This window comes from Flavobacterium segetis (assembly GCF_900129575.1).
Classification (GTDB): domain Bacteria; phylum Bacteroidota; class Bacteroidia; order Flavobacteriales; family Flavobacteriaceae; genus Flavobacterium; species Flavobacterium segetis.
Genome location: NZ_FQWE01000001.1, coordinates 173,014 through 403,699, shown reverse-complemented (window position 1 = coordinate 403,699; position 230,686 = coordinate 173,014). Strand labels below are relative to the sequence as shown.

209 protein-coding genes, 6 tRNA genes, 3 pseudogenes and 1 riboswitch (2 of these 219 running past the window's edge) are annotated in these 230,686 nt (G+C 32.5%); of the genes and pseudogenes, 105 read left to right on the top strand and 113 right to left on the bottom strand.

Annotated elements, in window-relative coordinates:
* A protein-coding gene (locus BUA99_RS01885; RefSeq protein WP_072987461.1) for a sensor histidine kinase crosses the window boundary here: on the top strand, positions 1–138 show its end. 1,389 nt of this gene lie to the left of the window's left edge; only the last 138 of its 1,527 coding nucleotides appear in the window; the start codon falls outside the window, past its left edge; its stop codon occupies positions 136–138.
* A gap of 78 nt (positions 139–216) precedes the next feature.
* On the opposite strand, the gene rny is transcribed toward BUA99_RS01885, so the two are convergent.
* From rny to BUA99_RS01870, 3 genes are all read right to left on the bottom strand, one after another.
* Positions 217–1,782 (bottom strand): ribonuclease Y, encoded by a 1,566-nt coding sequence (gene rny / locus BUA99_RS01880; RefSeq protein ID WP_072987459.1) that lies wholly within the window; start codon positions 1,780–1,782, stop codon positions 217–219.
* A 210-nt stretch (positions 1,783–1,992) separates the two neighbouring features.
* Entirely contained in the window at positions 1,993–2,286 is a 294-nt protein-coding gene (locus BUA99_RS01875; RefSeq protein WP_072987457.1) for a cell division protein ZapA, read from the bottom strand.
* Between the two features lie 8 nt (positions 2,287–2,294).
* Entirely contained in the window at positions 2,295–2,585 is a 291-nt protein-coding gene (locus BUA99_RS01870) for a hypothetical protein (protein ID WP_072987456.1), read from the bottom strand.
* A gap of 175 nt (positions 2,586–2,760) precedes the next feature.
* Here BUA99_RS01870 and BUA99_RS01865 point away from each other — a divergent pair, with 175 nt between their 5' ends.
* The 3 genes from BUA99_RS01865 to BUA99_RS01855 all read left to right on the top strand — a co-directional run bounded on the left by BUA99_RS01865 (position 2,761) and on the right by BUA99_RS01855 (position 7,781).
* Positions 2,761–4,458, top strand: a complete 1,698-nt coding sequence (locus BUA99_RS01865) for a M23 family metallopeptidase (protein WP_072987454.1) — start codon at positions 2,761–2,763, stop codon at positions 4,456–4,458.
* A 12-nt stretch (positions 4,459–4,470) separates the two neighbouring features.
* Positions 4,471–6,939, top strand: coding sequence for a TonB-dependent receptor (locus BUA99_RS01860; protein ID WP_072987452.1), 2,469 nt, complete (start codon positions 4,471–4,473; stop codon positions 6,937–6,939).
* Positions 6,940–7,058: 119 nt separating this feature from the next.
* Complete coding sequence (locus BUA99_RS01855; RefSeq protein WP_072987450.1) at positions 7,059–7,781, top strand: hypothetical protein; 723 nt, start codon at positions 7,059–7,061, stop codon at positions 7,779–7,781.
* Positions 7,782–7,786: 5 nt separating this feature from the next.
* Here the strand turns inward: BUA99_RS01855 and BUA99_RS01850 are convergent, their stop codons facing one another.
* The 5 genes from BUA99_RS01850 to BUA99_RS01830 form a co-directional block, all read right to left on the bottom strand.
* Positions 7,787–8,488 carry a hypothetical protein gene (locus BUA99_RS01850; RefSeq protein ID WP_072987448.1) on the bottom strand — a complete coding sequence of 234 codons (702 nt, stop codon included), beginning with the start codon at positions 8,486–8,488 and terminating at the stop codon, positions 7,787–7,789.
* A 40-nt stretch (positions 8,489–8,528) separates the two neighbouring features.
* Positions 8,529–10,355 carry an ABC transporter ATP-binding protein gene (locus BUA99_RS01845; RefSeq protein WP_072987445.1) on the bottom strand — a complete coding sequence of 609 codons (1,827 nt, stop codon included), beginning with the start codon at positions 10,353–10,355 and terminating at the stop codon, positions 8,529–8,531.
* 516 nt (positions 10,356–10,871) lie between these two features.
* Positions 10,872–12,599 (bottom strand): phospho-sugar mutase, encoded by a 1,728-nt coding sequence (locus tag BUA99_RS01840; protein ID WP_072987442.1) that lies wholly within the window; start codon positions 12,597–12,599, stop codon positions 10,872–10,874.
* Positions 12,600–13,023: 424 nt separating this feature from the next.
* Positions 13,024–13,983: a glycosyltransferase family 2 protein gene (locus BUA99_RS01835; protein WP_072987439.1), complete on the bottom strand. Its 960-nt coding sequence runs from the start codon at positions 13,981–13,983 to the stop codon at positions 13,024–13,026.
* A 4-nt stretch (positions 13,984–13,987) separates the two neighbouring features.
* Positions 13,988–14,530, bottom strand: a complete 543-nt coding sequence (locus BUA99_RS01830; RefSeq protein WP_072987437.1) for a DUF4199 domain-containing protein — start codon at positions 14,528–14,530, stop codon at positions 13,988–13,990.
* 238 nt (positions 14,531–14,768) lie between these two features.
* Here BUA99_RS01830 and BUA99_RS01825 point away from each other — a divergent pair, with 238 nt between their 5' ends.
* The 5 genes from BUA99_RS01825 (at position 14,769) to BUA99_RS01805 (ending at position 22,060) form a co-directional block, all read left to right on the top strand.
* Positions 14,769–15,020 (top strand): type B 50S ribosomal protein L31, encoded by a 252-nt coding sequence (locus BUA99_RS01825; protein WP_072987434.1) that lies wholly within the window; start codon positions 14,769–14,771, stop codon positions 15,018–15,020.
* A gap of 166 nt (positions 15,021–15,186) precedes the next feature.
* Positions 15,187–16,362, top strand: coding sequence for a GlmU family protein (locus tag BUA99_RS01820; protein ID WP_072987431.1), 1,176 nt, complete (start codon positions 15,187–15,189; stop codon positions 16,360–16,362).
* A 484-nt stretch (positions 16,363–16,846) separates the two neighbouring features.
* Entirely contained in the window at positions 16,847–18,310 is a 1,464-nt protein-coding gene (locus BUA99_RS01815) for an alanine/glycine:cation symporter family protein (protein WP_072987428.1), read from the top strand.
* A 483-nt stretch (positions 18,311–18,793) separates the two neighbouring features.
* Positions 18,794–20,260 (top strand): alanine/glycine:cation symporter family protein, encoded by a 1,467-nt coding sequence (locus BUA99_RS01810; protein WP_072987426.1) that lies wholly within the window; start codon positions 18,794–18,796, stop codon positions 20,258–20,260.
* Between the two features lie 165 nt (positions 20,261–20,425).
* Positions 20,426–22,060, top strand: coding sequence for an ABC-F family ATP-binding cassette domain-containing protein (locus tag BUA99_RS01805; protein ID WP_072987424.1), 1,635 nt, complete (start codon positions 20,426–20,428; stop codon positions 22,058–22,060).
* A gap of 61 nt (positions 22,061–22,121) precedes the next feature.
* On the opposite strand, the gene BUA99_RS01800 is transcribed toward BUA99_RS01805, so the two are convergent.
* Entirely contained in the window at positions 22,122–22,406 is a 285-nt protein-coding gene (locus BUA99_RS01800; RefSeq protein ID WP_072987746.1) for a GNAT family N-acetyltransferase, read from the bottom strand.
* 29 nt (positions 22,407–22,435) lie between these two features.
* Positions 22,436–23,152 carry a pirin family protein gene (locus BUA99_RS01795; RefSeq protein WP_072987422.1) on the bottom strand — a complete coding sequence of 239 codons (717 nt, stop codon included), beginning with the start codon at positions 23,150–23,152 and terminating at the stop codon, positions 22,436–22,438.
* 114 nt (positions 23,153–23,266) lie between these two features.
* Between BUA99_RS01795 and BUA99_RS01790 the strand changes: the two genes are divergently transcribed.
* A complete protein-coding gene (locus BUA99_RS01790) occupies positions 23,267–23,923 on the top strand; it encodes an alpha/beta hydrolase family protein (RefSeq protein WP_072987420.1) in 657 nt (218 codons plus the stop codon).
* Positions 23,924–23,976: 53 nt separating this feature from the next.
* Complete coding sequence (locus tag BUA99_RS01785; protein WP_072987743.1) at positions 23,977–24,345, top strand: sulfite exporter TauE/SafE family protein; 369 nt, start codon at positions 23,977–23,979, stop codon at positions 24,343–24,345.
* Between the two features lie 211 nt (positions 24,346–24,556).
* Here BUA99_RS01785 and BUA99_RS01780 read toward each other — a convergent pair whose 3' ends face one another.
* Positions 24,557–25,072, bottom strand: a complete 516-nt coding sequence (locus tag BUA99_RS01780) for a hypothetical protein (RefSeq protein WP_072987418.1) — start codon at positions 25,070–25,072, stop codon at positions 24,557–24,559.
* A 163-nt stretch (positions 25,073–25,235) separates the two neighbouring features.
* Between BUA99_RS01780 and rpmH the strand changes: the two genes are divergently transcribed.
* Positions 25,236–25,397, top strand: coding sequence for a 50S ribosomal protein L34 (rpmH, locus tag BUA99_RS01775; protein WP_022828464.1), 162 nt, complete (start codon positions 25,236–25,238; stop codon positions 25,395–25,397).
* A 154-nt stretch (positions 25,398–25,551) separates the two neighbouring features.
* Entirely contained in the window at positions 25,552–28,404 is a 2,853-nt protein-coding gene (carB, locus tag BUA99_RS01770) for a carbamoyl-phosphate synthase large subunit (RefSeq protein ID WP_072987416.1), read from the top strand.
* Between the two features lie 130 nt (positions 28,405–28,534).
* Here the strand turns inward: carB and BUA99_RS15520 are convergent, their stop codons facing one another.
* The 7 genes from BUA99_RS15520 to BUA99_RS01740 form a co-directional block, all read right to left on the bottom strand.
* Entirely contained in the window at positions 28,535–28,867 is a 333-nt protein-coding gene (locus BUA99_RS15520) for a hypothetical protein (protein WP_317045026.1), read from the bottom strand.
* Positions 28,868–28,924: 57 nt separating this feature from the next.
* Positions 28,925–29,143 carry a hypothetical protein gene (locus BUA99_RS15515; RefSeq protein ID WP_317045025.1) on the bottom strand — a complete coding sequence of 73 codons (219 nt, stop codon included), beginning with the start codon at positions 29,141–29,143 and terminating at the stop codon, positions 28,925–28,927.
* Positions 29,144–29,240: 97 nt separating this feature from the next.
* The gene (locus BUA99_RS01760) at positions 29,241–32,381 is read right to left on the bottom strand and encodes a DUF3427 domain-containing protein (RefSeq protein ID WP_072987415.1); all 3,141 of its coding nucleotides are present in this window, start codon (positions 32,379–32,381) and stop codon (positions 29,241–29,243) included.
* Complete coding sequence (locus BUA99_RS01755) at positions 32,378–32,779, bottom strand: (deoxy)nucleoside triphosphate pyrophosphohydrolase (RefSeq protein ID WP_072987413.1); 402 nt, start codon at positions 32,777–32,779, stop codon at positions 32,378–32,380. The genes BUA99_RS01760 and BUA99_RS01755 overlap by 4 nt, the downstream gene beginning before the upstream one ends.
* Before the next feature lie 376 nt (positions 32,780–33,155).
* Positions 33,156–34,025 carry a DUF808 domain-containing protein gene (locus BUA99_RS01750; protein WP_072987411.1) on the bottom strand — a complete coding sequence of 290 codons (870 nt, stop codon included), beginning with the start codon at positions 34,023–34,025 and terminating at the stop codon, positions 33,156–33,158.
* A 607-nt stretch (positions 34,026–34,632) separates the two neighbouring features.
* Positions 34,633–35,502 (bottom strand): DUF808 domain-containing protein, encoded by an 870-nt coding sequence (locus BUA99_RS01745; RefSeq protein ID WP_072987409.1) that lies wholly within the window; start codon positions 35,500–35,502, stop codon positions 34,633–34,635.
* A 6-nt stretch (positions 35,503–35,508) separates the two neighbouring features.
* Positions 35,509–36,399, bottom strand: a complete 891-nt coding sequence (locus BUA99_RS01740) for a dienelactone hydrolase family protein (protein WP_072987406.1) — start codon at positions 36,397–36,399, stop codon at positions 35,509–35,511.
* Positions 36,400–36,740: 341 nt separating this feature from the next.
* On the opposite strand from BUA99_RS01740, the gene BUA99_RS01735 reads away from it, so the two are divergent.
* The 6 genes from BUA99_RS01735 (at position 36,741) to BUA99_RS01710 (ending at position 42,519) form a co-directional block, all read left to right on the top strand.
* Positions 36,741–37,640 (top strand): MerR family transcriptional regulator, encoded by a 900-nt coding sequence (locus BUA99_RS01735; RefSeq protein WP_072987740.1) that lies wholly within the window; start codon positions 36,741–36,743, stop codon positions 37,638–37,640.
* 36 nt (positions 37,641–37,676) lie between these two features.
* A complete protein-coding gene (locus BUA99_RS01730) occupies positions 37,677–39,146 on the top strand; it encodes a phytoene desaturase family protein (protein ID WP_072987403.1) in 1,470 nt (489 codons plus the stop codon).
* Position 39,147: 1 nt separating this feature from the next.
* Positions 39,148–39,987: a phytoene/squalene synthase family protein gene (locus tag BUA99_RS01725; protein ID WP_072987400.1), complete on the top strand. Its 840-nt coding sequence runs from the start codon at positions 39,148–39,150 to the stop codon at positions 39,985–39,987.
* A 46-nt stretch (positions 39,988–40,033) separates the two neighbouring features.
* On the top strand, positions 40,034–40,474 hold the full coding sequence (locus BUA99_RS01720) for a sterol desaturase family protein (protein ID WP_072987397.1): 441 nt from the start codon (positions 40,034–40,036) through the stop codon (positions 40,472–40,474).
* A gap of 288 nt (positions 40,475–40,762) precedes the next feature.
* Entirely contained in the window at positions 40,763–41,224 is a 462-nt protein-coding gene (locus tag BUA99_RS01715; RefSeq protein ID WP_072987394.1) for an SRPBCC family protein, read from the top strand.
* Positions 41,224–42,519 carry a cryptochrome/photolyase family protein gene (locus BUA99_RS01710; protein ID WP_072987392.1) on the top strand — a complete coding sequence of 432 codons (1,296 nt, stop codon included), beginning with the start codon at positions 41,224–41,226 and terminating at the stop codon, positions 42,517–42,519. Before BUA99_RS01715 ends, BUA99_RS01710 begins: the two co-directional genes overlap by 1 nt.
* 368 nt (positions 42,520–42,887) lie before the next feature.
* Here BUA99_RS01710 and BUA99_RS01705 read toward each other — a convergent pair whose 3' ends face one another.
* From BUA99_RS01705 to BUA99_RS01665, 9 genes are all read right to left on the bottom strand, one after another.
* A complete protein-coding gene (locus BUA99_RS01705; RefSeq protein WP_072987389.1) occupies positions 42,888–44,306 on the bottom strand; it encodes an SDR family oxidoreductase in 1,419 nt (472 codons plus the stop codon).
* Positions 44,307–44,434: 128 nt separating this feature from the next.
* Positions 44,435–45,046, bottom strand: coding sequence for a GTP cyclohydrolase I FolE (gene folE, locus BUA99_RS01700; protein WP_072987386.1), 612 nt, complete (start codon positions 45,044–45,046; stop codon positions 44,435–44,437).
* Positions 45,047–45,082: 36 nt separating this feature from the next.
* Positions 45,083–45,766: an SDR family NAD(P)-dependent oxidoreductase gene (locus BUA99_RS01695; RefSeq protein ID WP_072987383.1), complete on the bottom strand. Its 684-nt coding sequence runs from the start codon at positions 45,764–45,766 to the stop codon at positions 45,083–45,085.
* 54 nt (positions 45,767–45,820) lie between these two features.
* Positions 45,821–46,114 carry a TIGR03643 family protein gene (locus BUA99_RS01690; RefSeq protein WP_072987380.1) on the bottom strand — a complete coding sequence of 98 codons (294 nt, stop codon included), beginning with the start codon at positions 46,112–46,114 and terminating at the stop codon, positions 45,821–45,823.
* Positions 46,115–46,144: 30 nt separating this feature from the next.
* Complete coding sequence (locus BUA99_RS01685) at positions 46,145–47,629, bottom strand: cryptochrome/deoxyribodipyrimidine photo-lyase family protein (RefSeq protein ID WP_072987377.1); 1,485 nt, start codon at positions 47,627–47,629, stop codon at positions 46,145–46,147.
* A gap of 6 nt (positions 47,630–47,635) precedes the next feature.
* Positions 47,636–48,940, bottom strand: coding sequence for a DASH family cryptochrome (locus BUA99_RS01680; RefSeq protein WP_072987375.1), 1,305 nt, complete (start codon positions 48,938–48,940; stop codon positions 47,636–47,638).
* Positions 48,916–49,050 carry a DUF2256 domain-containing protein gene (locus BUA99_RS01675; protein ID WP_072987373.1) on the bottom strand — a complete coding sequence of 45 codons (135 nt, stop codon included), beginning with the start codon at positions 49,048–49,050 and terminating at the stop codon, positions 48,916–48,918. Before BUA99_RS01675 ends, BUA99_RS01680 begins: the two co-directional genes overlap by 25 nt.
* Positions 49,050–50,357: an ABC1 kinase family protein gene (locus BUA99_RS01670; RefSeq protein ID WP_072987371.1), complete on the bottom strand. Its 1,308-nt coding sequence runs from the start codon at positions 50,355–50,357 to the stop codon at positions 49,050–49,052. Before BUA99_RS01670 ends, BUA99_RS01675 begins: the two co-directional genes overlap by 1 nt.
* Positions 50,357–51,016 carry a TetR family transcriptional regulator C-terminal domain-containing protein gene (locus BUA99_RS01665; RefSeq protein ID WP_072987369.1) on the bottom strand — a complete coding sequence of 220 codons (660 nt, stop codon included), beginning with the start codon at positions 51,014–51,016 and terminating at the stop codon, positions 50,357–50,359. The genes BUA99_RS01670 and BUA99_RS01665 overlap by 1 nt, the downstream gene beginning before the upstream one ends.
* 114 nt (positions 51,017–51,130) lie before the next feature.
* Between BUA99_RS01665 and BUA99_RS01660 the strand changes: the two genes are divergently transcribed.
* On the top strand, positions 51,131–52,042 hold the full coding sequence (locus tag BUA99_RS01660) for a TIGR01777 family oxidoreductase (RefSeq protein WP_234972874.1): 912 nt from the start codon (positions 51,131–51,133) through the stop codon (positions 52,040–52,042).
* 9 nt (positions 52,043–52,051) lie between these two features.
* Here the strand turns inward: BUA99_RS01660 and BUA99_RS01655 are convergent, their stop codons facing one another.
* The 6 genes from BUA99_RS01655 to BUA99_RS01630 form a co-directional block, all read right to left on the bottom strand.
* Positions 52,052–52,591: a YceI family protein gene (locus BUA99_RS01655; protein ID WP_072987367.1), complete on the bottom strand. Its 540-nt coding sequence runs from the start codon at positions 52,589–52,591 to the stop codon at positions 52,052–52,054.
* Positions 52,592–52,723: 132 nt separating this feature from the next.
* Positions 52,724–53,269, bottom strand: coding sequence for an acyl-CoA thioesterase (locus BUA99_RS01650; protein ID WP_072987365.1), 546 nt, complete (start codon positions 53,267–53,269; stop codon positions 52,724–52,726).
* Positions 53,269–53,634 carry a 6-phosphogluconate dehydrogenase gene (locus BUA99_RS01645; protein ID WP_072987363.1) on the bottom strand — a complete coding sequence of 122 codons (366 nt, stop codon included), beginning with the start codon at positions 53,632–53,634 and terminating at the stop codon, positions 53,269–53,271. Before BUA99_RS01645 ends, BUA99_RS01650 begins: the two co-directional genes overlap by 1 nt.
* Positions 53,635–53,641: 7 nt before the next feature.
* Positions 53,642–54,979, bottom strand: a complete 1,338-nt coding sequence (locus BUA99_RS01640) for a DNA recombination protein RmuC (protein WP_072987361.1) — start codon at positions 54,977–54,979, stop codon at positions 53,642–53,644.
* Between the two features lie 249 nt (positions 54,980–55,228).
* Positions 55,229–58,639 (bottom strand): T9SS-dependent choice-of-anchor J family protein, encoded by a 3,411-nt coding sequence (locus BUA99_RS01635; RefSeq protein WP_072987358.1) that lies wholly within the window; start codon positions 58,637–58,639, stop codon positions 55,229–55,231.
* Between the two features lie 157 nt (positions 58,640–58,796).
* Complete coding sequence (locus BUA99_RS01630; protein ID WP_234972871.1) at positions 58,797–59,144, bottom strand: hypothetical protein; 348 nt, start codon at positions 59,142–59,144, stop codon at positions 58,797–58,799.
* A 203-nt stretch (positions 59,145–59,347) separates the two neighbouring features.
* Between BUA99_RS01630 and BUA99_RS01625 the strand changes: the two genes are divergently transcribed.
* Complete coding sequence (locus BUA99_RS01625) at positions 59,348–59,914, top strand: pseudouridine synthase (protein WP_072987352.1); 567 nt, start codon at positions 59,348–59,350, stop codon at positions 59,912–59,914.
* Between the two features lie 62 nt (positions 59,915–59,976).
* On the top strand, positions 59,977–60,432 hold the full coding sequence (locus BUA99_RS01620; RefSeq protein ID WP_072987349.1) for a tRNA (cytidine(34)-2'-O)-methyltransferase: 456 nt from the start codon (positions 59,977–59,979) through the stop codon (positions 60,430–60,432).
* A gap of 3 nt (positions 60,433–60,435) precedes the next feature.
* Here BUA99_RS01620 and BUA99_RS01615 read toward each other — a convergent pair whose 3' ends face one another.
* The 3 genes from BUA99_RS01615 to BUA99_RS01605 form a co-directional block, all read right to left on the bottom strand.
* Entirely contained in the window at positions 60,436–61,218 is a 783-nt protein-coding gene (locus tag BUA99_RS01615) for an ABC transporter ATP-binding protein (protein WP_072987344.1), read from the bottom strand.
* Positions 61,218–62,249: an iron ABC transporter permease gene (locus BUA99_RS01610; RefSeq protein WP_072987341.1), complete on the bottom strand. Its 1,032-nt coding sequence runs from the start codon at positions 62,247–62,249 to the stop codon at positions 61,218–61,220. Before BUA99_RS01610 ends, BUA99_RS01615 begins: the two co-directional genes overlap by 1 nt.
* Before the next feature lie 106 nt (positions 62,250–62,355).
* On the bottom strand, positions 62,356–63,498 hold the full coding sequence (locus BUA99_RS01605; RefSeq protein ID WP_072987339.1) for an ABC transporter substrate-binding protein: 1,143 nt from the start codon (positions 63,496–63,498) through the stop codon (positions 62,356–62,358).
* A gap of 308 nt (positions 63,499–63,806) precedes the next feature.
* On the opposite strand from BUA99_RS01605, the gene BUA99_RS01600 reads away from it, so the two are divergent.
* From BUA99_RS01600 to BUA99_RS01565, 8 genes are all read left to right on the top strand, one after another.
* On the top strand, positions 63,807–64,730 hold the full coding sequence (locus BUA99_RS01600) for an ABC transporter substrate-binding protein (protein WP_072987336.1): 924 nt from the start codon (positions 63,807–63,809) through the stop codon (positions 64,728–64,730).
* 132 nt (positions 64,731–64,862) lie between these two features.
* Positions 64,863–65,123 (top strand): C1orf53 family protein, encoded by a 261-nt coding sequence (locus tag BUA99_RS15195; protein ID WP_234972869.1) that lies wholly within the window; start codon positions 64,863–64,865, stop codon positions 65,121–65,123.
* Positions 65,120–65,629 carry a bifunctional adenosylcobinamide kinase/adenosylcobinamide-phosphate guanylyltransferase gene (locus BUA99_RS01590; protein WP_072987333.1) on the top strand — a complete coding sequence of 170 codons (510 nt, stop codon included), beginning with the start codon at positions 65,120–65,122 and terminating at the stop codon, positions 65,627–65,629. The genes BUA99_RS15195 and BUA99_RS01590 overlap by 4 nt, the downstream gene beginning before the upstream one ends.
* A 3-nt stretch (positions 65,630–65,632) precedes the next feature.
* Positions 65,633–67,315: a nicotinate-nucleotide--dimethylbenzimidazole phosphoribosyltransferase gene (gene cobT, locus BUA99_RS01585; protein WP_072987330.1), complete on the top strand. Its 1,683-nt coding sequence runs from the start codon at positions 65,633–65,635 to the stop codon at positions 67,313–67,315.
* A 51-nt stretch (positions 67,316–67,366) separates the two neighbouring features.
* Entirely contained in the window at positions 67,367–68,152 is a 786-nt protein-coding gene (locus tag BUA99_RS01580) for an adenosylcobinamide-GDP ribazoletransferase (RefSeq protein ID WP_072987328.1), read from the top strand.
* On the top strand, positions 68,137–68,673 hold the full coding sequence (cobC, locus tag BUA99_RS01575; protein WP_072987325.1) for an alpha-ribazole phosphatase: 537 nt from the start codon (positions 68,137–68,139) through the stop codon (positions 68,671–68,673). Before BUA99_RS01580 ends, cobC begins: the two co-directional genes overlap by 16 nt.
* A 40-nt stretch (positions 68,674–68,713) precedes the next feature.
* Positions 68,714–68,983, top strand: a riboswitch (cobalamin riboswitch).
* A gap of 87 nt (positions 68,984–69,070) precedes the next feature.
* Positions 69,071–70,873 carry a TonB-dependent receptor plug domain-containing protein gene (locus BUA99_RS01570; RefSeq protein ID WP_234972868.1) on the top strand — a complete coding sequence of 601 codons (1,803 nt, stop codon included), beginning with the start codon at positions 69,071–69,073 and terminating at the stop codon, positions 70,871–70,873.
* Positions 70,874–70,877: 4 nt separating this feature from the next.
* On the top strand, positions 70,878–71,933 hold the full coding sequence (locus tag BUA99_RS01565) for a YncE family protein (RefSeq protein WP_072987322.1): 1,056 nt from the start codon (positions 70,878–70,880) through the stop codon (positions 71,931–71,933).
* Positions 71,934–72,143: 210 nt separating this feature from the next.
* Here the strand turns inward: BUA99_RS01565 and BUA99_RS01560 are convergent, their stop codons facing one another.
* Entirely contained in the window at positions 72,144–73,595 is a 1,452-nt protein-coding gene (locus tag BUA99_RS01560) for a S41 family peptidase (RefSeq protein ID WP_072987319.1), read from the bottom strand.
* 125 nt (positions 73,596–73,720) lie between these two features.
* On the opposite strand from BUA99_RS01560, the gene BUA99_RS01555 reads away from it, so the two are divergent.
* From BUA99_RS01555 to BUA99_RS01535, 5 genes are all read left to right on the top strand, one after another.
* Entirely contained in the window at positions 73,721–74,230 is a 510-nt protein-coding gene (locus BUA99_RS01555; protein ID WP_072987316.1) for an RNA polymerase sigma factor, read from the top strand.
* Positions 74,217–74,714: a hypothetical protein gene (locus tag BUA99_RS01550; RefSeq protein WP_072987728.1), complete on the top strand. Its 498-nt coding sequence runs from the start codon at positions 74,217–74,219 to the stop codon at positions 74,712–74,714. Before BUA99_RS01555 ends, BUA99_RS01550 begins: the two co-directional genes overlap by 14 nt.
* Positions 74,715–74,864: 150 nt before the next feature.
* Complete coding sequence (locus BUA99_RS01545) at positions 74,865–75,371, top strand: DUF4252 domain-containing protein (protein ID WP_072987725.1); 507 nt, start codon at positions 74,865–74,867, stop codon at positions 75,369–75,371.
* Between the two features lies 1 nt (position 75,372).
* Positions 75,373–75,906: a DUF4252 domain-containing protein gene (locus BUA99_RS01540; protein ID WP_072987314.1), complete on the top strand. Its 534-nt coding sequence runs from the start codon at positions 75,373–75,375 to the stop codon at positions 75,904–75,906.
* Positions 75,907–76,035: 129 nt separating this feature from the next.
* A complete protein-coding gene (locus tag BUA99_RS01535; protein ID WP_072987311.1) occupies positions 76,036–76,995 on the top strand; it encodes an MBL fold metallo-hydrolase in 960 nt (319 codons plus the stop codon).
* A 157-nt stretch (positions 76,996–77,152) separates the two neighbouring features.
* Here BUA99_RS01535 and BUA99_RS01530 read toward each other — a convergent pair.
* The 3 genes from BUA99_RS01530 to BUA99_RS01520 all read right to left on the bottom strand — a co-directional run bounded on the left by BUA99_RS01530 (position 77,153) and on the right by BUA99_RS01520 (position 77,462).
* Positions 77,153–77,235, bottom strand: a tRNA-Leu gene (locus BUA99_RS01530).
* 42 nt (positions 77,236–77,277) lie between these two features.
* Positions 77,278–77,350: transfer RNA gene (locus BUA99_RS01525), tRNA-Lys, on the bottom strand.
* A gap of 39 nt (positions 77,351–77,389) precedes the next feature.
* Positions 77,390–77,462, bottom strand: a tRNA-Lys gene (locus BUA99_RS01520).
* 127 nt (positions 77,463–77,589) lie between these two features.
* Here BUA99_RS01520 and BUA99_RS01515 point away from each other — a divergent pair.
* On the top strand, positions 77,590–78,108 hold the full coding sequence (locus BUA99_RS01515; RefSeq protein WP_072987306.1) for a shikimate kinase: 519 nt from the start codon (positions 77,590–77,592) through the stop codon (positions 78,106–78,108).
* Here the strand turns inward: BUA99_RS01515 and BUA99_RS01510 are convergent.
* Together BUA99_RS01510 and BUA99_RS01505 are read right to left on the bottom strand one after the other, a co-directional pair.
* Positions 78,100–78,600 carry a phosphoribosyltransferase family protein gene (locus tag BUA99_RS01510; RefSeq protein ID WP_072987303.1) on the bottom strand — a complete coding sequence of 167 codons (501 nt, stop codon included), beginning with the start codon at positions 78,598–78,600 and terminating at the stop codon, positions 78,100–78,102. The two genes, BUA99_RS01515 and BUA99_RS01510, sit on opposite strands and share 9 nt — an antisense overlap.
* 78 nt (positions 78,601–78,678) lie before the next feature.
* Entirely contained in the window at positions 78,679–79,062 is a 384-nt protein-coding gene (locus tag BUA99_RS01505; RefSeq protein ID WP_072987300.1) for an RNA-binding S4 domain-containing protein, read from the bottom strand.
* An 81-nt stretch (positions 79,063–79,143) separates the two neighbouring features.
* On the opposite strand from BUA99_RS01505, the gene BUA99_RS01500 reads away from it, so the two are divergent.
* The gene (locus tag BUA99_RS01500; protein WP_072987297.1) at positions 79,144–80,124 is read left to right on the top strand and encodes a BamM family beta-barrel-assembly machinery protein; all 981 of its coding nucleotides are present in this window, start codon (positions 79,144–79,146) and stop codon (positions 80,122–80,124) included.
* A 74-nt stretch (positions 80,125–80,198) separates the two neighbouring features.
* Here BUA99_RS01500 and BUA99_RS01495 read toward each other — a convergent pair whose 3' ends face one another.
* On the bottom strand, positions 80,199–81,152 hold the full coding sequence (locus tag BUA99_RS01495) for a transketolase family protein (protein ID WP_072987294.1): 954 nt from the start codon (positions 81,150–81,152) through the stop codon (positions 80,199–80,201).
* An 84-nt stretch (positions 81,153–81,236) separates the two neighbouring features.
* The gene (locus BUA99_RS01490; RefSeq protein ID WP_072987291.1) at positions 81,237–82,091 is read right to left on the bottom strand and encodes a transketolase; all 855 of its coding nucleotides are present in this window, start codon (positions 82,089–82,091) and stop codon (positions 81,237–81,239) included.
* Positions 82,092–82,243: 152 nt separating this feature from the next.
* Here BUA99_RS01490 and BUA99_RS01485 point away from each other — a divergent pair, with 152 nt between their 5' ends.
* The 3 genes from BUA99_RS01485 to BUA99_RS01475 all read left to right on the top strand — a co-directional run bounded on the left by BUA99_RS01485 (position 82,244) and on the right by BUA99_RS01475 (position 84,535).
* On the top strand, positions 82,244–82,825 hold the full coding sequence (locus tag BUA99_RS01485) for a Crp/Fnr family transcriptional regulator (protein ID WP_072987288.1): 582 nt from the start codon (positions 82,244–82,246) through the stop codon (positions 82,823–82,825).
* A 93-nt stretch (positions 82,826–82,918) separates the two neighbouring features.
* Positions 82,919–83,386, top strand: a complete 468-nt coding sequence (locus BUA99_RS01480) for a hypothetical protein (RefSeq protein ID WP_072987286.1) — start codon at positions 82,919–82,921, stop codon at positions 83,384–83,386.
* 54 nt (positions 83,387–83,440) lie between these two features.
* Positions 83,441–84,535, top strand: coding sequence for an alkene reductase (locus BUA99_RS01475; RefSeq protein WP_072987283.1), 1,095 nt, complete (start codon positions 83,441–83,443; stop codon positions 84,533–84,535).
* Between the two features lie 118 nt (positions 84,536–84,653).
* Here the strand turns inward: BUA99_RS01475 and BUA99_RS01470 are convergent, their stop codons facing one another.
* Together BUA99_RS01470 and BUA99_RS01465 are read right to left on the bottom strand one after the other, a co-directional pair.
* Positions 84,654–84,971 (bottom strand): rhodanese-like domain-containing protein, encoded by a 318-nt coding sequence (locus BUA99_RS01470; protein ID WP_072987280.1) that lies wholly within the window; start codon positions 84,969–84,971, stop codon positions 84,654–84,656.
* A gap of 5 nt (positions 84,972–84,976) precedes the next feature.
* Positions 84,977–85,261: a rhodanese-like domain-containing protein gene (locus BUA99_RS01465; RefSeq protein WP_072987277.1), complete on the bottom strand. Its 285-nt coding sequence runs from the start codon at positions 85,259–85,261 to the stop codon at positions 84,977–84,979.
* Between the two features lie 584 nt (positions 85,262–85,845).
* Between BUA99_RS01465 and BUA99_RS01460 the strand changes: the two genes are divergently transcribed.
* Both BUA99_RS01460 and BUA99_RS01455 read left to right on the top strand, forming a co-directional pair.
* On the top strand, positions 85,846–86,226 hold the full coding sequence (locus tag BUA99_RS01460) for a hypothetical protein (protein ID WP_072987274.1): 381 nt from the start codon (positions 85,846–85,848) through the stop codon (positions 86,224–86,226).
* A 165-nt stretch (positions 86,227–86,391) separates the two neighbouring features.
* Positions 86,392–87,237, top strand: coding sequence for an alpha/beta hydrolase (locus BUA99_RS01455; RefSeq protein WP_072987271.1), 846 nt, complete (start codon positions 86,392–86,394; stop codon positions 87,235–87,237).
* A 17-nt stretch (positions 87,238–87,254) separates the two neighbouring features.
* Here the strand turns inward: BUA99_RS01455 and BUA99_RS01450 are convergent, their stop codons facing one another.
* A complete protein-coding gene (locus BUA99_RS01450; RefSeq protein WP_072987268.1) occupies positions 87,255–87,674 on the bottom strand; it encodes a DoxX family protein in 420 nt (139 codons plus the stop codon).
* 352 nt (positions 87,675–88,026) lie between these two features.
* Here BUA99_RS01450 and tgt point away from each other — a divergent pair, with 352 nt between their 5' ends.
* The 6 genes from tgt (at position 88,027) to BUA99_RS01420 (ending at position 95,286) form a co-directional block, all read left to right on the top strand.
* On the top strand, positions 88,027–89,157 hold the full coding sequence (gene tgt, locus BUA99_RS01445) for a tRNA guanosine(34) transglycosylase Tgt (RefSeq protein WP_072987265.1): 1,131 nt from the start codon (positions 88,027–88,029) through the stop codon (positions 89,155–89,157).
* 60 nt (positions 89,158–89,217) lie between these two features.
* Complete coding sequence (locus BUA99_RS01440) at positions 89,218–90,306, top strand: LptF/LptG family permease (RefSeq protein WP_072987262.1); 1,089 nt, start codon at positions 89,218–89,220, stop codon at positions 90,304–90,306.
* Positions 90,293–91,204, top strand: coding sequence for a DMT family transporter (locus BUA99_RS01435; protein WP_072987259.1), 912 nt, complete (start codon positions 90,293–90,295; stop codon positions 91,202–91,204). The genes BUA99_RS01440 and BUA99_RS01435 overlap by 14 nt, the downstream gene beginning before the upstream one ends.
* Positions 91,205–91,294: 90 nt before the next feature.
* Positions 91,295–92,248 (top strand): acetyl-CoA carboxylase carboxyltransferase subunit alpha, encoded by a 954-nt coding sequence (locus BUA99_RS01430; protein ID WP_072987256.1) that lies wholly within the window; start codon positions 91,295–91,297, stop codon positions 92,246–92,248.
* A gap of 140 nt (positions 92,249–92,388) precedes the next feature.
* The gene (dnaB, locus tag BUA99_RS01425) at positions 92,389–93,933 is read left to right on the top strand and encodes a replicative DNA helicase (protein ID WP_072987253.1); all 1,545 of its coding nucleotides are present in this window, start codon (positions 92,389–92,391) and stop codon (positions 93,931–93,933) included.
* Positions 93,934–94,047: 114 nt separating this feature from the next.
* Positions 94,048–95,286 (top strand): asparagine synthetase B, encoded by a 1,239-nt coding sequence (locus tag BUA99_RS01420; RefSeq protein ID WP_394333235.1) that lies wholly within the window; start codon positions 94,048–94,050, stop codon positions 95,284–95,286.
* A 280-nt stretch (positions 95,287–95,566) separates the two neighbouring features.
* On the opposite strand, the gene BUA99_RS01415 is transcribed toward BUA99_RS01420, so the two are convergent.
* The 14 genes and pseudogenes from BUA99_RS01415 to BUA99_RS15060 all read right to left on the bottom strand — a co-directional run bounded on the left by BUA99_RS01415 (position 95,567) and on the right by BUA99_RS15060 (position 109,133).
* The gene (locus BUA99_RS01415) at positions 95,567–96,388 is read right to left on the bottom strand and encodes an endonuclease/exonuclease/phosphatase family protein (protein ID WP_072987246.1); all 822 of its coding nucleotides are present in this window, start codon (positions 96,386–96,388) and stop codon (positions 95,567–95,569) included.
* 79 nt (positions 96,389–96,467) lie between these two features.
* Positions 96,468–96,632 (bottom strand): annotated as a pseudogene (locus BUA99_RS15510) (DUF6804 family protein); the annotation flags it as partial.
* A gap of 511 nt (positions 96,633–97,143) precedes the next feature.
* The gene (locus BUA99_RS01405) at positions 97,144–98,520 is read right to left on the bottom strand and encodes a DUF4407 domain-containing protein (RefSeq protein WP_072987243.1); all 1,377 of its coding nucleotides are present in this window, start codon (positions 98,518–98,520) and stop codon (positions 97,144–97,146) included.
* The gene (locus BUA99_RS01400) at positions 98,513–99,907 is read right to left on the bottom strand and encodes a protein kinase domain-containing protein (protein ID WP_072987240.1); all 1,395 of its coding nucleotides are present in this window, start codon (positions 99,905–99,907) and stop codon (positions 98,513–98,515) included. Before BUA99_RS01400 ends, BUA99_RS01405 begins: the two co-directional genes overlap by 8 nt.
* Positions 99,908–99,921: 14 nt before the next feature.
* Positions 99,922–100,473, bottom strand: a complete 552-nt coding sequence (locus BUA99_RS01395) for a phospholipase D-like domain-containing protein (RefSeq protein ID WP_072987237.1) — start codon at positions 100,471–100,473, stop codon at positions 99,922–99,924.
* Positions 100,473–101,480: a protein kinase domain-containing protein gene (locus tag BUA99_RS01390; RefSeq protein WP_072987234.1), complete on the bottom strand. Its 1,008-nt coding sequence runs from the start codon at positions 101,478–101,480 to the stop codon at positions 100,473–100,475. Before BUA99_RS01390 ends, BUA99_RS01395 begins: the two co-directional genes overlap by 1 nt.
* A gap of 2 nt (positions 101,481–101,482) precedes the next feature.
* The gene (locus BUA99_RS01385) at positions 101,483–102,730 is read right to left on the bottom strand and encodes a hypothetical protein (protein ID WP_072987231.1); all 1,248 of its coding nucleotides are present in this window, start codon (positions 102,728–102,730) and stop codon (positions 101,483–101,485) included.
* Positions 102,731–102,747: 17 nt separating this feature from the next.
* A complete protein-coding gene (locus tag BUA99_RS01380) occupies positions 102,748–103,596 on the bottom strand; it encodes a vWA domain-containing protein (RefSeq protein WP_072987228.1) in 849 nt (282 codons plus the stop codon).
* Positions 103,597–104,121: 525 nt separating this feature from the next.
* Positions 104,122–104,487 carry a DUF6567 family protein gene (locus BUA99_RS01370; protein ID WP_072987222.1) on the bottom strand — a complete coding sequence of 122 codons (366 nt, stop codon included), beginning with the start codon at positions 104,485–104,487 and terminating at the stop codon, positions 104,122–104,124.
* A gap of 207 nt (positions 104,488–104,694) precedes the next feature.
* Positions 104,695–105,090, bottom strand: a complete 396-nt coding sequence (locus BUA99_RS01365) for a hypothetical protein (RefSeq protein WP_072987220.1) — start codon at positions 105,088–105,090, stop codon at positions 104,695–104,697.
* Between the two features lie 264 nt (positions 105,091–105,354).
* On the bottom strand, positions 105,355–105,657 hold the full coding sequence (locus tag BUA99_RS01360; RefSeq protein WP_143151701.1) for a hypothetical protein: 303 nt from the start codon (positions 105,655–105,657) through the stop codon (positions 105,355–105,357).
* An 839-nt stretch (positions 105,658–106,496) separates the two neighbouring features.
* Positions 106,497–107,165: a DNA-binding transcriptional response regulator gene (locus tag BUA99_RS01355; protein WP_072987215.1), complete on the bottom strand. Its 669-nt coding sequence runs from the start codon at positions 107,163–107,165 to the stop codon at positions 106,497–106,499.
* A gap of 11 nt (positions 107,166–107,176) precedes the next feature.
* Positions 107,177–108,838 (bottom strand): tetratricopeptide repeat-containing sensor histidine kinase, encoded by a 1,662-nt coding sequence (locus BUA99_RS01350; RefSeq protein ID WP_159430922.1) that lies wholly within the window; start codon positions 108,836–108,838, stop codon positions 107,177–107,179.
* 124 nt (positions 108,839–108,962) lie between these two features.
* A complete protein-coding gene (locus BUA99_RS15060) occupies positions 108,963–109,133 on the bottom strand; it encodes a hypothetical protein (protein ID WP_159430921.1) in 171 nt (56 codons plus the stop codon).
* 335 nt (positions 109,134–109,468) lie between these two features.
* On the opposite strand from BUA99_RS15060, the gene BUA99_RS01345 reads away from it, so the two are divergent.
* Positions 109,469–110,326 (top strand): hypothetical protein, encoded by an 858-nt coding sequence (locus BUA99_RS01345; RefSeq protein WP_143151700.1) that lies wholly within the window; start codon positions 109,469–109,471, stop codon positions 110,324–110,326.
* Between the two features lie 96 nt (positions 110,327–110,422).
* Here the strand turns inward: BUA99_RS01345 and rplT are convergent, their stop codons facing one another.
* The 6 genes from rplT to BUA99_RS01315 all read right to left on the bottom strand — a co-directional run bounded on the left by rplT (position 110,423) and on the right by BUA99_RS01315 (position 115,059).
* Positions 110,423–110,767 carry a 50S ribosomal protein L20 gene (rplT, locus tag BUA99_RS01340; protein WP_072987204.1) on the bottom strand — a complete coding sequence of 115 codons (345 nt, stop codon included), beginning with the start codon at positions 110,765–110,767 and terminating at the stop codon, positions 110,423–110,425.
* A 175-nt stretch (positions 110,768–110,942) separates the two neighbouring features.
* Positions 110,943–111,140, bottom strand: a complete 198-nt coding sequence (rpmI, locus tag BUA99_RS01335) for a 50S ribosomal protein L35 (protein ID WP_022827375.1) — start codon at positions 111,138–111,140, stop codon at positions 110,943–110,945.
* A 95-nt stretch (positions 111,141–111,235) separates the two neighbouring features.
* Positions 111,236–111,793, bottom strand: coding sequence for a translation initiation factor IF-3 (gene infC / locus BUA99_RS01330; protein WP_370566874.1), 558 nt, complete (start codon positions 111,791–111,793; stop codon positions 111,236–111,238).
* Between the two features lie 16 nt (positions 111,794–111,809).
* Positions 111,810–113,756, bottom strand: a complete 1,947-nt coding sequence (gene thrS, locus BUA99_RS01325; RefSeq protein ID WP_072987198.1) for a threonine--tRNA ligase — start codon at positions 113,754–113,756, stop codon at positions 111,810–111,812.
* A gap of 170 nt (positions 113,757–113,926) precedes the next feature.
* On the bottom strand, positions 113,927–114,559 hold the full coding sequence (locus BUA99_RS01320) for a hypothetical protein (RefSeq protein WP_072987195.1): 633 nt from the start codon (positions 114,557–114,559) through the stop codon (positions 113,927–113,929).
* Positions 114,556–115,059 carry an RNA polymerase sigma factor gene (locus BUA99_RS01315; protein WP_072987192.1) on the bottom strand — a complete coding sequence of 168 codons (504 nt, stop codon included), beginning with the start codon at positions 115,057–115,059 and terminating at the stop codon, positions 114,556–114,558. Before BUA99_RS01315 ends, BUA99_RS01320 begins: the two co-directional genes overlap by 4 nt.
* Positions 115,060–115,349: 290 nt before the next feature.
* Between BUA99_RS01315 and BUA99_RS01310 the strand changes: the two genes are divergently transcribed.
* Positions 115,350–116,654 carry an NAD(P)/FAD-dependent oxidoreductase gene (locus BUA99_RS01310; protein WP_072987189.1) on the top strand — a complete coding sequence of 435 codons (1,305 nt, stop codon included), beginning with the start codon at positions 115,350–115,352 and terminating at the stop codon, positions 116,652–116,654.
* Between the two features lie 620 nt (positions 116,655–117,274).
* Here BUA99_RS01310 and BUA99_RS01305 read toward each other — a convergent pair.
* Positions 117,275–118,336 carry a DUF3810 domain-containing protein gene (locus BUA99_RS01305; protein ID WP_072987186.1) on the bottom strand — a complete coding sequence of 354 codons (1,062 nt, stop codon included), beginning with the start codon at positions 118,334–118,336 and terminating at the stop codon, positions 117,275–117,277.
* Positions 118,337–119,015: 679 nt separating this feature from the next.
* On the opposite strand from BUA99_RS01305, the gene BUA99_RS01295 reads away from it, so the two are divergent.
* Positions 119,016–120,494: an aminoacyl-histidine dipeptidase gene (locus BUA99_RS01295; RefSeq protein WP_072987183.1), complete on the top strand. Its 1,479-nt coding sequence runs from the start codon at positions 119,016–119,018 to the stop codon at positions 120,492–120,494.
* A gap of 53 nt (positions 120,495–120,547) precedes the next feature.
* Here the strand turns inward: BUA99_RS01295 and BUA99_RS01290 are convergent, their stop codons facing one another.
* From BUA99_RS01290 to BUA99_RS01280, 3 genes are all read right to left on the bottom strand, one after another.
* On the bottom strand, positions 120,548–122,785 hold the full coding sequence (locus BUA99_RS01290; protein WP_072987180.1) for a cation:proton antiporter: 2,238 nt from the start codon (positions 122,783–122,785) through the stop codon (positions 120,548–120,550).
* Between the two features lie 168 nt (positions 122,786–122,953).
* Positions 122,954–124,300, bottom strand: a complete 1,347-nt coding sequence (gene purB / locus BUA99_RS01285) for an adenylosuccinate lyase (RefSeq protein ID WP_072987177.1) — start codon at positions 124,298–124,300, stop codon at positions 122,954–122,956.
* A gap of 110 nt (positions 124,301–124,410) precedes the next feature.
* Positions 124,411–125,103, bottom strand: a complete 693-nt coding sequence (locus BUA99_RS01280) for an SIR2 family NAD-dependent protein deacylase (RefSeq protein ID WP_072987175.1) — start codon at positions 125,101–125,103, stop codon at positions 124,411–124,413.
* Positions 125,104–125,890: 787 nt separating this feature from the next.
* On the opposite strand from BUA99_RS01280, the gene BUA99_RS15595 reads away from it, so the two are divergent.
* Positions 125,891–126,259: a hypothetical protein gene (locus BUA99_RS15595; RefSeq protein WP_072987172.1), complete on the top strand. Its 369-nt coding sequence runs from the start codon at positions 125,891–125,893 to the stop codon at positions 126,257–126,259.
* Between the two features lie 42 nt (positions 126,260–126,301).
* Positions 126,302–126,958, top strand: coding sequence for a TrmH family RNA methyltransferase (locus tag BUA99_RS01270; protein ID WP_072987169.1), 657 nt, complete (start codon positions 126,302–126,304; stop codon positions 126,956–126,958).
* 224 nt (positions 126,959–127,182) lie between these two features.
* Here the strand turns inward: BUA99_RS01270 and BUA99_RS15055 are convergent, their stop codons facing one another.
* Positions 127,183–127,359: a hypothetical protein gene (locus BUA99_RS15055; protein WP_159430920.1), complete on the bottom strand. Its 177-nt coding sequence runs from the start codon at positions 127,357–127,359 to the stop codon at positions 127,183–127,185.
* An 808-nt stretch (positions 127,360–128,167) separates the two neighbouring features.
* Here BUA99_RS15055 and BUA99_RS01260 point away from each other — a divergent pair.
* The 4 genes from BUA99_RS01260 (at position 128,168) to yidC (ending at position 133,079) form a co-directional block, all read left to right on the top strand.
* The gene (locus tag BUA99_RS01260; protein ID WP_159430919.1) at positions 128,168–128,611 is read left to right on the top strand and encodes a hypothetical protein; all 444 of its coding nucleotides are present in this window, start codon (positions 128,168–128,170) and stop codon (positions 128,609–128,611) included.
* A 483-nt stretch (positions 128,612–129,094) separates the two neighbouring features.
* Complete coding sequence (locus BUA99_RS01255; protein WP_072987160.1) at positions 129,095–129,328, top strand: DUF3820 family protein; 234 nt, start codon at positions 129,095–129,097, stop codon at positions 129,326–129,328.
* A gap of 175 nt (positions 129,329–129,503) precedes the next feature.
* On the top strand, positions 129,504–131,117 hold the full coding sequence (locus BUA99_RS01250; RefSeq protein ID WP_072987157.1) for a CTP synthase: 1,614 nt from the start codon (positions 129,504–129,506) through the stop codon (positions 131,115–131,117).
* A 54-nt stretch (positions 131,118–131,171) separates the two neighbouring features.
* Positions 131,172–133,079 carry a membrane protein insertase YidC gene (gene yidC / locus BUA99_RS01245; RefSeq protein WP_072987154.1) on the top strand — a complete coding sequence of 636 codons (1,908 nt, stop codon included), beginning with the start codon at positions 131,172–131,174 and terminating at the stop codon, positions 133,077–133,079.
* A 934-nt stretch (positions 133,080–134,013) separates the two neighbouring features.
* Here the strand turns inward: yidC and BUA99_RS01240 are convergent.
* Complete coding sequence (locus BUA99_RS01240) at positions 134,014–134,973, bottom strand: fasciclin domain-containing protein (RefSeq protein ID WP_072987151.1); 960 nt, start codon at positions 134,971–134,973, stop codon at positions 134,014–134,016.
* A 341-nt stretch (positions 134,974–135,314) separates the two neighbouring features.
* Here BUA99_RS01240 and BUA99_RS01235 point away from each other — a divergent pair, with 341 nt between their 5' ends.
* A complete protein-coding gene (locus BUA99_RS01235) occupies positions 135,315–136,031 on the top strand; it encodes a toxin-antitoxin system YwqK family antitoxin (protein ID WP_072987148.1) in 717 nt (238 codons plus the stop codon).
* Between the two features lie 106 nt (positions 136,032–136,137).
* Here the strand turns inward: BUA99_RS01235 and BUA99_RS01230 are convergent, their stop codons facing one another.
* From BUA99_RS01230 to nirK, 5 genes and pseudogenes are all read right to left on the bottom strand, one after another.
* Positions 136,138–137,409 (bottom strand): alginate export family protein, encoded by a 1,272-nt coding sequence (locus tag BUA99_RS01230; RefSeq protein ID WP_072987145.1) that lies wholly within the window; start codon positions 137,407–137,409, stop codon positions 136,138–136,140.
* Positions 137,410–137,415: 6 nt separating this feature from the next.
* The gene (locus BUA99_RS01225; protein ID WP_084673446.1) at positions 137,416–138,084 is read right to left on the bottom strand and encodes an SCO family protein; all 669 of its coding nucleotides are present in this window, start codon (positions 138,082–138,084) and stop codon (positions 137,416–137,418) included.
* Between the two features lie 27 nt (positions 138,085–138,111).
* A complete protein-coding gene (locus BUA99_RS01220) occupies positions 138,112–138,885 on the bottom strand; it encodes a formylglycine-generating enzyme family protein (RefSeq protein WP_072987143.1) in 774 nt (257 codons plus the stop codon).
* A 21-nt stretch (positions 138,886–138,906) separates the two neighbouring features.
* Positions 138,907–139,230 (bottom strand): annotated as a pseudogene (locus BUA99_RS01215) (c-type cytochrome); the annotation flags it as partial.
* 90 nt (positions 139,231–139,320) lie between these two features.
* Positions 139,321–140,811: a copper-containing nitrite reductase gene (gene nirK, locus BUA99_RS01210; RefSeq protein WP_072987139.1), complete on the bottom strand. Its 1,491-nt coding sequence runs from the start codon at positions 140,809–140,811 to the stop codon at positions 139,321–139,323.
* A gap of 301 nt (positions 140,812–141,112) precedes the next feature.
* Here nirK and ric point away from each other — a divergent pair, with 301 nt between their 5' ends.
* The 7 genes from ric (at position 141,113) to BUA99_RS01175 (ending at position 147,426) form a co-directional block, all read left to right on the top strand.
* Positions 141,113–141,847 carry an iron-sulfur cluster repair di-iron protein gene (ric, locus tag BUA99_RS01205; RefSeq protein WP_072987137.1) on the top strand — a complete coding sequence of 245 codons (735 nt, stop codon included), beginning with the start codon at positions 141,113–141,115 and terminating at the stop codon, positions 141,845–141,847.
* Between the two features lie 35 nt (positions 141,848–141,882).
* The gene (locus tag BUA99_RS01200) at positions 141,883–142,347 is read left to right on the top strand and encodes a hemerythrin domain-containing protein (protein WP_072987719.1); all 465 of its coding nucleotides are present in this window, start codon (positions 141,883–141,885) and stop codon (positions 142,345–142,347) included.
* A 78-nt stretch (positions 142,348–142,425) separates the two neighbouring features.
* The gene (locus BUA99_RS01195; protein ID WP_072987135.1) at positions 142,426–142,860 is read left to right on the top strand and encodes an RrF2 family transcriptional regulator; all 435 of its coding nucleotides are present in this window, start codon (positions 142,426–142,428) and stop codon (positions 142,858–142,860) included.
* A 326-nt stretch (positions 142,861–143,186) separates the two neighbouring features.
* A complete protein-coding gene (gene mnmA / locus BUA99_RS01190; protein WP_072987133.1) occupies positions 143,187–144,377 on the top strand; it encodes a tRNA 2-thiouridine(34) synthase MnmA in 1,191 nt (396 codons plus the stop codon).
* A 61-nt stretch (positions 144,378–144,438) separates the two neighbouring features.
* Positions 144,439–146,052 (top strand): S8 family serine peptidase, encoded by a 1,614-nt coding sequence (locus BUA99_RS01185; protein WP_072987131.1) that lies wholly within the window; start codon positions 144,439–144,441, stop codon positions 146,050–146,052.
* Positions 146,053–146,064: 12 nt separating this feature from the next.
* Positions 146,065–147,009, top strand: coding sequence for an NAD(P)H-dependent flavin oxidoreductase (locus tag BUA99_RS01180; RefSeq protein WP_072987129.1), 945 nt, complete (start codon positions 146,065–146,067; stop codon positions 147,007–147,009).
* Entirely contained in the window at positions 147,010–147,426 is a 417-nt protein-coding gene (locus BUA99_RS01175; RefSeq protein ID WP_317045024.1) for a hypothetical protein, read from the top strand.
* A 355-nt stretch (positions 147,427–147,781) separates the two neighbouring features.
* Here the strand turns inward: BUA99_RS01175 and BUA99_RS01170 are convergent, their stop codons facing one another.
* Positions 147,782–148,222, bottom strand: coding sequence for a DUF4268 domain-containing protein (locus BUA99_RS01170; protein WP_072987127.1), 441 nt, complete (start codon positions 148,220–148,222; stop codon positions 147,782–147,784).
* 92 nt (positions 148,223–148,314) lie between these two features.
* On the opposite strand from BUA99_RS01170, the gene BUA99_RS01165 reads away from it, so the two are divergent.
* The 14 genes from BUA99_RS01165 (at position 148,315) to BUA99_RS01100 (ending at position 159,674) form a co-directional block, all read left to right on the top strand.
* Positions 148,315–148,965 carry an NUDIX hydrolase gene (locus tag BUA99_RS01165; protein ID WP_072987124.1) on the top strand — a complete coding sequence of 217 codons (651 nt, stop codon included), beginning with the start codon at positions 148,315–148,317 and terminating at the stop codon, positions 148,963–148,965.
* A gap of 85 nt (positions 148,966–149,050) precedes the next feature.
* Positions 149,051–149,860, top strand: coding sequence for a lysophospholipid acyltransferase family protein (locus BUA99_RS01160; protein WP_072987121.1), 810 nt, complete (start codon positions 149,051–149,053; stop codon positions 149,858–149,860).
* Positions 149,861–150,071: 211 nt separating this feature from the next.
* Positions 150,072–151,277, top strand: a complete 1,206-nt coding sequence (locus BUA99_RS01155) for a glycosyltransferase family 2 protein (RefSeq protein WP_072987118.1) — start codon at positions 150,072–150,074, stop codon at positions 151,275–151,277.
* 54 nt (positions 151,278–151,331) lie between these two features.
* The gene (locus tag BUA99_RS01150) at positions 151,332–152,639 is read left to right on the top strand and encodes a dihydrolipoamide acetyltransferase family protein (protein WP_072987115.1); all 1,308 of its coding nucleotides are present in this window, start codon (positions 151,332–151,334) and stop codon (positions 152,637–152,639) included.
* Between the two features lie 261 nt (positions 152,640–152,900).
* Entirely contained in the window at positions 152,901–153,671 is a 771-nt protein-coding gene (locus BUA99_RS01145) for a 3'-5' exonuclease (RefSeq protein WP_072987113.1), read from the top strand.
* A 53-nt stretch (positions 153,672–153,724) separates the two neighbouring features.
* The gene (locus tag BUA99_RS01140) at positions 153,725–154,336 is read left to right on the top strand and encodes a fumarylacetoacetate hydrolase family protein (RefSeq protein ID WP_072987111.1); all 612 of its coding nucleotides are present in this window, start codon (positions 153,725–153,727) and stop codon (positions 154,334–154,336) included.
* Positions 154,336–154,680, top strand: a complete 345-nt coding sequence (locus BUA99_RS01135; protein WP_072987109.1) for an Hpt domain-containing protein — start codon at positions 154,336–154,338, stop codon at positions 154,678–154,680. The genes BUA99_RS01140 and BUA99_RS01135 overlap by 1 nt, the downstream gene beginning before the upstream one ends.
* A 191-nt stretch (positions 154,681–154,871) precedes the next feature.
* Complete coding sequence (locus tag BUA99_RS01130) at positions 154,872–156,125, top strand: CinA family nicotinamide mononucleotide deamidase-related protein (RefSeq protein WP_072987713.1); 1,254 nt, start codon at positions 154,872–154,874, stop codon at positions 156,123–156,125.
* 72 nt (positions 156,126–156,197) lie between these two features.
* On the top strand, positions 156,198–156,434 hold the full coding sequence (gene rpmB / locus BUA99_RS01125) for a 50S ribosomal protein L28 (RefSeq protein WP_024980263.1): 237 nt from the start codon (positions 156,198–156,200) through the stop codon (positions 156,432–156,434).
* Positions 156,435–156,461: 27 nt separating this feature from the next.
* Positions 156,462–156,644 carry a 50S ribosomal protein L33 gene (gene rpmG / locus BUA99_RS01120; protein ID WP_016988713.1) on the top strand — a complete coding sequence of 61 codons (183 nt, stop codon included), beginning with the start codon at positions 156,462–156,464 and terminating at the stop codon, positions 156,642–156,644.
* A gap of 73 nt (positions 156,645–156,717) precedes the next feature.
* A complete protein-coding gene (locus tag BUA99_RS01115; protein ID WP_072987107.1) occupies positions 156,718–156,870 on the top strand; it encodes a DUF4295 domain-containing protein in 153 nt (50 codons plus the stop codon).
* A gap of 128 nt (positions 156,871–156,998) precedes the next feature.
* Complete coding sequence (gene ftsY, locus BUA99_RS01110; protein WP_072987105.1) at positions 156,999–157,979, top strand: signal recognition particle-docking protein FtsY; 981 nt, start codon at positions 156,999–157,001, stop codon at positions 157,977–157,979.
* 977 nt (positions 157,980–158,956) lie between these two features.
* The gene (locus BUA99_RS01105) at positions 158,957–159,397 is read left to right on the top strand and encodes a hypothetical protein (RefSeq protein WP_072987710.1); all 441 of its coding nucleotides are present in this window, start codon (positions 158,957–158,959) and stop codon (positions 159,395–159,397) included.
* Complete coding sequence (locus BUA99_RS01100; protein WP_072987101.1) at positions 159,378–159,674, top strand: DciA family protein; 297 nt, start codon at positions 159,378–159,380, stop codon at positions 159,672–159,674. Before BUA99_RS01105 ends, BUA99_RS01100 begins: the two co-directional genes overlap by 20 nt.
* An 82-nt stretch (positions 159,675–159,756) precedes the next feature.
* On the opposite strand, the gene BUA99_RS01095 is transcribed toward BUA99_RS01100, so the two are convergent.
* The 4 genes from BUA99_RS01095 to BUA99_RS01080 form a co-directional block, all read right to left on the bottom strand.
* The gene (locus tag BUA99_RS01095; RefSeq protein WP_072987098.1) at positions 159,757–161,298 is read right to left on the bottom strand and encodes an acyl-CoA carboxylase subunit beta; all 1,542 of its coding nucleotides are present in this window, start codon (positions 161,296–161,298) and stop codon (positions 159,757–159,759) included.
* 72 nt (positions 161,299–161,370) lie between these two features.
* Positions 161,371–162,810 (bottom strand): acetyl-CoA carboxylase biotin carboxylase subunit, encoded by a 1,440-nt coding sequence (gene accC, locus BUA99_RS01090; RefSeq protein WP_072987094.1) that lies wholly within the window; start codon positions 162,808–162,810, stop codon positions 161,371–161,373.
* A gap of 100 nt (positions 162,811–162,910) precedes the next feature.
* A complete protein-coding gene (locus BUA99_RS01085; protein ID WP_072987091.1) occupies positions 162,911–163,396 on the bottom strand; it encodes an acyl-CoA carboxylase biotin carboxyl carrier protein subunit in 486 nt (161 codons plus the stop codon).
* Positions 163,397–163,496: 100 nt separating this feature from the next.
* Positions 163,497–165,686: a B12-binding domain-containing radical SAM protein gene (locus BUA99_RS01080; protein ID WP_072987088.1), complete on the bottom strand. Its 2,190-nt coding sequence runs from the start codon at positions 165,684–165,686 to the stop codon at positions 163,497–163,499.
* A gap of 251 nt (positions 165,687–165,937) precedes the next feature.
* On the opposite strand from BUA99_RS01080, the gene BUA99_RS01075 reads away from it, so the two are divergent.
* The 10 genes from BUA99_RS01075 to BUA99_RS01030 all read left to right on the top strand — a co-directional run bounded on the left by BUA99_RS01075 (position 165,938) and on the right by BUA99_RS01030 (position 180,357).
* The gene (locus BUA99_RS01075; RefSeq protein ID WP_072987084.1) at positions 165,938–166,546 is read left to right on the top strand and encodes an RNA polymerase sigma factor; all 609 of its coding nucleotides are present in this window, start codon (positions 165,938–165,940) and stop codon (positions 166,544–166,546) included.
* Between the two features lie 92 nt (positions 166,547–166,638).
* Complete coding sequence (locus tag BUA99_RS01070; protein ID WP_072987080.1) at positions 166,639–167,754, top strand: FecR family protein; 1,116 nt, start codon at positions 166,639–166,641, stop codon at positions 167,752–167,754.
* 148 nt (positions 167,755–167,902) lie between these two features.
* Entirely contained in the window at positions 167,903–171,616 is a 3,714-nt protein-coding gene (locus BUA99_RS01065) for a SusC/RagA family TonB-linked outer membrane protein (RefSeq protein ID WP_084673456.1), read from the top strand.
* An 11-nt stretch (positions 171,617–171,627) separates the two neighbouring features.
* The gene (locus BUA99_RS01060; protein ID WP_072987078.1) at positions 171,628–173,109 is read left to right on the top strand and encodes a RagB/SusD family nutrient uptake outer membrane protein; all 1,482 of its coding nucleotides are present in this window, start codon (positions 171,628–171,630) and stop codon (positions 173,107–173,109) included.
* A 25-nt stretch (positions 173,110–173,134) separates the two neighbouring features.
* A complete protein-coding gene (locus BUA99_RS01055) occupies positions 173,135–173,989 on the top strand; it encodes a zinc-binding metallopeptidase (RefSeq protein ID WP_072987075.1) in 855 nt (284 codons plus the stop codon).
* Between the two features lie 73 nt (positions 173,990–174,062).
* On the top strand, positions 174,063–175,409 hold the full coding sequence (locus BUA99_RS01050; protein WP_072987073.1) for a DUF4302 domain-containing protein: 1,347 nt from the start codon (positions 174,063–174,065) through the stop codon (positions 175,407–175,409).
* 172 nt (positions 175,410–175,581) lie between these two features.
* A complete protein-coding gene (gene bshC, locus BUA99_RS01045; RefSeq protein WP_072987071.1) occupies positions 175,582–177,171 on the top strand; it encodes a bacillithiol biosynthesis cysteine-adding enzyme BshC in 1,590 nt (529 codons plus the stop codon).
* Positions 177,172–177,253: 82 nt separating this feature from the next.
* Positions 177,254–177,673: a nucleoside-diphosphate kinase gene (locus tag BUA99_RS01040; protein WP_072987704.1), complete on the top strand. Its 420-nt coding sequence runs from the start codon at positions 177,254–177,256 to the stop codon at positions 177,671–177,673.
* A gap of 256 nt (positions 177,674–177,929) precedes the next feature.
* Complete coding sequence (locus tag BUA99_RS01035; protein ID WP_072987068.1) at positions 177,930–178,889, top strand: aldo/keto reductase; 960 nt, start codon at positions 177,930–177,932, stop codon at positions 178,887–178,889.
* Between the two features lie 115 nt (positions 178,890–179,004).
* Positions 179,005–180,357 (top strand): NAD-dependent succinate-semialdehyde dehydrogenase, encoded by a 1,353-nt coding sequence (locus BUA99_RS01030; RefSeq protein WP_072987065.1) that lies wholly within the window; start codon positions 179,005–179,007, stop codon positions 180,355–180,357.
* Between the two features lie 387 nt (positions 180,358–180,744).
* On the opposite strand, the gene BUA99_RS01025 is transcribed toward BUA99_RS01030, so the two are convergent.
* From BUA99_RS01025 to BUA99_RS01005, 5 genes are all read right to left on the bottom strand, one after another.
* The gene (locus BUA99_RS01025) at positions 180,745–181,647 is read right to left on the bottom strand and encodes an N-acetylmuramoyl-L-alanine amidase (RefSeq protein ID WP_072987062.1); all 903 of its coding nucleotides are present in this window, start codon (positions 181,645–181,647) and stop codon (positions 180,745–180,747) included.
* Between the two features lie 27 nt (positions 181,648–181,674).
* A complete protein-coding gene (locus tag BUA99_RS01020) occupies positions 181,675–182,154 on the bottom strand; it encodes a hypothetical protein (protein ID WP_072987702.1) in 480 nt (159 codons plus the stop codon).
* Positions 182,155–182,185: 31 nt separating this feature from the next.
* Positions 182,186–183,499, bottom strand: a complete 1,314-nt coding sequence (gene rimO, locus BUA99_RS01015; protein ID WP_072987058.1) for a 30S ribosomal protein S12 methylthiotransferase RimO — start codon at positions 183,497–183,499, stop codon at positions 182,186–182,188.
* Between the two features lie 222 nt (positions 183,500–183,721).
* A complete protein-coding gene (locus tag BUA99_RS01010) occupies positions 183,722–185,293 on the bottom strand; it encodes an OmpP1/FadL family transporter (protein ID WP_072987055.1) in 1,572 nt (523 codons plus the stop codon).
* A gap of 49 nt (positions 185,294–185,342) precedes the next feature.
* Positions 185,343–186,383: a hypothetical protein gene (locus BUA99_RS01005; RefSeq protein ID WP_072987052.1), complete on the bottom strand. Its 1,041-nt coding sequence runs from the start codon at positions 186,381–186,383 to the stop codon at positions 185,343–185,345.
* 102 nt (positions 186,384–186,485) lie between these two features.
* Between BUA99_RS01005 and proS the strand changes: the two genes are divergently transcribed.
* The 5 genes from proS (at position 186,486) to rpsT (ending at position 188,626) form a co-directional block, all read left to right on the top strand.
* Positions 186,486–187,964: a proline--tRNA ligase gene (gene proS / locus BUA99_RS01000; protein WP_072987049.1), complete on the top strand. Its 1,479-nt coding sequence runs from the start codon at positions 186,486–186,488 to the stop codon at positions 187,962–187,964.
* A gap of 77 nt (positions 187,965–188,041) precedes the next feature.
* Positions 188,042–188,113 (top strand) — tRNA-Glu (locus tag BUA99_RS00995).
* A 46-nt stretch (positions 188,114–188,159) separates the two neighbouring features.
* A tRNA-Glu gene (locus tag BUA99_RS00990) sits at positions 188,160–188,231 on the top strand.
* Between the two features lie 38 nt (positions 188,232–188,269).
* Positions 188,270–188,341, top strand: a tRNA-Glu gene (locus BUA99_RS00985).
* A 33-nt stretch (positions 188,342–188,374) separates the two neighbouring features.
* On the top strand, positions 188,375–188,626 hold the full coding sequence (gene rpsT / locus BUA99_RS00980; protein WP_072987046.1) for a 30S ribosomal protein S20: 252 nt from the start codon (positions 188,375–188,377) through the stop codon (positions 188,624–188,626).
* Between the two features lie 64 nt (positions 188,627–188,690).
* Here rpsT and BUA99_RS00975 read toward each other — a convergent pair whose 3' ends face one another.
* Both BUA99_RS00975 and BUA99_RS00970 read right to left on the bottom strand, forming a co-directional pair.
* Complete coding sequence (locus BUA99_RS00975; protein WP_072987043.1) at positions 188,691–189,101, bottom strand: response regulator; 411 nt, start codon at positions 189,099–189,101, stop codon at positions 188,691–188,693.
* Positions 189,101–190,816: a PAS domain-containing sensor histidine kinase gene (locus BUA99_RS00970; protein ID WP_072987040.1), complete on the bottom strand. Its 1,716-nt coding sequence runs from the start codon at positions 190,814–190,816 to the stop codon at positions 189,101–189,103. The genes BUA99_RS00975 and BUA99_RS00970 overlap by 1 nt, the downstream gene beginning before the upstream one ends.
* Positions 190,817–190,987: 171 nt before the next feature.
* Between BUA99_RS00970 and typA the strand changes: the two genes are divergently transcribed.
* Positions 190,988–192,784 (top strand): translational GTPase TypA, encoded by a 1,797-nt coding sequence (gene typA, locus BUA99_RS00965; protein ID WP_072987037.1) that lies wholly within the window; start codon positions 190,988–190,990, stop codon positions 192,782–192,784.
* Between the two features lie 236 nt (positions 192,785–193,020).
* On the opposite strand, the gene BUA99_RS00960 is transcribed toward typA, so the two are convergent.
* From BUA99_RS00960 to BUA99_RS00935, 6 genes are all read right to left on the bottom strand, one after another.
* On the bottom strand, positions 193,021–198,024 hold the full coding sequence (locus tag BUA99_RS00960; RefSeq protein ID WP_072987035.1) for a T9SS type B sorting domain-containing protein: 5,004 nt from the start codon (positions 198,022–198,024) through the stop codon (positions 193,021–193,023).
* A 23-nt stretch (positions 198,025–198,047) separates the two neighbouring features.
* Positions 198,048–200,129, bottom strand: coding sequence for a T9SS type B sorting domain-containing protein (locus tag BUA99_RS00955; RefSeq protein WP_072987032.1), 2,082 nt, complete (start codon positions 200,127–200,129; stop codon positions 198,048–198,050).
* Positions 200,130–200,143: 14 nt separating this feature from the next.
* Positions 200,144–200,980, bottom strand: a complete 837-nt coding sequence (locus tag BUA99_RS00950; protein ID WP_072987029.1) for an ABC transporter permease — start codon at positions 200,978–200,980, stop codon at positions 200,144–200,146.
* Between the two features lie 87 nt (positions 200,981–201,067).
* The gene (locus tag BUA99_RS00945; protein WP_072987027.1) at positions 201,068–201,973 is read right to left on the bottom strand and encodes an ABC transporter ATP-binding protein; all 906 of its coding nucleotides are present in this window, start codon (positions 201,971–201,973) and stop codon (positions 201,068–201,070) included.
* A gap of 58 nt (positions 201,974–202,031) precedes the next feature.
* Entirely contained in the window at positions 202,032–202,433 is a 402-nt protein-coding gene (locus tag BUA99_RS00940; RefSeq protein ID WP_072987024.1) for a response regulator, read from the bottom strand.
* Positions 202,423–204,252, bottom strand: coding sequence for a PAS domain-containing sensor histidine kinase (locus tag BUA99_RS00935; protein WP_072987021.1), 1,830 nt, complete (start codon positions 204,250–204,252; stop codon positions 202,423–202,425). Before BUA99_RS00935 ends, BUA99_RS00940 begins: the two co-directional genes overlap by 11 nt.
* A 250-nt stretch (positions 204,253–204,502) precedes the next feature.
* On the opposite strand from BUA99_RS00935, the gene BUA99_RS00930 reads away from it, so the two are divergent.
* The gene (locus BUA99_RS00930) at positions 204,503–205,567 is read left to right on the top strand and encodes a hypothetical protein (protein ID WP_072987018.1); all 1,065 of its coding nucleotides are present in this window, start codon (positions 204,503–204,505) and stop codon (positions 205,565–205,567) included.
* 52 nt (positions 205,568–205,619) lie between these two features.
* Here BUA99_RS00930 and BUA99_RS00925 read toward each other — a convergent pair whose 3' ends face one another.
* From BUA99_RS00925 to BUA99_RS00895, 7 genes are all read right to left on the bottom strand, one after another.
* Positions 205,620–209,279: a ShlB/FhaC/HecB family hemolysin secretion/activation protein gene (locus tag BUA99_RS00925; protein ID WP_072987014.1), complete on the bottom strand. Its 3,660-nt coding sequence runs from the start codon at positions 209,277–209,279 to the stop codon at positions 205,620–205,622.
* A gap of 259 nt (positions 209,280–209,538) precedes the next feature.
* Entirely contained in the window at positions 209,539–210,597 is a 1,059-nt protein-coding gene (locus BUA99_RS00920; protein WP_072987011.1) for a nucleoid-associated protein, read from the bottom strand.
* Positions 210,598–210,765: 168 nt separating this feature from the next.
* On the bottom strand, positions 210,766–211,305 hold the full coding sequence (locus BUA99_RS00915; RefSeq protein ID WP_072987008.1) for an IS1096 element passenger TnpR family protein: 540 nt from the start codon (positions 211,303–211,305) through the stop codon (positions 210,766–210,768).
* A 202-nt stretch (positions 211,306–211,507) separates the two neighbouring features.
* Positions 211,508–212,119: an HPP family protein gene (locus tag BUA99_RS00910; protein WP_072987005.1), complete on the bottom strand. Its 612-nt coding sequence runs from the start codon at positions 212,117–212,119 to the stop codon at positions 211,508–211,510.
* A 5-nt stretch (positions 212,120–212,124) separates the two neighbouring features.
* Positions 212,125–213,405, bottom strand: a complete 1,281-nt coding sequence (locus tag BUA99_RS00905) for a chloride channel protein (protein ID WP_072987002.1) — start codon at positions 213,403–213,405, stop codon at positions 212,125–212,127.
* Between the two features lie 249 nt (positions 213,406–213,654).
* Positions 213,655–214,050: a hypothetical protein gene (locus BUA99_RS00900; protein WP_143151699.1), complete on the bottom strand. Its 396-nt coding sequence runs from the start codon at positions 214,048–214,050 to the stop codon at positions 213,655–213,657.
* 33 nt (positions 214,051–214,083) lie between these two features.
* A complete protein-coding gene (locus BUA99_RS00895; RefSeq protein ID WP_234972867.1) occupies positions 214,084–214,650 on the bottom strand; it encodes a sugar O-acetyltransferase in 567 nt (188 codons plus the stop codon).
* A gap of 274 nt (positions 214,651–214,924) precedes the next feature.
* On the opposite strand from BUA99_RS00895, the gene BUA99_RS00890 reads away from it, so the two are divergent.
* On the top strand, positions 214,925–217,084 hold the full coding sequence (locus BUA99_RS00890; RefSeq protein WP_072986996.1) for a TonB-dependent receptor: 2,160 nt from the start codon (positions 214,925–214,927) through the stop codon (positions 217,082–217,084).
* 38 nt (positions 217,085–217,122) lie between these two features.
* Here the strand turns inward: BUA99_RS00890 and BUA99_RS00885 are convergent, their stop codons facing one another.
* Positions 217,123–217,419, bottom strand: a complete 297-nt coding sequence (locus BUA99_RS00885) for a type II toxin-antitoxin system RelE/ParE family toxin (protein ID WP_072986993.1) — start codon at positions 217,417–217,419, stop codon at positions 217,123–217,125.
* Entirely contained in the window at positions 217,412–217,654 is a 243-nt protein-coding gene (locus BUA99_RS00880) for a hypothetical protein (protein WP_072986990.1), read from the bottom strand. Before BUA99_RS00880 ends, BUA99_RS00885 begins: the two co-directional genes overlap by 8 nt.
* A 177-nt stretch (positions 217,655–217,831) precedes the next feature.
* Here BUA99_RS00880 and BUA99_RS00875 point away from each other — a divergent pair, with 177 nt between their 5' ends.
* The 4 genes from BUA99_RS00875 to BUA99_RS00860 all read left to right on the top strand — a co-directional run bounded on the left by BUA99_RS00875 (position 217,832) and on the right by BUA99_RS00860 (position 221,249).
* Positions 217,832–218,455 (top strand): hypothetical protein, encoded by a 624-nt coding sequence (locus tag BUA99_RS00875; protein WP_072986987.1) that lies wholly within the window; start codon positions 217,832–217,834, stop codon positions 218,453–218,455.
* A gap of 30 nt (positions 218,456–218,485) precedes the next feature.
* Entirely contained in the window at positions 218,486–219,826 is a 1,341-nt protein-coding gene (locus BUA99_RS00870; RefSeq protein ID WP_072986984.1) for a histidine kinase, read from the top strand.
* Positions 219,827–220,115: 289 nt separating this feature from the next.
* Positions 220,116–220,424, top strand: coding sequence for a 2TM domain-containing protein (locus BUA99_RS00865; RefSeq protein ID WP_072986981.1), 309 nt, complete (start codon positions 220,116–220,118; stop codon positions 220,422–220,424).
* Positions 220,425–220,478: 54 nt separating this feature from the next.
* Positions 220,479–221,249: a LytR/AlgR family response regulator transcription factor gene (locus BUA99_RS00860; protein WP_072986979.1), complete on the top strand. Its 771-nt coding sequence runs from the start codon at positions 220,479–220,481 to the stop codon at positions 221,247–221,249.
* A gap of 93 nt (positions 221,250–221,342) precedes the next feature.
* Here BUA99_RS00860 and BUA99_RS00855 read toward each other — a convergent pair whose 3' ends face one another.
* The 6 genes from BUA99_RS00855 to BUA99_RS00830 all read right to left on the bottom strand — a co-directional run bounded on the left by BUA99_RS00855 (position 221,343) and on the right by BUA99_RS00830 (position 226,151).
* On the bottom strand, positions 221,343–221,525 hold the full coding sequence (locus BUA99_RS00855) for a CsbD family protein (RefSeq protein WP_072986976.1): 183 nt from the start codon (positions 221,523–221,525) through the stop codon (positions 221,343–221,345).
* 217 nt (positions 221,526–221,742) lie between these two features.
* Positions 221,743–222,516 carry a CDP-alcohol phosphatidyltransferase family protein gene (locus tag BUA99_RS00850; RefSeq protein ID WP_072986974.1) on the bottom strand — a complete coding sequence of 258 codons (774 nt, stop codon included), beginning with the start codon at positions 222,514–222,516 and terminating at the stop codon, positions 221,743–221,745.
* A gap of 108 nt (positions 222,517–222,624) precedes the next feature.
* Complete coding sequence (locus BUA99_RS00845; RefSeq protein ID WP_072986971.1) at positions 222,625–223,647, bottom strand: COX15/CtaA family protein; 1,023 nt, start codon at positions 223,645–223,647, stop codon at positions 222,625–222,627.
* 50 nt (positions 223,648–223,697) lie between these two features.
* Complete coding sequence (locus BUA99_RS00840) at positions 223,698–225,119, bottom strand: CCA tRNA nucleotidyltransferase (protein ID WP_072986968.1); 1,422 nt, start codon at positions 225,117–225,119, stop codon at positions 223,698–223,700.
* A 28-nt stretch (positions 225,120–225,147) separates the two neighbouring features.
* The gene (locus tag BUA99_RS00835) at positions 225,148–225,534 is read right to left on the bottom strand and encodes a GxxExxY protein (protein WP_072986963.1); all 387 of its coding nucleotides are present in this window, start codon (positions 225,532–225,534) and stop codon (positions 225,148–225,150) included.
* A gap of 56 nt (positions 225,535–225,590) precedes the next feature.
* Positions 225,591–226,151, bottom strand: coding sequence for an L-threonylcarbamoyladenylate synthase (locus BUA99_RS00830; RefSeq protein WP_072986960.1), 561 nt, complete (start codon positions 226,149–226,151; stop codon positions 225,591–225,593).
* Between the two features lie 162 nt (positions 226,152–226,313).
* Here BUA99_RS00830 and BUA99_RS00825 point away from each other — a divergent pair, with 162 nt between their 5' ends.
* Complete coding sequence (locus BUA99_RS00825) at positions 226,314–226,613, top strand: hypothetical protein (protein ID WP_072986957.1); 300 nt, start codon at positions 226,314–226,316, stop codon at positions 226,611–226,613.
* Positions 226,614–227,036: 423 nt separating this feature from the next.
* On the opposite strand, the pseudogene BUA99_RS00820 reads toward BUA99_RS00825, so the two are convergent.
* Positions 227,037–227,165: pseudogene (locus tag BUA99_RS00820) on the bottom strand (Sua5/YciO/YrdC/YwlC family protein); the annotation flags it as partial.
* A 69-nt stretch (positions 227,166–227,234) separates the two neighbouring features.
* Here BUA99_RS00820 and BUA99_RS00815 point away from each other — a divergent pair.
* The 3 genes from BUA99_RS00815 to BUA99_RS00805 all read left to right on the top strand — a co-directional run bounded on the left by BUA99_RS00815 (position 227,235) and on the right by BUA99_RS00805 (position 230,241).
* The gene (locus BUA99_RS00815; RefSeq protein ID WP_072986955.1) at positions 227,235–228,191 is read left to right on the top strand and encodes a WaaS/CpsH family glycosyltransferase; all 957 of its coding nucleotides are present in this window, start codon (positions 227,235–227,237) and stop codon (positions 228,189–228,191) included.
* Positions 228,192–228,286: 95 nt separating this feature from the next.
* A complete protein-coding gene (locus BUA99_RS00810; protein WP_072986953.1) occupies positions 228,287–229,390 on the top strand; it encodes a glycosyltransferase family 4 protein in 1,104 nt (367 codons plus the stop codon).
* 29 nt (positions 229,391–229,419) lie between these two features.
* Positions 229,420–230,241 carry a polysaccharide deacetylase family protein gene (locus BUA99_RS00805; RefSeq protein WP_084673441.1) on the top strand — a complete coding sequence of 274 codons (822 nt, stop codon included), beginning with the start codon at positions 229,420–229,422 and terminating at the stop codon, positions 230,239–230,241.
* 145 nt (positions 230,242–230,386) lie between these two features.
* Here the strand turns inward: BUA99_RS00805 and BUA99_RS00800 are convergent, their stop codons facing one another.
* Positions 230,387–230,686: the 3' end of a glycosyltransferase family 4 protein gene (locus BUA99_RS00800; RefSeq protein ID WP_072986952.1), read on the bottom strand. It continues 771 nt past the right edge of the window; the window shows 300 of its 1,071 coding nt (coding positions 772–1,071); its start codon lies beyond the right edge, outside the window; the stop codon is at positions 230,387–230,389.

Sequence of the window (230,686 nt, the reverse complement as noted above, 5' to 3'; positions counted from 1 at the left end):
CACGAAGAGGCGAGAGGATTAGGATTACATATTACAAAAAACCAAATTGAGTCAATGGGTGGTTCAATCACTGTGGAAAGCACTGTTGGTGCTGGAACAACATTTAAGATCTTCTTCAGCGAGAGTTTAAATATTTAGTGAGTGCAATAAAAACAGATGGCCAAAAAAAAACTTCCCAATAAAGAGAAGTTTTATAAAAAATATAAGAATTAAATTTTATTTTGCAATATTGACTGCTCTAGTTTCGCGAATTACGGTAACTTTTACTTGTCCTGGATACGTCATTTCTGTTTGAATTTTTTGAGAGATATCAAAAGACAAACTTGCCGCATTTTCATCAGAAACTTTTTCACTTTCAACAATTACTCTAAGTTCCCTACCGGCTTGAATAGCGTAGGCATTTTTTACTCCACTAAATCCGTATGCTACTTCTTCAAGATCTTTCAAACGCTGAATATATGAATCAAGCACTTGTCTTCTCGCTCCTGGTCTTGCTCCAGATATTGCATCACAAACTTGAATGATTGGTGATAGTAGCGATTTCATCTCAATTTCATCGTGGTGTGCACCGATGGCGTTACAAACTTCTTCTTTCTCACCATATTTTTCAGCCCACTGCATTCCTAATAACGCATGAGGCAAATCACTTTCAGCATCTGGTACTTTTCCTATATCATGTAAAAGTCCCGCTCTCTTGGCTAGTTTTACGTTTAAACCTAGTTCAGCAGCCATAATTCCACAAAGTTTCGAAACTTCACGCGAGTGCTGTAATAAATTTTGTCCATAAGAGGAACGGTATTTCATACGACCTACTACTTTTATCAATTCTGGATGTAATCCATGAATTCCTAGATCAATAACGGTACGTTTTCCAACTTCTATGATTTCATCGTCAATTTGTTTCGCAGTTTTAGCAACTACTTCTTCAATACGTGCGGGGTGAATACGACCGTCAGTAACCAATTTATGTAAGGCTAAACGTGCAATTTCTCTTCTTACAGGATCAAAACAAGAAAGGATAATAGCTTCTGGGGTATCGTCTACAATAATTTCTACTCCTGTAGCAGCTTCTAGCGCACGAATATTTCGACCTTCACGACCAATGATTCTACCTTTTACATCATCAGACTCTATATTAAATACAGAAACACAATTTTCTACTGCTTCTTCTGTTCCGACACGTTGTATAGTATTGATAATAATTTTCTTAGCCTCTTGCTGTGCTGTCAATTTAGCCTCCTCAATTGTATCTTGAATATGAGACATTGCTTTGCTTTTCGCTTCTGCTTTTAATCCCTCAACTAATTGATTTTTTGCTTCTTCTGCTGATAATCCAGAGATAACTTCTAGTTGCTGTAATTGACTTTTATGAAGCTTGTCAACTTCTAATTGCTTTTTATCTAAACTTTCAATTTTAGTCGAGAATTCATTAGTTTTAGATTCAAAATCATCGTTTACTTTTTTGGCTTTTGATAATTCATTAGAAATTTGAGATTCTTTATCGCGAACTCTTTTTTCTATTTCTGCTACTTTCTTATCTCTTGACAGTATAACTTGTTCGTGTTCTGCTTTTAATTCAATAAATTTTTCTTTTGCTTGAAGAATTTTATCCTTCTTTATATTCTCGGCTTCAAGGTTTGCATCTTTTAATATAGAGGCTGCCTCTTTTTTTGAGTTTTTTATAAGATTAGAAATATTGCTTTTTTCTATTAATTTAGCAATTATAAAACCGGCTACTAAGCCTAATATCCCTGAAATAACGATTATTAATATGTTGTCCATGTTAGTTTAAAATTTATATATAAAAAAAGCCTACAATAGTTTGATTGCATAAACTCGAAAAGACAAGTTTTGAGCTAACTCACTGTTCAAGTTTCCTCGCCGAAGCGTGGCGTGCTTTAGTAGTGATGATTTGCTCATTCTAAATTGTTAGTGTTGAGTTTACCAAATATGAACTAATGTAGGCAGTATCTTAGTTGTTGTAAAGAACGTTTATTTGTCGAGATATTGATCTAAAATTATATTGATTTTTTTAATTCGATCAATTGTTGCTTCTCCATCAATGGCATTATCAATTTGTTTTTGCTCTGTTAGCGAGGCAAATTGTAAAGCGCACATCGCTAAAACATCTTGTTTATCTCGCACTGCGTAGTTCTCTTCAAATTGCTTAATCATTTTATCAATTTTTTTTGAAGCGCTTCTTAAGCCTTCCTCCTGAGCTGGTTCTACCGTTAAAGGATAAACCCTGTCTGCAATTGATATTTTAATCTTAAGCTTTTCGTCCATGTCTATTATTAATCAGATAGCTGTGCTATACAGTAATCAATTTCGCGAATTAATGAATTTATTTTAAGCTTTGTATCTCTTCTATTATCGTGACTGCCTAATAATGAATTTGCTATTTTTAGTGTTTCGTATTGCTTCTTTAAAGATTCAATCTCATCTGATTGCGTTTGAATTACGATTGCATTTTTTATGATTTCTTCTTTTAATTCTTGATTGTTTTTCTCTAAAATTTTCATTTTTATGAAAAGTTTTTCGATTTTATTTTCAAGAGTATCAATAATTTCTGCAATAACACTCATTGTATCTCTAATTCATTACATTATGATACAAAGTTAGTATTCCTTTTTAATTTTGCAATATTTTATTATTTTTTTTGTTTAAAATTAGTCAACCGTCTATTTCATAGAAAGTTACAAAAATTTTTTTTTACTACAATTTTGAATACTTTTTTTATCTTAGCATAAATGTAAAACAATGAAATTTTCTTTAATTTTTCTATTTTTTGGAACTGTAGTTATTGCACAAGAAATTTATCCTACTGACTATTTTAGATCTCCCCTAGATATTCCTATGCAATTATCTGGAAATTTCGGAGAGTTGAGGCCTAATCATTTTCATGCTGGTTTTGATCTAAAAACACAGCAAAAAGAAGGTTTGAATGTATATGCAGTAGCTGATGGTTATATTTCAAGAATTAAGATTTCTACATTTGGAAATGGAAAAACAATCTACATTAACCATCCTAACGGATATACTTCTGTTTATGGACATCTTAAACTGGCAAATGGTGAGATAGAAAAACACATCAAAGAAGTTCATTATAAAGAAGAGAGTTTTGAGATTGAAATATTTTTTAAACCTGATGAAATGTCAGTTATTAAGGGACAGATAATAGGATTTTCAGGGAATACTGGATCATCTGAAGGTCCACATCTGCATTTTGAATTTAGAGATACAAAATCAGAGTTTGTGATCAATCCAATGCTTTTTGGATTTGATAAATTTATAAAAGATTCGAAAAAGCCGACCGTTTCCAGCGTTTACGTTTATCCTTTAGACGCAAAAACCATTGTTAATCGTGCACAACGTCCTGTTTTACTCAATGTGGCACTTCAAAAAGACGGAACTTATATTGCGGATAAAGTGACTGCAAATGGATCGATAGGTTTTGGTATTACAACTTTTGATACAGACGATGTGTCTTTTAATAATAACGGAGTTTATAAAGTGCAATCGTTTTATAATGGTCTACCAAACTTTGGATATCAATTCACTACCTATTCATTTGATGAAATGCGTTATATAAATGCCCTTGTGGATTATTCAAGATATAAAAAACTACAACAAAGAGTTCAAAAACTTTTTATGAAAACCCCCTATAAATTAAGTATCATCAACGCCGCAGATAATAATGGTGTGTTGCAGGTTTCCCCCAATTTAACATCAGTATATCGCATCGAAGTTTCCGATTTTTTTGGAAACACTAAGATCATTTCGATCCCTATTCAATATGATACACAAGCAGCATTAATTAGTAAAGAAGCAGTACCGTCGAGTTATTTTATAAAAGCAAATAAAGACAATAATTTTGCGTTAAAGAATAGGTCTGTTTTTTTTCCAGCAGGAACTTTTTATGATGATTTTGAATTTAATTTTGCTGTTGTAAATGATACAATGACATTGCACGATGACACAGTTCCTGCACATACTAATTTTACAATTTCAATTGAAGATTCAATATCAACTGATGCGCAAAAGGAAAAAATGTTTATTGCACGAATTGATGGAAAAAGAATTTACTATAATTCAACTTATAGAAAAGGAAACGTTTTTAATACAAAGGTTAAAATTCTAGGAAAATATGCTTTAGTGAGTGACATCAAAGCGCCCACGATAAGTATCGCCTCTCCAGTGGAGGGAAAATGGATTAGTAATCAAAAAACAATTCAACTTGCTATCCATGATGACTTGTCTGGCATAAAATCGTACAATGGATATTTGAATGGAAAATGGATTTTAATGGAATATGACAATAAAACTAGAAAATTAACGCACTTTTTTGACGACGGGATTGTTGCTGATGGTGCTAATATTATGAAAGTAGATGTTGTTGACAACGTAGGTAATTCAACTACTTTTGAAACTAAATTTTTTAGAAATCAAAAAAAATAAACATTTAAACTTTTGAACACAAATTATTTAGTATCGATATTTTTCTTCTTTACAATTTGCCTAACTACTTCAGCGCAAACTGCGAGAATTAGAGGAGTTATTTTAAATAAAAACAATCAACCAGTCGAGAACGTCAATATTTCCTGCCTTAACGTCACAACACGTTCCAATAGTACTGGCTTTTATGATTTAAAAATTCCAGCTAACCAGAAAGCAACTATTATTTTCACACATATTTCATTAAAAAAAATCACTATAAGTCTTATTTTAAGTACTAATGAACAAAGAGAGTTCAACCCTGTAATGAGTGATCGTGAGGAACAAATGGGAGAGGTTATAGTCTTTGCCAATACTCGAAAATTGATTCAAGGTGTTACTACAATAGAGCCAGAACTGATTCGTAAAATTCCTGGCGCAAATGCAGGAATTGAGAATATTTTAAAATCTTTGCCTGGCGTAAATTCTAATAATGAATTGAGCACACAATATGCTGTTCGGGGTGGGAACTATGATGAAAATCTAGTTTATGTAAATGAAATTGAAATATATCGTCCCTTTTTAATTCGTTCGGGACAACAAGAGGGCTTGAGTTTTACTAACACTGACTTGGTGCAAAATGTTGATTTTTCGGCAGGAGGATTTCAAGCTAAATTTGGCGATAAGCTCTCTTCTGTTTTAGATATTACATACAGAAAGCCTATAAAATTTGGCGCTAGCCTCGAAGCTAGTTTTCTTGGCGGAAGCGTCGCTGTGGATGCCGTTTCTAAGGATAAAAAATGGTCTGCTATAACAGGAATTCGATACCGTAACAATAGCCTTTTAGTAAACAGTCAGGAAACACAAACTAATTTTACCCCTTCATTTGCTGATATTCAAACCAACATTAACTACCAATCATCTGCTAAATGGCAATGGAGTTTTTTAGGAAACATTTCACAAAATAAATATCAGTACCAGCCACTAGCGCGGCAAACTAATTTTGGAACTATAGATAGTCCTATGGTGCTGACCGTTTTTTATGAAGGTCAGGAAAGGGATAATTATGAAACTTACTTTGGAGCCATAAAAACAACTTTTAATGTAAACGACTCTTTTACTGTAAAGTTTATCGGTTCTATATTTCAAACTTTAGAACAAGAGTATTTTGATATTTTTGCTCAGTATAGATTGGGCGAGGTAGACGCAAGTATTGGTTCACAAACTTATGGAGAGGTATCGTATACAAAAGGAATTGGCTCGCAACTGAACCACGCTCGTAATGATTTAGACGCCTTAATTGTAAATACTGAGGTTAAAGGATTTCATGATTGGAAAGAAAGCCAACTAGAATGGGGAATAAAATATACAAGAGAATCGATAAGAGATAGAGTTATCGAGTGGGAGGTAATAGATTCTGCTGGTTTTTCCGTGAATCCTCCTATTTTAAATTTTGTTAACAATGATCAACCTTATTCTCCGTATGTAGGTCCATTAATACCGTATCAAAATGTACGAGCTACTAACTTTAATACTATAGATAGATTTTCAGGTTATGGTCAATGGAGCTTAAAATCATTAATTGGCTCAAGCGAAGTTTGGTATAATGCCGGCATTCGCGCTCACAATTGGGAGATTCAGGGTGCTAGTACAACTGCTAAGTCCCAAACTACATTAAGTCCACGATTTCAATTTGCAATAAAACCGAATTGGAATTCAGATATGCTATTCAGATTTTCAGGAGGTTTGTACCATCAGCCGCCGTTTTATAGAGAATTGAGAGATGCTGCAGGAATAGTTCAACCAAATACAAAAGCGCAACAATCAATGCATTTTGTTGTCTCGAATGATTTTAGTTTTAAAATGTGGACTAGGCCTTTTAAGTTGGTCTCAGAACTATATTATAAATCCTTGACTGATGTAAATACTTATACAATTGATAATGTGCGTTTACGTTATGCAGCTAATAATAGTGCTACAGCCTTTGCCCAAGGAATAGATTTGAGATTAAATGGCGAATTTGTTCCGGGAACAGAATCATGGGTTAGTTTTGGATATTTGAAAACGGAAGAAAATAGTAATGGTAAAGGATTTATAGCTCGACCAACAGATCAGCGATTAAAATTTGCGCTCTTATTTCAAGATTATATGCCAAATATTCCTAGTATAAAATTATATTTGAATTTAGTTTACAATACTGGATTACCTGGTGGATCACCATCCTATGCCGATCCGTATTTATATCAAAATAGATTGAATGACTATCGCCGAGCAGACGTGGGTTTTTCGAAAGTTTTTATAGATAATACTTCAGGAGAAATTAAAAATAAATTATTTAAAAATTTTAAAGAATTAGCTTTAGGATTAGAGATTTTCAATCTTTTTAATAATCAAAATGCAATAACGAATACTTGGGTTAGAGACGTCTATTCAAAAAATCAGTTTGCGATTCCAAACTACATGACCACTCGCGTGTTTAACATAAAATTGACGGCAAAGTTGTGATTTTTACCATGTAGTTCATTAGCGCTAATTTTTAACTTTAATTAATTTTGTTAATCGGTTTTGGAATGAGGTTTCATTTTTCGAAAATGACTACATTTGAATTTTAATAGTATTAAATTATGAAAAGATTACACTTCACAATTATAGGATTAGCAGTTTTACTTTTAACAAGTTGCAAAGAGGAAGTTGAAAAACCAAAAGTAACGTACGATGAAAATGCCAAAGCAAAAATGATTGCGCGAGCAGATTCCTCTCAAATACAAATTGCTGATTTACCACTCCAAATGGAAGGGACAGACTATTTACTTCATCCAGTTGCTGATTTAAGCATTCGTGAAAAAGGGATTAAGGCTAGATATGGTTCTTCTAGCGTTAATGATTTAAGTTTTACTATTTCAAATTACGGAGAGTTTGAAATTACGGGTTTTTTGCAAAATATTAAATTTCAAAAAACAGATTCGGATTCCATTAGAAAACTGACTGAAAAGCCCGTTCTAATTCAAACTGCAACATACTTAAAAGAAGTTGCTGAAAGAACGAATAACCAAATTATGGTTTATACCATGTTTGATATGGACACAAACAAAGATGGTAAGTTAGATACTAGCGATATTAAAGCATTGTATCTAAGTGAGATCAGCGGTAAAAATTTTACAAAAATATCAATTGATTTTCAGGAATTAATTGATTGGAAATTGATTGAATCTAAAAATAGATTGTATTACAGAACAGTAGAAGACACTAATAAAAATGGTGAGTTCGACAAGAAAGATGTAGTCAATTATTACTACATCGATTTGTCAAAAAAGGAATGGGAAGCGATTAGTTATGAGCCTGTATAAAAATGTTAGATTAAAATCTCACTTTCCAAGTCTGATTTTTCGATTGTAAATTTAAATCCTAATTCTTTCACTAATTGAATCACTAAGTTTTTATACCAGTTTTCTGATTTTGGGTGAATGTATATCTTTTCGATTAGCTCGTTTATATCAACACTTATTTTTAATCCCTCGTTAATTTGGATCCCACTTTCGCCAATATCAGTGATAACGCGGACTTCCCCTTCATATTGAAAACTTTTTCTTTTAAACAAGAAAGGAAAAAATAAATCATCAAACGGAATGTGTTCTTTCTTGTAATCGATGTAATTTACTTCTCCTATATATTGCTCAAATTCATTTTCAAGCTGCAATGATCTTTGCAAGCGGCCAATAGTGGATTGAATCGCTAATCCTTCATTGTTTTGAGTAAAAATTTGCCACATCGCAAATGATTCGTACTCGTTTATATGCCAGCTACTAATAGCTACTTTTTCTCGATGCGTTTTATAGTGTTTTAGAAAATCAGGATTATCAATGGATAGTTTTTTGATTTCCTCAAATGTTGGTTCGCTAAAAGTGCCTTCATACTGATCCTCAAACTTATCTGACCGAGACATAAATAATTTTTGAGACATTAATAAATCCAAAAATTTAGATAAATCAAGATATTTCCAAACCACAGTATTCGGATCTCTAGGAAGTTTGATGTTTGGATTATGGATGTACATTTTTTAATTATTTGTATTAATAAAACAGCCCCAAACTTTTTTATTCTAAGGATTGTAAGCTTACTAATTTATTATAAACGCCGTTCATAGCAATTAATTCCTCATGATTGCCTTGCTCTACAATTATACCTTTTTGCATTACCACAATGGTATCTGCTTTTTGAATAGTTGAAAGTCTGTGCGCAATTACTATGGAAGTTCTATTTTGCATCATGTTTTCCAGCGCAACTTGTACAAATTTTTCGCTTTCAGTATCTAAGGCTGAGGTAGCTTCGTCTAAAATCATAATGGGAGGATTTTTCAAGACCGCTCTCGCTATTGATAATCGTTGCTTTTGTCCACCAGAAAGCTTGTTTCCGCTGTCGCCAATATTGGTGTGAATGCCGTTAGGTAAATCTTTTACAAATTCATAAGCATTTGCAATTTTTAGAGCTTCGATAATTTCCTCATCTGTTGCCTCAAGTTTTCCTAATGAAATGTTTGCTTTGATGGTATCATTAAATAAAATACTGTCCTGCGTTACAAGTCCCATTAAACCTCGTAATGATTGCAAGTTCAGATCTTTTATATCTATTCCATCAATGGTTATTGTTCCCTCGTTTACGTCGTAAAAACGAGTTAATAAGTTAGCAATCGTACTTTTTCCGCTTCCTGATTGTCCTACAAGAGCTACTGTTTGTCCTTTTTTGACTTTTAATGAAAAGTTTTTTAGAACGTTTTCATCTTCATATTTAAAATTGATATTTTGAATCGTGATATCTGAATCAAAATTCGTTTTTTGAACTGCATTTACTTTTGATGTGATCTCATTTTCAACTTCCAAAACTTCAAAAACACGTTCTGCAGCCGCTAGACCATTTTTTACCGCATATGAAGCCTTGGATATTGCTTTTGCCGGAGTCAAAATATTAAATGCGAGTGTGAGATAAACTATGAATGCTGATCCGTCTAAGGTTTTTTCAATGAGAACTAGATTTCCACCATAAAAAAGTAAAATTGCAATTGTAGTTACACCCAGAAATTCACTCAACGGCGTAGCGAGATTATTTCTACTTCCTATTCTATTAGATAAGTCTAACAATCGTGAAACTGAACTATCAAACCTACTTTTAAAATTAGGTTCTGCATTGTAGCTTTTAATTACTTTTAACCCACCTAAAGTCTCATCAACGATTGATATTAAAAATCCACTTTCGCGCTGCGCTTCTAATGATTGAGCTCTCAGATTTTTGGCTAGCTTGGAAATAATGTATCCCGATATTGGTAAAAAAATTAAAACGAATAAAGTAAGTTTTGTGCTTATTATAAACATTGTAACTAATGCAAAAATTATTGTTAATGGTTCTTTTACAACCAATTCTAGAATCGAGAAAAAAGAGTTTTGCACTTCATTTACATCACCAAGCATTCTGGCCATGATATCGCCTTTTCTCTTCTCGGAATAATAGGAGATGGGTAGTTCTACGATTTTTTTATACATTGAATTACGCAAATCTTTCAACACGCCATTTTTAAGATGCATGATATGATAAGACGCTAAGTAATTAAATAAATTTTTGAATAAAAACGTTGTCATTATTAATAGAACAACAAATAGTAAAGCAACTTCAATGCTGTTTCCCTTGGTTAATGTAGAAATTTGGAAGTGCATATAATCAGTTCCAAATTGCTTTATATCTCCTATTCCTGTGTAAACTGGTTTTATAAGTACAGTTTTAGTTTTTCCAAAAAGAACATCCATAACAGGAAGTAAGGTAAGCATGGAAATGGTACTAAACAAAGCGTATAAAATGTTATAGATCACATTCCAAACGATGTGCGATTTATAAGGTTTTGTGAAAGGTATTAATTTCTTGAGATTGCTCATTTAATTTTTTTTTGTTGTCTTCTGCTATAGCTCTTCCTGATTGTTGTAGTTATAACTCTTTTTAAACAGTTGTGTAGGATCTTCTCTTACTGCTATTTGCTTTAAAATTTAAAAGCTTCTTTTTTTTACATGATCAATTTACGTAATAACTGCATTTTATGATTAAAGATCAAATTCTAAATATGTGGCTAATTTAATTATTTCGATACTATGTACAATTGAAATTTGGTTGAAATAGTGTTTAGTATTAATAAATTATCAATAGTTCTTTTGCTGAATTCACTATCATATTTATTGTTAAGATTATCACTCAAACTTTTAATTACTTTCATTCCATAATCAGTTCTACAATTGTCGAAAAACTCGTTATTAGTAGTTTTTTCAAAATTTAAAGATAAGGATGTGAGTTCTTGATTACCAGTTTTGATTACTTAATAATACGTCTGACAAATTAATGTAATTGTAAACTACAACTGTTTTAGAGAGTTATTTACATCTAATTAACCACTATTAAATTTAGTTCAACTGCATCGCTGTGATAATATTTTTTATTTTATTATCTAAATTACTTTCGACTTCCTTGAAATCTTCCACACCTTCTAATTCGGTGTTTACACTGATATAAAATTTAATTTTTGGTTCAGTTCCACTTGGTCTAGCGCAAATTTTGGAACCATCCTCAGTATAGTAAATTAATACATTCGATTTTGGAATGGTCATCGTCGATACTTCTTCTGTTAGCAAGTTTTTAGCAGTCGATGATTGGTAATCTTCAAGTATAATCACTCTTTGTCCGTTGATTTCTTTCAATGGATTCTCTCGCATGTCAATCATCATCTGATTAATTTCTTGCAAACCGTCCATTCCTTTTTTAGTTAAGGAAACTAAGTGTTCTTTGTAAAAGCCGTTGTCTACATACAATTTCAATAGTTCTTTGTATACCGAACTTCCTTTTGCTTTGGCTTGAGCCGCCATTTCACAAATTAGTAGAGTTGCGGCAACAGCATCCTTATCACGAACAGCATCACCCACCATAAAACCAAAACTTTCTTCGCCGCCACCTATAAATTCTAATTCGGGAAAATCCTTAATCATTTTGGCAATCCATTTAAAACCAGTCAATCCTATTTTGCATTCTACACCATAATTAGTGGCTAGTTCCATCATCATAGGAGTAGAAACGATCGTCGATCCTACAAACTGTTTTCCAGTTATTTTACCTGCTTTTTTCCATTGTTCTAATAAAAAAGCAGTCATTAAAATCATGGTTTGATTTCCATTTAGCAACGTCATGTGTCCTTCATTATTTCGAACCGCAACACCTAAACGATCACAATCAGGATCAGTGCCAATGACAATATCGGCTTGTAATTTATTAGCTAGTGCAGTTGCCATCGCTAATGCCTCCGGCTCCTCTGGATTTGGAGATTTAACTGTTGGAAAATCACCATTAGGAACTGCTTGCTCTGGAACAATATTCACATTAGTATAGCCCGCTTGTGACAAAGTTTCAGGAACTAAAGTGATAGACGTTCCATGTAATGAGGTAAAAACAATATTGAGATCTTCTTTGGCTGCAGCCGAAGTATTAAAACTTGCATTTGCAATTGACGATTTGATAAATGCTTTATCAATTTCAGTGTCTATGTAATGAATCAAATTATCATTAGCAGTAAACTTGATCTCATTATAATTTAAATTTTCAATAGTGTTAATAATGGCTTCATCTTCTGGCGGTACTATTTGCCCGCCATCTTCCCAGTATACTTTGTAACCGTTGTATTCTGGCGGATTGTGTGACGCTGTAAGCACAATTCCAGCTTGGCAACCTAAATGTTTAACTGCAAATGACAATTCAGGAGTAGGACGTAAGTCTGAAAATAAGTAGACAGAAATTCCATTAGCAGTAAAAACATCCGCAACAACTTTTGCTAAGGATTTACTATTATGTCTACAATCATAAGCGATGGCAACTTTCAAATTCTTGTTTGGAAAAACTTTGTGCATGTAATTAGAAAGACCTTGCGTACTTTTTCCAAGGGTATATTTATTGATGCGATTATTACCAACGCCCATAACACCGCGCATTCCGCCAGTTCCAAACTCTAAATTCTTATAAAAACTTTCCTCTAGATCTAATGGAGAGGTTGTCATTAATTCCTTAACGGCTTCTTGAGTTTCCTTGTCAAACGTCGGTGTAAGCCATTCATTCAACGCGTCTAAAATGTTTTGTTTGATTTCCATCTTGTATCTTTTTTAATTTAAGTTTTAGGAGCTTATCCCGCTATTCGCTGTATCTTTTTCTATTTTTAGAAAAAAAGAAAAAGGATGCCGCTACTATCAGGGCTAGTTAGCTACTCATCAACTTTATTTTTTATAACCTATTTTGTTTCTCTCTATGATTTTCTTAGCTTCACTGTCTATATCAACTAAGAAATTTTATACTTTATAAAATATGTGGAAATTAATTTTCAAATTCAGTTAGCTTTTTCGTTAGTGCTTCATAATTCAAGACAAATTTTTGAAGTAAAAAAAAACTTCAAAAAAAGGATAAATCAAAATCAAGCATCACTTAATAGTTACGAACTTCAAAGATTTAATATATGATAATTTCAACATCCATTAACAACTATTTAAACGGCCAAATTCTCTAAATACTAAGTTTTAATTATGAAAAATTAACTTCGGTAGCCACTTTATAGCGTTCTTCATTATTTTTAGTACGTAAAATAATTTCACCCAGAAATCCCGCTAAAAACAATTGCGTTCCTAAAATCATTGATGTTAATGCAATAAAAAACCAAGGATTGTTAGTCACTAAGCTATACCGCATATCATTATACATGTGGTATAATTTTGAAATTCCAATAAATGCTGCCACTATAAAACCAATGATGAACATTAAGGAACCGATCGCACCAAACAAGTGCATGGGTCGTTTACCAAAACGTGATAGAAACCATATTGTAATTAAATCCAGAAATCCATTGACAAAACGTTCCATTCCAAATTTAGTTTCGCCATATTTTCTAGCTTGATGTTGAACCACTTTTTCACCAATTTTTCCAAACCCAGCATTTTTTGCCAAAACTGGAATGTAACGGTGCATTTCACCAGAAACTTCAATGTTTTTGACAACAATATTTTTGTAAGCTTTCAGTCCGCAATTAAAATCATTCAATTCTACGCCTGACGTTTTTCTAGCAGCCCAATTGAATAATTTAGACGGTAAATTTTTAGCCACAATAGAATCGTATCGTTTCTTTTTCCAACCGGAAACCAAATCATATCTGCCATTTACGATCATTTCATACAATCCAGGAATTTCCTCGGGACTGTCTTGCAAATCAGCATCCATGGTAATAATTACATCGCCCTTGGCTTTAGCAAAACCGGCATGTAGGGCTTGCGATTTGCCAAAGTTTTTCATGAAACGAATCCCTTTTACATTATTATTTTCTTGAGAAAAACGCTCAATAATCGACCATGAATCATCGGTGCTTCCATCATCTAGAAAAATAATTTCGTACGTATAATTGTGCTCTTGCATTACTTTAATGATCCAAGAGTACAATTCTGTTATTGATTCCTCTTCATTAAGAAGCGGTATGAGTACGGATAGATTCATTAAATTATAGACTTTGAGGATTTTCGTTCTTAACAAATGCACCTACAATTAGAGAATAAATCAATCCAAAAAAGGAATACATAGCAAGAGTAGCTGGGAAAACAATAAGCGGGTTCATAAATTTTTCAATCATATTTAGTCCTAATTCTAACTGTTCGCTTGTTATGTCAGGCGTTGTCTTAATCATTTCACTTTTTGAAATTGAAAGCATTTCACTTATAAATTCTGGAAAAATTAAATTAAAAATGACACTAAAAATGGCATAGATCAATGCTGCGACAAAAGTAATTGAAACTCCAGTTTTTAAGCATTCGCCAAAAGTTATAAATCCATTGTTAATATTTTTTTTGTAATTGTTACAACCTAAATAAATGAAAACCAATGGTAAGATTAAATAATTAGCAATATTTACAATCATACCTGCACTTGTCCCAACTAGGGATTTCATGCCTATGATATACATAATAACAAACTCCAGAACCATTATTACGCCAAATAACACACCGAATATTAATCCAGATTTCGCTGGGGATATTTTATTTTCCATATTTATCTTAATTTATTTAGCCACAAATATAACAATTCCCAATATATAGCCATCGATAAAATGATTTTAACCAACATAAAAAAAAATGAATCAAAGAATTGTTTATTGAAAAATAATTGTAAATTTGCAGACTCAAAATAATAACGTAAAACAAAAGGTTAAAACGAATCTATACCTTTTCTGTTAGAGGAAAAGCTTCAAGATTAGTGATAATTAACAAATAAAAAAGATCAACAAGATGAAACAAGGAATTCACCCAGAAAATTACAGATTAGTTGCATTTAAAGACATGTCAAATGACGAAATTTTTATCACTAAATCTACTGCAGATACTAAAGAAACGATCACTCACGATGGTGTTGAATATCCAGTTGTAAAAATGGAGATCTCTAGAACTTCTCATCCTTTTTACACAGGGAAATCTAAACTTATTGATACTGCAGGTCGTATTGATAAATTCAAAACTAAATACGCTAAACACGCTAAATAATTTGCATGTTTACAAATATAAAAAAGCCACGCCCAACAGCGTGGCTTTTACTTTTGAAGTAAACTAAAAACCTTTCAACTTTATTAAGAATTTAAACAAAAAAATATTTTTTATAATTATTTTTGCAATCTGAAAAGTATTTATTAAAAACTAATCAATCGCTTTTATGAATTATATTCTCTTTGATGGCCCCGCACGTAATGCATTGTTGCCTTTTACATTTACCCGCCCTGTTGCTGATATTTTAATTGGAATTATGACCATTCGTCAAAAGTGGGAAATGCGTTTGGGTTCTACCACAACGACATTAACAGAAGAATATTTATCGGAGAAATATCCGATGGTTGAATTAGAGGAAAATGTAATGATTAATGCTTCATTTTTACCTAATGCGGTATTAGCAGAAATGGTTAGTAATTTGGAGCCCAATCAAGCTATTTTTAAAGGGGATGAAGTGATCGCTTTTTATACAAATGATGAGCAAGAGGAAGTAGATTTTGACACTTATGAAATCTTAGAATTTCAAGAAGATTGTATCACATTAAAAAACACTTGGGATATTTTTTCAAAAAACAACTTGGCTATACAAGAAGATTTTGAATACATAACTGAAGATAGGAAATCGCAACCAATTCCTAAAAGTGTAAATGTTATAGGTGCTGATAATGTTTTTATTGAAGAAGGTGCCATATTAGAATTTGTTACACTTAATGCATCTGCAGGTCCAATATATATAGGTAAGGATTCTGAAATTATGGAAGGGTCTATGATTCGAGGGCCATTTGCTTTATGCGAATATGGTTCTGTAAAAATGGGCTCTAAAGTCTATGGAGCTACAACAGTTGGACCTTATTCGAGAATTGGTGGTGAAGTAAAAAATGCCGTTCTTTTTGCTCATGCAAATAAAGGTCACGAAGGGTATCTTGGAGATTCTGTTATTGGTGAATGGTGTAATATGGGAGCCGATACTAATAATTCAAATCTAAAAAACAACTACGAGGAAGTAAAATTGTGGAGCTATGAAACCGAGGGCTTTATTAAAACAGGACTTCAGTTTTGTGGTTTAATGATGGGAGATCATAGTAAATGCGGCATTAATACTATGTTTAATACCGGAACAGTGGTAGGAGTGAGTGCTAATATTTTTGGAACTGGATTTCCACGTAATTTTGTACCTAGTTTTTCTTGGGGTGGAGCTGCTGGATTTACAACTTACATCACTAAAAAAGCATTTGAAACTGCGCGATTAGTAATGAGTCGCCGCGGAATAGAATTTGACGAACGGGAAGCTGCAATCTTAGAACATGTTTTTGAAGAAAGTAAAAAGTGGAGAAAAGAATAACGATTTTATATCAATTGATAAATAAAAACTGCCTCCTCTAATTGATGAGGCAGTTTTTTTTAATTATTATTTTTAAATCATTTATCAATCTATGCTTCTTTTAAGGAATAACTTCCCGTCACTTAAAACGATATTTATCGAGCATAGCGCCACAAATTTTTTACCATAAAAAATACTGAGATCTACAAAATCACATTGCGATTCTAATATTTCAAAAGCTCAAAAATATGTCTTGTAAAATAGTACTTCACTTTCATTCTCAAATTTTTCCAACGTAAAGTTCCATAAAATGGATATAATTAGTTAAATTTTTTTTATGTTTAAGTCATGTTTTAAGGATTTTATTTTAACCTGATTTTGAGTTAATTAATGCGTAATTCAATATTTATAAGTGAGATAGTTAGTTTATTATATCGATATTTTTTAGTTTTAGCGAAAATTTTTATTTGATTGATTTTTTGATAAATATAAATAAGATAATTTTATGGAGGATTTTGTTGGAACCATCAATGGTATTATTTGGAGTGATGCGTTAATAGTTTTGTGCTTAGGCACTGGGCTTTATTTTTCGCTACGTACACGATTTTTACAAGTACGTCATTTCAAAGAAATGTTTCGCTTGTTATTTGATGGCAAAAGCACTGAATCTGGGGTTTCTTCATTTCAAGCTTTATCAATGTCTTTAGCGGGTAGAGTAGGTACTGGAAACATAGCAGGGGTTGCAACTGCTATTGCATTTGGTGGACCTGGAGCAATGTTCTGGATGTGGTTAGTCGCTTTTTTAGGAGCAAGTACTGCATTTATCGAAGCAACATTAGCCCAAATCTATAAGGAAAAACATTTAGGACAATTTCGCGGAGGTCCTGCTTTTTATATTGAACGAGGATTGGGCGTGAAATGGTTTGGAGTATTATTTGCAATCGTTTCTGTTATCTCTGCTGGCATGTTGTTGCCTGGGGTTCAAGCCAATTCAGTGGCTGATGGAATTAAAAATGCGTTTCAATTAGATACTTGGATTAGTGGATTATTTGTTGTTTTGATTTTTGCTGCGATTGTTTTCGGTGGTGTAAAAAGAATTGCCAAATTCACAGAATATATTGTTCCCTTTATGGCAATAGGGTACATGTTGATTGCGGTGGTAATTATAGCAATTGATATAAAACAATTGCCAGATGTGATTGCTTTAGTATTTAAAAGTGCTTTCAATATGGATGCTGGTTTTGGAGCAGTATTTGGCTTAGCAATACAGTGGGGCGTAAAAAGAGGAATTTATTCTAATGAAGCGGGTCAAGGAACTGCTCCTCATATTGCCGCTGCTGCTAATGTTTCGCATCCTGTAAAACAAGGTTTAGTACAATCTTTTTCAGTGTATATTGATACCTTATTAGTTTGTTCCGCAACTGGATTTATGTTACTCATCACAGGAAAGTACAATGTTTATAATCCCGCTTTTGGATCTGCTAATGCAGCCGAATTTTTGTATTCTGGTGCTCAAAATGTAGCTGTAGGGCCAGGATTTACGCAAAGTGCAATGGATAGCGTTTTTCCTGGTTTTGGATCTTATTTTGTTGCGATAGCTTTATTTTTCTTTGCCTTTACTACCATCATTGCTTACTATTATATTGCTGAAACAAATGTTTCGTATTTGACAAGAAAATTTGAGTCGCCCGTTTTCAATTATGTTTTAAAAGCGGTTATGATGTTTGTTATTATGTACGGCTCAATCAATCAAGCAAAATTAGCTTGGGATATTGGAGATATTGGTGTTGGATTGATGGCTTGGTTTAATATCATAGCAATTATTTTATTGCAAAAGCCTGCATTAGCCGCGTTGAAAGATTATGAAAGACAAAAAAAGCTAGGACTAGATCCTACCTTTAACCCTGAAGATATAGGAGTGAATAATGCACACATCTGGAGTACTATAACTAAAAACAATCAAGTGTAACTAGGCCGTAAGTGTATTGTAAATCGCATTGATATCATTTATGTTTTAAATTTACTATTAAAAAGAATTGGAATTTGTCATTTTGAGCACGTCCTAATAATTGTAATGATGCACGAAAAATTGTTCGTAAGTCCATCGCAATCTCGACTTCGCTTAATTTGACAAAATAGTTATAATAAGTTTAAAGACAATTTGTTGTTACTTGCACAACAAGCAATTACTAGATTTAATTTATTCACGTTTAGTCCGTTTTTATAACTATTCATAGATTTCTACAATTTTACATATTATTACTAGTTTATTTTTTAATTTTTTCTTGATTTTTAGCTTTTTAGGGAATTTACTGTAGCGCTCCCCTGCTATTCCTTGCTCTTTAAGCACTCCATCGTTAGTTTTTTTTAACTTAAAACTTTATTTTTATCAAAATAAGTATAAGATGAGTGCAATTAGCTCTGTTTAAATTAGTAATAAAGTAAAAGATTTATGGAAGAGATTATTGGGGTATTGAATGCTGTTGTGTGGAGTAATGCGTTAATTGTTTTGTGTTTAGGGACTGGCTTATATTTTTCTGTCAGGACTCGTTTCTTGCAGATACGTCATTTTAGAGAGATGTTTAGATTGTTGTTTGATGGCAAAAGTTCGGAATCGGGTGTTTCTTCTTTTCAGGCGTTATCGATGTCATTAGCAGGTAGAGTGGGTACGGGAAATATCGCAGGCGTTGCTACAGCAATAGCTTTTGGAGGGCCAGGGGCATTATTCTGGATGTGGATGGTGGCTTTTTTTGGAGCAAGTACCGCTTTTGTGGAGGCTACTCTGGCTCAAATTTATAAGGAAAAGCATTTAGGAGAATTTCGTGGTGGACCGGCTTTTTATATTGAAAGAGGTTTGGGCGTAAAATGGTTTAGTGTACTTTTTGCGGTTGTTTCCATAATTTCTGCCGGGTTTTTACTTCCAGGTGTTCAAGCTAATTCTGTTGCAGATGGAATACAAAATGCATTTGAAATTGATACTTGGAAGTCAGGACTAGTGGTTGCGCTAATTTTTGGTGCCATTGTTTTTGGTGGTGTAAAAAGAATTGCAAAGGTCACTGAATTTGTGGTTCCATTAATGGCTATTGCATACATTGTAATCGTACTGGTAATCATAGCAATTGATATTGACAAACTTCCTGCTGTTATCGCTTTGGTTTTTAAAAGTGCTTTTAATATGGAAGCAGGATTTGGAGCTGTTTTCGGTTTGGCAATTCAATGGGGAGTGAAAAGAGGGATTTATTCAAATGAAGCTGGTCAAGGCACTGCACCACATATTGCTGCTGCCGCAAATGTCTCGCATCCTACTAAGCAAGGTCTGGTTCAATCATTTTCAGTTTACATAGATACTTTGTTGGTGTGCTCAGCCACCGGATTTATGCTGTTAATTACCGGAAAATATAATGTGCATAATCCTGTTTTAAGTTCTGATGGAAATACTGATTACTTGTATTATGGAGCACAAAATGTTTCGGCTGGCGCTGGATTTACACAAACTGCAATGGATAGCGTTTTGCCTGGTTTTGGATCTTATTTTGTTGCGATAGCTTTATTTTTCTTCGCGTTTACCACTTTACTAGCGTATTACTACATTGCAGAAACTAATATTTCATATTTAACTAGGAATTTAAAATCCCCTATTTATTCCCATTTACTGAAAGTATTAATGATGGTCGTTATTATGTACGGATCGATCAATCAAGCCAAACTAGCCTGGAATATTGGTGACTTGGGAGTAGGGTTAATGGCTTGGTTCAATATAATTGCTATTCTTTTATTGCAAAAACCTGCATTATTAGCATTGAAGGATTACGAAAAACAGCGAAAAACAGGTATTGATCCCGTGTTTCATCCTGATGATATTGGGGTTTCAAATGCGCATATTTGGAATTCCATCAATAAAAAGCGCGAGGAGAAATAGTTCAAGTAATAAATGACTTGATCGCTTTTTTAAATCCTATTTCAATCGGTTTTTAGAAGCTTTTATTTTTTAGCAAACAAATTAGTAATTAATCTATCTTTGCACTTTTTATAACAAATCGGTTTTTAGGGTAACCAGAAACCGAAACCACAAATCAACAATTCAATGATTACAGTTAACGATATTTCTGTGCAGTTTGGTGGCACAACCCTTTTTAGTGATGTTTCTTTTGCCATAAATGAAAATGATAAAATTGCTTTAATGGGTAAGAATGGAGCAGGAAAATCGACACTCTTAAAAATAATTGCTGGACAAAGTAAACCATCAACTGGAAATATTTCTGCACCAAAAGACGCTGTTGTAGCCTATTTGCCGCAGCATTTATTAACGACTGATGGTGCGACGGTTATGGAGGAAACTTCTAAAGCTTTTGGCGAAATTTTTTCGATGAAAGCCGAAATTGACGAAATTAACGAGCAGCTCACTATTCGTACGGATTACGAAAGCGATGCATACATGAAATTAATTAAAAGAGTTTCTGATTTGAGTGAGAAATTCTATGCCATCGAGGAAGTGAATTATGAAGCTGAGATTGAGAAAATTCTTCTTGGATTAGGATTTGTACGCGAAGATTTTACGCGTCAAACTTCTGAGTTTTCAGGTGGTTGGAGAATGCGTATTGAGCTCGCTAAAATACTTTTGCAAAAACCAGACTTAATTTTGCTTGATGAACCTACAAACCACATGGATATTGAAAGCATTCAGTGGCTTGAAGATTTCTTGATTAATTCAGCTAAGGCTGTAGTAGTTATTTCGCACGATAAAACTTTTGTAGACAATATTACTAATAGAACGATCGAGGTAACAATGGGTCGTATTTATGATTATAAAGCCAAATACACTCATTATTTAGAGTTGCGAAAAGATCGCAGAATGCACCAACAAAAAGCGTACGACGAACAACAACGCATGATTGCTGATAATAGAACGTTTATTGACCGATTTAAAGGAACATTTTCTAAAACAGATGCGGTTCAATCGCGTGTTAAAATGTTAGAAAAATTAGTCATCGTTCAAGTGGATGAGGTTGATACATCAGCGCTAAAATTAAAATTCCCAGCAGCAGTTCGTTCAGGACAATATCCTGTAATTGTTAAAGATTTATCAAAATCCTACGGAGATCATGTAGTTTTTAAAGAGGCGAATATCGTTATTGAAAGAGGTCAAAAAGTAGCTTTTGTAGGTAAAAATGGCGAAGGTAAATCAACCATGATCAAAGCCATCATGAAGCAAATAGAAATAAATGGTGGTAGTCTGGAAATAGGTCACAATGCTCAAATTGGTTATTTTGCACAAAATCAGGCGTCATTATTAAATGAAAACGCTACTATTTTTGAAACAATTGATGATATCGCTGTGGGTGATGTTCGAACAAAAATCAAAGATATTTTAGGCGCGTTTATGTTTCATGGTGATGATGTTACTAAGAAAGTCAAAGTGCTATCTGGTGGTGAAAAAACGCGTTTAGCAATGATAAAATTATTGCTAGAACCAGTAAACTTATTAATTCTTGACGAACCTTCGAATCACTTGGACATGAAAACTAAGGATATTATTAAAGATGCTTTGCGCGATTTTGATGGAACTTTGATCTTAGTTTCTCACGACAGGGATTTCCTGGATGGTTTAGCAACTAAGGTTTTTGAATTTGGAAATAAAAGAATTGTGGAACATTTTGAAGACATCACAGGTTTTCTAGCTTACAAGAAAATGGATAGTATGAAAGAGATTGAGAAATAGAATTTGAATTTGTTCATAAATTAAAAATGAGGCTGTATTTTAGAACACAGCCTCATTTTTTTTACAGCCTAATTCCTGGGGGAAGTAACTCTTTATAAATAGGATTTTTTTTAAAAAAAAGAACTATTTTTGGTAATATAGGAACCACTCTTAATTTCCGTTCAATAGCGATTTCCATGATATTCTTTAGAAAATCAGAAATAAATGCTTCGTTTTCAAATGCTTCAGGAACATTTATTTTTGTTAGAAATATTTTCTTCTCTTGAAAGGAATATTCTACTGTAATTAATCCCTCGTTTACTGTAGTCTCAAATTGTCTTGAAAAAGTGTTGTCTTTGATTTCCATAGGATTTTCTATGTTCATAATAGTTAAGTCTAATTCATTGGTACTTCTACCAAAAGTATTTTTGATTTGGAAACAATATTGATTTCGAAACTCTCAAAATCAGTGATTCCCATGGCATCTCTTGCCTTCAAAACTTGATTATTTATTTCTATTTCGCCTTCGATCAAAAATAAGTAAACACCATTTTTAGGAATTTTAATATTATAGTTCGATTGAGTGTTGCTATCGAAAATTCCTAAGTAAAAAAAGGTTTTTTGGTAAACCCAAAGTGCATTTCCATCGTTCATTTCATTTGGCGAAACAATGTTCACAAAGGTATTGATTTGATTGTCAATATCAAATGATTTTTGATCATATCTAGGAGTTACATTTTCTCTATCAGGAAACACCCATAATTGTAGCGTTTTTGTCTTCTGGTCTTGACTTGCATTCATTTCAGAATGTTCAACTCCACTTCCAGCACTCATTACTTGCACTTCACCAAAGCGGATGGTACCGTCATTTCCCATACTATCGCGATGTTTTAAAGCGCCTATAAGGGGAATTGTAATTATTTCCATATTAGCGTGACCGTGTGTTCCAAAACCGGTTCCGCCATCAATCATATCGTCATTTAAAACGCGTAGCATTCCAAATTGCATTCGCTCCGGATTGTAATAATTTCCGAATGAAAAGGAATAATTTGCTTTTAGCCAGCCATAATCAGCAGTACCTCTCGTGTTTGATTCAAAAAATTGTGTCATCATAAGATATTGATAATATAAAGATGATTGTAGAATGAGTTTGAATAAAAAAAATTAATTTTATACAAAATTCGAGATTCTAAATCACAAAAGTGTTATTAAATCGTTAAAACAATTATGAGTAAAATACCAGTTTACATGATGCCCGGTTTAGCAGCAAGCACCGCTATTTTTGAGCGAATCCAGTTGCCTGAAGATGAATTTGAAATTCATCTTTTAGAATGGGAAATCCCATTAGACAACGAATCTTTAAAGGAATACGCTCGCAGAATTACCAAGAAAATCACACACTCAAATCCAGTTTTAATAGGAGTATCATTCGGTGGTATTTTAATTCAAGAAATGGCACAATTTATCAAGGTAAGAAAGGTAATTATTATATCAAGTGTAAAAAGTAATTTGGAATTCCCTAGACGATTTAAATTAGCTAAAACTACTAAAGCTTACAAGCTGATCCCAATGAGTTTGATTTTAAATATCGAAAATTTAGCTAAATTCTCTTTCGGGGAAACCATCAACAAACGATTAAAATTATATGAAAAATTCCTATCGGTTCGTGATATACGCTATTTAAATTGGGCAGTAGAGCAAGTGATTTTGTGGGATAGAACTGTTGTTGATGAAAGCGTAATTCACATTCATGGAGATGCTGATGATGTTTTTCCTATCAAATATATTAAGGATTGTATTGTTGTTAAAGGTGGAGCGCACATTATGATCTTGAACAAATACAAGTGGTTAAATGAGCATTTACCGGCTCTAATAAAAGGGTGAAATAAAAAATAGGAGATTTTAATTGGACAATACTAATTTAAAATAATATGAAAATGACAATCCAAACTATAATTTTATTAATGTGTATTGGTTTAACTGCTGGAGTTTTGAGCGGTTTAATAGGTATTGGAGGAGGAATAATAATGGTTCCACTTTTGCTCTTAATGGGTTTCACGCAGCAGCAGGCTCAAGGAACTAGTCTGGCAGCATTGTTGCCACCGGTAACTTTACTTGCTGTACTGAATTATCACAAAGCAGGTTTTGTAGATTGGCGATTTGCCATTATAATTTCAATAGTTTTTGTGGTTGGCGGTTATTTTGGTAGTAAAATGGCAATTAATATTGATCAAAAAATTCTCAAAAAGGTATTTGCTGTTACTTTGTTACTCATTGGTGGGTTTCTACTATTTGAGAAAACATAATATAAAATTTATTTCATTTCTAAATAAAAAATTAGTAGTGGCTTGACTATTTCAAGAATAGAAAATTCATCTTTCGGCTGCTACTCAAATAATTCTTAGCTGCTTATTGATGTGAAATATGATAATAAATTTGAAGATAAATAATATTTTTTCCGACTGCGATCCAATAAAAAAAAGGAGCTAAATGATTGACATTTAGCTCCTTGATAAATTATAATTTTTTCATTTGATCTTTCATCATCGTGATTTGCTCTTTTAACATGTTCTGTTTATCGAGCTTTCGTGCTTCATTCAATAAAGTTGTTGCTTCTAGTTTTCGTCTCCTTGACATGGCAACGCCAGCAAGATTCAATTTGGCTACAGCTAAATCCATATCCATAGACAACCCTAAAGCAATTGCTTTTTTGAAGTATTTTTCTGCTTGATTGATATTAGTTTGTGAAAGCATGATTCCGTGTAGATAATTGAAATAGCCTTGTTGTTTTTGTACCAATGCAGTTTCTGGTTTTTTTATGTACGCTAACCATTTTTTAGCCCCTTCAAAATCTTGTTTTCTTAATTTTAAAAAAGCTAACAAGATAAATTCATTTTTGAAGTAGAGGAAAATAGGAAATGCACTTATAAGTAAAAGGAAAATTCCATTACCAATATTGCTCTCTGTAAATTGCCAAACGCCAGTAATAATGATAAGTCCGGCGAGAATAAGTTTGATATTTCTGTGAAACATGTTGTGATTATTTTAAGATCACAAATATAGTAAAAGGAATTGAAAATATTTTTACAAAACTACTTGTGAGGAAAAAAAGTCTTTGTATATTTGCACTCGGATTTCAGGTAATGCGGATCCAAATAAAGATAAGCTATAAATAAGATTTTAAATATACAAAGCAATGAGCAAAAGAACGTTTCAACCATCGAAAAGAAAAAGAAGAAATAAGCACGGATTCATGGACAGAATGGAGTCTGCAAATGGAAGAAAAGTTCTTGCTAGAAGAAGAGCTAAAGGAAGACATAAATTGACTGTTTCTTGTGAACCAAGACACAAAAAATAATGTTTTTTTAAACATAAATAAGGCGTTACTTTTTTTAGTATCGCCTTTTTTTATACCTTGTTGGCTCGTAATGCTTTAATATCAGCCTTTTAAGCGCGTAAAATACAGGACCATAGCTACAATAAAACACTACAACAACACAACACAATACAAAATGCCAAAAGACACATCCATTAAATCCGTTTTGATTATAGGTTCAGGACCTATTGTTATAGGTCAAGCCTGTGAATTTGATTATGCAGGATCACAATCTGCACGTTCTATTCGTGAGGAAGGAATTGAAGTAATCTTAATCAATTCTAATCCAGCGACAATTATGACCGATCCATCAATGGCCGATCATATTTATTTGAAACCTCTTACAACAAAATCTATTATTGAAATCCTAAAAGCGCATCCTCAAATCGATTCTGTTTTGCCTACAATGGGCGGACAAACTGCTTTGAACTTGTGTCTGGAAGCGGATGAGAAAGGGATTTGGAAAGATTTTGGTGTAAAAATGATAGGTGTTGATGTCAATGCCATTAATATTACCGAGGACAGAGAGCAGTTTAAGCAATTGCTTAAAAAAATAAATGTTCCTTCTGCACCGGCCGAAATTTGTACCTCATATTTACGTGGAAAGGAAATTGCACAGGAATTTGGTTTCCCATTAGTAATTCGTCCTTCTTTTACACTTGGTGGAACTGGCGCTGCGATTGTCTATAAAAAAGAAGATTTTGACGAACTTTTAACTCGTGGTCTTGAAGCGTCACCTATACATGAGGTGTTGATTGACAAAGCATTGATGGGTTGGAAAGAATATGAGTTGGAATTGTTGCGAGACAAAAATGACAACGTGGTAATTATCTGTTCCATCGAAAACATGGATCCTATGGGAATTCACACTGGAGATTCCATTACAGTGGCTCCAGCAATGACATTATCAGATCGTACTTTTCAAAGAATGCGCGATTATGCCATTTTAATGATGCGTAGTATTGGGAATTTTGCAGGAGGTTGTAATGTGCAATTTGCCGTTTCGCCTGACGAAAAAGAAGATATTGTAGCCATTGAAATCAACCCTCGTGTGTCGCGTTCTTCGGCATTAGCATCAAAAGCGACGGGTTACCCTATTGCAAAAATCGCCTCAAAACTAGCGCTTGGATACAATCTAGATGAATTGCAAAACCAAATTACCAAATCAACTTCGGCGTTATTTGAACCCACTTTGGATTATGTGATTGTAAAAATACCGCGTTGGAACTTTGATAAATTTGAAGGTGCTGACAGGACTTTAGGACTTCAAATGAAATCCGTAGGTGAAGTAATGGGAATTGGACGTTCGTTTCAAGAAGCCTTGCACAAAGCCACTCAGTCATTAGAAATTAAAAGAAATGGTTTGGGAGCTGACGGAAAAGGGTATACAAACTACGAACAAATTATTGAGAAACTGACTTATGCGAGTTGGGATCGCGTTTTTGTGATTTATGATGCTATTGCGCTTGGAATTCCGTTGAGTCGCATTCATGAAATCACTAAAATTGATATGTGGTTTTTGAAACAATATGAAGAGCTTTATACGTTAGAAAAAGAACTTTCAAATTATAAAGTAGATACACTGCCAAAAGAGTTGTTGCTAGAAGCGAAACAAAAAGGATTTGCTGATAGACAAATAGCGCACATGATGGGATGTTTAGAAAGTCAAGTGCACAGTTTGCGTGATGCAATGAATGTGAATCGTGTCTTTAAATTAGTGGATACTTGTGCGGCTGAATTCAAAGCAAAAACACCGTATTATTATTCAACTTTTGAAGCTGAAATTGAAAAAGCAGACGGAACGCGTTACGTAGATAACGAAAGTGTGGTTTCAGATAAAAAGAAAATCATTGTTCTGGGCTCAGGGCCAAATAGAATTGGACAAGGAATCGAGTTTGATTATTCTTGTGTGCATGGTGTGCTTGCCGCCAAAGAGTGTGGCTATGAAACAATCATGATTAATTGTAATCCAGAGACCGTATCGACTGATTTTGATACAGCAGATAAATTATATTTCGAGCCTGTTTTTTGGGAGCATATTTACGATATTATCCAACATGAAAAACCAGAAGGTGTTATCGTACAACTAGGAGGACAAACCGCTTTGAAATTAGCAGAAAAATTGTCTAAGTATGGAATTAAAATCATAGGAACTAGCTTTGATGCTTTGGATTTAGCTGAAGATAGAGGACGTTTCTCTGAGTTGTTAACCGAGTTGAATATTCCGTTTCCACAGTTTGGAATTGCGGAAACGGCTGATGAAGCTTCAGCGCTAGCGGATACTTTAGACTTTCCTTTATTGATTCGTCCTTCATATGTATTAGGAGGTCAGGGAATGAAAATTGTAATCAATAAGCAAGAACTAGAGGAGCACGTGATCAATTTATTGAAAACCATTCCAGGAAACAAATTGCTATTAGATCATTACCTCGATGGTGCTATTGAAGCGGAAGCCGATGCGATTTGCGATGGAGAAAATGTGTACATCATAGGAATTATGGAGCATATCGAGCCTTGTGGTGTGCACTCAGGTGATAGTAACGCAACTTTGCCACCGTTTAACTTAGGCGAGTTTGTCATGCAGCAAATAAAAGATCATACCAAGAAAATAGCACTTGCGTTGCGAACTGTAGGTTTAATAAACATACAATTTGCTATCAAGGACGATATTGTGTACATCATTGAAGCCAATCCTAGAGCGTCTCGTACGGTACCATTTATTGCAAAAGCTTATGGCGAACCTTATGTGAATTACGCCACCAAAGTAATGTTGGGCCATAACAAAGTAACCGACTTTAAATTTAACCCTCAATTAAAAGGATATGCCATCAAGCAACCGGTTTTCTCTTTCAGCAAGTTCCACAATGTCAACAAAGCATTAGGACCTGAAATGAAATCAACAGGAGAAAGCATCTTGTTTATTGATGACCTAAAAGACGATCAATTTTATGAGTTATACTCTCGACGAAAAATGTATTTGAGTAAGTAAAATCATTTAAGTAGCCTTCTACTTATTGGTTTTAAAAAATATTTTTTACCACAAATTGCACAAATTTCCACTAATTTAAGAGTGCGAGTTTGTGCAATTTGATTTTATAATATTTTTTTTATCATAAACTTTAAGCACTCTTTCCTAAACCATTTGGTAAAGGTCTATAGGCATAATAATGCAATACTTCTTCAATGGCTGGTGCCAAAGCTTGATTTATGGGAAGTAGAGTAGTAGCGAGTCTATTGTCTATTTGTGACAATTGCATGTAGTAATCTGTAAATACAGGAACATAAAGTCCTTTACTAATCGCTTCCTCAGCGGTGTTGTAGTTTTCTTGTTGTCCTTCTTTTATTATTTTGCAAGTGGCTAAATGGAGTTGGCCATATTTATCTTTACTCGCTGCATATCCAAAAAGCCTACAAATTAATCCCCGATATCGATAGTCACTACAACTTCCCATACTTCTATCAATGAAAGAATGCGGACGATATAAATGACAGTTGGAGTCTGATTTTTTCTAGAGTTGGAGCAACATATCTTCAGTTTCTCCATTTAAAAATAAGTAAAATGCCCATGGCAAAAACTCTAATGGCGATGCATCGATTTCTGGAGTAGAGCGACACTTGCCGCAACCAGCAATACAATGTAAATGTGTTTCTGTCTGGAATACTGCAATTTCTATTTCAAGACGGTCGAATAACACTTCAACCAATCTAACCTTGTGCTCTATAGCCATTATTTTCTTTATGAGGTAGTTTATTCTAATCCCGTACAGAGAAAATGAGGTTTTTTGTGATAAATTTATTTTTTGTGGGATGAGGTTGAGTTTAAAATTATCCTACAGACATTTTGGCAGATTCTTTCCATAGATAATTTGGAATGGGTTCATTTAATTCCCATTTTATGCTCATTGGTTTTGAACCTTCAGATTCTATAAACTTTGCTTCGCCGATAAAAACGTATCCCATTGTATTGTTAAATTGATTTTTCGACTGTTCCCTAATGAATAATAAAATTTTTTTTCCAAGTTTTTGATGATTGATATATGTTAATCCTTTACCTAGATCATCCCTAGTTTGATTTTGTGATTGCCAATGAAATAAAATTTCACTGATTGCATAGTCATCATACATAGTTGTTGGAGAGTAATCTTCTTCGGATTTTAATAAATCAACGAAAAGTAATTCTGAATTAATGTTTTCAATGAAAGCAACCCCTTCTCTGTTAGATGATTTTTTATCGAAACTACTATCTCCAAATGCGGCTAAAATTTGATCTCTGGTATATCGGGCATGTACTTTTAATGGCTGATCATAAGGAAGCTTGATGTCAATTTCCTTAAAATCAACTCTGTCAGATAGTATTTCTAAAACTTCAATTATTTCGTTAACTAAAACTTTATTTTCACCTATTTGATTGATACTTTCTTCCAAAGAGTTAAAGCCAGCAGCACTTTGCCAAACGTCATAGTGAAGCATAAGCAACATTTTTAATTCATTTTCTGAATAATTCTCCAGATTTACTTTAAAATCTTTCTTTGCTATCTTTAAGATGAAATTGAAGTAACTCGTTGAGTTTGTTGAAAGCCATTTTTTATTGATAGCAGAATAAATTTGTTTTTCATTGAGCTTACCAAAATCTTCAATAATTCCCGCTTTTTGGCAAAGTCTTGACCAATTATCTTTTTTATAAATTGCTTCTAATGGAATATGGTTTAAATCTATGAAGTTTTGAAGCGTTAATGGTAACGTTGTTTGAAACTGAAAATTTCTAATTTTTGTAATCAGCTGATTTACATTGAAGGAAGTAGCTTTTCTGATATTCTCTAAAATTGTCTCTTTTGTTCTTTTCTCCAAAACAATAGAACATCCTAAAGGTAAATGAGGAAAGTCAGCTTCAATCTCTTTTTGAACTGAAGTGGTTGTTTTTCCAATTAAAGCTCTGAACTTACTTTCAAAATCATATTCAGGTCTTGAGTTTCCAACAAAATCTAGAACAGTTAGACAATCTTTCCCCTCAGACAAACGTAAACCGCGTCCTAATTGCTGAAGGAAAACCGTTAAACTTTCTGTAGGACGAAGAAATAAAACGGTATCAATTTCTGGAATATCAACTCCTTCATTAAAAATATCAACAACGAATAAATAATTAAACTCCTTTTTCCTAAATTGGTTACGAATCAACTCTCGTTCACTCGAGTTTTTACTTGTTAGAAAAGCAGCTTTAATTCCAGCAAGATTGAATTTTTCTGCCATGAAAGTAGCATGCTCAATAGTTACGCAAAAACCGATCGCTCTAACATCGTGGATATCATTCGTGTGTTTTTGAAGTTGATTAATTATTTCGCCTACACGAACATCGTTCTTGGTATAAATATTTGTCAACTCACTCGCAACATATCTTCCTTTTTCCCATTTTACATTGCTTAGATCGATACTATCGGTTATACCAAAATATTGAAAAGGAGAAAGTAGCTTTTTATTTAAGGCTTCCGGAAGTCTTATTTCTGCAGCAATTCGATTGCAAAAATCTTCAAGAATGTTTTCTCCGTCCATTCTTTCCGGTGTTGCTGTTAAACCTAATAGAACCTTTGGTTTGAAATAGTTTAGAATTGGCCTATATGATGAAGCAGATATATGGTGAACTTCGTCAATGATTATAAAATCATAATATTCGGGAGTTAGACTTAATTCCTTTAATCGATTATTTAAACTTAGAACCGAAGCAAAAACATATTCATTGTTTGTGGGTGTCAATCCGTCAACCATCAATTCTCCAAAATTGTTATCTTTTAAAACACCTTGAAAAGTAGCTTTTGCTTGTTGCAAGATTTCTTTTCGATGCGCTACAAAAAGAATTCTAGAGGATTTGTTATTATCTTTAAAACTCTTATAGTCAAATGCTGAAATAACGGTTTTACCAGTTCCTGTTGCCGCAACTAATAAATTTCTGTATCTGTTGTGAATTGTTCTTTCAACCTCGAGCTTTTCTAAAATCTCCTTTTGATAAGGATATGGTTTTATATCAAAAAAAGTTATTGGTGCAGAGTATTCTTTAGAAAATTTACCTTCTTTGAGAGCAGTAACTAATTTTTGAGAATGATTCTCAGTATTAAATAATTCAAAATCTGAATCTTGCCAATAGGCTTCGAATGTTTTTCTGAACTTATCAATTATATGTCCGACTTCCTTGGTTGTGATTTTTAGATTCCACTCCAAACCATCTGTTAAAGCAGAACGTGAGAAATTAGAAGAACCAATGTAACCTGTATGAAATCCGGTATTTCTCTCAAATAAATACGCTTTGGCATGCAGTCTTTCATTTCTTGTATTGTAAGAAACTTTTACTTCCGTATTTTTTAAAGATGCGAGAAACTCTACTGCTTTTGAATCTGTTGCTCCAACATAAGTTGTCGTTATTACTCTTAATTTTCCACCTCGATTTGTAAATTCTCTTAATTCTTTTTCTAAAATTCGGATTCCTTGCCACTTGATAAAGGAAACTAATAAATCTACTCTATCTGAAGAGAGAATTTCTTTTCTTAATTCACTTTCAAGGGTTGTTCCAGAATTTCCACCAGTAAAAAGTTCACTATGAATTAATCTAGTATAAGGGGTTATTTCTTTTAGATGTAAATCTAAATTAGAAAAATGAGCATCAACCTTAGTAAAAACGGCTTTTAGTATTTTTCCCTCTGTTTCAATTAGATCATCTGCAAACTCTTCCTTCTTTAATTCATCTTTTAAAAATAAGATAATTTTGTTGGCAATTGCAATTTGATTTTCTAAAAGATTTTCTCCTTTTACTAAAGTTAATGCATGCTTTAAAATTCCAGAAATATGCTGAGACAAAAATTGAGCAGCTTCTGTTTTATCGACAGACGTGGTTTTTACTTGAAAAGCATCTTTGTCTAATTCATCAAGTTTAAAACTTATTAATTTCGTTACGAGCTCCTCATAAATTCCTTGATTCATAAATTATAATTTAATAATTCTCGCACAATTGGCAAATCTGCTTCTGCCCAATCCAGATCTAACAATTGTTCCTTGTGCACTAATTTGAAATCTTTATGCTCCGATAGTTTTATTGAACCATCTTTATAATTTGCAATGAATGGAATTAAATTGACTTTAAAACTTCCGTAATCAAATAAACTATTGGTTAATGTGCCAACTATTTCAATCTCTATATTGATTTCTTCAAGAATTTCTCTTTTGATACAATCTTCTTTCGTTTCACCGTCCTCTAATTTACCTCCTGGAAATTCCCATTTCAATGGTAATTTCATTTTATCACTTCTTTGAGTAACTAGAATTTTATTATTAAAATATACTATTGCACAGGTTACATCAATTTGTTTTTTCTGAAACATGTTTTATTATTTTTTTAATCCGATAAATCAATATCATTAATTATTTGAATTGCTTTGTATTTGCAATAACAATACTACTCAATCCTTTTGAAAGAAAAATAAATAAAATCAGAAAAGAAATATAAAAGATGATTGTAGGCTAATAATTCCCTAAATAGTCGAAATTTCTTTTACACAAATAACTTCTCAACCACTTTTTTTCAGATCGTCAATAATAAACTAAATACTCATTTCACCACAATTTTGCGTTAGGGAGTGCAGTGAAAATCCTTTTGTTTTTGAAAAAAACAAAAGATTGTAGCGGAAAGCCCGGTCGCGACAGCGGAAACGCCCAAAAGAAATTTATTATTTGAAAAAGGGCTTTGGTATTTTTTAGCTACTTCCCTTTTACCTTCCTCCAAATCATCATCGAACCTTTTACAAGTAAAAAAGCAATAATTCCGCCTACGAGTCCAGCTAGAAATTCGCCTACTATTGACGGTAAACCTTCAACTAAATGATGAATTTGTTCTATTTCATGCACAAATATTCCGCCCGCTACTAGTACAAGAGCAACGGTTCCTACAAAGGCAAGTCCCTTAATTATCAATGGAAGTGCGCGTATTAGTAAATTACCAATGAATTTTGATACAGTACTTTTCTTGGCAGTTAGGACAATTCCTAAGTCGTCCATGCGTACAATGGCAGCTACAATGCCGTAAACTCCCACCGTAGCAAGCAAGGCAATAAAGCTCACAACGATAATTTGTGTGGTGATGGGTTTTCCTATGACGCTACCTAGCGCTATGATGACAATTTCAACAGATAATATAAAGTCAGTGACAATAGCCGATTTAATCTTGGCTTTCTCCAGTGATAAAATTTCTTCAGCAGTCAAGTCACCTTCGTCTGTTGAGATAACAGCATGCTGGTGCGGAACGATGTATTCATATATTTTCTCGGCTGCTTCATAAGCGAGATAAACTGCACCTAATACCAAAATTATGGTAACTACTGATGGTACATAATAACTTAATAAAAAGGCGAGAGGCAAAATAATTAACTTGTTGTAAAAAGAACCTTTAGTAATGGCCCACAAAACGGGAATTTCTCGTGAGGAAATAAAACCGGATGCTTTTTCGGCATTCACAGCCAAGTCATCTCCTAATATTCCTGCGGTTTTCTTAGTAGCAATTTTACTCATTACTACTACATCATCCATAAGTACCGCGATATCATCCAACAATGCAAAAAATCCTGATGCCATATATTTTTAATTATAGATTTTATTTTTCAATTCAGTTTCAAATATAGAAAATAATTACTCTGATTAAACTGAGATTTTCTTGTGTTTTACAAATTATTTATTACGATATATTATGTGAATTTTACTTCAGTTACAGCAAGGTTATGGCACAAATAATTAGTTGTAATTCGTGTATTTTCATTCTATAGATAGTTGTTTTTGAGTTGAATTAAGTGTTGATATGTTTTTTTAGCCTAGAATTTATAAATCTGCTCAAAAACAGTGAAATTTTTTAGCTAAATCTTTTTCCTTCTAGAATTTAAAAGCCGTACTCAATTAGATAGTCAAGCACGCTTGCTTGTGAACATAAGTAATAATCTTTTGAAAAACAGAAGCAAATACTTTTAGTGGAGCTCATGAAAAAGAGGATTCTTTCAATTATAGCAATTGTTTGGAAGGGATTATCTCATGGATTACAGTTTTTCATAGGAGATGATAAATTCATTTAAATGGAAGATCGATTATAAAAGTGGAGATGAGGAAAAGCTGAAGTTTTAATTATGCTTGAAAAAATGTCAAAGAAAATCCGTACTATTTAAAAACAGTTTAGGAGCTTTCAAACGGTTGATTATTTTCCTTTTATCTTGTTCCAAATTATTATGATTCCTTTTACAACTATAAAAGAAAGTAACGCGCCAATGATGCCAGCTATGAATTCGCCTAAAAGTGATGGTAAACTTTCTAGCAAATGATGCAGTGGTTTGATGTTATGCATAAAAATACCGCCAGCGACAAGTATTAAAGCAATAGTACCCACAAATGCTAGTGTTTTAATGACTTTAGGGAGTAATTGAATCAATTGTTTTCCTATAAATTTTGATGTAGTAGATTTTCTCTTAACTAGCAGCATTCCAAAATCATCCATACGAACAATGGCAGCTACAATTCCATAAACTCCAATTGTTGCTACAACAGCTACAAAAGAAACTGCGATGATTTGTGTCGAAATAGGTTTGCCAATTACACTTCCAAGGGCAATTATGACAATTTCGATAGAAAGTATAAAATCAGTAACTATCGCTGCTTTAATTTTTTCTTTTTCCCGTGATAAAACTTGTTCTGGAGTTAGGAAGGCAGCCTCCTTTGCAATGGCTTGGTGTGCATGTGGTACAAAATATTCATAAATTTTTTCGGCTGCCTCGTAAGCGAGATACACAGCTCCTAAAATCAATACAACGGTAATAAGCCACGGTATAAAATAACTTAGGAGGAAGGCAAATGGTAGGATGATTAACTTGTTTAGGAAAGAACCTTTCATAATTGCCCACAAGACAGGTATTTCTCTAGAGGAAACAAATCCTGATGCTTTTTCTGCATTAACCGCTAGATCATCGCCAAGTATTCCAGCCGTTTTTTTAGTAGCGATTTTGCTCATTAATACCACATCATCCATGAGTGCTGCGATATCATCTAATAATGCAAAAATTCCTGACGCCATATTCTATTATTTACTTAGTTTTTCTTTGAAAAAATCGATTGTTCGTTGCCATGATAGCGCAGCAGCTGCTTCGTCATATCGCGGCGTTGTATTGTTGTGAAAGCCGTGATTGACTGCGGGATAAATAAATGCAGTGTTCTCCACTCTATTTTTTTTAAGTATAGTTTCAAATTCGGGCCAACCTTCATTTACTCTACTATCTAATCCAGCATAATGCAACAGGAGTGGGGTTTTGATGTTTTCAGCTTCTTCTGCGTTGGGTTGTCCACCATAATAAGGAACGGCTGCATTTAGTGCTGGAATTTTAACCGCCATCATATTGGCAATCCAACCACCAAAGCAGAATCCAACAACACCAACTTGCCCATTGCAGTCCTTATGTGATTTTAAGTAGTGATAAGCTGCGATAAAATCTTCGAGCATTTCTTCGCGTGTACGCTTTTTTTGTAATTCTCTGCCGTCATCATCATTTCCGGGATAACCACCTAAAGGAGTCAAGGCGTCAGGCGCCAAAGTGATAAATCCTTCTACAGCAGCTCGTCTGCCCACATCTTCAATGTATGGATTGAGTCCGCGGTTTTCATGGACCACAATGATGCCGGGCCATTTCTTTTTAGATTTGGCTGGTTGCGATAAAAGTCCTTTGATAGCTCCACCGCCTTTTGGCGAATCGTAAGTAATGAATGCTGATTGCACTCTAGGATCATCAGATTTTATCAAAATGGAATCTAAATAATTAGGAGTCATAAAACTTAGTAATGATGGTAGCGTAAGTGTCCCAACAGCAAACAAGGATAGTTTTTCAACAAATTGCCTTCTCTCTATTTTGTTGTGGGCATAGTCATCGTACAAATCAAAAACTTCTTGACTGATATCTTCCTTAGTTAATTTTCTCATCACTTTCGATTTTAGACTGCTAAAGTAAGAAAAAAAGTTTTTTTTACTGCCATATTTCTATTCAACAAAGCAAAAGGATAGTAAAATTATTCTTACTGTTAAAAATGTTTCAAAAGTAATTGTTGCTGATTATTTAACTATTTGTTTTAGCGCAAATAAAGTAAAAATATAGAAAGTAATTATTTGTATGAAAATAGTTATATTTTTTATTCCGCTGAAATAGCTTAAATTGGGTTTTGTTTAATGTTTTTAAAAAAATGCAAAACCTTTTTAAAAGTTTAAAGCATAAATTATGGTTTATACTAAAATTTATTTTACTTTTGTTTAATAAATTTGAGCTAATGATAAACAATATAAAAAATGTGTTCAGTATCAAGGATCTAGAAAATCTTTCAGGAATTAAAGCGCATACAATTCGGATTTGGGAGAAAAGATATGATATTTTGCAGCCAATGCGTACCGACACTAATATTCGTTTATACGATTTAGCTAGCTTGCAAAAATTGTTAAACATAACATTACTGCACGATTATGGTTATAAGATTTCGAAAATTGCAACATATCCTCAGGAAAAAATACCATCCCTTGTACGTGAAATAATTTCGAACAAAACTGCTAAAAGTCACGCGATAAGCGAATTGAAAATGGCGATGATGAACTTTGATCATCAATTGTTTTTTAAGACGTACGACTGGTTAATAGCAGAAAAATCATTTAAAGAAATTTTTCATCAAGTGTTTGTTCCATTGATGAATGAGTTGGGGCTTTTATGGCAATCAGATACAATAACGCCTGCTCATGAGCACTTTATTACGTATCTAATCAAGCAAAAAGTGCTTGTGAATACAGAGAAAGTTCAGCTATTGCAACCTACAAGAACGGACAAGGTTTTTGTTCTTTCGCTTCCTATGAATGAGATCCACGAGTTGGGATTAATGTATCTAAATTATGAAATTTTGTTAAATGGTTACAAAACAGTTTTTCTGGGCGAGAGTATGCCAATTGACAATCTCAAAGATTTAAAAAAACATTTTGAATCTATAGTTTATGTATCTTATCTTACTGTTCAACCAGAGCGGGATTTACTCAATGCCTACATCGAAAAAATGAACGAAGAATTGTTAGATGATACTACTGAATTATGGTATATTGGACGATTAACAGAGTTTATCAACCGAGAAGGACTCTCAGAGCGCGTTTCGATATTTAATTCAATGGCTGAATTAACAGATCAAGTGTAGTGTGCTGTTTAATCAATTAGTGTATTTACTACTAAAATGAAAAATAAAATTACAATTATAGGTTCGGGATTTTCTGCTATGGCTGCTTCTTGTTACTTGGCTAAAAGTGGAAACGAAGTTACTGTATACGAAAAAAATTCAAGTATTGGCGGTAGAGCCAGACAGATGAAAAAAGAAGGATTCACATTTGACATGGGGCCAAGTTGGTACTGGATGCCCGATGTATTTGAACGCTTTTTTGCTGATTTTGGAAAGAAAACAACTGATTATTATGAATTAATAAAATTATCTCCAGCGTACAGAGTGTATTATGGAATTGATGATTTTATTACCATTGCCGATAATTTAGAGGAAATTATTTCGTCGTTTGAAGAAATTGAAAAAGGTTCTGGTGCGTTATTAAAGAATTTTATGGCTGAGGCCAAAAGCAACTATGATATTGCTATAAAAGATTTAGTTTATCGTCCAGGAATTTCACCTCTTGAGTTAATTACGCCACAAACGGCAATGAAAGTGGGACAGTTTTTTAGTAATATCAGCAGAGATGTTCGTAAAAAATTCAAAAACAAAAGGCTAATTCAAATTCTGGAATTTCCAGTTTTGTTTCTGGGCGCTAAGCCTTCTGATACGCCTTCTTTTTATAGTTTTATGAACTATGCTGATTTTGGTCTAGGAACTTGGCACCCAAAAACAGGAATGTTTGATGTTGTTCGTGCTATGGAGAATTTAGCAGTAGAATTAGGCGTAAAATTTAAAACAAATGCAAATATCCAAAAGATAATTGTAGAGGATAAAATTGCGAAGGCTATCGTTATTGATGGAGAAACTATTTATTCGGATATAATTTTGAGTGGTGCTGATTACCACCATACAGAAACACTGATGGATCAGGAACATCGTGCTTATTCTGAAAAATATTGGGATAGTCGCGTTTTTGCGCCTTCATCTTTGTTATTTTACGTAGGTTTTAATAAGAAAATCGATAACATATCACATCATGCATTATTTTTTGATGTTGACTTTTATCAACATGCAAAGGATATTTATGATGAACCGCAATGGCCTCAGGAGCCTTTATTTTATGCAAATTTTCCCTCTATAACTGATAAAACGGCAGCTCCAGAAGGAATGGAATCTGGCTTTTTTCTTGTACCTTTAGCACCGGGAATCAATGATAATGAGGCGTTAAGAGAAGAGTATTTTGATAAAATAATTGATCGTTTTGAAACTTTAACACAGCAAAGTGTTCGAAACAATATTATATTTAAAGAATCGTTTTGTAAAAATGACTTTGTTTCTGAATACAACTCATACAAAGGAAATGCTTATGGTATGGCAAATACCTTATTACAGACTGCATTTTTAAGACCGAAATTAAAAAGTAAAAAAGTAAAGAATTTATATTTTACGGGACAATTAACAGTTCCTGGACCCGGTGTTCCACCAGCACTCATTTCTGGAAAATTAGTGTCGGAATTAATTAATAAGCAATTTTCAGAGCAATAATATGAAGCAATTATTTGACGATGTATCTTTTAAGTGTAGCAAGTTAGTTACCAAGAACTACAGCACTTCTTTCTCCTTGGCCGTTTATATGTTGTCGCCAAGCATAAGAGATGCTATTTATAGCATTTATGGTTTCGTTCGTTTTGCGGATGAGATTGTAGATAGTTTTCATGGTTACGCTAAAGAAGACCTTATTACAGAGTTTGAGGAAGAATATTACAAAGCTTTCGAGAGAGGAATAAGTCTAAATCCAATCTTAAATTCTTTCCAGCAAACAGTTAAGGAGTACAATATCACTGATGATTTAATTCAATCTTTTTTACGAAGTATGAAATTGGATTTGATTAAATCAGATTATTACAGCAAAGAAGAATATGATGCTTATATCTATGGTTCTGCTGATGTTGTTGGTCTAATGTGTTTGAAAGTTTTTGTAAAAGGTGATGATGAGCGGTACACACAATTGAAAGATGAGGCTATGAGATTAGGCTCAGCATTTCAAAAGGTAAATTTTCTACGAGATTTAAAGGATGATAATCTAGTGTTGAATCGCAATTATTTTCCCGGAGTTGATTTAAATTCATTTGATGAAAATGCAAAAACAAGTATTATCAATGAAATAGAAGAAGATTTTAGAATTGCTTTTGAAGGTATTGTAAAACTGCCTATCGAAGCTAAGTTTGGTGTTTATACTGCTTATATCTATTATAAAAAATTATTAAAAAAATTAGAAAATACCCCTTGTCACGAAATAGGAAGTGCTAGAATTAGAGTTTCAAACTACACAAAAGCAGGGTTGTTAGCTAAATCGTTCGTGTCTTATAAATTAAAATTAGTTTAATTATTAATATATTTCAAACATTTGTTTTACTTTAATTTAGTATAAAATGATATTTTTTTTAATTTTCCTTAGTACTTTTTTGATTATGGAATGTGTTACATGGTTAACGCATAAGTACGTGATGCACGGATCTATGTGGTATTTCCATGCTGATCATCATCAACCAAAATACGCTAATATATTTGAGCGTAATGATATCTTTTTTGTAATATTTGCAGCTCCTAGTATTGCTCTTTTTTATTATGGAGTGGAAGGCGGTTTAAATTTCAAATTTTTTATAGGTCTGGGTATCATGTTCTATGGTTTTTGTTACTTCATGATTCATGATGTATTGATTCACCAGCGTTTCAAATGGTTTAAACATACTACCAATAAATACTTAATTGGGTTACGCAAAGCGCACAAAGTACATCACAAACATTTAGGAAAAGAACACGGTGAATGTTTTGGTATGTTATTTGTTCCTTTTAAATATTATAAAATATAATTACAAAATTATTCATTTTATAATCATCAGAGCGGCATCAGTAAAAAATGATTCTGCTTTTTTAATTTAATCAAAAGCTAATTTTTTACTCTTTATCGATATAATTCTGATTGAAATATTGCAAATTTTGCAAAGCTACAAGTAGGGATAACGATAATTTTCAATACCATAATGGTTGTTTTTTTGTCAGGTTGAGCGCAGTCGGAATCTTTTTATTAATAGTACATTACATCGATTGCGCTCAATTCGACAAAAAAAACAAATTAATTTTCCATTTAAATAAATACAATGAAAATATACAAACAAGAAACGGTGCAACACGTAAATGCTACTGTTGAAGAATGTTGGGCTTTCTTTTCTAATCCTAGGAATCTTCAGAAAATTACTCCTGAGGGAATGGGATTTCAAATTACTGATTTTGATCAAAAATCAATGTATGCAGGACAAATTATTCAGTATAAAGTAACACCACTTTTTGGAATCACACTCTCATGGATGACTCTCATTACTAATGTAAAAGAAAATAGTTATTTTATTGATGAGCAACGTTATGGGCCTTATAGTTTTTGGCATCATAAACATTTTTTTGAAGCTACAGCAACCGGTACTAAAATGACTGATGTTGTTCATTACGGACTGCCACTTGGCTTTCTAGGTAGGATTATGAATACTTTAGTGGTTAAAAATAAATTAAAATCTATTTTTGAATATCGAGTAGTGAAAGTGGATGAAATGTTTAATGGGAAGTAATGAGCAAGCAAGAAGTATCTTTTTTTTGGTTCAGACGTGATCTTCGTTTAGAGGATAATGCTGGTTTGTATCATGCGTTAAAATCTCAATATCCTGTTGTTCCAATTTTTATTTTTGATGAAGTAATTTTAGACAAATTGCCAAAGGACGATGCACGAGTGGGATTTATCCATGAGAATCTTTCGAAAATTAATGAGGAGTTAATTCAAATTGATAGTTCCATTTTAGTTGTTAGAGGGAAAACTTTAGAAGTTTGGGATTCGCTTTCAAAAGAATATAATATAAAAGAAGTATTTTTCAATAAAGATTACGAGCCTTACGCTACTAAGAGAGATACTGAAATATCTAAGTATCTTGAAAACAATAACATTGTTTGTCATACCGTAAAAGATCAAGTGATTTTTGAAGAAAAAGAAATTACCAAAGCTGATGGTTTGCCTTACACGGTTTACACTCCTTTTAAGAATAAGTGGTTAGAGAAATATAAATCTTTAGCACCTATTCAAGAATTTGACATTAATGCTCATTACGCTAATTTCTTTAAAAGTAATTTTGTTTTTCCAACATTAAAGCAAATAGGATTTAAAGAAAGTTCAATTAAAGTTAAAGCTCATAATTTAAAATTTATTTCTAATTATCAGGATATTAGAGATTTTCCAGCAATGGATAAAACTTCTTATCTATCGCCGCATCTACGTTTTGGGACAGTTAGTGTTAGAAAGTTAGTGAATTGGGCATTTCAAAAAAATGATGTGTTTTTGAGCGAGCTGATTTGGAGAGAGTTTTTTATGCAGATTCTTTATAATTTCCCTAAAGTTGCTAACCGTAATTTTAAATCGGCTTATGATGGCATTCAATGGCGCAATGATGAGGAAGATTTTAAACGTTGGTGTGCTGGAAAAACAGGTTATCCAATGGTTGATGCAGGAATGCGCCAACTTAATGAAACAGGATATATGCACAATAGAGTACGTATGGTTGTTGCTAGTTTTTTATGTAAACATTTACTGATAGAGTGGCAATGGGGTGAAGCTTATTTTGCTGAAAAATTATTAGATTATGATATGTCAGCTAACGTGGGAAATTGGCAATGGGCTGCGGGAACCGGATGTGATGCAGCGCCCTACTTTAGGGTTTTTAATCCAGAAATTCAGCAAAAGAAATTTGATGAAAATGGAATTTATGTTAGAAAGTGGATCAAGGAATTTGATTTAGGATATGGAAAACCTATGGTTGAGCACGCTATGGCAAGAGATAGAGCGATTGCTACCTATAAGGCTGGAATAGTAAAATAGTTTTTTTGGCACTGATTTCACAGATTAGCACTTATTTTTTTGTAAATAACTCTAAAGTTGGAATTTTCAAGTAAATTTTATTTCCACTGATTACGTAGATTAGCGCAGATTCTTACTTGAGATTTTTTTAAAAACCTAAGTTAACTAGGTTGAAAAAATAATTATTGTTTTAACATTCAAACTTTATGAAAGTCGAAGTAAATTAAGCTTAAAAATAGCAGCAACGGTGTACCTTGAGCCATGTTATTTAATGATAAAACATCTAATTTTATATAATTAAAATTTTTAATCACATTTTTTTAAATTCGTGTTTTTGTGCCTTTTTGTCTAGTCAACGATAAACCTACATGACTTATAATTTAAGTAAATTATTTAATTAATTTCTCCAGCATTCCTTGGAAAATAAAACCATGAAATGGCAAGACCGAATACCAATATAATTTACCCCAAATTCCTCTTGGTTTAAAAGTCGCGGCTTGGTATAAAGTGTTATTTATAATTTTAAATTCTAGCCAAGCTTCACCGGGCAGCTTCATTTCTGCGAAAAGAATTAATTTTCCTTCAACCTTATTTGCGTACAAAACGCGCCAGAAATCTAATGCGTCTCCAGAATGAATATCATGTCGATTTGTACGGCCTCTTCTCGAACCGACGCCGCCATATAATTTATCGATAAATCCCCGTAAATTCCAAAGCCAGTCTCCATAATACCAGCCCGTATCACCACCAATTGACCAAATACGATTAATAGTAAAATCGCGATCTATAATTTCCATTTTTCGACGATCTATAAAACAATCTTTCTTTGGGACTTTTAGATATTCAGACATGCTACTTGTAAAGCGGCCGCTCACCAATGAATCTTTCCAACTAGAAGCAACTTTGTCTTCATCTACTTTAATCAAAGCTCTAGAAAGTGCTTGTTTGTAGGTCATAGGTATGACACCAAGCAATTCATTAATTCTAGTATCATTGCATACCACTTCCACTTTCATGCTACTGACTAGCGCAGAGGCGAGACGATATGATGTCGAGGTCACAAAGTACAACCAATATGACGATAATTTTGGAGTCATTATTGGAACGGTATAAATCCGTCTTTTTAGATTTTTTGCTTGAGCAAAACCCAAAAGCATTTGTTTGTAAGTTAAAATATCGGGTCCTCCGATATCAAAACTTTGGTTGTAAGTGAGTGGATTAAAAAGTGCTTTCGATAAAAATTCTAATACGTCAGGAATAGCTATTGGTTGGCATCTGGTATTTAACCATTTCGGTGCAATCATTATAGGTAATTTATTCACTAAATCCCGAATAATATCGAATGATGCACTTCCTGATCCTACAATAATTCCTGCCCGTAATGTTGTTGCGGCAAAAGTCCCTGTATTTAATATTTCTTCAACTTTTTTTCTTGATGATAAGTGCTTTGATAGCGATTCGTCATTTATGATTCCGCTGAGGTAAATGACCTGTTTTGCCTTTGTATTATTAACGTGATCTACAAAATTTTGAGCGGATAAACTTTCTAACTCATCGAAGTTAGTTGCGGAACCCGACATAGAATGAATTAAATAATAAGCAACATCAATTTGAGTAGGTATAGCTGATAAAGTTTCTTTTTTTAAAAAATCCACTTCAATTACTCTCACATGGTCTTGCAACTCATCTGGGCAATAAAATCTATTTTTATCTCTCACACAACAAATTACATGGTGACCTGCTTCTACTAATAATGGTAAAAGTCGTTTTCCTATATAACCTGTCGCACCTGTTAAAAGAATTGTCATTGGTATAAATTTTTTAAATCAAAAGGCGCATAACAAAAAGATAATGTGCTTTTATAACTTGCATTTTTCTTTAATGATATGCGCCTTCGCGATTGTGTTTTAACTTTCGTACTCTTAATACTTTAAAGTTAACTTAATTTATTGGAAAGAAGACTAATAAATTCTTTTCTTGTTTTATTTTTTTCAAAAGCCCCTGTAAAAGAGGAGGTCGTTGTAACTGAATTTTGTTTTTGAATACCGCGCATTTGCATACACATGTGTTGTGCTTCAATCACTACCGCCACACCAAGTGGGTTTAAAGCTTCCTGTATACAATCTTTTATTTGATCAGTTAAGCGCTCTTGAACTTGCATTCTTCTTGCAAAGGCATCAACAACTCGTGGAATTTTACTTAATCCTACAATTTTACCGTTTGGAATATAAGCAACATGTGCCTTTCCAAAAAAGGGTAGCATGTGATGCTCACACATTGAATATACTTCAATATCTTTTACTACAATCATTTGGCGATGATCTTCAGTAAACATTGCTGATTTCAATATTTCTAATGGATCTAGTCCGTAACCATGTGTTAGATATTGCATTGCTTTAGCTACTCGTTCAGGAGTTTTTTCAAGACCTTCTCTTGTAACATCCTCACCAAGGCCATCTATGATTATCTTATAATTACCAGCTAATGCCTCTGTAATTTCAGGATCATATTGTTCAATTTTTTCGTAGCTCTTCATCTCTTTTATCATCGTATTCTGGTTTTTATTATATCTTGGACTTATCTATTATATTTTAAAGGTAACAATACCGTAATCCATCTCAAACACTTGACCTGAAATTGATTTTGCATGTTCTGAAATTAGAAAGTTTGCCATACTAGCAACTTCTTCTGGCTTCAAATATCCTTTCATAGGATGGCGTTCTACCATATTTTCTTTCATTCTATCATTACGTAAAATACCTGCTGCAAGTGTAGTTTCTGTTATAGTAGGAGCAATGGCATTAATTCGCACAACTGATGCTAACTCAGCGCCTAGTGATTTTACTAAACCTTCAACACCTGCTTTTGCGGTAGCAATACTGGCATGAAAAGGCATTCCTAATTTTGCGGCAACCGTACTAAATAAAACGATAGAAGGATCCGTGCCTTTTCTTAGGACTGGTAAATATTTTTGGATTGCTTTCACAGCTCCAATAACATTTATCTCGAAATCATTTTTAAAATCATCAATGCTTAAACTCGCAATTGGCTTCAGATTTATTGATCCTGGACAATAGATCAGTGTGTCAACATTTTCTATTTCTGGCAACACATCTTCTAGTACATTTAAAGAGAAATGAGTTAGGTTAGGGTGTGTGATTTCTGGAGCATTTCTGCTAATGTTTACAACTAAATTATTCTCCAATTGTTGTAACAAAATAGCATTTCCAATTCCTTTACTACCACCAATAATTACTATGTTTTTCATGTTTATTTATTCAAACAGTTATTAAAATATTTACATTTCTTTAATTTCTAAAGCCTATCTTTTTGAAATCTTATTATTATTTATTTGTCTTTGCATGGTGCATTTAAAGCGCCCTTCTCGGAAATCTCTTAATTTTTCATGCTTAGTTTTACGTCCCTGAACTCGCGCACGCCACATTCTAAAACTAGAGGGTTTCATTTCAGTACGCATCAAGTCTATTACTTCTTGCTCTTTTAGACCAAATTGCAATAAAATTGCGTCAAATGTGGTTCGATCTTCCCAAGCCATTTCAATGATTCGGTCTTTATCTAAATCTGTGAGTTCTTTTTTTTCAGTCTCAATTTTCATATTTTTATCTTTAAGAAACTTTATATAGTGCTATTCACTATCTCCAATGTCGGCCATAGTGTGTAATTTTAATATTCGCAAGCCTTCTGCCTTAACTAATGGATCTTTTTTCATTTTCCATAAAAAATCGCTCGCAAATTTTCTAGTTCGTTCCATATTGACTATTGGTTTTGGATAATTTTTTCCAATTTCGAAGTCATTAAATTTTTGATCGAGATAAGTCATTTTGTAGGGCTCATGAATAAAAGCTCTTGGCAAATCAGCTAATTCTGGGACCCATTTTTTTATAAATTCTCCTTCAGGATCATGCTCGTAACTATTTTTGATTGGGTTATATATACGTAACATATTTATACCAGTCTCCCCAGCTTGCATTTGCAATTGCGGAAAGTGAATTCCTGGCTCAAAATCAAGAAACATTTGCGATAAATGTTGCGTCGCTTCTTGCCAAGGTTGCCATAAATTATGGGTAAAAAAAGAAACCAGCATTGCTCGCATCCTAAAATTTAAATAACCTGTTTCGTTTAAACATCGCATAGACGCGTCAACTAATGGAAAACCAGTCATTCCTTTCTTCCATGCTTCAATATGATTTTCGTTTGGTTTCTTTTTAAGAGTGTGAAAACCTTTATTTACGCTTTCAAATTCCATTATTTCTTCCATCTCAAATTTTTGAATGAAATGAGCTTGCCACGTCAATCGTGAAACAAAAGAATCGATTTGTTTTTTATCTGTACAAGTCAACCTGAACGTTGCCGCTTTTTGCAAAACCTGTCTTGTAGATAAGTTACCCCAAGCAATATAAGGCGATAATCTGCTACAACTTTTACGAGCTAACAACGGTTTAGAAATGTGATAACTATATTGATGGTAACGTTCATCTAAGAACGTTTTCAAGTATTTTCCAGCCATTGTGGAACCTCCTTTTTGAAAAACACGATCAGGAATCGTTTCTAAATTTGTTTTTTCTAAAACATTTTCAAGTTCAATGATAGATTCCATGTTTAAAAACTGATCTTGCTGTGGACTAAAATCTAACTGCGGTTCATTCATATAATTTTCCCAGCCTGAAACCCAGTTTGATCTGTCAGTAAGCCCTCTAAAAATTCCGTTATTGATATTTTGAACCCAATTTATTTGATTATTTTTACAAAATCTCTTAAACGTTTTGTCTCTTTCATAAGTGATCTTTAATCCTGTTTCTTGATGTGAAAATACGGTATCAATTTTATACGTCTCTTCTAGGATATTCAACACTTGAAGCATTTCAGATGAAACTGAAAGTACCTTTGTGTTAAAAGACGCTAACTGTAAATTGATGTCCACAAGTGATTGTTTAATAAAGTTCCAATGTCTGGCGCTGTAGTGCGAATCGTTTTGTAAAGATTTTTCGAATACAAAAAGTAACAAAGTTGGTATATTTGTTCTTATCGCATTAAAAATCGCCTCGTTATCTTGTAAACGAAGATCTCTTTTGAACCAAACCACATTGATAGTTTTCTTGTTAGTATTCATCTTTTTCTAAAATAATTTTTGTTGTAACCACAATTTCTGAAATTTTGACTGTCCATCGTAATTTTCAGCTTGCAGCTTGATGTTGAATTTTCTATCTCTTGGATCATTTCCAACACCTGAAACGTACATCCAATTACCATAATTGCTGTGAACATCGTAATCTATTAACAGCGACTCAAAGTAAGCAGCTCCAATGCGCCAATCTAAAAATAGATTTTTAGCGAAAAAGGATCCAACATTTTGTCGGCCTCTGTTGCTCATCCATCCCGTTTGCTGCAATTCGATCATATTTGCATTTACAAACGGTTCAGCTGTTGTTCCGTTTATCCAACTTTCGATTGCTGCTTTACCAGATTTCCAATCATACTCTTTATCTAGAATTCCACCAAGTTTAAAAATAGAATTTCCATTTTTTAAAGAGACATATTTAAAATAGTCTCTCCAAATTAATTCAAATATGAGCCAATAAGTAGAATCATTTTTTTGCACTTGTTGTTCGTATTTTTGAATCTCCCAATAAATAGTTTTTGCAGAAATACTGCCATTTGCTAGCCATGGTGAAAATTTCGAGCTAAAATCAGCACCAATTAGTCCGTTGCGTGTCAACTTATAAACACTTAATTTTTCTGTTTCCCAGAAATAATTTTCCATTCTTTTTAAGGCTTGATTCTCTCCACCTTTAAACGGAAATGCCGTTCTGGAATCTACTTCAACTTCTACTAGACCGAGAATATTCAAAGTAGGTATTGTCGTATTGTTTTCTTGTAAATTTCCCTTAGACATTAGTTTAACAGTAAATTCTGTTTGAACCTTGCTGTATTTTTCACATTTATTTCGAAATTGAGTAAAAACATTTGGAATTGTATTCAGTTCAAAAGGAATATCTTTTGGGTGAAATAAAAACTGATTATAAGTGGTTTCAAATTTTATTAAATTGGAAACGTTTGCTTTCACACTTTCAAAAACTTCTCTTTCCTCACTTGTCCATTCCTCTTGCGAGTAGATGATGTTGATATCATACTCATCGCAAATTGTACTTAAGCAATTTTCAGGTTTTTGGTGGTGAACCAAAAGCGAGATATTCAATTTTGCTAAGTTTTGTCTTAACTCTTTTATCGTTTCAATTAAAAATTTCGCTCGGAATTTCTCTGTTTTTTTAAACCCAAATTTGGTGTTTTCAAAATGTCTTGGATCAAAACAGTAAACAGCAATCACCAATTCATTTTCATTAATTGCTCTCGTTAACGACTGATTGTCATTTACCCGTAAATCATTTCTAAACCAAACTAATCCTTTTTGTTTCTTCTGCATTTTTCACTACAATATTTGACCTCTTCCCAGACTTTTTCCCATTTTTTTCGCCATGTAAACGGGCGGTTACAAACCACACACATCTTAGATGGCAAATGTTCTTTTTTCACTAATTATACTTTTTATAGTGACTTACAGTAACTTTTGCTTTTAAATCAAACATCAAATTATATAAGCCAAAAAAGGTGCGATTCATATAAATAAAATGTTTTGAACCTCTATTACCATTCATTTTTCTCAAGTTCGTATCTTTAGTAAATCTTTCTCCTAATAAAGCGATACTTTCAAAAAAGCTCTCATCTGCAAAATCAAATATTTCAGACTGTAATGGCTTCGTAAACAAGGACAATAAATCATGGAATATTCCGGTGAAATAAATTAATTCTTCTTTAGAATCATCTGTTCTTAAAATTTCAAGTTCAAATAATTTTGAGTTGAATACTTCCGCATTATTAATCACATTTTTGTCAATCAAGTCAAAATAAGGAGTGTAAAAATCTAGTGGAATTTTCTTCATACATCCAAAATCAAGAGCGACTAATTGATTTTCATCATTCACTAAAAAATTTCCTGGATGAGGATCAGCATGTACCTTCTTCAAAATATGTATCTGATACATGTAAAAATCCCATAAGGCTTGACCAATTTTATCTGCTACCGCTTGATCGGTATTGATTTTTGTAAATTCTGATAAATGTTTTCCGTTCATCCAATCCATTGTAATGATCTTTTCGGATGAAAACTCAGCATAATAATTAGGGAAAACTATATTATCTATTTTTTTACAGGCTTCAACAACTTCTTGACTTTGTTTTAATTCTAGTAAATAATTGGTTTCTTCAATCAATTTTTCTTCAACTTCTTTAAAATATTTATCAGAATCTTTACCTTGTAGGTTAAACATTCTTACAGCGATAGGTTTTACCATCGACAGGTCAGATGAAATGCTATTCGCCACGCCTGGATATTGAATTTTGACAGCGAGTTTTTTACCGTCTTTCATGGCAACATGAACTTGACCTATGCTGGCTGCATTGACAGAAATTGCATTAAATTCATCAAAAATTTCAAATGGTGTTTTACCAAGATTTGTCTTAAAAGTTTTCAATACTAGTGGTGCAGAAAGTGGTGGCACCGAAAACTGTGAAAGAGAAAATTTCTCGACATACGCTTGAGGTAAAAAGCTCTTATCCATACTCAACATTTGAGCAACTTTAAGCGCGCTTCCTTTCAAGCTTTTTAAGCCATCGTAAATGTCTTCTGCATTATCTTCATTTAATTTGTCACGTGTCAAATCAGAATTAACTATTTTTTCACCGTAATATTTCAAGTAATTCACTCCCACTTTAGCACCAGTTTGAACGAGTTTAGTAGCTCTTTCAATTTTTGAAGTTGGAATATAGTCTATGGTTTTCATTATTTATTGTATATTTTTTCTTTGAAAATAAATTTCCCAAAGTCGATTAAGCTGTCTATTGGAGCAATATTCATTAATTCAAAATTCGCTTTAACTGACTTTTCAATATAAATATCAGTTTTTTCAAAAGATGGTGATGAATCGTCAAGCCAAAATTTCATTGTGAGCAATAATTGAAACCATGACGATTCCTGAAATGCTTTTTCTTGAAAATTTTGCAATCTTTCTTGCTGTGTTCTAAAATCGTCAGTTATAATTTCGATTAAATAATTTTTAAAGCTAAGTTTAAGCCCAGCAAGCAAACTTAATTTCTTTAAATTATTATTGTGTTCTTTAAGAACTAACACGACATAACTTCTATTTGCGGTTAAGATTTCAAAAAAAGTAAAATAAAAACTTAGCATTTTACTCTTCATATCGTACATCACATATTCCTGGTTTAAATTTAGCAGGTCTACTGTCTTTTCAACAAACATTTTGAAAATTTCTTTCTCGATGCTTTCGATAGTTCCAAAAAATGCGTAAAACTCAGTTTCTGAAAAATCATTCATTTTCGAAAAAATATAAACGGATTTCGGTTTTTCACTGTGTTCTAATACGTAGTCCATATAGAGTGAAACTATTCTGTCTTTCGTTACTTTTATTTTTTTTGTAGCCATTTTTACTGAATTTCAAATTAGAGTATAAAGGTAATAAATGTTTAACGATATATTAATAAAGTTAAACAAAATTTATTATAAATTTATAAAATTAAAAATCAGTAGCTTTACACTATGATGAAAAAAAATGTATTAATTAGCGGTGGTTCTGGATTTATAGGTAGTCATTTAACAACTCTTTTGTTAGCCAAAGGATATTCGGTTTCTATTTTAAGCAGAAGTGAAAAACAAAATAAGGAAAACGTTTTCTATTATAAGTGGGATGTAGCAAGACAGTTTATTGAAGAAGAGGCTGTTTTAAATGCGGATTATATCATCCATCTTGCCGGTGAAAATATTGGTGAAAAAAGGTGGACTGCTAAACGAAAAGCTGCCATTATTGATAGTCGTGAGCAATCGACTTTACTATTGTACTCTGTAATTAAAAAAAGTAATAAGAAATTAGATGCTTTTATATCTGCATCTGCTATTGGATTTTATGGCGCCCTTAATGGGCAAGAAATATGTACAGAAGAAATGCTTCCCGCAAATGATTTCCTTGGCTATGCATGTCAAAAATGGGAGGATGCCATCGATTTCATTGAGAATTTAAACGTAAGAACTGTTAAAATTAGAACGGGTTTAGTACTAGGTAAAAATGATGGATTTTTAAAGAAGTTGATTCCGCTATTTAAATATCGTTTAGGAGCTCCATTAGGGACTGGTCAACAATATATGCCTTGGATACATGTTGATGATTTATGTGCGATCTATTTAAAAGCGATGGAAAATGAGGAAATGGTTGGACCTTATAATGCCGCAATAAATGATGATACTACTAATGAAATTTTTTCAGAAACTTTTGCACAACTTTTTGGATATCGTATCTGGTTACCAAATGTTCCTGCTTTTGTACTTAAAATGGCTTTAGGTAAAATGTCGGTCATTGTTTTGACAGGAAGAAGAGTTTCATCAGAAAAGATTCAGCAGACGGGCTTTACATTTAAGTATCAAAATTTAAAAGAGGCTTTAAAGGATTGTATCTGAAACTAATTCTTATTGCAAAAAACAAAATACTGTTGTGTTTACGGTTTTCGATACTTTAGATCTAACTACAAATGGAATTTCTATATTAAAATCGTCTGTGTTTAGAGGAAATTCCGTAGTAAATTCATAACCATTTTTAACTTTTGCTATGTTTGCTTTAATTGCAATATTTTTACTTCGTCCTTTAATAATAATTCTACCCTTTATTTGATAAGCAGCCTTTATTGTATTGATTGTTTTTAAATTTAAGTTTTCAATTTTGCCCTTAAATACTGCTTTTGGATAGCGATTACTTTCCATATAGATGCTGTTAAAATGTTCTTGCATCAAAGTTCTCTGGAATTCAAAATCCCTAATATAGAGCGAAAATAAAATTTGTCCACTTGTTGTTATTAAGGTGCCATTTGTTTTATTATTTACTGCCTTTACCTCTTCAAAAAATGGAATAGACGCTTCAAAATTTGTAATTCCATTAATTGAAGATAACCTGTCTTGGGCGAATGTTGTATGAACAACTAAAAACAATATAAAAATAATTATTTTTTTCATAAGTACCTCTATTTTAGTACATCAAGGTACAAAAAAGTAAGTTATAATTATTCTAATTTTAGATATTAATAATTCAGTACATGTTTTTCATTGAAATTATTAGTAATAAAAAACAAGCTAGGTCATTCGTATTTAAAATTCTAATTTGACATTGTACTTTTTGAGACTTTCTAGTGAATCTTTTGAATCATAATCGAATTCTTCCTCATGTAAATCTTTTTCTTTTTTAAGTGCAATTTGTTTAACACAATTAAAAAATCGTCTTACATCATTTTTACCTGAAAGAATTAATCCAGGAACGTCTGCTTTCTTGCCATCGGCATCTTTGGCGACCATTGTGAAATAGGAAGAATTGCAGTGTTTAATTTTCGATGTTTGAATATTTTCTGATTCTACTCTAATTCCTATAATCATTGAGCTAGAACCTACATAATTCACACTAGCTTTCATAGTAACGAGTTCACCTACTTCTATAGGATTTAAAAAATTTACGGTGTCCACAGAAGCGGTCACGCAATAATTTCCGGAGAATTTAGAGGCACAGGCAAATGCAATTTGATCCAATAAGGATAATATATATCCACCATGAATTTTACCACTAAAGTTGGAATGACTAGGGAGCATCAATTGTGAAATACTAATGTGTGAGGAAGCTACAGTTTTATAAATACGAACCATTATTTTACTTTAAAAGGAGAATTAACTTTTTTGACTGCGGTAATAAAGTAGTGCGTATCGCCCCACCAAGGGAAAGTTCTATACCGTTCATGATACGTAACTTGTACATATTGTCCTTCCATTTCCTTGAGACTTGTAATAACTTCTTTTTCACTATCTAGAATAGAAAACGCAAAAATTTGTGCACCAGAAATACCCTGACTAATTTCTCCTTCCCAGGTTTTAAAAACCATCCCTTTATGGCTGACTTTTATTAATTCGCCTGAGCGAACACCCTCACTGTAAGTGGCAGTGCTTAAAAATCCAAAATATAGCACAACAGCTAATACCGCTACTGCTGTCACAATTAATAGAAATTTTTTCATCTATTCTTTAGTTTATTAGTTGGTTCTCACCATTATTAGAATTGTTAATTATACTTTCAGGGAGAGATTTCTTGGCCTTAGCCCCCATCTTTTTTAATTTTTCAACACTTACAATTAGGTTTCCTTTTCCTTCGGTAAGTTTACTCATTGCACCGTTATACTCTGTTTTAGATTCGTCAATTTTTTTTCCAATTTTAATTAAATCAGTAACAAAACCTTCAAACTTATCGTAAAGTGCTCCGGCTTGTCTTGCAATTTCAAGAGCATTCTCTTGTTGTTTTTGATTGGTCCACATACTATCAATGGTACGTAAGGTGGCAAGCAGCGTAGCAGGGGTGACAATTACTATATTTTTTTCAAACGCTTTGTTGTATAAAGTTGTATCTTCATTGAGTGCTATTGCAAATGCAGGCTCGATAGGAATAAAAAGCAGCACAAAATCAGGGCTTTCGATTTGATACAAATCATGGTAATTTTTATTACCTAATTGCTCTACGTGGCGTCTAATAGAAAAGACATGTTCTTTTAAATAGCTGGTTTTTAATGTATCATCTTCTTCATTAATATACTTTTCATAAGCGGTAAGCGAAACTTTTGAATCGACAATCATCTTTTTTCCATCAGGCAAGTTGATCACTACGTCTGGAAAAACGCGATTTCCGTCACTGGTTGTAAAAGCTTGCTGTACCTGATATTCGCGGCCTTTCTCGAGACCTGATTTTTCTAAAACACGCTCTAAAACTAATTCGCCCCAGTTTCCTTGCATTTTGCTATCGCCTTTTAGCGCTTTAGTCAAGTTGATTGTTTCTTTACTCATCTGAATATTCATTTCTCTTAAGCCAAGAATTTGTTGGCGTAAAGCGGCATGATAATCAATGCTTTCTTTGTGCGTGTCTTCTACTTTTTTTTCAAATAACTGAATTTTATCTTGCAGCGGAGTCAAGATCGTTTTCATATTTTCTTTATTCTGTTCCGTGAATTTATTTGACTTTTCTTCTAATATTTTGTTAGCCAGATTCTCAAATTCTTTAGTGAATTTATCTTGTAATTTTTCAACTTCGTCTTTCTGTTCTTTGTTGCGTTCCCATAAATTTTCAAAATCGACCTCTTTTTTAGAAAGTTGAATTGCTAAACTATCTTTTTCAGTTCGGATGGCCTCTTTTTCATTATCTGTTGACTGTAAATGTTCCTTTAGCAGAGACAGTTGAGAATGTGCAGCAATTAGTCTTTCTTCTAAGCTCACTTTTTCCGATGAAAAGTGATTGGAAAATAATAGTTTACCCATGAAAACACCTATCGCTAGCGCGATAATGAAAATTATTAAAAATGGAATCAGGTTTGACATTTAATTGATCTGTGTAAAAGGGTAAAAATAGAAAAAAGATTCCTATTTCCTTTTCGGAAAATGCAAATCAGAAATAACTTTTAATTAGTAAACAATACAGTTTTGAGAAAAATTAAAAAAAAAGTCAAAATCTTGACAGATGAAAATAGCTTACTGGACTCTCTAATCTATTTAGTAATGTAAAGTTCCTAAAATAAAAAAGCCAGATTTTTTTTTAAAATCTGGCTTTCTAACTGCTTAAAAAATCTTTTAGTTTTTAATAATTTTGTCTTTAAAAACAATTTTGTTGTCTTTTGAAATGGTGTAGATATAGATTCCTACCGGTAACTTTGTACTATTTATTTTTATGGTATTTTCACCAGTTAAGCCTTTCAACTTAACTGCGTCTCCCATAACTCTACCAAGCATGTCATATATATTTAGCTCTAAATCTACTGTGTCTACTGAACTTATTGTCACATTAAACGATTCAGAAGTTGGATTTGGATAAGACACCACAGATAAGCCATTTTTCATGATGAATTCGTTAGTAGCTAAATTTACAGCTGCTTTTAGTTCAAAACGAGCAATGACAGGACCATGATCTGATGTTGTATTGACATAATTTGGTACATCTAAACGAGGATCATATACTTTAATTGAATTCGGCACATAATCTGCAGTTAGTTCATTAGATATGATTATGTGATCTAAGAATCCACCAGATGACAAATAACTAAACGCTCCTGCTTTACTTATGTCTAATGTTAATGGATTATAACGAGTCACATCTTCAACTATTTTCTGGAACGTAGAAGGCTTACCTGCAATAACTGATTCGTCAACATCATCATTATAATCTCCTAAAATAATTAAATTAGCATCCGGATATTGCGCATCTAAGCTGTCTTTTAAAACATCTACATCATATTTTCTCTGGTTGTATTTAACTAAGTCACTGCCGCTATTAGCTCGAGCATGTATATTAATTATTTTTAGTTCCTTTTTTACACCATTAATGTTTGTTTCAATATCTACCACATAAGGTAATCTTCCTGATGAGAAAAAACTTGAAGCAACATCTGGATAATTAGGTAACGTTTTTGTTCCTGCGCGAAGATCATCATACAGTTGACTAAGCATTACCCTAGTTTTTTTTACGGTAGTTGTCTTTGTGTTATAGATCACGACTAATTTTTGTGGCGGGAAAGTAGGATCTGGAGCCTGATAAGACCGTGACCAAACTGGAGAGATCACTTTATCAAACGTTTTTCCGTTAATACTTATTTTTTGAATTAAAGTTTCCAAAGCGCTATCATCTGAAACTTCTTGAACAGCGTAGACATCAGCATTTAAAGTATTCATCACTTTAGCCACATTGTCAATTTGTAGCGCATCGTCCGTAGGGCCAAATTCTACATTGCTAGTATTTTTCACGTCAGTTCCAAAAAATTCTAAGTTGTAGGTAACAATATCAAATGTGTCTGTTTTTAGTAATGAAGAACCATTTAAAGAACCTATTCCTTGATTTAATCCTGTTCCTACAACTGTAAACGTTCCTGAAATATTTAACGCTTTTGTTGAAGGAAAAAAACGAGCATAAATCGTTTTACCTGCAAGTGCATCTGCCGCTAAAACAGTGAGAGCGGATTGAAAAGTAATATCGTCAAGAGAGATTTGATAATCAGTTGGAGCGGTAATTGTAAGATCACCGTATCCACCTGCTGTGAATACGAAAGATTGACTGGCAGATGTTGCATTAATCTCAATTTCGCCAAAATTTAAATCAGGAATGGAAGCTAAAAATGATACCGTATTGGCAATACTTACATCATCAACCGTCCATTCGGCAGTGTTTGTTCCGCCACCTGCGGTAGTTTCATATACCCACGCTAAATAAGTATGATCAGTTTTATAGGACTCTAAATTGATGTATCGTGATTGTTTGAATGTTCCAGTGGTAGTAGGAAAATCTCCATCTAGAGCGATCCAAGTGGCTGTCTCTGGATTACTTTTTCCATCATAATCTACTGAAACCATTAATTTAAGTGCCGGGCCAGAGAAAAATTTACGCGAATAAAAGGATAATAATGGGAAATTATCAAAACTATTTAATCGTAAATTGGGCGAAATTAACCAATCCTTACTTTCACCTGACTCCCCATAACCATTTATTTGCACCGCCGCTGGAGAACTATTAAAGCGAGTTGTAGTGCTGACCCATTTTATGGTATTACCAGCGACACTATATTCTGTCCAACCGCTATTAATAAGCACATTTGCATTATTGAAATCCTGGATGTAAGGATTTATTCCTGTTCCTGATAATGAAATTATTTTAGTTGTTGCGCCACTTGATGCGTGTGTGATTTGACCCGTAAAAGCATCCGTTGCATTGGGTGAGAATTTCACATAAACATTCGCGGTAGCGCCACTACTAAAATCAGCGGCAGTAAAAAGTAAAGATGATTGAAAAGCACTATTTTGATCCTTAGAAATAGTAAAATTTCCTGATGCAGTAAGAGTTACAGTTCCATTTAAGTTAATTCCTTGTAATTCATAACTTTGAATAGTTGAATTGAAATTTTGCTCTACTAAACTAAAATCGATAGTGGTTTTTGAAGTCTTTAAAACAGGAACTAAAACACTGGACGTTGTCACATCTATTTTATTTACTGCACTTTGAATGTTACCATACGCATCTTCAGAAATAGAATAAACAACATAAGCTGTCCCTAAAGTTAATCCAGTAATATTTTGAGAGTAGGGAAGCGCTGCATCATCAATTGCAAGAGTGCCCGCTTTTATGGCAGCTGCATTTGCAATATTTGTTCCTGCTTTTATTTGAGATATAGTTGGTTCAGCGCTACCTGATGGCAAAATAACATAATACGTTTTTCCAACCTCATTTAATTGAGATAAAAAATCAAATCCATCAGCTACTATATTGCTAATTTGCGGATAATTAACAGCATTTACAGGTGCTGCTATGTCGTTGATAATGCTTATATTATCAATAGCGAAAGAAGGTCTAGAACCGCCACCCGAAAATTGTCTTGAAATCCAACGAATTTGAACAACGTCTTGATTATTACAACCATTTGGTAACAGTATCTTTATCTTTTGAATATTCTGTCCTATTACGCCAGAGTTTTGCGCTGTTGTTCCGTTCGTATAAACTGTAGGTACTAAATTAGTAAATTCATTTGTTGTGCTGGTGCGATACTGTAGTATCAAATCATTAAGTCGGTCACTTGATGCGCCATTGTAAGGATTACGAATTACCATAGCATCATATTCAACAGTAATTCCTGATTTCCCCGTTGTTTTAAATGCAAATCCAATAGCTAAATCTAATGCGCTAGTATTCAAAAACCCAATTTTTCCATTGTAGTTGTGTACATTACCGCTTGCTGTTGAAGCCGTGCTACTGGCAACTAAAGCTCGATCAGCTACTATGGTTGCTGAAGTGTTGAATGCAGCCCCAGAGGAAATACTTGCTGTCCAACCCTGAAATCCAGCTGGATATGTCGTAGCTGCATGTGGTAAAGAGGAGAAATCTTGTGTGTAAGGCAATTCCTGTGGTACTGGAGCGGTTCCCTGAGCAAAAACTGATACCGAAAAACAATAAAAAAAACTTAAAAATGCCAGAATCTGGCGAAAATGGTAATTCTGTTTCATTGGTTGTATTTTATATTTGAAACAAAATTAATACTTCTTACGTTAAGACAATATTATAAAATAGATGAAGTATAAGTTTTAACTAAAAAAATCCATCCATCAAAAAAGCCAGTAAAAATTTTCTTTTCACTAGCTCACTACAAATTAAAAATTATAATTAATCGTCAAGCTTTATATTTCCTCTATCCTGATGATTATCTGGATGTGATGCTGGATATCTATGTGCAGTAATATCCGAGTTTAAGTCTTCGTTTTCAACTGTTTTCATTGCTTCCTCTTCAGTATGTACACCCCTACTTAAGCTCTCATTTTCATTCCACGTTCGCTGGTCTTGCTCAGGTAATAAAGCCTCACTCCCATCAGCATTTCGGGCGCGTTGCACTATTGTCTCATTGCCATCTCTATCAGTAACAACTTCTTCTTTAATGATAGAATCGGCTGTCTTGCAATCATCAGGCATATTGTCGCCGCTGAAACCTTCATTAGTGCTTTGTTTATTGTTCATTTTTTTTGAACCTAAATCATCATTTTCCATGGTCGTTATTTTAAATTAATATAATTCTAAGTAAACATAAGATTACGAAGATAATATGATTATGTGAAATCATTTAACAGCACATTTTGATTTTGAGATTATAACTGCAATGTTTCTATTTTCAAATTACTAAAAACAAAACTACCTTTACAAGGATTAATTACAAAGTAAAAATGACTCATTCACACTTTATCATTCATAAACCTTACGGATATCTCAGTCAGTTTATTTATGAATTAAAAAGGAAAAAGAAGCTACTTGGCGAATTGCATGACTTTCCAAAAGGAACGATGGCAATAGGGCGTTTAGATGAAGATTCAGAAGGACTATTATTATTGACTACTGACGGTATGATGAGCGAAATTATCCGAAGTAAAAAAGTAGACAAAGAATATTATGTTCAAGTTGATGGTGTGATTAATCAAGAAGCGATTGAACAATTACAAAAAGGTGTCGAAATAGGATTTAACGGTACAAAATACATCACAAAACCTTGTACAGCAAAATTAATTACTGAAATTCCTGCTTTTGGGGCTAGAGGAAAAAAAATTCGGGACGAACGTCACGGTCCTACTTCATGGGCATCAATAACGGTCAATGAAGGGAAATTTCGCCAAGTCCGTAAAATGACTGCTGCAGTTGGTTTTCCTACCTTGCGCTTGGTTCGTGTTCGAATAGGAAGCGTGTATCTTAATGATTTGCAAGCAGGAGAGGTACAAGAGGTAGATCATTTTTTATAGCTCTAATCAAAGATCAAGTGAAGTATGTCAATTAAAAATTAACAATCAAAAAACTCTTCAAAATGTTAAATATTGTTCTCGTAGAACCTGAAATACCAAATAATACTGGAAACATTGGTCGCTTGTGCGTAGGTACCGAGAGCCGTTTGCACTTGATTCATCCTTTTGGATTTGAAATTAACGATAAAAATTTAAAACGCTCAGGTCTTGATTACTGGCCACATCTTGACGTAACTGAATATCAAAATGTAGCGGAGTGGAAAGCTCAAGTGCAGGATTTATCTCGGGTCTTTCTAATGAGTTCCCATGCTGAAAAATCCTATCTGGAAATAGAGTTTAGAGATGGTGATTGGTTGGTTTTTGGAAAGGAAAGTAAAGGTTTGAGTCCAGAAGTTTTATCCCAATTTGATAATCACCTTACCATTCCCATGTCTACACTAATTCGAAGTTTTAATATTGCGAATTCTGTTGCTTTTTTAATCGGTGAAGCAAAAAGACAAATAACACTAAAAAAGTAAAAATTATACAATAAGAAACTTTCCTTTTTCTTGGTCAAATTGGATATGCTCATCGTTGAATAAGGTCGCAAAAATTCCTTTGGATATAAAGTTACAAGGCTCATCTTGGACAACAATTTGAGGAGTCATTATGATCATTTCGTCACTTAATTGTATCGCCATATCAATATCATGGGTAGAGAAAAGAATACATTTTTCAGTTTCTTGAGTTAGCTTTTTTAGCAATTTAAAAAGTGAAACTTTATGTAATAAATCAAGATGAGTGGTAGGCTCGTCCAAAATTATCAAAGGAGTATCCTGTGCCAGAGCGCGTGCGATTAATACCTTTTGCAATTGTCCATCACTAATTTCATAGTGCTTTTTATCCGCTAAATGGCTAATTTGAGTGAGCTCCATTGCTTCATAGATCTTGCTTAAATCATTTCGAGTTAATTTTCCTATCCAGTTGGTGTATGGTTGTCTACCTAATGCAATTAATTCAAAAACGGTCAAGTTACTCGGCGGTAATTTTTCTGTCAATACTAGACTTAGGTTCTGTGCTAACACTAAAGGTTCATATGAACTAATTTTCCGTTCATTTAAAAATACAGCACCTTGCAGCGGTTTTTGAATTCCCGTTATCGTTTTTAAAAGTGTGGATTTTCCAATGCCGTTAGCACCTATTAAAGCGATCAGTTTCCCCTTTTTTAAATTTATAGAAATATTCGAAGCCACTACGATATGCTCTTTTTTATGAGAATAACCAATGCTAATTTTTGAAGCTTCCAGAATGATTTTATGTTCCATTATGCAATCATTTTTCGTTTTCGTACTAGTAACCAAATTACCACAGGGGCGCCAATTATGGATGTTACGGCATTAATAGGCAAAGTGATTTCTAATCCAGGCATTTCTGAAATAACATCGCAAATAAGCATAATTGATGCTCCTAAAAGCAAAGTACTCCAATATAATACGGAATGATCACTGGTTTGAAATACTAATTTTGCAATATGAGGCACCGCTAATCCTATAAAAGCTATTGGACCTGCATAAGAGGTGATACTTCCTGCTAAAATACTGGTTGCAAAAATAATGATTAAACGAGTTTTTTTAAAATTTAAACCTAAACTGCGAGCATAATTTTCGCCTAGCAGTAAGGCATTTAGTGGTTTGATGCTAAAAAGACTTAATAATAATCCTACTGTAACACAAACTGTTAAAATTAAAATAGAAGACCACGATAAATTGCCCAAGTTTCCCAAGGACCAAAAAGTAAATTTTTGCAATTGTTCAGCTGAACTAAAATAAGTAAGAACCCCTACAATTGCGCTGGTAAAACTCCCAAACATTAATCCTATAATTAAAATAGCCATGGTGTCACGCAATCGATGTGAAACGGCTAAAACAGCTAATAATACAATTGAACTTCCCATAGTCGATGCTAAAATCACTCCATAAGACGATAATAAGACAGTACTTAAAAAAGACGGCAGTAAACCTGCTCCTAAAAACACAAAGGCAACACCCAAACTGGCGCCAGAACTTAGTCCTAAAACATAAGGTCCTGCTAAAGGATTTCTAAATAACGTTTGCATCAATAAACCACTTATCGATAATCCCATTCCTACAAGAATTGCCGTAATCGCTTTGGGTAAACGATAATTAATGATGATGTATTCCCAGGTAGATTTGCTCGCTTGACCACCGGTTAAACTAGTGTAAATTTCTTTAAAAGGGATTGTAATGGAACCAAAACTAATGTTTACAAAAAACAAAACAATAAGCCCTAAAGTAAGTAAAAAAAATAAAATCGTATTTCGTTTTTGATTATTCAATTGTCGTTTGTTTGTCTAATATTATATTTAGCTTTTTGATAAGTAAAAATCTAGTTTTGGCTTCCTCTTTTTTGAATCCTCTGGACGCTTGGGGAGAGGAAAGGATTTAGTTCAGTTTTTGTGCAAAAGTAAAAGTATAGTTTGGAAGTAAATCAGGATGGAAAATTTTAATGTAATCTTTCAAAACTAAGTCCGGTCGGCTTGGGGCTAATTCATAATAAATGGTTCCTCCTGTACTGCCTAACTTACTTTCAAAAGTGTAAACATTGTTGTTTTTTAGAGCATCAAACTGACTGTAATGTGGGTTACTGTTTTTAAATTCAGTACTATTCTTAAAAGAACCTGTTGCGATCCAATAATTTGCCGTTTTTGCCTTATCTAGTATTTTTTCAAAAGATAAACTAAGACTTCCTGTTCCTTCAACATCGGCCCACAAATAATTAGATTTGGCATCTTTCATAAATTGGGCTACCCAGCTATTTCCTTTTGCAACATACCATTGATCTTGATACATAGATCCGTACAAAACAGTGACTGTAGATTTTTGGGTTGCCACTAATGCTAGAGCGTCATTATAATTTTTGACAATTGTTTCAAAAAGTATTTTAGCTTCTTTTTCTTTTCCAAACAAAGCTCCGTAAAGTTTTATCCATTCGGCTTTGCCTAGCGGTGTTTGTTCCATCCAATCTGCTTGAAAAAGCACATTAAGGCCACTTTTTTGTAAATTATCAATCATTGGGTTGTTGTTGTCAACTCCATAAGCTACTATTAAATCAGGCGCCAAGTCAATGAGTTGTTCCATGTTTAATTTTTCATTCTGTCCTATGTTTTTTACAGCGCCAGCATCAATTAATTTGCGGGTTTTTTTAGATGAAATGTAGTCCGTATTAGGAAATCCCACTAATAATTTTTCAACTCGTAACATTTCTAAAAAAGGAATATTTGTGGTTGAGGTGACCACAATCGACTGCAAAGGTATTTGAATTACATTATATTTTTGTAGACTATCAGGAATGACACCGTTTTTTTCTTTCAATATATAAGTGAAGTTTTTACTGGACTCAGGCCAAGGATTTGAAACCTTTACAACGGAATAGCCATCGTACTTTGAGATAGCTAAGCTTTTAGCGTAAGCTATCGTATTTCCAGAAACATCAGAAATCTTATTGCTTAGTTGTTCGCTTTTTTTACATCCAATTAATAGTAACAGCAAAACAAGAAAAGAAAATTTATTACTATTTATGTTCATAATTTTTTGCAAATTTAAAGGCAAATATAAATTATAAATTTTTTATAATCAGTGACAAATTTTTTAAATTATCGGGTAGATTCGGATCCTACCCAAAACATAAAATAAGATTTATACCAATAGTTCCATTCATACGGTTATATTTGTATTTAGATTCTTGTCTGTTTTGTTTGAAATAAAAACCGATGGAAGCTAACCAAAAGGATGTAGGTTTCGCTGATTTTGTATGTTGCTTGATTATTACAATCTTCTCACTTTTTTATTGAAAAACTATTTTATATTAACACAAGGATTTATATACTGTTAGGATGATTAAAATTTGCTCTTTCCTGCCCGCCGCCACTTCTATGATTTATGAAATGGGTTTAGAAAATCAATTAGTTGGTGTTACCTTTGAATGCCATTCTGATAAACCCAAAGTGGTACGTTCTTACCTTGAAGGAACTAATCACACGAGTAGTGAAATTGACCAGATTGTATCACAATCTAAAGCGCAAGGTAAAAGTTTGTATTACATAGATGACGCTTTGCTAGAATCTCTATCTCCCGATGTTATTCTCACTCAAGATGTATGTGACGTTTGCCAGATAGACACGAGTCATGTGGCTCGTTCCATTTATCGATTATCCAAAGAGCCAGAATTAATTCCACTAATTCCAAGAAATTTAGAGGATATTTATCAAAATGTAATAACTATTGCCAAAGCTTTTAATAAAGAAGAATGCGCTTACACATTATTAGCAAATCTCAAAAAGAGAACTGATTTTATTCTGGATACGCTTCGTAAAAACAACGCTCCGCTTAAACGAGTAATGGTTTTGGAATGGCTCGATCCCATATACAATTGTGGACATTGGATCCCATACCAAATCGCACAAGCCGGTGGTGTAGACATGCTTGGGAATCCTTCTGGATATTCTATTGTTACCGCATGGGAACGAATATTGTTATATAATCCTGAGGTACTCGTGGTTGCACCGTGTGGTTTTGATATAAATCGTTCCAGTCAAGAATTAGAGGTACTAACAAAATTAGACGGATGGGATACCTTGAATGCAGTTCAGAATAACGCAGTTTTTTTAGCTGATGCCGATTTATTTACACAGCCCAGCACAACTGTTGTAGACGGAATTGAGTTGCTTGCCGCGTTGTTTCATCCTGATTTATTTGAAATCCCAAAAAAATTAGAACACAAATACCTTTCTTTTCGCAGTATTGCAAAAGTAAAGTAATGTCTAATTTTCCTATTGATATTTACCATAAAAAAATGTTCTGCTTGCGGAACCCCTTTTAATTGCGGAGATACTACAGACGGAAATAAGTGCTGGTGCAACAATTTTCTGCCTATTTTTAAACTAACTGAAGTGATAGACTGTCTTTACTCTTCCTGCTTTACAATGTTTTGCTCGACTAAAATTAATGAATATGTTGCCACGGTTACTGCTGAAACCGCAATAAATAGCAGCGCTAGAGATTTACCTAAAACCAAACAACCAATAGAGGGAATTGACTATTATATTGAGGATGGAAATTATGTTTTCAAGGCTTGGTTTCATTTAAAAAGAGGGCATTGCTGTACGAATGGATGCCGACATTGTCCTTATAAAACGCAACAATTACAATGATATATCTAATTACGGGAGGAGAACGCTCAGGCAAAAGTAGTTATGCCGAGAATTTAGCAAAACAATTATCGCATAAACCCATGTACGTGGCGACTGCCAGAAAATGGGATGCTGAATTCCAAACGAGAATTGACCGCCATCAAAACGATCGAGACAAAAGCTGGATTAACATCGAAAAAGAAAAGTATTTAAGTGAAATAAATTTTTCGGGTAAAGTGGCTGTTGTTGATTGTGTAACACTCTGGTTGACTAACTTTTTTGTTGATACTAAAAACGACATTTCTTTGTGCTTAGAACAAGCCAAAGCTGAAATTGATGCAATCGCCAATCAAGAGAATTCGGTAATAATCATTGTTACCAATGAAATAGGAATGGGACTTCATGCTGATACCATAGCTGGAAGACAATTTACAGAGCTACAAGGATGGATGAATCAATACATTGCTCAGAAAGCCAATATAGTCGTATTAATGGTTTCTGGAATTCCAGTGAAAATCAAAAGCTAACGCATGAATAATTTAGATGATATTTTAAAATCTCGGCGAGATACACGTCATTTTACGCAAGATGCCGTCCCTGATGAAGTTCTGAAAAAAGCACTTCAAGCAGGACATTGGGCGCCTTCTGTTGGTTTAACTGATGCTACTAAATATTACACTATCAAATCAGCGGTATTGAAAAAAGCCATAAAGAATTTATTCTTAGATTATGATGAAAAAGCAATTGCCTTGACAGATAATCAGCAGCAAAAACGAGATTATAAGGCACTGAAACTAGAAGCAATTGAGGAAGCGCCTTTAGGATTAGTCATTTGTTATGACCGTTCTGTTTTGAATAATTTTACCATTGGTACCGTTGGGAGTTCTGAGGCGATCAAGTTTAGTTCCGTATGCGCGGCACAAAATATTTGGCTTTCCTTAACAGAGCAAGGATATTCAATGGGATGGGTTTCCATTTTAAATTATTATCAGTTTAAGCAATTGTTAGGATTACCTGAAAACATAGAGCCATTGGGTTACTTTTGCGTAGGAAAGCCAGCAACTGATTATGATGAACAGCCCATGTTACAGCAACTGCAATGGAAACAAAAACAAGAAAATCCAGTTGTTGAAGAAATTACTATTTTTGATCAAAGTAGCGCCGAAACGACCACTTTTAAGGTTAAAAATGAAGTAAATAATACTCTTTTTGCAAAAGAAGTACAACATAAAATCGATCAAAAAACCAAGCCAACAGGTTCCCTAGGAGTTTTAGAATTACTTGCTAAACAAATAGGTGTAGTGTTTCAAACATTGGAACCAAAAATAATGCTACCACATATTGTTGTCTTTGCTGCTGATCACGGAATTGCAAATCATGGCGTAAGTGCTTATCCACAAGATGTCACGAGGCAGATGGTTGCTAATTTTCTCGATGGCGGTGCAGCAATAAATGTATTTTGCAAGCAACATTCCATCCATCTTTCAATTGTAGATGCAGGTGTGAATTATGATTTTCCTACGAATGCGGATTTGATTTCGGCCAAAATAGGGAAAGGAACCCAGTCTTTTTTACAGGGTCCTGCAATGAGTTTAAGCGAATTGCAATTATGTTATAGCAAAGGGAGCAAAATTATTGCTGGCATTGCAGAAACAGGTAGTAATTGTGTTGGTTTTGGTGAAATGGGAATTGGAAACACCGCAACTGCTTCGATATTAATGAGCATTATTTTAGCATTGCCTGTTGAAGACTGCGTAGGCAGAGGCACTGGTATCGATGACGAAAAACTCATTCAAAAAATTAATATCCTCAATAGATGTGTGGATAATTATAACGGTGCAGCTGATTTAGACAGTAAGTTAGCCTACTTCGGAGGGTTTGAAATCATGCAAATGGTAGGCGGAATGCTTCAAGCAAAAGAACAAAACATGTTGATTCTTGTAGATGGTTTTATAGGTAGCGTCGCTTTTTTAATTGCCGTTAAAAAGAACCCTTTTATTCTTAAAAATGCTATTTTTTGTCATTCTTCTGCTGAACAAGGACATCAAAAAATACTTGATTATCTTAACGTTCGTTCAGTATTACAACTCGATTTACGCTTGGGCGAAGGCACGGGCTGCGCCATTGCTTTTCCGATAATCCAGTCTGCAGTGGCATTCTTGAACGACATGGCAAGTTTTGAAAGTGCTGGGGTAAATACTAAAGAAATCTAATTTTATCACAGCGAATACGATTCAATTGGCTGCAGCCAAAAAATTATATAAATGAAAAAAGAACTCCATATATTTTTTACAGCTTTGATGTTTTACACTAGGATTTCGTGTCCTACAAGTATCGATCACAACCCAGAGTATCTAAACAAAGCCTCTCGTTATTTTCCCTTAATCGGATGGATTGTGGGCGGAATTGCTTTTGTAGTCTTCTATCTTTTTAATTTTGTACTAGCCCCTGAGATTGCAATAATCCTTTCAATGATTGCTTCAGTTTTAGTTACCGGCGCTTTTCACGAAGATGGTTTTGCTGATGTTTGCGATGGTTTTGGCGGCGGTTGGACCAAAGAAAAAATCCTAATCATCATGAAAGACAGTGCTATTGGTGCGTATGGAGCAATTGGTTTAATTTTGTTATTACTACTCAAATTTCAGGGGCTAACGCAGCTAATAAATGTTGTCAGCAATTCCTATTTGTTGCTTTTTTTGCTATTTGTTTCTGGCCATTCTATTAGTAGGTTAGCTGCAATTTCGATAGTTTTTACACATAAATATTCTAGGGAGGATGCTTCCAGTAAAAGCAAACCTATTGCGCAAAGTTACTCTTGGCGAGAAGTGGTGGGATCCTTATTTTTTGGATTACTTCCGCTACTTGTATTGTCTTGTTTTGAATGGCAATTGCTCTTAGTAATAGTACCAGTTTTTGCCGCTCGATTTTTCTTAGCACGCTACTTCCAGAAATGGATTGACGGATATACCGGTGATTGTTTAGGTGCGACTCAACAAGTTTGTGAAGTTGTTTTTTATATCTCAAGTATTGCAATATGGAAGTTTATTTAGTTCGTCACACAGAAACGGTTTGTGAAAAAGGTATTTGTTATGGGCAATCTGATTTGGAAATATTAGAGCCTTATGATGCTGTTTTTCAATCTGTTTTAAAACAATTGCCACAAGATGCCAAGTTGTATTCGAGTCCTTTACGTCGTTGCGTAGCTTTGGCTAGGTTTGTCAAAGATAGTTTACAAATTGATGCGATACATCAAGATTCCCGTCTGCTGGAAATGAATTTTGGAGATTGGGAACTGAAAAATTGGGATGCAATTGAACCCGAAGATCTAAATCCTTGGATGTCTGATTTTGTAAATGTTCGCGTTCCTAATGGCGAATCATTTACAGATTTACACTTGCGCGTAAGTGATTTTATGCAAAATGAACTTGAAACCAACGGCACTAAACCGATAATCATTATCGCACATGCTGGAGTAATTCGCAGCTTTTTATGTAAAATCTTGAATATACCTTTGAAAGATGCTTTTCAAAATAAAGTAGATTTTGGAGCTGTAATTAAAATTGAATTATAAAATCTACAATCATTTAGGTTATTAACTTATTATAATTCTATCTTTGTCACCGTATTGAGGTTGTGGTTTAATTTTTTTTAAATCGCATTAAAAGGGAATCAGGTGATAGATTTCAAGTTTTGGCTTTCAGATTTTAGGGTTTAAATCCTAAATCAAAAATCCTAAATCTTAAATCAAAAATCCTGAGCTGTACCCGCAACTGTAAGCTATTAAGCTTGTTGTTATCTATAAAACCATTGTTCGTCGTGGCGAATGAGAAGGTCAACAACAAGACGCAAGCCAGGAGACCTGCCTTTTTTTATTAACAAATATCGAACTTTCGGGAAAAAAGGTTCAGGACATTATGACTTATTTTAAACATTTTTTTTGTTTTTGCTTATTCGCAAGCCAATTTCTTTTGGCTCAAAAGGAGGACACCATTACTCGTTTAAATGAAGTAATTGTGTCTGATACTAAGTTGCGTAAGTTTTCCAGTTCACAAACAATTCAACTTTTGAACGACTCTATTTTGTCAAAAAACAGTGCTTTGCTGACCAATGTTCTTAACTACAATACAGCTATTTATTTCAAAGAATATGGACGTGGAATGCTCTCTACGGTTTCTTTCCGGGGGACAACTGCATCGCAAACAGCCGTGATCTGGAATGGTATTAACATTAATTCTCAAATGAATGGAAGCACTGATTTTAACACACTTTCGGGAATGGATTACAGCAATATTGCTATAAAAGGCGGTGGCGGAAGTGTTATTTACGGGAGTGGCGCCATTGGAGGAACTGTGCACTTGAACAATGATTTGAAATTTGATAGTTCTTTTTCAAATCAATTGCGATTGGATTATGGTAGTTTTAATACGCAGGGTATTAGTTATAAAAGTCATTTTTCTAATAAAAAATGGTCGGCTCAAATTGGCTTTTCACGCAACTATTCAGATAATGATTATAATTATCCGGGAGCTTTTGATTGGAAAGGCATGCAAAGGTTTAATGAAAATGGAGGATATCAAATCAGTACACTTAATGCCAATGTCGGATTTAAAATTGATGACCACCAGTTACTGAAGTTGTACAGTCAGTCATCAAACACTGATAGAAATATTTCTTTGCTTTCGCCATCAGAATCTAGAACAAAGTATAAAAATGATTTTAGCCGTAACTTGTTAGAGTACAATAATGTGCTAGGAATGTGGATAGCTAATTTCAAAACGGCATTTATTACTGAAAATTATCAATATTTCCCAGATAATAAAGTAAATCAATTTAGTTACGGTGGCACAAAAATGCTGACATCTAAAGCAGATATAAGTTTTCAAGCCAATAAAGCTCTTTTGTTTAATTCAATTTTGGAATATAGCAACACAACGGGTGAAGGTTCTAGTTTTGGCAATCATGAGCGGGAAATTACTGGTTTAGCACTTTTGATTAAGCAAGAGGTTTCGTCAAAATGGCAAAATGAATTAGGAATTCGTAAAGAGTTTACCAATAACTACAAATCTCCTTTCCTCTTTTCTATAGGAAGTGCGTTACAGCTTACAAATGCATATCAATTAAAAATTAATGCCTCTCATAATTTTAGAATTCCCACCTACAATGATTTGTATTGGGAAGAAGGCGGAAATCCACATTTAAAACCGGAAAGTTCTTATCAGGCTGAAATAGCTAATGTTTTCAGGTACAAAAATGTTAAACTAACCCAAACTGCTTATTTCAACAAAATCAAAGATTTGTTGCGTTGGATACCTGGTAATAATGGTATTTGGTCTCCTCAAAATACGGATAGAGTAGAGGCCTATGGAGTAGAAACCTTGCTTTCCTGGAAAAAGGGAATTGGAAAAAGCATTGTAGAGGTTAATGGTACGTATGCTTATACGATTTCAAAAAACGAGGCAACTGGAAAGCAATTGTTTTTTGTGCCTTTTCACAAAATAACCGGTGCAGTGGCTCTTTCCCATAAAAAATGGAGTGCTAATTACCAAATGCTTTTAAATGGTTTTGTCTATACGCAATTAGATAATGATCCTACCGCTGTTGTTCCATCTTACTTGGTTGGGAACTTAGGTATCGATTATGATATTCCCTTTATTTCTCATTCTAAATTTGGCGTTCAAGTGCTTAATCTTTGGAATGAAAAATATGAAAGTCTGGAAAATAGAATTATGCCCGGACGAAATTACAATCTGTATCTAATTTTTAAATTTTAATATAATGAAGTTAACTAGAGTTTTATTTGTCGCGTTATCAATTGCTTTTTTGTCGTCATGTACTAATGATGATAATGACAATAGTCCTAAGGGAAGTTATGATAATGGAGTGTTTGTTTTGAATGAAGGAAATTCCTCAGGAGGGTCTGTTTCTTTTTTAGGAGATGACATGGTAACCTTTAAACAAGATGTTTACGGATCGGAGAATCCAGGTGATGTATTTGGAAAATACATGCAAAACATCTTTTTTGATGGAGACAAAGCGTATATCATCGCGGGAGGATCTAACGTAATTAATGTTGTCAATAGATATACATTTAAGTTGATCGCCAAAATTGAAACTGGTTTAATCACCCCAAGATATGGAGTGGCAAGAAATGGTAAAGCTTATGTCACTAATGCAAATACCTATTCTTATGCTAATCCTGCAACCGGAAATACGGATGATTTTGTAGCAGTTATTGATTTAGTTACCAATAAAGTGGAGTCAAAAATAAATTTGAATGCTACAGCAAATCGTATTGTTATGGATGGAGATAAATTGTATATCTCTGAACCTTACGATAGTGAAAAAGTTTTAGTTGTAAATACCGTTACAAAAACTTTAGAAACACCTATTAATGTAGGTTCAAGTGCCAATACTATGGAAGTGAAAAATGGTATTTTATATGTTTTAGCTTCACCTTATGGAGGTGCAAGTAAAATTATAAAAGTAAAATTATCTGACAAATCCGTAACTGAGGTTTTATTCCCACTTGCTCTGAAAGATGCAGGAAATTTAGATATTTATGGCTCTAAAATTTACTTTACTAAAGGTACAGGAGTGTATAATATGGATATAACGGCTACTCAACCTGTAGAAACTCCTATCTTTAAATACACTTCAACTTCTCAATATGGAGTTATGTATGGTTTTGCTGTGGAAAATGATAAAATTTATATCGCTGATGGTGGTGATTTCGCATCAAATGGTAAGGCTTATGTTTATTCATTGACAGGAACACTTCAAAAGGAACTGGCTGTTGGAGTTGGACCAAACGGTTTTTATTTCAATGACTAAGAATTAGTATTTACTAAATAGCAAAGGCGTTTTCTTAGTTTGAAAACGCCTTTTTTTATATACTTTTAAAAAGTATTGTAATGCTGATGCAACCTAAATAATATGGAATGTTGATTTTTAGTGTTCAAAAACTTAAAGAAATTGCACTGCTATTATTTTTTTAATTGTGTGTTCTTAATTTAGTTTTTAAGACTTGCTCAAGGTTACGTTTTAATCCAAAGCTTTTAAAAGTCCTTCAGGAGCTTTCTCGATATACATTTCGTTTTGAAACTCGTTTATTGATTTAGAATCTTTAAAGAATTTTAGATCGTTTGCGGGAGTCGCTTTCATCATCCTTGCACTTCCTGTAATTTTACTAATTGCTAAACTTAATAAAGGCTCTGATGAATCTCCAAGAGTTCCTAGTGTACTAACTGTCTCTTTTAGTAAGAAATCAGGTTGTAAACCGTTGAAATAATCTCCAAAACCCGCTGAATTAACAATTTTTAAGACTATCGGTTGCATCGCATATTTGTGGTTTGGATTTCTATTTTCTGACCCAAAAGTGGGTGAGTCATATAAGGTCACAGAACCTACATTTTTCCCAACTGTTACATCACCTATTTGCACTACCGTTACATGAGGTTTTAAGCCGTTGATAACTAATTCACTTGCTGATGCAGTCCCACTTGCGGTTAAAACATAAACTTTACTCATGTTTATACTGTTGATTGTTGTAGAGCCTATTTTTTCGGTGAAGTAATTAAATAAAGCTGATGGATTTTCTTTTTCGAAATAATCATTGATCTTTTTATTCCATTGCTGTTTTGCAAAAACTTGCCCAGTGAATTGACCTGTAATCATGCTTGCTAATCTTGCAGCTGTTTGAACTGATCCACCACCATTGTATCTTAAGTCCAAAACAAAGTCAGTTACACCTGCTGATTTTAGTGCGCCAAATGCATCATTCAAACGGATGTCATAATCAGCATAAAAGCCGTTATACATCAAATATCCAATTCTTTTTGAACCTGAAGGAATTACTGTACTTATCAAAATAGGATTCTCAGATAAAACTGTTTTTGTCAAAGACACGGTTTTGCCATTGCTTACAATTGTTGTTCCATTAAAATCAGCCATATTCAAATCATAATTTTCATTAGATCCAAAAAGTAATGATTGATAATTGCTTTTGTTAAGAGCAGTTCCATTAACTGCATTGAAAATATCACCGCGCTTAATATTTTTAGTTGAAGCGTCAGAATTGGCAATTATATAGCGCACGAAACCTATTATTTCAGTTGTACTCCCCGGTTTATAACTCAAACCAAACTCAACACCATTATTTTTAGTAGTTCCTTGAAGTTGTCCTTCGAGCTCTAAATAATCATCTACAATCCAGCTAAAGCGATCTTTTGATTTATCAACTCGCAATGCATCAAATAATACCTCAGGTTTAGGATAACCGCTTAAAAAAGAATTTAAAGCAGCCTGATCAGCAAACCGTTTGTCATCTAAATTAGGGACATCTGCTTGCCACAAATAGTATTGGTTTAAACCTTTCCAAATAAAATCTTGGATTTCTAGATTCGCTGCTGGTGCAACATCATCATTATCTTGACAACTTTGAAAACCAATCGCGGTTGCAAATAATAATAGAACGAGGTAATATGTTTTTTTCATGTATTTAAGTCTATATTTATTTATAAACGTAAAAATAGTAACTTTAGTTTTTATTTTTTCTGTTTTGTAACAAAAAAACTTATGAATCGTCTTGCTTAAAGAGACCATCTAAATTAACGTTTTTTATGAACCAAATTGAGTTTGTTCAACTTACCGAAAGATTCAAAGATAGAATCTTTCGTTTAGCAAAGCGTTTATTAATCAGCACAGAAGAGGCGGAAGACGCGACACAAGAAATTTTATTGAAACTGTGGTCAAAAAAGGAAAGTTTAGCAGCGTATAAAAGTGTGGAAGCACTTGCAATGACAATGATTAAAAATCATTGCTTAGATCAGCTTAAAGCAAAGAGGTCGTTAAACATGAGAATTGAATCTCAGGATTTCAAGGATTCGCAAACTATGCTTGATAAAAAACTTGAAGATCTGGATCATTTACAGTGGGTTGAGAAATGCATCAATCAGTTACCGGAACAACAACGAATTATAGTTCATTTACGTGATATTGAAGAATATGAGTTTGAAGAAATTGCTAAAATTTTAGAAATAAGTGAAAGTACAATAAGAGTCGCGCTTTCCCGAGCTAGAAAAGCAATTCGAGAAAAAATAATAAAAATTAATGAATATGGAATTAAGTAGAGTAGAAAGTTTGTTGAAAACATATTTTGAAGGTAATACTTCGCTTACTGAAGAGAAGGAACTACAGCTCTATTTTTCATCTCCTAATATTGATGTTCATTTAGTAAAATATCAGCCCATATTTACTTTTTTGGCTGGAGCCAAAGAGGTGCAATTTACAAAACAGGTTTCTGAATTTAAAAATGCTAAACGTAAAACAGGAGTGTCCAAATTTATAATTTATGCAGTATCAATTGCAGCTTCAGTTATTGTTTCAGTAGGCTTAGGAAATTACTTTTTTTTCGAAAGTAAGTCTTTAAAAAATGCTGAGGACTTAGGTACTTTTGAAGATCCTAGAGCTGCTCTTGCGGCCACTCAAAAAGCATTGTCGTTATTATCAAGTAACTTAAATGTGGGCATTAACAATGTGCAACAGATTGATGAATATCAAAAAACAAAAGATAAGATATTTAAAAGAACAAGTTCAAAAAACGAAGAACTGTAAAAACTTCTATTTGGAAGCCATAATTAAATTAAAAAGCAATAATAAATAAATCAAAAAAAAATGAAATCAATCAATTTAAATTCAGTGAACGACGTTCAAGCAAAGCAAAAGGAAAGTAGAGCAATTGCCGTAAAAAAGTTTGTACTTACAATGCTACTTATGTTTGTAGTGAGTCCAATATTTGCGCAAGCAGTATTTGATAAATTTGACGGTCAAGATGACGTAACATCTGTTATTGTCAATAAAAAAATGTTTGACTTGATGAGCAAAGTAAAGAGTGATGCGACAGATAAGCAAACACAACAATATCTTGCATTGCTAAAAAAATTAGATAATTTAAAAGTGTTCACAACCAAGAGCACTCGTGTAGAAGGAGAAATGAAATTAGCGGCTGAAAAGTATATAAAAACAGCTGGTTTAGAGGAACTGATGCGAGTTAATGAAAACGGAAGAAATATTAAAATATTAGTAAAATCTGGATCAACTGATTCGCAAATTAGAGAACTGCTAATGTTTATTGAAGGTGCTAAAAACGATGACACTATTTTAATGTCGTTAACTGGAAATTTTGATCTCAATGAACTTTCCGCGCTTACTGACAAAATGAGAATTCCAGGCGGAGAGGATTTAAAAAAAGCAACTAAAGGTAAAAAATAAGATGAAAGCAATGTATGGATTTGCGCTTTTTTGCGCTGTGATGCTTTCGAGCTGTAACTCGGAGCCAAGTTTACAAAAGTATTTTGTAGAAAATTCTGAAAATAAAAATTTTCTTGCACTTGATGTTTCACCAGAAATTATAAATGTTGATCAAAAAAAATTATCGGTGGTGGAACTTGAGGCTGTAAAATCATTTAAAAAAATGAATGTTTTAGCTTTCAAATTGACAGATAAAAACAAAACTGAGTTTGAAAAAGAGCGAGCCAAAGTAAATTTAATCTTAAAAGATAAAAAATATCAGCAACTAATGAAATTTGGTTCTGGAAAGGAAGGTGCTTCGGTAAGTTTCGTGGGAACGGATGAGCATATCGAAGAATTTATTTTATATGCAAATAAGAAAGAAAATGGATTTGCTGTAGTCCGGATTTTAGGAAAAGATATGAGTCCTACAGCTGTTATGGCCATGATAAGTGTGTTGCAAAGGTCTAATATCGATTTGGAGCAATTGAAACCGCTTCAACAATTAATGAAATAAGTTTATTTAGCAGAGTACAAAAGCGTTTTGAAATATTTCAAGGGGTTTTTTTTGCATTTATTTTTTTCATTGAAAAAGTAATTTATCGATCTTAAATGATGAGATTTGTAGAAATAAAATTATAAAAAAATGACTTTTCTCAATCGATTTTTACTCTGTTTCATATTAATTTCGGTAAATGTATTTTCGCAAAAAACACAAGAAGCCTATTTTAAAGTAGTTCCACTGGGGACAAAAGGCGGAATCGATGAAAAAAATCTATCAGCATACTTGCTGGCTCCGTTAAACACAAACGATTATATCAGTTTGGATGCGGGAACGATACATTCTGGGATCGAAAAAGCAATCGAAAACAAAGTTTTCAAAGTTTCAACTAATACGGTTTTAAGAAAATTTATAAAAGGATATTTGATTTCGCATGCACATCTAGATCATGTTTCGGGTATGATTATAAATTCGGCTGCAGATTCTTCAAAGACAGTTTACGCGACAAATAAGTGTATGGAAATGATGCAAAAACATTACTTTAACGATGAGACCTGGGTTAATTTTGGGGATAGAGGTCGCGGAAAACCTTTGAATATGTATCACTTTCAAACCTTAGCGATTGACGAAGAAATAGCGATAAACAATACAAGTATGACGGTAAAGGCATTTCCACTCAGCCATGGTAATCCGTTTGAAAGCACTGCTTTTTTGATTAAAAATGCGGATAACTATATTTTGTATTTAGGCGATACAGGCCCAGATATTGTTGAAAAGAGTAATGATCTTCGCAGCTTATGGGCCATAGTTGCTCCCTTAATAAAAACTAAACAGTTAAAAGGGATGTTTATAGAGGTTTCTTTTCCTAACGAACAATTAGATCAGTTTTTATACGGGCATTTGACGCCAAATCATTTAATGAAAGAATTACATGTATTAGAGGAATTGGCTGGAAAGGATTCTTTAAAAGGTTTTAAAATCATTATTACGCACCTAAAACCGCCAGTAAATAATATTGCAAAGATAAAAGCGCAACTAAAAAAACAAAATGATTTAGGATTGAAGATTATTTATCCTGAGCAAGGAAAACGATTTAATTTGTAGTTTTGATCGATAAGTGATTTTATGTTTTTCTATATAATTTAAGCTTAATCGGGGATTAACTACTTATTCGCGAATAATGCTCCGTTTTAAAATAAAATTAATGCTAATAAAATAGTCAAGCTCTCTTGATTATTTTATTAGCATTTATTTTTTTTAGTGACCACGGTGGGATTTGAACCCACACGCCCTTGCGAGCACCAGCCCCTCAAGCTGGCAAGTCTACCGTTTCTCCACGTGGCCTAAAATAAGTAGAGACGTTGCTATGCAACGTCTCTATCTTTGTGACCCGACTGGGGCTCGAACCCAGGACCCCATCATTAAAAGTGATGTGCTCTACCAACTGAGCTATCGAGTCAATGCTTTCAAGGAAATTATGTGTTGATCACTAAAATTGTGACCCGACTGGGGCTCGAACCCAGGACCCCATCATTAAAAGTGATGTGCTCTACCAACTGAGCTATCGAGTCTTTTTCTTTCCTTGAATGCGGGTGCAAATATAAGGACTTATTTTGGAGTTTTCCAAGCATTTTTATTATAAATTTGTCTTTTTTAAATATAAATAGTCAACACCTTAATTTGTAAGGTTTTATTAAGATGAAAAAAATTATATTGTTAGGTTATATGGGTTGTGGCAAGTCGACCATTGCAAATAAATTATCGCAAATCATTCAAATCCCTTTTGTCGATTTAGATAGAAAGATTGAGGAAAAAGCAAATTTATCGATAAATGCAATTTTTGAAAAACATGGAGAAATCTATTTTAGAAAATTAGAACATCAGGTTTTTGTTGATTTATTAAGTTCTCCTGAAATCTTTATAATAGGTTTAGGCGGAGGAACTCCATGCTACGCTAATAACCATGAATTACTTAATGATGAAGGTGTTTTCTCAGTTTACTTAAAAGCTTCAATTGACACCTTGTTTAATAGGTTGTCAACTAATAAAAGCAAAAGACCACTAATCGCTGGCAAGAGCAATGTAGAAATGAAGGAGTTTATTGCAACACATCTATTTGAAAGGAGCTTTTATTACAATCAGGCACAATATAAAGTTGTAGTGGATGACAAAACGATTGATGTTGTTGCAAATGATATTGTTGCCATATTAACTTAAATAGGCATAACTATTTTTATCATCATCAAAAACAACTTGAACATGCTCTCGTAACGATGTAGAAAGTGATATACCTTTAAAGTCAGCCTTAACTGGGTATTTTTTATGATTTCTATCTACCAAAACTGCAGTTTTAAATTTTTTAAGTGGCACATCGATAAAATGTCTAACTGCATAGATTAAAGTAGTTCCAGAGTTCAAAACATCATCCACTAAAATCAATCCCTTATTTGCATAATCTTCTTTAGTTATCGAGGTTGTAACAGGCAATTGTGGGTTTAACTTATTTATTTGGACCTTACAAAGTGCTACTTTAATAGGAGAAATTAGTTCTAAGGCTAGTGCTAACTTTTCTGCAAATATATATCCGTTGGAGGCAATTCCCGCGATTACGATTTCCTCTTCGTCTACAAAGGTTTCATAAATCTGGTAGGCAATTCTTCTTATTTTATGCTCTATTTCCTGATGCGTTAATATGATATTCTTGCTCATTTTTATTATGTTGTAAAAATTATAAAAGGTTTTAATCGGTTTAGCTAGGCGCTTTTAATGGATTGGAGGATAATTAAATTAATCTTCTTCGATTATGATCTCATTTCCAAATTCGTCTATGTCCCTTCGATCTTTCTTTGTAGGTCGTCCAGTTCCATTTTTTCGATAATGTTCCTTCGATAATTTTAAAAGTTCTAAGTGTTGATAGGCTTCTTCCGGCGTGTCATTTCGTCTATAAATATCCACTAGCTTTGCGCCAACGCGATTTTCGGGAATGTCTAAAACAGTAATGATTTGAGTAATTTGGTCTTTCCTAAAGGTGATTTTATCAGTTGCAAAAACTTCCTTAGAAGGCTTAGCAACAAGACCATTCACAGTAACGTGATTTTTTTTGCAGGCTTCAGTAACCATGTTTCTCGTTTTATAGTAGCGTACGCACCATAAATATTTATCTATTCTCATATATTTTTCAAAAATCAAAGTTAAATAGTTTACAAAAATCAATCAATATTGTATCTTGCGCACTTAAAAAATTTAGCTATAATGAACAAATTTAAGTATTATTTTATTCTATTAATTACAACTGTCACTTTATTTTCATGTTCAAAAGATGATCCCGCAGCACCTATTACTCCGCCAAGAGAATATGCAGTACAGTATGCAACTGATTTAAATGATATTGAAGAATATTTAAAAACCTATTATATCGAAGACTTATCTGCTGATGTGGATACTAAAATTTTAAAAATTCCTGCGGGCGGAAGCCAAACTCCTATTTATTCCTATTTGAACAGCACTGCGTTTCCAAAACTTTTAAGTAAGGAGGCTGTTTATAATAGCGTTACTTATAAAGTCTATTATTTGATTTTAAGAGAAGGGGTAGGGATGTCACCATCTAATACCGACGGTATATTTACTGCTTATAAGGGAGAATATCTAGCTCGTAAAAAGGTAGCTGAAGTTGAAACTTTGACAGCAACATTTTTTGAAGAATCAAAAACTCCACAAAATTTCTTTTATTTGTACAATCCAACTGCACCTTTAATCACTGGTTGGGCTGAGTTGTTCCCAGAATTTAAATCAGGAGATTTCACATCTAATCCAGATGGAACAGTTTCTTATACTGATTTTGGAGCGGGAGTTTTCTTCATTCCGTCAGGGTTAGGTTATTACAATTCGGGAAGTGCAACTATTCCTGCTTATGCTCCGTTAGTTTTTAGCATTAAACTATACGCAATTAACAGAGTTGATTCAGATGGTGATGGGATTTTGAATTATTTAGAGGATCTAAATGGCGATGGTTATATGCGTTTATTACCAACAGGCACGTTAAACCCAGATGATACGGATGGAGATGGAATTCCTAATTTTCTTGATAGCGATGATGATGGAGATGGAGTGAGCACGAGAAAAGAAATAACAGCAGCAAACGGAACTATTATTCCTTTTGCAGATATTCCCGCATGCGATGGCAATACAACTAATCCTGAAAGAGTAAAAAGACATTTAGTAAAATGTAATTAATATAGAATATCAAACAAAAAAATCCAGTTTACCACAAGGTAAGCTGGATTTTTTTTGTTCAATAATAAAAGGAATTATTTTCTTTTCATCACTCTTTCTACTGCCTCAACAATCGCTTGATTGTTCAGTTTGTATTTATCCATTAATTGTTCTGGTGTTCCTGATTCACCGAAACTGTCATTCACGGCAACAAATTCCTGAGGTAATGGACTGTTTAGCGCTAAAACTCTTGAAATGCTTTCGCCAAGACCACCTAAAATATTATGTTCTTCAGCAGTGACAACACATTTAGTTTTAGCTAATGAATTTAAAATAGCCTCTTCATCCAATGGTTTAATGGTATGAATATTAATGACTTCAGCAGAAATTCCTTGCGCTTCTAAAGCTTCAGCTGCAATTAGAGCCTCCCATACTAAATGACCTGTTGCCACAATAGTGACATCAGAACCTTCAGTTAAAACAATGGCTTTACCAATTTCAAATGGCTGGTCAGCTGGCATAAAATTAGGAACAACGGGACGACCAAAGCGCAAATAAACCGGTCCATGATGATCAGCAATAGCTAATGTCGCCGCTTTTGTTTGATTGTAATCGCAAGTATTGATAACCGTCATTCCAGGTAGCATTTTCATCAAACCAATATCTTCAAGGATTTGGTGTGTAGCTCCATCTTCTCCTAATGTTAAACCTGCGTGTGAGGCACAAATTTTTACATTTTTCTCTGAATAGGCCACTGATTGACGAATTTGATCGTAAACTCTTCCTGTAGAAAAATTAGCGAAAGTGCCTGTAAAAGGAATTTTTCCTCCAATAGTTAATCCTGCTGCGATTCCAATCATGTTTGCCTCAGCAATTCCAATTTGGAAAAAACGCTCAGGATGATTTTTCTTGAAATCATCAAATTTTAATGATCCTATTAAATCGGCACAAAGTGCTACTACATTTTCATTTTTTTGACCTAATTCTGTCATTCCCGCTCCAAAACCTGAGCGCGTATCCTTACTTCCTGTATTTGTATATTTTTTCATTTTCTAATTTAGATTTATAGCAGTATTCAACTGAACACTATTTTCTGTCTCTCGACTGCGCTGGAGATGACAACTGAACACTTTCTAATAGTCTGAATTTCCGCCAGTATTATAATTTTGAGCCAAGCCAATTTCTAGTTGTGTGTCGTTAGGTGCTTTACCGTGCCAAGCATGCGTGTTCATCATAAAATCGACTCCGTTGCCCATCTCTGTGTGCAATAATATACAAACTGGTTTTCCTTTTCCAGTTCTTGATTTTGCCTCATTCAAACCAGCAATAATAGCTTCAAGATCATTCCCTTTTTCAATGTCTAAAACGTCCCAGTCAAAAGCTTCAAATTTAGCTCTGATACTCCCCATGGCTAAAACTTCATCAGTAGTTCCATCAATCTGTTTTCCGTTTAAATCAATGGTAGCAATTAGATTGTCTACTTTTTTTGCTGATGCGTACATAATTGCTTCCCAGTTTTGCCCTTCTTGCAATTCACCATCACCGTGAAGCGTATAAATAATATGCGAATCATCGTTTAGTTTTTTAGCTTGTGCAGCGCCAATTGCTACAGATAAACCTTGTCCTAATGAACCAGATGCAATTCGCACTCCCGGTAAAGCATCGTGAGTAGTAGGATGTCCTTGTAATCGTGAATTAATCAAACGAAAAGTGGCTAGTTCTGCCACTGGAAAATATCCGCTTCTTGCTAAAACGCTATAAAATACAGGAGATATATGTCCGTTTGAAAGAAAGAAAATGTCTTCTCCCATTCCGTCCATGTCAAAACCCTCTTTGCGATCCATTATATTTTGGTATAATGCCACAAGGAATTCTGTGCAACCTAGTGAACCACCAGGATGACCGGAGTTTACTGCGTGTACCATTCGAAGAATATCTCTTCGTACTTGGATAGTTAAATCGTTTAATTGTTGTGTGTTCGGTTTCATTTGTGTGTTAAAATTAGACTTGGCAAAGATAATCAGATATTTTGATTTATGGATATTTCCATTTTTTGATTTATTAATAGTTATCAAGGGTTTTAATTTTTTTGACCAATACTATTTTTCGTCAACCATAGAGTATTTACTATCTTGCGAATATGTTTGAACAATTATTCAAAAGTATTCAGGAAAAAGTAACCCTAAATGAGGACGATAAGGAGGTTTATAAAAGCTTTTTTATTCCTAAAAAGTTGCGTAAAAAACAAACTTTATTACAAGAAGGGGATGTTTGTATTTATAATGCATTTGTTGAAAATGGCATTTTGCGCTCTTTTTTTACTGATGAAAAAGGGAATGAGCATGTTGTTCAATTTGCCATTGAAGGCTGGTGGATTACTGATTTATCTAGTTTTTTAACAAAGAGTAATTCTATTTATACTATTGAAGCACTTGAGGATTGCGAACTCCTATTATTAACTATGGAAGCGAGAGAAGCATTGATGGATAAAATTCCAATGTTTGAAAGATACCAACGCTTACTATTGCAAAACGCTTATATTGCTAATCAAGCAAGAATTAATTCAACCTTAACAGAAACTGCCGAAGAAAAATACATTAAGTTAGGTTTAGCCTATCCTGGAATTATAAAACGTGTTCCTCAGCACATGATTGCTTCGTACTTAGGTTTAAAGCCAGAAACGGTAAGTAGAGTTCGAAAGCAAATTAATACAAGAATCTAATTTTCTGTTGACTTAAATCAATAGAATTTCTTGCTTTACATCAATGGAAAAGATGTTACGCTAGCCTTAACTTTGTACTTTAAATACCAGTTAATGTCATTTATAAAAACATATGCAGCAATCGGACTTTCAAAATCTGGAATTGTTTCATTACTATCTATTACGGATCAAAATAATGTTGTATTACTTTTTGACTATAATTTAGAAGTGTTAAATGATGTTTTTTTTATAAATCACTTGAAAAACTATAATAAAAAAGTAGAGGTAATGAGTTGCGCTATCAATGCTAGCTGGGAAGCTGATATTATTGTTATTTCAAATGCGTATTTGAGAAATAAGGACTTAGTAAGACAAATTAAGATGGTGGCTACCGGTAAAGTGGTCATTGTTTTACTGGATAAAAAGAATCAATATCACGAGAGTATAAATCCTGAAGCGATGTTGGCTTTGTTTCCTTTCTCGAAAGTTCTATTTATAACAGAGTTAGAAATGGACCATCTTGGCATTTTTTTAAAGGATCACGATCATCAAAATACCAATTATGCGGGAGCTTTATCATAACATTTAGCTTGACAAATAGTAAACAATAATAAACAATAATTTAATTTAAAATCAATGAGTAAAATAATATTAATGCAACCCTATACTTTAGGAAATATAGAACTTAAAAATAGAATTGTTATGGCGCCTATGACACGCAGCCGTTCTAATAACGAGGGGAATGTTGCTACGGCACTGACTGCTAAATATTACGAGCAAAGAGTTACTGCGGGTCTAATTATAAGCGAGGGAACATTTGTAAGTACTAAAGCAGTAGGTTTTATAAATGTACCGGGAATTTATAGTGAAGCACAAACTGAAGGATGGAAATTAGTTACAAAAGCGGTTCATGATAAAGGGGGAAAAATATTTGCTCAACTTTGGCACACTGGCCGATTATCACATCCAGATTTACATAATGGAGAGCTGCCCCACGCACCTTCAGCCTTAAATCCCTTAGCAAAAGCCTATACAAATGACGGTTTTGTAGATACGGTTGTCCCAAAAGAAATGACAATTGAAGATATAAAACAAACGGTATTAGACTTTGTAAACGGAGCTAAAAATGCTTTGATTGCAGGTTTTGATGGTATAGAACTGCATGCTGCAAATGGATATTTATTACAACAGTTTTTTAACGGATATTCTAATCATCGCTCAGATCAATATGGCGGTTCTATGGAAAATAAGGCTAGAATATTGTTTGATATACTAGATGCGTTCAAAGGTGTGATTGACTATGCTAAAGTCGGCGTTCGACTAAATCCTAGCTTGCATAATGCGCAAGGTATGATGCTAGATATCGATACTATTCCTACACATGAATATATTGTGAATCGCTTAAATGATTACGGCTTGGCTTATATTCATTTAACAGAGCCCTATGTTCCAGTTGATGATGTGCCTTATGCGGTAACCGAAGTTGCAAAACATTTTAGACCGTTGTATAATGGTACATTGATTATTAATAAAGGTTTTACAAAAGAAACAGGTATTAAAGTTATTGAAGAAGGATATGCAGATCTTGTTGCTTATGGAGTGCCATTTATCGCTAATCCTGATTTAGTAGCTCGTTTTGAAAATGACGCTCCACTAAATACACCTGATCAAGCTACATTTTATACAGCAACTGAGGAAGGGTATATTGATTATCCTACGATGAAAGAATAACGTGAACGATCAGCAATATAGTTCATGTAAAAGCCCGCGAGATGCGGGCTTTTACATTTTGATAAATAAAGTAATTACTAAAATATCTTGTGTTACAATTTTTAAATAATCCTATTTATTACTGAATTTTATTTTTCAAACTGCTCCATCCACCGCCATTATAGACTGATGTAAATCCTTTTGATTTTAAAATACTTTTAGCTGAAGCGCTACGCATTCCTGAAGCGCAACAAGTAATAATTGTTTTGTCCTTGTCTTTTAGTTTGTCCAAATTATTGCTTAAGGTATCTACTGAAATGTTGATGGAACCATTTATATGTCCACCTGCATATTCTCCTTTGCTTCGAACGTCTAAAATAATTGCACCTTGTTTTACTAATTCACTGTAATTTACGTTTGGCCCAAATCCTAGCAGTTTTTTTATTGTATCGAACATATTAATTAAGTTGTTTGTGATTGATAAAAATTGACATCTAACCAGGAACCGCCATTGTAGCAGTCAATTCCTTTTTGTGCAAGATAATGCTGCGCTTGTCCGCTTCTATTTCCTGATGCACAGCATAGAATTAAAGGTTGTTTTAAACTCTCTACTTCCTCCATTCGTTCCTGAATATCTCCAAGCGGAATATTGATTGAGTCTGTAACATGTCCACCCATAAATTCTTCATGAGAACGAACATCAACAATTGTACACGCTTTTTCTTTGATTAAATTTTCTATATTCATTTTTTTTATTTGATTTAAAATTAATTATTAAGACTAGTTTTTTTAAATAGTTGAGGATTTTGTTTTATGTTACAAAAGTACTTTGTAAAGAGGTATTTCAAAGTAACTTTTGTTACATAAGAAATTTTTTTAATGTTGGTTTATTAATTTATTTTTTCGAGTAAGTTAATCTTATATATGAAGCGTAAATTTTTAAACTTAGTTGTTTTAAAGTCAAGATATAGAGAATTTTGAGTTTATTTAATTTTTAAAAAGTGGTCATTAATTTACTCTTTAATTTCATTAACGCTCCAGAGCTTTAAAGTAACTTATTTTGAAGAAAGTTATTTAGGAATAAAAGATTATCTTTCCATAACTTAATAATGAGGTAAATAGTTATAATTATACCATTTTGTGCTTATTGATTTGATATTTTAATTCTTTTATAGAAGTAGCAAAAGTTTAGCTCAAAAAAAGTGAGATCACAATTTTGTTGCTCATTCTAAATAGTAATTGATCAAGCTACATTGTTTTGTTCTCAATAGTTAATTTAAAATATTGGATAATTTGAAACATCCTAAATCTAATCATTTAAAGCAGTAATTATGTCAGAAAAAGGTAAAAAACAATTCGGAGTTTGGTTGGATACTCATCACGCAACTATAGTGGGAAGAGAGAATCTACAATCAGGTGATTTTGTACTATTAGGTCACGAAAAAATGGATGGTCAAGGGTCAAATAGTAGTGAAAACGCATCGAATAATGCGGAACGCGACTCACTTCATAAGTTATTTAAAAATATAACTGCCCACATGCAAAATGTAGATCAATTATACATAACGGGACCTGGAACAGCTCAAGAGCAATTTATGAAATATTTGAGTGAGACCGCACAATATAAGAATGTTGAAATGAAGGAAAGCACAAGCATTAAAATGAGTGACGAAGCATTAATTGCCCATGTTACGTCTCATTTTAATAATTAGTAGCAATAAATAAAGGAGGCTGTCCTAAAAGATAGCCTTTTTTACCTTTTCAGCAACAAATAAAATTAACGGTTAGCTTACAGACTTTAGTTCTTTGCATTAAAAGTTATTTTAAAACGTGTGGCTCTGTAATCTTATATTTAATGTTATATTCGTAAAAAAAAGATGCGTTTCTCTTTACTGCTAATCACTTTTATTAGTGCTACTCTTTCTTTAAGTTGTAGCTCAAAAAAAATTACAAATGTTTCATATCTTAATTCCGGCGATAAAAATGGTATTGTTGAACCAAAATTAAATGTTTTTGTTCCCCGAAAATCTTCTGCTGAATCGTTTCCAGTATTAATTTTTGTGCATGGCGGCAACTGGAATAGTGGTAGAAAAGGAATTTACGATTTATTAGGTAGAAATTTTGCAAAAAAAGGCGTGCTTACCATAATTCCTGACTATACTTTAAGTCCAGATGCAAACTATGATAGTATGGCAAAACAAATTGCTGCTGTAATTCAATGGTCCAAGACGAATGCCAACCAATATAATGGGAATCCAAACCAAATTTTTATTACGGGTCATTCTGCAGGAGGACATCTTGGAGCATTAGCAGTCATGAATCCTAAATATGGAATTGACAATAAAGGTATTTCGGGAATAATATTGAACGATGCAGCAGGACTTGATATGAAAAATTATTTAGAAGGCTATCCTCCAACTTCTAAAGATAGTTACTTGACCACGTGGACAAATGACCCAACAATGTGGAAAGATGCTTCACCTATTTATTTTTTAAACGAAAACACACCTCCTTTTATGATTTATGTGGGCGATAAGACCTATAATTCAATAAAAGTAGCGAATAGTAGATTTGTGAAAGCACTACAACCTTTTCACCCTAACGTTTCACCCATACGTTTAAATAAAAAGCATGTTCCTATGTTATTGCAATATTTTTATCCTTGGAGCAAACGATTTGATGAGATTATAAATTTTATAAATCTAAATTCAAAAAAGGAATAATATTTCTTTTTTGGTGATTATTTGATTTTGTCTAATAATCTGTCTAGCGAATATTTACCGCTACCTAAAAGGAACAAACTTATATACGCAAATAAGTATAGTAATCCCATTTCCTTAGTTCCTAAATCGTCATTAGCATGAACAATAAATACGGCAACAATCATTGTAATAATTAATGGTATGAGTGCTAATCTTAACCATAATCCTAGGATTATTAAAATGGAACAGATAACCTCTGAAAAAACAGTCAATGTTAGTGAAGCTGCAATTCCAATTCCCAAAGGATCAGCAAACTCAAAATTTCCATTGATTAATTTAAGCATTTTTGGAAATCCATGAGTTAGCATTAATAAACCAAATGAAAGTCTTAAAAGTAAAGCAGCAAAATCAGGGGAATTTGTAGACCAAGAGGCAGGTAATAAGAATTTTTTGATCATTGGTTTATTTTAAAGTAGTTTCAGTAACAAACATACTATAAATTGAGTACAACCAATTATTAAACCAATAAAATTTAGCAACTAACAGAAGGAAAAATTCCACTATTCTAAGCTCTAAAGTAACTTTTAAATAATTAGATTGTATTTGTAAATAGGCTTAAAACCACAATAACAGAATATCCTCATCTAAAAAAACTAGAAATTATCAGTTAAATTAAATTCACAGTTAAATTTTCTTCTATCTAATTTCCAAATTGTCTAATTAAGCTATCTTTGCGCACCCGAATGGTCGGGATTAAAAGTATTTATGGCGAGACCTATTAATTCCATAAAGAAATATTAAGAGAGACAGATGAAATTTGATTTATTGAAAAAAGACCCGTTATCCAAAGCTAGAGCGGGTAGCATTACTACAGATCATGGTGTTATTGAAACGCCTATTTTTATGCCAGTTGGAACAGTGGCATCTGTCAAAGGAGTTCATCAGCGGGAATTAAAGGAAGATATTAATCCAGATATTATTTTAGGAAATACCTATCATTTATACTTACGACCGCAAACTGAAATTTTAGAAAAAGCCGGCGGCTTACATAAATTTATGAATTGGGATCGCAATATTTTGACTGATTCAGGCGGTTACCAAGTGTATTCGCTTTCGGCAAATAGAAAAATTAAAGAAGAGGGCGTAAAGTTTAAATCGCACATTGATGGATCGTATCATTTTTTTACACCAGAAAATGTAATGGAAATTCAACGCACTATAGGTGCCGATATTATTATGGCATTTGATGAGTGTACTCCTTATCCCTGTGATTACAGGTATGCGCAAAGATCAATGCACATGACGCATCGCTGGTTAAATCGCTGTATCGATCATTTGGTTAAAACACCAGTTAAATATGGTTACGATCAGGCTTTTTTTCCTATCGTTCAAGGAAGTACTTACAAAGACTTACGCCGACAATCAGCAGAATATATTGCAAACAGCAACCAAGTTGGAAATGCTATTGGCGGACTTTCAGTAGGCGAGCCTGCTGAGGAAATGTATGCTATGACTGAAGTAGTATGTGAAATTTTGCCTGAAGACAAACCACGTTATTTAATGGGCGTGGGAACTCCTATTAATATCCTTGAAAATATTGCTTTAGGTGTTGACATGTTTGATTGTGTTATGCCAACTCGGAATGCTAGAAATGGAATGCTATTTACAGCTAACGGTTCGATAAATATCAAAAATAAAAAATGGGAAGCTGATTTTTCTCCTATTGATGAAATGGGAATCACTTTTGTAGACACAGATTATACCAAAGCATATTTACGACATCTGTTTGCAGCTAATGAGTATTTAGGAAAACAAATTGCTACTATTCATAATCTTGGTTTCTACATGTGGCTTGTTCGTGAAGCCAGAAAACATATCTTAGCAGGAGATTTCAAGCCTTGGAAAGAAATGATGGTTAAAAATATGAATCAAAGACTATAACAAAATGTTTAATCATTCTATCGATTAACCACTTAAACCAATCATTGATTAAAATTCACTATGTTAACAATAATAGATAAATACATCTTAAAGAGATATTTAGCCACATTTGTGGTTATGTTGTTATTGTTTATTCCAATTGGAATTGTTGTAGATGTTGCTGAGAAGATTAACAAGTTACTGGAGAACAAAGTACCATTTGTAGAAATTGCACTTTATTATTACAATTTTACAGTTTATTTTGCGAATTCGCTTTTTCCCATATTTCTTTTTTTATCGGTGATATGGTTTACTTCAAAGTTAGCAAACGACACTGAAATTATAGCGATTTTAAGTTCGGGAATATCATTCACGCGATTTTTACGTCCTTATATAATTGGTGCCTCTATAGTATCAATTTTAGTTTTATTAATGGGATTTTTTGTTGTGCCAGCTGCCAGTGAAGGATTTAATAATTTTAGATACACCTATTTAAAAGGAGGAGGAAAGGAGGCAATGCGCGGAAATAGCACCGATGTGTATCGCCAAATAAGTGACAATGAATTTATTTATGTTAATAGTTTCAATACGGAATCTAAGACAGCATTTTATTTTACACTTGAAAAATTTAATAAAGAAAAATTAGTACATAAAATAACAGCTACAAGAATCAAATGGAATCCTAAGGAAAAAAATTATACGATGTATGATTACACAAAAAGAACCGTGGGTGAACTAGGAGATAAAATTGAAAAAATGCCTGAAAAAAATGCTCGTTTTAACTTTGATTTAGAAGATTTAACACCAGTAATTTACATTGCTGAAACCTTAAGTCTAGGAAAATTGAATTCATTTATAAAAAAAGAGAGAGAGCGTGGGTCTTCTAATATCAATGTTTACTTAGTGGTTTTATACAAAAAGTATAGTGTGCCAGTATCTGCTTTTATCTTAACTATCATTGCTGTGGCAGTATCTTCAATGAAGCGAAGAGGTGGGATGGGGACAAATTTAGCTATTGGGATTGCACTTGCTTTTGCCTTTGTGTTTTTTGATAAAATCTTTGGTGTTCTTGCAGAAAAATCAAGTATTCCACCATTGTTAGCCGTTTGGTTGCCTAATATTGCCTTTGGAATTTTAGCCATTTATTTATTACGAAATGCGAAACGATAATTTTAAAAGTTACCTAAATCTTCATCTAATAGTTTTTATTTGGGGCTTTACCGCTATTCTTGGTGCATTAATTACCATCACAGCTGATGCATTAGTTTGGTATAGGATGTTTTTAGCCGCCATTTTTCTTGGTCTTTTTCTTGTATTCAAGAAAAAGTCTTTTAGAATTCCTTTGCGGTCTTTTCTTAAATTAATTTTTGTGGGTTTATTAATTGCACTACATTGGATCTTTTTTTTCAAAGCAATTCATGTGTCAAATGTATCTATTACCTTATCAGTCTTTTCGCTAGGTGCTTTTTTTGCGTCAATTTTAGAGCCTCTTTTTTACGGTAGGAAAGTACTATGGTATGAAGTGTTTTTTGGTTTAATCATAATTGCTGGTTTAGCACTGATTATGAAAGTTGAAATAAATTATCTAGACGGAATGTTGTACGCATTAGCAGCAATCATTTTAGGCGTTTTATTTACATTGATGAATGGCAAATTAATAGCGGATCATGACCCATCCGTTATCTCATTTTATGAATTTTTAGCAGGTGTTTTTTTTATATCAATTTATTTTTTGTTCCAACAAAAGTTCTCGTTTGATTTCTTTATTTTGACAACAAATAACTGGATTTTGATTTTAGTTTTGGCTTCAGTTTGCACGGCCTATGCATTTACGGCTTCGGTAAAAGTGATGCAGAAATTAACACCTTATACAGTGATGCTAACTACAAATTTAGAACCTGTTTATGGAATTATTTTAGCTTATTTTATCTTGGGCGGAAAAGAAAAAATGAGTTTTGAGTTCTACATTGGAGCCTTAATTATTGTGCTTACTGTAATCTTAAATGGGATAATTAAGCAATACGAAAAGACAAAATTTAAAAAAAATCGTCCCACATTATTCAATTGAATTTTTACACATAATTAAAAAAATAGTCTTTTCGACCGATTTAAAATTTTATATTTGCGGTTCGAAATTAAACAAAAACGCAAAAATCCTATGGAATATTTAGATTTTGAGCTTCCTATAAAAGAATTAGAAGAACAGTTAGGTAAATGTCTTATCATTGGACAGGAATCAGATGTTGATGTGACTAATACTTGCAAACAAATCAACAAAAAGTTACAAGAAACTAAAAAAAGTATCTATAAAAACTTAACAGCTTGGCAGCGTGTTCAACTATCGAGACATCCTAGTAGGCCATACACAATGGATCATGTTCGCGCTTTATGTGGCGAAACGTTCTTAGAACTTTTTGGTGACAGAGGTTTTAAAGATGACAAAGCAATGATTGGTGGTTTAGGAAAAATTGACGGACAGTCTTTTATGATTGTTGGTCAGCAAAAAGGATTTAATACAAAAACACGTCAGTTTCGTAATTTTGGAATGGCAAATCCGGAGGGATATAGAAAAGCATTGCGACTGATGAAAATGGCAGAGAAATTTGGCATTCCAGTTTTAACGTTAATCGATACTCCCGGAGCATATCCAGGATTAGAAGCAGAAGAACGCGGACAAGGAGAAGCTATTGCTAGAAATATCTTCGAAATGATTCGCTTAAAAGTGCCTATCATTACCGTAATTGTTGGAGAAGGCGCTTCGGGTGGAGCATTAGGAATAGGCGTAGGTGACAAAGTGTATATGATGGAAAACACGTGGTATTCTGTTATTTCACCTGAGTCATGTTCCTCAATTTTATGGAAAAGTTGGGAATATAAAGAACAAGCGGCTGAAGCGTTAAAATTGACTTCTGCTGACATGAAAAAACAAAAATTAGTTGATGATATTATCCCAGAACCTTTAGGCGGTGCACATTATGATAGAGCAACTGCTTTTAAAACTGTGGAGCAATATATAATGAAAGGATTCAATGAATTGAAAGACTTATCAACAGAAGAATTAATCGCCCAAAGAATGGAGAAATACAGTAGAATGGGCGAATACAAGGAATAAAATCTCACAAATTTTAAAAAAATCCGAAGCCTTATCGTTTCGGATTTTTTTTGGGTTATAAACAAATAATAGTTAGTTATAAACAATTATTAGTAACAACTCAAAGCCAATCTTTTTTTAATTTTTGCTACTTTCGCTACATGGAAAACTTTAGAAATATCAGTCCTATCAAGGTTGATAAAACTACTATTATAAGCCTTGAAAAAGGAAAACTGCAACCACAAGTTCTCGAGTTAGAAGAGGCTGTGCTTGGTGCTATGATGATTGACAAAAAGGGAGTGGATGATGTAATCGACATTTTACAGCCTGATGCTTTTTACAAAGAAGCACACAAACATATATTTGAAGCTATCGTGCAGCTGTTTACTGAAACGCAACCAATTGACTTATTAACCGTTTCAGCTCAACTTAAGAAAAATGCAAAATTAGAGCTGGCTGGTGGAGATTTTTACCTTATTCAGCTTACGCAAAAGATTTCTTCCTCAGCGCATATTGAATTTCACTCGCGAATAATTTTACAGAAATTTATTCAGCGTAGTTTGATACGGATTTCGACGGAAATTATTGAAGATTCTTACGATGAAACAACCGATGTTTTTGATTTACTGGACAGAGCGGAATCTAAATTATACGAAATCACACAAGGAAATATAAAACGAAGTTCAGAGACTGCTCAAAGTTTAGTATTACAAGCTAAAAAACGAATTGAGGAAATAGCAGGACAAGAAGGACTGAGTGGAGTTGCTACAGGTTTTGATAAATTAGACAAAATAACTTCAGGATGGCAACCAAGTGATTTAATTATTATTGCAGCAAGACCTGCAATGGGAAAAACGGCTTTTGTACTTTCTATGGCTCGAAATATGGCTATAGACTATGGAATGCCCGTGGCATTGTTTTCACTTGAGATGGCTTCGGTGCAATTAATCACTCGTCTTATTTCATCAGAGACAGGTTTGTCATCAGAGAAATTACGGACTGGAAAATTAGAGAAACACGAATGGGAGCAGCTGAGTACTAAAGTAAAAAATTTAGAGAAAGCACCACTTTTTATTGATGATACGCCTTCTTTATCTATCTTTGATTTAAGAGCAAAAGCACGACGACTGGTTTCCCAGCACGGCATTAGAATTATTATTGTTGATTATTTGCAATTGATGACAGCGGGAGGAAATGGAAAAGGTGGCGGAAATAGAGAGCAAGAGATTTCTACCATTTCTCGAAATTTGAAGGCTTTAGCCAAAGAATTAAATGTTCCCGTAATTGCGCTATCGCAGTTGTCCCGTGCGGTTGAAACACGTGGATCGAGTAAAAGACCTTTATTGTCAGATTTACGGGAATCAGGGGCGATTGAGCAAGATGCAGATATTGTATCCTTTTTGTATCGACCTGAATATTATAAAATTGACGAATGGGATGATGATGAAGCTTCGCCAACTGCAGGTCAAGCCGAAATCATGATTGCTAAACACCGTAACGGTAGTATTGAAAACGTGCGTTTGAAATTTATAGGACATCTTGGAAAATTTGATAACCTTGAAGATCATAGTGGAAATTATGATGACTTACCTTCAAGTATGAATCAAGATGATAATCCATTTATTACTAAAAACTTACCATCAGCAAATGAAGCTTTTGGTAGTAATTTCAACGATCCAGACGATGATAGCGAGGTTCCATTTTAAAATAGTAAAGTTAAAGTCTGCATTTCTAGCAGACTTTTTTTATGTTTTAAGTCCCAATAAAACGTTTATCTTTGAAATAAAAAATTTCCCATGTTGCTAAAAAGATCATTTTGGATGCTTATTTTATTTGTTTCTTTCTCCGTGAAGGCTTCTTTCATTTTAGTGCCAATGGATGAAACTACGCAGCAAAATCATCTCAAGGCTTATGGAATTACATTTTGGTGCATCGATAAAAATTATAAAGCCAGTTGGTTGCTTAATTATCGAGGAGGTTCCTTTTTACTTCCTGATGCGCCAGAAATTAGGAAAGAATGTCAGATACGAGGTGTAAGTTTTGAAATAATTTCTGATGCAGAGCAAACAACTATTTTAAATGAAATTGCGAGCCCTTCACAAAACATGGAGGCCGTTATTCTTGAAAAAGCACCTAAAATTGCTGTTTACACTCCTAAAGGAAAACAACCGTGGGACGATGCAGTGACATTAGTACTAACATACGCAGAAATTCCTTTTACAGCTATCTATGACGAAGAAGTATTAAGTGATCAACTTTTATTATTCGACTGGTTACACTTGCATCATGAAGATTTTACGGGACAGTATGGTAAATTTTATTCCTCTTATAAAAATATTCCTTGGTATATCGAACAAAAAAAAGAAGCGGAGGTTTTAGCAACTAAATTAGGTTTTAAGAAGGTTTCTCAGGAAAAAGGAGCGGTAGCAAACAAAATTAGAGATTTTGTAATTGGCGGTGGATTTATGTTCGCGATGTGTTCAGCAACAGATAGTTTTGATATTGCTCTTGCAGCTACCGGAATTGACATTTGCGAGGCAATGTTTGACGGCGATGCAAGCGAAGCGAGTTATCAATCAAAAATAGATTATAATAATTCTTTTGCTTTTAAAAATTTTACTTTAGAGAGACGCCCAGAAGTGTATGAGTTTTCAGATATAGATATGACTTCAAAGCGAAAAATTCCTATGGATAAAGATTATTTTACCTTGATGGAATTTTCAGCTAAATGGGATCCTATTCCTAGCATGTTATGCCAAAACCATACGCAATTAGTAAAGGGATTTATGGGACAAACTACAGCTTTTGATTCTGAATTTATTAAATCGAATGTTTTAGTTATGGGTAGTTGTGAATTAAACGGCGAGGCACGTTATATTCACGGCCAAAAGGGAAAAGGAATGTTTACCTTTTACTCCGGTCACGATCCTGAAGATTTTCAGCATCAGGTGGGTGATCCTCCTACAGTTTTAGATCTACATTCTAATTCGCCTGGCTACAGATTAATTTTAAACAATGTTCTATTTCCAGCAGCTAAGAAAAAGAAGCTCAAAACATAATTAAGTTCTATACCTATTGATTTAATAAAATGTGCAAGATTAAATAAAATGGAATAACTTTTTACATCATATTAAAAACGAAGAAAATATAAGTCTGTTTTTGATGTCAATTAAAATTATTCAGGTAACATTTATAGATTAAGTCAAAGCTAGATTCGGTCAGCAAGATTATTAAAATGTTTAATTAAAACGTGATCGTATCAACTTTTATCTTTTCATAAGATTTGCAGATTTAGTTTTCAATGTGAATGCTTTGTTTATCATAGAAAACGTTACAATTTTAATTCAAAGAGAACTGAAACCAAATAGGAATATGATCTGAAATTGTGCGTGCTTCTTTAAGTGAATTGAAGTTCGTGTAAAAATGTAAAACCCCTGAGTCTAAAACTTTAATTTTTGCGGACGAATAAAATATATTATCAAATTCTGATGCGAGACAATTTTCGTTTTTACATTCTTTTTTTAGTGATGTTTTTTGTCCAATGAAAACAGACTCATAACCCATTTTCTTCAATGGATTAAAAACAGTATGCGATTGCGGACAGTTAAAATCACCAGCAAAAATTAAGTTTAATTTAGGATATTCATTCGGTAAAAACTTAAAGTACTTAATTTCGGTTTCCGGTTGTCGGTTTTTGGTAATAGCGTGAAAATTCACTAGTGTAAATTGTTTGTCCTCATATTGAAAAGTACAGAAATAGGGCTCTCTATCAATCTCTAAATGGTATTTTTGTTCCAACCATGCTTTTCCTATTTTCTTCACTTTACTCGTTTTCCAGATAAAAGCATAACGCTCGGTTTTATAAGCACTGCTGCTTGTTGGTTCGCTTATGGTGTAATCCCATTTACTCCCTTTCCTATTCAATTCATCTGCTAATCTAGCTACTGCTTGCGCTCCGCCATAACCCGCTACAACTTCTTGTATGGCTATAATATCGTAGTTTTTTGCGGTTTCAGCAATATAAATTATAGTTTCATCTGATTTTGATTTTCCTAGGTTTTCTATATTCCAGGAAAGGAGTTTGACTTGGGCTGATAAAGTACTGGAAGATGATGTTACAAAAAGTATTAGCAGTACTAAATTTTTAATGTAATTATTCATAATTACTTTTATTCCTAATTTATTTATTACTTTGTTTTTTTGAATTTAATGCAATATTAATTAATAAACTGATAGCGACTCACACATCAACAATATTCCAAACAGTTCGTCCGAACGCGATTTTTACAAATGGCTGAAACAAAATTGTTAGTGCTATATCGATAAATATTTCGTTGTCGTTATTTTTTTTATTAACTAAAAATGCCAAATAACAAAAAGCAACCATCGCTACAAATCTAACGAATTGAAAATAACCCTAAGCTAAGTCTAGCAGGCATAAGAATAGGAGTATTGCTAGGGAGGTTTTTATGAATCGATTTTTCATTGTCTTTAAATGTTTTTATTTTAGTTCCTTTTACAGCTGCAAAAATAAATCAAAGGCACTGTATATACTTGTTGTCGAAATATATTTTTATTTATCAAAGACTGTATTGGTTTTTATTCTACTTATTTTAGTGATTATTTTTGCTAAGTAATTCAATTTCAATGGTCAATAATCTAAGCATCTCACCTTAAATTTTAGAGCACATAGCTATACTTTCAAAATACTTTTTATCACTTAACTTTGAGACTTCGCCATAATTATCAGGTATGGAATCCAGAGATTCCCCTTTTTTTGTCAATTCATCAAAATAATTTTTGATTAAAATTTCATCAGTGGTCTGATTGTTTAGCTCATATACTAATAATGAGAAGACTTTAGCCTTCAGTGTTTTTATGCTCGTCTCAAGTTTATGTTGTAGAAGTCTAAATTCTTAATTTACAATATTTGAATTAACAATTGAATTGTTATTGCTATTTTGCAATTTTTCAATTTCTTCTTCCTTCCATTTTAAAACAGCAATTTTTGCAATTTCAGCTTGCGCTAAAGCTATCTCATTTAATAACTCTACATTTCCTTTCAATTCTGCCTCTAATTTGTTCTTATTTTTTTCACTACTTATTTTTAAAACGGTATTAATTTCATCGTTAAGATTCGAAATTTTTATCTTTTGTTCCATACTAATTGCGTATTCTTTTGCTTCTAAAATCTCTTCATAAGTTCCTGTTGAGGATAGAAGTTTTACGACAACTGGAGCAGTTTCTAAAATCACAAAAAGTAAAGTAATAAGTAGACTTGCCCATGCAATACTTTCATTCTCATCTGTAAGCTTTGACAATGCTTGCAGTTGTGCTGGTAAATCTTTAGCATTATTAGAGCGATTAGTACAATCAGCTAAAAACACTTGTCTTTTATTATTATGGTCGTTAATTTGTTGCTGAACACCAGAGATTTGATTTGTATATTGTGCTTCAGTTGTTACAACTTGTCTTCTTAAAACTTGTTTTCGATTGTTTTTTTGGACTTCAAATTCCCCGATTTTTATATTGTTTCTGTTTATTTCACTTCTTAAAGAATTATTAATTTTAAAGGCATTATTTGCCGCAGCATTTCGTCTTATGGTCTTTCTAGGACTACCATCTTCTTTATAAATAATAGAACCATCATTTCTGGTTAAATTTGGATAAGATGTTCCTCTTGAAATAATTGAATTATTTACGCTAATTTTATTTTGGTTAGTTTGATTAAGTCCTGAAATTTCTTTTTGTTCTTTTACAAAGTCGGTATAAATACCATCTTTATTATAAATTTCTTCCGTTTTTTGTTTTCGTTCATCTTCTAAATTACTTTTACTTTTCGCTAATTTATCTCGTTCTTTATTCCAATCTGCTTCACATCCTGAAATACTTGCATTAGCTATTTCGCCCATAGATTTGTTTACAGCATCTTGAAAAAGTCTTAGTTCTAATGGTTTAGAAATAGTTATTGCTAATACGAAAGCTATTAGTAATCGAGGGAATGCAGTTAATAATTGTTTCCACCAAACACCCTTTTTATCTATACTGGTTACAATGTATCTATCGAGGCTGAAAATTACAATACCCCAAAATACACCAAGAATAATTGAAATTAAAACAGAATCAAAAGTAGAGTGTATCGCATAACCACCAGATAACGATGCTAAAACAGCAGTTAATAATAATGTACTTCCAATACCTGTAAATTTATTTTTTTCTTTAACTGTACATGCGTCGAGTATTTCTTGATCTGCTCCCGCACATTTGATAAGAAAATTAGATATTCTATTCATTTTTAAAAATATTTTTTAATTTTTTATTTACTCTTTCTTGAATTTTTTCAAATACTTCTGAAATTGAATCATTAGTTTTATAATTTGGCAGAAACGTATTTTTCGAATTACTGTTTAGCTTTTCAAAATCAAGAGGATTACAAGTAAAAATGGTTGGATTTAAGTTTATTCCCAAGTTTATCTGTGGAGTTTCAATTTTCAAATTTGAAATGGATGTTTGATGACTAAATATTGGTATTGGTATATTTAAAGTTTTAATGATTGGTGTTGGAAAAACCTTTACTTCAAGTTTTTTATCTACTGTTTCATTAAAACCAGTTGCAGTTAAAACATATTCAAAGTTATCTTGTGGCTTTAACACAACACTTCCATTATGCTCAACTTCATCTACTCCATGATTAATCATAACTTTTAGGGCATTTTCGACCTTCCATGATAAAGTTATTTCAAGACCTTGAATTAATACTTCTTTATCACTAATAAATTTTTCTATAACAGGAGGTTGCAAATAATAAGATAAAGGCTGTAAATCAGTATAAAACGTGATTTTTACATAATCAATTAAAACATCAAGAAGCTTATCTATTTTTAAAGAAAGTCCAAATAGGTCTTTATAAATAGCTGAATTTTCTAAATCCTCAAAATCAGTTTCAGAAAACAACAAATATTGTGTGTCTTTGACTTGATATTTATTCCAAAGTTCTGCTTTTTCAGCTATTGCGAGAATTGACAAATAAATAATCAACTCTGAAAAATAATCTGCTTTTAACGTAGCTTTTCCACCTTTAAAGCGTGATGGATGCTGATAACCTTTAAGTCCTGTTACAAGTTCTTTTTGACCTTCAATTTCTGGAATACAAATAGAATCATAATCTACTAATTTTATATCTCCTTTCTCGGTTACTAGAATATTTCCTTCTTGTAAGTCTCCGTGAGAAATTTGGTTGTATCTCAAATCTTCGCACATTTTCAAGAAGTTGTCTGAAAGTAAAACCAATGCTGACGAGTTAGTAAGGTTCTTTTCAACATAGTCTTTGAAAAGCAAACCATCCAACCATTCCATCCTTATAGTGTCAACCAATTCTCCATTTATAAGAATTCCTTTTTCGTCGTATATGAAATCTGCGAAATAGGGCAATTTTTTGGAGGCTAGGTATTTTGATATTCTTAAGTACCTGTGTTCGTTTTCACCCATTGGCACATGCCAAACACGAAATGCCCATTTTTTGGAGTTATGAGTTAATTGAAACACCATATTAAAACCACCTACATAAACAAATGGATTTCCATTTTTATTAATTCTAGCTATTGCACCTTTTAAAGCAGGTACTTTCAAGAAAAGGTCTAGATTTGCTATTGAAGTTAATATGTCCTGCTTGTTAGTCATAGATTAAAATTTGTCTAAAATATTTGAAGTATTTTTGATGGTTTATTATTACTTGCTTTTACATCCCATTTTGCCATTATATTTTCTATAGGTAGCAATGCCACTTTATTGTTTTTAATTGCAAATCCAAATTGGGGTTTGAGGTCTAAAAATTTGTTTTCAAATTGTTTCGTCAGTGAATCATCATCTTGAATGATTAATATATTTTCATCATTCATTCGAGCCTTAAACGACCAATTGTATGAACCCGTAATTACTACATTATTATCTATTATACAGAATTTGTTGTGCATAAAACTATCTCTCGAACTATCGGAAAGATTTCCTACATAACCAACCTTTCCTTTGAACTTTAAAAACTCTTTGAAATCTACTCTTGATTTTTTGTTAAACTCATGATTTGCAATAATTACTTCTATGTTCAATCCCTCTTTTAGCTTGTCGACTAATTTTGAGTAAATTTCAAAGTCAGTAAACCAAGCAACACAAATCTTTATATCCGATTGTGCATACTCGATATAATGAATGATTTGAAGATGTATATTTTCGAAGTAAACTTTTACCATTAAAATTTGTTTGTGATGTCATTTTTATTTGGTAGCGCAACTTTCTTTTTTACAGCTTGATTGGGTTGTTTTTCCCACTTATCAAAAATATTGTCTTTGGCTACTTTACGTCTGTTCATCAACAAATCTTCCAAAGGACGTAATTGAGCTATGTCAGTTGCTTTTAGTTCTTCCACCATCTTTTCAGTAAGTTGAGAAATTGTTGGATTAACTGATTTTAAATGAGTAATAATTAATTTTGAATTACTAGGATTTGCAAAGTCATCTTTTGAAAAAAGCAAATCCTCTGTTCCATAGTAGTCATCCCACAATTTTGGAGTGTCAGCATAAATTAAAAGGGAAAGATATATTACAAGTTCAGAGAAGTAGTCTAATCTTGAATTTACAAATTGATTGCTATGTCTTGCTGGGTGTTGATAACCTGGCAAACCTTTTATGGTGTCAGTCATTCCACTTAATGGTTCAATAAACATTGAATCATAATCAATTGCGACAAGCGAGCCATCACTTTTTATTAAAATATTTCCGTGCTGCAAATCTCCATGAGCAATATTCTCCAAATGAAAATATGCTGCCATTTCTTTGAATTTTTTTGCTAATTCAAGAATTTTAGAGGTGTTTGTAATATTGGAATTTATATACTCTTTTAAAGTTTGTCCGTCCACCCAATCCATAAGAACAATTGGATGAAATGTGCCATTTACCAATACTGCATCATCAATATATTTGAATCCTGCGAAATATGCGTTATTTAAATTCTCCAAATAATTAGAAATTTCAAGTGAACGTTTTTTTGCATCTCCAATATCTGCAATCCAGAGTCTAACAGCTACTTTATTTCCTGTTTGTTTATGAAATGGAAAAACAGTTGTGTAGCCACCTGAATATTGAATTATCCTAGAATCTTTTTGAATGATTGAACCACCAATTATTTCTTGTGATTTAAAGCTAACGAGTGGATTTCGCATTGCAGTAACAATATCTGTTCTAGAAGGATAATTTGACATAGTTAGAATTTATCAGTTATATTTTGCGAAAGTTTGTTTGGTGTTTTGGCATGTGGTTCAGGTTCTACTTTACTATTTGGTTCACTTTCTTGACTTTTGTACTTTTCTAAATTTTCAGATTTCTCAATTTCGCTATTATTTTCTTCGCCTTCAGCTGAAGGTTCTTTTTCTTCATGATGTTCTTCTGTTGCTGCTATTTTTTCATCAGTTTGGATTTCTACTTGTTCAGCAGATTGCTCTTTTCCCTTTTTACCAAACAACAACTCTTTTCCTTTTTCTATTATTCCTTTTTTAGGCTTTTCGATTTCAGTTTCTTCATCTTCAGAAAGTGTATTTTCAATAGGTTCAATTTGTTGAGTTTGCTCAATAGAAATTTCAGAATCAGAATTTTCTTGTTTAAGAATTAATTCTTTCTCTTTTGCTTTTTCGACAAATTCAATTTCCTTTAGTTGGACCTTTACAAGTTCGTTAATATTGGAAACGTCTTCTGAAACGTATATTAATTGGTCTTTTTTGTCTTCTTCTATTTTAATTGACAAAAAAGCTGTATCGTCATTTCCTAATTTCTCATTGTGTCTTTCTTCATCCACAAAACGCTCAAAATCTTTTTGATTTTGCCAAACACTAATCTTACTTATTGCATTTTCCTTTTCATTTAAAAACCATTCTGCAAGCGCATCAGTCATTAAATAGAATGTTCCAGAAGTCAAATGGCTTTCCATTATCTGTTTTTCTCCTTTGTGATTATCTCCTAAACTGCTCAAGTAATCTGGAAAATTGTCAAAAACAATTGGTTCTTTTTTTGATGATAGAACAATGCATTCTTTTGAAAAATCTTCGATTTTTTTTGGTACAAAAAATAAAAAGCTGTCTCCCAAAGTTTCTGCCTTCCAAAACCATTCTTTCTTTTTTTTGTAAAATCTTAACCCAACAAAAGTTGCAAGTCCAGATTCTTTTCTATTGAAAGCATTTTTAGTGAACCATTTTGCATCAGGTTTATTAACGATTTCAGTAACTTGTTCTAACCAATTTTTTTGACAATCGATTATAAATTGATCTTCATCAAAATCCTTAGAATTAACCCATTTGTTCACTAAAACGTCAGCCCAAATTTTTGGAAAGAAAGATTTAGAAACACCGTCAGAAATGGCGAATTTATTTTGTGATTTATTATAGGCATATCTATCTGCACAGTCAAAGAATAATTCTGATTGTTTTGCCGTGATATATCCTTTAATTGATATTTGCATTTAAGTCAATTTAAAGATTATGCGATTTTATCTGAACCACCAGAAGAACCGAAGTTGATGAACTGTATAAATTCTTGAGCATCTGCATTTGATACAAAACCTCTCGATTCGGGTTTAGTTTTGAAATCTTGCTTTTTAGCCGCTTGTTTGTACGATTCAGGAACTTTACTTGAGATTTTGAACAAGAATTTAGCTTGGTCATCAGAAAGTTCATTTTCACTTTCATTAAAACTGTGAGATTGCCCTTCTCCTAAGTGACAATTGAATATTAAAGGATTACCATCTGCCGAATTGATATTCATTATTTCTTTTGAAACAGAAATAGCGTTATTCATTGCAATATCAATTGAATCACCTGTATATGGTAAACCATCAGAAATATTTATGATAATTGGTGCTGGATTATCAGGTTTCTTTTGCAGCCAACCTTCAATTAATTCTTTTGTAAAAGAAAATGCATCTGCCATTGGCGTCAATCCATTTGCAGTTGGTTCAATAAATATTGGCATTTGTTCATCTATTTCGATTAGACCGCCTGCGCCATCAGAAACTTTCTTTTTTAATCGTTCCATTCGTAATGGATTGTCAGCAAATGAACTTAAATAGTCGGATCTAATGTCATCTACAGCAAGTGAACTACTTCCACCATATCCAATCATTGAAATGAATACTCGGTCTTTCACTTTTTCTCCGTCCATATTTGTGTTGATAAGTTCGTTTATGGTACGATTAATAACAAGTGCGGTAAATTCCGACCTAGTTTTTCCTTCTGCATAAGATTCATTCATAGAACCTGATTGGTCTACAAGAAAGATAATGTAACCTGGAGTTGCAGAACTCCATTGTTTTGAATTTGAATTAACCATGTTTATTTTTTTTATTATTAATCTAATACTTACCGCTCATTGGTTTAATGTAATATTATTATTTAGAATAGTGCATCGTTGACTAAGTACTAATGTTATTTGTTTATCTATTCATTCTCAAACTTCAAACTACATTCCCCCTTATACATATAATCTCTTTTAACCTTATAAAATTCTATAGGTACTTTCAAATCATTCTTCATAAAAAAAATATAATTATAAAGTGTACGCTCAGAAACTTTAAGCTTTTCACTCAACTGTTTTGGTGTTCCTGTCCAACTGTTTTTTATACAATCGTGAATTCTGATTATGATTCTTATATCCATTACTTTACAATTATACTATTGCTAACTGCAAACAGAATGCAGTGTATAAAGATGAAATGTCTAAATGATTTAATGGCCTCATTTTTAGTGTTGTAAGAAGTTTTTTTTATGAAGTAATATATATTAGTACTCTTCTTTGAGCAACGGGGATATTATATTATCTTCTTGCGAAATTTTATCTTCGCAAGAAGATTTTAAATTACTCCGTAAATTCTACAATATTTGCTGATGCAGTGATCGTCACTTTAGAATAAAAGGGAAAAAATCCATTGACATGTTTGTCGTAGGTTAAGTTGACAAGTGCTTTTGAGCCACTCAATTTAGCATTCTTCATCATTTCACTTTTTGCTTTCTCTAGTAAGGACCTATTTGCATTTCCACCAAATCCTAATATGTACGTATTAGAAGAAACACCACTGATATCGCCCAAAATATTAAAATTCTTTTTAGACAATTCAACACTCGTTTGACTCATACTCGTGTTACCTGCTATTGAGGCACTTCCCCCACAGCTTGCAATTGTTAATGCTAATGAAAGTGATAATAAGCTTAAAATTTTTTTCATAAAAAATAATTTAAAATATTAATTTCCTACTCTTGTGGATTTTCGGTTACTCCCCAATTTATTGTTATGGATCAATACCCCCAAACCTACCATCATTAAAAACAACATCTTTACGGGAAACCTCATTTTGATTAAATAAATATAATTTTGTTTTAACTAACTTAAAATCAAATGATTAAATGTTAAATTAATTTTAGAAAATTATTCTCAGTTAGAAACCTTACTTTGATAGATCGATTTTTTTATTTTATTTACTGTCATTATCATGTTACTTTTTAAAGCAATAGAAAATTTCATTTTACATAGTGAACCATTATTCAATTTGATTCTTAATTCATATCCGCTGTAATAACTAAACTTGATAAACATTGGTACAGTTGCGAGTAATACAATAGGAATTAAAAACTCAATAGCGACAGCAAAAGTCATCAGACCTATAAATAATAGTACAAAAAATACTGAAATTAAAAGAACTGACTTCGGTAATTTAAGCGGTGAAATGTAGATTAATTGTAAATCAGAAAATAAAATTTGTTTGCACTCATTTTTTCTTTTTATCAAAATTAGGCTGTCGTCATTGATGATCATATCATTAAATTTCATCTAAATATTCGTTTTTGTGTTTGTAAGTATATTTAATACTTTTTCTGTTTAAGTTAGTAGAGATTAATACCGCGATCAGCGGTTTTTCCAGATATGATATACGATATAAGCGATGAATATTGAGCCCAATATTAGGAATCCAACTTGGGCATAGAAAAATAAGTTCAAGTATATCAGAGTAGATGGTGTCATTATCAATAGTTTAGTTGTTCGTAATTCTATGATTAAAATCATAACGAATATTGTATTGTTATCAAGAATATTTTAAGAATATTTATAAATAATTTTCCCTTTCTTGTGTCTTGTTGGAGATTTTTCAGTAAATTTTAAGTTGGGCAACAAACTATACTTTTGAGGAACAATGAATTTTTTAAAGTGATTTGTTTTTTTGTTTTTATTTAAAATTAGCTGCTTATTCTTTTTAATAACAATTGCGGAATCAGCCTTATTTAAAGATTGCACATTACTCGATTTATTGTTTTTTAGTGTTGCAGCAATACTATTCCAGGTAAATGCGATGGTTACACAGAAAATGATCTTGTAAATAGCGAAAACAATTTTAGTCATATTTTTTATTAAATAATTGTCACTTTTTAGTATCATTATATTAGAAATGTTTTTATTATTTTCGTTCTTTTTCAGTGATAATTTTTTAGCAATAATTTTATCTGTATCACAGTTGAGTACACCTATTATTATTATTATTATTAAAATTTAATAATAAGCTGCATTTTTAATCATTTAGATTTTGCCACCAAGACTTAATGGCTTTTTTATTTAATAATTTGTAGCTCTACTTATTACTTTGCTCTTTAAATGATTTGTTTTAATGCTTTTAAATATTAATATTCAAAATTAGGATTATGAAAATCAAGAAGTTTACGGGTTTCCGTAAAAGCAAAGAATATAATAAAAAAGTATGATGATAATTTTTTAAATAGTTGTAAATGAAATATTTAAAAGTGATTATAAAGTAGGAAATTTAATATTTTAATTGAAAAATAGTAGTTTCACCCATAAAACTATTTTATACAGATTGTTAGTATTGGATTGCAATCAATAAAGGCAGTTTCTAAATTATTTATTCTATTATATTGTTTTTTTTACTTTATTTGGTACGGTGAAGTTGGTGTCATATACAATCAAAGGTCTTCAATATAATATTTTATGGAAGCGACTTTTTTGAAACTTAATTAAGTGATTTCTATAATATTTTTGTAATTTATAAGTGTGTTGGATTTGTGCACTATAAATAGGAAAGTCCAGCTAAATAATTCATCTCCATTGGAGAAAAGGTGGTTGCGTTTTCGATTTTTACTTGGCAACAGCCAAATAAAAAATTATGCTACAAATAGGAGCAATGGTATTGTTATGTGTAAATTTCGGAGAAAGATGAATTGGTATTTTTAGATCAGTCCTAAATCTTTAGTAATTGCTATCAAATGCACGTTATTGTTAGCTTTGAAGTATATTTTTAGTCGGTTTATTCGTTTTTCTAAACTGCTACTGCCATTTGGTTGAATTCTGGAATCTTTAAATTCTGAAGAAATTTCGTCCAGTGTTTGCCCTTTAGCTAATGATTTTAAAAGTATTATATCGTAGGACTCAATTTCAAAAATAGTTTTATCTCGTAAAGCAAGCGCTAATTCGTTTGATACTATTACCTCTTCATTATTAGAAATACGCTGAATTGCAGCTTGAAGCTCCTGAATGCTATCTCTACCTTTACATACGTAAGCATTTATTCCAAGATTGTTAAACAGAGATTTTATTCGGAATGATTTATCTTCGATAGAAAAAATGACTGTTTTTATTCCAGGTTGTACCTTTTTTATAGCTTCAATAAGTTCTTCTCCAGAGGTTAACTTATTTTCCCGATGGTCTACTTTGAATGATAAATCACTTATAACTAAATCATAAGGTACATTGTCATGAAGAGCTTTTTTTAATTTTAAAAGTGCATCATCGCAATATTTTGTATGATGAATTTCTGTTATAGAAAGTGTTTCTAACGCTTGAACTATGGCGATGCTTATGGTGTCTAAATCTTCGGCAATTAAAACTTTATTAAACATATTGAGTACAGTTATATTGGAAATATTATGTTTGTTTTAAATCCTTTATTGGATTTAGTATCAAAAGTAATTGTTCCTTTTATAGCTAGAATACGGTTTTCCACATTTTGAAGTCCATTTTTCAAATTTATTTCGTCAAATACAACTCCAACCCCGTTATCACTGTAATCTAAGTGTAATTTATTTTTAATATTTTTGAAAGTAAGTACTACTAGACTGCATTTACTATGTTTTTTCATGTTTACTAATAGTTCTTGAAGCACTCGATATACAGTAATTTTTTTATTCTCTTCAACAGTTGCCCAGTTAATGGTATCCAGTCCGTTTATTAGAATGTTAATGGAATTAGTATTAAAACCCGACATCATTTCTTTTAGATTGGGTATAAATAAATTGCCAGTTTCTATTGCGCTATTTTCTCTGGATATGTTTCTAGTTCTGGAATAAATAGTATCCAGATTATTAAGTAAAAGTTCCTTATTATCGGCTGTAGATAAATCTTGTGTTTCAGCAAAAGCCATAGTTTGATAGACATCATTTGCTAATTCATCGTGAAGTTTTTTGGCTATTCTAATTTCAGTAGTATAGGAGGATTTTATTTTTTCTCTTTCATTTTTGGCTACTAAATAATAATAGATAAAACTGGTTATAGTAAAGCCAAATCCAACTATGAAATACAGTACTAAATTCTTGTTTTTTTGTTTTTCTAATTGTAATGTATCTTCAATTTTTTGTGTTTTAAGATTTAGATTTTCTTCCTTTTCAATTTTAGAATCGTATTTTATTTTTGCAAAATTATTTTTTGCTTTTTGTCTAACTTTTTTAATACTATCGCTGATTTGAAGATGTTTTAGCGAATATTTCTTGGATTCAGTTCCCGTACTGGCTTGAATCAATAACGCTAAAGATGCAATACGATCATCAATACTATTTATTTCGCTCGCTTTTTTGTATGCTAATTGCGCATAATCAATGGCTCGATATCTATTGCTTTTCTGATAAAATTCTGATAAATGATTATAGCTTGTAATCATTCCAAATTTATTATCTACTTGTTTTTGCATCGACAAACTTTCATTTAAATAACTTAAAGCATTTGGGTTGTCTGTTTTAAAATAGCAATACCCAAGATTATCAAGTACTCTTGCATAATGTTCTGTATCGCTCACTTCTTTTTTACCTAATGACAATGGAATTAGAATTGTTATAGCTTTTTTATAATCATGTTTATCCATATAAACAACTGCTAGATTATTCTTGAGTATGGCCTTTTGTAACTCACTTTCTGCGTGTTTATAAGCTAGATTAAAATATAGAATAGCGTTGTTATAGTCGTATAGGTTTTCATAATTTATTCCTAGGATATTGTAGGCCGAGCATTTATAAGCAGCGTTGGTATGGTGCTGAAAATAGGAAACTACTTCTGTAGCTGTTGTCTCACTGCTTGAATAATCACCCTCTATCTGCTGGATGTAAGCCATTCTTAATAACGAATAGATGATTCGGTTAAGATCGGTGTTAACATCACATACCGACTTTGATTTATTAAAATAATAAAAAGCACTATCAAATTTTTGATTAGACATGTGCTTCTCCGCAATAGTATAATAGTTATCGTAGGCTTTGTTGACAGTGGATTTTGCATTAGTTTTTAGCTCCTTTTTACAGGACATAAACCCAGATAAAAATAGCATTGATACGATGAAAATTGGGGAATGTAACTTTTTTAGTAGCATTCCCCGAAAATACAGAAATTAATTAAAACTGTGATCTATTTTTAATTAACATTTGTAAATATTACTTTGGTGGAGGAATAGGAGTTTGTCCATTTTGATTACCTCCTGAATCGAAGTCAACATTTAGTTGTAGTTTTTCATTAGTGGTGTTGTTCTCTAAATCGTCTGTAGTACAGGAGTTCATTAAGATACTCGCCAGAAAGTATAGCGATACTAAAATTATTCTTTTCATTTTTTTTGAGATTAAAAATTAGACATAAGTTGGGCTGTCCGATTTTGAAATCGGATTTTACCCTGAGTCTGATTCCTGAAATTGGAATTGCTCTTTTTGCTTTTTGGGAAGTGAAGTGCGCCGGAACAGAATAGTTTTATTTATACTTCCCGAATAAATGAACTAAGCTGTTTTGCATCACTTTTTAGAACCAGTTTTGTACATTTGTCTTAATTGCAGGTTAGGACAACAACGAATTCTGAAGCAAAGGAATGCTTGATGTCTTGAAAAATTGTAATGGAATTCCAGTGATTCTACTAATTCCGATAAATTCTTTTAAATTCTATTTAAGGTCTATGAGTAAAATTACTTTTGAAGAATATAAGAAAGCTGTTAGGGCAAAATATGCAGTAAAGAAGCGTGATGATGTGTCAGGGATTTTATTGAATCCTACTCCTGCACAATTGCGAAATTTGTGTTTGTTGCTATTTGAGAACGGATTAAATACTACTGACGAAAATATATTCAGTATGTTTTTTAATGCAAAGGAGGTGGGAAGTATAAGGAGAGCGATAGTGAATTTTGATGTGAGTAAATTCAAACCGATAATTTCATTCTTGAAGGAAGAGAAAGATTCAGAGCATGTGACCAGAATTGAATTAGCAGCCGTAATTGTAGATTTTATCCCAAGACCTTACAGTAAGTATTTGCAAAGTGATGAAAATGAAACAGCAAAGATTCCAGAATTCTTACCAGTAGAAAAAAATGAAATAATGCGTAAGGTTTATAAATTATCAGAAGAACCGATAGTGATTATATCTAAAAATAATACTGGAAAAAGCATTGCAATTGGTTTTTTAGTTTTGCTTTCTTTATGTTTTATGGGATACACAGTCAAAGGAGTCTTTTTTCCGAAAAAGGAATGTATGCAGTGGAAAGAGGATCATTATGAAGAAGTAGATTGTGGTATTAATCAATTAGCAATTGGACAATTAAATACCGTTTTTCCTTTGGATGAAAATACCATCCATTTAAAAAAAGTAAATTCAAATCATAAGCTTACCTTCTTTAAAAATGGTAATGCTTTAATTTGGTATTCTAAAAATGAAGGAGTAATTGAACTATTTAATACTTCTGGTTTTAATCCTGAAACGGGCAAACCATTGAAACCAATAACGAAATATATTATCGAGAAATATAAGTTGCAAAAATAGTAATTCAATAAAAATGGCTAGAAAATAAAAAACCCCATTACGCTAAGCGAATGGGGTTTGTATAAGTAAGTAATCTAAATTGTGTTGATAAAACGTTTATTTTACTTTATTAAGTATTGCTTTGAAAGCTTCTGGGTGGTTCATAGCTAAATCTGCAAGAACTTTACGGTTCAATTCGATATTATGCTTTTTCACTTTACCCATAAATTGAGAATAAGATATTCCTTCCAATCTAGCCCCAGCGTTGATACGTTGAATCCATAAAGCACGGAAATTTCTCTTATTCACTTTTCTATCACGGTAAGCGTAGCACATTGCTTTTTCTACCGCATTCTTAGCAACTGTCCAAACGTTTTTACGTCTACCAAAGAAACCTTTGGCTTGCTTCATTATTTTTTTTCTTCTTGCTCTTTTAGCAACTGAATTTACCGATCTTGGCATAATTTTATTGTTTTTTTTGTAGCAGGCGGCTTGAATTAAATCAAAAGCACTTAATGGCCATACTCCAAGGTTATTTTAAATTGTTTTAACCTAAAGAAATCTTTAGTCAAATGTCAAATGTCAAATATCAAAAGTAATTAACTTTAGACTCTAAGACTTTCTAACTTTAGACTTATTAGATAATTCTTAATTGTTGTTTAATGCTTTTCATATCTGTTTTGTGAACTAGCGCTGAATGTGTCAAAGCTAATTTACGTTTTTTAGATTTTTTAGTCAAGATGTGACTTTTAAAAGCATGCTTTCTTTTAATCTTTCCAGAACCAGTAACTTTGAATCGTTTCTTGGCGCTAGATTTGGTTTTCATTTTAGGCATTTTTTCCTAGTGTTTTAATTTATTCTTACTTACTTATTTTTCGGCTGAATGCTTTTGGCTATTAGCTTTTAGCTAAAGGCTCAGAGCCAAGAGCTTTATTTCTTTTTCTTTGGAGCGATAAACATAATCATTCTCTTTCCTTCAAGAACGGGCATAGCTTCTACTTTACCAAATTCTTCTAGATCTGTCGCTAATCTTAACAGCAAGATTTGACCTTGATCTTTGTAAATAATCGAGCGACCTTTAAAGAAAACGAATGCTTTTAATTTAGCACCTTCCTTTAAGAATTTTTCTGCGTTCTTTCTCTTAAATTCGTAATCATGCTCATCTGTTTGAGGTCCAAAACGAATTTCTTTAACAGTCACTTGCGTCGACTTTGCTTTAAGGACTTTATCACGTTTCTTTTGCTCGTAAACAAATTTCTTGTAATCCATGATTTTACAAACAGGCGGCTCGGCATTAGGTGAAATTTCAACTAAATCCAATTCAAATTGATCTGCTAATCGTAAAGCTTCTGTAAGTTTAAAAACTCCAGGCTCTATATTTTCTCCTACAAGTCGTACTTCTTGTATACCACGAATAAGGCCGTTTATTCTATGGGCATCTTTTTTTTCTACGCGAGGTTGGTAACCTCTGTTGCTTCTTATTGCTATGACTTTATAATTTAAGTTAAACTGTAAATACTTTTAATGTTTTGCTGATTTCTTCGTTTACAAGCGTAGCAAATTCATCGATTGTAACTGTAATATTTCCTTTTCCTTCCTGACCGTGACGTCGTATAGAAATTGTTCCGTTTTTTTCTTCTTCTTCACCAACTATAAGCATAAATGGGATTTTTTGCATCTCCGCATCTCTAATTTTTTTACCTATAGTCTCATTTCTGTTGTCAATCAGGGCGCGAATTTCGTGATTTTCTAGCAAATCTAAAACTTTTTTCGCATATATTTCATATTTCTCACTCAAAGACAATATTATAGCCTGTTCTGGCATTAACCAAAGTGGGAAATTTCCTGCTGTGTGTTCTAATAAAATAGCTATAAAACGTTCCATTGAACCAAATGGAGCTCTATGAATCATCACAGGTCTATGTAATTCATTGTCAGAACCTTTGTATGTCAAATCAAAACGTTCTGGTAAGTTATAATCTACCTGAATTGTTCCTAATTGCCATTGTCTACCTAAAGCATCTTTGACCATAAAATCCAGTTTCGGACCATAAAAAGCAGCTTCACCATATTCAATAATAGTATTCAAACCTTTATCTGCAGCGGCACTTATAATAGCATTTTCTGCTTTTTCCCAGTTTTCATCGCTACCAATATATTTTTCTCTGTTTTCTTTGTCTCTCAATGAGATTTGAGCAGTGAAATTTTCAAATCCTAAAGAACCAAAAACATAAAGAACCAAGTCAATTACTTTCTTGAATTCTTCATCCAATTGATCTGGAGTACAAAAAATATGTGCGTCGTCCTGAGTAAAACCCCTTACACGAGTTAAACCATGTAGTTCACCACTTTGTTCGTATCTGTAAACGGTTCCAAATTCAGCATAACGTTTTGGCAAATCTTTGTATGACCACGGACGCACATTGTAGATTTCGCAGTGATGTGGACAGTTCATTGGTTTTAACAAAAACTCTTCACCTTCATGCGGAGTAGTTATTGGTTGAAAGCTATCAGCTCCATATTTTGCATAGTGACCAGAAGTTACATACAATTCTTTCTGTCCAATATGCGGCGTAACCACTTGCTCGTAACCTGCTTTTTTCTGTGCTTTTTTTAAGAATTGCTCTAAACGTTCTCTTAATGCAGCACCTTTTGGCAACCATAAAGGCAATCCCGCACCCACTTTAGTTGAAAAAGCAAATAATTCAAGTTCTTTACCAAGCTTTCTGTGATCTCTACGTTTTGCTTCTTCAAGAAGTGCTAGGTACTCAGTAAGATCTTTTTGTTTAGGGAATGATGTTCCGTAAACACGAGTCAATTGCTTATTTTTCTCATCACCACGCCAGTATGCACCAGCAACACTCATAATTTTCATCGCTTTGATAATCCCAGTGTTTGGAATATGACCACCACGACATAAATCAGTAAAAGTATCATGATCGCAAAACGTAATTGTTCCGTCTTCAAGATTTGTGATTAATTCTGTTTTATAAACGTTGTCTTTATATAATTCTAAAGCTTCTGCTTTAGTTACAGGACGTAATTTAAACTCATGTTTTCCTCTTGAAATTTCAAGAACGCGGTCTTCAATTTTTTTGAAATCAGCATCTGTAATTTTATGATCTTCAAAATCTACATCATAGTAAAATCCATTTGAGATTGCTGGCCCAAGAGTTAATTTAATTCCGGAATACATTTCCTCAAGAACTTGTGCCATGACATGTGAAGTAGAATGCCAAAAAGCTTTCTTACCATTCTCGTCGTTCCAAGTGAATAATGTAAGATTTCCGTCCGTTGTCAATGGAGTAGAGGTTTCAACAGTTGTACCATTAAAAGAAGCTGAAATCACGTTTCTAGCAAATCCTTCACTAATGTTTTTAGCAACATCCATCGGAGTTACGTCAGAAGCATATTCTCTAATTGACCCATCGGGTAAAGTAATCTTAATCATTTTTTAAAATTTTATGACTGCAAAGATAGATTATTAGAAAAACACAGACAATATTAAGGTAAGGTTTGTTTGTCTAAAATTTATGTACAAACATGAAATCTGAATAATTGAATTTAAGCTGCAGCAAAGTGAGTTATTTGCTGGGCTGATTAGCAGTTTAAATTTTTTAGTTAAAGATCTATTTTTTTTAATTCTTTGTAATTAATAAAAAGTTTACGCAATAATATGCCATAAACAACTCTGTAGAATAACCAAAATAATCCAAAAAACAGCAAGCTAGTAAGAAATAAAACACCAACAGTTATTATCATTACGTTGCTATTTGATGCAATTTTCTCTTTTAAAACTTCCATTTGAGGATTGTAAATAAATGCTACTGTAAAAGCGATAATAGTATAAATAACAATCATTCCTAAATTATACCAAACATAGTATTGAACTGTGCATCGCGTTTTCAATATATCTTGCATTAATTTTTTGGTAGATGTTGTGGTTGAAATTAAAATGTAATTTTTATAAAATTGATAGATAAAAATTAAAATAACGGCGTAATTGACATAAGTCAAAGCATCAAAATAAGGAATTAATTCTACATGTTTTATTTCTCTTAGATAATCATCACTATTAGAGAAAAGACTCAAGAGAGTCCATAATAAAACTTCTAAAATGCTGATAATCAATATCCACTTTACAATCGAAGACGATCTTTTATGGATCATTATGTAAATGTCATTTTCTGATACTTGCACAAAAGTATTATCACTCTTTTGCCAATCTTTTTTTAATAAATCCAGCTCTTTCATATTCCTAATGGATTTAAAATTTTCTTTAGTTTCCCCTTTATCCTGTTCATTTTCACTCTCGCATTTACCTCGCTAATTCCTAATGTCTCTGATATTTCATGATAATCCTTATCCTCTAAATACATAAATATCAATGCTTTTTCGATATCATTTAGTTGGTAAACGGCTTTATACATTAATTTTAGTTGCTCTTCCTCTTCATAGTCATATTCCACATCATTCAAGAAATGTTGTCGCCCTTCAAACTCTACAGTATTAATAGATCGCTTTGTTTTTCGATAGAGTGTGATTGCAGTATTCAGCGCTACTCGATAGGCCCAAGTGGAAAACTTACTATCACCTCGAAATTTTGGAAACGCTTTCCACAACTGAATGGTAATTTCTTGGAACAAATCCTTGTGAGCATCATCATCATTAGTATATAACCTACAAATCTTGTGGATTATATTCTGATTTTCTTGCAACTGCTTCACAAATGATTGTTCTAAACTTTTACTCATATATACGTTAGTAATGGCATTGTAGATTTTGTTACAAAGTTCTATTTTTTATTTGGGAGCTCACGATAATTTATTATTGACACTATCTATCCTGCTGTGCATTTCAATCTTTATTTTTCTGGAACAACCAGAAAAATAAAGGATTTCCATTCCCATCAGGGCTAAGTTACGCAACCTATTTTTAAAAGATATTTTCATAAAAAATAAAAGTTTGCTTTTATTTGACGAAAAGGTACATCAAAAAACTTTGTATATTTGATTCTTAATAACTTTGAAATGTTTACGAAAAAATGAATATCCCAAATTCAACTTTACCCAGAATAGTTATTATTGGTGGCGGTTTTGCCGGAATCGCTTTGGCCAAAAAACTAAAAAATAAAAAAGTACAAGTTGTTCTTTTGGACAAACACAATTATCATAATTTCCAGCCGTTGATGTATCAAGTTGCCACAGGCGGACTAGAAGCGGGTTCGATTGCTTATCCAATTCGGAAAGTGATTCAAGAGTATGATGATTTTTATTTCAGACTGACTAATGTGGAGGAAATTGATACTAAGAACAAGAAAGTAATTGGGGAAATTGGGGAATTAAGTTATGATTTTTTGGTGATTGCAACTGGTTCCAAAACAAATTATTTTGGTAACAAAGAAATAGAGCGCAACAGTATGGCGATGAAAACCATACCGCAATCGCTAAATATCCGAAGTTTAATTTTAGAGAATTTTGAACAAGCGGTTTTAACTAAAGATGTTGCGGAGCAAAACAGTCTTATTAATTTTGTTCTCGTTGGTGGTGGACCAACAGGCGTAGAGCTTTCAGGCGCTCTTGCCGAGATGAAAAAAGCGATTTTACAAAAAGATTACCCTGATCTTGATATTGCCAAAATGCAAATTAACTTGATTCAAAGCGGCGACCGAATCTTGAATACAATGAGTGAGAAATCTTCTGCGGCAGCCGAAAAATTTCTAATAAATCTAGGAGTGAAAATATGGAAAAACGTACGTGTTACTAATTACGATGGTCGCACGATTACTACAAATTCCGATTTGATTTTTGAAACTGCTACTGTAATTTGGACTGCAGGAGTTCAAGGAGCCATTGTAGCAGGATTAGATAGTAAGTCACTAGTAGAAAGAGTAGAGCGTATTCGTGTAAATGAGTTCAATCAAGTTGCAGGATATAGTGACATATTTGCAGTAGGCGATATTGCATCAATGGAATCAACTGATTATCCACAAGGTCATCCTATGATGGCGCAACCTGCAATGCAGCAAGGAGAGTTGTTAGGCGAAAATTTACTAAGATTAATTCAAAATAAAACCATGAAAGCTTTTAAATATAAAGATAAAGGTTCGATGGCAACAATTGGTAGAAATAAAGCGGTAGTCGATCTACCACACTATCACTTTAGTGGTGTTTTCGCATGGGTTGTTTGGATGTTTGTGCATCTGTTTTCACTAATCGGCTTTAAAAATAAGGCAGTTGTTTTCTTAAACTGGGTTTATAACTACATTCGCTTCGATCGCGAAGGTCGCCTGATTATCAGACCTTTTAAAAAGAAGAGTTTTACGACTTTTATAAGCGATGAAATTTAGTGCGTAAGTTCTTAGTCTTTATTTCTTAGTCCTTAGCTTTTAGTTTATAGTACATAGCCATATAATCGTAAATAGAAATAGCTAGCGCCTGATTTTGTCATACTGACGAAGTAAGTATCTCTACACTATTTTAGTCTTCCTGCGATTTTATTTATTCATAACTATTACATTCTTAATTTGTCATACTGACGAATGAAGTATCTCTGCATTATTTTACGATAAGTTTGATCTAAATTTATCTAACCCTTAATTTGTCATACTGACGAACGAATTATCTCTACACTATTTTACATTTTCTGTGATTTTAATTTATTCATAACTGATACACCCTCAATTTATCATACTGACGAAGGAAGTATCTCTACACTAGTTATAAAATTTTTGTCAACTTAACTGATACACTCTTATTTTGTCATACTGACGAAGGAAGTATCTCCATGACTTTAATTACATTATTTTACCATCACAAATGCTTTATTTTTTTCAGAATTAATAACTATTAATTTCAAAAATCCTCATTCAAAAATCGCAATAATAAGTTCGTCGAGTTTAGATTTTAATTGCTACGCTAGTTGCGATCGCTCGAGTAAAAAATCGTTAATTTACAATCACTAATCATTTTAAAAATCCTTTTCCTTATAATAATTCACCATTAAATCCACATACTTACTATAACTTTCTAGACCATCTTTTTGCTGATTCATTTTCAGGAATTGATCATAAAAAGCATGAAACCCTTTATCAATAATCGTATCATATTGTTTCCAAAAATCTTGACTTTCTTTATAATTTTTTAAAATTCCTGGATTAATTGTTTTTAGTAATTCATTGTAAATTTTTTCATCTCGAGCGTACCAATTTCCCATACAATACCGCAAAGCGGTACTGTAACCGGAATATTGAACATAGTTATCTTTATTATTTACAGAGGCTAAAAATCCTATAAAATTGCATTCACTCTCGCTAGCAAAACCCATTTGGTGTGCCATTTCATGATTAGTCGTCATAGGAAAGCTGTACATAGGTCCCAAATAATTGACTTGGGCTTCATTAGTAAACGGATTTAAATAACCGCCAAAACCCATATATGTCAGTGGTAAACTGAATAATGATTTCTTGACACTTGGGTTTTTATATTGAAAAAATGGATGTTTTTTTGAAAGCGTTTCGTAACCATTTAAACTCATCTTGAAAACTTGCTCTTGCGAGTAAGGCACAATTACTTTTAAGCTATCATTTTTTGTAATTAAAAGTTGAAGAGCATTAGTTTTTGCGATTAATTTTTTAGTAAAGATCAAAAGATCAGCGTCAGAATAATCGCGTTCTATATTCATCTTTTCAAATAGCGGTTGGCGGTAATAATTTAAACCCCACAGTAAGTGAAAACAAAAATAAAAAACTGAGATGAAACTTAAAACTACCAGAATGTTATTTTTCCAATTTAATTTCCACTTTTTTCTATTTGTAAAAAGCCATTTAACTCCAATAATAATCAAAACAAAATAAAGCAAATCACCCAAGGAAAAAGGTATTATTCCCAATACAATTCTAGAAATATTAGAAATAATAGGATACAGGCCGTTACTATAATAAAGTTCTACCTGCAAAGGAAAGTAGGGAATAATTTTTAAAGCAATAATTTGAATGACTAAGAATAAAGGAAGAATGTATTTGCGCTGCATTATTTCTAATTTGGTTATAAAATTAGTATAAATTGACCAACAGCATTTGTTTTGTGTGAGTTTGTAGTATAAAATAATTTTTATGGAAATTATCACAGACAGAATTACTGTTGATGCTGAAACTTATAATAGAAAACCTTTTATTCGTAACAAATGAATCACAATGCAGACTATTTTAGAATTTTTGAGTGTTGGCGAATCGCAGTAGGAAATAGTACGTCAATATCCATCATTAGAAAAGGAAAATATTTGTGCTTGCCTAAAATTTGCATCTGATTTAATGAAAAGAAATTTCACAATCAAAACTGCCGCGTAATGCCAAGTTTCTTAATTGACGCAAATCTTCCTTATTATTTTTCTATTTAGAATACCGCCTAATGCTAGTATAATATAAGAATTAAGATAGTTATTAAGATGTTTTCGTTAGTGATAAATAGTAATTAAAAGCACTATTCGCTCGCGTGAAGGGGAGAAGCAAACTACCAAAGTAGTGCGTATCTCCTGACAGCACTATGAAAAGGGGCTTTATATTTACAAAAATAGGGAGCCCCTTTTTATAGTGGTGGCACGCCCTAATAATTTAGCAAAATTTAAATGATAATTTACTTTGTAAAGGTAAAATCGATTTTAAACTTTGTAACTTTGAAATCTTAAATTGTTAAACTTCAAACACACGTAAATGAGTCAAGAAATAAGAAATTTAGAGCCAAAAGCACTTTGGAATAAGTTTGCTGATTTGAATGCCGTTCCACGTCCTTCTAAAAAAGAGGATCGTGTAATTGCGTTTATAAAAAACTTTGGCGAAAGCCTAGGATTAGAAACTTTTGAAGATGAAATACGCAATGTAATTATTCGGAAACCTGCTACAGCGGGAATGGAAAACCGCAAAGCAATTGTGCTTCAAGGGCATTTAGATATGGTACATCAAAAAAATGCTGATACCGTTTTCGATTTTGATACACAAGGAATTGACATGTATGTAGATGGCGACTGGGTTCGCGCTAGAGGAACTACCCTTGGTGCTGATAACGGTCTTGGAGTTGCTGCCATGATGGCCATTTTAGAAAGTACTCACATCCCGCATCCGGCAATTGAAGCGTTGTTTACCATTGATGAAGAAACAGGAATGACAGGAGCTTTGAATCTTAAAGGCGGTGTTCTTCAAGGTGAAATTCTATTGAATATGGACACGGAAGAAGATGATGAAATTGACATAGGTTGTGCAGGAGGAATTGATGTAACAGCAACCGCTGAGTACGATGAAGAGGAAACTCCAGAAGGTTCTGTAGGATACGTAATCACCGTAAAAGGTTTAAATGGTGGGCATTCAGGAATGGACATTCACAAAGGTTTAGGCAATGCTAATAAGATTATGAACCGCTTACTATTTGATGGTTTTGATAATTTTGGATTGCAAATTTCAGAGATTGTTGGTGGAAGTTTGCGTAATGCTATCCCACGTGAAAGCACTGCTAAAGTAATTATTGCTGAAGTATATGACGAAGCTTTTGTTTTTGACATGCAGCAAATTGTAAATGAAATCAAGACCGAACTTAAAACAACGGAACCTAATCTAGAAGTTATTTTCGAAAAAATGGAGGCAACTCCAGCTAAAGTAATGCCTTCAATTGCACAATTTTACTTTGTGAGATCGATGTATACAGCACATAATGGCGTTTATAGAATGAGTGCTGATTTTGATAATCTAGTAGAAACATCTAATAATATTGCAAAGGTAATTTTAGGCAAAGGCCAACTTTCCGTTCAATGTTTAACACGTTCTTCGGTTGAAACTTCTAAATTTGATTTGGCAAATGCTTTGCGTTCTGCTTTTGAATTAATGGGTTGCGAAGTAGAATTTTCGGGATCTTATCCGGGATGGACACCTAATGCTGAGTCGGAGATATTAGATGTCTTAGTGCCCATTTATGAAAAACAAAACGGTGCAAAACCAAAAGTAGTAGCTTGTCACGCTGGGTTAGAATGTGGAATATTAGGAACTAATTATCCTGATATGGATATGATCTCTTTTGGACCCACCATCCATGGCGCACACTCACCAGATGAAAGAGCAAGCATTTCATCGTCTCAGAAATTCTGGAAATTTGTGGTTGAAATTTTAGCGAATATTCCAGTGAAAAAATATATTCATTTATAATAAAAAGGCAAAATTAATTTCCTAAATGATTTTAATTTTGCTTTTTTTTATTTCTAATTTCTAAAAAAATCTCGCAGTAGTTTTTTACTTCCCACCACCCACAATATATCGTGTTTTTCTAAAACCATGTTAGATTCAGGATTCAGGATTCGTTTTCCTCTTCGTTCAATTCCCACAATCAAACCATTTGTTTTTTCACGTAATTGCGAGTCTTTAATAGTGGCACCAATAAATTGTTCCTCTAGAAGTTCTAATTGTTTTAAGATAATATCATTCTCAATAACCTCGGGATTTTGAATTTCGTTTTTATGCAAATACGAGTTAAATTCTTTTACCTGATTATCTGTTCCAATAATACAAATTTCATCTCCTGGGAATAAGCGTTCGTTTTTATTAGGAATATTTATAATAAATTCCCCCCTTTTAATAAAGGCAATATTGACACCTAATTCCTCCCTAACTCGCAATTCGCTTAATGTTTTACCTACTACGTTTGATGTTGGTGCGATCTCAAACGTGGACATGTGTCCTTCCCAAGGTGTTAAATCGCTTCTGCTTCTCACTCCTTTTTTACCTTCTCTTGCATTGAAATTTTTTAGAAAGTGGTCTTCAATTTTATGATACTGTGCATTCAATTTTTTTGGAAAAACATAATATACTATAACTGCAACTATTAAAGCGATGAAAGCAATAATAGGCGAGAAGAAAATATTCAGTAAAAATCCAATATAAAAAAGCGTTAATAACATTCGCATTAAAACCATCATTAAAATTGGTCCGCGATATTTGCGCTCTTCTCTTAAAATAGCTACTTGGTCTACAGCTACTCTTCTTAAAGAAAGTGCCCATAAAAAAGGAGATATTATTATCAATGTTATTAATGCGCCAACGGCATTTCCAAATTGATAATCTTCAACCAACGGTAGTATAAATTTTGATGAAAGCAAAATTACAGCAACTATAATAACAGAATGAATTACGACCTGAGTTAAAAAGGCTTTGACTACAATTTGCCAATTTGATACTAATTTGATAGACTGTGCATTTGCACTATAGCGCTCAATCCTTTTTTTCCATCTTCGTGGTAATTTTTTTTCAATATATTCTGAAAAAGGATTAGCAAATTTAACCATAAAAGGCGTTGTAAAGGTAGTAACCGCTGAAACTGCTACAACAATAGGATATAAAAAATCGCTTGTCACATTGAGTGTCATTCCTAAAGTGGCAATAATAAAGGAGAATTCGCCTATTTGTGATAAACTCATCCCCGTTTGCACGGATTGTTTCAAAGGCTGACCAGAAAGCAACGCACCGATGGTGGAACTAATCGATTGTCCAAAAATAACAACTAAAGTTAAAATACCAACGGGTAACGCATATTCATAAAGTGTTTCAGGATTAATTAGCATTCCAACAGATACAAAAAATACAGCACCAAATAAATCTTTTACAGGTTTTACTAAATGTTCAATATGCTCCGCTTGCGTAGTTTCGGCAATGATTGAACCCATTATAAAAGCACCTAATGCAGGAGAAAAACCAACATTAGCAGCGAGAATTACCATCATCAAACACAATGCCAGCGAGATTATCAATAACATTTCGTCTGTTAAGAGGCTTTTTGCTTTTTTTAATAAAGTGGGAATGAAAAAAATACCACCAACAAACCATATTGTTAAAAAGAAGATCAACTTTAAAACGGAATATAACAATTCAGTTCCTGAAAACTGCTGACTCACTGCAATCGTAGAAAGTAAAACCATCATCAAGATAGCAACGATGTCCTGCACAATTAGCGAACCTAATACAATTCCTGCAAATTTTTGTGTTTTTACACCGAGTTCTTCAAAGGTTTTTAAAATAATGGTTGTTGAAGATATAGATAATATAACGCCCAGAAAAATGCTGTCCATAGGTTTCCAACCAATCCATGTTCCTACTGAATAGCCAATAGCAACCATAGCAATAATTTGAGTAACTGCTGTAATTGATGCTGTTCCACCAACTTTCATTAATTTTTTAAAACTAAATTCTAGTCCTAAACTAAACAATAAAAAGATTACACCAATTTCTGCCCAAACCTCAACACTCTTGATATCTTTTATGGAAGGGAAAAAATCAAAGTTATTTCCAGCTAAAAATCCAGCAATTAAATAACCTAAAACTAAAGGTTGTTTAATTTTTTTAAATAATAAAACCGCAACCGCTGCGGTCATCAAGATTAATCCTAAATCACGTATTAACGGTTGTAAATGTTGCGTTGCGGAGACTACTGCTTCAGCTGTATTCATATTTATTTAAGAAGTAAGTTTTGGTTTTGTGGTAAGATAAATAATTTTTTTTAGAAATTAAAATTTTTATCAAATGGACTATTGTATTAAATGTTTAAAATTAAAATTCCCATCGATAAGAATGCTTTTTCTCGTCGATAGGAATAACAAATTTTGTGATTTTTTTTTCTAGATACCCAGAAAATTACTTGGTGTAATTTGCATTAATTCAGCTTTAATTTCATCTGAAACATCAAGTGTTGCAATAAAATTATGGATCGCTTTTTTATCAATAGATTCATTAGTTCTGGTCAATCCTTTCAAAGCTTCATAAGGATTAGGATAGGCTTCTCTACGCAAAATAGTTTGAATAGCTTCGGCAACCACAGCCCAATTTTTCTCTAAATCTTCATGAAATTTAGATTCATTCAACAGCAATTTATTGAGTCCTTTTAAAGTGGCTTCAAAGGCAATTAAAGTATGACCTATTGGAACTCCAATATTTCTTAAAACCGTACTATCTGTTAAATCTCGTTGCAGTCTTGACACGGGTAATTTAGCCGATAAATGTTCAAAAATAGCATTTGCAATTCCTAAATTTCCTTCTGAATTTTCAAAATCAATTGGATTTACTTTATGCGGCATCGCTGATGATCCTATTTCTCCCTCTTTGATTTTTTGTTTAAAATATTCCATCGAAACATACGTCCAAATGTCTCGATCTAAATCAATTATAATGCTATTTATTCTTTTTAAAGCATCAAAAAATGCTGCAAAATGATCGTAATGTTCAATTTGTGTAGTAGGGAAGGAGTGATGTAATCCCAGATTTTCTTCAACAAATTTTCCACCAAATTTTCTCCAGTCAATCTGGGGATAAGCCACATGATGTGCATTGTAATTTCCAGTGGCACCACCAAATTTAGCCGCAAAAGGAATATTAAACAGCAAACGCATTTGCTCTTCTAAACGTTCTACAAAAACGCCTATTTCCTTCCCTAATCGAGTAGGAGAAGCAGGTTGTCCATGTGTTCGCGCTAGCATTGGAATGGCTGCCCATTCCATACTTAAGTCTTTTAATTTAGAAGTCAATGTAATCAAAGAAGGCATGTATACTTTCTCAAAAGCTTCTTTTGTCGAAAGTGGAATCGCCGTATTATTGATGTCTTGGGAAGTCAATCCAAAATGGATAAACTCTTTATATTGTGATAATCCTAAGGTTTCAAATTTCTCCTTAATAAAGTACTCAACCGCTTTTACATCGTGATTAGTGACTTTCTCGGTTTCTTTGATCCAAAGCGCATCTTGAGTTGAGAAATTTTTATATATGTTTCTTAAACTTTCAAATAAATCTGGATTTACTGACGTCAGTTGAGGTAAAGGCGTTTCGCACAAGGCAATAAAATATTCAATTTCAACTAGCACGCGGTATTTTATTAAGGCTTCCTCAGAGAAGAATGGAGCCAGCGAAATAGTTTTATTTCTATAGCGTCCATCAATAGGCGATATAGCATTCAATTCGTTTAAAGTAGTCATTGTTTAGTTGTTTGTTCGAAAGTCGCAAATATAAGCAGAACTTAGAAATTAGACATACTATTTCTAATAATTGACTTGCATAAAAGTGCGCTTTAAAATATTTTTTATTTTTAGAGAAACGAAAGCAATTTATTTCTCATAATTTCAACTCCTGTAGAAGCCATTTCAGGAATTATTTCTAATCGGTTTTTAAGATTTGGAATTTTAATTGGTTTTGGATCAATATAAAATAGCGGTGTTTCTCGTGGCGTAAAATCAATTAATCCAGCTGCTGGATAAACTTGTAATGAAGTTCCAATAACGGCAAAATAATCGGCATTTTGAGTTAATTCCAGCGCTTGCTCCAGTGCAGGAACTTCCTCTCCAAACCATACAATATCAGGTCGCAACTGATTATTATGTTTGTCAAAATCCCCAAAGTTCAAATCATCGTGCCAGTCTACAATATAATTTGGGTCACTTATACTTCGCACTTTTAGCAATTCGCCATGAAGATGCAAAACATTAGTACTTCCAGCACGCTCGTGCAAGTCATCTACATTTTGAGTGATAATATAAACCTCAAAATCTTTTTCTAATTCAGCTAAAATTTCATGACCACGATTAGGAACCACTTCTTTGAGCTGCTTACGCCTTTGATTGTAAAAATCAAGCACTAAAGCAGGATTTTTATACCAACCTTCAGGCGTTGCCACGTCCATCACGTTATGACCTTCCCAAAGTCCGCCGCTGTCTCTAAATGTTTTCACACCACTTTCGGCACTTATTCCTGCACCAGTAAGGACAACTAATTTCTTTTTCATATTTTTTTTATTTGAGCGTGACCACAAGGGTCGGGTTTTCGGCTTTATCTTTTTTGGCTAAAAAGCATAAAAAAAGATATCGCCTCTATCCCTCACGCAAATCTTGTTGATTTTCATATTTTCGTTATTATTGAATATTATATAATGAATAGTAGTCAAATTTAAACTAAAAGTATTCATTTCATTTAGGCGTGTTCGCAAAAGCGACTTTACTTTAAACTCTATATTTATTGAACAGAAAGCTCAAATAAGGAAATCGTCTATATCTCAATAGCCTTAATTTAAGTTTATAGCTAACTAAATTTGTCATTCTGACGAAGGAAGAATCTTTGTTTGTTGCTCTAGTTGTTTAGATTGCTTCTCCTTTTCGGGTAAACCCGCGACTCCTAATTTATTTAAATCCTTAGCTTTATTAAACTGGCCTTAATACCGCATACTAACTCAAAAAAACAATCTTAATTCCTAAACAAAAATTCAATTGAGGTATCACAAACCAATTTTAAAGTGTTAAGGCTACTCTTTTTTACTGTTTTTGCAAAAAACTATATCCTGTCAGTTGACATCGATTACTTTATTTTACTAGAAAACATTTATCGGTAAACATGCATTACAAAATTTTTAAGTCTTGTAGATAAAACGAATTGTTGTACTATTGTTGTACAAGACATTTTTCATCAAAAGTACGAGTGTGTTAAAAAAGAGTTAGATACAAAAGAATTAAGTTCAATAAATCACTCCTAATTTTAAAACTAATTTGTAATTTTGAGTTTACATAAATGACGAAATTATGAATAAATACGCTCTGTTTTTTATAATTGTAAGTTCGTCTTGCGGCTTTGCTCAAAAAGCTAATTTTAAATCTGGATTTTATAGTGCTAATGAAAGTTCTTTAAATGTAACAGCAAATTATTTTAAAACTAAAAGCGCTTCCTTGTATAGTTACAGTCGAGAAATCCAATATTCAATTTATAATCCGAAACCTGGATTGTGTGCCACTAAAATAGCTTCAGAACATTTTTATCCTTTTCAAAATACTGCAAATTTACTTGGAAACGAAATGAAGAATAGGGAGAAAGAGCCAATTTTTCCCGACTTTAAACAAGAAAGTTTAGGAGAAAAAATCATCTCTGCTTTTATTACTTCTATTTTAGAGTAGTGAATTTCGACTTTTTGCTATTTTTGCAAAAAATAATTCGCAATGGTTGATATCGATTACCTTACTTTTCTTGAAAACATTTTAACAGACAACCGAAAAGAAAAATTCTTAAAAGTCCTCGAAAATAGAACAAAGCATTTTACAATTGTAGTAGAGGATATTTTCCAAATGCACAATACAAGCGCGGTAATGCGCAGTTGTGAAGTCTTTGGAATTCAAGAGCTTAATGTGATTGAGCAACGTTACGGAAAAAGTATCGACAAGGAAATTGCAATGGGAGCCCAAAAATGGGTAGACATCAATACATTTGATTCCATTACAAATTGTATCGACACTATAAAAGGGCAAGGCTACCAAATTATTGCCACAACACCCCATGAAGGCGATTGTTTATTGGAGGATTTTGATATCGCTAAACCAAGTGCTTTGTTTTTTGGAACAGAACGAGATGGATTATCTAAAGAAATTTTGAAACGCGCCGATGGCTTTCTAAAAATTCCTATGGTAGGATTTACCGAGAGCTTAAATATTTCAGTTTCAGCTGCTATCATAATTCAAAACCTAACGAATCGATTGCGTAAAACAGACATTGATTGGCATTTATCGGAACAAGAAATTCTGGAAAAACGTTTAGCTTGGGCCAAAAATTCCATAAAAGATATAAAGCGCATTGAAGAAAGGTATTTTTTAGAAAATTAAAACTTCACTTCACTTACTAATTTTATATCAGTAATAATAGAAGGGTTTAATTCATAGCTAAAAACGCCAGAATCTCCGATAGCAAATAAAGTGTTGTCTCTTATTATGACATCAAAACATTTTTTACTGATAGAGTTAACTAAAATTGGTTCGAAAAGAGTAGCGATGTCAAAGATTTTTATCACATCATCACTTACAAATAAATATTTAGAGGTGTAAAAACCTTATCCTTTTGGTTGCGTCAGTGTTCTACTGCGCACTAATATTGGTTTGGTTAAATCTTTAGTGTCATAAACCTGTAGCACATTGATATTGTTGCCGCAAGTTACATTGGAATTCAATGATACAAAGGAATGGGTGCTATTAGCAATTACGGGATAAAATGCGGTACAATGATTCACACTAGATAACTTTGTTGGATTCTTGGGATTTTTTACAGGACAGCACCTTGAGTTGTAGGCTAACAGGATGTAAAAAAGAACAAATCTAAAAGTAAACTTACTATTTTTTGCATCACTACTTTTTTTTTAAGAAAGCAAAAAAAAATGTTGGTTTCGTTTGTCAACTAAATTTTTGTACACTAATATATTTTACTTGAATAATAAATTAGATTACGCGATTGTTTTCAAACAATTTAGAAAATTCGGTAACAGTCTCAATTTTGTATCATAAATTTATTCTATTTTTCGTTTGAGTGGGTGCGGTATAATTTGACATATTTATTAAAAGCGATCGAAGATTTAAGCTACCTAATTTTGGTTAAAAGGTGAGCGATAAGTCAATTAATATTTTACATTAAAAATATTAAAGAATAAATGTACTGAAAAGAAGCGTGTAAAAAATTGCATGAAATACAAGAAAAAGACAGAGATAGAATTTTTTTATATTTTACTTCACCACTAGTTGAAGGTATGATAGGTGTAGTTTTACAACAAAAATATTATAGTATTAAATAAAATTTAAAATCTTTATATTTTTTTAAGTTAGTTCACTAAATGTTCTAATTTTTTCATGCATTTTTTAGAAGTGTAAAATTTTATAATCGCAATTATATTATACCTTTCCCTTTTTTAAAAAGTATTTAACTAAGTATTCTATGAATTATATTCTTACAATTATAGTATTAATTTTAATCAATACAAATTCTCAAAATACCTTAAAATTTGATAAGAGCAATGAAGAATGTGAAGATAAATGGTTTCATATCAAATGGATAAAGATAGTAGTTATGTTTTTGGGTTCATTTATATGGATTCGCAAGCTGGTTTGACCTTTAACAATGAAGGGAAATTTAGAATTGACGGCAGTGGCAAATTCATTAGGATAGAAAGCGGCGTGAAAAAAGAAGTAGGATTTATGAAAGTCAGAGTGCGACCAAAAAAAACAGCAGTAGCTGAAATACCAGAGTCAAAATTTAGAGAGTTGAGTGTTGAAAAAATACCAGGCTGGTTGAAATTTTATAAAACCGAAGATGACAAAGTCGCTAAATTATATCGTTGGGGCTATCTGTACAATGAATGGAATGAAAGTGAAAAGGCTTTGACCTTTTTAGAAAAAGCGGACAAAATAGATTCTAAATTTAAAGGCCTACAAACAGAATTAGCTTTTTCTTATAGTGCATTAGGAAAATATAAAAACGTAGAATTATGTTGAAAAAAAACAATTGTACAAAATCCTAATGACTGTTATACTAATAAGGAATTAGCCTATACTTTTACAAAGCTTCTCAAATATGAAAAAATTGCTGCCACGTACACAAAAATGTCGTTGCTATGCAAAGAGAATATTTTTCTACAAGAAACGGCTTATAATTTAGCATTCGAATTTTACAAAGTAAAGTAGAAAGTTAAATTTAAAAAATGGAATGAAGAAGCATTAAAATGATCAAAAGCAGACAATCAATACACTCGAAATTTAATAAAAATGGAAGCTGATTTAAATAAGTAGAATAATAATTATATTTGAAATTAATGTGAGCGGGAGTAAATTATACTATTGTAATTTTTGGCTTTCCGACATATAGCTATTTTAGTCAATAATTTTAGTTGGTAATTTTAATTTCAAATTACATGTTTTACCCTGATAGCTCATGCCTTTTAATTCGTAATTCTAAACTTAAAACTCCTATTTTTCAAAATGGATCAAGATCAAAAACAGCTTATTAAACTTGCTCATACTAAAATGCCTTTTGGTAAATATGAAGGTTGGTTTCTTATCGATATACCTGAATATTATATCGTTTGGTACAGTAATAAAGGATTTCCAAAAGGAGAATTAGGAGAACAATTAAAATTGATCTACGAAATAAAACTCAATGGTCTGGAAGAATTAATTCGGAATATAAAAAAGCAATATCCAAAACCAATTTAAAAATTACGCAGAGAATAAGACAGACAGCAAGATTATTAATTTTCTCGTTTTCTAATTGATAAATTTTCTAATTCACTAACAGCTTTATTTTCTCGTTAGCTAATTGCCAAATTCTCTAATTAAATTTGTACTTTTGCCACGTTTTTTACACAACTACAACAATTACAATAAGATAATGAATCAAACTAAATATATTTTTGTTACCGGTGGTGTGACTTCTTCTCTAGGGAAAGGAATCATTGCAGCTTCATTAGCAAAATTGTTACAAGCAAGAGGGTATCGTACTACTATCCAAAAGTTTGACCCGTACATAAATGTTGATCCAGGGACATTAAATCCTTATGAACATGGCGAGTGTTACGTTACTGATGATGGAGCAGAAACTGATTTAGATTTGGGACATTATGAACGATTTCTTAACGTTCCAACTTCTCAAGCTAATAATGTGACAACTGGAAGAATATATCTTTCCGTTATTGAAAAAGAACGAAGAGGAGAATTTCTTGGAAAAACAGTGCAAGTTGTACCTCATATCACCAACGAAATTAAAGATAGAATGCAATTGCTTGGTAATACAGGTGATTTTGATATTGTGATAACTGAAATAGGAGGGACTGTAGGAGATATTGAATCTCTTCCGTATATTGAGTCTGTTAGGCAATTAGTCTGGGATTTAGGAGAACACAATGCAATTGTAATTCACTTAACGTTAGTACCTTACTTAGCCGCTGCTGGAGAATTAAAAACAAAACCAACGCAGCATTCTGTAAAAACCTTAATGGAAAGCGGAATAAAAGCTGATATCTTGGTTTGTAGGACGGAGCATGAACTTTCAGAGGAATTGCGTAATAAACTAGCTTTGTTTTGTAATGTCAAAAGAGAAGCTGTAATACAATCTATTGATGCTTCAACAATCTACGAAGTGCCAAATTTAATGCTAGAAGAAGGATTAGATGTTGTGGCATTGAAAAAATTAGATTTGCCAAAAAAAGCTGCACCTGATTTAAAAAATTGGAATATCTTTTTAAAAAGATTGAAGAACCCAAAACATACCGTGAACATTGGTTTGATTGGAAAATATGTAGAAATGCAAGACTGTTATAAGTCCATATTAGAAGCATTTATTCATGCAGGTGCTGCTAATGAGACTAAGGTGAATGTCATTTCAATTCATTCTGAGCATATTGATGGTAATAATATTGATAGTAAATTGTCTGGTTTAGATGGAATCCTTGTCGCTCCTGGTTTTGGCGAAAGAGGAATAGAAGGAAAAATTGCAGCAGTGAAATATGCACGTGAAAACAAAATTCCATTTTTCGGAATTTGTTTAGGAATGCAGATGGCAATTATTGAATATTCACGTAATGTTCTTGGATTTACTGATGCAAATTCAACTGAGATGAATGAACAGACAGCTCATCCAGTTGTTAATTTAATGGAAGAGCAAAAAACCATTACTGATAAAGGTGGCACAATGCGTCTTGGAGCTTGGAAATGCGATATCAAGCAAGACTCATTAGCTTATGGAATTTATGGTAAAAACACTATTTCAGAGCGTCACCGTCACAGATATGAATACAATAGTAAGTACGTAAAACAATTGCAAGATGCAGGATTAATTGCATCAGGGATAAATCCTGACACAGGTTTAGTAGAAATTATAGAGATAAAAGATCATCCATTTTATATTGGGGTTCAATATCATCCAGAATACAAAAGTACAGTAGCAAATCCGCATCCTATTTTTGTAAATTTCGTTGCAGCTGCTGTTAAGGCGAAGAAAAAATAACTAGAAGCAATTTAGTTTCGGTTTACTTTAAATTTAAAACTTTTTTTAATTACAATGGAACAAAAAAAATTTGACCTCAATTCGATTATAGGTTTCGGATTAATTTTCATTATTTTGATTTTTATAATGTATCGAAACCAGCCAGATCCGAAAGTGGTTGCTGCAGAAAAAGCAGAAAAGGAATTGGTAATTAAAGCTACAAAGGCTAAAGAATTGCAAGATAAAACGGTTGCTAAAGCTACAATTGCAGTAGCTGCAACTGGCGATTCTACGCAACTAGCAGAATTGCAAAAAAACTTAGGAAATTTTGCTTACTCAGCAACTCTTCCATCAGCAAAAGCAGGACTTACTACAATTGAAAATGAAGTAGTGAAACTTACTATTGCAAATAAAGGTGGCTACATTGTTGAAGCTACGCTGAAAGAATTCGAAAAATTCAGGAAAGGTTCAGGTCAATTAGTTCAATTAATAAAAGATAACAATTCTAACTTAAATGTTCAGTTATTAACTAGTGACAACCGTACTTTAAATTCAAAAGACTTATATTTCGAGCCTACTTTAACTAAAATAGGAGCAGATCAGGTTTTGTCTATGAAATTGAAAGCTGGAGCTAACGAATTCCTAGAATACAAATATATATTGAAGCCAAACGAATATATGGTTGATTTCGATATTCGTTCGCAAGGATTGAATAAAGTATTGAATACAGCTAAACCTTTGGATTTAGAATGGGATTTAAAAACAATAAGAAATGATAAAAGTGTTTCTTATGAAAATCGCTACACTGAAATCTATTTTGAACATGAAGATGGTAAAATAAGCTATTCTGGACTAGGAAAAACGGAAGAATCCTCTCTTGATAAAGCAACTTTTATAGCTTATAAGCAACATTTTTTCTCTACCATATTATTAACAAAAACTCCTTTTGAAACCGCTAAATTAAAGTCATTAAATTTAGTTAACGACGATAAAGTAGATACTTTGTTTACTAAAAAATTTACGGCAAATATTCCGTTAACTTTTACTAATGGGGAATTAGATCATAAGATGAGTTGGTATTTTGGTCCAACAGATTATAAGACGCTAAATAATTATGACAAAAATCTTGAAAAAATTATTTCTTTAGGTTGGGGTATTTTTGGATGGATTAATAGATTTGTATTTATACCGTTATTTGGCTTTTTAAGTTCTTATATTTCTTACGGTATTGCTATTATTGTTTTTACAATTTTAATAAAGATAGCCATGTCGCCTATTACTTTTAAGTCTTTCTTATCGCAGGCTAAGATGAAAGTATTGCGTCCAGAAATTGCTGAGTTGGGAGAAAAATTCAAAAAAGACCCAATGAAGAAACAACAAGAAACAATGAAGTTGTATAATAAAGCAGGAGTAAATCCTATGGCGGGTTGTATTCCAGCATTGATTCAGCTTCCATTTATGTATGCTTCCTTTCAGTTTTTTCCATCGGCTTTTGAGTTAAGGCAAAAAAGCTTTCTTTGGGCAGATGATTTATCTTCTTTTGATGAAATAATCAGACTACCTTTTTACATTCCATTTTACGGAAATCATATAAGTTTGTTTCCAATACTTGCTTCAATTGCAATTTTCTTTTACATGAAAATGACCTCTGGGGATCAGCAAATGATGGCGCCACAACAAGAGGGAATGCCGGATATGGGTAAAATTATGAAAATCATGATTTATGCTTCACCTATAATGATGCTGTTTTTCTTTAATAGTTATGGTGCAGGATTGAGTTTATACAATTTTATCTCCAACTTGATTACTATTGGAATCATGGTTGTTATTAAAAAATATTTTATAGATAGCGATAAAATTCACGTTCAAATCCAAGAAAATAAATTGAAAGAGCCTAAAAAACAAGGTAAATTTCAACGTAAACTTCAAGAAGTGATGGAACAAGCCGAAGCTCAAAAAGCATTAGATAAAAAGAAAAAGTAACACATTATCTTTTTATCGTAAACATAAAAAAGGAAATCAAGTGATTGTAAACTCATTTGATTTCCTTTTTTTGTGATATTGTTTTTGCTCGTGGTTTATTATTGGTTATGAATGTGACTTATATATACACTGACACTTGAGTTTATCACGCTGGAATTATCTCAGGGCTTTATTATAAGTACTATTTAATGGTGTTGTACTTAAAAAAATAAAAAAGACTGTCTCAATTAATCAACATACGTATGTACATCATTAATAAAATTAAGAAACATCTAGTAGTATAATCTTAAATTAACGCCCTCAATGGTTAAAAATCCTATTTCATGTCTATAGAATGAATAATATTTTTTAGCAAATAAGCACGCCACAATTTGTCACGCTGGAAGCATCTCAACACTCAAGACTAACTCACTAGAAATTAATTTCTACTTCAACACTTTTGAAAAAAAATGGATCTCAATCAATATAAATACTTATCTAAACCGGTAAGAAAATTAAGAAAAGAAAGCGCATTAATCTAAAATTAATTTAACTCCCTTAATGATTAAAACAATCTGTTTCATAATTGTATTGTCTGTAATATATTTTACCATACTTATACGCCGCAAGTTGTCACGCTGGCAGCGTCTCAACATTTAGCAGCGCTTTTTATCGAATTTGATCTACTAAAAGCATCGTAAAATATCGTCTATAACATTCAATCATTGACTGTACTAAAACCATTATGATCAGTGTAATTTTGCATTTCAGTAGATATAAAAATAGAGAAAGATAAATGCACAATTTGCGGAACAAGAGAAGAATGTAAATAATTTTTGCTTGTAAAAAAGCGCTTAAATAAATCGAAATTTATTTAAGCGCTTTTTAAAAACATCCGAGAGTCAGCAATCAGCTTCTGCGATTGCAATCTCTATATTAATTTTACATTTACTGATTAAAGTACAGGTAACAATACTTTATCAACCGCATGTATAACACCATTAGAGCATTGTACATCAGCAATCATAACGGTTGAAACTCTTGCTCTTGCATCAGTAATCTTAACGCCACTTGTTGTTTGGATAGTGAAGGTTTGAGATGGAGTCAAAATAGGCGTAACTACTTGTCCGTTTGTTAATGATGACGATAAAATATTTCCCGAAACGACATGATACTGCAATACTTTTGTCAAGTTTGCTGCAGATACACCTGCGATTCCACTTGGAGCCAACTCAGTATTTAAAGCTGTAAAAGCTGCATTTGTAGGAGCAAAAACTGTAAATGGTCCTGCTGCAGATAATGCTGTAACTAAATTAGGTTGACCTTCACGGTTTAAAACACTTACTAGGGTACTGAAGTTCGCATTAGCAGCTGCATGAGTTACCACAGTTGGTAGTCCAATTACTGCATCTACTACGTGAATAACTCCATTGGATGCCGCTACATCCGCTGTCGTAACTTTAGCAACTCCATTTAATTTAACTCCTGAAGTTAGGTCAACATACATGCTTAAAGTGTTTGTTGCTGAGGCACTTCCTTTAGCTAATGTTTTGATGTACCCGGTAGTCAAGCTAGCTGCTTTTGCTTCGCCGCTTATTACGTGGTTTAATAAAATTTCTTTTAATGCTGCAACTGGTACATCATTAATTGTAGCGTAAGGCGTTGTTTTCAAAAATGCAGTAAATGCTGCATCCGTTGGAGCAAAAACTGTAAATTTACCTGTTCCTTGTAAAGTAGTTGCTAGCTCAGCACGAGTTAACGCCTGAACTAAAATCTTTAAATTTGGATTTTTTACTGCAACGCCAGTAATTGTGTTGTCAACGGGAACGACAGGATCGTTATTGTTGTCACACGAAATGAATACGGCTGCAAATAATGCTAAAGCCAAAACTTTTAATCCCAATACTTTTTTCATAATAGTTATTTTAATTAATTTATAAATATAAAGCGTTTTGTTTTGTTCGCTAATTTAGCTATAATGTTAAACAAAAAAAAATACTTATGTAAGCTTTATGTTTTGTTTAAGCGCTTATTTTCAGCTCATTGTGTAATAACGCAGAAAAAACAGAACTATTTTATATTTATAAAAAAATATTATAACGATATATATTAAACAAATTAAAGTATGAACGTGTGACAGTCATCGTATTAATTTTTATTATATTTTTAACTTTTATATATTTTCCTATTTTTATTATCTCCGTCCAGTTTTATAGAAAAAGAGTTAAATTTGACAGGTAATAAATTTTAAACATTATGACCTTTATTTTTAAAAGAAAATATTTTAGCTATTCAGTAGTAGTTTCGCTTTTAAATATTTGGGTCAGCCATGCTCAATCTACTTACAATAAGATTGATGAAAGAGGAAAAAAAAATGGATTGTGGATTGGAACCTATAATGAGTCAAAAAGACCTAAATATGAAGGTAATTTTGTGCATGGTAAGGAAGTTGGGGTTTTTAAGTTTTATGATGATACAAAAGCTAAATCGTTAATAGCAACGCGAGAATTTAATCCAAATGATGATTCGGCATTTACAATATTTTATGATCAAAAATATTATAAAGTTAGTGAAGGAAAAGTCATGAATAAATTATTTGAAGGAGAATGGAAATATTTTCATCAAGAGTCCAATACAATAATGACTATCGAAAATTATAGCAAAGGTAAATTAGAAGGATTACGAACTGTATTTTATGGTAGCGGAAAAATAGCAGAAGAGCAGGTTTACAAAAATAATGTGAAGGATGGTCTTTATAAAAAATTCACTGAAAAAGGAATTCTCTTAGAAGAATCCAATTTTAAGAACGGTTTATACGAAGGCGCTGCAATTTTTCGAGATGCTAATGGCGATGTGGCTTCAAAAGGTATATTTGCGAAAGGCAAAAAAGTGGGGATGTGGCAATTTTATGAAAAAGGAAAATTAATTAAAGAGGTTAATATGAGTTTGCCTGCAAATAGGTTAAAAGATTAAGCGTGAGTACTAATTCTAAAAGTGAATTCTAAATAGCAAGTAGGACGATATTTAGTAGATAATAAGAAATGTCTTTCCTGATGCAATGATAGTTGTTTTAGGTTTGTTAAATTGATTTTTTAGATGTAAACAATCGTGGACTAAAAGAAACCATCAGCCAAATCCAATTATTAGTTGAAGCCGCACTACCTATATTTTTAACTCTTTCTAAAGTTGTAGAACCAAATATTTGAGAATATCCTGCCTGTGCCATTACTTCTTTACTTACAGTATATGATGCTGTAAAGTCAATTTCAGTTCCTAAGTAGCTATCCATTTTCTTACTGCCGCTATCTAATACGGTGTTAGGTGCGCTGAAAAAATGTGGGGTCAAATTAAATTGCCATTTTGCTCTTGTATAATTTAGTTTTAAATAAGCATCACTCAATCCGATATTGTTTTGATGATTACCCACATAAAAATAATCCATATAACCATTAAAAGCGTGGTTTGTACCGAAAATTGGCGAGAAAGATTTAATAACAGTGCTATTGTCGTTTTGATCTTTACCAGACAACAATTCATATCCAAATCCGCCTTTAAAGTTATCGGTAAATCCATAACCTACAAAAGCTCCTGTATACCAAGCATTAACTTTTTTGTCAGTATTTTTACCTGATTGACCATAAATTGCAAAGTTTATATCCCATTTTTTCTCTTTAAATGTGAGGTAAGTCCCGAAGGTCTGCTTGAAATCAACTTCCAAATTATTACTAGATTTTTCAAATTCATATCCAGTATTTAAAAATAATAAACTCATTTTTACTCTACTAAATTTTGTTTGATACCAGGCGTATTGCATCGATTTATAGTTAATTGTGTAGGGAGTTTTTGGAGCAATTACATTTTCTGCATTGGCGTTGAACGCAAATCCTAAATCCAATTGATTATTTGTAGGCTTGAACGTTAGAACTACAGCATCATGACTTTGACCTTGTTGGGCCCAGTCAATTTCTCCAAAAATACGTTGGTTATCATAAGAAAGAACTTGACGTCCAACACGCGTATACCACTTCGAATTTAATTCGTATTGTGCCCAAGCCTCAAAAACAGCAATTCCATTTTTATCTGTTGTTGTCGTTGTAGAAGCATCTCCCCAAGTTCGAATATTTTGAAAAGTTAATTTAGTTTTTAGCTTTTCATAATTATAATTTAAATTAAGACGGGAACGCTGTGATACAAAAGAAGTAGGCTCTTCGCCATTAGAAATTAAATTTTTATAACCATTTCTATATTCATAGCGAGGTCTTAATTGTAAACTAGCTTCAAATTCTTGTGCATTACTAGCTACGCTTATCAATACTAGTAATGATAAGTAGATTTTTTTTAGTAAACTCATGGTGATTTAATTTAGCTTTTCAGCTTCTTCTAAAATTTTATCGATAGTTTGATCAGAGTTTACTCCTAGACCTTCTTGTTGATAGGCTAATTCGCCTTTTGCATTAAAAACAGAAATAATATTTGAATGGGAAAAATCTAATGGAGCGATTTTTTTATAGTTTACTGCTAAGACGGCTGCAAACTCGCGAGTGTTTTCCTCTGATGAACGTAAAAAAGTCCATTGATCACCATCCATTTTATTTTCAATTGCAAATGCTTTCAATCTCTGTGGTGTATCTACCTCCGGATCTATACTTACTAGAACGAATTTTACATGATCTTTAATTTTTTCTGGAATTCGCTGCTCAATGTTTCTCATGTCAGCAACAAGTCTGGGACAGGCTGCTTTGCAAGAGGTATAAATCATGACCATCACTAATACTTTTCCCTTTAAATCTTTTATTTCTAAATTTTCACCTTCTTCATTTGTCCATTTTGAAGGTAGATTATAAATGGAAAGTTCAGAAATAGGTTCCTCAATAATAGGTTTGGTTTCTGTTTTATTAGTACAGGAATAAAACGAAAGAAAAAGAAAGCAGATTAATATATATAAAATAGATTTACTTTTAAATGATATTCTTGATCGGCTCGAAATTCTTTTTTTTATTTCGAAGTTAAAATCGGTTAATTTCATTTTTTTGTTTTTGGTTAAAATAAAAGACTATTTTTTATCTTTTGCGCAACGGAAACCTAAATTTTTTGTGGTGTATCTGGCTTTCAAACTTCCTCTAAAAGCGTAACGCATGAAAGCAGCATAGTTCATTAAATCAGTTGCATTTACTGACGCACTTCCACAAAATAAATTTTTGTCAGTATCCTTGTCCTTTCGTGATTCACCTGATAAGAAGATACTGTTAAAATCACCGGTCCACTCCCATACTAATCCATGCATGTCATAAACACCCCAATAATTTTTAAATGTTTCTCCCACAGGATTCGCATAAGTATTGGGTTTTTCGTACCATGACATAATGTATTTATTGAAGCTTTCTTTAGTACGGGCATCAATTCGTTTTTCGTCAGCCATTGCAACATATTCCCATTCATCCATGGTAGGAAGGCGACCGCCTTGGCATTCGCAATATTTCTTAGCTGTAAACCAGGAGACATTGGTCACTGGGGCATTACTCAAATTAACCTTTCCGAAACTAAAGTCGCTTTCCCATTGAGATAAATAACTTTTATCAGCAAAAATTCCTTTAATTCGAGAACGGCTATTTTCGGGATATTTTTTTAGAAAAGTTAGATATTGAGCATTTGTAACTGGATAAACGTCAATATAAAAAGGTTTTACTTCAACAGGAGTTTTAGTTGTAGCACCATAGAGGGGAACAAATTTCCCCCTTGCTATGGCAACCATTTTAGGCTCTTGAGCTACTAGCGATGTTGTAACTATTAATAGAAATAATGACAAAACTATTTTATTTTTCAACATGGCTTTTTTTAATTTGAGGTTTTACTTTCTTTGAGCTTTAACCATTACAGTAGTTACAACAGTTTTATTATTTCCCCAGTTTGCGTAAACATAAGTCATAACATCAGCTATTTGCTGATCGTTTAGTGCTTGAGCAGGCATCATACTATTATACTTTGTCCCATTTACAGTTATGGGGCCTTTAAGACCTTGAACTACGCCTTTTATGGCTCTATTCACATCTTTATTTAAATAGTCAGATTTAGCTAGTGGTGGGAAAGCTCCAGGAATTCCTAAACCTGTGGGCTGATGACAAGCTATGCAAACTTGATTATAAACTTTTTTACCTTTATCAGCACTTTGACTGTATCCTTGAAAAGCCAGTGCTATCATAGCGATTGAAAAAATATACTTTTTCATTTTGAAATTATTTTTGTTAAAATTATTATTACTTTTTTATTCATGGACATCTTTAGCTTTTGGAGCTGGTTTTGCTCTAATTGCTTTTACTTTCTCTGGAGTTATAATCGTTTTATTATTTCCCCAACTGTTATAAACGTATGTTAATACATCAGATACTTCGTCATCAGTAAGGTTTTGACTAGTCATAACATTATTGAATTTTTTACCATTTACGGTTACTTCTCCGCTTAAGCCATGTAAAACTGCATTTACTGCTCTATCTGGATTTGCATTGAGGAAATCTGATTTGGCTAATGGAGGGAAGGCATTTGGCACACCTTGTCCCTCTGCTTGATGACAAGCAGAACATGTTCTTCCATACAAAGCTTTACCTGAAACAACCTGTTGAGCTAGTGTTTTAGCTACTGTATTTTTTGGAGTACCTGCAACCTTTGGCATCGTCTGGATTGTTCCACCCTCAGGTAAATAAATTCCCTCTTGAATAGTGCCTGAATATACTTTTTTATTTTCTTCACCTTCTACTTTCAACATTCCTAGTGCGCCCTTATTAAAGGCTCTAAATATCGAGTGATCTACAAGAATAAAGGTTCCAGGAACTTCAACTTTAAGTTCAACAATAGCAGCACCACCAGCAGGAATTAAAGTAGTTTGAACGTTTTTATTAATTAAATCTCCACCCTCAACGTGTACTTTATCAAATATTTCACCAATTGCATGAAAAGAAGAAACTAAATTTGGACCACCATTTCCCATAAAAATTCGAACGGTTTCACCTCTTTTAGCAGTTAATGCTTTGTCACCAGTTAGAGCTCCAACTTTTCCATTAAATACAACGTAATCAGGTTGTTCTTTTATCGCTTTTTCCATGTCAAACGGTTGATTACCTTGTTCCCCGTAAGATCCTTTTGTGTAAAAATCGCCCTGCATAATGTAGTATTCTTTATCAACGGGAGCTAATCCGCCTTCTGGTTCTACTAATATTAAGCCGTACATTCCGTTTGCTATGTGCATTCCCACAGGAGCGGTGGCACAGTGATACACATACAAACCTGGATTTAATGTTTTAAAGCTGAAAACTTTTTCATGTCCGGGAGCTACAAGTGATGAGGTGGCGCCACCACCAGGCCCTGTGACCGCATGCAAATCTATATTGTGCGGCATTTTATTGTCAGGGTGATTTTTTAAATGAAATTCTACTTCATCTCCCACACGTGTTCTAATAAAACTTCCAGGAACAGATCCGCCAAATGTCCAGTACGTATACTTTACGCCATCTACCATTTCACCTTCTTTTTCTGTAATCTCCATATTAACTATAAGTTTCATCGCTGGACGATCACCTACTGGCGCTGGAACAAATGGTGGAGCAGTCAATTCTGCTGTTTTTTGACCTACCATTTTTATATTTTCATAATATTTGGCATCTTTTTCCTCATTCTCTTTACAAGCGAAAATTCCGATTGCGAGAAAAAATAAGATTGCAACGCGCTTACTTTTCTGGATTAAATTAAATTGTGTATACATAATAAGGAGGTTTAGATTATTTTGATTTAATTCCTAAAATAAAAGATGATTTTATCCTTTGTTTTATTACTACAAATTAATGAAAGAAATTATTTAGAAAATATGATAAAAATCATTTTTTTTAAATAATTTGAATGTATTGATTTAACATAATTTTAAATATTTTTTATGAATTTAAATATCTCTTATTTAGCTATTTAAAAGGAATATTAGTAAAATTATTTAATTAAGGATAAATTTGTCCTTTATATAAAAAAAAGATTTAAATTTGTATAAATATTTTAATTTAAAAATTTTAATCATGCAAACTTTAGAGAAGATAACAATAGGAGAATACGTAGCAAAAGATTTTAGAACAGCAGCCGTTTTTTCGAGATATGGCCTTGATTTTTGTTGTAAAGGAAACAGAACGATTGAACAAGCTTGTGATAAAAAAAATATTGATATTAATATCTTGTATCAAGAGATAGAAAATATTTCAAACACTAAAAATGATAATGGGATTGACTTTAAATCTTGGCCATTAGATTTATTAGCTGATTATATTGAGAAAACGCATCATCGTTATGTGGAAGAAAAGACTCAAATTTTACTTCCATTTTTAGACAAATTATGTAAAGTGCATGGTGCTACTCATCCTGAATTATTTGAAATAAATGAACTTTTTAAAGGTTGTGCTGGTGAATTAGCGCAGCACATGAAAAAAGAAGAACTAATCTTATTTCCATTTATCAAAAAATTAGCAAAAGCGAGTCTTACTGATGAAGCGATCAAGGCTCCTCATTTTGGAACTGTAAAAAATCCTATTGAAATGATGATGCAAGAACACGAAGCCGAAGGTGATCGATTTGTAAAAATTGCTGAATTAACTAATAATTATACGCCGCCTACTGACGGTTGTAGTACATACAAAGTGACTTTTGCAATGTTAAGTGATTTTGAACAAGACCTTCACAAACACATTCACTTGGAAAACAATATTTTATTTCCAGCTGCGGCACTTTTAGAACAAAAATATACGTTCAAAGAAAACTAAAGTTTAATATGAAAATAAAGCTTAAAAATAATTTTATGATCTCACAAAAACCTTTAAAGAGAATAAAAGAACTGCAACCATTAAGCCATGATCATCATCATGGTTTACAATTGTGTTGGAAAATTAAAACTGCCTTTTCAAAAAATATTGATCTCAAAAGAATAAAAAATTATATAAATTGGTTTTATAAAACTCATCTAAAGTCTCATTTTGAACTGGAGGAAAAATTTGTGTTTTCTGTGCTTGGTTCGGCAAACGAATTCGTAGAGCAAGCCTTATCCGATCATTATAAATTGACCAAGTTATTTACGGAAGAGAATGATTTGGAACAAACGTTTAAGAATATAGCCGAATTATTGGAGCAGCACATTCGATTTGAAGAACGTACTTTATTTCCTGAAATCCAAAAGATTGCCAGCGCTTCTCAATTGGCTGATATTAGTAAATTTCACTCTGACGAGAATTTTATTGAAAACAATACCGATGTTTTCTGGTTATAAATTGAATTACTAAAGTGGATTGAAAATTTCAAAGAAGTGTTACCGTGATTCTGTAAATTTGTAAAAAAAACAAACTGTATGTTTTCTAAAACTTGTGAATACGGAATTAGAGCTGCTATCTTTATCGCTTCTCAATCTTATCTTAATACACGTGTAGGATTAAAGGAAATAGCAAAAAAAATTGATTCTCCTGAAGCCTTCACTGCAAAGATTTTACAAATTCTATCTAAAAATGCCATCGTTCAGTCCGTTAAAGGTGTGGGTGGTGGTTTTGAAATATCAAAAGAATTGATGCGCCAAATAACACTTGCACAAATTGTCACTGCACTCGAAGGAGATCGAGTTTTTACAGGTTGCGGTTTGGGACTACAATCATGTAATGAAGAACATCCCTGCCCTTTACACGAAAAATTTGTTCAAATTAGAACTGAATTAGCCTTGATGCTAGAAAATACCAATCTAGAGGAGTTAGCACTTGGTATTAAATCTGGAGATACTTTTTTGAGATATTAGACTTCGTTTATTTTAAAGTTCTCCAAGTCAAAACATAAAATAGATTAAAATATTTGAAGGCGGGCAGTTTTCAGATCGTTGTTTTATAAATTCTTCAATAACGATTATTTCCTTTTATTAGAAAATTCTCCCATTTGTCTTTCATAATTTTTTAGATATAAAACCGAAAAAATTTATTTACTTTTTTTACGGAGTAAGATATATTAATGATTGTCCAAGTTGGATTTTTAGCTAATAATAAAAGAATACCATCTCGATATTCTCATATTTTTTCTCCAGTAAATATTCGTAACTTTGCATCCTTATAAAATTATAATTTTTTGAAGATGAAGCGTGTTGTTGTAGGACTTTCCGGAGGAGTAGATTCAAGTGTTGCAGCCTATTTGTTGCAACAGCAAGGATATGATGTTATTGGTCTTTTTATGAAGAATTGGCATGATGATTCTGTTACTATTTCTAACGAATGTCCCTGGTTAGAAGACAGTAATGATGCTTTGCTAGTTGCCGAAAAATTAGGAATTCCTTTTCAAACGGTTGATTTAAGCGAGGAATACAAAGAGAAAATCGTTGATTATATGTTCAATGAATATGAAAGAGGACGAACTCCTAATCCAGATGTGCTTTGCAATCGTGAAATAAAATTTGATGTTTTTATGAAAATTGCACTAAATCTTGGAGCTGATTATGTTGCAACAGGTCACTATTGCCGTAAAACGGAAATTGATGTTAACGGCGAGACTATTTATCAACTACAAGCGGGTACAGATGGTAACAAAGATCAGTCGTATTTTCTTTGTCAATTATCACAGGATCAATTATCAAAATCTTTATTTCCTATTGGAGAATTGACAAAGCCAGAAGTTAGATCGATAGCCGCTCAAATGGACTTGATTACTGCTGAAAAGAAAGACTCACAAGGATTGTGTTTTATAGGGAAAGTACGTTTGCCAGAATTTTTACAGCAAAAATTACGACCAAAAGAAGGTTTGATCATCCAAATTGATAAGAACGATTCAATATATTCTAGTAAAATATCGTCTGGTAGTCTTACCTTAGAAGATATTTTACAAGCAGCATCCAGTCACGTTCCTTACACACCACAGATGGGTAAAATAGTAGGAAAACATCAAGGAGCACATTATTTTACCACGGGTCAACGAAAAGGATTGAATGTGGGGGGCACAACTGATCCTTTGTTTATTATTGCAACTAATGTAGAAACTAATACGATCTACACTGGATTAACAAGTATGCATCCTGGATTATTTAAAAAAGCGCTCAAAATTGAAAATCAAGAAGTGCATTGGATTCGAAATGATTTGGCTTTAGCCAATGGAGAAAGAGTCGAGTACATGGTGCGAATAAGATATAGACAGCCGTTGCAAAGAGCGACTTTATATCAATTTGAAACTGTATTGTATATTGAATTTGCTGAACCTCAATCAGCAATTACTGAAGGACAATTTGCAGCTTGGTATTTAGAAGATGAATTAATTGGATCTGGAGTAATATCCTAAAAAATATTAATTAAAACAATTGGTAATATTATATTTTTCATCATAACATACATTTTTTTATATGAAAAAACAGTACTTCATTTTATTATTGATTTCCTCTCTAGGATTTTCGCAGCAAGATGCTTGGGTGTATTTCAATGCAAAACCGAGTTCTCAACTATATTTTGATTCACCTTTGTCTATGCTTTCGCAAAGAGCTTTAGATCGCAGGAGTAATCAAAACATTACTTTAGACGAGAAAGATATCCCTATTAATTCCTCATTTATTACACAAGTAAAAGCAACAGTAGGAGTTACTGTTTTAGCTAAGTCAAAATGGCTAAATGCCGTTCATGTTCGCGGAAGTCAATCAAATTTGAATACTTTAAGAACATTAACTTTTGTAGACAAAATTGATTTTGCCAATAAATCTTTAAATCAGTCGGCGCGAATTATAAAATCGGCAAAGATTAAACAAGGTAGTAAAACTAAGAAGACTAAAATTGACTTTGCATACGGTACTTCCGCAAACCAAATAGAAATGCTAAGTGGACAAGTTTTGCATCATCAAAATTTCACTGGCTCGGGTAAAATCATTGCAATTATGGATTCTGGCTTTCCAGGAGTGAATACGGCACAACCTTTCCAGAGACTTGTAAATAACAATAAGATTTTAGGTGGTTACAATTTTGTATTGCGAAATTCTAATTTTTATTCAGGAGATTCTCACGGTACATTAGTGCTTTCAACAATGGGCGGCTACAAAGAAAATTCATTAGTTGGAACCGCGCCAGATGCATCGTATTATTTATTTGTCACAGAAAATGATGATTCTGAAAATCCTGTTGAAGAATCGCTCTGGGTCGAAGCAGCTGAAAAAGCAGATAGCCTAGGTGTTGACGTCATAAATTCATCATTAGGCTATTTTGAATTTGACGATGCTTCTTACAATCATACGTATAACGAAATGAATGGTACAACTGCATTCATGTCGAAAGGTGCTGAAATTGCTTTTAGTAGAGGTATGATTATCGTAACCTCAGCCGGAAATTCAGGTTCTGATAACTTGGATCCTCATATTGCTGTTCCCGCAGATGCTATTTCGGTAATTGCTGTTGGAGCTGTTAATGCTACTAGAAACCGAGTTGGATTTAGTTCTATAGGTCCAGCATTCGACCAGAGAATAAAGCCAGAAGTTATGGCTCAGGGCCAATCAGCTGTTGTTTCTGATGAAACAGGGAAAATAGGAGTAGCAAATGGCACTTCATTTTCAGCACCAATTATGGCGGGAATGATCGCAAGTTTATGGCAAGCGCTTCCGCAAAAGACAAATCGGCAAATTCGCGATATTGTTCTTCAATCGGCGGATCGATTTACAAATCCTGATAATGAATATGGTTATGGAATTCCTAATTTTTCTTTAGCATTAAAAAACCAGTTGTTTTCAAATTCGCTCGTTTCAGATGAATTTATCGTTTATCCAAATCCAACAAATGACTTTATTTTAATTATGTTACCTGATAAATTTAAATCTGGAACATTGTTTATTTTTAATACTATTGGTCAGAAAATGATGGAGCAAACGGTTACTGCTAACGCAGCAACAATTTCTTTAAAGCCCTTAGAAAAAGGAATATATTTTTATAAAATGGAATCAGATAATTTTTCTAAATCGGGAAAAATTATAAAGCAATAAGCATAAACTTAAATGAATAAAATTACTGATCTTTTCAAGATAAAATACCCAATTATCCAGGGAGGAATGATTTGGAATAGTGGTTATAAGTTAGCAAGTGCCGTTAGCAATGCTGGTGGATTGGGATTAATTGGTGCCGGTTCAATGTATCCTGAAATTTTGCGAGAACACATTCAAAAATGTAAAAAAGCAACTTCAAAACCTTTTGGTGTAAATGTGCCAATGCTCTATCCTAACATCGAGGAAATAATTAAAATTATAATAGATGAAGGAGTGAAAATTGTATTTACATCAGCTGGTAATCCTAAAACATGGACGTCATTTTTAAAAGAAAACGACATTACGGTTGTTCATGTAGTTAGTAGTTCAACATTTGCATTAAAAGCGCAAAGTGCTGGAGTTGATGCAATAGTTGCTGAAGGCTTTGAAGCTGGTGGACACAATGGTAGAGAGGAAACTACGACATTTACGCTTATTCCTATGGTACGGGAAAAAATTACAGTTCCCCTAATCGCAGCCGGCGGAATTGCAACGGGTCGAGGAATGCTAGCTGCAATGATTCTGGGTGCTGATGGTGTACAAGTAGGTAGTAGATTCGCTGCATCGACCGAATCGTCAGCACACGATAATTTTAAGCATACAATTGTGAATGTACACGAAGGCGATACCCAACTTACCTTGAAAGAATTGGCGCCAGTTCGATTAATTAAAAACAAATTCTACCAGGACATTCAAGATTTGTATCAGCAAAATCCAACAAAAGAGGAGCTTATAACGTTATTAGGTCGTGCAAGAGCAAAACGAGGTATGTTTCAAGGCGATTTAATTGAGGGCGAACTTGAAATAGGTCAAATTGCAGGAATAATAAATGAAATACAACCAGCAGCAAAGATTATTGAAGATATGATAACCGATTTTGAGATTGCAAAAAAAGAAATAACCACATTTGGATTTTAAATGATGACAAGAATCAAACAATATATTTTAGTACTTTTTCTAATTGCAGGTTTACAAAGCGCTTTTGGCCAAACCTATAAATTTAAAACATCAGGTTTTAGCGTTTTAGAAAAAAACGAAAAAGGAAAATGGGGAAAATGGTCTGATTTGAGTTTGGTTAATATTCTAGTAACATTAGATACCAATAAAAGCCGCATTGTGGTGTATTCTCAAATTATTCAACTTTTTGAAATTGTTACTTATCAACCCATTGAGGAAAATGATTCTGATATTGTTTATTCCTTTACCTGTATAGATAATGAGGGTTTAAATTGTACAGTCTCAATTGTTACTAGAAAAAAACAAGACAATAGAAAACAACTATACATAAATTATGGTAACCGAATTATAAACTATAATATTTTCAACATGCCTTAGTGACGCTCGTTAGAAAATTAAAGTTGTTGCGGTAATTGAGAATTATTAAGATGATGGGAGCAAGAAACTCTTAATTAAAGTTCTTTTAAAGAATTTGGTATTTTTTGATATTTCAAATTGGGTATGTCGTTTCAATCTTTTTGATAATTTTTCAAAAAAAAGATTTTACTATAAAGAAAAGTTAGATAAATTATATGAAAAATACTTTGGTATCTTTTAGAGTAAAATTTTAATCAAAACAAAATCTACTTTTTATCCACAAAAATTTTGGCGTATAGGCGGAATTTCTAGAGTGATTAAAAGAATAAATTTTAAAAACATTTAAGGAAGGTATTAAATGCTTAAATCACAATAATCACATAATTTCAATATCCTTAATAAAAGAATCGTACTCGGAATAAAACCCCTCTAATGCATTCATTTTTTCATTGTAAAATTCAAAAATCTTATCCCAATTATTTCTATTGCTGACTCCAACACCCACAATTTCTACCCAAATCCTGCTTATATTTTTACCACTTTCAAGGGTGTGTTCTTTTTCAAAAACTAAATCTTTAACAAATTCTTCTTCAAGAATGTTTTTCAATGCCTCTAGTTTTTCAAAATAAGCAATTCTTTTTTCATCATTTCGATGTTCAATGTCTATTAAAACCTGTGCTTTTCTATTATCAACATAAAACTTAAAGGAGAAATCTTTAATCTTAGTATCGTATAGAAGCCACTTTCGTGGAAATTTCAGAGCAAATTCTACCCAGAATTCCCGTTTTAATCTTTGAGTTTCTTCTTTACTATACATTAGCGATATATTTAGGTGTGAGAAAATAGGCTTAATTATATTTTCTGAGTACTTTTAAAATAAATAATAGTTAGCAAAAATAGACTTTGAATATGGATTTTCAAGAATTTTTACAGTTTGTTCCTAAAATAATTGACATTACACTTCCAGCTTTTCATGCACATATAAAAATGGCACCCATTCATAGAATGGAAGATTTAGCTACAATGGATTTAAGCAATAAAAACCCAAAAATTGCTGCCGTATTAATGCTTTTTTATCCTAAAAAAGAACAAACGCATTTAGTCTTAATCCTCCGGAATTCTTATGAAGGAATTCATTCGGCTCAAGTGGGTTTTCCTGGAGGAAAGTATGAACAAGGAGATGAAAATTTAATTTTTACAGCATTGAGGGAAACACATGAAGAAATTGGAATTCATCCTGAAAAAATTGAAATAATAAGATCTTTTACTCAATTGTATATTCCTCCTAGCAATTTTTTAATTCATCCTTATTTAGGTATTTGTAAACAAAAACTTATTTTTGTTCCTGATCCTCATGAGGTTGCCGCTGTTATTGAGTTGCCATTGTCTGTGTTTTTAAATGAAAGTACAGTGATAAATAGTAACGTAAAAATCTCTGATGCATCTATTAGTGCTGTGCCAGCTTTTAATATTGACAATCAAATTGTTTGGGGAGCTACAGCTATGATTTTAAGTGAGCTAAAAGAGGTTTTAAAACAAGTATTGCCTATTTCAAAATAAGTTGGTATTATATCTCTATTGCCAATAAATCATCAAAAAATATTTTCGTAAGTTTGAAATTTAAATATTGTAAACTATATTAGTTATGGGATTGTTAAAGCGAAATCCTTTTGGACACATACTATTTCTAAAAAAAATGTTGATTCGGATTTTCGGTGTGGTTACGCACCGGCGCTATCGAGGATTTAATGAATTACAAATCGAAGGATCAGAAATTATCAGGAATTTGCCGGATCGTAATGTTCTGTTTATATCAAATCATCAAACCTATTTTGCTGATGTTGTGGCAATGTTTCATGTTATAAATGCAAGTCTTAGTGGACGGGAGGACAATATAAAAAACGTTGGTTATTTATGGCAGCCCAAAATGAATATTTATTATGTTGCTGCGAAGGAAACGATGCAAGCGGGCATATTACCTCGAATTATGGCTTACGCTGGAGCAATTTCAGTAGAGCGGACTTGGCGCGCGAAAGGCGTTGATGTAAAAGATAAAAAAGACATCAACCCAGATGATACTGAAAACATCAAAACTGCGCTCAACGACGGCTGGGTAATTACGTTTCCACAAGGTACAACTAAGTCATTTAAACCCGTTAGAAAAGGCACTGCTCATATTATAAAACAACATCGTCCTATTGTAGTTCCTATTGTTATCGACGGTTTCCGACGCTCATTTGATAAAAAGGGACTGCGAATGAAAAAGAAAGGTATTCTGCAATCTTTTATTATTAAAGAACCGCTGGATATTGATTACGATAATGATTCTATTGATGAAATTGTAGAAAAAGTTGAATATGCAATAGAGCAACATTCTTCTTTCCTAAAGGTCATTCCAGCTGAAATTATCAAGGAGCAAGAAGAATTAGATAAAACACGTAAATGGGAATATTAAAAATAAACCAAACGTAGCTCTAAGCTTATCAAAGCGCTTTAGTCGTTATAAAAACTGATATATAGAGAAAACACAACTACTAAAACTAATGTGAATCTGAACTTGTTGAAGAACTTCAATTGCAATTTAAGGTGACGTACAAAGAATACTTAATTATTAAAACTAATGTCACCCTGAATTGCTCGATGAACACTAACGTATTAATAATAAGATGCAGTTATCCGTCATTATCCTGAACTATAATGTTCGCTATTTTTTAGAACTTTGTATTATAAGTGTTCAAAATGCACTTGTAGAAATTAACAGCGAAATTATTGTAATTGACAATAATTCACACGATGATAGCTGTGAAATGATGATAACGCGTTTTCCTAATGTAAAACTCATTCAAAACAATGATAATTTAGGTTTCTCAAAAGGTAATAATATTGCTGTGGATAAGGCAAAAGGGGAGTACATTTGTGTCCTAAATCCGGATACTGTTGTTGCAGAGGATACTTTTATTAAAATTTTGGCTTTCGCCCAAAGGCAAAAAAAACTAGGAATTATAGGTTGCAAACTTATTGATGGAGCTGGTAATTTTTTACCTGAAAGTAAGCGCGGTGTCCCAACTCCCTGGGTCGCTTTTACTAAAATATCGGGTTTGTACAAATTTTTTCCCAAATCAAAACTTTTTGATCAATATTACGCAGGCCATTTAGATGAAAATGAAACCGGTAAAGTCGATATTCTAGTAGGTGCATTTATGTTTATGAAACGGGATTTATATCGCGAAGTTGGTGGATTTGATGAAGATTGTTTTATGTACTCTGACGATATTGATTTATCTTATGTTGTATCTCAGAAAGGAAATTACAATTACTATTTTCATCAAACAACAGTCATTCATTTTAAGGGAGAGAGCACAGTAAAAGATCGAATATACATGAAACGATTTGCAGAATCGATGAACTTTTTTTATAATAAGCATATTAAATCAAAAGGTTTAGGATCAATTTATTTTACTGTATTTATGAAAATTGGTATCGTGTTTTTTTTTCTTACCAGAAAATTGCAACATAAAATACAAGAGGTATTAGTTCCAAATGCGTATTACCTATATTCTACCTCAGAAATATTATTAAATAAATTATGTGTGCTTTTGCAAAAAAAAGTCACTTTACACAATTTAAAAAATCAAAAAGAATTAATTTCGTGCCTAAATAGAAATGATAATAAAGTAGAAATGATTCTGGATAATGAAAGTATTTCTTTTAAAGACTATATTTCGTTTCTCGAATTAGCAAAGAATAAAGGTTTTACGTTTAAAATTAAACCAAAAAACGCTAATTTTTTAATAGGAAGTAATAATAGTAACGAAAGAGGCGAGGTTATTAAAATAGAGGAAAAAAATACATTTAATGTAAATTATAATTGAAATATTTAGTAATTTCGCAAACTGAAAATCAATATCACCTTTTAGGGTAACAATATGGCAAGATTTGAATTAAAACTTCCTAAAATGGGAGAAAGCGTCGCAGAAGCAACCATTACAAATTGGTTGAAACAAATTGGAGACAAAATTGAAGCTGATGAAGCAGTTCTTGAAATTGCCACTGATAAAGTTGATAGCGAGGTTCCAAGTGAAGTTTCGGGTGTATTAGTAGAACAATTGTTTGGCAAAGATGAATTAGTTCAAGTGGGCCAAACTATTGCAATAATCGAAACGGAAGATGAAGAATCTTCATTAATAGAACAAAAAGCAGTTACACCTGAAATTGTTACTGAATTAACTAAAATGGTGGCTACTGATAATTTAGTTGTTAAAGAAAATGCAACTACTAATGACTATTCAACAACAGAAAAATTCTTATCACCTTTAGTTAAAAACATAGCTAAAGAAGAGAGTGTTTCAGTGGCAGAACTTGAAGCAATTGCAGGAACAGGAAAAGAAGGTAGAGTTACTAAAAATGATATTCTAGAATATGTAAAAAACAGAACGAATCAACCAGTTGCTACTCCAGTTGTATCAGTTCAAAAAACAATTGCTGCTCCAGTAGCGCAAAAGGCAGCTCCAGTATCAGTAAGTGGCGGAGACGAAATTATTGAAATGGACAGAATGCGCAAGCTTATTGCGGGTTATATGGTTGCTTCAGTACAAACTTCAGCACACGTACAATCCTTTATTGAGGTGGATGTAACAAATATTGTGAAATGGAGAGAAAAAAATAAAAATGCTTTCGAAAAAAGAGAGGGAGAAAAGTTGACTTATACTCCAATTTTCATGGAAGCTGTTGCAAAAGCAATTAAAGACTATCCAGGAATGAATATTTCTGTGGATGGTGATTACATTATTAAAAAGAAAAATATTAATCTAGGAATGGCGGCCTCCTTACCAAATGGCAATTTAATTGTTCCAGTTATAAAAAATGCCGATCAATTGAATTTAGTGGGAATGGCCAAAGCGGTAAATGATCTTGGTGGTCGCGCCAAAGCGGGGAAACTAAAACCAGATGATACGCAAGGCGGAACTTACACGGTTACTAATGTTGGGACTTTTGGTAGTGTTTTTGGAACGCCAATTTTAAATCAGCCGCAAGTAGGTATTTTAGCTCTAGGAGCCATTCGTAAAGTTCCCGCTGTTATTGAAACTCCAGAAGGAGACTTTATAGGAATTCGTCAAAAAATGTTCTTATCCCACAGTTACGATCACCGAGTAGTAGATGGTGCTTTAGGCGGAAGTTTTGTAAAACGTGTTGCCGAATATCTAGAAGCTTTTGATATTAATAGAGATCTTTAAAAAGATAAAATTATAATTTTAACCCGACTCATTTTAAGAAAATAGTCGGGTTTTTATTTTAAGTCCTATTTGTTTTGCACACTAAATACTCATTTGATTTGTTTTTCAGTATTTTAATTTTTGCAGTTCTCAAGGGTGAGTATTGCAATAATAAAATTATTTTTATTGAGAGCTTACTTTTTTCCATTGAAACTTTAAAATCTAAACTTCACATAAATTTAAACTCAAATTTATATATTTGTAACCACACAAAAAATAAAAATGGAACTTAAACTTAGTAGGCCTATTTGCTTTTTCGATCTTGAAACAACAGGAATTGATATTGGCAAAGATAGAATTGTAGAAATCTCAATATTTAAAGTTTTTCCAAACGGAAATAAAGAAAGTAAAACTTGGTTAGTCAATCCTACGATCCCGATTCCTCCTCAAACTACGGCTATACACGGAATTACAAATGAAAAAGTAGCTAATGAGCCCACTTTCAAAGAGTTAGCGACCCAAGTCCATGCAATGATTAAAGATAGTGATTTAGCTGGATTTAACTCAGATCGATTTGATATTCCATTATTAGCAGAAGAATTATTGCGTGCCGGAGTAGATTTTGACATGAAAGGAAAAGTTTCAGTCGATGTTCAAACTGTTTTTCATAAAATGGAAGAACGTACTTTGAGTGCTGCACTTAAATTTTATTGCGGAACAACATTAGAAAATGCACACTCAGCGGAGTCGGATACAATGGCGACTTACGAAATTTTAAAAGCGCAGTTGGACCGTTATCCAGAGCTAGAAAATGATATGAAATCATTATCTGAATTTACGACAAGAAAGAAAATTGCTGATTTTGCTGGAATGATTGCTTTCGATAAGGACAATGAAGAGATTTTTACATTTGGGAAGCATAAAGGCGTGAAAGTCGATAAAATTTTAGAAACAGAACCTGGATACTTTAGTTGGATTCAAAATGCAGATTTTCCCTTGTACACAAAGAAAGTATTGACAGCAATTAAACTAAGGAAATTAAATACTAAATAAAAAATGCTCAGTGCTCATTTTGGCAGAATACTGAACACGAAACTTAAAATGCTATGAAAATAATCTGCATCGGTAGAAATTACACCAATCATATAGAAGAGTTAAAAAACGAGAGGCCTACTGAGCCCGTTGTTTTTATGAAGCCGGATTCAGCAGTTTTGTTAAAGCAACATCCGTTTGTGATTCCAGAATTCTCTAATGATGTCCACCACGAAATTGAGCTTATTGTGAAAATTAGTAAAGTGGGGAAATATATTGAGCCTAAATTTGCACACAAATATTATGACGAAATTAGTGTTGGAATTGATTTTACTGCCAGAGATTTACAAGATAAATTAAAGTCGAAGGGTTTGCCGTGGGAAAAAGCAAAAGCTTTTGACGGTTCAGCGGTTATAGGTGACTTTATACCGATAAATCAGTTTAGCTCGCTAGAAAATATTACATTTGAATTACATTCTAATAATCAAATAGTTCAAAAAGGAAATTCAAACCTTATGCTATGGAAAATTGACGAGTTAATTTCGTATGTTTCTCAATATTTCACATTGAAAATTGGCGACATTATTTTTACAGGAACTCCAGAAGGAGTCGCTGCAGTTAAGTCAAATGATGTTTTAGAAGGGTTTTTAGAAGGAAAACAATTATTTAGAATACAAATAAAATAATGGCAATACATTACAATCTTTCAAAAGTGTACGCACTTTCAGACAATGATCCAGAATTTGTAAATGAAATTCTGATGCTTTTTGTATCAGAAATTCCTGAGGATTTATTGCAAATTAAAGAGGGAATCAAGAAAAAAGATCACAAGCATGTATATGCTTTTGCTCATAAAATCAAGCCAACTTTAGATTTAATGGGTTTAAATGTCGCTTTTGAAGAGATTCTTCAAATAGAAGCATGGACTAAAACCGAAGGCAAAAAGAAGGATATTAAGGAAACCTTTAAAAGTGTCAAGACACAAGTGAAGGAAGCGATAAAAGAAATTAAAAAAGATTTTAATTTGTAGTTCTTAGGCGTGAACATTCTTCCAATAGCGTTACAGCATGTTCGGGCTATCCGTTACAATCATTTTATTGCGCTATAGTTCCATAATAAAAGGATTTTCACTACGATCCCTCACGCAAAAAGAGAAATGTGCTTAGAACAGACATTTCTCTTTTTATTTTAATAAAAATTTTAAGATTAAAATTCAAAACAATGAAAGCAACCATAGTTACTATTGGTGATGAAATATTAATAGGTCAAATTGTTGATACTAATTCGGGTTTTATTGCAAAATCACTTGATAAAATTGGTATTGAAATTAATGAGATGATTTCAATAAGTGATGATAAAAATCACATTTTAGATACGTTTGCAAAATTGCAAAACACAGTTGATTTAGTTATTATAACTGGAGGTTTAGGACCAACTAAAGATGATATCACGAAGAAAACTTTTTGTGATTATTTTGACGATGAGCTTATTGTAGATAAAAAAATAGAAAAACATGTAATTGAACTTATTGAGCGTGCGATGAATAGAAAAGCTTCGCAAATAAATAAAGATCAAGCTTTAGTACCCTCCAAATGTATAGTTCTCCATAATCAAGTAGGTACAGCTCCTGGGATGTGGATGAAAAAAGAAAATACAGTATTTATATCTTTGCCAGGAGTTCCTTATGAGATGAAATATATAGTAGAGCAAGAAATAATCCCAAAAATTGTAAGCGAGTACAAGCGACCTTACATCATTCATAAAACTATCATCACTTACGGGCAGGGCGAAAGTCTTGTTGCAGAACGAATTGAAGATTGGGAAAATAATCTACCTGAGTTCATCAAATTAGCGTATTTACCAGCTCCTGGGAGAGTGCGTTTGCGTCTTTCAGCTCGAGGTGTGGATAAAGAAAAATTAGAAGCTGCATTGGATGAAAGAGTGAGCTCATTGAATGCCATAATCAGTGATATTATTTTTGGTTTTGATGATAACGAAACTATTGAGGTTGTTTTAGGCCAGTTGATGACAAAGCAAAATCTAACACTTTCAACCGCTGAAAGTTGTACGGGCGGAAAAATTGCACAACTCTTAACCTCAGTTGCAGGAGCTTCAAATTATTTTAAAGGTAGCGTTGTGTCTTATGCAACACAGGTTAAAATTGATATTTTAGGTATAGACGAGAATTTGATAAAAGAATATTCAGTTGTGAGTGCTGAGGTTACTAAAGCGATGGCTTTGAGTGTTAAAAAGCTATTCAAAACAGATTTTGCAATTGCAACTACAGGAAATGCCGGTCCGGATAAAGGGGACTCAGATGTGGAAATCGGAACAGTTTTTATTGCTTTGGCAACACCAACCAATATAATTGTTGAAGAATTTCATTTTGGTCAACCCCGTGAAAAAGTGATAGATAGAGCCGTGATTAAAAGTTTAGAACTTTTACAAAAAGAAATTTTAAAAAATCTACAATAATATTGTTGGTTTATAGGTTTATTTTTCTTTTCTTTGCACCCTGATTTTGAATAACGATAAAAGATAAGAATAATGTCAAGAGTTTGTGACCTTACAGGTAAAAGAGCGATGGTAGGAAATAACGTTTCTCACGCTATGAACAAAACTAAGAGAAAATTTTCTGTAAACTTAGTTAAGAAGCGTTTTTATCTTCCAGAAGAAGATAGATGGATTACTCTAAGAGTAGCTGCATCTACGATAAAAACAATTAATAAAAATGGAATTGCTGCAGTTTTGAAAAAAGCACAGTCAGAAGGATTCATTAAATAATCTATTCCAAAATAAAAAAATAGCAAGATGGCAAAGAAAGGTAATAGAATCCAGGTAATTTTAGAATGTACTGAGCACAAGACTTCAGGTGTTGCAGGAACTTCTAGATACATCACTACAAAGAACAAAAAGAATACACCAGATAGATTGGAGATTAAGAAATTTAATCCAGTTTTGAAACGTGTAACAGTTCACAAAGAAATTAAATAATAATTAGAGATTTTGATAATCTAAAGTGGTTACATTTTTAGATTTATAAAATTTTAAAATACACATTTGAATCATGGCAAAGAAAACCGTAGCATCGTTACAAACAGCTTCAAAGAGATTATCAAAGGCCATCAAAATGGTGAAATCTCCAAAAACAGGTGCATATACATTCGTAGAATCTATAATGACTCCAGAATCAGTTGATGAATTTTTGAAAAAGAAATAATCATTAATTTATATTACATAGAAAAGCTACTTTCACTCGGAAGTAGCTTTTTTATTTTATACATTTACCATCAGAAATTGCATGGCTCGTTTTGACGTAAATACTTCATTTTTAACACTATATAGACAATGAGTTTTTTTAAAAAAATGTTTTCATCAGAAAAAAAGGAACCTACTTTAAATGAGCAGGAGAAGCAAACTTTAGACAAAGGACTTGAGAAATCAAAAGTATCTTTTTTTTCGAAGCTGTCTAAAGCAATTGCTGGAAAATCAAAGGTCGATGAAGATGTACTTGATGATTTAGAGGAAATTTTAGTAGCTTCAGATGTTGGTGTCAATACAACTTTAAAAATAATAGGAAGAATAGAAGAGCGAGTTGCCCAGGACAAATATCTTGGTACAGATGAACTAAATGAAATCCTCAGAGAAGAAATAGCAAACTTATTATCAGAAACTAATTCAGGTGAAGCAACTGATTTTCTTATACCTATTCAAACTAAACCATACGTTCTAATGGTTGTTGGCGTAAATGGAGTAGGTAAAACAACAACCATAGGTAAATTAGCTTATCAATTTAAAAAAGCGGGTTACAAAGTTGTTCTTGGAGCAGCAGATACTTTCCGCGCTGCAGCAATTGATCAATTACAAATTTGGGCAGACAGAGTGGGAGTTCCTATCGTGAGGCAAAATATGGGAAGTGATCCCGCTTCAGTAGCTTTTGATACCTTACAGTCAGCTGTTGCTCAAGAGGCTGATGTTGTGATAATAGACACAGCAGGACGATTACACAACAAAGTGAATTTAATGAACGAATTAACCAAAGTGAAACGCGTGATGCAAAAAGTTGTTGCTGATGCACCTCATGACGTTTTATTAGTTTTAGATGGTTCAACTGGTCAAAATGCTTTTGAACAGGCGAAGCAATTTACAGCTGCCACGGAAGTAAGTTGTTTAGCAGTTACAAAATTAGACGGTACAGCCAAAGGTGGAGTAGTAATTGGAATCTCTGATCAGTTTAAAATACCTGTAAAATACATTGGTGTTGGTGAAGGAATTGAAGATTTGCAAGTTTTTAATAAATATGCATTTGTAGACTCATTTTTTAAATAACAATTAGATGAATTTTTCCTTTTTTAAAAATTTACCAGTTCTTTATTTTTACTTAATCAGTATTGTTTCCTTTGTTATTGCGAATATTGTACGTGATCAAAGTATCACTATTTATTATATTGTATTGTTGATTGGTATAGTTTCTTTCTTTGTAGGAATTATGCGTCGTGTAAAGTCAAAATGATTTAAAACAAGTTACTTTTTTTTCATTAAATAGTATCAAAATTTGAAAGTGCTAGATTTACATTATCAGTTGCGTCACTCATTATAATTAAATCCATTTTTTGGTCGGAATAATGTAACTTTTATATTAATTTTTTCTTAGTGTCCCATATTCATTTGAAAGTACTTCTAGGATAATGCTTTCTTAAAATGTAGTTTGTATTTGTGGTAAATGAAAGGAAGCTTTTCTATTTAACCACCATAAATAGCCGTAAGATAAATGTATGTTTTGCGAGGTGTTTGCAGACTCTGAAGCTTAAAGGTCATCAATAATTATTTTAATTTCCCTCACTATATGACCGTTCACTACCATATTATATGCCTTGGTGTTTCTTAAAGCTAAATAATCTAAAAAAGGCGAAAAGCATTTTGATTCCAGCCTAAAATAGACAATGTTGTTGTTGCTCATACTATACTTGATATTTGTTTAAATAAGGCTTGTGACGTGCATGAATATTGATTACTGCAGTCTTAGAATTTTAGTCGAATCAAAATAATGGACGTTCATACAGGGGATTAGTTGTGGATATAGATACAGTGTTTAAAGGCTAAAACTAAGACCAAAGCAAATAAAAAAAGTTTAAATTGTATTTACTATTTTTTGTTTGTATTTATTACAATTAACTTTGTATCTAGAAAATAACTAATAACTTTCAGCATTCTAGTTATCGCCTCTGTTATTTTAGATTATAAAATAATAGCTGAAGGAATTAAATATGATTTGGGCGGAGATAATTATTAAAAAAAATAGTAATATGAAAAAAGTATTTGGAATTTTATTTATTTCTCTTCTTTTTGTCGCTTGTCAGCAAAAGATAAACAAAGAGGATATCACAAAAATTAACGGCTATTGGGAAATAGAAAAAGTCACTTTTGATAAGGAAAAAGACAAAGATTATACTATTAATGAAAGTTTTGATTACTTTCAAATTAAAGACAATAAGGGGATTAGAAAGAAGGTTATGCCGCAATTTGACGGCAAATTTTTAGTTAACGATGCATTTGAAAATGTTGTTGTTCGCTTTGTAGATGATAAAGCTTTCTTAGATTATTCAACGCAGTATATGAAGTGGAGTGAGGAGATTATTAGCTTGACAGCAGAAAATTTAATACTGAAAAATAAAGATAAAATTGAATATCATTATAAAAAAACGGAGGCGATTAATTTATTAGATGATGGCAAAACGACTAAATAATCAAAGTACAATAGGAGATGTTTTGAAACAGATTATTCAGGTAAATAAGCTTCAGCCAGGAATGGATCAAATTGACGTGAAAGATGCTTGGAGAAATTTAATGGGTAACGGTGTTAATAGTTACACGAATAATGTTGTTTTAAAAGGGAGTACGCTCTATGTCGAATTGACTTCATCAGTTTTACGTGAGGAGTTAAGTCATGGAAAGTCAAAAATCGTTGCGATGATTAATGAGGAATTGCGTAGAGACGTTGTAAAAGATGTTGTGTTGCGATAAAGCACTACTGTTTTATTTCGCTTTAGTATATAAAAAAACCAGCTCTACGCTGGTTTTTTTATATGATCTATTTTCCTAAAATTTATAACGGAATGTTGCCGTGTTTTCGATTAGGAGTTACACTTTCTTTATTTTCGAGCATGCTGAATGCTTTTATTAATTTTCGTCTAGTCTCTTGTGGTAAAATCACTTCGTCTATAAAACCACGCTGTGCTGCGGTATATGGATTAGCAAATAAATTTGCATATTCTGATTCTTTTTCTAGTAGTTTTGCTTCGTGATCTTTAGCTTCATTTATTTCTTTTTTAAAGATAATTTCAGATGCACCTTTGGCACCCATCACCGCAATTTCTGCCGTGGGCCAAGCAAAATTCATATCGGCACCAATGTGTTTTGAATTCATTACATCATATGCGCCACCATAAGCTTTCCGGGTTATAACAGTAACTCTTGGCACCGTAGCTTCGCTTAAAGCATACAACAATTTAGCACCGTGAACAATGATTCCGTTCCACTCCTGGTCAGTTCCTGGTAAAAATCCCGGAACATCAACTAATACTAGCAATGGGATATTGAAGGCATCGCAAAAACGAGTAAATCGAGCTGCCTTTTTCGAACTATTCACATCTAAGCAACCTGCTAAAACCATTGGCTGATTAGCAATAATACCAATACTTCGTCCACCTAATCTAGCAAAACCTACAATAATATTATCAGCATAATTTTTATGAATTTCATAAAAAGAATTTTCGTCAATAATACCAATAATTACCTTGTGCATATCGTATGGCTTATTTGGATTATCAGGTATTATAGCTAGTAATTCTATCCGAATCTCATCACCTAATTTATAAGGTAAAGTGGGCGCTAACTCTTTATTGCTTTGCGGTAAATAACTTAATAATCGCTTTAAATCCTCTAAACATTCTACATCATTTGTTGATGTGCAATGAGCCACTCCTGACTTTGTTGAATGTGTACTTGCCCCACCCAGTTCCTCAGAAGTTACGGTTTCATTAGTGACAGTTTTTACAACATTAGGACCGGTTACAAACATATAACTAGTATTCTCAACCATCATGGTAAAATCAGTCATAGCGGGAGAATAAACCGCTCCACCTGCACATGGTCCCATAATAGCAGAAATTTGCGGAATCACTCCAGAAGCTTGTACGTTTCTAAAAAAAATATCAGCATAACCGCCCAGAGAACGAACCCCTTCTTGAATACGTGCTCCTCCAGAATCATTTAGTCCAATCATTGGCGCTCCCATTTTGACCGCCATATCCATCACTTTACAAATTTTTTCCGCATGCGTTTCGGATAAAGAACCTCCAAAAACCGTGAAATCTTGAGCAAAAATATACACTAATCGCCCATTGATTGTACCATATCCAGTAATGACACCGTCACCATAATAAAGCTCCTTTTCCATTCCAAAGTCAGCCGTTCGATGGGTAACTAACATTCCAATTTCTTCAAATGAACCTTCATCCATCAAATAGTTAACGCGTTCTCTCGCCGTCAGTTTTTTATTTGAGTGCTGCTTTTCAATACGATTTTTGCCACCGCCTAAATGAGCTATAGCAATTTTATTTTTTAATATATCTATTTTGTCTTTCATGTTATTCACTTTATGTACCGCCTAGTTCCAATTTTTATTTATTTTTTACAATATTTTAAACTTATGTAAATCTTAAATAGATAATCGAACAATTTTTTGATCTTCAAAATATTGCTTAAGTGCTACAATAGCAGCAATTTCCGCTTCTTTATTCATTTGAATTTTTAAAACATCTGCGTAGTAATATTTTTTTACAAAATGTGTATCGAAATTTCCCGAGCGAAATGCTTCGTGTTCAAAAACAAATTTTCCAAAAGGCAATGTGGTTTGCACGCCTTCAACATGATAATCATCAATCGCTTTAATCATTAACTGAATCGCTTCTTCACGAGTTTCGCCATACGTTATTAGTTTCGCTAACATAGGATCATAATAAATAGGTATGTCCATTCCTTGTTCAAAACCATTATCTACCCGAATATTTTCGCCAATTGGTAATTGATATACATCCAAATGTCCAACGCTTGGTAAAAAGTCATTCATAGGATCTTCGGCATAAACTCTTAATTCAACAGCATGCCCTTTTATTTGTAAATCTTCTTGTTTAATTATTAATGCTTCGCCTCTTGCGACTCTAATTTGAAGCTCTACTAAATCAGTTTTTGTAATCCATTCCGTAACGGGATGCTCTACTTGTAGGCGCGTATTCATTTCGAGAAAATAGAAGTTGTTATTTTCATCTAACAAAAACTCAACGGTTCCCGCTCCTAAATAATCGCAAGATTTAGCAACTAGAACAGCGGCTTCACCCATTTTTTTTCGCAATTCAGGTGATAAAACTGACGATGGCGCTTCCTCAATTACTTTTTGATGGCGACGTTGAATACTACATTCTCTTTCGAATAAATAAAGAATATTGCCGTGGCTGTCTGCCATTACTTGAATTTCGATATGTCGTGGTGATGAAACATACTTTTCGATAAAAACTGAACCATCTCCAAAAGCAGCAATTGCCTCACTGATGGCCCGGTTCATTTGTGCTTCAAAATCATCCTCGCTTTCTACAACACGCATTCCTTTTCCACCTCCGCCTGCGGAAGCTTTAATTAAAATAGGAAAACCAATTTTCCTAGCGGCTACTTTTGCTTTCTCAATATCTGTAATCGCTTCATCAACACCGGGAACCATTGGAATGTTATATTCTTTAACAGCTTCTTTGGCCGCTAATTTACTTCCCATAACTCTGATTGCCTTAGACTTTGGACCAATGAAAATAATATTATTATTTTCGCATTCTTCGGCAAAATCAGCATTTTCGCTTAAGAAACCATAACCAGGGTGAATTGCATCGACATTCAAACTTTTAGCAACTTCAATAATTTTGCTTCCTAACAAATACGATTCACTTGAAGGTGCTCCGCCGATGCAAACCGCTTCATCAGCAAATTTCACATGAGGCGCATTTCTATCCACTGTAGAATAAACAGCAACCGTCTTAATTCCCATTTTTTGAGCAGTTTTCATTACTCTGATAGCAATTTCCCCTCTATTTGCAACTAATATTTTTTTCATTATTTATTTTTTATCCACAGATTCGCAAATTATAATAGTCTTAAAGTTTAATGATTGTAACAAAGATTATTCTTTACTATAATTTGGTAAGATGCTTTTTTTATTCAAACTCAATCAGTAATTGCCCTTTGTCTACAGCATCACCTACCACCACTGAAATGGATTTTATAACTCCATCACGAGGAGAAAGGAAACTATTTTCCATTTTCATGGCACCAAGAATAATTAAGTTATCGTTTGCTTTGACTTCCTGACCTACAGCAACACTAATTTCAAGAATTAGTCCCGGCATAGGAGCTTTGATGAAATTTACTTGTTTGGCGAGTCCAATTTCAAAACCCATTTCCTTGATAAGTAAGTCTAATGGATTTGATATAACTACATTATACCTGTTATTATTGACCTTTACTACATAGCTTTTTTCATTGAAATCAGCAGATATGATTTCTGCTTGGTAAGGTTTGTTTTCGTGCAGAACATGAAATTTATTGGTCTCAATACGCACCACATCAAGTGCGGAAATACTTTCCTTTTCTAATTCGAAATTTAATGTATCATTTACATTTATTTTATAACCAATACTCATAAGTACATTTTTTATTGGTTGTAAAAATAAGGAAAGAAATCGTTTTCGTTATTTAAAAAAAGTAGTTTTATCCTAAATTGCTAAAGATAGACGTAAAAATTTATAGTACTAACAATCCAAATTGTCTTAATGTTTGAATTGGCTTTGAATACCAGAACAATTCAAAATCAGGTAAGTTAGTTTCAAAGTCGTTTTTAATCTCCTGAAAAGTATAAATTTTAGTATTAGAAACGGAAATTTTCACAAGGATCTCAATTAGCCAATTCCCTTCTAATTTATTAGTTTGAATACTAAAACTTTCTTTTTTATCATGAAAAGTAAGTGTGACCATCTCCCAAGAATTTCCTTTTTTAGACTTTGTAAAATATTCAACTGTAGGTTTTCCTCCTAACCAAACTATTTTAGCTAAAGATTTAATATTAAAATCATTTTCTTCTTGTAAAGCATTAAAAATAAAGTCTGGTGAAATTGTAGTTTTTGGAATTTTAAAATCGAACCAATCTTGCAAACTATAATCAAAACAAATTCCGTGCATAAAATTGAATAATGATTTTTTGAGTCCAAAACTGAATTTTTCGTGATCTATTCCTGTTTTATCTGTAAAGGCTATATCGTTGTTAGCAAAAGTAATTTCATTTTGCTCCGCTATTACTCCGAACTTTTCAGGATGCATACCAACAGGACTGTGTGCCGTCATGGCAAATTGATGCCAAAAGCCAGATTGTAAAACGCCAATCTCAAATAATTGACGCACCATTTCCAAACTGTCTATCGTTTCTTGAATGGTTTGTGTAGGATAGCCATACATAAGATAAGCGTGAACCATCACTCCAGCTTCAGTAAAATTGCTAGTCACTTTTGCAACTTGTTCTACTGTAACCCCTTTATCAATGAGCTTTAATAATCTATCTGAAGCCACTTCCAGACCACCAGAAACCGCAATACAACCGGATGCTTTAAGCAGGAGACACAAATCTTTAGTAAAGCTTTTTTCAAATCGAATATTGGTCCACCAAGTTACTGCTAGATTTCTTCTCAGGATTTCAAGCGCTAGCGCTCGCATCAGTGCCGGAGGTGCAGCTTCATCGACATAATGGAAACCATTTTGTCCGGTTTGTTTAATCATTTCCTCCATTCGATCACAAAGTAAATTAGCGGCAACGGGCTCGTAAATTTTGATGTAATCCAATGAAATATCACAAAAAGTGCATTTTCCCCAATAGCAGCCATGTGCCATTGTCAATTTATTCCAGCGTCCGTCACTCCACATTCGGTGCATTGGATTCACAATCTCAATGACTGAAATGTATTGATCTAAAAGCAAATCAGAATAATCAGGTGTTCCCACTTGTGCTTGCTTATAGTCTGGTTTTGTCGAGTTGTTCTTGTAAACTACTTTTCCATTTTCAAGTAGAAAAGTTCGTTTATATTTTTTTTCGCTATTTTCGGAGGTCGATGCGTTTATTAATTCTTCAATAGGAACCTCGCCATCGTCTAAGGTTATAAAATCAAAGAAATCAAAAACGCGTATATCCGATAATGATCGTAGTTCTGTATTTGGAAATCCACCACCCATCGAAATTTTAATATGGGGATGATTTTCCTTGACCCATTGTGCAGCTCGAAAAGCAGCATATAAATTACCCGGGAAAGGAACAGAAATAAGAAACATACTGGGTTTTACATTCTCGATTCGATCTTTTAGAATCGAAAGAAAGATGGTGTCAATATAGGTTAGTTTTTGCTGCAAGGCTGTATACAATTCATTAAATGAATTAGCACTTCGTCCTAATCGTTCTGCATACCTACTAAAACCAAAATTTTCATCGATGCATTCTACAATAAAATCTGAAATGTCTTCAAGATACAAAGTGGCTAAATGTTTCCCTTTATCTTGTGTCCCCATAGTTCCAAAGGCCCAATCGAGTTCCTCTAATTGTGAAAATCGAGAAGCTTCTGGCAGGAAACCTTCCTGACAAATCTGAAGTGCTAAGGTTGGATTTTTTCCCTGTAGAAATTTAATTACTGCATCTATTGTCATCACATACTCGCGTTGCAAGGCAAAAATACGTTGTGAGTTAATAGAAATAGTACTGTTAATAGTAGCAGAAGTAAACAAATTATTTAGTCCTTCTTTGGAAAATAATTGTAATATTACTTCAATACCAAAATCAGCTTGCACGGACTCTACATTTATCGTGTTCAAAAAACCTTTAATATATGCACTTGCAGGATACGGCGTATTCAATTGCGTAAAAGGAGGTGTGATAACTAGCAATTTTGTTTTCAAGAGGTAATTATTTTGTGCAAAAATAGTGGATAATTAAATATAAATACTATTCAGCTATTGGTGTTCCAATTATTTATATTTATTTTTCTTGTAAGAGAAGATATATTACAAACTTCAAAAGTAATTAATCTTATTGCTATTTAAAACTATTAACAATTAATTATTATATAATATTGGATATTCGATTTTAAAGCCGTAAAATTACAAAAAGTTAACATTAATTTAATAAATTACTTATTTAGTGCTTAAAAGTGAAAATTAAATCAAATATAAATAATCACGATGATGACTTAGCGCTTTGGCAAGATCTAAGAGATGGAAATGAAAAATCTTTTTCAATAATCTTTGAAAAATATTATCCGCATTTGATCCGTTATGGAAATTCATTTTCACCATTTACTGAAAAAGTACAAGACTGTGTTCAAGATGTTTTTGCTGATTTGTGGTTGTATAGATCTTCGTTGAATGAAACTGTCTTTGTTAAAGCATACTTGCTTTCAAGTGTTAGAAAGAGAATGACAAGGCTTCAAGAGCGAGACTATATTTTCAATAAAAGCACATCATTAAAATCGATAGATTTTTTAACTGATTTTTCTATCGAACATGATTTGATAGCTGATGAAACAACAGCTTATAATGTCGCGAATATGAACAACTTGATAAATAGTTTACCCGCTCGGCAGAAGGAAGCGTTATTTTTAAGGTACCATCATGGTCTAGGAATTGATGAAATTGCTGACACACTTCAAGTCAACTATCAGTCCGCCAACAATTTATTATATCGCGCAGTGCTGAATCTTCGCAAAGGATGGAAAGAGAAATTATTGTTAATTTTAGCTCTATCTACCATTTTATTTTAACCTTTTTTTTATTTAACATAAAAATAATAATAAAAAGGTGAGTATATTATAAAAAATCTGTCCTTTCTATTATTGTAACCCATAGCTACATCATGCAAGACCGCAATAATTTTACGGATATAGAAGATTTTTTATCGAATGAGTCATTTCGTCGTTGGGTGAGATTTCAAGTTGATGATGAAAAGTGGGAAGATTGGACTTTAGAAGATCCTCAGCGCGCGAAATTAGTAGAAGAAGCTCGTTTGTGGATACTAGCAATGAACATTTCAGAAAATAGTGTTTCTAAACTGGAAATTGAGCGCGCAATAGAAAACACGTGGAACAAAATTAATAACAAAGCAAGTAAACTGGCAGAAACGGCGGAGGATTCAAGTTATTTCTGGAAAAATAATTGGGTAAGATCAGCAGCAGCTGTTATTGTTTTTGGAATGTTAGGATCTTGGTTTTATCAACAAAATGATTTTTTGAGCAATTCATCTCCTATATACAACGAACTAATTGCTGAAAATTTAGAAGGATTAGTCGAGCAAACTAATAATTCCAATAAGCCGCAAATCATTAATTTATCTGATGGAAGTTCAGTTCTACTTCAACCTAATAGCAAGCTGAGCTATCCTAAGATTTTCATTGGCAAAGAGAGAAAAGTATATTTAAGTGGAGAAGGCTTCTTTGAAATTAGCAAGAATCCAAAAAAGCCGTTTTTTGTCTTTGCAAATGAGATCGTCACGAAAGTTTTAGGGACTAGTTTTAGAATTAGAGCTTATGACAATCAACCTAACATAGAAATAATTGTTCGTACCGGGAAAGTGAAAATAATATCAAATAACACTGTTGCAAAATTTAATAAAGATGAAATTGAGCTGTTGCCTAACGAAGCGTTACGCTTTGTTAGAAAAAATCTTGAATTTAATAAAATTACCGATATAACTACGGATACTACCCTAAGTTCAAGTAATAACACAATTGAGAAACTTAGTTTTAATTTTTCTGATACACCTGTCGCTCAAATTTTAAAAACCATTGAACAAGCATATCTCGTGGATATTGATTTTCCTATCGAGAAATTAAAAAATTGTCATCTTACTACATCATTAAATGATCAACCTTTACCTGAAAAATTAAAAATTATATGCCGAAGTCTCGGAAATAATACCAGTTATGAAATGAATGGTAATCAAATAACTATATCCTCTGAAGGATGTGATTAACTAAATAGCCTATGTAAACTAAAAATAAAAAAGCGCCGAAATGCTGTAACATCGCGACGCTTAAATAAGTTCAAATTGTTCTCTGTAAAGGACAATTTGTATGTTGCCCAATACCCGTATTAAAGTATTTAACAAACAAACCAAAATTATGAAAAAAACTGTTGTCAAACAACGATTACTACATCGAATCATGAAAATAACATTAATTCAATTTGTTCTAGCAGTTGTGTTTTCCACTATTACGATGGCAAACAGCGTTAATGGACAAAGAAAGCTAGATACAAAAGTTACCGTATCAATCACGAATGTGACTTTAGAGAATGCCTTATCGCAACTTGAAAAAAAGGCAAATGTTAAGTTTTCATATAATTCTAGGATTAGCCAGTTGGGCTTAAAAGTATCTGTAGATGCAGTGGAAGAAAACTTAGCTGATGTGCTTGCGATAATTTTAAAACCATTAAATATTAGCTACAGCGAGGTTAGTAATCAAATTATACTTGAAAATAAAGAATCACAGAATGGAGAATTTTCTGGTTTTGGTATTTCCAAAACCGTATCAGAAAAATTGACTGTTGCACCTATTGTAAAAGGTAAAGTAGTAGATCAATCTGGTATGCCGCTTCCTGGGGCAACAGTATTAGCGAAAGGAACCAAAAAGAGTGTAATAACTGATTTTGATGGAAACTTTACCATTGATATGCCCGAAAACAGTACGAGACTTATAATTTCTTATATAGGAATGACATCACAAGAAGTTGGTATTAAATCAACTCCTCTCACGATAGTTCTTATCGAGAATGAACAAAGTCTAAAAGAAGTAGTTATTACAACTGGTTATGAAAAAACATCAAAAAGAACTTTTACAGGAGCAATTAGTAAAATAACAGGAAAAGAACTGATGGTAGAAGGTGTTATAGATATCAGTAGAATGATTGAAGGTAAGGCTGCTGGTGTAACGGTTCAAAACGTAACTGGAACTTTTGGTACTGCACCAAAAATTACCGTTCGTGGATCATCATCTATTTTTGGAGATACAAAACCATTATGGGTAATTGATGGAATTGTACAGGAAGATATTGTCAATCTTTCTTTTGCAGATTTAGCCTCTGGAAATTCAGAAACTTTGATTAGTTCATCAATTGCTGGTTTAAACGCAAGTGATGTATTAAGTATCGAGGTGTTAAAAGACGCATCTGCAACATCTATTTACGGTTCTCGATCCTTGAATGGTGTTGTAGTAGTAACTACAAAACAAGGTAGAAGAGACTCTCCGTTAAATATTACGTACTCTTTAGATCAAACAGTAAGAACTGTTCCTAGTTATAGTCAATTTGACATATTGAACTCTCAGGAAACAATGAGTGTTCTTAAAGAAATGGAAAGTAAAGGTTTTCTTGAATTACCAGCAACTGCTCAAACTCGATATGGTGGAGTCTATAATATTCTTGCTAATGCAGTGAACACTTATGATGCAACAGCTGGTACTTTTGGTGTTAAAAATGATATTCCTAGTAAAAATGCTTTTTTGAAAAAGTATGAGCTGGCTAATACCGATTGGTTCAAAGTATTGTTTAGACAATCAATCACTCAAAATCACTCCTTAAGTTTTTCTGGTGGTGGGAAAAACAACTCGTTCTTTGCTTCTTTAGCATTTTATAGTGATCCAGGATGGACGATAGCGGATAATGTACAGCAAATATCTTCTAATTTAAAAAATACTTTTTATATAAATGATAAAGTGAATTTAACTTTATCCACACAAGCTTCTATCAGGGATCAACAAGCTCCTGGAAGTTATGATAGTCTGAGAGATGGAGTTAGCGGGAGCACTACCAGAGATTTTGATATTAATCCATTCAGCTATGTCTTAAATACTAATAGAGCATTAAGACCTTATGATGATAATGGCAATTACGAATATTATAGAAATAATTGGGCACCGATAAATATAGTAGAAGAGTTGCAAAATAATTACATGGATATAAAGGTAAAAGACATCCGTTTTCAAGCTGATCTAGCTTACAAATTATCTCCAAAGTTAACATATAACCTAACTGCTAATGCACGATACGCAAATACCATTAGAGAACACAATATATTAGAAAAATCAAATATAGTAGGAGCCTATAATGCGCAAGAGACAACAATTGTTAGAGACGCAAATATCTTTTTATATCAAGACCCAGATAATCTTATAGCGCCAAAGGTTTCAGTATTGCCAAATGGTGGTATTTTAAGAAAATTTGGAAATGATTTAACTTCTTACAACATTAGAAACAGTTTTAATTACAAAAATGTTTTTAGTGAGAAACATGAAGTTGAAGCTTTATTTGGTCAAGAACTAAGATCTGTTGATAGAGGTAGTAATAATTTTACTGCTTACGGTTTGCAGTACGATAGAGGATTAACTGCCTTTACTGATCCAAGGATTTTAGAAAAACTAATAAACGGTGGCGAATCTTATTATTCCTTTAACGAAGAAAGAGAACGAACAGTTGGATTTTTTGGTAAAGTAGGATATACTTACGATCGTCGTTACACAGGATCTCTTACAGGACGTTACGATGGATCAAATAGACAAGGAAATAGTGGTTCATCAAGATGGTTACCAACATACACATTTAGTGGGAAATGGAATGTTATGGAAGAGAGCTTTATGAAAAACATGCAAACAATAAATACATTAGCATTTAGAGGTTCTTACGGTCTTACAGCAACTGCTGGACCGGCAACGAATTCCTTAGCGATTTATAGAAGCTTCATTACAGATCGTTTAAATTTGAATGATAGAGAAACCGGATTGCTTATTGCGGATTTGCAAAATGGTGATTTAACTTGGGAGAAGCAATTTGAGACAAACCTTGGAGTTGATTTAGGAATTTTAAATAATAGAGTTCAATTTTCAGCTGATATTTATAGTCGTAAAGCATTCGATCTTGTTGATTTTGTAACAACATCTGGAATAGGTGGAGAGAGAATAAAGCAAGGTAATAATGCTGATATGGAAACAAAAGGTATTGAATTTTCGATCAACACGAATAACCTAAATAATACAAAATTGAAATGGTCAACAAGTTTAAATTTCTCAGTTTATAACCAAGAAATCACTAGACTTCAAAACAATCCAAGTGTTTTAGGATTAGTTGATGGTACAGGAGGTAATACAGTAGGACATCCAAGAAATGCATTATACTCTTATCAATTCACAGGCTTAAACAATCAAGGTTTGCCAACATTCATTCAAGCTGATGGTGAAGGAGATGAAGTAGCGGGTGCTAATTTCCAAGATTCTGAAAATGTTACGAAATACTTGAAGTATGAGGGGACTATTGAGCCGAACAAAACTGCTGGTTTTTCTAATACCTTCAACTATGAAAATTGGTCCTTGAATATTTTTATTGTAGCATCAGGAGGAAATAAAGTTCGTTTAAATCCAATTTATTCTTCTGTATATGATGATTTAACAGTATTTACAAAAGAATTTACTAATCGTTGGATTAATCCAGGTGATGAGGCTTTAACTAACATTCCCGTAATTGCAGATCGAAGGATAGTTGCAAATTATGCGGCTGCAGGGAGTAATTTAAATAGAGCATATAATGCTTATAATTACTCGGATGAAAGAGTTGCTGATGGATCTTTTGTTCGATTGAAAAATGTATCCATTGGGTATGAATTTCCAAAAGATTTGAAGAAAAAATTGAATTTAAATACATTTTCATTGAAAGCTTCAAGTGCAAATCCACTTTTAATATATTCAGATAAAAAACTCAATGGACAAGATCCAGAATTTTACAGATCTGGTGGGGTTTCACAACCGATTACAAGTCAATATACATTCTCATTAAACGTATCATTTTAATTATTAAAAATATGAAAAAATTAAAATTAACATTTTCGCTACTTGTCCTTATTGGATTAAGTTCAAGTTGCGACGATTTTCTTTCGGAAATTCCGGACAATAGGACACAGCTGGATTCACCAGAAAAAATTTCGGAAATTTTAGTTAATGCTTATCCTACCGGAAATTACATGGAATTTGCGGAGACAATGAGTGATAACGTTTACGACAGTGGTGATTTGACATTAACTACAATAAAAAATAGTCAAATGTACAATTGGGAAATGCTAGATGATATTCAGCAAGACAGTCCTTCTGATTACTGGGACGCTTGTTACAGTGCAATTGCGCATGCAAATCAAGCACTTGATGCCATTGATAAATCAGGTAACGATCCTAAACTTAATCCTCAAAAAGGAGAAGCTTTAGTAGCGAGAGCTTATGCACATTTTATGTTAGTGACTTTTTGGTCCCAACGATACAATCCTGCAACTGCCAAAACAGATCTGGGTATCCCTTATATTTTAGAACCAGAAACAGTTCTTCTCAAAAAATACAAACGTAATACTATTGAAGAGGTTTTTGCATTCATTAAAGCCGATCTAGAGAAAGGTTTACCTCTAGTTAATAGCAACTATAAATTACCAAAATTTCATTTTAATAAAGCAGCAGCAAATGCATTTGCCAGTCGTTTTTATACAGTTACTGGAGAATGGGATAAGGTTATTGCAGTATCAAATGAATTAGGCAATGCGCCTGTCAATCAACTAAGAAACTATCAATCTTATTTAGATGTCGATTTTAATACTGGGCCGAGGCTTTATGGGCAGGAAAGTCAAAACACTAACTTATTGATTACCTCAGCGTCTTCAATATACCTTAGAAGCTTTTATTCGAACAGATTTCAGTTAACCGGAGCAGACAGGGATATCCTTTTTGGTAACAATACTAATTTGGCTAACAAAGAATTTTTATACAGACCTTTATCATATAATGGTCAAATAACTATTTTTGTACCCAAGTTCGTAGAGTACTTTAAAGTTACAAATGCAAATGCTGGAATTGGTCAGCCTTATGTTGGTTTAGTGCTTTTAAGTAACGATGAGCTATACTTAAATAGAATTGAAGCTCATGTAATGACTAATCAATTAGCTCTTGCTAACGCTGAAATTGACTACTTTTTAGCAGCCCGTGTAAAATTGTATAATCCAGCAACTGATAAAGTCACTGAGGCTAAGATTGTTGCTAAATATCCAGTAATCGCTGATGAATATACGCCTTTTTATTCACTTACAGCTGTGCAAAGCTCTTATATTAAGGCACTAGCTGAAATTAGAAGAAGAGAATTCATTCATGAAGGTTTAAGATGGTTTGACATAAAACGTTTTGCATTAAAGGTGATACATAAAACTTATAATCAACCTGATGCAATTTTGGCAAAAGATGACAAACGTAAAGCAATACAAATACCACTGAACGTGAGCGACACTGGTGTTGAAAAGAATCCACGCTAATTATTAATTAAAAAATATCATTAAGATGAAAATACAATATAAATTAATCACGGCGCTATGTTCAGTGCTTTTGCTAACGGCTTGCGCTGGTGAAGAACCTTTAAAGGAAAGTCAATTAGACGTTTCGATACCTGCCAAAACAGATTTAGATCGATATATTGATAATACGTATTTAAATACCTATAATATTAGTGTGCAATATAAATGGGATCAAAACAAGGTCGATTTTAATCGTTACTTATTTCCTCCATTACAGGCTAAAGTGCAACCAGCATTAGAAATAGTTCAAAAAATATGGTTAGAAACCTATAAAAAAGTTGCAGGACCTGACTTTGTAAAGCTGATTGCACCTAGAGAACTTTTACTTGTAGGAGGTATAAATTTAAATACGACGGGAACTATTACTTTAGGCCTAGCTGAAGGGGGATTGAGAATTACATTATTTGAAACAGATAATGTTAATAAGAGAGACCGTGCGAATGTAAAGCGCTTCTTAGCAACTATTCAACACGAGTACATTCATATTTTGAATCAAACCAAACCATTTGATGAAAAAACTTTAGCTAATATTACACCAACTGGTTATACCTCGAATTGGTATGCTACACCAACTTCTGAGGCTAGGGAAGAAGGATTCATTACGGATTATGCAAGATCAAATATTAATGAAGACTTCGCAGAAATGGCTGCGCAAATGTTGATCAATTCTAAAGCTGAATATGCTGCAATACTTGCGGGAATTAGTGACGAAACTGCAGTTGCAAATATTAAACTTAAAGAAGCGGTAGTAGTGAAATATTTCAAAGACAACTTTAATATCGATTTTTACAAGTTGAGAGATGAGGCTGAGAAAAACACTAACGAAGTTATAAACAATTAGTAAAAATTAAGGGCTCTTAAATTGAAATCAAAGAGCTTATAAAACTCATTTATTATTTTATAAATAAAATACCATGAAAATAAAAAACATAATTAATTACCTCTTGGTCGCTATAATGGCAATCCAATTGGTTTCATGTGACAATAAAGAGACCCTCGATTCACCATTTAAAGGTACTCCTACAGATCGTCTCAATGCAAGAGAGAAGGAATTAAATGATCTTTTGATGTCTTCTGAATTTGGCTGGAAAGCAGTATACTTTACTGATAACACCCAGTTAGGGGGATTTACACATCTATTTAAATTCAAAGATGGTAAAGTAGATATGGCTTCAGATTTTGATAACGATACTTCTATTGCTTCAAGTGAATATGATATTACGCTTGGTAGTACAGTGAGTTTGTTATTTACTACGAAAAATCGAATACACTTGTTATCAGATTCCAACAGCTTTCCAACGGCTGATTTAAGAGGAAAAGGATATAAAGGTGATTTTCAGTTTTTATATTATGGTCAGGAGAATGGAGAAATTATTTTTAGAACAAATCGAAGTTTTGAAGAAGTACGTTTTGTGAAAGCTAAAGCAACAGATTGGGCTGATCTAGCTTTAGGTAGACTCATGATTCCAAATGTAATTGGTGCTCCAACTAGACCTTTATTTAGATTACTAGAAACTAATGATGGTACAAAAGTGAGCCAGTTTGATTTTTCATTTAGTTCGGCTTCAAGATTTGCAACATCTAACTCTGTCGAAACTGGATCTAGTGTTACTAATAATATAGGAATTGCTTACACGCCAACAGGAATTATTGTTAGTCCGTCAGTAAAAGTGGGTAATCAAGAATTATCCGTCTTTACTTTTGATGCAGCAACAGGAAATTTTAACGCTATAGGTGCAGGTGGAATTAAAGCTTCAATTAAATATTCTAATAAGCCATTAGTTCTAACTGATGATTATAAGATGTTTTTGCCGGGAAATCCTTATTTTTACTATGGATTTACAATAGATGATTATATACAAGATGCACCAACAAATTCATCATTATTTTTTACAATATTGAATCAAACCAACTTAGACTTACCATCAGGAAAAAAACTAACTGATATCTATTTTTATTTCAATCATCCTACTAGAGGATCATATATTGATTATTATTTTGAGAATGGTTCTTTAATTAGGCATAATATAACTGTGACTGAAGACGCAATTAACAAAAAATTGATTTTAGTAAATAGAAATTTTCAATCAGGCGGAGCCGTTCCAGCTATAACGCTGATTAAAAATCTCGATGATCAGCTTATTAATGTAGATGGTATATACATAAAGAAAGAAAAATTTAAGGCTTACTATTCTAATGATGTTTATACTTTCACAAATGCTACAACTCCATTTAGAATTTCAACTTGGAAGTTAAATTAAAATCGTACCAAATCCCCTAATTGAGGCTGCCTTTTAATGGCAGCCTTTTTTTTGTTTAAAACTAAGTGGTTTCTATTAACATTATTGAAAGAAACTCTAAATTTCACAAACGTTCCCTAAACCTAAAATAATAACTTTACTTTTCTTATTTTTGTATAAAATAAATTTAAGTATGCCAACCGACTGTATAACCTATCAAAACTCAGGGTATTTTTCTACCTTAATGACTGATTATCTTGATCAAAAAAGTAATTTAAAACCCTTATTTAATAAATTTCCAACTCTTGAAAACTTTGAAAATCAGATTCTTGAAAAAAAAATAAGTTTTAATCATAACACTAGAAAAAATTTAGTCTCTGTATTACAAAAACAATATTTAAATATTAAAAGTTCTACACTAACCACTGAAAATATTCAATCCTTAGCATTAAGTAATACTTATACCGTTACAACTGGTCATCAATTAAATTTATTTACTGGTCCACTTTATTTTTTGTATAAAATAATCTCGACAATAAACTTAACCAATGAATTAAAAGTAAAGTATCCAAATTATAATTTTGTTCCAATTTATTGGATGGCTACTGAAGATCATGATTTTGAAGAAATTAATTATTTTAATTTTAAAGGGAAAAAATTCAAATGGAATTTAGAAACTAGCGGTCCTGTAGGTAGATTGACCACTAAAGGATTAGAGGATTTCTTGAAAATCTATGCACTTGAATTAGGCAATAGTACAAATGCTCAGGAATTAAAAGCAATGTTTGAAGAAGCTTATGTTAAGCACAGTAATTTAGCTGATGCTACTAGATATTTAGCTAATTCATTATTTGGGTCATATGGTTTAGTGATAATTGACGCTGATAATAGGGATTTAAAACGTGAATTTATACCACATATAAAAGAGGAATTATTACATCAAATTTCGTACAAGTTAGTCTTAGAAACTGCTCAAAAACTAAATGATTATACCGTTCAGGTTAATCCGCGTGAAATCAATTTATTTTACATCGAAGATAATTTGAGAGAACGCATCATTTTTGAAGACGGAAAATATAAAGTTAATAATACTATCATAGAGTTCTCGGTAACAGATATAGTTAAAGTTGTCGAAGAAACTCCAGAAAAATTTAGTCCTAATGTAATAATGCGTCCGCTTTATCAAGAAGTAATTTTACCGAATTTATGTTATATCGGAGGAGGAGGTGAGATAGCTTATTGGTTGGAACTTAAATCGTTTTTTGATGTTTCAAAAATTGTTTTTCCTATTCTTTTATTAAGAAATTCTGTATTGTTAGTAAGCGAAAAACGATCGAAAAAGGCTGATAAACTTGATTTGAGTTGGCGTGATTTATTTTCTAAGCAAGACGATCTAGTAAACAATAAAACGAAATTGTTGTCTGAATTTTCAATTAGTTTAGAAGACTTGAAGATACAGTTACAAAATCAATTTGAAACATTATATACAGTAGCTTCTCATACAGAGAAATCTTTCATTGGAGCCGTAAAAGCGCAAGAATCGAAACAAATTAAAGGTCTAGATAATTTAGAAAAACGTTTGCTAAAAGCGCAAAAAAGAAAATTGAAAGATATTTTAGATCGAATTGTCGATCTACAAAATGAATTATTTCCAAACTTAAGTTTGCAAGAACGACAAGCTAACTTTTCAGAATTTTATCTGGAAAATGGTGAGAATCTGATTCCAGCAATACTACATAAATTAAATCCTTTAGAAAATAAGTTTGAAGTTATTAAGTTTTAAATTTTTAGATTTTCTTAATACATATTTTATCATATTATCAAACAAAAAAGTTTATTTTTGCACTCAATTAAAAATTAAAAAGATGGCTACTAATAGAACTTTTACAATGATTAAGCCTGATGCTGTTGCTAACGGACACATCGGAAACATACTTGCAATGATTACTAATGCAGGATTTAAAATCGTTTCTTTAAAATTAACGCAATTAACTGTTGCTGATGCGCAGGCATTTTACGCTGTTCATTCTGCTAGACCATTTTATGGGGAATTAGTAGAATTTATGTCAAGAGGGCCTATAGTTGCTGCTATTTTAGAAAAAGATAATGCTGTTGAAGATTTTAGAAATTTAATTGGTGCCACTAATCCAGCCGATGCTGCTGAAGGAACGATTCGTAAAGCTTATGCAACTTCTATAGGAGAAAATGCTGTTCATGGATCAGATAGCGATGAAAATGCAGCTCTCGAAGGTGCATTCCATTTTGCTGGAAGAGAGCAGTTCTAAACATGAATTATTGATCGTGAGATCATAAAAAATAGTACATATTGCTGTAAGTCCCATTTACATTGTTTGTAAATGGGATTTTTTTTTGATTTCTACTGCTTTTTTTTATTTCTGAAACAGTTTAATTTAGCGATTAATCTCTTTTATTTTTATTTCTCTTCTATTTTAGATAGTAAAATTTGATAGGGAGAGTGTTTTCCAAAAATCTTATCTTAACTTTGATTAATGTTGAAAATTTTTTAATAATAAACAAAAAATGAAATACAATAGATGTGGAAAGAGTGGATTGCTATTGCCTCAAATTTCTTTAGGTTTATGGCATAATTTTGGTTCAGTAGATGTGTTTGCTCATGCAGAAAATATTGTTAAATCTGCGTTCGATCAAGGAATCACTCATTTTGATTTAGCAAATAACTATGGTCCCGTTGCTGGATCATCCGAAACAAATTTTGGAAATATCTTAAAAAATAATTTTCAAGGTTTTTTACGAGACGAGATAGTTATTTCCACTAAAGCGGGATATAAAATGTGGGATGGTCCTTATGGTGATTGGGGGTCTAGAAAACATCTTTTATCGAGCTTGGATCAAAGTTTAAAGCGTTTGCAATTGGAATATGTTGATGTTTTTTATTCACATAGATTCGATCCACTAACGCCACTTGAAGAGACCATGATGGCTCTCGACTATGCGGTACGAAGTGGCAAGGCATTATACGCCGGAATTTCTAATTATACCGCCGATCAAACTAAGGAAGCTACAAGTATTTTAAAACAATTAGGCACTCCTTGTTTAATTCATCAAGCGAAATATTCAATGTTGGAGAGAGGTCCTGAGACTGAATTATTAGAGGTGTTGGATCGAAGAGGTGTCGGTTGTATTGCTTTTTCTCCTCTGGCACAGGGCCTTTTAACTGATAAATATTTAAAAGGAATTCCTAAAAATTCTAGGGCTGCTAATCCAAATGGCTTTTTAAAAGTCGATGTAATTACCAATCCTTTACTACAAAAAATTAAAGCGTTAAATAAAATTGCTCAAGAAAGGCAGCAGTCTTTAGCACAAATGGCCTTGGCGTGGCTTCTAAAAGATAATCGTATTACGTCTGTATTAATTGGTGCGAGTTCTGTTGAACAACTTAATAATAATATTGCAAGTTTAAATGACTTAGATTTTTCTAAGATCGAATTAAACTTAATTAGTGATATTTTACTTAATTGATCTCCTTTATTCATTATTTAAAATTTTGATTTTTATCCTACTTATTGATTTGCGATGGAAGTTAATATTTTGAAGATCTAAAATTTGTATTATAAACTAATCTAAAGACAACATTATGATAATTCAGTCTATCAATCCATTTTCGCAACAAGTTATAGGAGAGCATGAAGTTTTGACAAATCTACAACTGCAAAATAAATTAAAAATAGCAGAAAATGCTTTTAAATTTTGGAGAAAATCGGTCTTTCAAGAGCGGGCGGATAAGATGCGAAATTTAGCACTTGTTCTTAGAAAAAATAAAGAAGATTTAGCCTTACTCATTACAAATGAAATGGGAAAAATAATTTCTGAAAGTATTTCTGAAGTCGAAAAGTCCGCTGATAATTGCGATTTTTATGCAAATCACGCTGAACAGATGTTAAAAGACGAGTATTACGATACTCCTTTTAAAAGTATGTCAGTTTACGATCCTCTAGGGGCAGTTTTTGCAATTATGCCTTGGAATTATCCTTTTTGGCAAGTGCTTCGTTATGCTGCACCTACAGTTATGGCTGGAAATGTGACAATTTTGAAACATGCTTCAAATGTAACTGGCTGTGCCAAAGCTATAGAGAATGCTTTTCTAGAAGCAGGTTTTGCGGAGGGAATTTTTCAACAAATTACGATTGACAAATCCCAGATTGAAAATGTTATAGACTCAACTATCGTACAAGGAATTACACTGACCGGAAGTGAAGCAGCAGGCTCATCTGTAGCTTCAATAGCTGGAAGGCATATAAAAAAGACTGTGATGGAACTAGGAGGTTCGGATGCATTTATAGTTCTTGATGATGCCAATCTCGAAAAAGCCGCTAGTGTTGCGGCTCATTCTAGAATGCTAAATGCAGGTCAAGCTTGTATTTGTGCCAAACGTTTTATCGTTACTGAGAAAGTTGCTGATGAATTTGTTTCTCTTTTTGCTAAAAATATTAAGATGTTACGTCAGGGTGATCCACTTCAAAAAGATGTTCATATCGGTCCCTTAGCTCGTTTAGATCTTGCTGAAACATTAGCAAAACAATTAGCGAAAACAGTAAAACAAGGAGGTAAATTACTTCTGGGTGGAGAATACGAAAATTGTAATTTTCAGCCTACTTTAATTGATTTTGTGGGCGTTACTTCGGTGGCTTTTCAAGAGGAAACTTTTGGACCTCTCGCTACAGTGACCAGAGCAAAAAATGAAGAGGAAGCGATAGTAATTGCTAACAATCATAGATACGGCCTAGCAGCTGCAATTTGGACAGAGGATCGCGATCGTGCTTATAATCTATCTAGAAAAATAGAAGCTGGAAATGTATTTGTGAACTCGTTAGTGCGATCTGATTCTAGAATACCTTTTGGAGGAATTAAAAAATCAGGTTATGGTAGGGAGTTAGGAGAAAAAGGAATTAAGGAATTTATGAACATGAAATCGATTATAATAGAGTAGTGATTTTTAGATAAATAGTTAGTGCTAATTTATTTGATATTAAAAATCGAGTGTAGAAAATTTTGATGTGTAAAAACTATCCTCAATTTTATCATAAAACTTAAGTCAAATAAAAAGCTATCATTATTTTCCAAAAGTATGCCTGATGGTTTTTAATTTTTTTACGATTTAATTCTAAACAATACGATTTTGTCGATGCGTTATTTAGATAAATTACTATCAATCAGATCTAGAAAATTTTATAAATATATTCTTCTTTACGCTAAAATCTTCTTAAGCATGATAATTCCTTTAGTTGACCGTAATTAATAATTTTAAGATTACTACACTTCAAGAATTTCATCTGTTAAAATATAAAATAAAAAAACAAACATGGGAAAGTAGTAATTACTGCATCTTATACACAGAGTAAATTGTATTTACGGTTTTTTCATCTAATAACGGGCTTAAGTCAGTTTGAATGAAATGTAATTTAAAAGCTCTTATAGCAGCTGTTAAATTTTTAGTGTCATAACCAATGATTTGTAAACCCTGCTCTGCATTAAAAGTAAGTGGAGCAGGTTCCAAAATTTCATCAGGCCATACACCAAATCCTTTCGCTGCTAATTCTCTCCAAGGAAATAAAACGCTCGGATCTACCTTTCGGCTGGGAGCAATATCAGAATGGCCTATTATATTTTGAGTTGGAATGTTGTAATCTTTTTTTAGTTTGGTTAAAAGAGCTATTAAACTGTCGATTTGTAGTTCTGAGAAAGGCTCCGTACCATTGTTATCCAATTCTATTCCAATAGATGTAGAATTAATATCAGTGTTTTTTCCCCAAAAACCATTTCCAGCATGCCACGCTCTTAGGTAATCATTTAGCATTTGAACGACTCTACCGTCATCTCCTATAACGTAATGCGAGCTAACTTGCGTTTTAGCTGTTGTAAATGTTTTTATTGTTTGCTGTATTGAATCTTGTGCTGTATGATGTATAATGATAAAGTTTGGCTTTCTTAAATTAAAATTTACTGTACCAATCCATTCGGTATTAACACCATTTGATAATATAGTAAGACCCATTTTTGAAATAGTATCTTTTGCATTTAATAATCGATCAGAATATAAGGTGTCAACCGTAATTTTAAAACTATTTACAAGTGGTAATGTTACCGTTTCCTTACTTGAAATGGTTTCTTGTAAATTTTTAAGAGTTTCATCATAAACTTTTTCACTTTTTTTATAAGGATTTATTGAACAAGAAGTTATTAAACTTATTAAAATCAGGCAATTAAGAAATTTTCTCATTAGTTATTATAAATATATAGTAATCAATTATTCTGATTTTTTCTTTTTTTCTTTTTTAGACTTTTTTGGATTTTTTGCTTCTTCATTAAGGATGTTATATTTCTCTTTCTGATCACTGTTAAGCAACTCCAATATCTTTCTGTCTGTTACTTCAGATAGTGCTTTTATATTTGCCATTTTATCATCTTCGCTAACTTCAGCTTTAAGCAACATTCCCTGCGTTCTTATGTTTTCTGTAAGGATGTTAGACAGTGCAATAACTTGCAATTCATCGAGATCAAGCTTAGGTTTTATCTGTTCTATAATTTTAGCAACAGTTACTTCAACGGGAATTTCTTTAGGTTTTTGCTGAGACATTGATTGATCCATCCCGCTATTCATTCTGCGATTACTTCCGTAATTATTTCCATATCCATTGTTGTAACCATTATTGCCAAATTGTGCCGAAACACTATTTGAGAATAGAAACACAAATAATAGCAAAAATGTAAATGGAATGGCTTTCATAATAAATGTTTTTAAGTAAAAAAAATAAGGTTTAAATTGGTTCGCCGTATAAATCAAATTCTGTTGCATCAATAATTTTAATCATTACAAATTCACCTGTTTTCACATAATACTTTGTAGCATCTATCAATACTTCATTGTCTACGTCAGGACTATCAAATTCAGTTCTTCCTACAAAATGACCGCCCTCTTTTCTATCGATAATACATCTAAAAGTTTGACCTATTTTTTCCTGATTTAAATCCCATGATATTTGAGATTGTAATTCCATAATTTCATTAGCACGATCTTGTTTAACGTTATCAGGAACGTCATCTTCAAGCAAATAAGCATGTGTGTTTTCTTCATGAGAATAAGCAAAACAGCCCATTCTATCAAATTTCATTTCTTGAACAAAATCTTTTAAAATATTAAAGTCTTCTTGTGTTTCACCAGGATATCCTACAATTAGTGTGGTACGAATTGCCATTCCCGGGACTGCAGCACGAAATTCTTTTAATAATTTAGTGGTTTTTATTTGAGTAGTTCCACGACGCATCGATTTCAAAATAGAATCGGAGATGTGCTGTAACGGTATGTCTAAATAGTTACAAATTTTAGGTTCACGTTTCATAATTTCTAAAACATCCATTGGAAAACCAGTTGGAAAAGCATAGTGCAAGCGAATCCACTCAATACCTTCCACTTTAACTAATGATTCTAATAATTCTGCTAATGCTCTCTTTTTATAAATATCTAAACCATAATAAGTTAAATCCTGTGCAATTAAAATCAATTCTTTTACACCGTTTTTAGCAAGGCCTTCTGCTTCTTTAACTAATTTTTCGATTGTTTGCGAGACATTTTTCCCCCGCATTAAAGGAATTGCACAAAAACTACAAGGTCTATCACAACCCTCAGAAATTTTTAAATAAGCATAGTTTTTAGGAGTGGTTGTTAAACGTTCTCCTAGTAATTCATGTTTATAATCAGCCCCTAATGCTTTTAATAAAGCTGGTAGTTCTGTAGTACCAAAAAATTGATCTACATTAGGGATTTCTTTTTCCAGATCAGGTCTATACCTTTCTGATAAACAACCAGTAACAAAGACTTTATCAACTAAACCTCTCTCTTTTTTATCTGCATACTCTAAAATCATGTTCACTGATTCTGCTTTTGCATTGTCAATAAATCCACATGTATTAATTACAATAATGTTACCTTCTTCTGCTTCTGGTGCTTCATGCGTCACCTCTTTTCCGCTTGCGCGAAGTTGACCCATTAGTACTTCACTGTCATATACATTCTTGGAACACCCAAGAGTGATCACATTTATTTTATTCTTTTTTAAGGACTTCGTTCTCATATCATTAATCTCCCGATAATTTGGGAATTTTGCAAAATTACAATTTTTATTTTATCTGGACTTGTTTCCGATTCTTTATATTTTTGCTGTGTCGAACAACAAAGTTTTATAGCGTAACAATGATTGAGTTTAAAAATAAATTATTCTTATTTTTCAACTCATTGCAAAAAAATATCCGTTTCAAAATAAAGAAACGGATATTATATTTTAATTTGTTTCAGGTTACAATTCGAATAATACCGAAAGGGAAATAGTATTATTAATAGCATCAATCTTAGCACCATCAGTAAAACCTTGTCCAAAAAAACCTTGTTGTGAAGTCCTCTTGGCGTACGAATAAGATAAATCTACTTTTGTTGAACCAAAATTATATCCTAAACCTGTTGAGTATCCATTTAAATCGCCTACTGTAATTCCGTTTTTGTATGGACTTTGCTCATATCTATATCCTGCTCGAAGGCTTAGAGCTTCAATTCTATATTCACCACCTACTCTAAGTTCGCCAGTATTGTCTAATAAATTATTGATATTAGTATTCAAACCATCGAATCCAGATTTTAACTTTATATTACTGTAGTTTTTCATTGCATAATCAATACTGATTAAACCTGATTTCCCAAAAATGTATGCGAAACTACCAGTTAATTTACTAGGAGTTTGTAATTTATAAGTCTCATAGATATTTACAACTCTTGGATCTACAATATCACTGATGTCGCTACCACTTGTAGCTTGACTTACAACACTTAATTTTTGCGAAAGTTCATCGTTTAAATTATACCAAGTCGACGATTCGTATGCTAATCCAAGTCGAACATCAGTCGTTACCTTTGCAATCGCTCCTAATTGGAAAGAAAATCCATTTCCGTACGTATATAACGTATTGTCAAATTGAATTTTAGAAACTGTATAATCGTTGGTTAACGGAGCATTATTTTCTTCAAAAAATCGCGTTGACTTCTGGAAATCTGTGAAATGTGAATTTAAATTCAATCCTATGAATAACTTATCCTTGTATGACGTTGCGGCATTGAAAGATAATTTACCATTATATCCATTAGTAGTAATTGAATTTTCTTGATAATAAACTGCGTTAGTTGGTACAAGTGACGAATAAGTACTATTTGTGTTATTAACATCTACAGCATCAATAATAAAGCCCTGATCATAAAATGCGATCATCGCCTGTTGAGCCGCAAATCCGCTAAGATTTGGAAATTGATTATTAGGCAAGTTAGTACCTAAGAAAGAATATAAATCAGCTACTGATTCTCCACTTTCACGATTGACAAATTGTTGCGGTACGGGAGCCCCATTGTTTCCTGTATTAGCATAACTTAAAAAATATTTATCAATAGAATTTATGGGATTAATTCCAGCTGAAAAAAATCTATTGTCAAAATTATTTGTGTTTTCGTAATTCACACCTATGGCTATTTTCTTCCAGTTGCTTTTGCTTCTATTATTAAAAACAAAAACAGTTCCGGCTTGATTTAAGTCAAATGAATTTTGTTTATCGCTTGTGGTATTACCAAAATAATTAGAATTGTTTTTTGTATTCATGCTACTAAGCGTTAATCCTAATTGATTATTAGAAAAAACAGCTGATCCTGCAGGATTTACGTTGAGGGACGACAAGTCTCCTCCTAAAGCTCCAAAAGCTCCACTCATGGCGCGAAATCGCGCTGTACCATTTATATTGTCTTGGGAATAAAGTAATGCATCAGATATTTCTTGTGCTTTTGCAATACTTGCCGACAAAGTTATAGCTATTAAAAAAATGTATTTTTTCATAAAAGTGACTGTTTGTAATAATGATTGCTGATGTTATAAAGCTCCAAATTTAACCTCTTCCACCACGGCTACTCCCGCCGCTAGAAGAACGTCCACCCCCACTTGAGTTGTTTCCACTGCTTGATCTACCGGTTGAACTTGGTGTATAGTTTCTGGAGCTATTGTCGTTTCTAGAAGGAGTATAGTTTCTTGAATTGTTAGTGTTGCTTTGAGGTCGTGATTGCGTGTTTCTTTCAATACGGCCATTGTTTGTGTTTCCTCTTCTGGGCGCATTTTGAGAATCATACCTTGTTTGAGATTGTGTTCTAGAAAAAGTTGGCGTAGTTCTAGCCGATCTGTCAAATGAGTTTCTATTAAAATTAGTATCACGGCTACTATTTGAGTTTACTGCTCTTCTGCTAATTGTAGTATTTTCAGCTCTATTAAACGTTCCAGAATTTCTTGCGTTGCCGTTAGAATCAGTAAATGACGAAGATCCTCTTCTTCCCTCATTCCGGGCATAAGACCTATCACTGCGATAATTATTGTATCCCCAATTATTTCCGTACCAACTATTCCAGCCAAAACCAACAGTAGGACCCCAATTATTACCGTACCAATTATTCCAACCAAAACCACCGTTCCATCCCCAATTATTCATCCCCCAACCAAAACCGTTATTATAACCCCAATTGTTCATATTCCAACCAAAACCACCATTGTAGCCCCAGTTATTCATTCCCCAATTGTTGTCATATATATTTATGCTTATTCCCTGAGGATTGCTACCCCATCCAGGATAACCTGCGTTATCATTTCGTTGATCTTGGACATCTACATTGTAAGAGTTATAATTGTCTACATTAGTAAAAATTTCTTCTGTTTGGTTGTCATTTTGTAAGGATCCAAAATAATCTTTGTATTTATCATTGTTATATTGTCTTTCTTGACTATCGTTTAAAACTGCTCTATTTGAACGGCTACCGTAAATTCCATCAGAGTCATAATAAGAACTATTTTGGTACGAGCCGCAAGAAGTAAAAATAATACTCAAGATTCCAACAAAGTAGAATAGTGAAGTATTTGTGATGGAAAGAGTATTAGTTTTCATATATATGGATATTTTTATTGTTGTACAGTACAAAAATAGTTAGTTTTGCTGAACTATTTTATACAATTTTAATAACGCAATATTTATGCCAAACTATTCATTATGAGTAAGAACTTAACTACGAGATCAGAGGATTATTCAAAATGGTATAACGAATTGGTTGTCAAGGCCGATTTAGCCGAAAATTCAGGGGTTAGAGGATGTATGGTAATCAAACCATACGGATATGCAATATGGGAAAAAATGCAGGCTGAATTAGACCGAATGTTTAAAGAAACCGGTCATGAAAATGCTTATTTTCCTTTATTTGTGCCAAAAAGTATGTTTGAAGCTGAAGAAAAAAATGCGGAAGGATTTGCTAAAGAATGTGCTATTGTAACGCATTATAGATTAAAAAATGATCCTGACAAACCAGGAAAATTAATGGTTGATCCCAATGCTAAATTAGAAGAAGAACTCATAGTGCGTCCTACAAGTGAGGCAATAATCTGGTCTACATATAAAGGATGGGTTCAATCATACAGAGATTTACCGTTACTGATAAATCAATGGGCAAATGTTGTGCGGTGGGAAATGAGAACCAGATTATTTTTACGTACAGCTGAATTTTTATGGCAGGAAGGTCATACGGCTCATGCTACAAAATGTGAAGCGATAGAAGAATCGGAAAAGATGATGAATGTTTACGCTGATTTCGCTCAAAATTTTATGGCAATACCCGTCGTAAAAGGAATAAAAACGGAAACAGAACGTTTTGCAGGTGCAGAAGAAACTTATTGTATTGAAGCATTGATGCAAGATGGAAAAGCATTACAAGCAGGAACTTCGCATTTTTTAGGTCAGAACTTTGCAAAAGCATTTGATGTGAAATTTGCTAACGCTGAGGGAAAACAGGAATATGTTTGGGGTACTTCATGGGGAGTTTCAACTCGATTAATGGGAGCCTTAGTAATGACACATTCTGATGACCAGGGATTAGTTTTACCTCCAAATTTAGCACCCATACAAGTTGTAATTGTGCCGATATACAAATCAGATGAGCAATTAACTGCAATTTCGGCGGAGGTGGCTACTTTAACGGCTGCTTTGCGAAAATTAAATATATCTGTTAAGTTTGACAATAGAACTACTCAAAAACCAGGCTATAAATTTGCAGAATGGGAATTGAAAGGAGTTCCTATTCGAGTTGCTGTAGGTCCGAAAGATTTAGAAAACGGAACTTTTGAAATCGCAAGAAGAGATACACTGACAAAAGAAGTTGTTTCTAATGACGGCGTTGTTACCTATATCAGCGAATTATTAGAAAGAATTCAAAATGATTTGTTTTTAAAAGCATTAAATTACAGAAATACTCATATCACTGAGGTAAGTGATTTTGATGAATTTAAAGCAGTTTTAGATTCTAAAGGAGGTTTTGTATCAGCACATTGGGATGGATCAGCAGCCACCGAAGAAAAGATTAAAGACTTGACCAAAGCAACGATCAGATGCATTCCACTAGACAGGGTTGAAGAGGCTGGAATCTGTGTGTTTACAGGGGAAGCTTCTGTGGGAAGAGTGCTGTTTGCAAAGGCTTATTAAAAAAAAGATATTTTTTTTGTGTAAGCTATTGTACGTTTCAAAAATAGTTGTATTTTTGCATCCGCATTAGAGAAGCAGGCCCGTTCGTCTATCGGTTAGGACGCATGGTTTTCATCCATGTAAGAGCGGTTCGATTCCGCTACGGGCTACTATTTTTTTGCAGGTGGAAGTAATCCTGAACTTAGAGGGAAAAATGGCCCGTTCGTCTATCGGTTAGGACGCATGGTTTTCATCCATGTAAGAGCGGTTCGATTCCGCTACGGGCTACAATTCAATTGTTATATTGATAAAACTTAGGGGATAATGGTCCGTTCGTCTAGGGGTTAGGACGCCAAGATTTCGTCTTGGTAACAGGGGTTCGATTCCCTTACGGACTACAAAAATTTAGTAAAAGAAAAAAAAGCAATAAAATGGCAAATCATAAATCAGCTCTAAAGAGAATTAGAACAAACGAAAAGAGAAGAGTATTAAATAGATACCAACACAAAACTACTCGTAATGCCATCAAAGCGTTAAGACTAGCTACTGAAAAAGTAGATGCTACATCTAAATTGTCAAGTGTTATATCTATGATAGATAAATTAGCTAAGAAAAATATTATTCACGATAACAAAGCTTCTAATTTAAAGTCTAAATTAACAAAATTAGTTGCTAAATTGTAAGCACACATAAATTTGTATTCAATATAAAACTCTCAGTATATGAGAGTTTTTTTATGCAAATATTTTATTCTAATTTATTTTGCAAGTATTCAAGCACAGCCTTAGTGATTGGTTTTGGTAAAAAATCAATAACCATTGGATATTTTTTTGACCTCTCTAACTCTTTTGGATCAACTGTAGAAGACAAAATGACAACTTTTATCTTGTCAAAATTTGAAAATTGTGAGTTATTAAAGTAATCTAAAAACTCCCAGCCACCCATAACTGGCATGTTTAGATCTAAGAAAATGAGCTGAGGCGGGGAAATTATTTCGCCATTTTTAAATGCTTCCTTGATTTTATCAAAGAATTCTACAGCTTGTTCACCATTTTGTAAAGTAATTATTTCTTCAGAAAATAGGGCTCTACTAATAACTTTTTTACAAAGCATTAGCGTAATTAGGTCGTCATCAATACATAATATTTGATTTAACATTATCCTTCTTTTTTAAATGTTAAAGTAAATGCAGTACCTACATTCACTTCACTTTCAATTTCGATAGTACCTCCCATTGTTTCAACTTGTGTTTTAACTAAATATAAGCCTAATCCCTTACTATTAGGATAGGTATGAAATCTTTGGTATAAACCAAAAACTTTTTCTCTATGCCTGTCCAAGTTTATCCCTATTCCATTGTCTTTGAAAATTAAAACAATAGTATTATTCACCTCATAAGTAAAAATAGTAATTTTAAGTTCTTCTTTTGGATTTTGATATTTAATCGAATTAGATAATAAGTTCGATAGTATACTTTCCAAATAAGCTTCATTAACATAGATGGAGTCTACTTTATTAAAATCTAAATTGATTAGTGGTTTATGTAATTCAATTTGTGAATTGAGCTGGCTTAAAACTTTTTCTAAAGCACTATTAATTAGTATGTTTTCTTTTTGAATGGAGGGGTTATCTCTGATGATGATAACTTTTACTAAATCGTTGATTGTATCGTTTAACAAGTGAGTTGATTTATTGAAACCTACTAAAATTTCGTTTAACTCTTCATTATCAATAGTTGTTTCTTCGATTAAATTTAGAAGTCCAATTAAATTAGATAGTGGAGCTCTCAAATTATGAGAGGTAATGTAAGAGAATTGCTTTAAATCTTTATTATTTTGCGTCAATTCCCTAATTAACTGTTCCTTCTCTATTTCAAGCATTTTTTCGTCCGTTACATCGCGTTGAATTGATAGCCAATGTGATAGCTCGCTGTCTGTATTGTAAATTGGAATCATGGAAAAGCGAACCCAAAATTCATCTCTGTTCTTTTTGTAACTTATTGTCTCAATAATACATTCTTGCTCCGTTTCTAGGGCGTTCATTAACTTTAAATATTCTTTTTCATCCGAATTTGGCCCCATGAAAATTGTTGGTGTTTGTCCTAAAACCTCTTTGTCGCTAAAACCGGACATAACTGTAAAAGCCGGATTTGTATACATTATTTTTGGAACTCCTATTTTATCTGGATTAGGTTCAATGAGTATTATGGCATCCTTAGATTGAGTGATCACAGTTTCTAATAATTTTAATCTTAATTCCTCCTCTTTCTGTTTTGTTATATCTTGTATTGCACCTATCATTCGTACGGCCTTGCCATTATTATCTTTGAGTAAGAAACCTCTGTCTAATACATATTTATATGAATCGTCAGCACATTTAAAACGATATTGATCCTGCCAGTTATCAGTTCTAAGTTCTATAAAAGAGTAAAGTTTTATTGACATTTTTATGCTGTCCTCTGGATGTATTTTATCAAACCACCAGTTAGAGTTGGATCCAATTTGCTCCTCAGAATAACCAAATACACTTTCTATTCCTTTATTCCATGTAAAACTATTTTCTTGTATTTTCCAGTCCCATATAGTGTCACTAGTTGCCTTAGCAACTATATCATACTTTTCATTAGACTCCCTAATATCATTATTGATTTTCTTTAGTTTTTGAAAATTGTTAATATTTCTCTTGTCATTTTTTGATAAAATAAGTTTGAATATTATTCCAGTTATTAAAATGAAAGTGAGGTCTTTAATAAATCCGTAAAAAGTAGTACTTTCATTAGAAATAAAATGTAATATTAATTTGTGACTAATAATAGCTACAAAAAGAGAAATGAGAATATAGGTAATTATTACCTGGTTAGTTTTACTTTTCATTACTCAAATATAATTAATTATTGGCTACGTTGATGAAATCATTTACAACTTGTTTGAATGTTTGGTTATGTGCCATTTTTTAGTTGTAAACGCTTAAGACTATGCAAACTATTATAAGCATGTTATTTATTTAAAAAAAAATTGTACATTTGCGCCCATTAAAAAACACAGATGGAATCTATAAGAAACATTGCAATTATTGCCCACGTCGATCACGGTAAAACAACTTTGGTTGATAAAATTATGTATCACTGTCAGTTATTTCGTGACAACGAAAATACAGGTGACTTAATCCTTGACAACAATGATCTAGAGCGTGAAAGAGGTATTACCATTACTTCAAAAAACGTTTCGGTTCAGTATAAAGGAACAAAAATTAATATAATTGATACTCCTGGTCACGCGGATTTTGGTGGTGAAGTAGAGCGTGTATTGAATATGGCTGATGGAGTTTGTCTATTAGTGGATGCATTTGAAGGACCTATGCCACAAACACGTTTTGTGTTGCAAAAAGCTTTAGATCTTGGTCTAAAACCATGCGTTGTTATCAATAAAGTTGATAAAGAAAATTGTACTCCCGAAGAAGTTCATGAGAAAGTTTTTGATTTAATGTTCGAACTAGGCGCTACTGAAGAGCAATTAGATTTTCCAACTGTTTATGGTTCTGCTAAAAATAATTGGATGTCAGATGACTTTAATGTTATGACTGAAAATATTGAACCTTTATTAGACATGGTAATTAAAAACGTACCAGCTCCTAAAGTTTCAGAGGGAACTCCTCAAATGTTAATTACATCCTTAGATTTTTCTGCTTTTACAGGTCGTATTGCTATCGGCCGTCTTGAAAGAGGTGTTTTAAAAGAATCTATGAATGTTTCTTTAGTAAAAAGAGATGGTACAATAATTAAATCACGAATTAAAGAACTTCATACTTTTGAAGGACTTGGTCGTAAAAAAGTACAAGAAGTTATTGCTGGAGATATTTGTGCAATCATTGGAGTTGAAGGTTTTGAAATTGGTGATACCATTGCTGATTTTGAAAATCCAGAGGCATTACAAACTATCGCTATTGATGAACCTACGATGAGTATGTTGTTTACAATTAATGATTCTCCTTTCTTTGGAAAAGAGGGTAAATTTGTAACTTCTCGTCATATTAGAGATCGTTTGACAAAAGAATTAGAGAAAAACTTAGCAATGAAATTAGGTGAAACTGATTCGGCTGATAAATTTATGGTTTTTGGTCGTGGCGTTCTTCACTTATCTGTTCTTATTGAAACTATGAGAAGAGAAGGTTATGAACTACAAATAGGTCAACCGCAAGTTATTATTAAAGAAATTGATGGTAAAAAATGTGAGCCAATTGAAGAATTGACAATCGATTTACCAGAATCACTTTCTGGTAGAGCTGTTGAATTTGTTTCTCTTCGTAAAGGAGAAATGTTGAGTATGGAGGGTAAAGGAGATCGTATGATTGTAAAATTCAATATTCCATCTCGTGGAATCATTGGATTGCGTAATCAATTATTGACTGCAACCGCTGGTGAAGCTATTATGGCACATCGATTTATAGGATATGAGCCTTACAAAGGAGAAATTTCTGGACGAAATAAAGGTTCTCTGATTTCTATGGAAAAAGGAAAAGCTATTCCTTACTCTATTGATAAATTACAAGATCGTGGTAAGTTTTTTGTTGAACCAAATGCTGAAATCTACGAAGGTCAAGTAATTGGAGAAAACTCACGCGCAGATGATATGTGTGTGAATGTGACTAAAGAGAAAAAACAGTCTAATGTTCGTTCCTCTGGAAATGATGAAAAAGCTAGAATTATTCCGCCAATTATTTTTTCTCTAGAAGAAGCTTTAGAATACATTCAAAAAGATGAATATGTTGAGGTAACTCCAAAATCAATTCGTATTAGAAAAATATATTTAACGGAAACAGATAGAAAAAGATTTAAAATCTAATTCTGTTAAAGTTCAATATTTAAAATCCCAAATTCCAGTTAATGGAATTTGGGATTTTTGCTTTAAAGAGTTTTTACGATTATAATTCTAAAACTGTTTTGTCTTTTAGCGCGTGAAGGATAGAAGCAATCCGCCGTGGCGGAGCGGATATCCTAACGGTATAAATTAAGGGGCTAACTCGCGGTTGCGGTGAGTTTAGCCCCTTAATTTATAGTGGCACGCCACTGTATTTCTTATTATCTTTTTAAGCTAAAATGTCCTTTACTCTGTCTTCCATCCTCTAATTTTATGGTGTACCAATAATCATCTGATGGTAATGGGGCACCATTAAAAGTACCATCCCAACCGATTCCAGTAGGAATTATTTGTTTTAATAATTTTCCATAACGATCAAATATATATATGGTTGATTTAGCATTAAAAGTACTATTTATACCTTTTACGTTCCAGTAATCGTTAAATCCATCATCATTAGGTGTAAAAAATTTAGGAGCTCCAATCACTGAAATAGTTTTGCTCACAGTGCCACAACCATTCATATCATTAACGTAAACTTCATAAATTCCAGCAGGGACATTATTAAAGATATTAGAGGTTTGAAAAGGACCGGTTGGATCATTTAAACTGTATTCATACATTCCTTTTCCAGTTGCATTGACTGTTATTGTGTTGATTTCGGTAAAATCGATTACATCAATTGTACTAATATTTGCAAGGTCTGACGCAGTTACTTTTATAGATCTAATTCTGTTGCATCCTTCAAGCGAGCTCACTTCTACTGTATAATTTCCTTCGGTATTTACGTTCAAAGTTGGATTAGTTTCTCCACTTTGTATCATATTATTTTTGTACCACAAGTATGAATAATCACTTACTACTGCAGCATTAGTTACACCAGCGTCTAATGTAACAAAAAATGTTGGTAGGTTAGAGCAAACAAGTTCATCTTCGCTGCCGTCAATGTTAAGGTTTATAAGTGGAAGAGGATTAATAATGAATGGTATTACTGTTGTTGCGCGACAGTTTGAGTTTATAGGATTCTCTACAATAGCTGTAATGTTTTGTGAAGTAGTTAAAAATGGATTTGGTAATGGACTTGACAATAAATTGCCAGTCGCATCAAAATATTTCACAGTCATTCCTGTTTGACCAGCTAAGATTGAGGCTTGAAATGTACTAGTATCAAATGCGTATCTACCATCTTGCATTAAAGGATCTGCTTCGTCATCGCAAATCGTTGTTAAAGTTGATGCGATAGGAAAGGCTTGAGGTAAATCATTAACTATAAAATCGATCGTAGTTTCAGCATAACATTCTAAGGTTGTATTATTAGTGACTACCGCTTTTATGATTTGCGAAGTTGTTGAAAAAGTGGAGGGAAATGGACTTGTTATTAAAACGCCGTTTGAATCTTTTAATGGGTTATTTAGAGTATCAAAATAGGTTACGGTCACTGGAAAAGATTGATTGCTTCCTATTACTGTAGTTTCTAATGTTGAAGTATTAAAGGTCAATATACCATCTTGATTATCGTCACATTGACTTGGGATTATAACTGGATTAGCGAAAGGCTGTTTCTCAACATTTAAATCAATATAAGGACCAAGTCCAAAACAAGCATTGTCAATATCACTGTCTACTCTCACCCAAATTTTTTGATTATTAGGATATCCTATGTTTCTATAATTATAAATACTACTCGGGTCTGTAGGGTCTGATGGGAAATTCTGGTTTAGTGGATTTATTTCAGATAGTGCATCATTCTCATTTCTATAATAGGTAATAGAATAAGGAATCGCTCCAGTTAAAAAAGTTGTTTTAATATCAGTAGTAACGGAATGAAAATCAAAAACTGATGTTCCATCATAATCAGAATTAGCTGCGGATGTCAAATCATCACAAACCGTAAACGGCCTGTTGAACGATGGTGGTATTGTGGTGGTAGAAATTTTTAAATCTAAGCTGCCAGTCGTAGCACAGCCGTTACTATTTTCAACTCTAACATAGACCGTTTGGTTAAAAGGAGTTGTGTTTATATAAGCCGTTGGATTTAATATTTGGGAAGGTCCACTTCCGTTGTTGGAATCTGTGTTGTCTTCGAAATAGGTAAAAGTATTTGTTACATCCGACGAAATAAAGCTGTTTTTTTGAGTGAGATTAAAGGTCGTTTTTCCATTGTTATCATCATCGCATTGTTTTAATACAATTGGTGAATTAATAATCGGTTTAGGATAAACTATTAATATTGTTTCATTACTAATCAATCCACAAGAGTTTCCCACTTTATCAAGTAGTACTCGGTATTTATATCCGTTCATGGTATTTGTAACGTTTATTAATGACAAGATGCTTGAAGTGGCACCTGAGTAAGATGCATTGTTAGTAATATTAGTCCAATTTATACCATCTATTGATAGTTGCCAATTATAAGTATTTCCGCCATTATCAGTTAAAGTGATTGTACTGCTTTGTAATTCACAAGTAGGCTGTGCTTGTGGCTGTACGGTTATACTAATAGGTGCCGCTAATAAATAATTAGGATTAGGTGTTGTGTAAGGTGCACCAATAACTAACCCTTTTGAATCTACCGTTAGTGGTGAATTCCCATATTTACCATCATTATCTCCATCTATAAAGCCCGCTTCAATAACGTCTGAACATAAATCGGCATCACTATCTAAATCGCGATAATTTTTAATACCGTCCGTATCTAAGTCGTTTCCAGCCTCAATTGAATCAAGTATTCCATCATTGTCACTGTCCAAGTCTAAGTAATCAGGGATGCCGTCACCATCATTATCAAATGGAATTAAACCAGGTTCGAATGCATTATCCAAGCCATTTTTATTGGTATCAATAGCAGAAAAAACAGTTGAATTGTTAGATTGAGCCTCAATTAAATCTGGTATTGAATCGTTATCGCTGTCTAAATCTATTTGATCTGGAATTCCATCTGAGTCACTCTGTTTTGGTACGCAGGTTGCTAAAATTTTAAAAGTAGCTTTGTTGTTAGCTGTATCTGAAAGATTTTTTTGAGTAAATGTTAGCGATTCAGTTAAGTATGATCTAAAACTAAATGTACCTGTACCAGCTACGAGTGGTACCGTGCTGTTTAATCGAAAACGAATTTCAAACGAAGAATATTCAGTTATTCCACTTTCAAAAATACCATCGTAGTTTGTATCGATCAATAATTGATTTGTTGGATTTAGAACAGTTATAGTTTTATTTACTGGCGACTTAATTATGAATTCAGCATCAGAGTTTATTAAATCAGCTGAATTTGCAGTAGCAACATACTCCAGTGCAACAGAAATAGGAGTAGTAAAATTCATTTTATAAGTCACAGAATTATCTTTACCTGCTGGCACTTCACTAATAAAATTACCATTTACATCCCCAGTAAATGGATTAATTGCTGGCGCAGCAGTTCCTGCAGTTGTAATAGTGCTTGTAAAAGAATTAGTATAAGTGTTTGATGTAATTATTCCTGAGGCGGAATTAGAAATATCTATTCCTAGATCTCCAAAAGATTCTGTACAATTTAAAATTCCATCGTTATCTAAGTCTAAATCAATATTGTTATTTGTCCCATCATTGTCAGTGTCAGAGGGACAAAAACTTACGGGAATTTTATCTGAAAAGATAGGAATACTACTTGGACATCCCGAAATACTTCCCTTAACTTGATATGAGCCTGGCGTTGTAGGTTGAAATGAATTTATAATAGCGCCAGGAATAACTATATCATCCTTATACCATTCAAAAGTATCGTAAGATGAAAGTGAATTTATTTTTAAGATTACATTTGGAATACATTCTGAATTAGTTACGGTTATTTTATCAAATATGATTTCAGGTTTAGTATCAAAACCAGAATAATAACCACCATAAGTTGCAGCACCATTTGTACCGAAAACCGAGACATAAACTTGAGCAGTTGATTTTATATTTATGTTCCCAGTTAATCCAGTGACTGTATAATAAACGAAAACAGGATTTGCATTTATTGGTATCGCAACTGAAACTATCGCACCATTATTTATAAGAACTGTTGCTCCAGCCTCTGTTACAATATTTAGACCGCCATTGTAAACTACACTTCCTATCTGTTCAATTAATGGTATATTATTTACCGTATTTGGTGTTGAACAGTTAATGGGAGGTACAAAAAACAGGTTTTGATTAGCGGGAGAGTTATTCCCCCCAGTGCTTTGATATGCAAATACATTCTCACTTGATTTGACGTACAAATTACCATTAATAAAGGAGTTACCATCTAAAATTAAATATTCACCTGCGTTTTTAATGATTGGTATACTACTTGCATTTATATAAATTTCAGTATTATTTTGATGAGCGATAAGTAAAACGCGCTCTAGTTCATCAGTACCTAATCCTTTGATAAATATATATTCTTTTCCAGTTTTTTCAAAAGGTACTATCTGGTCAAAGCCTACATCTCTGCCAGTTGGTTGTCCAATGTTTACTCCAGATGTAAATACTGCTGAGCTATTACTTCCTCCAAATGAACCAGAATTTACGACTATCGGTTTGTCAGATTCGATTAATGCGCCAATGATTTTTGAACTATTTGAAGGTAGTACATTTATACTGTTATCCATGGCTATAATATAACTTTCATTTTTATTTAATGTGACAATAATAGGTCCGGAAACTATTATACCGCTGGTTAATAATGTGCCATTTGGTATATTCGAAATGGTAACTTTTGTCCCATTTTCAGTAGAAAATATAGAAGCAAAGTTTAACAAGCTGGGATCTGAAAGTGGATTTAACATTGCTCCTAATCTAAAAATTTTACCTAGAGCGCTATTTCCTTTGGACACTAAACCACCTGCATGTACATAACCACTTGAACCCAATTGAGAATTAAGTCTTACGCTTGCATAAATTAGATCTTCAGCCTCTACAACAAAACCTTTATTTGTCAAAATACCTATCGTATTTTTTGGTGTTGTCAATTGTGTATTTGGACCTGAACCTATCGGATAAATATTAGGAGCGTTGTTGCTAACAACTCCATTATAAATAGTCACTCCATTAGCGATAATTTTAAACTTAACATTAACCAAACTTGGAGTCGAGATATATAGATATTGATCACCTGCTAAATTAGTAGTAGCGCAAGTTACTGGTGGAATATAATGTGTTTTGCTAAATTGAGCAAATACGCTTATTGATAAAAATGTGAATAGGACAAGTAATGTTTTTTTCATTTGCTAAAAATAAGAAATTATTCTTATCTTTTTAACGAAAAATGTCCATTAATAATTTTGCCATTTTCGAATTCTAATTTAAACCAATAGTCATCTGCGGGTAATGGATATCCATTAAAATTTCCATTCCATCCTGCAGCAGTTGATGTTGATTGTTTTAATAATTTTCCAAATCGGTCAAAGATTATTACTGTTGATTTTGGTAATAATTGTAAGTTTTTGATATACCATGTGTCATTAAATCCATCACCATTTGGAGTAAAAAATCGCGGATAGTCAAGAATATAAAAAGGAGTGGATGACAACCCACAGTTTAAATTTTCCCTAACAAAAGCAGTATAGTTTCCAAGGGCTAAGTTCTTAAATAAGGGACTAGACTGGTAAGTTATTCCATCTACAGAATATTCATATATGCCAGTGCCTTCAGTTTCAATTTTAACCGAATTATCAACACCAGAAAAGTCATTGATAATAACATTTTTTATATTTCCGGGAGAGGCAGGCGTATAGAGATTGACCTGTATTTCTAGTTCAATAACACCGTAGCAATTTAATCCATTTTCAATACGAGCAAAAATAGTTTCTGAAGCAGCATTATTGCGATAGATTGCAGGAAGTGAATTTGTCTTATTGATTGCATCATTTTCAATACTATAATATCCTTCAATTACTAGAGGTGCAACGACTATCGGTATGATTTTTGGGCTAACATCTGTAACTAAATCAAATACTCTACGACCGTTTTGGTTAGCGTCATTATCACAAAATGTTATTTTTTGAACAGCTGATGTGCTAAGCACTTGTAGGGTTATTGAAACAGAATCAGCACATCCTGTACTATTAGAAACCCGAGCGTATATAGTTTTACTTGCGGAGTTGTAATTTAAAATATTTGTAATTGTGGGACTTTGATTTTGTAAGTGTGCAACAGTTTCGAAATATTGAACGGTGTCATCAGTTGTGCTTATGATTTCGGTTGTTAAAGATGTTAAATTAAATGTTGCATTACCGGTGCTGTCGCCACATTGCGTAAGTGATTTTAGAGTAGGATTTTTAAACGCAATGTTTACAGTTCCCGTTGCAACACAACCTACTGCTAAGGTCGCACGCACTGAATATTGTCCTGGGCTAATTACCTCCAAGGTAGCATTACTCCCTACGACATTTATTCCACCATCTTTAAACCACTCATACGTATTTGTGCTACCTGTTAAACCAGCATCTAAAATTGTTTTATCTCCAAAACATAATGTTCGATCTGACCCTAAGTTGATTTTTGGAGCAAAACTTCCGGCTTCGATAAAAACAGCTGAATCGAATTCTACGTTTTCATCATCTGCGATAACTAATTTAATTTGGTATGTCCTTCCAGCTACAACAATACTTTGAGCATTGAGAACGACGGTTTGTGCACTGTAATTTATAGGACTAGAAGATGTGTTGTAAGTGCCAAAAAAATTTTCATTTTCAGCGGAACAACCGGGCTTTAAACCTACAGTAGTTCTAACTGGAGGAATAAAAGGATGTATGCTTGTAGAGGATACAGCCGTAGTTGTGTTTGGAATAACAGCTATGTTTTGATAAGGCTCTAAACTCCCTTTTTCTTTAATTAAAAATGCAAATCCATCTGAAAATTCACACGGAAAGTAGGATTGGTATTCATTTGACGCAAAGATATAATTGAAGCTTATGAAATTAGTCAAAGGAACAAAATCAAACTCTAAAAAAGTAGCATTTAAAGTTTTTGTTAAACCCAGCGCTTGTTCTAAATCGACATCACCTAACCATCGGGGATCGCCACCACCTCTATTTACGATATAAGGACCTACAGAGTTTTGACTTCGGGAAGTGTTTAGAACAATTCCTTCAACGAAGGGGAAGTTGTCAACTTGTCTTTGAAAATAACCATAGCTATTGCTACTGCCAGAGAAATCATCTCCGCCGGCGATAGAATTAAGAATCGTTGCGCAAGTACTATTTACTAATATATTTTCTACTAATTCCTGTGCATTTTTTGAGTCGTCCACAATAATGCTTTGCGCTAAAGCCGAGTTGCAATAACAGCCAAAAGAAAAGTAAATTATGATAAGATTCGCGTATTTCATGTCTCGCAAATATACTATAAATCTCTATTTTTTAGTAATTTGTGTGACAAGAAAACAAAGATAACCGTCCAGCAGGTCACAATCAATAAAGAAGATAACTCAACGTTGTAATTTTTAACATTGTCTAAACCAATTTGTGTTCCTAGGTTTTTTACTACTGATAAACGTGTAAAAGGCTCTACAATTAAATTAGACATTGATTGCAGTGGAAAGAACTGCATTACAGATGCTGCGGATGTACTATCTGGAAAGACTTTAAAAGACAAAATACCGTTAATAATGCCCTCGATTATGTTCCAAACTAATAAAAATCCTAGCGCAAACGCAGAACGTTTTACCAATATTCCTAAAAATAAACAGAACGAAAAGAAACCAACTAATTTTACAAAATAAGCTAATAAGTATTGCAAATCCGAAAAAACGATACTTATTTCAGTATATGAGGAAAAGCTGTAACCTAAAAGAAGAGACATTATAAAAATAAAAATAGTCGATACGCCTGCAAATAAAACAACAGTAAGGAATTTAGATTCGATAAATTCCCTTTTACTCATGCCGTCAATTAGATTTTGTTTTAATGTTCCATAGCTATATTCATTTGCCATCATCGAGACAATTACAATTGCGAGAAACAATTTTAGAATTGCAGCAATGTAAGTGTTGAAATGCCATATAAAAGGGAAATTAAATATTCCCATTTCAGCAAGATGAAATTTAAAAATTCCTAAATCGAATTTTATAGATGCTATCAAAGCGATAAAGGTAAGAAGTATAAAGTACGTCAAAGTCAAAACTCTGCTTGCTTTATTTTTCCAAATTTTTTGTAATTCTATTGAGAGAAGTCTTTTCATGAACTGATGATTAAGAATTTAGTGGGAAGAACTGAATGATTTTTATAATGTGAATGTAAGTGAATAACACAGTTGGAAATAGAGCAGCTATTTTCTCTCTGTTAATTCTAAAAATTGTTCCTCTAAACTGTTTTTTCTCTTAACTAAATGATTCAAAATTATATTATTTTCAAAAAGAAAACGATTTAAATCTTTTGACTCTAAATTTTCTTTTAAGTAAACTAATACATTGCCTTGGTCAGTTGCAATATTTTTGACAGCAGGATGGTTATTTAACACTTTGATTAAATTTTCATTATCATCAGAGTTTAGTTCGAAGAAAATATCGTTTGCTGACATTCCATCTACTAATCCGGTATATAAAATTACCCCTTTTCTAAGTACTAAAACATGAGTACAAACTTTTTCAACTTCATCAAGTAAGTGTGATGCAAGAAGTATAGTTGTTCCAGTAGCCGCAATTTGCTTAATTATATCTCGTATTTGATGTATACCTTGTGGGTCTAAACCATTTGTAGGTTCGTCTAAAATTAGAATTTCGGGATCGTTTAAAAGTGCAGAAGCGATTGCGAGCCGTTGTTTCATTCCCAAGGAGAAAGTGCTGAATTTGCTATTTTTACGCTCAGTCAAACCCACTAATTCAAGTTTTTCATTCACCTTTGCGTAATTTATTCCTTTAATTTTACAAACCAGCCATAAGTTTTCCTCGGCAGTCATGTATGGATAGAAATTGGGTCTTTCTATAATAGCACCTACTTTTTTAAGAGCTTCATGCGTCTCCATTTTTCCGCTAAACCATTTATAACCGCCAGAAGTTTTGTTAACTACATTTAAAGTTATTCCTAATGTGGTAGATTTCCCGCTACCGTTAGGTCCTAAAATACCGTAAACGTTGCCTTTTTTTATTTCAAATGAAACATTATCTAATGCCTGAAGAGCGCCATAATATTTATTTAGATTGTTGACTGAAAGTATAGTTTCTGATGAATTCATTTATTGATATTTTACAATAGGACGAACAAGTGTCAATAAAGTTACTAATTTGTTAAAATTAGTTTATATCAGCGATTAACTTACAAAGTGAATCCAGTTTTTGAATTGTTATGGGCTTTTCAATATAATGTTTTATGACATCATAGGTTTTTGCTTTTTCAATATCCGCAGGATCGATGGATGATGTCATCATAAAGATTATTATCGGCTTTTTTAATACTAAGTTTTTAAACTCATCTAAAAACTGCCATCCGTCCATCACAGGCATGTTTATATCTAGTAAAATAGCATCAGGAATTACTAAATCAGTTTCAATTACTTTTTTTAACTGCTCTAGCGCATTTTGAGCATTGTAAAAAGATTGTATCTCTTCGCAAAACTTGTTTTTAGAAATTAAGATGCTCATTAATTTGACGGTAAGTTTGTCGTCATCAATAATGTAAGTCAATTTATTTTTCATTTAAATAAATTTTAAATGTTGAGCCTTCGTTTATTTTACTTTCTACTTCAATTTTACCATTCATTGCTTCGAGTTGATTTTTAGTAATAAACAGTCCAATACCTTTAGCATCTTCGTTTCCATGAAAGGTTTTATACATTCCAAAAATTTTATGTCCGTTTTTTTCTAAGTTTATACCTAATCCATTATCTGTAAAAGTGACAACCGTATAGTTATCAATTATTTCATAACCTATTTCTAATGTGGCATTTCGGCAGGGCGATTTGTATTTTATTGCATTTGTAAATAAATTTAGTAGAATACTATCGATATAAGCAGGAATTACAGAAATAATTAAATGTTCAGGAATTGTATCAGTTATTGTAATATTACTTTCTTTTATGACTAATCTGAGTGATTTTTTTGTTTTTTCAATCTCTTGTTTTAAATATATTCCCTTTTTCTTTCTATTAGTGTTTTGTTGAATAGTAATTATTTCGTTTAAATATTCAATTGATTCAGATAATTTTTCTGTTGCCTCTTTAAACAAACTAAAATAGGAAATTTTCTCTTCTAAATTATCTGTGTTTTCAATTACATCAACAACCATAGATAAATTACTAGTGTGAGACCGAATATTGTGCGAAACTATGTGAGTAAAATTATATAATCTATTGTTTTGAATACTTGTAACCTCTAAAAGTTCTCTTAACTCTAACTCTTTCTCTATGCGGGAAGTTACATTTCTTCCAACACCTATGAAATTGATAAAATTATTATTTTTGTCAAGTGCTGTGTTTAGATTTAGCTCAAACCAATATTTTTCGTTGTTTTTATTATAATGTAGGATTGTAACTTTTATACTTTCTTTATTCGCTATCGCGTTATTTAGCAATGAATTCGTTTTTGCATCTGTTTCTGGACCTTTTGATAAATAACTTATCTTTTGACCTATTACATCGTTTAAGTTTAAGCCTGTTAAATCAATATAAGCCTTATTTGCCCAGACTATAATTCCAGTTTCATCAGCAATTACAATTGTATCTGTTGTTTCTGATGCTGCAAGAGAAAGTAAATTCAATTTATTTTCTGCATTTTTCCTTTGACTAATATCCCTAACAAAACAGACCAAATAAGTAATTTCAGCAACTTGAAATTTTTTACCTGAGGCAATTTCAACTGGAATTATAGCACCAGATTTTGTTTTGATAAATGATTCATCTATTGAGTAATCATTTCGAGCTAAGTTATAATTAAGAAAAATACGCACTTTTTTTCTAAATTCAACGGGAAATAAATAAGAATTATGCAAACCTATTAATTCAAGCGTGCTATAACCTGTTAAAGCACTTGATCGCAGGTTGCAATCAGTAATTAAACCATCGCAACTGTCAATTATAAATATTGCATCATTTGCACTAGAGAAAATAGACGAAAATTTTTTAACATTTAATTCTAGTTCGTTAATTAAGTTTTGTTCGTTTGTAATATCTTGAAAAGTGCCTAGCAAGCACACTGGTTTCCCTTCCACTTTCTCAACTGAACAAATACATTCAATATATTTAATATTATTGTTGGCAGTTATTATTTGAAATTTATCGTCAAAAGCAATTCCCTCATGAATTGCTTTCTGCATTCTGTTTTTAATTCTATCTCTATTTTCTCCTTCTTGATAAAAATTAAAAGCATCACAATCTAAAGGATCACAATCTTCTGAAACTTCTAAAATACATTTTATAACTGCGTCCCAGTGGATTTCGTTAGTTAATAAATCTATCTTCCAAATTCCGATCTTAGCTGATTGTGCAGCTTTGAAATAGAGTTCTAGTTGTTTCTTCATTTTTTAGTTTTGAAAATTTGTGGTATATTGAGGCTTCCAAATATAAAGTTTATCTCGTAGTATCAATTTTTTTTATCTAGTTATTTCATTTTCTATAGATGTGAATACTTTCTATTATTTTTCATAGCTATTTTTTACTGTATGAATTGTTGAACATAATTTTTTATAGATCAAAGTTAACTTCGTTTTAGAGCAATTTTCTGCAAAAACAAAGCTAGAATAAATGTAATTTTGCGCTAAACATATTCAAATGAGTGAGCCTGTAATGCTTTTTAAAAAGCCTTCCTACCCTGTAAATAAATCTTTATTAGAATATTTGAAACGATTTGATCGAATATCAGAGGTTTCTATATTTTACGAAGATTTGTTGCGTTTTTCTGGATCAGTATCGGTATACGATAAAAGTGATCAAGATACTTTGTGGGTAAGAGTATATTATAATGAATATGAAAGAGAAGAGATTGATTTGAATCTTAAAAAAATATATTCACTCTTACATTCTGATGGTAATTTGGGAATCATTAAGTTCTTAAATGTTGATTCTATTGATTACTGTACTTTTGGGAACTCAAAACCTTTTCGTATTAAAATCAGGAATATTTTAAATGATAATTATACTCATTTTTATGTCAAAAAAGCTGATGCTTCACGTATTTATGGACTTGAATTAGAACATATTCTTTCGCCAGATAAAATAAATTTTTTAGTGTATGAAGACACTTTAATTGAGGAACATATATTAGGAATTGCTGGTGATTTCTTTATTAAAAATTTACTAAATAAATGTACTGAAACTGAAAAAGCTCAAATTGCAAAAGAATTTGTAAAGTTCAATGAACGTTGTATGATTAGATTACTAGGTGACATGAGGTCCTATAATTATGTTATCGTTCCCATTCACGATTTTGATCAAGTGGTTTATCGAATCAGAGCGATAGACTTTGATCAACAATGCTATGAAGGTAATTTTAAAGTTTATCGTCCGCAATTTTTTAAAGAAAATTATCCCATGGTAAAGTTAGTAAAGGATAAATTGCAAGACAGTTCAATTCAACAATATAAAGATGAAGAAAGAGCCGTACTCGCTAAAAGGATTTTATCTGCTGAAAACAGAATTAAAAAATTACTTAAAATTATGGGGCAAGATTTTCTCGCGCCTGATGCACACGTTCAACGATTAAAGATGGAATTATATGAATATACAAATGATTTAAATTTTAAAAAATCGAAGTCAATGGGGAACATCATGATTGCTGCTTTTGATTTCATCATTCGAAATTATAAAAATATTAATCTATTAAAATTAAAGGTCTAATTTCTAGTCACAGTTAAGGAAAATGATTTTATCGTTTTGAAATTCTACAATTCTAAAATCCAAAACCAATACCCACTGCAATCCTAGCTCTATCTTCGTTGATACTTTTAAAATAGGTAAGTCGTCCCGTTAGCATATTTAAACCGTTAATCCATAAACCACCGCCATAAGATTGATGCCACTTCTCAGAATTTTCACCTTTTAACCAAACTCTCCCGTAATCAAAACCTCCAAGAATTCCAAAAGACATCGGAATGATATTTCTCCTAATTTTCCCTAAATCCCAGCGGATATCGCTACTGTGATAAAAAGATTTATCGCCTAGAAACCTCTCGTTTCTAAAGCCTCTTAAATCGTAATCACCGCCTACGGTTGCACCTTGATAAAAATCATAATTGTTATTGAGTATTACTTTTCCGCTCATGATAGTTGCGAGAACAACTTTACCGTTTGAGTCAATTTTATGATTAAAATTAAGTTTACTTTCTACTGTAGGAAAATTTCTTTTTGTATTTGCTAAATTTGTTTTCCAACCAGCCGCGATTGAAAAGCCCATTCCTAAAGTTGGAAACGCCGGAAGGTCATAATTCTCAAAACTATATTCTAAAGTAGCGCCAGCAAATTGTTGGTTTTTAAATACAGCGGTATTGAAAGCGGGAGCAACGTACACAAACCTATTAACAGTTTCTTCGACATTTATTTGTTCAAAACTAGTTTGAAATTGAATTGTGCTTCCAGATCTACCAACTTTCTTTAAAGAAGGCGAAAATCTAATGGTTTGAATACGAACTCTATTAAAATCCCGATCAAGGTCAGCTTCCAGATTTACAGTTTCATTTCCAGAACCAAAATAATTTCTTGTAAAATTCGGACTTGTATATTTACTTTCAACATTTAAATCCCATTTACCAAAAAGTTTAGGGAATTGTGCATCATATATAAATTCGTAACCTTTTGTTGCAAAAAAATAATTAGTTTTTAAACTGTGTTTTTGAGCGTATGGATCTTGTTTAAAATCATTTACTCTATAGCCAGTAATCAAGCCAAGTTTTATGCCGTCATCTGGATTGAAACCAATGTTTGGGTACAAGGAAAAGAAATTATATTTTGGTTTTTTGTAGTTATATAAATTAATTTCATAATCATCAGATAATAGAATTCTACTTTTTTTATCAACATTAAAACTATTGACCTCTGTTTTATAATCGTGGATTTTGACATTTTTACCACTTTCTACGCGATAAGAATCTTTATTTTGCCCACCAATTAACCTTATTTTAATTGGCAATTGTGTGGATCCATTTATTTCAAAAATATCTTCCTCATCTAAACCATAAACCCATATTTTTTTAGTCGTAGCACTATTTAAGATTTTATTATTTCTTAAAATATCTTCTCCGTTCACTGTTTCAAAAACTTTTATAACAACCTTATCTTTATCTAGTTTACTTATTACGAATTTATCTTTATTATCAGTGCCAACAATCAAAACGGTATGTTGCAAAACTTTGAAATAGTCCAACGCAGCTGCTTGAAGATCCTTTTTTCTTAATTTTAATTTGCGTTTAATCTCAATTATTGTCGCGTCCTGAACTTCAAGTGGTAATTTTTCAAAAGCTTTATCAATCGCCTCATCTGTTAAGTTTTCAACTATATATTTAGCTTGTTTGGTCCATTCTTCCCCATTTGTAGTTTTTAATAATGCTAAATCTAGAGGGTAAGGTTCACGATTCATTATTTTAACTCTCTTAATTTGCTCTGTAAAAGATTGTCTATTTCGCAAGGGCACACTTTTCATCAATAGAGACAGCAAAGCACCATCGTATTTAGAAAATGCTTGATCGTGATCTAATGAAATGGGTTTGTAAATCGTTTTTTGTCCTTCATTAAATTCCGTCCAGCGCCATTGATCGTCATTTCTGTCCCAATCGCCAATTAATATATCAAATAGTCTAGCTCTGATATAGGTACTTTCATCGATTGAATATTTAGCGTCCTTCCGTATGTTTTGTAAAACTTCTTTAGTAGATAAAATTAAAGCTGGCTGTGATTTGTTTTTTACCGGAAAATTCTCAACAAAGTAAAGCTCATTTCCAAAATTCGAATTAAATGTACCTAAAGCTTTCTGTTTTGGAATAAAAAGTAGCGAAGGGATAGTATGTGCAATATTTATTTTTTTCGCCAAGTCATGAATTGCTAACGGGGTGTAAGGATGAACAGCAGTGTAAAGATCATTGATGAGAGCTGCGCTGTATGTTCGGTCAAATTCATTTGGAGTTAATTTATATTTAAAAACAAACGAAGCAAGAAATTTATTTGCGTTTTGTTTTACAGCACTCATTGTATATTCATTACCTTTTTTATCGATCAGTTGCAAAACATTAGATTGAAAATCTCTAGTGGCTGATTTTGGCGTTAAGCCACCAAAAAGTGTATCGATAATTGCTGTTTTTGCATCAATAATAACGTCGTAATAATTTCTATAATGTTTTCCAAAAAGAAATTTATAGAAAAATGATTTTTTAACTTGTTTAGCACTATAAACGCTTGTAGTTGTTTTACTTGGAAAAGTGTTGGGAAATTGTTTGTTAGCAAATTTATTTTTTGGTTGTAAAATCACATTCTCAAATAGCAATTTGTCAGACCCATCCTCTAATCCATAAAAAGAAACAGTCGTAAGTCCGTTTTTATAGATTTTTAATGTTGCATATCCATTTCCGCCGTAAGAGAAATCATTGGGATATTTTGCACGCGCTGCCTCTGTTTTAGAATTAGAACCAGTAATAATTTGTTTCACATTATCTTTCTCAATATACTGTAAACTGTCATCGTGCGCTGACGCAATAACAACATTATTAAAATTTTTTACTAAAATTTTTACTCTTTTTACAAGAAGATTATAATGCTTGTTTTGTAAATCTTGTATGTTTATCCCGGCTGTTTCACGAAAAAAATTAAGTACTGAGCCAGCAAGAGGCAGGGGTCTTAGGTGCTGCTTTAATGAAAATTCTCCACCGTGAGATCCATTACTTAATATGGGATGGTGCATCGCTAATACTACGGTTTTTTCTTGATTTTTTATTAGTAAATCTTCTAATTCAAGAAAAAAGTCTTCGCGATTTTTAATGATACAGTCATTATTAATAGTTGGGATTTTATCCCAATCTTCCAGAAACCATTGACTATTAATTGTTATTAAAGTTATATCCTTATTAATTTGAGTTGCATTAATTCCACAGTTATTCTTGGGTAAGGAATTTGAATCTTTATTGAATTCTTTTAACTGCCAATCGTGATTTGAAGGTATAGAAATATTTTTTACTTTAAATAGTGCAGATACTGTTTGGTTTACTAATTGATCTTTTACAGTAGTTGTATCGTTTTTGTTGGTTAAAACGAAAGAGCTTTGAAAAGTATTGCTTTCTTCAAAAAGTAATATTGAAGTATTTAAATCAGCTTCTTGAAACTTATTTCTTACATAACTTATTTTTTGGTTTTGAGATTGATCATTTAAATTTTTGAGGTCACTAACTAAATAAAATGTTTGAGAAATAGCTGTCGAATCTTTCAATACAATTGGACCAGCTTTTTTATTGTTTTTACCAAATTGCGCATGTTTAGTCGCGCAAGATTGAAATACGAATGCTGTTATAATTAGAGAAATTCCTATTTGATAAAAGGTTTTAAAATATCGATTTAAAAATAATTTCATAATTTGTAAAAACTAAGTTTTATTGGTATTTAAAATCTTTTAATACGCTGGGATTCTTACTTTTTAAAAGAAGAAAAGATTGTTTATCAATACTTTTTAAAAGTCGTTAAAAATACAGTAATTTATAATACAACGTCATAATCATTTTATCGTTATTTTTCTCAACTTAAATAATTTGATCCCTTAATTATATAAAAAATCCCCAATTATTTTTAATAATCAGGGATGAAAATATTTTGAAAACATAAAAATAATAATCTTACGATTTTTGTTCTTTATTAAAATAAACTAAATAATAATACATTTGTTTTTCTTCATCCCAGCCTTTTTCCACGTACTTCTCCGCACTCTCGGGATTGATGAAATCCATTTTAATTTGAATGTGAGTATCTAAATTAATCACGTTTTTAATTGATTTTCGAGCATCGGAAACTGCTGCATTAGCAATAGGGAAAGAAGTTACATCTTCTATACTGTATTTTTCTCCTTTGTCGATCTTGTAATTTTTAAACTCTGGAATAAGGTCTGGATTATCGAGCACTTCATTCAAAAATTCTGTTTCTTCAAACTCGTCATTTTTAGCAAAATAGTTTACCGATCGATTCATAAACATCACCTCCTCTTTCTTATCCTCTGCTGGAAAAACAACATCTTTAGCAAAATTTTGACAAAATTTTAAATATTTTTTAGTGATGAAGTTTTCATCTTCAAAGGCGTCAACTGAAAGGAAATGCTCTAGCCAATATCTAGCGTCATAACGATTGCTGTCAACAGTGAGTATTTTATATCCTTCTTCTTTTTTGTAATTAAATATCAAACAACCCTTGTCAAGTTTATTAAGACTTACTCCGTGTTGCAAAATCATTTCAAGGTGAGTTGATTTCTCTTCAAATTGTAAAAAGTCAGCTTGGATTTCACTTTTAAAAATCCCTATAGCGTCGACAACATTATTATCAATAGTCAGGTTGGTCAAATACGTGACGTAAACTTCACCATTCTTAATGTGTGGATGATTAGACTGCTCGAATAAGTGCTGCGTTATTTTTTTTGAAGCTTCATGAATCGTTGATGGATTATCAAAAATTTCAGTAGCAAACTTAAACATGTCATTATAATCTAGATCAATTTCATGTGCAAACTGAAAATAATTTTCTTCTTTTTCTCTGAAGGGTTTGAAGAAAAATTCTTTCATCAAAGGCACTATTTCATCATTCAAACTAAAAGGTTGCTCTGATAAAAAAATTGCTTCATTTCTACTTTTGTTACCAACTCTATGAATTGATAAATTTTCGATATGTGTGTTATATAGGTTGATCATTTATTTAAAGTATTGAATGTAGATTTTGAAATTTGTTATGCTTACAATTAAAGACAAAGGTGGTGAGTAAAGTTGTTTTGAAGAAAGAAAAATCTTTTACTTCTTGTCAAATATTTTTATTCTTACTTATTTAAACTCCCGGTTGATTGCAGAAAGATAGGGAACGGACTAATTCCAGTTCTCCTCAAATCCATAGTCTTCAAAGCTATCTTCATCGCCAAACATATCTAAATCATCTTCATCTAAGCCATCTTCGTATTCATCGTTGTAACTATCTGCGTTTTCGGATTCAAAACTTTTTTCCATCGCTTCATCAGGAATTTCACCATGTGAAAATATGGTTTCTGGATAACTATTTCCTGCAACTTCTTCTTCAATAGCAGCAAGTTCGACAAGAAACGTCCACATGTTGATGAAGTCATAGACATAAATGATTTTAGTGTTCTCTTTATCTAAAATATCAGACAACCTATAATCACTCATTATTTTTTGTTCACCAATAACATCCCCCGTATCAAAAAGTGAAATTTCATCCTCTTGATTCCACGTCTCATCACAAGTATAAAAGGAAGCCACGTCCATACCGTCAAAACCAAAAGAATTGAAAATTGCATTATGAAGATCCTCCAATGTATCTTCGGCAAATATTGCTATGTCTCTAAAAACATCTTCCTCTGAGTCTAGAATTACTCTAAATTTATAAACCATAATCAATTCTATTTTTTTGAATGGTCAAAGGTAAAATATAATTTTAGATTTCGTCTCGAAGTTTTGCTACAGATTTTGTATTTGTTGATAAGATTTTTACTTAAATGTAGTCAGTAATAATCATAACATTATAAGTTCTTGCAGCACTAAAAATTTATTTTTTATAGTAGATTTTATCACTTAAAATTAAAGAGTTAAAATTCTAAAGTGTTTTTCTATTTCTAAATACACGTGAAATTCTTTTTCTAAATTGATGATACTTTTTGTGATTTGGATACAATCTATTATGTGCCATGTTATTGGTGATTAAAGCAACGGCAAGTAAAATTAAGGCTCCACTTAATACTGGAGACAGGACATACCAATAGCCTAAATTTTTAATTTTTTCAGAACCGGCAATTGCAATCAAAGCGGTAGCACCTCCCGGAGGGTGCAAGGTTTTTGTGATTTGCATTAAAACTATGGAGGAAGCAACGGCGAGTGGCGCAGTTAACCAAAGAATGTCTGGCATGAATTTGTAAACTGTTACACCAATAATAGCGGATATAACATGACCACCAATTAAATTTCTGGGTTGCGCCAGTGGACTTTGAATAACACCGTAAACAAGAACACTTGACGCGCCAAATGAACCAATTAAGTAAACCATATCAGATTGCGGAAGTGTATGCGATTGCAAGTAAGCAATTATGCCAATACCAAGAAATCCTCCAACGAATGCCCAAAAATGTTCCTTAAAATCAACAAGGGTTTCCTTGTAAAGTATATACTTAGTTTTTCGATAATTTCTTTTAATTCTATTAATAGATGACATATTAATTATTTTACTAAACTTGGCGAATAATTATAAACAGTGAACGGATAGATCATCTTAGCGGTGTATTTAGAAATTAAACAAACGATCAAAATTGGAAAAAACAAGGTGTAGTTATTAGTTAAACCACAAACTAAAAATAAAGCGGTAAATGGAGCGTGGATACTTGCACTTAAAACTGCAGCCATACCTATGATCATAAAATTGAGAGGAATAACATCGGCGTTCGTGTATCGATTGAGTAATAACGCAAGCAACAATCCTAAAAAAGCTCCAATAAATAAACTTGGTGCAAATACACCTCCATCACCACCTGCTGCTAATGTTGCAGATGTAGCGATTGGTTTTAAAATTGTTATTCCAAAAAATGTCAACGCTAAAGAAAGAGTTAAAGTAGTATCATTTGAATTAAATATGACTGTTTTAATGGCGTGATAACCTTCGCCGTACAATTGAGGAAATATAAAAAATGAAATACTTAAAAGTACTGAACCTACTATTATTTTGTAATAAGGTTCATTTATTTTTGAAAAGTATGATTTAAAAAATAAAACGCAACGTGTTAGATAAATAGAATAGATTGCCGATAAAACACCTAATAAAATGAAATAAGGAATTGCTTTTAAATGCCAAGTTGTAATGTTTACAGCGAATAATGGTTTCTCGTGTAAAAGGAAACTAAGTGCTGAAGCTATTATAACTGCGATGCCAGTGGTAAGAATAAATGTTCGCGTCAATTTTTTTGATATTACTTCTAGCGAAAATAGAATTCCTGCTATAGGACTACTAAATAAAACCGTAATTCCTGCAGCTATTCCAGCACAAATCAATTCGGTTTTATATTGCCTAAACATATTATGTTTTCTTTGTGCAACAGCTCCTATAGTGGCTGTGGCTACAACAGTAGAAACTTCAATTCCTGTAGATCCACCAGAAACGACTGTCAGTAAACCATTGATAAAATGAGAAGGAATTTTATAACTAGGTAAATTCTTCGTTTTCGAACTAACACTTTCAAAAATTTCTTTTATTCCTTTGTTTTCCTTTTTCTTAAATAAATACTGTCTTAAAAAATAGATAATTGATAATCCAAAAAATGGGAAAATAATAAAAAACACAGCATTAGTTTCAGCGCGATGAAAGAAAATAGATTCGTAATATTCAGTCGCATTTTTTAAAACTATTCCTAAAAAAGCGGAGAGAAATCCAATTATCACGGACACGATTACCAATTTTTTAAACTTAATGAATTGATAGTTTTTTTTAATTTCTGTATTTGTGCTCATTGGATTGGATTGCTGGATTGAAGTTTATATCAAAGCAGAGAAATCTTTAGTTAATAATATAATTACGTCATGCAAATTTAAAAAAACAAAATCACAATAGAATCTAAAAAATAGAGATGTTTCTATATTTTAATAATATCCCATTTTTTAGAAAATAAAAAATAAATAGTGATTGTTTTAGTATTAAAATTAGATCAATTAATACTCTTTTTCTAAAAAAAAGCCCAATCAACTGATTGGGCTTATAATTTATTTTTTTGGTTCGGAACAAAGACCTACAATCTCATGAAACGTGTCATGTAAATCAGTGATTGATTTTACTAATGTAGCATCTGTCGCATTTGCTTTCACTAACTTATTTAAAGCCTTACTCTGAATTTGTAGTCGCTCTGCTGATGCTAAAATTGCATTTGTTCTAAATTCTGTAGGAATGTCTGATTTTAATAAATCTGCTGCTTTCTTCATCATTTCTTCTGAGCGTGTCTTAATGGGGGCTAAATCTCCCTCTTCAGCTGGATGAAAAGTCTCTGACATAACTCCATGAAGTTCCTTCACTGCTGGCCATTTGTCAAAAGTAGATTGTGCCGAAACTATGTTTGCCACAAAAATTAGCGCAAGGACTGTAAATAATTTAAGATGTTTCATTTTCATTTTTTTTTTAGTTTCTAATTTTGATTATTATTCTTGATTCAATTTCCGAATTACCTTTGCAGGATTGCCAACTGCTAGTGAGTTGTCAGGGATATTTTTTGTAACTACTGCACCCGCGCCAATAACACAACCTTGCCCAATTGTAACACCCGGGCAAATCACTGAATTTCCTCCTATCCAGCAGTCATCACCTATAGTAATAGGTAAAGCATTTTCAAGTGTTTTCCGTAATTCTGCGTCAAGCGGATGTGTCGCTGTATATATTTGAACCCCGGGCCCAAAAAAAACATTAGACCCAATAGTAACTGTGGTACAGTCTAATACAACACAGTTTACATTAAAATAAACATTTTCTCCACATACAATATTGTAACCGTAATCGCAAAAAAACGGTGGCTCGATGTATAAGTTTGCTCCAGCATTTGGAATTAATTCTTTTACAATTTCTCTTGCTTTCTTAGTAACTCGATACTCCGTCACATTTAATCTGTGCAGTAAATTTTTAGATTTTCGTCTGTCTTTTACTAAAACAGTATCGCCAGCTAAATAATATTCGCCAGCTATCATTTTCTCTTTTTCGGTCATCGGTTCCATCGGTAATTTTTTTATTTTTTGGGCATGCCCTCCGCAAAAGCTGCGGTCGGGCTATCCGTTTCAATCTTTTTTTTCTCGTTTTGACAACGAGAAAAAAAAGGATTTCCACTGCTATCCCTCATGCAAATCGCTTCCGTTTTCGTCAGACTTGTTGTAAATATAACAGAAAAATAAATTATTTACAATTCATCTCTTGATTTCAACAGTTCGGAACAGTATAATTTGTCAGCGGTAGTCGTCCTGTTACATTTGCTTCATCATAAAATCAAGTCAGATGAAAACCATTATTACAGTAACATTTTTATTATGTACTACGTTTATTTTTTCACAAAATACAATTTCAGGAAAAGTACTAGATGAAAAAGGGAAACCTGTTTCAGGTGCTAATGTTTTTATCGAAGGGACTTATGATGGCGCATCAACTACTGAAACTGGAGATTTTAGTTTTACAACTACGGCAAAGGGCAATCCAACTTTGGTCGTTAGTTTCTTGATATTTGAAACTTCAAAAACAGTAATTGACGTGGCTAATTTTCAAAACAAAATAATCAAACTGCGAGAAAGCGTAACCTCTCTAGATGCGGTAGTCATTACTGCAGGAATATTAGAAGCGGGAGACAAAGCCAGAGTTTCTGTTCTAAAACCTTTGGATATCGTTACTACAGCGGGTTCTGCGGGGAATATTATTGCCGCTTTGCAAACCTTGCCAGGAACACAAACGGTAGGCGAGGACGGAAGATTATTTGTTCGAGGTGGCGAGGCCAATGAAACACAAACCTTTGTAGATGGAATTCGGGTAGCGCAATCCTACGGTGCTAGTACAAATAATGTACCTTCAAGAGGCCGATTTTCTCCTTTTCTGTTCAGCGGAATATCATTTTCAACGGGTGGTTATTCCGCAGAATATGGCGAAGCGTTGTCAAGTGTTTTGCTATTGAATACCCAAGATGAGCCGGACCAAAATAAAACCGAAATCTCTTTGATGACCGTTGGTTTAGGAATTGGAAATACCCAAAAATGGAAAAAAAGTTCACTGAGTGTTAATGCAAATTATATCAATTTAGCGCCCTATCAAGCCTTAATCCCTCAAAACGTAGATTGGAACAGTCCGTTTCAATCGTTGTCAGGAGAAACGGTATATCGCTATAACTTTAATAATGGGATTTTTAAAGTGTACGCTGCTTTTGATTCGTCTAAATTCGATATTAATCAGGAAAATATCAATTCACCAGAGAAAATAAGAGTCGATTTAAACAATAATAATTTTTATATGAATTCCTCTTACAAAGGTGTTTTTGGGGACAACTGGCAAATTACTTCTGGACTGAGTTATGGTTACAGCAACAACAAAATAAATTTAGATTCAGATAAAGTAGCGAATGACGAAAATGCGGCCCATTTAAAATTAAAACTGCGAAAAAGCTTTTCGGACCGATTGAAACTGTCTTTTGGAGCGGATTATTTTGTAGCACAATTCAATGAAGATTTTAATCCTACTTCCGGTTCGGTTTTCACCAATGGATACGATTCGAACATTACAGCTATTTATACCGAAGCTGATATTTTCTTCTCTAAAAAGTGGGCTGCAAAAGTAGGAGTTAGGGCTTCAAATAACGATTTACTGAATGAAACAGCTATTTCACCCCGAATTTCATTTGCTTATAAAATGGCTAAAAACAGTCAGTTCTCTTTCGCTTATGGAGATTTTACACAAACACCAAATGTGGAATACATCAAATATTCTAGTAACAATCACTTTGAAAGCGAGAAAGCGTCGCATTACATTTTGAATTTTCAGTACAATAAAAACGGAAAAACGTTTCGTGCCGAAACCTATTATAAAGACTATCGTGATTTAGTAAAATTTGATACTCAAATGGCAGCTTATAATTCGGTTTATGATAATTCCGGTTCTGGTTACGCAAAAGGTTTGGATTTGTTTTGGAGAGATGGAAAATCCATCAAAAACTTAGAGTACTGGGTTTCCTATTCGTACATCGATACAGAAAGAAATTATAAAAATTTCAGTTCTCAAGTGACGCCAAGTTTCGTTGCGGATCACAGTTTATCACTTGTTACGAAATATTGGATAAACGACTGGAAATCGCAAATAGGTTTTACAAACTCCTACAGTTCTGGCCGACCATACAACAATCCAAACGAAACAAAATTTATGAATGGAAAAACAAAATCGTATAATAGTTTGAGCTTTAACTGGGCGTATTTATTGAGCCAACAAAAGATTTTGTATTTCTCAGTTTCCAATGTCTTAGGAACTCAAAATGTATTTGGTTATGAATACGCGAATAAGCCAAACGATGCAGGCGTTTTTAATAGAAAAGAAATCATTCCTACAGCGGATCGGTTTTTCTTTGTAGGCTTCTTTTGGACGATAAGCAACGACAAAAAAGACAATCAGCTGAGGAATTTGTAATGGATTTAAGTCGCCTATTTTAACGCTTGAAAATTACTTTAAAATAATAAATTTTCAGGGTTTTGACGTGTATCGTATAATCGTAAAATCTCAATTCTAGTATCAGTTTCTCTATAATAAAGTGAATTTTGTTTTGTGATCACGCACTTTCTTATTTGTAGTTCTTTATTGATAACTGGGAATTGCTCAGGGTTTTGTTGGATCAAAGTGATACAAGAATCTAAATGATTAATAAATTTTAAACAAACTGATTTATTCCATTTTGAATCAAGATATTCTAACAGTTTAGCTAGATCTTGATCTGCAAATGAAGACCACTTTATAGATTTATACATACCTTGTTTTGTACTTATCCAAAACTGATTGATGAGCAAGACCATCATTTGAATTCAATTCCTCAATTGCATCTAGTAGTCCTTGTTGTTGCGCTTTTGGCATTGTGTCCCATTCATTGCTGTTTTTCTCAGAATTTATGAAATTTAATAATAGCCCGTACACTTCCTCTAATTTGGTTTTTTCCAGATTATCGATTTCACGGAATAATTTTAATTTTAATTCAGCAGTACTCATCCTCAAGTGTTTTTATCAAAATTACAAATTAATTTCTAATCAGAATACAACTCATCCATCAAAATTGACAGTTCAGTATTTATAAATTTTAATCCAATGAAAACCGAGATACTTTTGAAGTATAAATAACACAACGTTTTAATCATCAAAAAAACAACCATTTAAAACAAACAAATCATGACAAAAGTTATCACCACAATCGTATTTTTTATCTGTAGTTTAGTATCCGCTCAAGGGCAATTTGAGCAAGGAATGGGAAAAGCCTTCCAGTTATGGGGCGAAGGGAAAAACACGGAAGCTTCAGATCTATTCGAACGAATTGCAGTAGCCGAAAAAACAAGTTGGTTGCCTAATTATTACGTGGCTTTAGTAAATACAACAACTGCTTTTACAACTAAGGATAAAGATCAAATGACTTTATTGCTTGATAAAGCACAAAAAGCATTGGATCTAGAAATGGATAAGAACCCCAATAACGCTGAACTACTTGTCATTCAAGCCATGATTCACACCGCCTGGATTGCTTTTGACCCAATGACCAACGGACAGAAATTATCAGGAAAGGTGTTGGAATTATATGGAAAAGCACAAGCAATAGCACCAGAAAATCCTCGAGTTATCTTTAACAAAGCAGATTTCGAAATAGGAAGTGCTAAATTTTGGGGAAACGATACTAAACCAATGTGTGCTCAAATTGAAAAAGCTATTACACTTTTTGCTACTTTTAAGCCTGAAACTCCTTTTTCTCCATCGTGGGGATTAGATAGAGCTAAGGCTGCGATGAAAAATTGCACAAAATAAACTTTTAATATTTCATTTAAAATTACACCAATGTTCAATTTATTAATAAAGCAGGTACCACGAGCAATTATAATTTCGCTTACTATTTTTTTAGCGTTGCAGCTTGTGCGGTTCATGATGGGAATCAATATTGTTTTTGACGGCTCATTGTTGATTAATTTTGGGTACACAATGTTGTATAGTTTGAGTTTGTACTTTGCTAATGCTACGGTTTTTATTTTCCTAGATTCAGTTTATAAAAATAGTCGCTTTACGATTAACAGATTAGTTTTTGGTTTTATAAGCACATTTTTTATAACAATTCTTATCGTTTTCTTACTTCGCATTTTTGAAGAAGTTATAATAGAAAAATCAACTTTAACTGAATATTTCAATAATGAAAAAGCTACTAATTTTATTATTCCCGTAATTATATTTGTGGTAGTTTCTTTAGGTATTCATGCGTTTTATTTTTACAAAACTATTCAAGAAGTTAAAGTAAAAGAGCAGAAAATCATTGCGGGGACTGCTTCGGCTAAATTCGAGAGTTTAAAAAGTCAAATTGATCCTCATTTTCTATTTAATAGTTTGAATGTTTTAAGTTCTTTAATAGAAGAAAATCCAGATAATGCACAACGGTTTACCACTTCGCTATCAAAGGTTTATCGTTATGTTTTAGAACAAAAAGACAAGGAATTAGTGAGCGTTGAGGAGGAATTGGCTTTCGCCAAAACATATATGAATTTATTAAAGATGCGTTTTGAAAATAGTCTTTTTTATGAATTACCAAAGGAGGCAATTAACCCTGATGCTAAAGTTGTTCCTCTATCATTACAATTGCTATTAGAAAATACAGTAAAACATAATGTGGTCAGTGAGCAACGACCACTGCACATTCGGATATTTATGGAGGATAATTATCTCGTTATTGAAAATGATTATCAAAAAAAGGAAGTTTTTCAAGATAGACAAGGAGTGGGACTTCAAAATATTATTAATAGATATGGAATCATAACCAATCGCAAAGTTTTAATTCTACAAAATCAAAAGCTATTTACAGTTAAAATACCAATATTAACCAAACAAATAAATAGGATGGAAGCAACAAATTACAATCAGGATACTGCTTTTTTTAGAGCAAAAGAACGAGTGGAGAAACTCAAAGGATTTTATGGAAATTTAACTTCTTATTGTATTATTATTCCAATATTGATTATTATCAATTTGAATTCTCCTTATGATTTTCAGTGGTTTTGGTTTCCAATGTTAGGATGGGGATTGGGATTGATATTTCAGGCTTTTGAAACGTTTGGGTATGGAAAAACATGGGAAGAGAAAAAGATACAAGAAATTTTAAATAAAGACAAAACGTCAGATAGTGAATGGAAATAATTATAGCTATAGCTACTGATATTGAGAAATACTAAAAAGCAAAAAAGAAGTTAATGAAATGACATTTTTTTACCATTGCTTGCTATTTTGTATCATGGATATTGGCTTCTTAAATGATGCGAACTTAAAATTATTATCAGGATATGCATGATATTTTGGCTGCATTGAGTTGAAGAATTAGACTTTTCTTTCGCATACCTAAAGCTTTCATTTAAATTCTATTCGAAGAATAAGATTGGAATAAAAAAGATCCAGCAAATAAAAAAACAATTAAATAAATATCAATACAATGACAACAGAGGAACAATTAAAATATGAAAATGCCACTAAAAGAGTGAAGAAAATTAAAGGATTTTATTCGCATGTATTAGTTTACATCGTAATTAATATTATGATCTTTATCGTTAACGTTCAAAGTCTTGATAAAGGAGAATCTTACGTCAGCTTTAAAAATTTTTCAACTGCATTTTTTTGGGGAATAGGTTTAGCAGCTCATGGATTATCAGTTTTTGGACCTAATTTTGTACTTGGCCAAAATTGGGAGGAAAAAAAGATCAAGGAGTTGATGGAGAAAGAAAGGTTAAGTAAGTATGAATAATTTTGAATTTAATTGTGAATTCAATAATTGAAACGGTAAACAAAGATATAGGTGATGAAAATAATAATAATTGAAGACGAAAAACCTGCTGCAAGATTGTTACAGAGAAAACTTTTAAAGCTTGGTATTGAGGTAAATGTAATGTTGCATTCAGTAGAAGAGTCTATCGCCTGGTTTCAAAAAAACAATAATCCTGATTTAATTTTTCTTGACATTCAGTTATCAGATGGGCTTTCTTTTGAAATATTTGAACATTTCTCTTCAATTCAGCAGGACATAACAAGTGCGATAATTTTTACTACTGCTTATGATGCATATGCTTTAAAAGCATTTAAATTAAATAGTATTGATTATTTATTAAAACCTATTGATGAAGAAGATTTGGGCACCGCCGTGATTAAATTTAAATCGAGATTGCGGAAACAAGAAACGTTACAATTAGATTTTGACCAAATAAAAAAAATGCTTTCCAATCCATTTGATAAAGAGTACAAAAAGCGCTTTACAGTAAAAATAGGGCAACATTTAAAAGTGATAGCAATTGATGAAATAGAGTGTTTTTTTAGCGAAAACAAAGGAACTTATATTCACACTTATGAAAATAGAAACTTTTTAATCGAATCAACTTTAGAACTTTTAGAGCAGGAATTAGATTCAAAACATTTTTTTAGAATTAGTCGAAAATTTATAATTTCTATGAAGTCTATTAAGGAAATTGTACTTTACAGCAACTCTCGATTAAAGGTCGTTTTACCTACCTTTAAAGATGATGAAGTTATCGTTAGTAGGGAGAAAGTATCTGATTTTAAAAATTGGATAGGATGAATTTAAACATAAAAAAGCCGTTTCAAATGTAGCAGTTATAAATTAAATTTACTTCTTTTAAATTTGAAACGGCTTAGTAGACTTACTTTTTAATTAATCAAAAAGTGATTTAATTTCTTTTTCAGTTTTACCTAATTTTTGCTGTAGTTTACCCCACATTTCATCTTCTTTTCCTTCTTCATACAATAAATCGTCATCGGTTAAATCAGCAAATTTTTGTTTCATTTTACCTTTAAGTTCATTCCAGTTTCCTTCAATCTCTTTTGAATTTGGCATAATATTTAAGTTTTAAATTACTATTTGTTTATCACAAATTTCAAGAAATTTTGGCCTGAGATTGTTATACAATTATTTTAAAGTATTGCATAATTATAATTTCCCATTTTTCGGATTGAATCTTTAAGTTTTTTAAAAGAAATAATATTTAGATCTCCTAATAGTGTTGAAGGAATTGATCAATGATATAATAGTTTATTGATTTTATTAAAATCATTTATGCTCGGAAAGTGAATTTTCTAATTAATATTAATACCGCTATCAATACCGAATAAGAAATAAAAAACGGGATAATATAATAAATAAGACCTAAAGGTAATAATATGGCTATAATTAATAGTTGAAAACCCAAGCCATATAGGCTGACAAGCGTCATAAACCAATTAGGAAATGTTTTTACTTTGTAAGCGTCACTATCTAAGGTGTGGATGATCTTATCGTAAATTCCATAAACAACAGTGTAAATGAAAAATAATATATCGACTGATTTTTGATTTTCTCCAGGCAATGCTGTTGGTGCTTTATCTTCAAAAATTTTACTAGTTGTATCACCGCCAACAGAGTTATTTCGTAAAATCACATAGTAATAATTATAAAGTGTTCCTTGTAATTGTATACAAATAAAAGCTAAAAGTGCGAGCCAATAACTTGAATTTGAAACGTAGCAAATTGTTGTTAAAAATAAGAAATTAAGGACAATGTCAAACACGCTATCTAAATACCTTCCAGTATATGATGGTGTACTTTTTAATCGCGCTAATTCTCCATCAGCAGCGTCTATGCCTGATTTTAGAATGATAAAAAAAGCGGCCAGATAATATTGATTTTGTAAAATGAAATAAATAGCTATCAATCCAGAAACGCCAAAAAGGAGTGTGACATGAATAGGAGTGAAGCGTGTGTTTTTTAATTGATTTGCAAGAAATGTCCCGAAAGGCCTTCCATAATCTGATAAATCTAAAAATTTATCTTGAGCAGCTAGTTTAGACATTTAAATTGGTAATCAAGTAACTGTGACAATATAGTCCGTTTAAATTATTTTTTTGAATTTGTTCACTAAAGTATTTAATTTACTTCGTTTTCAAATCATTTATCGCTTTTACTTAGACAACCGATGCAATGTAAAAGTCATCGCTGTTAGCAGTAAGAAAGCCATGATTTGATGAACAAGGCCTAACCATAAAGGAACGCCGTATATCAAAGTAAAAACACCCAAGGTAAATTGTAGAAAGACAAAAATAAGTAGCGTACTTACCCCAACCTTTTGTAAATTGTTAAGTAGGTATTTTCTACTTCTAATAAATAAAGCTACTATTAGTCCTACTACAAAATAAGCCATTGTTCTATGAACAAACTGGACACCACTTTTGCCTTCCACTAAATTTAGAAAAAGTGTTTTTTGTTCAATAAACACGCTATCGTGAATAAACTGTCCGTCGCTCATCAATGGCCAGTGATTGTGTATTAAACCTGCATTTAAACCCGCAACAAAACCACCATAAATAATTTGAGCAATCAAAAATACTAATGATACTCGCGCTAAATTTCTCAAAGGTACAATTACTGTTGTTCTTTCTGGGTAAATTAAATCTAAAGCCACCCATAACGTGTATGCAAATGTGATAAAAGCAAATGTAAGGTGAATAGCTAATCTAAAATGACTTACATCAGGCATGTCTTTGAGACCACTAGCGACCATAAACCATCCTAAAAAACCCTGAAAAGCACCCATTCCTAGCAGTATCAAACATTTTTTTATCGTGGATCGATCTAATTGTTTTTTTATTAAAAAATAGACAAACGGAATAATGAATACAAGACCAATAATCCTACCAATTAAACGGTGAAACCATTCCCAAAAGAAAATAAATTTATAATCCTCTAATTGAAAATCTTTATATTGATTTACGAGTAGATATTCTGGATATTTCTTATATTCTTCAAAATATTCAATCCATTTTTCTTGCGACATTGGTGGAAAAGTGTCATTTATTAAGTGCCAGTCGGTCATTGATAAACCGGAATTTGTTAAGCGTGTAATTCCACCTACAATAACCATTATGAACAATAGTAAGCATCCTGATAATAGCCAAAAGATTACGTAGAAATTCTGTTTTTTCATTGTTATGATTAATTTTTGCAAAGATATTTCAAAACTGTTAATTTTATAATTCAACAAGCGTTAATCTTTAGCCCAATCTTTGCTGCTCTCTTTATCATAAATTGATAAGCTGCTTGGTATTCGTTTGCAATTTCACCTTCTAAAATTGCCTCTTTAATTGCTTCTTTTAAAATTCCAATTTCTTTGGAAGGTTTTAGATCAAAAAGAGTCATAATTTCCTCTCCTGATATAGGTGGCTGAAAATTTCGCACTTGATCTCGCTCTTCTACTTCAATTATTTTTTTTCGAACAATTTCAAAATTACTATGGTATTTTTTAAACTTACTTGGATTTTTAGTGGTGATATCGGCCTCACATAATATCATTAAATTTTCAACATCTTCTCCAGCATCAAACACTAATCTTCTTACCGCAGAATCCGTAACCATTTCTTGTGATAAGACGATTGGCCTTGAACTCATCATAACCATTTTTTGTACAAATTTCATTTTTTGATTCAATGGCATGTGTAAGCGTTCAAATATTTTTTTAGCCATTTTTCCTCCTAAAAATTCATGACCATGAAATGTCCAACCCTGTTTTCTAGTAAAACGTTTAGTTGGTGCTTTTCCGATATCATGAAGTAAAGCGGACCAGCGTAACCAAACATCATCTGTATTTGGACAAATATTATCTACTACCTCTAGCGTGTGATAAAAATTATTTTTGTGAGTGTGACCTTCAATTTCCTCAACATTGTTTAAGGCAGTTAATTCAGGCAAGATAAGATCTAAAAGCCCCGTTTTATAAAGTAATAAGAATCCAACGGAAGGTTTATCAGTTGAAAGAATTTTATTTAATTCATCTACAATCCGCTCTCCAGAAATGATTTTAATTCTTTCTGCGTTTCTGGTAATTGAATTCAATGATTCAAATTCAATTTTAAAATTTAGTTGTGTTGCAAACCGTATACCACGCAGCATGCGTAAAGGATCGTCAGAGAAAGTAATATCTGGATTTAAGGGGGTTTTCAGCGTTTTATTCTCAATATCAATTAGTCCATCGAAAGGGTCAATTAAATCTCCATAAGTACTTTTATTTAAAGAAAGAGCCATGGCGTTGATAGTAAAATCACGGCGATTTTGGTCATCTTCTAGCGAGCCGTTTTCAACAATTGGATTTCTACTATCTTGTTTATAGCTTTCTTTTCTTGCTCCAACAAACTCAATATCGATTTCTTTATAGCGTAACATGGCTGTGCCATAATTCTTAAAAATTTGAACTTTAGGTTTGTTTGGCAGTAATTCAGCAACTTTTAAAGCTAATTCGATTCCGCTACCAACTGCGACAATATCGATATCTTTTTTAAAGTCTCTTTTCAAAATTAGATCCCGCACAAAACCACCAATTACGTAACTTTCTAAATTAAGTTCTTGAGATGCTTGAGCGATGACTTCGAATATTTTATTATTTAAGGCTTGCTTGTAATTCATGCTTTTTTTACCGCAGATTCGCAGATTTTTATTTTATTGTTCTCACAATTCTTTTATGTTCAAGAGATGATAAATTGAAATTCACTAAAAACGCTAATTCATTTCCTGAAACTTTTAAATAATTTATACATTGATTGTAATGCGCATTATTAAAACATTCTACCGTTTTAATTTCAAGTATGATTCTATCGTAAACAACAAAATCTGCATAAAATTTATGTTTTAAAACCGTTTCTTTGTAATTAACCGAAAATTCTTTTTCTCTCTGATAAGGAACATTATTTATTTTGAATTCATATTCTAATGCATCTTTGTACACAATTTCTGAAAAACCTTTCCCAAGGCTTTTATGAACTTCGAATAAAAGACCAATAATTTTATAAGATTCCTCTTTGTATAAATATTCTTCAGTCATAATTAAAATATATTATTTTAAAAAAAATCTGCGAATCTGTGGTGTTATACTTATAATTATTTTCTTATAATCTTCACCTGATTATCCAACGAAAGTTTAATTATTGTCGACGGTTTTCCGCCTATTTTATCGCGCTGCAAATTTACAATATAGTCCACGCCTTTTAAAATTTCAGGACTAATTTCTTTAAAACTTTTTGGAGTAGGTTTCCCAGAAATATTTGCCGAGGTCGACACCAACGGTTTTTTTAATTTTTCCAGTAATTTAAAACAAAAAGGCTCTTTTACTATCCTGATCCCTAAAGTATTGTCTGTGGCGATTAAATTTGCAGCAACATTTTTTGGTTTATCTAAAATTAAGGTAGTAGGGTTTTCGGATAATTCAATTATTTGCCAAGCCACTTCGGGAATTTCAGTAAATACATTGTGCATCATTTTATCGCCATTCATCAAAACAATCATGTTTTGTGACTCGGCTCTTTTCTTGAGTTGATAAATTTTAGCAACAGCTTCAGCATTAGTTGCGTCACAGCCTATTCCCCAAACAGTATCGGTTGGATAAAGAATGATGCCGCCTTCTTTGATGATGTCGTAAGCTTTAAGGATTTCGTCGTTCATTTTTAAAATGTATTAAAACGGCAAAGATAATTCAATTAATATGTAAATCGAAGTGATTCATGTGAGAGGATTTTCTAAATTGCTTTCTATGTTAAATTGGTACATTTTTGTATCATTTTTTTATCCATGTTTACATTATTAATGAACAAAATCATATCTCTCATGATACCAACAATTGAACAATACGAAGAATTTACAGAAAAATTACCAAGATTAATGCGTGATTCTTATTGTAAAGCGGATTTTTTTTTAGAAAAGCTAAACTTAAAATACTCTAATATCTATCGTAAATTAAAAGATAAAATTTTTTCATTGGCTGAAGTAAAGATAATTACCCAGATATTGTTTTCTGAACAAGTTTTAATGAGTAATTTAAAAAAATCTGAAAAGGATATATTGGCAGGTAGAATAGAAAATCATGATGATTTTATGGAAAGATTAAAAATGAAGTATAATGTTTAATTTTACTGGATTCTAGCGATTATCCCATATTTCAGAGATATAAACTGTATTATTAAGTGTTTTATTAAATAAATAAGTTTGCTCGGAAAGAAGTAAATAACGATATTCGATATTTATATAAACTTGACCAATATCGTTAAACTTTGATATGTTTTCATTTTTTTTTTTTTGAATCGATCATGAATTGTACCATTGTTACATGCGAAAATTTTGTTAAAAGATATTCAAGTAATTCGTCATACTTTTTAGCCGCTGTATTGGTCCAAATTATTTCCATAACCTAAACTATTTTATATATTTTTGATTTCAAATAGAAGATTCAATTCTAATTATTTTAGCTAATATACCGATAATTAATTGAATTTATTGGAACATAAAGTTGCTGGATTTGAATTGTGTTTCTTCACTTTATTAGTAGCGTTAAAAAATTTCTGCAACTTTTTCTAGGTTTGTAGCATCACAACCAATTCTCCAAACAGTATCAGTTGGATAAAGAATGATGCCACCTTCTTTGATGATATCGTAGGATTTAAGGATTTCGTCGTTAATCATTTTAAAATCTTGAATTGTTAAATAACTTTCTATTTTTGTGCAGTGTATTTATTCACAAAGATAAATGTTATGACAAAAATTAAAAAAATCGCAATTATTGCAACCCACTCTTTTGGTTACATTGATTTTATTATTGAAAAATTAAAGATAAATGAAAGTGTGGATTTAACTTATATTGACATCGATTCAATTGCTTTTTCATATAAAAATATTTTTGAAAGACTTATAAATCTTTTCTCAAAAGTTATTTCGTCAAGAAATTTAAAAGATAAAAATAGAACGGATTATATTACCCGCTTAGTAAATAGTAAAGGTGTTTTTGATCAAATATTAATCATTCGTCCAGATAAACTAGAAAAAGAAGCTTTAACTTTTCTTCGTAAAAATGGTAATGAAATGAGTTGTTATTTATTTGATGGTATTGAAAATTATAAGGATCAGAAAAAAACGCTACATTTTTTTGATACCATTTTTAGTTACGATAAAAAAGATGCAAAGAAGTATAATTTCATTTTTTTAACAAACTACATATACGATGTTACAGTTAAAGAAAGTAAAGAGAAGCAGCTAGTGTTCAATATATCTTCTTTTGACAAAAGATTTGTGTTTTTAGAATTAATGGCAAATTATTTAGAAAGAAGAAATATTACATTTCTTTTTATGGTTAGGAAAGGATTAGAAAGCACACAGGGTAAATGTACTTTTATTAAAAATTATTTATCAATTTCAGAGGTTAAAAAGCACATCTTAGAAAGTAAAATTTTACTAGATGTACAAAGAGAAAATCAGCAGGGCTTGAGCTTTCGTATTTTTGAGGCTTTAGGATACCAAAAGAAAATAATTACTAACAATATTGATATTGTCAACTACGATTTTTATAATAAAAACAATATTTGGGTTGTGTCAGAAAGTAATTATGAAATTCCTAATTCATTTTTTGAAACAGAATACGTTCCAATTAATGATGGAATATTACATAAGTACATGTTAGCCTGTTGGTTAAAAACTATTTTTAAAGTAGAATAATGAATAAAAATATATTGCTTTTAAGTACTTTTTAAGTTGTGTAGAATTACAAAAAGAGTATTTTTACTTCGTAATTAATTGATAAAAACACGTAGATGAGAGTAATACATTTTACAGCTTCAAAAGTTTGGAGAGGTCATGAACAAATGATTATTGATATTTACGAGTCTTTTAGAGATAATAGTTTAGCTGAAGAGCAATTAATCATTTGTCCTATTGATTCTGAAATTTTCCGCATTGCAACTTGTAAAAATTTGAATGTTCATGGTTTTAGCTACAAATCAGAATATGATTTAAATTTTGCAAAAAAGCTTCAAAACTTGACAATGCATTTTAATGCAAATATTATGCTCCTTCATAATAGTAAATCACATACGTTAGCAGTCTTATCAGCGTTGTTTTTTGGTTTGCAAATTCCATTAGTGTTGTTTAGAACGTTAATCAAAAATATTGGTACTAATTTTTTAAGAAAATATAAATACAACTACGAAGGAATAAAAAAAATTATTTGTATTTCTGATCCAGTGCTCGAAATCCTTAAATATTCTATTAATAACCATAGTAAATTGACCGTGGTAGGAAGTGTAGTTGACACCGCTAATTTTATGTACAAAAAGAAGGTTAGTTTTCTTCATCAAGAATTTAATATCCCTTTGGACTATAAAATCATTGGTAATGTTTCAGCTTTTTGCAAAGTTAAAGATCATTACACCTGGATAAATACAGCGGCAGAACTTCATAAAAGAGGTCTAAAAGCAAAGTATGTGCTAATAGGTGACGGCCCATTAGAAAATGAAATGAAAGAATATGCAAAATCTAAAGGCTTAGAGAATGAAATTATTTTTGCAGGATTTAGAAATGATATTAATAAATGTCTCCCAGAATTTGATTTGTTTTTATTTACCTCTAGTAATGAAGCTACTGGCGGTGTAATTCTTGAAAGTTATGCTTGCAATGTTCCTGTTGTTGCGGCAAGAGCAGGCGGAATCCCAACTATTTTAATTGATAACGAAACTGGTCTCCTTGCAGAAGCTGGTAATGCAGAAGATTTTGCAAATAAAGTAGAAAAGTTGATTTATAATAGTGCAATGCAGGAAAAATTTACAATAGCAGGCTCTAACTTTTTAATGACAACTTCAACACGTGAGATTATTGGCAAAAAAATACTAACTGTTTTAAATGAAGTTTTAGTTAAGTAGTATTTACTTATTAGTACCACAAATAAATTATGATTTACTTTTTATCAACTTTTGTTCTGCTATTAATAGCGTTTTTTGTTTTTTTAAATTTTCAGTTCAAACTGCTTTTTGAACCTTCCAACAAGTTGCGAATTTTAGAATATCATTCTATTTCAGTGAATGGCTTTGAAGATCAAATTACCATTAGTAAAGAGCGAATAATAGAGCAATTTGAATATTTAAAAGCAAATAACTACACTACACTTTGGCTTTCAGAAGTGGATGAGTTTAAAGTTAAAAAACTTCCTTTACCACCTAAATCAGTAGTGCTTACATTTGATGATGGTTTTGCAGATAACCACACTGAACTGTACCCTTTGCTGGTGAAATATAATTTTAAAGCAGTTTGTTTTGTTGTACTAGGTAGGATAGGTCAACAAGCAGATTGGGGCGGAAAATTCGTTAGTGAAAATATGATGATGATGAACAAGCAACAATTAAATGCGATAGGTTCGCGCATCGAACTTGGATATCACACGTTCAAACATGATAATTATGCCTCTTTCTCATTGGAAGAAATTGAAAAGGATTTACAACTTTGTCAAGAAGTAATCAAAAAGGAACAGTTAAGTATTTTCCCTGCATTAGCCTATACTTACGGAGGTTACCATAGAAAAAAGGGAATTAGACAAGATAAATTCTTTCAAGTTTTAGAGAAGTATGGAATAAAATATGCCTTAAGAATAGGAAACAGAATCAATATATTTCCATTCAAGAACAATTATTTAATTCAAAGAATTGATATTAGAGGGAAAGATTCAATAATGGATTTCAAGAAGAAAGTCATTCTAGGACGTAAAAAAATCTTTTAAGTTTGAATGTTTTATTTAAGTCATAGGAACAATTTATACAGCATTTATTTGTCTCAACTTAATCACTCATAAGACATTAGTTTTACAAAAAATAGGTAAAGTTTAAAACTTATATGATTAAAACAATGAAATTATTTCCTTCTAATTACTTAAGTTGCTCTTTGTAAACTTTTAAATATTCATTTGCTGCTATCTTCCAATCGAAACTAGCTGCTCTTGCTTTTAGTGATTTTTCTATATTTTCTTTATTATTAAAAAAGTGATTTATACCATTTTCAAATACATTTTTCATATCCTCAGGATCAAAATTATCCCAGTAGTATGACTGGTCTCCGCCAATTTCAGGGAGAGAAGTTCTATTAGCTAAAAATAGTGGCTTTCCAAACTGCATCGCTTCAATAGGAGGAAGTCCAAAGCCTTCACGCAGCGATGGAAATACAAAAGC

Bases quoted from the DNA above. Each gene is read 5' to 3' on its own strand.
- BUA99_RS01455 (WP_072987271.1), top strand. From the start codon at position 86,392: ATGCGTTTCTCTTTACTGCTAATCACTTTTATTAGTGCTACTCTTTCT.
- BUA99_RS00875 (WP_072986987.1), top strand. From the start codon at position 217,832: ATGACAAAAGTTATCACCACAATCGTATTTTTTATCTGTAGTTTAGTA.
- BUA99_RS00855 (WP_072986976.1), bottom strand. From the start codon at position 221,525: ATGCCAAATTCAAAAGAGATTGAAGGAAACTGGAATGAACTTAAAGGT.
- BUA99_RS01355 (WP_072987215.1), bottom strand. From the start codon at position 107,165: ATGTTTAATAAAGTTTTAATTGCCGAAGATTTAGACACCATAAGCATC.
- BUA99_RS01225 (WP_084673446.1), bottom strand. From the start codon at position 138,084: ATGAAATTAACCGATTTTAACTTCGAAATAAAAAAAAGAATTTCGAGC.
- BUA99_RS01380 (WP_072987228.1), bottom strand. From the start codon at position 103,596: ATGGTTAATTCAAATTCAAAACAATGGAGTTCTGCAACTCCAGGTTAC.
- BUA99_RS01635 (WP_072987358.1), bottom strand. From the start codon at position 58,639: ATGAAACAGAATTACCATTTTCGCCAGATTCTGGCATTTTTAAGTTTT.
- BUA99_RS01255 (WP_072987160.1), top strand. From the start codon at position 129,095: ATGGATCAAGATCAAAAACAGCTTATTAAACTTGCTCATACTAAAATG.
- BUA99_RS01395 (WP_072987237.1), bottom strand. From the start codon at position 100,473: ATGGTAAAAGTTTACTTCGAAAATATACATCTTCAAATCATTCATTAT.
- BUA99_RS01145 (WP_072987113.1), top strand. From the start codon at position 152,901: ATGGAACTTAAACTTAGTAGGCCTATTTGCTTTTTCGATCTTGAAACA.
- BUA99_RS00945 (WP_072987027.1), bottom strand. From the start codon at position 201,973: ATGAATTCATCAGAAACTATACTTTCAGTCAACAATCTAAATAAATAT.
- rplT (WP_072987204.1), bottom strand. From the start codon at position 110,767: ATGCCAAGATCGGTAAATTCAGTTGCTAAAAGAGCAAGAAGAAAAAAA.
- BUA99_RS01470 (WP_072987280.1), bottom strand. From the start codon at position 84,971: ATGTTCGATACAATAAAAAAACTGCTAGGATTTGGGCCAAACGTAAAT.
- BUA99_RS01690 (WP_072987380.1), bottom strand. From the start codon at position 46,114: ATGAAAATTGAGACTGAAAAAAAAGAACTCACAGATTTAGATAAAGAC.
- BUA99_RS00905 (WP_072987002.1), bottom strand. From the start codon at position 213,405: ATGAGCACAAATACAGAAATTAAAAAAAACTATCAATTCATTAAGTTT.
- rpmG (WP_016988713.1), top strand. From the start codon at position 156,462: ATGGCAAAGAAAGGTAATAGAATCCAGGTAATTTTAGAATGTACTGAG.
- BUA99_RS01655 (WP_072987367.1), bottom strand. From the start codon at position 52,591: ATGAAAAAAATAATTATTTTTATATTGTTTTTAGTTGTTCATACAACA.
- BUA99_RS00815 (WP_072986955.1), top strand. From the start codon at position 227,235: ATGACAAAAATTAAAAAAATCGCAATTATTGCAACCCACTCTTTTGGT.
- BUA99_RS01815 (WP_072987428.1), top strand. From the start codon at position 16,847: ATGGAGGATTTTGTTGGAACCATCAATGGTATTATTTGGAGTGATGCG.
- BUA99_RS15515 (WP_317045025.1), bottom strand. From the start codon at position 29,143: ATGGCTATAGAGCACAAGGTTAGATTGGTTGAAGTGTTATTCGACCGT.
- BUA99_RS00885 (WP_072986993.1), bottom strand. From the start codon at position 217,419: ATGTATAAATCTATAAAGTGGTCTTCATTTGCAGATCAAGATCTAGCT.
- BUA99_RS00830 (WP_072986960.1), bottom strand. From the start codon at position 226,151: ATGAACGACGAAATCCTTAAAGCTTACGACATCATCAAAGAAGGCGGC.
- BUA99_RS15060 (WP_159430921.1), bottom strand. From the start codon at position 109,133: ATGAAAAGAATAATTTTAGTATCGCTATACTTTCTGGCGAGTATCTTA.
- BUA99_RS01150 (WP_072987115.1), top strand. From the start codon at position 151,332: ATGGCAAGATTTGAATTAAAACTTCCTAAAATGGGAGAAAGCGTCGCA.
- BUA99_RS01345 (WP_143151700.1), top strand. From the start codon at position 109,469: ATGAGTAAAATTACTTTTGAAGAATATAAGAAAGCTGTTAGGGCAAAA.
- BUA99_RS01720 (WP_072987397.1), top strand. From the start codon at position 40,034: ATGATATTTTTTTTAATTTTCCTTAGTACTTTTTTGATTATGGAATGT.
- BUA99_RS00900 (WP_143151699.1), bottom strand. From the start codon at position 214,050: ATGAAACATCTTAAATTATTTACAGTCCTTGCGCTAATTTTTGTGGCA.
- BUA99_RS01495 (WP_072987294.1), bottom strand. From the start codon at position 81,152: ATGAAAAAATATACAAATACAGGAAGTAAGGATACGCGCTCAGGTTTT.
- BUA99_RS00880 (WP_072986990.1), bottom strand. From the start codon at position 217,654: ATGAGTACTGCTGAATTAAAATTAAAATTATTCCGTGAAATCGATAAT.
- BUA99_RS01320 (WP_072987195.1), bottom strand. From the start codon at position 114,559: ATGAAAGAGCTGGATTTATTAAAAAAAGATTGGCAAAAGAGTGATAAT.
- rpmB (WP_024980263.1), top strand. From the start codon at position 156,198: ATGTCAAGAGTTTGTGACCTTACAGGTAAAAGAGCGATGGTAGGAAAT.
- nirK (WP_072987139.1), bottom strand. From the start codon at position 140,811: ATGTATACACAATTTAATTTAATCCAGAAAAGTAAGCGCGTTGCAATC.
- BUA99_RS01175 (WP_317045024.1), top strand. From the start codon at position 147,010: ATGATGACAAGAATCAAACAATATATTTTAGTACTTTTTCTAATTGCA.
- BUA99_RS01615 (WP_072987344.1), bottom strand. From the start codon at position 61,218: ATGGAACATAAAATCATTCTGGAAGCTTCAAAAATTAGCATTGGTTAT.
- BUA99_RS01625 (WP_072987352.1), top strand. From the start codon at position 59,348: ATGACTCATTCACACTTTATCATTCATAAACCTTACGGATATCTCAGT.
- BUA99_RS01560 (WP_072987319.1), bottom strand. From the start codon at position 73,595: ATGAAAAAAACATATTACCTCGTTCTATTATTATTTGCAACCGCGATT.
- BUA99_RS01705 (WP_072987389.1), bottom strand. From the start codon at position 44,306: ATGACAATTCTTTTAACAGGTGCGACAGGTTATATAGGAAAACGACTT.
- ftsY (WP_072987105.1), top strand. From the start codon at position 156,999: ATGAGTTTTTTTAAAAAAATGTTTTCATCAGAAAAAAAGGAACCTACT.
- BUA99_RS01050 (WP_072987073.1), top strand. From the start codon at position 174,063: ATGAAAATAAAAAACATAATTAATTACCTCTTGGTCGCTATAATGGCA.
- rpmH (WP_022828464.1), top strand. From the start codon at position 25,236: ATGAGCAAAAGAACGTTTCAACCATCGAAAAGAAAAAGAAGAAATAAG.
- BUA99_RS01670 (WP_072987371.1), bottom strand. From the start codon at position 50,357: ATGAAAACCATAGACTATATTCCAACTTCAAAAATTGAAAGAGCTACT.
- BUA99_RS01370 (WP_072987222.1), bottom strand. From the start codon at position 104,487: ATGAAAAAAATTTTAAGCTTATTATCACTTTCATTAGCATTAACAATT.
- BUA99_RS01450 (WP_072987268.1), bottom strand. From the start codon at position 87,674: ATGATCAAAAAATTCTTATTACCTGCCTCTTGGTCTACAAATTCCCCT.
- BUA99_RS00950 (WP_072987029.1), bottom strand. From the start codon at position 200,980: ATGAAAAGACTTCTCTCAATAGAATTACAAAAAATTTGGAAAAATAAA.
- BUA99_RS01540 (WP_072987314.1), top strand. From the start codon at position 75,373: ATGAAAGCAATGTATGGATTTGCGCTTTTTTGCGCTGTGATGCTTTCG.
- BUA99_RS01350 (WP_159430922.1), bottom strand. From the start codon at position 108,838: ATGTCCTGTAAAAAGGAGCTAAAAACTAATGCAAAATCCACTGTCAAC.
- BUA99_RS01745 (WP_072987409.1), bottom strand. From the start codon at position 35,502: ATGGCGTCAGGAATTTTTGCATTATTAGATGATATCGCAGCACTCATG.
- BUA99_RS15595 (WP_072987172.1), top strand. From the start codon at position 125,891: ATGAATAAATACGCTCTGTTTTTTATAATTGTAAGTTCGTCTTGCGGC.
- BUA99_RS01795 (WP_072987422.1), bottom strand. From the start codon at position 23,152: ATGATGACACAATTTTTTGAATCAAACACGAGAGGTACTGCTGATTAT.
- BUA99_RS01030 (WP_072987065.1), top strand. From the start codon at position 179,005: ATGATAATTCAGTCTATCAATCCATTTTCGCAACAAGTTATAGGAGAG.
- BUA99_RS00935 (WP_072987021.1), bottom strand. From the start codon at position 204,252: ATGAAGAAACAACTAGAACTCTATTTCAAAGCTGCACAATCAGCTAAG.
- mnmA (WP_072987133.1), top strand. From the start codon at position 143,187: ATGAAGCGTGTTGTTGTAGGACTTTCCGGAGGAGTAGATTCAAGTGTT.
- BUA99_RS01800 (WP_072987746.1), bottom strand. From the start codon at position 22,406: ATGGAAATCAAAGACAACACTTTTTCAAGACAATTTGAGACTACAGTA.
- BUA99_RS01195 (WP_072987135.1), top strand. From the start codon at position 142,426: ATGTTTTCTAAAACTTGTGAATACGGAATTAGAGCTGCTATCTTTATC.
- BUA99_RS01230 (WP_072987145.1), bottom strand. From the start codon at position 137,409: ATGAGTTTACTAAAAAAAATCTACTTATCATTACTAGTATTGATAAGC.
- BUA99_RS01115 (WP_072987107.1), top strand. From the start codon at position 156,718: ATGGCAAAGAAAACCGTAGCATCGTTACAAACAGCTTCAAAGAGATTA.
- thrS (WP_072987198.1), bottom strand. From the start codon at position 113,756: ATGATTAAGATTACTTTACCCGATGGGTCAATTAGAGAATATGCTTCT.
- BUA99_RS00975 (WP_072987043.1), bottom strand. From the start codon at position 189,101: ATGTTAAATCAAATATTATGTATTGATGACGACCTAATTACGCTAATG.
- BUA99_RS00970 (WP_072987040.1), bottom strand. From the start codon at position 190,816: ATGAAAAGTAAAACTAACCAGGTAATAATTACCTATATTCTCATTTCT.
- BUA99_RS00920 (WP_072987011.1), bottom strand. From the start codon at position 210,597: ATGATCAACCTATATAACACACATATCGAAAATTTATCAATTCATAGA.
- BUA99_RS01650 (WP_072987365.1), bottom strand. From the start codon at position 53,269: ATGGTTCGTATTTATAAAACTGTAGCTTCCTCACACATTAGTATTTCA.
- BUA99_RS01545 (WP_072987725.1), top strand. From the start codon at position 74,865: ATGCTACTTATGTTTGTAGTGAGTCCAATATTTGCGCAAGCAGTATTT.
- rpsT (WP_072987046.1), top strand. From the start codon at position 188,375: ATGGCAAATCATAAATCAGCTCTAAAGAGAATTAGAACAAACGAAAAG.
- BUA99_RS01850 (WP_072987448.1), bottom strand. From the start codon at position 8,488: ATGTACATCCATAATCCAAACATCAAACTTCCTAGAGATCCGAATACT.
- BUA99_RS00870 (WP_072986984.1), top strand. From the start codon at position 218,486: ATGTTCAATTTATTAATAAAGCAGGTACCACGAGCAATTATAATTTCG.
- BUA99_RS01840 (WP_072987442.1), bottom strand. From the start codon at position 12,599: ATGGAAATCAAACAAAACATTTTAGACGCGTTGAATGAATGGCTTACA.
- BUA99_RS01085 (WP_072987091.1), bottom strand. From the start codon at position 163,396: ATGAGTATTGGTTATAAAATAAATGTAAATGATACATTAAATTTCGAA.
- BUA99_RS00940 (WP_072987024.1), bottom strand. From the start codon at position 202,433: ATGAAAAATAAATTGACTTACATTATTGATGACGACAAACTTACCGTC.
- BUA99_RS01260 (WP_159430919.1), top strand. From the start codon at position 128,168: ATGGATAAAGATAGTAGTTATGTTTTTGGGTTCATTTATATGGATTCG.
- BUA99_RS01725 (WP_072987400.1), top strand. From the start codon at position 39,148: ATGAAGCAATTATTTGACGATGTATCTTTTAAGTGTAGCAAGTTAGTT.
- BUA99_RS01555 (WP_072987316.1), top strand. From the start codon at position 73,721: ATGAACCAAATTGAGTTTGTTCAACTTACCGAAAGATTCAAAGATAGA.
- BUA99_RS01420 (WP_394333235.1), top strand. From the start codon at position 94,048: ATGCTTATTTTATTTGTTTCTTTCTCCGTGAAGGCTTCTTTCATTTTA.
- BUA99_RS00835 (WP_072986963.1), bottom strand. From the start codon at position 225,534: ATGACTGAAGAATATTTATACAAAGAGGAATCTTATAAAATTATTGGT.
- yidC (WP_072987154.1), top strand. From the start codon at position 131,172: ATGGAACAAAAAAAATTTGACCTCAATTCGATTATAGGTTTCGGATTA.
- BUA99_RS01310 (WP_072987189.1), top strand. From the start codon at position 115,350: ATGAATATCCCAAATTCAACTTTACCCAGAATAGTTATTATTGGTGGC.
- BUA99_RS01435 (WP_072987259.1), top strand. From the start codon at position 90,293: ATGCGAAACGATAATTTTAAAAGTTACCTAAATCTTCATCTAATAGTT.
- BUA99_RS01640 (WP_072987361.1), bottom strand. From the start codon at position 54,979: ATGTCAAACCTGATTCCATTTTTAATAATTTTCATTATCGCGCTAGCG.
- BUA99_RS01760 (WP_072987415.1), bottom strand. From the start codon at position 32,381: ATGAATCAAGGAATTTATGAGGAGCTCGTAACGAAATTAATAAGTTTT.
- BUA99_RS01400 (WP_072987240.1), bottom strand. From the start codon at position 99,907: ATGACTAACAAGCAGGACATATTAACTTCAATAGCAAATCTAGACCTT.
- BUA99_RS01405 (WP_072987243.1), bottom strand. From the start codon at position 98,520: ATGAATAGAATATCTAATTTTCTTATCAAATGTGCGGGAGCAGATCAA.
- BUA99_RS01055 (WP_072987075.1), top strand. From the start codon at position 173,135: ATGAAAATACAATATAAATTAATCACGGCGCTATGTTCAGTGCTTTTG.
- accC (WP_072987094.1), bottom strand. From the start codon at position 162,810: ATGAAAAAAATATTAGTTGCAAATAGAGGGGAAATTGCTATCAGAGTA.
- cobC (WP_072987325.1), top strand. From the start codon at position 68,137: ATGGAAGTTTATTTAGTTCGTCACACAGAAACGGTTTGTGAAAAAGGT.
- BUA99_RS01010 (WP_072987055.1), bottom strand. From the start codon at position 185,293: ATGAAAAAATACATTTTTTTAATAGCTATAACTTTGTCGGCAAGTATT.
- BUA99_RS01865 (WP_072987454.1), top strand. From the start codon at position 2,761: ATGAAATTTTCTTTAATTTTTCTATTTTTTGGAACTGTAGTTATTGCA.
- BUA99_RS01825 (WP_072987434.1), top strand. From the start codon at position 14,769: ATGAAACAAGGAATTCACCCAGAAAATTACAGATTAGTTGCATTTAAA.
- BUA99_RS00860 (WP_072986979.1), top strand. From the start codon at position 220,479: ATGAAAATAATAATAATTGAAGACGAAAAACCTGCTGCAAGATTGTTA.
- rny (WP_072987459.1), bottom strand. From the start codon at position 1,782: ATGGACAACATATTAATAATCGTTATTTCAGGGATATTAGGCTTAGTA.
- BUA99_RS01835 (WP_072987439.1), bottom strand. From the start codon at position 13,983: ATGAATCTATCCGTACTCATACCGCTTCTTAATGAAGAGGAATCAATA.
- BUA99_RS01185 (WP_072987131.1), top strand. From the start codon at position 144,439: ATGAAAAAACAGTACTTCATTTTATTATTGATTTCCTCTCTAGGATTT.
- BUA99_RS01070 (WP_072987080.1), top strand. From the start codon at position 166,639: ATGCAAGACCGCAATAATTTTACGGATATAGAAGATTTTTTATCGAAT.
- proS (WP_072987049.1), top strand. From the start codon at position 186,486: ATGAGTAAGAACTTAACTACGAGATCAGAGGATTATTCAAAATGGTAT.
- BUA99_RS01465 (WP_072987277.1), bottom strand. From the start codon at position 85,261: ATGAATATAGAAAATTTAATCAAAGAAAAAGCGTGTACAATTGTTGAT.
- BUA99_RS01685 (WP_072987377.1), bottom strand. From the start codon at position 47,629: ATGAATACTAACAAGAAAACTATCAATGTGGTTTGGTTCAAAAGAGAT.
- BUA99_RS01605 (WP_072987339.1), bottom strand. From the start codon at position 63,498: ATGAACATAAATAGTAATAAATTTTCTTTTCTTGTTTTGCTGTTACTA.
- purB (WP_072987177.1), bottom strand. From the start codon at position 124,300: ATGACTACTTTAAACGAATTGAATGCTATATCGCCTATTGATGGACGC.
- BUA99_RS00910 (WP_072987005.1), bottom strand. From the start codon at position 212,119: ATGTCATCTATTAATAGAATTAAAAGAAATTATCGAAAAACTAAGTAT.
- BUA99_RS01485 (WP_072987288.1), top strand. From the start codon at position 82,244: ATGTTTGAACAATTATTCAAAAGTATTCAGGAAAAAGTAACCCTAAAT.
- BUA99_RS00890 (WP_072986996.1), top strand. From the start codon at position 214,925: ATGAAAACCATTATTACAGTAACATTTTTATTATGTACTACGTTTATT.
- BUA99_RS15520 (WP_317045026.1), bottom strand. From the start codon at position 28,867: ATGGGAAGTTGTAGTGACTATCGATATCGGGGATTAATTTGTAGGCTT.
- BUA99_RS01845 (WP_072987445.1), bottom strand. From the start codon at position 10,355: ATGAGCAATCTCAAGAAATTAATACCTTTCACAAAACCTTATAAATCG.
- BUA99_RS00930 (WP_072987018.1), top strand. From the start codon at position 204,503: ATGAGTGAGCCTGTAATGCTTTTTAAAAAGCCTTCCTACCCTGTAAAT.
- BUA99_RS01025 (WP_072987062.1), bottom strand. From the start codon at position 181,647: ATGAGAAAATTTCTTAATTGCCTGATTTTAATAAGTTTAATAACTTCT.
- BUA99_RS01430 (WP_072987256.1), top strand. From the start codon at position 91,295: ATGGAATATTTAGATTTTGAGCTTCCTATAAAAGAATTAGAAGAACAG.
- BUA99_RS01730 (WP_072987403.1), top strand. From the start codon at position 37,677: ATGAAAAATAAAATTACAATTATAGGTTCGGGATTTTCTGCTATGGCT.
- BUA99_RS01180 (WP_072987129.1), top strand. From the start codon at position 146,065: ATGAATAAAATTACTGATCTTTTCAAGATAAAATACCCAATTATCCAG.
- BUA99_RS01855 (WP_072987450.1), top strand. From the start codon at position 7,059: ATGAAAAGATTACACTTCACAATTATAGGATTAGCAGTTTTACTTTTA.
- folE (WP_072987386.1), bottom strand. From the start codon at position 45,046: ATGATAAAAGAGATGAAGAGCTACGAAAAAATTGAACAATATGATCCT.
- BUA99_RS01095 (WP_072987098.1), bottom strand. From the start codon at position 161,298: ATGAAAGACAAAATAGATATATTAAAAAATAAAATTGCTATAGCTCAT.
- BUA99_RS01565 (WP_072987322.1), top strand. From the start codon at position 70,878: ATGAAGTTAACTAGAGTTTTATTTGTCGCGTTATCAATTGCTTTTTTG.
- BUA99_RS01590 (WP_072987333.1), top strand. From the start codon at position 65,120: ATGATATATCTAATTACGGGAGGAGAACGCTCAGGCAAAAGTAGTTAT.
- BUA99_RS01385 (WP_072987231.1), bottom strand. From the start codon at position 102,730: ATGCAAATATCAATTAAAGGATATATCACGGCAAAACAATCAGAATTA.
- rpmI (WP_022827375.1), bottom strand. From the start codon at position 111,140: ATGCCTAAAATGAAAACCAAATCTAGCGCCAAGAAACGATTCAAAGTT.
- BUA99_RS01315 (WP_072987192.1), bottom strand. From the start codon at position 115,059: ATGAGTAAAAGTTTAGAACAATCATTTGTGAAGCAGTTGCAAGAAAAT.
- BUA99_RS01630 (WP_234972871.1), bottom strand. From the start codon at position 59,144: ATGAACAATAAACAAAGCACTAATGAAGGTTTCAGCGGCGACAATATG.
- BUA99_RS01235 (WP_072987148.1), top strand. From the start codon at position 135,315: ATGACCTTTATTTTTAAAAGAAAATATTTTAGCTATTCAGTAGTAGTT.
- BUA99_RS00840 (WP_072986968.1), bottom strand. From the start codon at position 225,119: ATGAATTACAAGCAAGCCTTAAATAATAAAATATTCGAAGTCATCGCT.
- BUA99_RS01040 (WP_072987704.1), top strand. From the start codon at position 177,254: ATGGCTACTAATAGAACTTTTACAATGATTAAGCCTGATGCTGTTGCT.
- BUA99_RS00960 (WP_072987035.1), bottom strand. From the start codon at position 198,024: ATGAAAAAAACATTACTTGTCCTATTCACATTTTTATCAATAAGCGTA.
- BUA99_RS01280 (WP_072987175.1), bottom strand. From the start codon at position 125,103: ATGAAAAAGAAATTAGTTGTCCTTACTGGTGCAGGAATAAGTGCCGAA.
- BUA99_RS01060 (WP_072987078.1), top strand. From the start codon at position 171,628: ATGAAAAAATTAAAATTAACATTTTCGCTACTTGTCCTTATTGGATTA.
- BUA99_RS01875 (WP_072987457.1), bottom strand. From the start codon at position 2,286: ATGGACGAAAAGCTTAAGATTAAAATATCAATTGCAGACAGGGTTTAT.
- BUA99_RS01600 (WP_072987336.1), top strand. From the start codon at position 63,807: ATGATTAAAATTTGCTCTTTCCTGCCCGCCGCCACTTCTATGATTTAT.
- BUA99_RS01680 (WP_072987375.1), bottom strand. From the start codon at position 48,940: ATGCAGAAGAAACAAAAAGGATTAGTTTGGTTTAGAAATGATTTACGG.
- BUA99_RS01165 (WP_072987124.1), top strand. From the start codon at position 148,315: ATGGATTTTCAAGAATTTTTACAGTTTGTTCCTAAAATAATTGACATT.
- BUA99_RS01130 (WP_072987713.1), top strand. From the start codon at position 154,872: ATGAAAGCAACCATAGTTACTATTGGTGATGAAATATTAATAGGTCAA.
- BUA99_RS00810 (WP_072986953.1), top strand. From the start codon at position 228,287: ATGAGAGTAATACATTTTACAGCTTCAAAAGTTTGGAGAGGTCATGAA.
- BUA99_RS00865 (WP_072986981.1), top strand. From the start codon at position 220,116: ATGACAACAGAGGAACAATTAAAATATGAAAATGCCACTAAAAGAGTG.
- BUA99_RS01250 (WP_072987157.1), top strand. From the start codon at position 129,504: ATGAATCAAACTAAATATATTTTTGTTACCGGTGGTGTGACTTCTTCT.
- ric (WP_072987137.1), top strand. From the start codon at position 141,113: ATGCAAACTTTAGAGAAGATAACAATAGGAGAATACGTAGCAAAAGAT.
- BUA99_RS01735 (WP_072987740.1), top strand. From the start codon at position 36,741: ATGATAAACAATATAAAAAATGTGTTCAGTATCAAGGATCTAGAAAAT.
- rimO (WP_072987058.1), bottom strand. From the start codon at position 183,499: ATGAGAACGAAGTCCTTAAAAAAGAATAAAATAAATGTGATCACTCTT.
- BUA99_RS01480 (WP_072987286.1), top strand. From the start codon at position 82,919: ATGTCATTTATAAAAACATATGCAGCAATCGGACTTTCAAAATCTGGA.
- bshC (WP_072987071.1), top strand. From the start codon at position 175,582: ATGCCAACCGACTGTATAACCTATCAAAACTCAGGGTATTTTTCTACC.
- BUA99_RS01805 (WP_072987424.1), top strand. From the start codon at position 20,426: ATGATTACAGTTAACGATATTTCTGTGCAGTTTGGTGGCACAACCCTT.
- BUA99_RS01500 (WP_072987297.1), top strand. From the start codon at position 79,144: ATGAACAAATTTAAGTATTATTTTATTCTATTAATTACAACTGTCACT.
- BUA99_RS01140 (WP_072987111.1), top strand. From the start codon at position 153,725: ATGAAAATAATCTGCATCGGTAGAAATTACACCAATCATATAGAAGAG.
- BUA99_RS01135 (WP_072987109.1), top strand. From the start codon at position 154,336: ATGGCAATACATTACAATCTTTCAAAAGTGTACGCACTTTCAGACAAT.
- BUA99_RS01715 (WP_072987394.1), top strand. From the start codon at position 40,763: ATGAAAATATACAAACAAGAAACGGTGCAACACGTAAATGCTACTGTT.
- BUA99_RS00895 (WP_234972867.1), bottom strand. From the start codon at position 214,650: ATGGAACCGATGACCGAAAAAGAGAAAATGATAGCTGGCGAATATTAT.
- BUA99_RS01440 (WP_072987262.1), top strand. From the start codon at position 89,218: ATGTTAACAATAATAGATAAATACATCTTAAAGAGATATTTAGCCACA.
- BUA99_RS01810 (WP_072987426.1), top strand. From the start codon at position 18,794: ATGGAAGAGATTATTGGGGTATTGAATGCTGTTGTGTGGAGTAATGCG.
- BUA99_RS01870 (WP_072987456.1), bottom strand. From the start codon at position 2,585: ATGAGTGTTATTGCAGAAATTATTGATACTCTTGAAAATAAAATCGAA.
- BUA99_RS01170 (WP_072987127.1), bottom strand. From the start codon at position 148,222: ATGTATAGTAAAGAAGAAACTCAAAGATTAAAACGGGAATTCTGGGTA.
- BUA99_RS01620 (WP_072987349.1), top strand. From the start codon at position 59,977: ATGTTAAATATTGTTCTCGTAGAACCTGAAATACCAAATAATACTGGA.
- BUA99_RS01510 (WP_072987303.1), bottom strand. From the start codon at position 78,600: ATGAGCAAGAATATCATATTAACGCATCAGGAAATAGAGCATAAAATA.
- BUA99_RS01475 (WP_072987283.1), top strand. From the start codon at position 83,441: ATGAGTAAAATAATATTAATGCAACCCTATACTTTAGGAAATATAGAA.
- BUA99_RS01490 (WP_072987291.1), bottom strand. From the start codon at position 82,091: ATGAAACCGAACACACAACAATTAAACGATTTAACTATCCAAGTACGA.
- BUA99_RS00845 (WP_072986971.1), bottom strand. From the start codon at position 223,647: ATGAAAAAACAGAATTTCTACGTAATCTTTTGGCTATTATCAGGATGC.
- BUA99_RS01755 (WP_072987413.1), bottom strand. From the start codon at position 32,779: ATGTTTCAGAAAAAACAAATTGATGTAACCTGTGCAATAGTATATTTT.
- BUA99_RS01665 (WP_072987369.1), bottom strand. From the start codon at position 51,016: ATGGCTACAAAAAAAATAAAAGTAACGAAAGACAGAATAGTTTCACTC.
- BUA99_RS01515 (WP_072987306.1), top strand. From the start codon at position 77,590: ATGAAAAAAATTATATTGTTAGGTTATATGGGTTGTGGCAAGTCGACC.
- BUA99_RS00955 (WP_072987032.1), bottom strand. From the start codon at position 200,129: ATGAAATACGCGAATCTTATCATAATTTACTTTTCTTTTGGCTGTTAT.
- BUA99_RS01415 (WP_072987246.1), bottom strand. From the start codon at position 96,388: ATGAATAATTACATTAAAAATTTAGTACTGCTAATACTTTTTGTAACA.
- BUA99_RS01270 (WP_072987169.1), top strand. From the start codon at position 126,302: ATGGTTGATATCGATTACCTTACTTTTCTTGAAAACATTTTAACAGAC.
- BUA99_RS01360 (WP_143151701.1), bottom strand. From the start codon at position 105,657: ATGACTAAAATTGTTTTCGCTATTTACAAGATCATTTTCTGTGTAACC.
- BUA99_RS01710 (WP_072987392.1), top strand. From the start codon at position 41,224: ATGAGCAAGCAAGAAGTATCTTTTTTTTGGTTCAGACGTGATCTTCGT.
- BUA99_RS01240 (WP_072987151.1), bottom strand. From the start codon at position 134,973: ATGAAAAAAGTATTGGGATTAAAAGTTTTGGCTTTAGCATTATTTGCA.
- BUA99_RS00825 (WP_072986957.1), top strand. From the start codon at position 226,314: ATGATACCAACAATTGAACAATACGAAGAATTTACAGAAAAATTACCA.
- BUA99_RS01740 (WP_072987406.1), bottom strand. From the start codon at position 36,399: ATGAGAAAATTAACTAAGGAAGATATCAGTCAAGAAGTTTTTGATTTG.
- BUA99_RS00925 (WP_072987014.1), bottom strand. From the start codon at position 209,279: ATGAAATTATTTTTAAATCGATATTTTAAAACCTTTTATCAAATAGGA.
- BUA99_RS01790 (WP_072987420.1), top strand. From the start codon at position 23,267: ATGAGTAAAATACCAGTTTACATGATGCCCGGTTTAGCAGCAAGCACC.
- BUA99_RS01200 (WP_072987719.1), top strand. From the start codon at position 141,883: ATGATCTCACAAAAACCTTTAAAGAGAATAAAAGAACTGCAACCATTA.
- BUA99_RS01105 (WP_072987710.1), top strand. From the start codon at position 158,957: ATGAAAAAAGTATTTGGAATTTTATTTATTTCTCTTCTTTTTGTCGCT.
- BUA99_RS01695 (WP_072987383.1), bottom strand. From the start codon at position 45,766: ATGAAAAACATAGTAATTATTGGTGGTAGTAAAGGAATTGGAAATGCT.
- BUA99_RS01160 (WP_072987121.1), top strand. From the start codon at position 149,051: ATGGGATTGTTAAAGCGAAATCCTTTTGGACACATACTATTTCTAAAA.
- BUA99_RS01100 (WP_072987101.1), top strand. From the start codon at position 159,378: ATGGCAAAACGACTAAATAATCAAAGTACAATAGGAGATGTTTTGAAA.
- BUA99_RS01660 (WP_234972874.1), top strand. From the start codon at position 51,131: ATGATGAAAAAAAATGTATTAATTAGCGGTGGTTCTGGATTTATAGGT.
- BUA99_RS01550 (WP_072987728.1), top strand. From the start codon at position 74,217: ATGGAATTAAGTAGAGTAGAAAGTTTGTTGAAAACATATTTTGAAGGT.
- BUA99_RS01820 (WP_072987431.1), top strand. From the start codon at position 15,187: ATGAATTATATTCTCTTTGATGGCCCCGCACGTAATGCATTGTTGCCT.
- BUA99_RS01305 (WP_072987186.1), bottom strand. From the start codon at position 118,336: ATGCAGCGCAAATACATTCTTCCTTTATTCTTAGTCATTCAAATTATT.
- BUA99_RS01645 (WP_072987363.1), bottom strand. From the start codon at position 53,634: ATGAAAAAATTTCTATTAATTGTGACAGCAGTAGCGGTATTAGCTGTT.
- BUA99_RS01155 (WP_072987118.1), top strand. From the start codon at position 150,072: ATGCAGTTATCCGTCATTATCCTGAACTATAATGTTCGCTATTTTTTA.
- BUA99_RS01020 (WP_072987702.1), bottom strand. From the start codon at position 182,154: ATGAAAGCCATTCCATTTACATTTTTGCTATTATTTGTGTTTCTATTC.
- typA (WP_072987037.1), top strand. From the start codon at position 190,988: ATGGAATCTATAAGAAACATTGCAATTATTGCCCACGTCGATCACGGT.
- BUA99_RS01505 (WP_072987300.1), bottom strand. From the start codon at position 79,062: ATGAGAATAGATAAATATTTATGGTGCGTACGCTACTATAAAACGAGA.
- BUA99_RS01035 (WP_072987068.1), top strand. From the start codon at position 177,930: ATGAAATACAATAGATGTGGAAAGAGTGGATTGCTATTGCCTCAAATT.
- BUA99_RS01390 (WP_072987234.1), bottom strand. From the start codon at position 101,480: ATGTCAAATTATCCTTCTAGAACAGATATTGTTACTGCAATGCGAAAT.
- BUA99_RS01295 (WP_072987183.1), top strand. From the start codon at position 119,016: ATGAGTCAAGAAATAAGAAATTTAGAGCCAAAAGCACTTTGGAATAAG.
- BUA99_RS01750 (WP_072987411.1), bottom strand. From the start codon at position 34,025: ATGGCATCAGGATTTTTTGCATTGTTGGATGATATCGCGGTACTTATG.
- BUA99_RS00915 (WP_072987008.1), bottom strand. From the start codon at position 211,305: ATGGTTTATAAATTTAGAGTAATTCTAGACTCAGAGGAAGATGTTTTT.
- dnaB (WP_072987253.1), top strand. From the start codon at position 92,389: ATGGAAAACTTTAGAAATATCAGTCCTATCAAGGTTGATAAAACTACT.
- cobT (WP_072987330.1), top strand. From the start codon at position 65,633: ATGAATAATTTAGATGATATTTTAAAATCTCGGCGAGATACACGTCAT.
- BUA99_RS01220 (WP_072987143.1), bottom strand. From the start codon at position 138,885: ATGTTGAAAAATAAAATAGTTTTGTCATTATTTCTATTAATAGTTACA.
- carB (WP_072987416.1), top strand. From the start codon at position 25,552: ATGCCAAAAGACACATCCATTAAATCCGTTTTGATTATAGGTTCAGGA.
- BUA99_RS01290 (WP_072987180.1), bottom strand. From the start codon at position 122,785: ATGAATACAGCTGAAGCAGTAGTCTCCGCAACGCAACATTTACAACCG.
- BUA99_RS01005 (WP_072987052.1), bottom strand. From the start codon at position 186,383: ATGAAAACTAATACTCTTTCCATCACAAATACTTCACTATTCTACTTT.
- tgt (WP_072987265.1), top strand. From the start codon at position 88,027: ATGAAATTTGATTTATTGAAAAAAGACCCGTTATCCAAAGCTAGAGCG.
- BUA99_RS01580 (WP_072987328.1), top strand. From the start codon at position 67,367: ATGAAAAAAGAACTCCATATATTTTTTACAGCTTTGATGTTTTACACT.
- BUA99_RS01460 (WP_072987274.1), top strand. From the start codon at position 85,846: ATGTCAGAAAAAGGTAAAAAACAATTCGGAGTTTGGTTGGATACTCAT.
- BUA99_RS01830 (WP_072987437.1), bottom strand. From the start codon at position 14,530: ATGGAAAATAAAATATCCCCAGCGAAATCTGGATTAATATTCGGTGTG.
- BUA99_RS01535 (WP_072987311.1), top strand. From the start codon at position 76,036: ATGACTTTTCTCAATCGATTTTTACTCTGTTTCATATTAATTTCGGTA.
- BUA99_RS01065 (WP_084673456.1), top strand. From the start codon at position 167,903: ATGAAAAAAACTGTTGTCAAACAACGATTACTACATCGAATCATGAAA.
- BUA99_RS00805 (WP_084673441.1), top strand. From the start codon at position 229,420: ATGATTTACTTTTTATCAACTTTTGTTCTGCTATTAATAGCGTTTTTT.
- BUA99_RS01780 (WP_072987418.1), bottom strand. From the start codon at position 25,072: ATGTTTCACAGAAATATCAAACTTATTCTCGCCGGACTTATCATTATT.
- BUA99_RS01785 (WP_072987743.1), top strand. From the start codon at position 23,977: ATGACAATCCAAACTATAATTTTATTAATGTGTATTGGTTTAACTGCT.
- BUA99_RS00850 (WP_072986974.1), bottom strand. From the start codon at position 222,516: ATGTCTAAACTAGCTGCTCAAGATAAATTTTTAGATTTATCAGATTAT.
- BUA99_RS01365 (WP_072987220.1), bottom strand. From the start codon at position 105,090: ATGAAATTTAATGATATGATCATCAATGACGACAGCCTAATTTTGATA.